This is a genomic window from Streptomyces sp. NPDC013157, assembly GCF_042899865.1.
GTDB lineage: Bacteria > Actinomycetota > Actinomycetes > Streptomycetales > Streptomycetaceae > Streptomyces.
In genome coordinates, this window is sequence record NZ_JBIBAK010000001.1 from 393255 (window position 1) to 618919 (window position 225665).

The following is a 225665-nucleotide window of genomic DNA, read 5'->3' on the forward strand; positions in this document are numbered from 1 at the left end:
GCCGCGGCGAGCCGCACCGCGTCCTGCCAGAGGGACAGTTCACCGACCGGGTCGTGTCCGGTGGTGAGCAGGGCGTGGGCGCGGGCCGCCGCGTCGGTGGCCAGCTGGTCCAGCGCGAACGGGTCCGGGCCGCCGGGCACCCCCGGATACACCGGCGGCTGCTCGGGGTGCGCCGGCGCCGGCAACGGAGGCGGCAGCGGCGGGAGTCGACGCGGTACGAGGGCCTCGGTGGCCCGGACGCCCGGCAGCGCGGCCGGCTGCCGCTCCCGGGCCGCGCGGGCGGCGTTGCGCCGGGACAGCGCGTCCAGCACCTCGCGCTCCCCGCGGCCGCGCAGCAGGAGCAGCACGAACGGGTCCGCGTCCAGCAGCCGCGCGGTCTGGTAGCAGAGTGCGGCCGCGTGTTTGCAGGGGTGCCCGAAGTCCGGGCAGCTGCACCGGGGTTCGAGTTCACCGGGCCCCGGCAGCAACGGGACCCCGCTGTCGGCGAGGGTCTGCGGCAGCTCCTTGTCGAGCAGCGCGGCGATGTCGGCCGGCCGGTCGGCGGCGGCCTCCAGCAGCCGCTCCCACTCGTCCTCGCCGAAGGTCCGCAGCCGCACCTGCACGCGGTACGGCCGGGGCCGGCTGCCCTGCACGTACGCCAGGACCAGCCCCGGGGTCACGGTGATGGCGTCCACGTGCCCGCGCTCGGCGTAACCTCGCCCGCGCACCAGCCGCTTCACGTCCAGCGCGCCCTCTTCCAGCGCCCGTACCCAGGCGTTTCCCCACCAGGTCTCGGCGAACTCGGAAGCAGAGGCGGAGACACGGGACGGGAGGGGAGGGAAGGTACGGCGGAGCTCGGAGTCGCGGTGGGGGGTGGCCATGGTGCGCGGGAGACGGAGGGTCGGCTCCGGGTGGCCGGTGGCGACCGCAGCGGGGTGGGAGTCAGGCGTGTCCGGGTCGGGTCCGGGTGCGGGCTCGGGTACACGTTCGAGTGCGGGTGCGGGTTCGGGTGCACGTTCGGGTGCGGGTTCGGGAGTGTCCGGTTCGGACTCCTCCCTCGGCATCCGGAACGCGCTCGCCAGGAACTGCTTCAGGTCACGGGCGGTGCGACCACGAGCCGCGGACGCCGGGGCCGGCGAAGCCGAGGGCGAGGGCGAGGGCGAGGGCGAGGGCGGTCGCCGTACCGGGCGGGCCGAGGGCTGTTCAGACGTCTGCGCCGCAGCCGCCTCCTCGGCCCGCCTCGCCTCCGCGCGCGCCGCACGCAGCGCCTCCCGCGCGACGTCACCGGGACGGCTGCCCGGCCGTCCGGCGGCGGACGCGGCCGTGTCGGCCCGGTCGATCCCCTCGATCTGCTCGGCCGGCTCGGCCGGCTCGGCGGCCACACCTTCCTCGGCCTCGGGCTCGGCATCCCGCCTCTCGGCCTCCTTCGCGGCGGCGGCCACCCGCAGTGCCAGACGCGCGGCATCCCCCGGCCTCGGCACCCGCTCCGCCCGTTCGCCCTCTCCCCCGCCCGCGGCCGCCGCGTCGGCCCCGGTCTCCGCCTCGCGCCCCCGCGCCGCCCGCAACGCGCGCCGCGCCGCATCCCCCGGCCGCTCCTCGCCCGCGCCGCTCATGACGTCCTCCGCAACGACACCAGGTCGGACAGCTCGCGGTCCGTCAGTTCGGTCAGGGCGGCCTCGCCGGAGCCGAGGATCGCGTCGGCGAGGGCCCGCTTCGCCTCCAGCATCTCGGCGATGCGGTCCTCGACCGTGCCCTCGGTGACCAGCCGGTGCACCTGGACCGGCTGGGTCTGGCCGATGCGGTACGCGCGGTCGGTGGCCTGTTCCTCCACCGCCGGGTTCCACCAGCGGTCGAAGTGCACGACATGGCCGGCGCGGGTGAGGTTGAGACCGGTGCCCGCGGCCTTCAGGGAGAGGACGAGGACCGGGGTCGCGCCGCTCTGGAAGCGGTCCACCATGCGCTCCCGCTCCGGCACCGGGGTGCCCCCGTGCAGCAGGTCGACCGGGACCGCGCGAGCCTGGAGGTGTGCGGCGATCATGCGGGCCATGCCGACGTACTGCGTGAACACGAGCGCCGAGCCGTCCTCGGCGAGCACGGTGTCCAGCAGCTCGTCGAGCAAGGTGAGTTTGCCGGAGCGGGCGGCCAGGCCCTCGATGCGGGACTCCTCCTTGAGATACAGCCCGGGATGGTCGCAGATCTGCTTCAGGGCGCCGAGCAGCTTGAGCACCAGGCCGCGGCGCGCGATGCCGTCCGCCGTCTCGATGGCGAGCAGCGACTCGCGCACCACCGCCTCGTACAGCGCGGCCTGCTCGCGGGTGAGCGGGACGGGGTGGTCGGTCTCCGTCTTGGGCGGGAGTTCGGGGACGATCCCGGGGTCGGACTTCTTGCGGCGCAGGAGGAAGGGGCGGACCAGGCGGGCCAGTCGGGTCACCGCCTCCTGATCCTCGCCGTTCTCGACGGCGCGCGCGTGCCTGGCGCGGAAGGACTTGAGCGGGCCGAGGAGTCCGGGGGTCGTCCAGTCGAGGAGGGCCCAGAGCTCGGAGAGGTTGTTCTCCACGGGGGTGCCGGTGAGGGCCACGCGCGCGGGGGTCGGGATGGTGCGCAGGGCTTTCGCGGTCGCCGAGTAGGGGTTCTTGACGTGCTGGGCCTCGTCGGCGACGACCATGCCCCAGGGCTGTTCGGCGAGCCTGCCCGCGGTGGCGCGCATGGTGCCGTACGTGGTGAGGACGAAGCCGCCGTCGAGGCCGTCGAGGCTGCGGTCGGGGCCGTGGAAGCGGCGGACCGGGACGCCGGGGGCGAACCGGGCGATCTCCCGCTGCCAGTTGCCGAGCAGCGAGGCCGGGCAGACCACCAGGGTCGGCTCGGTGCGGGCCCGCTTGAGGTGCAGGGCGATGACGGTGATCGTCTTGCCGAGGCCCATGTCGTCGGCGAGGCAGCCGCCGAGGCCGAGGGCGGTCATCAGGTCGAGCCAGGCCAGGCCCCGCAGCTGGTAGTCGCGCAGGGTGGCGTGCAGGCCGGCGGGCGGCTCGGCCGGCTGGATGCCGGCGGTGAGACGGTCGCGCAGGGCCGCGAGGACACCGACGGGGACGGCCTCGACCCGCTCGCCGTCCACCTCGGCCTCGCCGGTGAGCGCGACGGAGAGCGCGTCGACCGGGTCGAGCAGGCCGAGTTCGCGCCTGCGCGCCTTGCGGACGAGGGCCGGGTCGACGAGTACCCAGCGGTCCCGCAGCCGTACGACCGGGCGATGGGCCTCCGCGAGGGCGTCCATCTCGGCGTCGCTGAGCGGATCGCCGCCGAGCGCCAGCTGCCAGCGGAACTGCAGCAGTTCCTCGCTCTCGAAGAAGCCGGTGCCGTCGGTGGCCGAGCCGGGGGCGGGCCGCACCACGGCCGCCGCGGTCAGGTCCTGGGCCAGGTCCCGGGGCCAGTGCACGGCGACCCCGGCCGCCGCGAGCCTCGTCGCCGCCACCCCCAGCAGCTGTCCGAGCTCCTCCTCGGAGAGCGCGAGGACGTCCGGCACGTCCTGCTCCGCGAGGCGGGCCAGCGGCGGCCACACCCGCGCGGCCCGGCGCACGGCCAGCGCCGCGTCCACGCGCGCGCGGGGACCGAAGGCGGCGTCGGACGCCCCCGACCACAGCGCCGCCGCGTCGGTCACCAGCGTCGGGTCGGCCAGGCTGTGCACCTGGACGATCGCCGCTCCCGCGCGGTGCGCACCCTCGCCGTCGTCGAACAGGTCGTACGCCGACAGGTCCAGCCGCAGCGAGATCCGCACCCCCGCGTCCATGCCGGCCGCGACCTCCGCGGCCCACTCCTGGGCGTCGGGCAGCCGCCGGGCTTCGCGGGCGGCGAAGGGCCGGCCCGCGGTGTGCGGGGCGGCCGGGGTGCGGGGCAGGGTGTCGGCGACCGCGTCCAGGAAGGAGCGGACCAGCGCCTCCGGCTGGGGCAGCAGGAGCGGGCCGGGGCCGGGCAGCGGGACGGCGTGGCCCTCGGCGGGCAGGGCGTCGGCCACCGCGCGCAGGTGGGCGATGTCGGCGGGCTCCAGGGGGCCGGCCCGCCAGGCGTCGTGTCCTGCCGGGGTGAGGCCGGGCAGCAGCCGGCCGCGGGCGGCGAGCCGCAGCGCGTGCAGGGCGGCGGCGCCCCAGCAGGCGGTGGCGGGGTGGGCGGCCGGGTCGCGGCGGGCCCGGACGAGATGCGGGAGGGCGGCGGCGAGCGGCAGGGTGAGCGCGGGCACCTGCCGGCGGCGGACCCCGGTGGCGCCGTGCCGCCGTACGACCGTGAGCTCCTCGGTCGCGGTGCCGGGCAGCGGATCGCCCTCGGGGTCCCAGAAGGCCATCCGGCCCTGGCGGGGGAGGTCGGCGGGCAGGTAGACCGCGGCCAGGCGCACCGGTACGTCCGCGCCGGCCTCGGCCGTCGTGCCGCTCATACGTTCTGCCACCTCCCGCCCGCCTGTCGGATCAGACGTCTTCGACTGTACGGGCGGGGTCTGACAGTCGGTCCCGGCGACCGGCCCCGGCGGCGGCCTACGGGACGGTGCGCGAGACGACGTAGATCATCGGGAAGTTGGGGTCGGCCGTGTTCACGACCACGTCCTGGGTGGGCGCCGGGTTCTTCTGCTTGTGCGTCAGGCCCGACCAGGTCCCGGGGCCGGTGAACTTCCAGCCGCTGATCTTCTGGTCGCGGGAGCTGATGCTGATGTCGTTCTTCCTGAGCGCGTCCCGGTTGACGCCCATGCCCTCCAGGAAGCTGTCCAGTCCGGCGCTGTTGGTGCGGAACTGGACGTAGAGACGGCTGGTCTTCCAGTTGTTCGTCTCGTAGTACGCGATCCGGTCGGCCGGGTGCGGGACCGGCACCTGGTAGAGGCGCCGCTGCACCTTCGAGGGCCAGCCCTCGGAGAGGCCGATCGCCGAGTACTTGGACTCCTTGTCCTTGCCGCTGTTGCGGCTCTGGGCGGCGGAGATCACCAGATAGCCGGCCGGGACCCCGATGAGCAGCACGATGATCAGCAGCGTCAGCGCCCGGCGCTTGGCCTTGTGCCCCGGGGTCTCGGGCGGCCGCTGCGGTCCCTCCGGGGACGCGGCCTGACGGGGCAGCGCAGCGGTCATGCGGTGTCCCGGGTACGGCGGGCCTCCGCGAACCGCTCGTAGCGCTCGTACCGCTCGACCCGGCGCCGCTTGGCGCGCCGGAACCGGCGGGCGACCAGGCGGGCGAGGTCGGCGGCGCCGACCATGCCGGCCTCGGGGCCCAGCTGGGCGCGGGCGATCCGGGCCTCGGGGCGGTAGCCGCGCCCGGTCAGCTGGCGCTTGAACGCGTCCCGCGCGGGGCCGATCAGCAGGTCGTCGGCGGCGCTGACGCCACCGCCGATCACGAAGCAGGAGGGGTCGAGGGCGGCGGCGAGGTTGGCGATGCCGACGCCGAGCCACTGGCCGATGTCCTGGAGCAGCTCGACGCACATCGCGTCGCCCTCGCGGGCCAGCTCGGTGATCATCGGGCCGGTGATCTCGTTGATGTTGCCCTTGACGTGCTCGATGATCCCGTAGGCCACCGGGGAGTCGGCGGCGGCCAGTTCCTTGGCCTCGCGGACCAGCGCGTTGCCGGAGCTGTACTGCTCCCAGCAGCCGCGGTTGCCGCACGGGCAGCGGTGGCCGCCGGGCACCACCTGCATGTGGCCGAACTCGCCGGCGACGCCGTACTTGCCGCGCTTGACCTGGCCGTCCTCCAGGATCGCGCCGCCGATGCCGGTGCCGAGCGTGATCATGACCAGGTGGTCCTCGCCGCGGCCGGCGCCGAAGCGCCACTCCGCCCAGGCCGCCGTGTTGGCGTCGTTGTCGACGAGGACGGGGACCGAGAGCCGGCCGGAGAGGCGGTCGCGCAGCGGTTCGTTCCGCCAGGACAGGTGGGGGGCGAACAGCACGCGGTTGCGGTCGGCGTCGACCCAGCCGGCGGCGCCGATGCCCACGGCGTGCACGTCGTGCCGGTCGGACAGGTCCAGGACCAGCTCGACGATCGTGTCCTCGACGACCTTCGGGCTCTTGGACTTGTCCGGGGTCTCCGTGCGGAGCTTCTCCAGGATGTTGCCGTCGGCGTCCACGACGCCCGCCATGACCTTGGTGCCGCCGATGTCGATGCCGACCGTCGGCACGCGGGGGGCCGTCAGGTGGGACCGGCGCTCCCTGGTGCCGACGGTGCGCAGGACCGGGGCTCGGCGGGAGCCGATGGGGGCGGTGAGGTCGCGATAGGTGCTCATCGGGCTCGATTCTGCCGTACGCGTGCGTGCAGTGCCGTTCGGGGGAGATAAGGAAGGGAACGGCGCCGTTGCCGAGTGCGGGTGCGTGGGGGCCGGCTGCGCAGTTCCCCGCGCCCCTTTCGGGGCGCTGCAGCTCGTGGCGTGGGGAGTCCGGGTCGCTTCGGCCGCCGTCTGCCGGGGCGGCCCACACATCGGTCACATTGTCCGGACATTACGACCTGTACGGGTGTGCCTTCAGGACCGCACGAGCAGCTGGAACTCGAAGGAGTAGCGGGTCGGGCGGTAGATGTGGTCGCCGAACTCGACGGCGCGGCCCGTGTCGTCGTACGTGGTGCGCTGCATGGTGAGCAGCGGAGCGCCCTCCGGCTCCGCGAGCCGGTCCGCCTCGGCGGCCGTGGCGCCGCGCGCGCCGATGGACTGGCGGGCGCTGTGCAGGGTGATCCCGGCGGTCCGCATGAGACGGTACAGGCCGGTCGCCTCCAGCTGGGCGGTGTCCAGATCGAGCAGGCCGGGGGGCAGGTAGTTGGTCAGGTACGCCATGGGCTCGCCGTGCGCCAGCCGCAGGCGTTCGATGCGGTGCACCTCGGTGTCCTCGGCCACCCCGAGCGCGGCCGCGACCTCGGCGGACGCCGGGACGACGGTGTTGACCAGCACATTCGTCGCCGGGCGCTGACCGGCCGACTCCAGGTCGTCGTAGAGGCTGCTGAGTTCCAGCGGGCGCTTGACCTGGCTGTGCACGACCTGGGTGCCGACACCCCGGCGGCGGACGAGCAGGCCCTTGTCCACGAGGGACTGGATGGCCTGGCGGACCGTCGGCCGGGACAGACCGAGCCGTGCGGCGAGCTCGATCTCGTTGCCCAGCAGGCTGCCGGGGGTGAGTGAGCCGTGCTCGATCGCCGCTTCCAGCTGCTGGGCGAGCTGAAAGTACAACGGGACCGGGGAAGTCCGGTCCACACTGAGGTCGAGCGTCACGGTCGGGTCCACATCTGGTTTGGGCACGGGGCCGAGCGTATCCCCGTGACGGGTTGACGGGAAGTTGTGTAGTTCGATTGTCCGGACATACGGATTGACAGCGCGCAGGGTGCACCAGCACCTTGTTCCCATGCGCATCGGGGTCATCGGGACGGGCCGCATCGGCACCATTCACGCGAACACGCTCAGCCGTAATCGCGAGGTCGGATCGCTGATCCTCACGGACGTGGATCCCCAGCGGGCCCAGGATCTGGCGCACCGGCTCGGGGAGACGGCGGCGCCCGGGACGGACGAGATCTTCAAGTGGGGCGTGGACGCCGTGGTGATCACCGCCGCCACCTCGGCCCACGCCGACCTGATCGGCCGCGCGGCCCGCTCCGGGCTGCCGGTCTTCTGCGAGAAGCCGATCGCCCTCGACCTGCCGGGCACGCTGCAGGCCCTGGCGGAGGTGGAGAAGGCCGGGACCGTGCTGCAGATGGGCTTCCAGCGGCGGTTCGACAAGGGGTACGCCGGTGCGCGGGAGGCGGTGCGCTCGGGCCGGCTCGGGCGGCTGCACACCGTACGGGCGCTGACCTCCGATCAGTCCCCGCCCCCGCCGGAGTGGCTGCCGCTGTCCGGCGGGCTGTTCCGGGACACGCTGATCCACGACTTCGACGTGCTGCGCTGGGTGACCGGCCGCGAGGTCGTCGACGTGTACGCGACCGGCTCGGACGCGGGGCCCGCGATGTTCCGCGAGGCCGGTGACGTCGACACCGGCGCTGCGGTGCTCACCCTGGACGACGGCACGCTGGCCACGGCGACGGCGACCCGGCTGAACGGCGCCGGGTACGACGTGCGGATGGAACTGGCCGGCGAGCGGGACACCGTGGTGGTCGGCCTGGACGACCGTACGCCGGTGGCCTCGACCGAGCCGACCGGGCCGCCGCCCGCGGACAAGCCGTGGCCCGGTTTCCTGGAGCGGTTCGGGCCCGCCTACGAGGCCGAGCTGTGCGCCTTCGTCGACGTGGTGCGGGGTCAGCTGGCCAACCCCTGCGACGGGCGTGAGGCGCTGCAGGCGCTGCGGATCGCGGAGGCCTGTGAGACCTCCCGGCGCGACCGCAGACCGGTGGCGCTCGCGGAGATCCCGGACCGGCTTGCCTGACCGGGCAGGCCTGCCCGGCCTGCCTCGGCCTCGGGGTGCGGCTACCAGCGCACCGGGAGGCTGCGCACTCCTCGCATCAGAGTGCCCGGCAGCCACTCGCCGTGCGGGCCGTCCAGGGCGAGGTCCGGGGCGCGCTCCAGGAGGGTGCGCAGGGCGGTCCGGCCCTCCAGCCGGGCCAGGGGTGCGCCCAGGCAGTAGTGGATGCCGTGACCGAAGGCGAGGTGGCCGCGGTGGTCGCGGCGGATGTCGAACCGGTCGGGCTCGGGGTAGCGGTCAGCGTCGCGGTCGGCACCGGCGAGGCTGATCATCACGGGGTCGCCCCGGCCGATGGCGGTGCCGGCGATCTGCAGGGGCTCGGCGGCGTACCGGTACGTGGCGTTCTCCACCGGGCCCTCCCAGCGCAGGGTCTCCTCGACCGCGCCGTCCAGGAGGCTCATGTCGGCGCGCAGGGCGGCGAGCTGGTCGGGGTGGGTGAGCAGGGCGAGAACGCCGTTGCCTATGAGGTTGACGGTGGTCTCGTGGCCGGCGATCAGCAGGACGAAGGCCATGCCGCGCAGTTCCGCGGCGGAGAGCCGGTCGCCGTCCTCGGCGGTGGTGCGGATCAGGTCGCTGAGCAGGTCGCCGCTCGGGCCCGCGCACCGCTTGTCCTCGATGAGCTCCGCCAGGTAGTCGGCGAGCGCGACGAAGGCGTCGTACTCGCTGCCCGGATCGCTGGGCGCGACCACCTCGTTGGACAGTTTCCGGAACCGCTCGCGGTCCAGCTCCGGGACGCCGAGCAGTTCGCTGATCACCGTGATCGGCAGCGGGTAGGCGAGGGCGTCGACGAGGTCGGCGCGGCCGCGCGGGAGCATCTCGTCGAGCAGCCGGTCGGTGATCTCCTGGATCCTCGGCTCCAGTGCGGCCAGCCGGCGGGCGGTGAACGCGCGCGTGATCAGGCCGCGCAGCCTGGTGTGCTGGGGCGGGTCGGCGAGCAGCAGGTACTTGCCGATCAGCTCCTCGTCGAGGAACTTGAAGCCGACCTTCTCGGTGTCCTTGGCCAGCCTGGGGTCGGCGAGCGCCGCGCGCGCCTCCTCGTACCCCACGACCAGCCAGGTCTCGTGGTACTGGTCGGGAAGCGGCCACCGCACCCGGTGCACCGGGCCGCTCTCGCGCAGCCGCGCGTACACCGTGTGCGGATCCGTGCGCAGACCGTCGCCGTACTCGCGGAGGTCGGTCACCTGCATGCTCTGCTCCCCCTTCAGGAGGTCCCCGAGGCCGTCCCGTATCCGGAGAACGCACGGGCCGCCCCACAGGTGCCCCACCGTCGCCCTATTCCTCCAGCAGTCCCGCGTCGTACGCCAGCAGGGCGATCTGGACGCGGTTGTTGAGGCCGAGCTTGGCCAGGATGCGGGAGACGTGGGTCTTGACGGTGGCGACGCTCATGAAGAGGCCGGTGGCGATCTCGGCATTGGCGAGGCCCCGGCCGACCGCGAGGGCGACCTCCCGCTCCCGGTCGTTGAGGGCGGCGAGCCGGTCACGCGCGCGTGCCTGCCGGGTGTCCGCCCGGGTACCGGCCGCGTGCCGCATCAGCTGCCGGGTGACGGCGGGCGACAGCACGGGGTCGCCGGCCGCGACCCGGCGCACCGCGGCGACGATCTCGGCGGGCGGGGTGTCCTTGAGGACGAACCCGGCGGCTCCCGCGCGCAGGGCGTGCAACACCTGTTCGTCGGCGTGGAAGGTGGTCAGGACGACGACCTGCGGGGCGTCGGCACGCCCGCGCAGCCGCTCGGTGGCGGTGAGTCCGTCCACTGACGGCATCCGGATGTCCATCAGGACGACGTCCGGGCGGGTTCGGTCCACGAGCGCCTCCACCTCGTCACCGTCGGCGCCCTCCCCGACGATCTCTATGTCCCCGGCGCCGCCCATCATGAGGGCGAGACCCGCCCGCACCAGCGGGTCGTCGTCGACGAGCAGCAGTCTGATCGCGGTCATGGCCCCTACGTAATCACGCGGATACGGCGCCATGTGGCCGTCTCCCGTTCGTCACGCCGCCGGGACGGCGGCCCAGGGCAGCCAGGCCCGCACCTCGAAGCCGCCGTCGCCGGTGGCCCGGTGCTCCAGTCGTCCCCCCGCCAGAGTGGCGCGTTCGGTCAGGCCGATCAGGCCCTGGCCGGAGCCGGGGACGTGCGGGGCCTCGTTCGCGGGGGCGGGGTTGTGCACGGTGATGTCCAGGCCGTCGCCGGGGGCGCCGGTGACGCGGACGGTGACCTCGGCGCCGGGGGCGTGCTTGCGGGCGTTGGTGAGACCCTCCTGGGCGATCCGGTAGGCGGTGCGGCCGACGGAGGCGGGGACGGCGGCCGGGTCGCCGACGTGGTTGTTCAGCACCACCTTCATGCCGGCTCCCCGTACCTCGGCGACCAGCGACTCCAGCGCGGCCAGGGTCGGCTGCGGGCGGCCGCCCGCCTCGTCGCCGTCGGCGGCGCGCAGCACGCCGATGATCTCGCGCAGGTCCTGGAGGGCCTCGTGGGCGCTCTCCCGGATGACCCCGGCGGCCCGGGCGATCTCCTCCCGGGGCGCGTCGGGCCGGAACTCCAGCGCCCCGGCGTGCACGCTGAGCAGGGTCAGCCGGTGGGCGAGGACGTCGTGCATCTCTCGGGCGATGGCCTCCCGGGCCAGCCGCTGGGCCCGCTCGGCGCGCAGCCCGGCCTCGGTCTCGGCCCGCCGGGCCCGGTCGCGCAGGCTGACCATCAGCTGCCGCTTGGAGCGCACGAACATGCCGAGGCTGACGACCAGGAGGGTGAACAGCACGACCAGGATGACGACGGCCAGGTAGGGCAAGTCGGGGTCGGGGCGCAGCCAGTAGAAGAACGGGACCAGCGCGAGGTCGGCTCCGGCGATCCAGGCGACGTACCGGAACGGGCGGTGCACGGCGAGCGTGAACAGCGCGACCATGGCGGCGCCGCCCGCGGTGTCGGAGACGAAGCCGACCGGGATCATGGCGAGGGCCAGGCCCGTCGGCCAGCGGCGGCGCAGCCAGACCGCGGCGCAGGCCAGACCGCCGACCAGCTGGTCGGCGACGGCGAGGCCGTGCGAGACGTTCGGGTCCTGGCGCATCGTGTTGGCGGCCGCCACACCCAGGAGGACGGCCAGCAGGAAACAGCTGAAGTCGACGAGCCAGTCGCGCGCGGTGCGCCGGGGCCGCCGGCCGGCCGGGCCGGCGTCCGGGTCGAGTTCATGGATCACGGCGGAGGGGAACAGCCAGCGCCGCCCCTCGAACGTCCGTATGGAGATGTCACCGCTCACGGTCGACAAATCTACGCAGGACCGGCCCGTGACACCTACTCGTGCACGGGATCGTCGACCAAAGTTGTGCCCGTGTGGACTTTCGGTGTGCCACGCGCGCGTGCGGCGGGTCTTCCGGCGGGCACGGCCCGCCCCACGGCCGATGGTGTGGGGCTGGGCCGCGGGACGAGGGTCGTACCGTGAAACGGTTGCTGGAACTGCTCGGGTTCGTCGCCCTCGTGCAGGGTGCGCTGGGGCTGCTGCAGGAGTTCACCCACTGGCCGGTGGGCCTTCTGCAACGGCTCGGCTTCCTCGACGGCTACGGCGTCTACGCGAGCGTCGCGCTGATCGTGCTGGCGTGCGCACGTTCGCCGCCGCGGGGAGCCGGAGGTCCGGCTGAGGGGCGGCCGGGATTCGGCCGGCCGGGCCCAGTGCACCAGTCTCGCCGGTTCACCTCGGCAGCGAACGGTCCGTCCGGCGTGGAGGCCCGGCGGCTGCCGGGATGCGGGCTTCAGGGGGCCGGCCGGCGGCAGGTTAACTACGTGAAAACTCAGAGGACTTGGCGGCAAATTCTTCAGACTTGTCATTGACATGCCACACTCTACGCGCGTCATCATGGAGCCATGAGATTCCCCCCACGAATCACCCGCATCGGCGCCGCGGGCGCCCTGCTGTCCGCCCTCCTCGTGGGCGGCACCGTCTCCGCCGTCACGGCGGACGCCGCTGCCAGCTCGGTCGGCAGTATCTGCTACAGCAACCTGCCGTCGCAGGCGTACGACACGCTCGACCTGATCGCGTCGGACGGTCCGTTCCCGTACTCGCAGGACGGGACCGTCTTCCGCAACCAGGAGGGCGTGCTGCCGAGCGAGCCCACCGGCTACTACCACGAGTACACCGTGATAACGCCGGGCTCCTCCACCCGCGGTGCACGTCGCATCGTCACGGGCGAGGACTACCAGGAGGACTACTACACCTCCGACCACTACGTCACGTTCAACCTCATCGACTTCGACTGCTGACTCCGCCGGAGGAAGCAGTGCAAGGACCAGCGCGAACCCGGTAGATCCTCTTACTCGCTCAGCTGCCCCCGTACAGGCCGCATACCGGCGGCCGGCCGGACCGGCCGTGTCGTATCCCTGTCGGTGCCGTCTACGCTCCGCGTACGGCAACGATGCGAGCAGCGACAGCTGCGTCTGCACGGCTCGGAGTCCTCGCCCCGCGTTCCCCCCACCACGCCAACATGGGACGCGGGGCGAGGCATGTCCGGCCCAACCGGGGAGGCGCCGCGCTTCGGCCCCGCCCGGTAGATCCCCGGCCACCGGCCGGAACCGGCATGTCGACAGCCACTGGCCGTCGGCGCCGGCCGCGCCCCGAGGATTCCCCGAGGCGTACAGCCCGATCGCCGCCGACGACAACGTGGACGCCTCGCCTACCGTGCGGACCCCGGGCGTCTGAGTCCTGACAGTCGGCAGGGGCGCCTGTGGCCCACGCGAACCCCTCTCACATCCCGTGTGTCTGCTGCCCCTCGAGTTGCCGCCTGGCGGCAAGCGCCTTCGCCAGCACCGTGGTGCGGTAGGGATTCGCGGCGTCCAGCGCCGACGCCACCGCAACCGCCTCGTCCAACAGCGCCAGCCGCTGCTCGGGCAGCTCCCGCACCAGCGACGACGCGCTGGCCTCCACCAGAACGTACGCCAGTTTCGACCCGTACACCTCCGGCTCGACCTGCGTCAGCAGGCGGTAGATCCGCAACCCCTCGGTGCCGCGCACCACCCGCCGGTTGGCACTGAGCAACTGGACCCTCGCCCGCATGACCATGTCCTGATCCATCGGTCCCCCTCCGTTTCCTCACCCCCACCTGCACCCGTCCCGCGACGAGACAGCACGACGAACGCGTCGGCACCCGGGAACGGATGCCGACACGGACGTCGGAGAGTGGATGACGACGAGTCTGCGGGCAGGTCACCACCCGGGACAAGCCTGAACGGAGGTGCGCTCCGTCCTACCGAAAACCACGTCCGAGCAGGCATGATGGACCTGACACTCGCTCAGCCCCTTGATCGGTTCGGCACGTCCGGGAAGGCACCGTTGTCAGTGGTGGGCGGCAGGATGCCGGTCATGACGACACCTGCAGCAGAGATCACGGATGCGGCCGCCTACGCACAGGCCGTCCAGGACGCCGTCGGGGCGGCTGCCGCGTACTACGCGGGCGGCACGTCACCGCTGGACGACGACGCCTACGACCGCCTGGTGCGCGGGATCGCCGCGTACGAGGCCGGACACCCCGAGCAGGTGCTGCCCGACTCCCCCACCGGGAAGGTGGCCGGCGGCGCGATCGAGGGCGATGTCCCGCACACGGTGGCGATGCTGAGCCTGGACAACGTGTTCTCCGCGGAGGAGTTCACCGCCTGGACCGAGTCCCTGGCCCGCCGTATCGGGCACGAGGTCACCCGCTTCCACGTCGGGCCGAAGCTGGACGGCCTCGCGGTCGCCGCCCGCTACACCGAGGGCCGCCTCACCCGGCTGATCACCCGCGGCGACGGAACGGCCGGGGAGGACGTCTCGCACGCGATCGGCACCATCGCAGGCCTGCCCGGGCAGCTGGCCGAGCCGGTCACCGTGGAAGTGCGCGGCGAAGTCCTCATGACCACCGCCCAGTTCGAGTACGCCAACACCGTGCGCACCGAGCACGGCGGGCTGCCGTTCGCCAACCCGCGCAACGCCGCCGCGGGCACGCTGCGGGCCCGCGAGCGGCTCTACACGGTGCCGATGACGTTCTTCGCCTACGGGCTCCTCCCGCTTCCCGGCGCCGACCCGGCACTGGCCGAGCGGCTGACCGCGTCCGCGCACAGCGACCTGATGCACCTGGCCGCCGAGTTCGGGCTGCACACCAGCGCCCGCACCCCGGTCCCCGACGCCGTCGCCGAGTCCGTGGAGCAGGTCCTCACCCGGGTGCAGGAGATCGCCGCGGCCCGTGCCGGGCTGCCGTTCGGGATCGACGGCATCGTCATCAAGGCCGACCTCGCCGACGACCGGCGGGCCGCCGGATCCGGGTCCCGCGCCCCCAGATGGGCAATCGCCTACAAGCTGCCGGCCGTGGAGAAGATCACCCGGCTGCTGGCGGTGGAGTGGAACGTCGGCCGCACCGGGATCATCGCCCCGCGCGGCGTCCTCGAACCGGTCGCCATCGACGGCTCCACCATCACCTACGCCACCCTGCACAACCCGGCCGACATCACCCGCCGCGGCCTGCGCCTGGGCGACCGGGTCATGGTCCACCGCGCCGGCGACGTCATCCCCCGCATCCAGGCCCCGGCCGCCCACCTGCGCACCGGCGACGAACTGCCCATCGCCTTCCCCGAGACCTGCCCGCGCTGCGGATCGGACATAGACAGGACCGAGGAACGCTGGCGGTGCACCCAGGGCCGCAACTGCCACCTGGTCGCCTCCCTCTCCTACGCCGCCGGCCGCGACCAGCTCGACATCGAAGGCCTCGGCACCACCCGCGTCGTCCAGCTCGTCGAGACCGGTCTCGTCAGCGACCTCGCCGACCTGTTCACCCTCACCCGTGAGCAGCTGCTCGGCCTGGACCGGATGGGCGAAACCAGCACCGACAACCTCCTCACGGCGATCGCCACGGCCAAACAGCAACCGTTGTCGCGGGTGTTGTGCGCACTCGGCGTGCGCGGCACCGGCCGGTCCATGTCCCGCCGCATCGCCCGCCACTTCGCCACCATGGACACCATCCGTGCCGCCGACGCCGAGGCGATGCAGCAGGTCGACGGCATCGGCGCGGAGAAGGCCCCCTCGATCGTCGCGGAACTGGCCGAACTCGCCCCGCTCATCGGCAAACTCGCCGCCGCGGGCGTCAACATGACCGAGCCCGGCGCCACCCCGTCCGGCCTCGGCGACGAGGTGAGCACCGACGGTGAGGCGCCCGTCGCCGCAGCGGAGACCGGCCCGCTGGCAGGGATGACCGTGGTCGTCACCGGCGCGATGACCGGGGTTCTGGAGAAGCTCTCCCGCAACGAGATGAACGAGCTCATCGAACGCGCCGGCGGCCGCTCCTCCTCCGGTGTCTCCAAGAGGACCACTCTCGTCGTCGCCGGAGAGAACGCGGGATCCAAGCAGGCCAAAGCCGAATCCCTCGGCATCCGTCTCTCCACCTCCGACGAGTTCGCCGCCATGGTCGCCGACTACCTCAGCTGAAGCCTCCGCCACCGCATGACGCCCGACGCCGTGGGGGCGGCACCACGGTGGTCGGGCTCCGCGTCCCCACGGTCGGCGAAACGCCCTCTCAGCCGAGCCGTTCCTCGAGGAGCTTGCACATCCTGCGCACAGTGGCGTCGCGGAAAGGCCGCCGCAGGAGCGCGCCGGTTCTACGACGAGATGGCTCCGCTCCCGACCCACTCGACCCGGGCGCGGGCCGCGGGGCCGACCCGGGCGACGAGGTGGTCAGGCGTTCTGCTCGGCGATGTACGAGCCGTAGTCGGGGCGGCCCGCGAGGTCGTACGACTGGATCGAGACGCCCGCCGTGGTGATCCGCCCGCCGGTGTGCCGGAACTTCGTCGGCGGCGCGCCTTCCTGGAAGAACCGGCGGCCGGAGCCGAGCACGACGGGGAAGGTCACGAGGTGGAGGGTGTCGACGAGGCCGAGGTCCAGCAGGGAGCGGACCAGGGCGCCGCTGCCGTGCACCTGGAGCTCGCCGTCGGTGCGCTCCTTGAGGGCCGTGACCTCCTTGGCGAGGTCGCCGGCGAGGACCGTGGTGCCGGACCATGCGGGGTCGGTCAGGGTCGCGGACGGGACGTACTTCGGGAGTGCGTTGAGCCTGGCCGCGATCGGGTTGCCGGGGTCGGTGATCTTCGGCCAGTAGGACGCGAAGATGTCGTAGGTGTGGCGGCCGAGCAGGAAGGCGCCGGCCCGGTCGAAGACCTCGGCGACGAACCGACCGAAGTCCTCGTCACCGTACGTGAAGCTCCAGCCGCCGTGGGTGAAGCCCCCGCTGGGGTCCTCCTCGGGGCCGCCGGGCGCCTGGTAGACGCCGTCGAGTGTGACGAACATGGTGGAGACGAGCTTGCCCATGGCGGTGCCTGCTTCCTGGGGCGCGGTCCGTTGTCGCCGGTTCAGACCCCCGTGGCACCCGTAACTCATCGGCCGGCCGGTCCCCGGCGCGCCCTCACCCCGTGTGCGTCGAGAACAGTCCGCCGGTCGGGCCCTGCTTGTCGCCGCCCTGGGCCTTCTTCAGGGCGTTGGCGAGGCTCTCGATGGTGAGGGACTGCAGGATCACCCGGCCGTTGCCCTCCAGGGTGGCCAGGGAGAGACCCTCGCCGCCGAAGACGGCGTTCATCAGGCCCTGGCGGTTGAGGCCGCCGACGCGCTGGACGCCGTACTGGATGCCCTCCTCGAAGGCGACGACGCAGCCCGTGTCGACCTCGATACGGCCGCCGAAGTCGGCGGGGTTCAGGTCGATGAAGTTGCCCGCGCCGGCGATGATCACCGTGCCGTGGCCGGTGAACTTCTCCAGGATGAAGCCCTCGCCGCCACTCATGCCGGTGCGGCCGCCGGAGAAGGCGATGCCGAACTCGACGGTGGACTCGGCCGCGACGAAGGCGTCCTTCTCGGCGAACCACGCGCGCGTGCCGTTCAGCTCCAGCGCGCGCATCTCGCCGGGGAGCACGCCCGCGAAGCCGACGGTGCCCTCGCCGCCCTGGGAGGTGAAGTACTGGAACGCCAGCGACTCGCCCGCGAGCATGCGCTGGCCGACCTGCATGGCTGTGCCCATGGCCTGGCGGAGCATGCCGCCCATGCCGCCACCGCCGCCGCCCTGCTGCTGGCCCCCGCCGTTCGGGCCGCTGAGCCGGGTCTCCATGGTCACGTTCGTCGTCTTGAACAGGAACTTGCCGGCCTCGCAGTAGACGGTCTGGCCGGGGTGCAGGTTGACGACCGCCATCTGCATGGCGTTGCCGACGATTTCTTGCTGAAGGGTCACGGCAGAAGAACGTAGCCGACGGCTCAGCGGTTCCCTCCGCCCACCCACCACCCGACTCGGTCGTCCCGGACCCCACCGGTCTCCCGCGTGGGGCGGGGCTGCGCGGAGAGCCACCCGGCTCTCCTGGGGCACCCTTGAGCACCTCGGCAGTCCCACCCTGTCGTTGCTCTTCGACTTCGCTTTCCGAGAAGGCGAGTCGGGTGGGCGGGCAAGCAGGCGTCAGGACAGTTCGCGGTGCCTTGCCGTCAGGGCCGCTGCCCCCGCTTCCGTCGGCGTGCCGAACAACCGCAGGCGGGAGATCCCGCCGTCCGGGAAGATGTCCACGCGCGCGTGGGTGCCCACCGCCGGGGCGGCCAGGACGAAGCGGTGGTTCGTGTCGGGCTGGAGGCGGGTGCGCGGCAGGATCTCGCGCCAGTCGCCGTCCTCGCCGTCCCGTACGGACACCGACGCCCAGCCCGCGCTGTTGCCCTTCAGGTACGCCGTGTCGATCTCGATCGCCCTGATCCGGGACTGGGCGGCGAGCCGGTACCGGATCCAGTCGTTGCCCTGATCGCGGCGGCGGCGCGTCTCCCAGCCGTCGTCCATCTTGCGGGAGCGGCCCGGCTGGACGGTGTTGGTGGCCGGCGAGTAGAAGAGGTCGGAGGCGTCCTCGACCCGGCCGCCGTTCTCCAGGGCGGCCACGTCGAAGGTGCCGAGCACGGCGAGCCACCCGGGGTCGGGCACGACCTCGCCGTACACGCGCAGGCGTGCGATGCCGCCGTCGGGGTGCTGGTTGACGCGGAGGTGGGTGAAGCGCTGCTCCAGGGAGACCGCGAAGCCGTTCGCCGCGTGGCCGCCGACCGGCGTACGCGGGACGAGGGTCGTCCACTTCACGTCGTCGCCGAGCAGTTCCGCCGGGGACGGCGAGCCCGCGACCGACGTGCCTTCGACGGACACCGCCTGGGGGTAGTTGCCACGGAAGTGGGCCGTGTCGACGACGATGCCGCGCACCACCCCGGCGGCGCCGAGCCGGACCAGCGCCCAGTCGTGGTCCTCGGCGGTGGGCCAGGGGTGGTCGGCCGAGACCCCGCGGCGGCGGCGCGTCTCCCAGCCGTCCATGATCTTGCCCTTGTGCCCGAAGTGCTCGGGGTCGAACTCGGCCCGCCCCGGCACCAGCAGGTTCTCCCGCTGGGCGAAGAACTCGTCGTTGGCGGCGATGACCCCGGCACCGAGCTGCCGGTCGGCGAGGTTGACGTACCGGGTGAAGGGGAAGTCGCCGGTGCGGTAGTCCGCGTAGGGGTCGCCGCCGGAGTAGGGGTGCGCGTCGCCGGTGAAGGTCGGGATCGCCGTCAAAGGTGTTCCTTTCGGTGTCGGCCGCTGCGGGTGCGGAAGGAAGTGGTCGTCAGGGGGTGCGGGTGAGGAGGCGGCCCTGCGGGGGCGTGAACTCGCCGTCCGAGACGATGCGTTCGCCGCGCAGCCAGGTGGACTTCACGACGCCGTACAGGGTCTTGCCCGCGTACGCGGTGACCCGGTTGCGGTGTTGCAGGGCCGCCGGGTCCACGGTGAAGGTCTCGTCGGGCGCGAGGACGGCGAAGTCGGCGTCCCGGCCCGCGGCGATGGCGCCCTTGCGGTCGTCGAGGCCGACGAGCGCGGCCGTACGGGCCGACATCCAGCGGACCACGTCCTCGAGACCGTGGCCGCGCCTGCGCGCTTCCGTCCACACGGCGGCGAGGCTGAGCTGGAGGCCGGAGATGCCGCCCCAGGCGGTCGCGAAGTCGCTCGTCTTGAGGTCGGCCGTGGCGGGCGAGTGGTCGGTGACCACGCAGTCGACGGTGCCGTCGGCCAGCGCCTGCCAGAGCAGGTCCTGGTTGGCCGCCTCCCGGATGGGCGGGCAGCACTTGAACTCGCTGGCGCCGTCCGGGACCTCCTCGGCGGTGAGGGTGAGGTAGTGCGGGCAGGTCTCGACGGTGAGGCGGACACCGTCCGCCCTGGCCGCCGCGATCACCGGCAGCGCGTCGGAGGAGGACAGGTGCAGGACGTGCACGCGCGCGTGCAGGCGTTTCGCCTGGGCGATCAGCTGGGCGATCGCCGTGTCCTCCGCGTCGCGCGGACGGGAGGCGAGGAAGTCGGCGTACCTCGGGCCGCCCTGCTGCGGGGCGGCCTCCAGGTGGTGCGGGTCCTCGGCGTGCACGATCAGCAGGCCGTCGAAGGAGGCGATCTCCGCCAGCGACCGGGCCAGCTGCTCCTGGTCGAGGTGCGGGAACTCGTCCACGCCGGACGGCGACAGGAACGCCTTGAAGCCGAAGACCCCGGCCTCGTGCAGCGGGCGCAGGTCCTTGACGTTGCCGGGCAGCGCGCCGCCCCAGAAGCCGACGTCGACGTGCGCCTTGTCGGCCGCGACCCGCTGCTTGACGCGGAGGTTCTCGACGGTCGTGGTCGGCGGGAGGGAGTTGAGCGGCATGTCGACCAGGGTGGTGATGCCGCCGGCCGCCGCCGCGCGCGTGGCGGTCCAGAAGCCCTCCCATTCGGTGCGGCCCGGGTCGTTCACATGCACATGGGTGTCGACCAGGCCGGGCAGCAGGACGTCGTCGCCGAAGTCCTCCAGGCGGGCGCCCTCCGGGACGGAGGCGTCATAGGGCAGTACGGCCGTGATCGTCCCGGCGGACACGGCGACCGAGGCGGCCCGCGTCCCCTCCGGGGTGATGACGCGCGTCGAGCGCAGCACCAGTTCAGCGTCGGACACCCGGACCCCTCTCTCTGCCGCCGTTTTACTTCCGGGAAACGGGATTTACACCCACGTAACGGAATTCAACGTTCTGTTGAAGGAGTCTTCACTCCCGCTCCCGCGCCGTCAAGGGCACACTGCATCTCGGGACCCGACAGGCGCTCACTCTGGACGTTTCCGCAAAGCGGAATTAAACTTCCGGCAAGCAGAACGTAGCTACGCACGACCGGGGAGTCAACCGACTGCCGGGTAGGCTTCTGCCCTTCCCGCCAGTCCCGAAAGGAACGCGCCGTGCCGACGTCAAGCGCCAGCACCACCGACTCCGCCAAGTCCGGCGGCGTCCAGTCCCTGGAGCGCGCCTTCGATCTGCTGGAGCGGATGGCGGACGCGGGCGGCGAGGTGGGCCTCAGCGAGCTCTCCGCGAGCAGCGGGCTGCCGCTGCCGACGATCCACCGGCTGATGCGGACGCTGGTCGCCTGTGGTTACGTACGGCAGCAGCCGAACCGGCGGTACGCGCTCGGGCCGCGGCTGATCCGGCTCGGCGAGTCGGCGTCCCGGCTGCTCGGCACCTGGGCGCGGCCGTACCTCGCCCGGCTGGTCGAGGAGACCGGGGAGACGGCGAACATGGCGCTGCTCGACGGGGACGAGATCGTGTACGTGGCGCAGGTGCCGTCGAAGCACTCGATGAGGATGTTCACCGAGGTGGGGCGGCGGGTGCTGCCGCACTCCACGGGCGTGGGGAAGGCGTTGCTGGCGAACGTGCCGGACGCCGAGGTGCGGGCGCTGCTGGGCCGGACCGGGATGCCGGCGGCGACCGAGAAGACGATCACCACACCGGAGGGGTTCCTGGCCGCCCTCGCGGAGGTGCGGGAGCTCGGGTACGCCGTGGACGACAACGAGCAGGAGGTGGGGGTGCGGTGCCTTGCGGTGTCCGTGCCGGACTCGCCGACCGCGGCCGCCATTTCGATCTCCGGGCCCGCGGGGCGGGTGACGGAGGCGGCGGTCGAGAAGATCGTGCCGGTGCTGCAGCAGGTGGCTGTGGAGTTGTCTCGGGCGTTGGTGAGTTCAGGGGCCTAGGAGGGATGGACGACAGGAGCGTCGGCGGGTGCGGGTGCGCGGGGCTGGTCGCACGGTTCCCCGCGCCCCCAGGTCGGCGATCCCTGCGGCGTTTCAACGTCTAGGCTCTCCGAACAGGTCCACCGCCTGGCGTACGTCCGACAGGCCCCGTGACAGGGCGCTCATCGAGCCGATCGCGCCCGCGATCAGTAACAGGGACCGGCGCAGGCGGGGGATCTCCGGGATGCCGCCCGTGGCCATCGCCGCCAGGGCCGCGAGCTCGTCCTCGGCTATCGCGCGGTCCGGGAACTCGGCCGGATGTGCGGCCAGTTCGCGGCGCAGCCGGGAGACCGCCGCGCGCAGTTCCGTCACTCTCGGATCCTCGTCGCTGCCGGTCACTGGCCTCTGTCCCAAGCTCCGCAACACAGCTCTCCCCCCTCGCCAGGCGCCCCTGAACGGTGGTCGGGCGCCCGGGGACGCGGGTCAGTAAACGCCCTCCCGTGCGGAAAGCGCTACAGCGCGGACCGAATTTCAGTCCTTCGGAACCGGCCGCCCGCTTCGGCGTCGGGTATGCAGGACGCATGACGGACACGCATGACCAGATCGCCGGGCTGCTGCTCGCCGCCGGCGGTGGCAGACGGCTCGGCGGACGCCCCAAGGCCCTGCTGACGCACCGGGGGCGGCCACTGGTGGAGCACGGGGTCGGGGTGCTGCGGGCGGGCGGCTGCGGGCCGGTGCACGTGGTCCTCGGGGCCCTGGCGGACGACGTGCGGGAGCGGGCCGGGCTGGACGGCTGCGTGGTCGTGGAGAACCCGGACTGGGCCGAGGGCATGGGGTCCTCGCTGCGGGTGGGGCTGGAGTCGCTCGCCGGGGCGGGGGTGCGGGCCGCGCTGGTGTCGCTGGTGGACCAGCCCGGGATCGGGGCCGCGGCCGTGGCGCGGGTGCTCGGCGGGTACCGGGACCAGAACTCGCTGGTGTCGGCCGCGTACGACGGGGTGCGCGGCCATCCCGTCCTGTTCGGCTCGGCCCACTGGGCGGGGATCGCCGCGAGCGCGACCGGGGACCGGGGCGCCCGCGCCTATCTCAAGGCTCACGAGGAGGCGATCACGCTCGTCGAGTGCGGGGACGCGGCCGAGCCGTACGACATCGACACGGAGGCGGACCTGGGCCACCTTGAGTGAACGGGGTGGCACTGAGCGCCACCTTGGCTCGACCCGGAGAATCTCGACATCAACAAACCATTGAACTTCCACAATGAGGAAACTAGTATCCACTGTTCAGAAGCGCCCGGCCCCTGATCGGGTGTGCTTCGCTCTACCCGGAACGACTGGCACCCGGTGCCACCGCTGAAGGAAGTGACAGCTCATGTCCGCACCAGCGCCGTCTCCGCTGGCCATCGTCGACGCCGAGCCCCTGCCCCGGCAGGAGGAGGTCCTCACCGACGCGGCGCTCGCCTTCGTGGCCGAGCTGCACCGGCGGTTCTCGCCGCGCCGAGCCGAACTCCTCGCCCGCCGCGCCGAGCGTCGCGCCGAGATCGCCCGCACCTCGACCCTGGACTTCCTCCCGGAGACCGCCGCCGTCCGCGCGGACGACTCCTGGCGGGTGGCCCCCTCCCCGGCGGCCCTGAACGACCGCCGGGTGGAGATCACCGGTCCCACCGACCGCAAGATGACCATCAACGCCCTCAACTCGGGCGCCCGGATCTGGCTCGCGGACTTCGAGGACGCCTCCGCCCCCACCTGGGAGAACGTCGTCCTGGGCCAGCTGAACCTGATCGACGCCTACACCCGGAACATCGACTTCACGGACCCGGCGAGCGGCAAGTCGTACGCCCTGCGCCCGGACGAGGAGCTCGCGACGGTCGTCATGCGGCCGCGCGGCTGGCACCTGAACGAGCGGCACGTCGAGGTCGACGGCGAGCAGGTGCCCGGCGCCTTCGTCGACTTCGGGCTCTACTTCTTCCACAACGCCCAGCGCCTGCTCGACCTGGGCAAGGGACCGTACTTCTACCTCCCGAAGACCGAGTCGCGCCTCGAAGCCCGACTCTGGAACGACGTGTTCGTCTTCGCGCAGGACTACGTCGGCATCCCGCAGGGCACCGTCCGCGCCACCGTGCTGATCGAGACGATCACGGCCGCGTACGAGATGGAGGAGATCCTCTACGAACTGCGCGACCACGCCTCGGGATTGAACGCCGGACGCTGGGACTACCTCTTCTCCATCGTCAAGAACTTCCGGGACGGCGGGCCCCGGTTCGTCCTCCCGGACCGCAACGCGGTCACCATGACGGCCCCGTTCATGCGGGCGTACACCGAACTCCTCGTCCGCACCTGCCACAAGCGCGGCGCGCACGCGATCGGCGGCATGGCGGCCTTCATCCCGTCCCGCCGCGACCCCGAGGTCAACAAGGTCGCCTTCGAGAAGGTGCGTGCCGACAAGGACCGCGAGGCGAACGACGGTTTCGACGGCTCCTGGGTCGCCCACCCCGACCTGGTCCCGATCGCCATGGAGTCCTTCGACCGGGTCCTCGGCGACAAGCCGAACCAGAAGGACCGGCTGCGCGAGGACGTCCACGTCGAGGCCGCCGACCTGATCGCGGTCGACTCGCTGAAGGCCAGGCCGACCTACGCCGGTCTGGTCAACGCCGTGCAGGTGGGCATCCGTTACATCGAGGCCTGGCTGCGCGGGCTCGGCGCGGTGGCCATCTTCAACCTCATGGAGGACGCGGCCACCGCGGAGATCTCGCGGTCGCAGATCTGGCAGTGGATCAACGCGGGCGTAGAGTTCGAGAACGGCGAGAAGGCCACGCCGGAGCTGGCACGCAAGATCGCCGCCGAGGAACTCGACGCCATCCGCGCGGAGACCGGCGACCAGGCCTTCGCGGCCGGCCACTGGCAGCAGGCCCACGACCTGCTCCTCACCGTCGCCCTCGACGAGAACTACGCGGACTTCCTCACGCTGCCCGCCTACCAGCAGCTGCGCGGCTGACCTAGTCCCGCGCAGCCTTGTCCGAGTGGCCCAGGGACCTCTCCGGGGCCACTCGGTCGCGTACGGCCTGCTTCACGGCCGTGGGCTCGGGGAAGCCCTGCTCGCGCCGGTCCCAGACCACTTCGTCACCGACCCGTACGACGAAGACGCCGCCCTTGCCCGGCTTCAGCGCCAGCTCCGTCAGCTCGGTCTCGAAGGTGGTCAGCAGCTCCTGCGCCAGCCAGGCCGCCCGCGGCAGCCAGCGGCACTGGGTGCAGTACTCGATCTCTACCCGCCGACTGTCGCTCATCCGAGGTGCACCGACCAATCCTGTCGGGCCGCGGGCTTGCCGTGCAGGTCCGGAACCCGCTTCAGCCAGTCCGGGCGTCCCTGCTGGTTCCTGGCCGCACGGGCGGCCTCCTCGGCCGCGAGCTGGTCGCGGCCCGGGAAATCGGTGGGGAGCCACTCGGCGGAGGCCCGCACCCGGGCCAGCAGATAGCCGACGTAGGCCTCGCGCATCTCGTCGGGCGTACCGAAGTCGGTGAGCCACGCATCCGGGACCTCGGCGAGGACGTGCCGGAGCAGCTTCTCGGTCACTTCGGGCGCGAGTTCGGCGTCGGCGGCCCGGGTGTCGGGGCCGTACCGGCCGAGGGCGTGATGACGGAAGTCGTACGCCTTCCCGGGGGCCGAGGTGTCCCAGCGGTGGTGGAAGACGAGCGCGGCGCCGTGGTCGATGAGCCACAGGCGCGGGGGTGCGATGCCGAGGGTCGGCCAGACCATGAGGTTGGAGCTGTGCACCGTACGGTCGACGTTGACGGTGAGTGCGTCCAGCCAGACGATCCGGCCCGCCTCCAGCGGGTCCACCGGGAAGACCTCGGCGATCCGCGGGGTGAAGTCCTCCGCACCGGGCAGGAAGTCCATCCCGAGGTTCACTCCGCCGCTGGCCGCGTGCAGGTCGCGCACCTCCTGGTGCGGCTCGCCCCCGGCGATCGCCGGGTCGAAGTGCACCAGGACCAGCTCGGGGAACCGCAGCCCGAGCGCCCGCGCCAGCTCCCCCACGATCACCTCGGCGACGAGCGCCTTGCGCCCCTGCGCGGAACCGGTGAACTTCACGACGTAGGTGCCGAGATCGTCGGCCTCGACGATGCCCGGCACAGAGCCGCCGGTCCGCAGAGGTTTGATATAGCGGGTTGCTACTACCTCTCTCAGCATCTTCCAAGGCCCAACAAGTTGCTTACCTTACATTCCACGAACGGCTCCCAGGCACTGCGACCCGGAACGAGCTCCTTGAGGTGAGCTTAGTATCCAAGCGTGACAGCCGGGCAGGAGTGATCACAGGTCCGCCTGCGCAGACAGTGGATGTGGCCGGTTCTCTGCTCCTCTCGCTCATGGGAATGATCGGAACCCTGATCGGCAGCGGTATGACGGGTTTCCTCGCCCTGCGGTCCGAGCGCGCCAAACAGCACGCCCTGGAACAACAGGAGGAGCGCCAGTCACGGCACCGGGAGAGGCTCCAGGAACTGGATCTCCGCCTGGAGCACCATCGCTGGCGTCGTGAGCACCGCAAGGCGATCTACGAGGAGTTCGTGGAGAAGTCGCAGACGGCCCGGATCGCGGCGCTCGACTACCACCGGGCCTGTCTGCCCGGTGCTCCGGAAGCCGAGCAGCGGGAGGAGATCCGGCTGCGCGGCAGAATGGCGTACCGGGAAGCTCTGAAGACGTCCTACGCGGTCGAGTTGCAGGGCCCCGACGAGGTGGCCGCACGGGTGGGCGACTGCATATCCAGCCTGCGGGACCTGCTGACCTGCGCCGAGGAGCAGGAGGCGAGGTCCGTGGCGGGACCGCTGAGCCAGGGCGACGCCGTGGAGATGGACCGGCGCTTCAACGAAGCCCAGGACCGGCTACGGCTTTTCACCCGCGCCGGACGGGACGCCCTGGACCGGCCCACGCCGCCCGTCTGAGCCGGTGCCGTGGAGTCCTCCCGTCACAGGGCCGACCCGCCGGACGCATCGATGCACTGCCCCGTCACCCAGCGGGAGTCCGCGGAGGCGAGGAAGGCCACGATGTCCGCGACGTCCGCGGGCTCCCCCATCCTGCCGAACGCGGAGAGCGCGGCGTGCCGGGCCTCTGCCTCGGGCGTCGCCCAGCGCTTCCGGTTCAGATCCGTCCTGACGAAGCCCGGTGCCACACAGTTCACCGTGATCTGCCTGCTCCCCAGTTCCTTGGCGAGCGTGTGGGTGAGAGCTTCCAGGGCCGCCTTGGCCATGGTGTAGGCGAGGGCGGACGGGAGGGCGACGCGGGTGGCCGCCGAACTGATGTTGATGATGCGGCCGCCCTCGCGCAGGAGCGGCAGTCCTTCCTGCACGAGAAACAGCGGTGCCCTGGCATGGACGGCCATGAGCCGGTCGAAGTCCTGTGGGGTCACCTCGCGGACCCCGCCCCCGATGTTGAAGCCGGCGTTGTTGACCAGGATGTCCAGCACGGTCGGCTGGCCCAGTCCGCGCAGACCGGCATCGAGTCGCTCGTACACCGTTCGGATGCCGTCGGGAGCGTCGAGCGGACCGCGCACGGGAAAGGCGCGCCCGCCGGCGTCGGTGATCAGCGCGACGCTCTCACGGGCCGAGGACTCGTCACGGCCGTAGTGCACGGCGACGAGCGCGCCGTCCGCCGCGAGACGGCGGGCGATGGCCCGGCCGATCCCCCGCCCGGCGCCGGTGACCAGAGCCGTCCTGCCGTTCAGCGTACCCATCGGGCCCCCATGCCATGATCGCGTCACGCATCCCGGGCGAGGATACAGAGACTTGCCGATGCCGTGATTGACATGCACGGATCGTGAACTCCCTCCGCTGCCGTGACGGTGGGACGATCGTCGGCCGGTGCCCGCGCAACCGCCGTCGGCGGATTCGCACAGGCGGTTCGCCGGTGCCCGTCCGGAAAAGATCAGTGATTCTTGTGTGGTTGAGGGATGCCTGGTAGGACTGTGACGCGCCGTCACCGTCACATGTTCGATTCTGCGGGGGTCATGTGGTCGCCACGGCCTTGACGTCTTCGCCACGGCGACGCCCGGATACTCCGCGCCAGGCCTGGCAGCGGCTTCCCGCCGTCGTCAGGAGAGCCAGGCAGCACGGGCTGGCGTCGGCCGCGGTCGCAGTGACCGTACTGCTGTGTGCGACGGCGCTGGCCGCGCTCGCGACGCTGGCCGGGAGTTCGGTGCAGGCCGGGGCCGTGCGGCGGCTGGCCGCCGACCCCGACGCGCAGGTGAGCGTCAACGCGTCCTTCCGGGCCGGGGGAATGGCCGCGGCCGACCGGGACGTACGGGCCGCCGCCGACCGGGTGTTCGCCGGGGTGCCGCAGCGGACCTATGTGGGGCTGCTGGGCATGTCGCCGGTCTCGGTAACAGGGATCGACGGGGTCACGGGCCCGCCGCGCGGTCCCGGCGGCAGCGGTCTGCACCCGGTCGCGGTGCAGGACGCGGGCCGGTTCGGGCGGTTGGTCGCCGGGCGGTGGCCCGTCGGCGCGGGCGACGCCCCGGCCGGCGCGTTCACCTCGCTGCCCGAGGTCCGGGTCGCCACCGGGTCCACCGCCCCGGTCGACACGGCGGTACCCGCCGCGCTGGCCAGGCGTCTGGGCGTCGCACCCGGTTCCCGCCTGCAGGTTCGGGACGCCTTCGGGCGCGCCATGACCCTACGGGTCACCGGGGTCTTCCGGGCGTCCGGTGCCGTCGGGTTCTGGCCCGCGATGGCCGGCGACCTGACCGAGGGGGAGACCGCCGACCAGGACCTGCTGGTGGTCCCGGCCTCGGCCCTCAACGGCAGCGCCGTCCTGAACGGGCAGCTGGCGGCCCACTGGAGTGTGCAGCCGGACTTCTCCCGTCTCGCCCCGGGCAGCCTCGCCGGGCTCCACGACCGGCTGCGCGCCTTCTCCGGCAGCCAGAGCCGCGTGTCGGTGTTCGGAGGGCGGCGGCCGTCGTTGAACGACCTGACCGTGGTCTCCGGTCTGCCGGGGGCGATCGACGACCTGTCAGTGCCGATGGTGGCGGCCCGGTCCTCGCTGTACCTGCCGAGCGTGATGCTCGCGTCCCTCGCCCTGGCCACCCTGGTGCTGGCCGCTCGTCAGTTGACGGTACGTCGGCGCAGCGAACTGGCTCTCCAACGGGCCAGGGGCGCAGGCACCCTGCGGTTGCTGCGCGGCGCGGCGGCCGAGTGGGCGCTCACCGGCGTCCCGGCCGCCGTCGCCGCGCCCTTCCTGGCCGGGCTGCTGCACCCCGGCACCCGGAGCACCGGCGCGTGGGCGGCGGTGGGTCTGACCCTGCTGGTGCACGCCGCGGCGGTGCTGCTGCCCGTGCTGCCGTCGGCGCGGTCGCGGCCGGCCCGCGGCGCGCGGGCCGGCGCCGCGCAGCGGCTGGGCGCCGACCTGGCGCTGCTGGCCGTCGCGGCCCTGGGATATCTGGAGTTGCGGCGGCACCACTCGCTGCTCGCCGGCCTGGGCACCGGCGGCGCGTCCGCCGACCCCGTGCTGGTCGTGGTACCGACCCTGGTGGCCGGCGCCGCCGCGCTCCTGCTGTTACGGCTGCTGCCGCTGACCTCCCTCCTGCTGGACATGTGCGCCCGGCGCAGCCGGGGCCTCGTCCTCGCGCTGGCCGGCTGGCAGTTGAGTCGGCGGGCCGCGCGCAACGCGGGACCGGTGATGCTGATGTGCCTGGCCGTGTCGGTGAGCGCCTTCGCCACCACCGCGCTGGCCTGCCTGGGCGGCCTGGCGTCCGAGGAGGCCGCGTTCACGGTCGGCGCAGACGTGCGGATCTCCCCCTCCGCAGACGACAGTTACCCCTCCTCCGTCCTGGGCACCGCCTATCGCGCCCTGCCGGCGGTGACCTCCGCGACACCAGTGACGCGGTCGACGGTGAACCTGCCCGGCGGAGCCACCGAAGAGCTGGTGGGCACGATCGGCGGGCCCGCTCCCCGCCCGCCGTCACCGGTCGTCCCCGGGATACGGCTCCCGGGGCGTCCGACCGCGCTGCTGGTGGACGAGCGGCTGAGCAGCGACGGCAGCCGCGCGGCCCCGGACCTTGGACTGACCGTGCAGGACGCGTTCGGCGTCGTCAGTACGGTGACGGCCCGGCTGCCCGCCGCCGACGGGGCCAGGCACACCGTCGTGGTCCCCCTCGACGTGGCGCTGAGCGGCGGCCACCCGCGGAGTTATCCGCTGACGGTGACCGCCGTCAGCGTCCTGCCGCAGCCGAATGTGCGCCCCGCGCGGCTGGACCTGGAACTGATCCGGGTGGGCGCGCGCGGCACCGCGGACACCTGGATCACCGGGCTGCCCGGGGGGCAGGTCTGGGCCGACGGCACGGACCACGCCGCCGACTCCACCGCGGGGGCATGCCGGGGAAATCCCACCGGCGCCTACGGTCCCGGCACCCCCGGGGTGTGCTCGGTCGATCGTGGTGGCCCCGAGGTCCTCCGCACCACCATCAGCACCGGCATCCGGGCCTCCCGGGCAAGCGAGGACGCGTTCGGCGTCCTGGCCGGCAGCGACTACGAGACCCGGCCGGGCAGCCGGCTGCGACTCGTCGCGGGCCCGGCCGGCGCGCCGGGGCCGCTGCCGGTGCGCGCCGACGCCTCGGCGCTGAGCGAGGTGCGCCTGGGCGTGGGCAGCACCGTCACGCTGAATCTGGGCGGCGCTGAGGTCACCGTCAAGATTGTGGGCCGAGTCGACTCGCTGCCCGGACTGGGCCGCGGACAGGGGCATCTGATCGCCGACCAGCGCCAACTCGCCACCGCGACGACGCGGACCGGTGCCGGCCAGGAGGATCCCGCGTTCTGGTGGCTCAGCAGCACCGACAGCGCTCGAACGGCCGCCGCCACCGAGGCGCAGCCCGCGCTGGGCCGCGTCACCACCACGGCGCGCACCGCCGCGTCCCTTCGGGCCGACCCGTTCCGCAGCGGACTGCGCCGGGTGCTGGAACTGGTCCGGTATCTGGCCCCCGGCTTCGCGGTCATCGCCTTCACCGTGCACGCGGTGGTCTCCACCCGGCAGCGCCGCAAGGAGTTCGCCCTACTGCGGGCGGTGGGCGTCCGGGCCAGAAGCCTGTCCGCGCTGCTGGGCGCCGAGCAACTCGGTCTGGCGCTGTTCGCGGTGGTCCCCGGGGCGCTGATGGGCATGGCCCTGGCATCGGCGGTGCTGCCGCTGGTCACCGTGGACGACAGCGGACAGACCCCCTATCCGCCGCTGCCGCTGGTCATCCCCTGGTGCACCGTGGCGCTCACCGCGGTGGCGACCGCCGTGGCCGTCAGCGCCGTCGTGCTGGCGCTCGCCCGGCTGCTGGCCCGGGTGGACCTGGTCCGTGTGCTGCGAGCGGGGGACGACCGTTGAGCCGGGCGGCCGGACACGACCGGAAAGGACGGACGGTGACGCGAACCGTGGGTACGGGCGCGGCGGTGACGCGGCGCCTGATACGCAAGGAGACCCTCGGCGACCTGCCGCTGCTGGCCTGCCTGGCGGTGTTGGTCCTGGTGCTGACGGCGCTGTGCGCCTGGGGCCCCGCCTTCGCGGGGGGCCAGGAGGACCGGGCACTGCGGCAGCGTGTCGACGCCACGCGGGCCCAGGCGCCCCCGATCAGCCTGAGCACCACACCTGAGGTCTTCGGCACCGAGCCGCCCGCCGTGGACATGGCCACCCTGCTCGGCGCCGGCCGCACCCTCATCGAGCGGCTCAGCGGTCCCGCCGCCCGGCATGTGACCATCACCGGCGGCGACTACGACTACAACCAGGCGTCCCTGATCTCACCGCAGCCGCCGGGGCCGGCCATCACCAGCACCGAGCTGACGGTCAGCCATCTGCCGTCCGCGCGGGCCCACCTGCACTACGTCAGCGGCCACGCGCCGGCCGACCACACGCCGCTGGGCACCGCGCCCCAGATCGGGTTGTCGCAGGCCACCGCGCAGGCGCTGGGCATCCGGGCCGGCAGCCGGCTGACCCTTGAGTTCGCCAAAACCCTCGGGGTGCAGAACGCACCGCCCCGCGCAGTGCTGCTGGTGAGCGGGATCTACCGCACCACGGCCGCCACCGACGGCTTCTGGTCGGGCCGGGAGACGCTGGACCAGCCGTCACGCTACCCGGCCGAGCACTCCGCCGGCACGGTGCTCGCCGTCCGCGGCCTCGTCGGCCTCGACGCCGCCGACCTGCTGGCCGGCCGCGGGGTGGGTGGCCCGCGGGTGACCTGGCAGCTGCGCGCCGATCTGTCCGGGGCGGCGCTCGACCGGGCCCGCACCCTGACCGGACCGCTGTCCCATTACAGCCAGGACCTCAGCGCCGCCCTGTGCCAGGGGACCGACCCGATCACCGGCGACCTCAGCTGCCTCGTCGAAGGCCAGGCCACCGGGCCCCTGTTGGTGACCGACTCCCTGACACCGCTGCTCGCCGCCTTCACCGCTCAGGACCAACAGGCCAGGGACCTGGCGATGTTCGCCGTCGACGCGCTGGCCGCGGTCGCGCTGGCCACCGTCACCGTCGCGGTACGGCTGCTGCTGCGCCGAAGGCAGGCCCACCTGCGGTTGCAGCGCGCGCGGGGCGCGTCCACCACGCGGCTGGTGCTGCTGCGCTGCACCGTGGCCTGGCCGGTGGTGGTGATCGCAGCACTGCTCGGCTGGGCGGCCGGAGGGGCGCTCGCCCCCACCGGCACGTCCGGAGCGCCGCAGCCGATGACCGCCGCGCTCGCCGCCTCGGTGGTGGCGCTGACGGTGCCGCTGATGACCTGGCTCGCGGTCCGCGAGCCGCGCAGACCCGGCCGGCTGCGGCACTCACGCCGGAACATCGCCCTCGGCCGGCGCGTGGTTCTGGAGCTGACGGTGCTGGTCACGACGGCGGCGGGTGTGATCGCGCTGCGCTCGCAGGGCCCCGACGGGATCCTGGGCGCGGTGCCGGTGCTGGTGGCGCTGACCGTCGTACTCGTCCTGCTGCGGTGCTACCCGCTCGTGCTGCGCCTGGTGCTGCGGCGGACCCGGCGCGGCCGGGGAGCGGTGGGCTTCGTCGGGGCCGCCCGGGCCGCCCACGACGCCCCGGCGACCGGGCTGGCCCTGTTCGTCCTGGTGCTGACCCTGGGAACGGCCGTGTTCGGCGGCCTCGTGCACCGTACGATCGACGACGGCCTGGCCGCGGGTGCGGCCTGGAGCACCGGCGCCGAGGCGAGCGCGACCGTGGCCGGAACCGTGACTTCCGCATCGGGTACCGGCACCACCGGGACACGGACCGCCCTCCAGCATCTGTACACCCTCGACCTGGCAGGGCAGGCCGACGGCGCGGTGATCTCGCCGGTCGCCGTGATCACCGTGAATCCCCGGCAACTGGCCGCCGTCGCCCCGAAGTCGCCCCTGGCCGGCGCGCTGCTGTCCCGGCTGGCGGCCCCGGCGGGAGCCCGGGCCGGCGCGAACGCCCCGCTGCCCTGCTTCCTCTCGCCCGGCCTGCGGGCGAGCGAGCGCACCGGCGGCTTCACCGCCACGGTCGTACCCGACGGGCAGCGGCCGGTGGACCTCGTCTTCAAGCCGGTCAGCACCCTCACCGCCGCGGAACTGCGCGACCCGCTCCTCGGGCCGGTCACCGCGCAGCTCACCGCCGGTACGCCGTTGCTGATCACCACCGCAGGAGCCGAGCATCTGCTGCCCCCGCAGCCCTCGGGAAGCACCGTCCTGCTCCTCAGGGGCGACAGCCCCGCCACCGCCGCACCCGCGGCACTGCGGTCGGCGGCGGCCAAGGCGCTCGGTCCTCTGGCCCGGATCCGCGTCCGCTCCGAGACGGTCAGTGCCCTGCGCTCGGACGGCCTGACGCGGGGACTCGCCACGATCTACACCACCGGCTCGATCCTGGCCGCCCTGTCGGGCCTGCTCGCGCTTCTCCTGGAACTGACCCTCACCTCCCACGAGCGCAGCCGAACCACCTCGTTCCTGCGCACGCTCGGACTCGGCGCAAGGGAAGCCGGGGCGCTGCACTTCCTGCAACTGCTGCCGCTGGCGGTCGCCTCGGCGGTGGGCGGCACCCTGCTGGGGCTGCTCGAACCGCGGCTCATGGCGCGGACACTGGACCTGCGGCAGTTCACCGGCGGTCCCGCCCAACCGGCGCTGCACACCGACTACTCGCTGACCGTCGCCCTCGTCGCCGGCGTGACCGCGCTGATCCTGGCCGCCGCGGTCACCGAGTCCGTCCTCGCCCGCCGCCGCGGCCTGGGAGCCGTACTGCGCCTCGCGTGACGGCTTGCCCTCGGCGTGCTCAGCGTTCGGGGCCGCCGCCCGCCGCGTCCTGCGCGTCGGACCTGGCCCGGCGCGCGGCCTCGTCGGGCCACACGCCGACGTGGTCGCTCTCCAGGACCAGCCGCACCCGCTTGCGCAGGTGCAGGCGCTCGGTGAACTCGCCCGGCAGCTGCAGCCGACCGCTGCCGTCCAGTACCGCGTACTCCTCGGCGGTGAGCACCTCGACGCCGTCCTCGTCGGTGGCGACCCGGCGCAGCACCTCGGTCGAGGTACGGCCGTCGCGGATCCCCACGGTGCGCTGCACCTGCTCGGACACCAGCGCGTCGTGGGTCACCACGATCACGGTGACACCCAGGTCCTCGTTGGCCCGGCGCAGCGCGGCGAAGACCTCGTCGCTGGTGGCGGTGTCGAGTTCGCCGGTGGGTTCGTCGGCGAGCAGCACCCGCGGCTCGTTGGCGTTGGCGACGGCGATGGCGACCCGCTGCTGCTCGCCGCCGGAGAGCGTGTCCGGGGTGCGGTCCCGGCAGTGGCCGACGGACAGCAGGTCGAGCAGTTCCTCCGCCCGGGCCCGGCGCCGGGAGCGCTTGATCCCGGTGTACGTCATCGGAAGCATCACGTTCTCGGCCGCGGAGAGGTAGGGCAGCAGATTGCGGGAGGTCTGCTGCCAGACGAAGCCCACCGTGCCGCGCCGGTAGCCGAGCCGCTCGCGGCGCTTCATCGCCAGGAGGTCGTGTCCGGCGACCTCGGCGGCGCCCGCGGTGGGCACGTCCTGGCCGGAAAGTATGCCCAGCAGCGTGGACTTGCCGGAGCCGGAGGCCCCGATCACCGCGATCATCTCGCCTTCGGCCACGGTCAGGTCGAGGCCCTGGAGGGCCTGTACCTCGACACCCTCGGTCCGGTAGATGCGCACTAGGTTCTCGCAGACGACCAGCCCCGCCTCGCGCCGCGGGGCGGCGGCCGCCGCGGCCCGCCGGCGCAGCTCGGCCAAGTCCGGTGCCCCGGTGGGCTGTTCGTGAACTGGCACACGGTCCCCCGAGGAGGTGAGGTCTGCGGGCAACGCTGTCAGGCAGTCGCCAGAGTAATGCGGAAGTGTGTGCGAGGGGCGGGATCCGGCAGGTCGGCGGCGGCACGCCGGTTCCGTCCCGGACGGTCGGGTGCCGGCGCCTCAAGGACCGCCCCGCCCGGGCTTTCGTCGCCGGTCCGCGGCGGTGCCGTCAGTCGTCCTCGACGATGCGGCCGTCCCGGAGTTCGAGCACGCGGTCGGCCAGCGCGAGGAGTTGGGTGTCGTGGGTGGCGACGAGGGCGGTGACGGATTCGCTGCGGACGACGGCGCGCAGCAGGTTCATCACGGTGAGCCCGGTGTCGGCGTCCAGCTGGCCGGTGGGTTCGTCGGCGATGATCAGGGCCGGACTGTTGGCAAGCGCCCGGGCGATCGCGACCCGCTGCTGCTGGCCGCCGGAGAGCTCGCCGGGACGCTGGTCGGCATGGTCGGAGAGGCCGACGAGCGAGAGCAGAAGACGGACGCGGGCCTCGCGCTCGCGGGCCGGGACCTTCCGCAGGCGCAACGGAACCCCGACGTTCTCGGCAGCGGTCAGGACCGGGATGAGGCCGAAGGACTGGAAGACGAAGCCGACTCGGTCGCGGCGCAGCGCCAGCAGGTCGTCGGCGCCGAGGCCGGCCAGGTCGGTGCCGTCCAGGATGATCCGGCCGCCGTCCGGAGTGTCGAGACCGCCGACCAGGTTGAGCACGGTGGTCTTGCCCGAGCCGGAACGGCCTCTGAGGGCGACGAGTTCGCCGCGCGGCACGTTGAAGGAGACACCGCGCAGGGCGTGGACGGCGGTGTCGCCGCTGCCGTAGGTGCGGCGCAGGTCCTCGACCACGACCATCCCGCCGGCCGCCGTCCCGACGTCCGCCACAGCGCCGTGACCGCCGGGCTGCTCGCGCATTCTTCCTCCCCGCCCCGCCCCGGCTCGACCGGGGCGCTACTGCATCCGCACCGTAGGGTATGCCGGACCGCCGCGGGAAGGTGGATCGCGGGCGTACCACCCGGCGCACCGGCCTCCCGGCCACCGCGGTGCGAGCGCGGCCGAGGGTGTTCGGGCGAGGGCACGCGAGGTCGCCGGAGGCGAGGTCCGCCGGCCGGCCTCTGCCGTGCCCGGCGGGAACACCTCGGGCACACCGTGCCGGCCCGCACGCCCCGGCTCCCGTGGCCGACGGCGGCCGAGCGGCACAGCCGGCGCCCCGCCGTCTCAGACCAGGGGATTCGGCAACGGCAGATAGCGCGCGTCGGCCCCGTCCGCGCCGGTCCAGCGCAGCAGGAGGTTGGTCTTGCCGGGCAGGGTCGGGGAGGCCAGCAGGCCGGTCACCTCCGGGAGCGGCTGCCGTGCCAGCTCCCGCCGCGCCGCCGGCCACGGGTCGAACCCGGGGTGCCGCTCGGCGAGCGCGGCGGCGACCTCGGTCAGGTGGTTGACGACGAGGCAGTACACGAGCCGCTCCCAGCCGGCGGCCCGGTCCACGTCGGCCAGCAGCTTGACCCCTTCGGCGTCCCGGTACAGCGCCTGCACCGGCATGCCGTCGGCGTCGACGGCGACCAGGGTGTTCTGCAGATGCGCTTCGAGGACGACGCCGTGCTCGGCGAAGGCGGTCAGGGCCGGGGGTACGACCGCCCGCAGATACGCCTCCCACCAGGCACCGGGGTCCGCCGCCGCGGCCAGCGGGTCGCCGTCGAAGCCCTCCACCAGGCCGGCGGCGAGCAGCGGGGTGGCTCCCGGCAGCAGCGGCCCGCGCAGCCCGTCCCGGACCAGTACGGCCAGCTCCTCGAAGGCGAAGCGGGCGGTGCGGTAGCCGCGGTCGCCGAGCCAGCCGGCGGGCCCGTCCATGGCCGTGAACGCTGCGGTCGCGGCCGCGTCCGTACGGCGCAGTCTGCGCAGGTCGTGCGCCCAGAGGCGGCGGATGTCGTTGGTGATCCGGACGTCCAGGCTGAACTTCAGGAAGAGGTCCCGCTCCGGCTCGTACACCGTGCGGATCGCGGCGGTCGGCCAGGTCGTGAAGCCGGTCTCGCCGAGACGCAGCAGCCGCCCGTCCGCGAAGGCGGGAGCGAGGTCGCGGGCGACCAGGTCGAGCTGCCAGGGGTGGGCGGGCAGCAGCCGGTAGCCCGGCGGTACGGCGGCCAGGGCGTCCAGCGCGGCCGTGTCGCCCTCCTCCACCACCTCGTCCTCCCGGACCGCGAGCAGCGCCAGCGGGAACCGGGCGTGCGCCTCGGGGGCGTACGGCAGCCAGGCGGTGACCGGGCCGCCGCCACGGGCCTTGGGGGCGGGGTGGTAGGGATGGCCGGTGATGAGGGACTGCTCCGAACGCAGATACGGGTCGTCGGGCGCCGTCGCCCGGGCGCGTGCCGTGAGCAGCGCGGCGACCGCGTCCCGGCTGTCGATCATCTCGGTCGGCAGGTCGCCGTTGGACAGCCCGGTGTGTCTGCGCAGTTCCTCGGCGACGAGTTTCACCAGTTCGGGGTGGCCGACGCGGTGCCAGGTGCCGTCCGCGTACACCTCGGGAGCGGTCGGCCGGCGTCCGCCGCGCACCCGCAGCAGCCGTCCGCCGCCGGGCAGCCGGTAGACCCGTGACGGCCCTTCCCCGGTGTCCGGGAGCGGCTGGGCCACCTCCCGCAGCAGGCAGTTGAGCAGGGGCGCGGCAGCGTACGCGTCGGCGCGTTCGCCGACCGCGTCGCTGAGGGGGATGAGGTCCACGCGTTCCATTCGTTCGCTACGTCCACACAGTCCGATCCTGATCAGTATGTCGCTCACCACCGGTCATCATGACCGTCGTACCCCTCTCCGAGGAGCCCTCCCGTGCATCGTCCCTCCCCCATCGAGACCCGGCTCGCCGCGGAGCTGGCCGAGGCCCGGCCGGACCTCGTCGACCGGTACGCGGCCGAGCTGCCCGGTGCGCGGGCGGCGGTGCTGACCCGGCTGTGGCGGGCGCTGGCGCACGAGCCGCTGCCGTGGGTGGCGCGCCGGGTGCGCGGGGCGCACAGCCTCGCCCTGTGGCTGGCCGACGGGCGGGCGCTGCACGGGCCGCGGGCGGATCCGTACGCCACGGACGCGTACGTGACCGCCGTGCGTCTGGACGGGGAGGTGTACGACGATCCGGCGCGGTTGACGACGGACCTGGGGTGGCCGCACTCGGCCGGTTTCGCCGCCGAACTCGGGCACAGCGTCGCGTCGTTGGCGCTCTCGCGAGCGAACCGGGAGTTCTCCGCGAAGGGCCCGGAGGAGAGGGACCCCGAGGAGTGGCCGGTGGGGGTCTCTCCGGCCGAAGCCTGGGGGAGCGACTGGCAGTGGGAGCAGCGGGTCGTCGACGGGCATCCCTTCCACCCCAACTGCCGTTCCCGGCCCGGTTTCTCGGCGGCGGAGCAGCTCGCCTACGGGCCGGAGCACCGGCCGGTCGTACGGCTGGAGACGGTCCCGGTCGCGGCCGGGGACTGCCTGCTGACCGGCGACTGGCCGGACGAACTCCGGGACGGTGGCCGTCTGCTGGTTCCCGTGCACCCCTGGCAGCACACCCATGTCCTCAAGGGCGGCTCCGCCGGGCCGTGGCGGGACGCGCACCCGCTGATGTCCCTGCGCACGCTCGCCCTTGCCGACGACACCCATGTGAAGACCGCCCTCAGTGCCCGGCTGACCTCGTCCGTGCGGGACATCTCGGCGTACTCGGTCGGCGCGGCGGTGACGTTGTCGTCGTTCGCCACGGACCTGGCGGACCGCACGGACGGGCTCCTGCACATCACCCGCACGCTGGGCGCGGTGACCGCCGGCTCCCCCGACCTGGCGGCGCTGTTGCGCGAGTCGCCGCAGGCGTACGCGGCACCGGGCGAGCGCGTCCTCCCGGTGGCGGCCCTGGCCACCACGACGCTCCCCGAATCGCCGTCGTGGCTGGCCGGGTTCACCCGGCTCGCGCTGACGGTGGGTCTGCGGCTGCTGGATCTGGGCGTGGCCCTGGAGGCGCACGGCCAGAACCTCCTGGTCGTGCTCTCCGGGACCGGCGCCCCGCTCCGCCTGGTCTACCGCGACCTGGCCGACATCCGTCTCAGTCCCGCCCGCCTCCGCCGGCACGGCATCACCCCGCCCGACCTGACGGGCCGCCTGGTCACGGACGACGAGACGACCCTGCGCCGCAAGCTGTTCGGCTCCCTGGTCGCGGGCGCCCTCGCGGGCACGGCGGGTTCGGGACCGGTCCTGGCGACGGCCCTGGAGGCGGCCGTACGGCACCTGCCCGCCACCCCCGACCTGACGGCACTCCTCGAAGGCCCGCTGCCCACCAAGGCGTTGACTCTGATGCGGCTCTCCCCGGAGGTGCCCGGCGACCAGTGGACGGCCCTGCCGAACCCGCTCGCCGCCCTGCGTTGACCTGCCGGTCACTCTTGTTCACCGGTCCGGACCTCGTTTTGGAGCCCGGCGCCTTTGATCAATAGGATCCGCCGATGATCAGAACACATCGGCCGGCGGCAGGAGTCTGTGCTCTGCTCGCCGCCCTGGCGGCCGGGATCGCGTTCCCCGGCCATGCGGTCGCCGACGAGACCGAACAGGCCGCTCCCAAGGTGGAGCTCGTGCTGGACGTCAGCGGTTCCATGCGGACGGCGGACATCGACGGCGGGACGCGCATGGCCGCGGCCAAGCAGGCGTTCAACGAGGTGCTGGACGCGACGCCCGAGGGGGTCCAGCTCGGCATCCGCACGCTGGGCGCCAACTACCGCGGCAACGACCGCAAGGAGGGCTGCAAGGACACCGCGCAGCTGTACCCGGTCGGCACGCTCGACCGCACCGAGGCGAAGACCGCCGTCGCCACGCTCTCGCCGACCGGCTGGACCCCGATCGGCCCCGCGCTGCTCAAGGCGGCCGACGACCTCCAGGGCGGTGACGGGACCCGCCGTATCGTCCTGATCAGCGACGGCGAGGACACCTGCCAGCCGCTGGACCCGTGCGAGGTGGCCCGCTCGATCGCCGCCAAGGGCGTCGGGCTGACCATCGACACGCTCGGCCTGGTGCCGGACGCCAAGACCCGCGACCAGCTCAGCTGCATCGCGGACGCGACCGGCGGCACGTACACCTCCGTCCAGCACAAGGAGGAACTGACCGACCGGGTCGGCCAGTTGGTGGACCGGGCGGCGGACCCCGTGGTCACGCCGGTGGCGACCGAGGGGACGGACCAGTGCTCGTCCGCGCCCGCGCTGAAGTCGGGGCTGTACACCGACCGTGAGGAGTTCGGGCAGCAGCGCTGGTACAAGGTCGACGTCAACCCGGGCCAGGAGCTGCGCGCTTCGGTGAGCGTCGCGGCCGACCGGGCCGTCAACGCCGACTACGGTGTGCTGCTGCGCGCGGTGACCGTGCACGGGCGGGAGATAGTGCGCGGCGAGGCGTCGGGCCTCGGGCGAACGGACGTCATCTCGACCGGGCTGCGGTACCCGAAGGCCGAGAGCGACGACGACACCACGCCGGAGACCGTCTGTCTCCAGGTGACCAACTCCTTCTCGGCCGCGTCCGGGGTGAAGACCAGCCCCGGCCTGCCGGTCGAGCTGACGGTCGACGTGGTGGACGGGCCGTCGAAGGCGAGCGATGTCGCCTCCTTCGGTCTCGGCCGCGGCTGGTGGCTGCTCGGCGCGCTGGTGCTGACCGGCTTCCTCGCGGGTCTGGTGTGGGGCTGGGTGTCGCGCTGGCGGGTCGCGGTCTGGAGGACCAACTGATGTCGATCACACGTGTGTTGAGCGCCGCCATGCTGGCGGTGGGCCTGGCGGCCGGTCCGGCGGTGGCGGATTCCTCCCCCTCCCCCAGCGCCTCGGAGGACAGCGGCGCGCCCACCCAGGCGGGCACGTCCTTCCGTACGGCGGCCGAGATCGACCAGGGGCAGCGGGCGACGGCCAGCGGGTCCACCGGCGACTACCTGTACTGGTCGTTCCCGGCCGACGCCGGCCAGCGCCCGGACGTCAAGGCGACGGTGAAGCTGCCCGACGCGCACGCGGGGCAGACCTGGCAGCTCGACGTGTACGACGGTCTGCGGCGCCGGCAGGCCTGCCAGTACGGCGCGCAGACCCGCACGGCCGCGCAGGGCGCCACGTCGGTGGAGCTGGCCTGCGTGATGCGTACCGTGCGCGCCTGGTCGGAGCCGTGGGCCGACGATCCGCTGCCCGGCACGTACTACATCCGGCTGACCGTGGTGGACCTGACCTCGGCCGACCTCGGTCAGCCGGTGAGCGCCGAGGTGAAGGTGGACTCCAAGGACATCGGCGGCTCGGCGGCGGTGGACGGTTCGCTGGCCGAGCCGCTGGTACCGGGGATCGCGGTCAAGGCCGAGTCGGCCGCCGACGGTTCCTCGTCCGACGACGGTTCCTCGTCCGACGACGGTTCTTCGACCTCTAAGTCGGCGGTCCTGTCCAGCATCGAGCCCGACGGCGGCTGGTCCTCCGGCTGGTGGAGCGACCGCTGGGTGTGGACCGGGATCGGCGGCGTGCTGGCCGCGCTGGCGGGGATCGGCGGATATGCGCTGACGCGGGGGTCGGGCCGGCCGTCGCGGGTACCGCCGGGCGCGTGATCCTGTACAGAACCTGGTGACTGGGCCCCGTTCGCGGCGGCCCAGTCGTCGTTTCAGGCCTCCCGCAGCTCCTTGGCCAGCGCCCCGTCCCCCGTCACCGTGATCCGCCCGCCCCGCACCGCCTCCGCCAGCCCCAACTCGCCCCGGGCCAGAGCCGTACCCGTCCCGGCGTCGAGTACGAGCCGGGCGTCGGGCTCGGCCGGAGCCGGGCCGTCGCCGTACACCGGTCCCTCCTCCGCCCCGACGTACAGGTGGAAGTCCCCCTCCCCCAGACGGACTTCGACAAGCCCCTCGCCCGTCAGGGCCCGCAGCAGCGGCAGCGCGAACCAGTGGGCGCGCACCGCGTCGGTCGGCCGGCGCTCCCCCAGTTCGGACTCGCCCCACTTGCCCAGAGCCTGGAGTACCGGCAGCAACTCCCGCCCGCGGGGCGTGAGTTCGTAGACGTACGCCGCACCCGGCGGGGGCAGCCGCCGCCGGGTGGTGAGCCCGTCCCGCTCCATGTCCTTCAGCCGGGAGGCGAGGACGTCCGTGCTGACCCCCGGCAGATCCGCGTGCAGGTCCGTGTAGCGGCGGGGACCGGCGAACAGCTCCCGGACGATCAGCAGGGTCCAGCGGTCGCCGACGACGTCGAGGGCGCGGGCCGCGGAACAGTACTGGTCGTAGCTTCGGCGAGGTGACATGCGACGCAGTCTAGACAAGATGTTGGACTTTCCAAGCTCCTACTTGGTAAAACCAAGCAACACGAGTTTCCGGAGGGGCGCATGGAGTTCCGGCAGTCCAACAAGCTCAGCGAGGTCTGTTACGAGATCCGCGGACCGGTGATCGAGCACGCCAACGCGCTGGAGGAGGCGGGCCACAGCGTGCTGCGCCTGAACACCGGCAATCCGGCACTCTTCGGCTTCGAAGCCCCTGAGGAGATCCTCCAGGACATGATCCGGATGCTCCCGCAGGCACACGGCTACACCGACTCGCGCGGCATCCTCTCCGCCCGCCGTGCGGTGGCCGGGCGCTACCAGACGCTGGGCCTGGAGGTGGGCGTCGACGACGTGTTCCTCGGCAACGGCGTCTCGGAGCTGGTCTCCATGGCCGTACAGGCGCTGGTCGAGGACGGCGACGAGATCCTCATCCCCGCCCCCGACTTCCCGCTCTGGACCGCGGTGACCACCCTCGCCGGCGGCAAGGCGGTGCACTACCTCTGCGACGAACAGGCCGACTGGTACCCGGACCTGGCCGACATGGAGTCGAAGATCACGGACCGCACCAAGGCCGTGGTCATCATCAACCCGAACAACCCGACCGGCGCGGTGTACCCCAAGGAGATCCTGGAGGGCATCCTCGACCTGGCCCGCCGGCACGGCCTGATGGTCTTCGCGGACGAGATCTACGACCAGATCCTGTACGACGACGCCGTCCACCACTCCACCGCGGCCCTCGCCCCCGACCTGGTGGTCCTCACCTTCTGCGGCCTGTCCAAGACGTACCGGGTGGCCGGCTTCCGCTCGGGCTGGCTGGTCGTCACCGGCCCGAAGCAGCACGCCAAGGACTACCTGGAGGGCCTCACCATGCTGGCCTCCATGCGGCTGTGCGCCAACGCCCCCGCCCAGTACGCGATCCAGGCCGCGCTCGGCGGCCGCCAGTCGATCCGGGAACTCGTCACCCCCGGCGGCAGGCTGCACGAGCAGCGCAACGTGGCCTGGGAGAAGCTCAACGAGATCCCCGGCGTCTCGTGCGTCAAGCCGAAGGGCGCCCTCTACGCCTTCGCCCGCATCGACCCCAAGGTCCACCCGATCCACGACGACGAGAGGTTCGTCCTGGACCTGCTGCTCCAGGAGAAGATCCAGGTCGTCCAGGGCACCGGCTTCAACTGGCCCGCCACCGACCACTTCCGCATCCTCACCCTCCCCCACGCGGAGACCCTGGAGACGGCGATCGGCCGGATCGGGCGGTTCCTGAGCGGCTATCGGCAGTAGTCGTGCCGTGGTCATGCGGTAGTCATGCGGTAGTCATCGGGGGCCGTCCGGGTATGCCGTTCCCATGACCCAGCGGCCTCTGCTCCTCCTCGACGTCGACGGCCCACTGAACCCCTTCCGGGCCCGGTTCCTGCGGCACCGCGGGTACGTGACCCGCAGGCTGCACCCCGCCGGCTGGTCCGCCCGCCAGCGGCCGGACTCCCGCAGGCTGCGCCGGGGGCTGCGGGTGCGGCTGCATCCGGGACACGGGGCCCGGCTGCTCGCGCTGCCGTACGAACTGGCCTGGGCCACCACCTGGACGCACCAGGCCAACGAGATGATCGGCCCGGTCGTCGGGCTGCCCGAACTGCCCGTCATCGAGTGGCCGGAGCTGTTCGCGAAGGATCCGGACGGCCTGTACTGGAAGACGCGGACCGTCGTGGCGTGGGCGGCCGGACGGCCGTTCGTGTGGGTCGACGACATGGTCACCGAACTCGACGTCCGCCATGTCGCCGAGCACCACGAAGGGCCCGCACTGCTCCTTCCGGTGGATGCGCGGCACGGCCTGCGGGCGCGTGACTTCACCGAACTGGAGCGCTGGGCTCTTAGCCTCTGACGTATGGCTGATGTCTTCCTCGTCCGGCACGGTGAGACCGAGTGGTCGCGGTCCGGACGGCATACCGGGTGGACCGACGTGCCGCTCACCGAGCACGGCAGGGACGAGGCGCGCCGGCTGGTGCCGCTGATCCGCTCGCACCGCATCGGTGCCGCGTTCGTCAGCCCGCTCCAGCGGGCCCGCGAGACCGCCGAGCTGATCGGGGTGCCCGACGCACGGGTCGACACCGACCTGCGGGAGTGGGACTACGGCGGCTACGAGGGCGTCACCACCGTGGAGATCCAGCGCACCCGGCCCGGCTGGTTCCTGTTCACGGACGGGGTCGCGCCCGGCCCGCCGGACCACCCCGGGGAGAGCCCGGAGCAGGTCGGGGAGCGGGCCGACCGCATGCTCTCCAAGGTCGAGGCGGCCCTCGCCAACACGGAGGGGGTCGTGCTGCTGGTCGCCCACGGTCACTTCCTGCGCGTCCTGACCGCCCGCCGACTCGGCCTGGCGCCGTCCGCCGGGGCCCTGTTCCAGCTGGCGACCGGGACGCTGTGCCGACTGGGCACGGAGCACGACCGGCCGGTGATCGCGGGCTGGAACATCCGGCCCAGCGGGTAGCGGGACCGCGTTGTCAGTGCCTGGTCGTAGTCTTCGAATGGACCGCTCACCAGGCGGTTCCGGACCGCGGACCACCGGGGAGGAGCATCGTGACCCGACCGCCCACCGCCGCGCAGTGGCGGGTCATCGACGCCGCCGACCCGGTCACCGGGCGGCTGCGGGGTACCGAGGCGCAGCTGGCGGCACTGGTGAGGCGCGGGCTCGCCTTCCGGCACCCGCGCCCGCCGCACGACCACTTCCTGACGCCGGCCGGGCACCGGATACGGGAGGCTCCGGAGGCCCTGACCGCGACGGAACCCCGGGCCGCGACGGAGTCCCGGGCCGCGCAGGAACCCGAGCCGGCCGGGGGGTTCGCCGCACGCGTCGGCGGGGAGGAGTCGGCCGACGCAGGACCCGCCCGGGCGCGTGAGGTGCACAGCGCCTGGCAGGGGCTGCTCGAACTGCGCCGGATGACCAATCCCGACGGCGCCACCGACCGGCCGTGCGGCTGGGAGCGTGCGCATCTGGCGCGGGCCGCCGCGCTCGCCCTGGAGGCGGCCGGGCAGCCGCCCGAGGGGCCGGGCACCCCCGGCTACCGGGTGCGGGCGACCCCGCAGCCGGAGGCGGTCGCGGTGTACGCGCCGGAGGGCGAGCCCTTGCGGGCGTGCGCCGCATCCCTGGAGCGGGCGGGCTGGCAGACCGGCGAGTACACGGAGCCCCGTACCAGAACGCGCTATCTGCTGGCATCGCCGCGCCGGGTGTGACGGGCGTGTCAGGATGCCGACAGAGGATCAGTGCGTCGTACACGAGAAGGGGAAGTCGTGAGCGAACCGTATTCCGTCCGGGTGACCGTCCGTGGCTACGAGACCGATGTGCAGGGCCATCTGAACCAGGCGGTGTACATCAACTACGCCGAGCACGCCCGCTGGTCGCTGCTCCAGGCGGCCGGGGTCACGCAGGCCGAGCTGATCGGGCGGGGCGTGGGCCCGGTGGGACTGGAGACGACCATCCGTTACAGGCGGGAGCTGCTCGCCGGTGACGAGGTCGACGTGACCTGCGCGTTCGAGTGGGGCGGTGGCAAGACGTTCCGGATACTCCAGAAGATCACCAAGGCGGACGGCACGCTGGCCGCCGAGGTCGACGCGGTCGGCGGGCTGCTGGACCTGAAGGCCCGGAAGCTGGTCGCCGATCCGCGCGAGGTCTTCAAGGAACTCGCCTCGGACCCTGCGCTGTTCGGGTTATGACGCGGTCCGCGCCGTCTACACGTCGAGCAGTTCCGGCTGGTGCTCGGCGTCGTAGACCGCCCGGGCCTGTGCGATGTAGTGGCGGTTGCGCTCGGCCCAGTCGGTCAGCCGCTGCAAGGTCTCGTGCAACTCCATCGCCACCGGGGTGAGTTCGTACTCCACGCGCGGAGGCACCGTCGGGTACACGGTGCGGGTCACCAGGCCGTCGCGCTCCAGGTTGCGCAGGGTGAGGGTCAGCATCCGGCGACTGATGCCCTCGATGCCGCGCTCCAGTTCCGTGAAGCGGATGGGCCCGTGCGAGGCCGCCACCAGGATCTGCACGCTCCATTTGCCGGCCACCCTGTCAAGAACCTCGCGGACGGGGCAGGCGTGCGCGTTCACGACCTGGCTGGTAACACCGGTGTTCCTCTGGGACATCGAACTGCCTCCTTACGCCGTCCTCTCATGGTCACTCACCATGAACCCCGTTACAAGTCGTGCCCCTTGCGCACGATCGGTTCCTGTTGATGTCCCTGACGAGCTACGGCGACTGCGGAGGCCAGAAGACCATGTCGACCACGACCGGCACACCGGCCGCACCGGTGACTCTCTCCCGAACATACCCGCGTCGGGCATCCCTCGCCGTCCTGTGCGCGGGCGCGCTGATGACGATCCTGGACGGCACCATCGTCACCGTGGCGATGCCGGCCGTCCAACGCGACCTGGGCTTCAGCGGTCCGGGGCTGGCCTGGGTGGTGAACGCCTATCTGATCCCGTTCGGCGGACTGCTCCTGCTGTTCGGCCGTCTGGGTGATCTGGTGGGCCGGAAACGGATGTTCACGGCCGGGCTCGCCGTGTTCACCGCGGCCTCCGTGGGGTGCGGGCTGGCGACGAGTCAGGGCGCGCTGATCGCGGCGCGTGCGGTGCAGGGCGCGGGCGGCGCGATGACCTCGGCCGTCGTGCTCGGCATGCTGGTGTCGCTCTTCCCCGAGCCGCGCGAACAGGCCCGTGCCATCGCGGTGTTCAGCGCGGTGGGGTCGGTGGGCGCCACCCTGGGCACCTTCCTCGGCGGAGCGCTGACGCAGGCGCTGAGCTGGCACTGGATCTTCCTGATCAATCTGCCGATCGGGGTGGCGGCCTGGCTGGCCGCGGTACGGATCCTGGCCCGCGAGCCCGGCGCGGGGCTCCGCGGGGACGCCGACGGTCCGGGGGCGGCCCTGGTCACCGGCTCGCTGATGCTCACCGTCTACGTCATCGTCGGCTCCGGCGACCGGGGTCCGGCCGCCACCGTGCTCCTGGCCGCGCTCGCCCTCGCCCTCCTCGTGGCGTTCACCGTCCGCCAGGCCCGGGCCGAGCACCCGCTGCTGCGGCTGCGGCTACTGCGCTCCCGGGCGCTGAGCGGCGCGAACGGCGTACAGATCCTGATGATCGCGACGATGTACGGCTTCCAGTTCCTCGGCGCGCTGTACCTGCAACGCGTGCTGGGCTACGGCGAGTTGCACACCGGTCTCGCCTTCCTGCCGGCACCGCTCGCGATCGGCGCCCTGATGCTGGGGCTGTCGGCGCGCATGACCGGCCGCTTCGGCGCGTACCGCGTGCTCCTCGCCGGGCTGGTCCTCATCACCGTCGGGATGGCCCTGCTGAGCCGGGCGCCCGCCGACGGGTCGTACGCGGCCGACGTGCTGCCCCCGATGCTGCTCATGGCGGCCGGCTTCGCCGCGGCGATGCCCCCGCTCACCGGCCTCGCCATGGCCGGCGTCCGCGAGGAGGACGCGGGACTGGCCTCCGGGCTCTTCAACACCACGCAGGTGGTGGGCGGTTCGCTGGGCCTGGCCGCCCTGTCCACCCTCGCGGCGAGCCGTACCGACGGCCTGCTGCACGCCGGCGCGGAGCTGGTGCCGGCCACGGCGGAGGGCTATCGGCTGGCGTTCCGGGTGGCCGCGGTGATCGCGGCGGGGGCCCTGTCGCTGGCGGCGGTCACGCTGCGGCCCCGGCGCGGCTGAACGGGACAGGGCCGGCGCGCCCGGGTCGGGCGGGGCCGGTTCTCAGGATTCGGTGAACGCCCCCCTGTGGTCCTCGGCCCACTCCCGGTACGTCCGGGCCGGCCGCCCGAGCACCTCCCGGGCGTCCTCGGTGACCACCGCGTTCCCGCCGGAGCGGACGAACGCGAGGCCGGTCAGGACGCCGTCCGCCTGAGCCCCCTCCATGCCCCAGGCCGTGCGGAGGAAGTCGCGGGTCTCCTCCGGGGACAGGTCCCGGGTCGGTACCGGGCGGCCCAGGACCTCGGCGAGCACGGCGGCCTGACCGAGGACGGTGATCGCCTCGGGTCCGGTCAGGGTGTACGTCCGCGCCGCGTGCCCGGCGTCCAGCAGGGCCCGTACCGCCACCTCGGCGATGTCGCGCGGGTCGATCACGCCCGAGGCGCCGTCCCCGGTCATGTTGGGCACCGGCTCGCCCGCACGCAGGGCCTCGAGCCAGGTCAGCGTGTTGGAGGCGAACGACGACGGCCGCAGTACCGTCCAGGCGAGCCCGCTGTCCCGCACGGCCCGCTCACCGGCCACGTGCCACTGCGAGGAGGGGCCGGAGCCGGCGTCACCGGTGGCGATGGCGGAGAGCTTCACCACCCGCTGCACGCCGGCGGCCCGGGCCGCGGCGACCAGCGCCGCGTCCTGTCCCTCGTCGGGGCCGGGCGGCCGGAGCAGGAACGCGGCCGTCGCACCGGCCGAAGCGGCCTCCAGGGACGCGGGGTCCGTGTAGTCGCCGCGCACCACCTCCACCCCGGCGGGCACCCGCGCCTTCGCCGGGTCGCGGGTGAGCGCGCGCACCTTCGCGCCGTGCTCGGCCAGCTGTCGTACGACGTCACTTCCGATGGTGCCCGTGGCACCCGTCACCAGAATCATGCGGTCCACGGTGGGCCGGCCGGGGCGCCCTTCTCTTGGAAATTCCGGCACGGCCGGGCCGCCCGGACGGCGGCGCGGGCCGCTTACGGTGGAGGGGTGCCGATGACCATCGCCGAGCCGCTCGCGCCCATCCCCGACGTGCTGCGCCCCTGGGTCGCCGGGGTGCGGACCATGTCCTTCGCCGAGCCCCCCGCGGGTACGTTCGTCCAGCTGCCGGACGCGCTGACCAAAGTGGTGCTGCGGGTGACGGCGGACGGACAGCGTGACGTCCTGGCGGTCGGGCCGCGGGTGCGGGCCGCCTACCACGAAGGGAAGCCGCACATCTCGTGCGTGGAACTGGTCCTCGCACCGGGTGCCGTCCGGCCCCTGCTGGGTGTGCCGGCCGCAGGGCTGGTCGGCCGGGTGGTGCCGGTCGACGGGCTGCCGGGCGGGACGGCACGCCGGTTCGCGCGTGAGGTGCGGTGGCTGGACCCGCTGGAGGCGCTGCCGCGGATCGCCGAGGTGCTGCCCGGACTGCTGTCGGAGCGGACGGATCCGGGCCGGACGGCGTTGCTGCGGGCGGGCGTGGACGCACTGTCCGTGCGGCTGGACCGGGCACCCGCGCAGGTACGCGACGTGGCCCGCGAACTGGCGGTCAGCGAGCGCCAGTTGCGGAACCTGTTCACCGAGGGCGTCGGTGTCTCCCCGAAGCACTACGCCCGTATCGACCGCGTCCGCACGGTCGCCGCCCGGGCGGGCAGCGTCGGCTGGTCCGAACTGGCGGCCGCCACCGGCTACTTCGACCAGTCGCACATGACGGCCGACTTCCGCGCCCTGATGGGCGTCCCGCCCCGCTGGTACGTGACCGAACGGCTCCCCGCGCCCAGTCCCTGCCAGGCGATCCGGCGCGGCTGAAGCCGGGGCCCCGGCCCGTCGAGCAGGCGTGGCCGCCCGCGACGCTCACGGCGTGTCCGGGTCCGGGCGGGTCGGGACCGGTACCTGGTTGAAGCCGTAGTAGAGGGCCAGCAGGCCGTGTGCGGCCAACGTGAGCGGGGCCGAGACGAAGGCCAGGCCGACGGTGACCGGGTAGCCGAGTGAGCCGAGCGCGAAGCGGGCACGGGTGGCACGCGCGGCCTCGACGTCCACGCGGGCGTCGAAGAGATGGCCGGTCCGGGTGAGATGCCACCACAGGGCCTGGAAGGCGGCCGCCATCAGGACCATCACCAGGCTGTAGACGGCCGCCGCCGCGTGCGAGGACGCGTCCTCCCGCAGGTACTCGGCGAGCATCGCCGTCGGCCAGGGCACCGCGGACACCACCATCAGCACCAGCAGGTTCAGGAACATCAGCTTCCGGTCGACCCTGGCGACATAGCTGAACAGCTGATGGTGGTTGACCCACATGATCCCGACGACCAGGAAGCTCACCACGTAGGCCGCGTAGGACGGCCACTGGGCGCCCAGCGCCTGCCAGAGGCTGCCGCCCTCGGCGGTCTTCGGCACCTTGATGTCCAGGACGAGCAGGGTGACGGCGATGGCGAAGACCCCGTCGCTGAAGGCCTCCACACGGCCCGACTCGTTCATGACGCACTCCCCCGTCGGCTCACAGGGACTTCCTACCGCATCCCGCGCCCCGGAGCCGGCGTCACGGGATCGACTGAGGTGCCGCGAGCGGTACGGCGGCCTCCGTCGTGCCCCTCGCTCCCGCGCGCTGCCGGCCCAGGTGGTTGAAGACCAGGTTCAGCACCACCGCCGCCACACATCCCGTCGAGATGCCCGAGTCGAGGACGATCTGGGCGGTCTCCGGGAAGGCGTGGTAGAAGTCCGGCTCGGTGATCGGGATGATGCCGACGGCGAGGGAGACGGCGACGACCAGGACGTTCTCGTCCTTCTCCAGGCCGGCCCTGACCAGGGTCTGGATGCCGCTGGCCGCCACCGAGCCGAACAGGACCACACCCGCGCCGCCCAGGACCGGACGGGGTACGACGGCGATCAGCGAGGCGGCCATCGGGCACAGCCCCATCAGGACCAGGAAGCCGCCGCCGACCGCGACCACGAACCGGCTGCGGATCCGGGTCATCGCGACCAGGCCGATGTTCTGCGCGAACGCGCTGCACATGAACCCGTTGAACAGTGGGCTGATCGCCGAGCCGAGGGTGTCGGCGCGCAGCCCCGCCGCGATCGTCCGCTCGTCGGCGGGCCGTTCGACGATCTCGCCCAGCGCCAGCATGTCCGCGGTCGACTCGGTCATCGAGACCACCATCACCACGCACATGGAGAGGATCGCGGCGATCTGGAACTGCGGGGCGCCGAAGTGGAAGGGCGTCGGGAAGCCGATCACGTCCGCGTCCGCGACCGGGCCGAAGTCGGTGGCGCCGAACGGGATCGCGACGACCGTGCCGGCGACCAGGCCGATCAGCACGGCGATCTGCTTGACGAAGCCGTGCGTGAAGCGGCGAAGGAGCAGGACCAGGACGAGAGTCGCGGCGGCCAGCTCCAAGTACTTGACCGAACCGTAGTCCTTCGCCGCCGGGTCGGGGCCCTGCGCCCAGCCGAAGGCGACCGGGAGCAGCGAGACGCCGATGAGCGTGATGACCGTGCCGGTGACGACGGGCGGGAAGAAGCGGATGGCCTTGCTGAAGAAGGGGGCGGCGAGGAAGCCGAGGAGGCCGGCGACGATCACCGCGCCGAAGATGACCGGCAGGGCGTCGGACCTGTCGTGGGTGGACGCGGCTATCGCGGTCATCGGGGCGACCCCGGCGAAGGTGACGCCGTTGACGAAGGGCAGCCGGGCGCCGATCCTCCAGACGCCGAGGGTCTGGAGGAAGGTGGCGAGGCCGGCGGTGAAGAGGCAGGCGGCGGTCAGGAAGGTCAGTTCGGCGCCGGTGAGGCCGATGGCCGCGCCGACGATCAGGGGCGGGGCGACCACTCCGGCGTACATGGCGGCCACGTGCTGCAGGCCGGTGGTCGCCATTTTCAGGGGCGGGAGTTTCTCGTCGACGGGATGCACTTCTTGCACTGCGGCTCTCCTCCGGTCGGTTACGCGGCGGCTCTGGCGCGGGTTTCAGGGAGGTGGTGCGTGATCCAGGTCGTGCGGGACCCGAGAGGAGGACGGTGACCGGTCCCGGGCGCGCGCATGGCAGCGCGCGCCCGGGAGACGGCCGCCGTGGACCCGTCCGGGGTCCACGGCCACCGGCCGGGAGCCGTCCCTCCCGACCGGAGCTCACATGCCTTGCGGAGAACGAGAGTTACCGCCCGGCGAGCTGCGCCAGCCGCTGGGCCTCGGTCCGCGTGGCGCGGGCGATGGCGTCCTCGTCGACGTGCAGCAGACGGTTGTCCTCGACAATCTGACGGCCGTTCACGAAGGAGGCGGTGACCGGGGCGGCCGCGCCGAAGACCAGGGCGGTCACCGGGTCGGCGATGGAGGCGTGGGCGAGGGTGTCCAGCCGCCAGAGGACCAGGTCGGCGAGCTTGCCGGGTTCGAGGGAGCCGATCTGGCTCCCGCGGCCCAGCACCTGGGCGCCGCCGTGGGTGCCCAGGCGCAGCGCCTGGCGGGCGTTCAGGGCCGCTTCCCGGTGCGCGCCGAGGCGGTTGATCAGCAGCGCGTTGCGCAGTTCGGTGTGGAGTTCGCCGGACTCGTTGGACGCGGTGCCGTCGACACCGAGGCCGACCGGGACGCCGGCGGCGAGCATGTCGGGGACGCGGGCGATGCCGGCCGCGAGGCGGGCGTTGGAGGACGGGCAGTGGGCGACGCCGGTCCTCGTGCGGGCGAACGCGGCGATGTCGGAGTCGTTCATGTGGACGCAGTGCGCCATCCACACGTCCTCGCCGAGCCAGCCCGTGGACTCGAAGTAGTCGGTCGGGCCCATCCCGAACAGCTCCTTGCAGAACTGCTCCTCCTCGACGGTCTCCGAGCCGTGGGTGTGCAGGCGCACTCCCAGTCGGCGGGCCAACTCCGCGCCCTGTCGCAGGAGTTCGGTGGAGACGGAGAACGGCGAGCAGGGGGCGACAGCCACCTGGGTCATCGCGTCGAAGGAGGCGTCGTGGTGCTCCTCGACGGTCGCCTCGGTGGCGGTGAGGGCTCCTTCGAGGGTCTCGACGGCGAAGTCCGGGGGCAGCCCGCCGTCCTTCTCGCTGCGGTCCATGGAGCCGCGGGCGAGGGTGAAGCGGACGCCCGTCTCGCGGGCGGCGCGGATGATCGCGCCGGACAGGTCGCCGGAGTCCTTCGGGTAGACGTAGTGGTGGTCCATCGCGGTGGTGACACCGCCGCGGGCCATCATGGCGAGCGAGCCCTGCGCGGCCACGTACACCATGGGCTCGTCGATGCGCGCCCAGGTCGGGTAGAGCGCGACCAGCCAGTTGAAGAGGTTGTGGTCGGTGGCCAGGCCCCGGGTGATCCACTGGTAGTAGTGGTGGTGGGTGTTGACCAGGCCAGGGGTCACCAGGTGGCCGGTGGCGTCGATCCGCCGTACGACGTTCTCCAGTCCCTCGGGAGCACGGCCCGCGCCGAGCGACTCGATCCGGTTGCCGGCGATGACGACGTACCCGTTCGCGTACTCGGTGTCGTGGGCGTCGACGGTCGCGATCGAGCAGTTCTCGATGACGATGCGCTGGTCTGCTGCCATGGTTCGTCCTTTTCGCTCAGTGGACTTGTGGGGAGGGCACGGCAGGACCCCGGGGATTTGAGTGCCTCGGCCGGGGAGCCGGACAAGTCGCCGCCCCGGCCGAGGGTGCCGAAAAAGGGGATGGTCAGAGGTTGGTGAGGTCCACCGGGATCCTCGCCTCGCAGCCGTCCCGCAGGATGGTCGCCTCGATCAGGCCGTAGGGCCGGTCGGCGGCGTAGTACACGGCACCGTCCTCGGTGGCGTTCTTGAGACCGAACGGCTCCAGGTCGACCAGGAAGTGGTGCTTGTTGGGCAGCGAGAAGCGGACCTCGTCGATCTCGCCGCGGTTGTCGATGATGCGCGAACCCATCTGGTACAGCGTCTGCTGCAGCGAGAGGGAGTACGTCTCGGCGAAGGCCTGGAGCATGTGCTTCTTCGTCTGCTCGTAGGACTTCTCCCAGTTGGGCATCTGCTGCTCGTCGTCGGTCCAGTTGAACCGCCAGCGGCTGGAGACCTGGGTGGCCAGAATGCGGTCGTACGCCTCGGGGAGCGTCGTGTACTTGTCCTTGACGTAGCCCCAGAACTCGGAGTTGGTCGAGTTCATCACGACCAGGTCCTTCAGGCCGGAGACGACCTCCCATGACGCGCCGTCGTACGTGATCTGCGTCAGCCGGGTCTCCTGGCCCTTGCGCACGAACGAGTGCTTGACCTCGTCCGCGCCGATGAACTTGGAGTTGGCGTCCGAGGCCTCGATGCGCTCCCAGGCGTACTCCTCGATGCGGATCCGGGCCCGGTGGATCGGCTCCTGCGAGGTCACGAAGTGGCGGGCGAGGTGGATGCCGAACTGCTCGGCGGAGTCGATGCCGTGTTCCTTGGCGAACGCGAACACCGTGTTCTTGGTGGTGTCGGTCGGCAGGACGTTGGCGTTGGAGCCGGAGTAGTGGACCTCGTCCATGTCACCGGAGAGCGACACCGAGACGTTGAGGTCCTTGATGTGGTGGGTGGCACCGTCCCGCGTGATCTTCACGACCCGGTTCTCGGCCTTGCCGTACTGGTTCTGTCCCAGAATGGTGGGCATGAGCTAGCTCCCTCGGTAAACGGAGTAGCCGAACGGGTTGAGCAGCAGCGGTACGTGGTAGTGCTCACCCGGTACGACGGCGAACGTGATCGCCACCTCCGGGAAGAACACGGCCGGTCCGCTGTCCCGATTCGCGGGGGCGTCCTGCTGCGCATCGGCTTGCTTCTTCGCGGTCTTCTCTTCGAAATACGGCTCGACGGCGAAGTCGAGCCGCACGTGTGTCGTCCCCTCCGGCAGGTCCGGAAGGTCCTTGCACCGGCCGTCGGCGTCGGTCGCGGAACCGCCGAGCGCCTGCCAGTCCGCCTCCCGGCCGCCGCGGGCGGAGAGCCGGACGGCGACGCCCGCGGCGGGGCGGCCGATGCTGGTGTCCAGGATGTGGGTGGACACGGAGGCGGTGGTGCTGGTGCTCATGCTGCTGTCAGTCCTCTTCGACGATGCGGGCGAGCCGGATGCGGTTGATCCTGCCCAGCTCGGTGCGGACGATCTCCCGCTCCCGCTCCGGCGGGTTGCCGATCCGCTCCTTGACCGCGTCCCGCATCTCCTCGCCGGTGCGGCCGGTGGCGCAGATCAGGAAGACATGGCCGAACCGCTCCTGGTAGGCGAGGTTGAGTTCGAGCATCTCCGCCTTGAGGCCGTCCGCGGCGCCGGCCATGCCGGACTGCTCCCGGGCCGAGGTGGGGTCGCCCGGCTCGGGGCGGCCGATCGGCGGGTGCCCGGCCATGGCCTGAGCCAGGTCGGCCTCGCCCAGCTCGGCCATGGCGGCGTCGCTGGCGGAGTAGAGGGCCTCGGGGGTGGCGTAGGGGCGGGCGGCGAGCAGGCGCCGGGCCCAGGCCGTGGAGGCGCACGCCTCGTGGAGGACGGCGAGTGCCGCGTGCTCCTCCAGGTCGTTGAACCGGGCCAGACCCGGGGGCGTGGAAGTCGACGTCACGGGAGCCTCCGTGGCCGTGTGCGGCCTTCGTGCTGAACGGGCTGCCGTTAGCTAACGCCCTCCGGAACCCAGCGTCAACACTTTGTTGAAAATTCCGCGTAACAACCCTCGACCGCGCCCCGCAGGTCACTCCCGGGGCGCTCCTCGCGGGTCAGCTCTTTTCGCGGTTCAGGTAGTTGTAGACGGTGAAGCGGCTCACCCCGAGCGCGCTCGCCACGGTCTCCACGCCGTGCCGTACGGAGAAGGCGCCTCGCGCCTCCAGTATGCGCACGACCTCCTGCTTCGCCTTGCGGTCCAGGTCGGCCAGCGGTTTGCCCTGCTTGCGCTCCATGGCGGCCAGGATGTGATCGAGGGAGTCCGCGAGCTGCGGCAGCCGTACGGCGACCACGTCCACGCCCTCCCACGCGAGCACGACGTCGTCGGCGCCGGCCTCGTCGGGCGGGAGCATCTCCCCGCCCATGGCGTCGACCAGCGGCTTCACGGCGGTGATGAAGGGTTCGTCCCCGCTTCGGGTCACTTGTCGTCACCCTCCCCCACCACGTTGACCTGGAGCGAGATCCGGGTGGCCCCGGCCTCCAGGGCCCTGCGCAGCAGTGCGTCCACGGCGGTGAGCACGGCGTCGGAGCCGCCCTCCGCCGTGTTCCCGAACGGCCCGACGTCCACCGCGTCCAGCGCGGCCGCCTCGACGACCTCACGGGCGACCAGCGCGTGCGCGGGGGCCTCGTCGAGGTCGAAGGGCTCGGTGGTGAACTCCACTCTCAATCGCATTGCGCCCCCAGAACACGTCCCTGACCCGGCCGCGACGGACCCACTCCGGCCGCCACGAGGCGACCCTAACGGACCATGGCCGTCCTCCGCCCGCCACGCAGCCAAGCCGCCGGAGCACAGCGCACCGGGCTCATCCGCGCTCCTTGCGCAGGAAGCCCCGCAGCCGCCGCTCCGGCCAGGTGTTGATCACGTCGTCACCGGTGAGCCAGCCACGCTGGGCGGTGCCGATGCCGTACCGCATGTTGGCAAGGTGCGGGACGGCGTGGGCGTCGCTGTTCACGGCGAACCTCACGCCGTGCCGGCGGGCCCGCAGGATGTCCTCGTCGCGCAGGTCGAGGCGGTCCGGGTGGGCGTTGATCTCCAGGGCCGTGCCGGTGCGGGCGCAGGCGGCGAAGACCGCGTCGAGGTCGGCGTCGATGCCGGGCCGCTTGCCGATGAGACGGGTGGTGGGGTGGCCGATGACGTTGACGTGCGGGTTCTCGCAGGCCCGGACGAGGCGCCTGGTCAGCTGCTCGCGGCTCTGGTTGAAGTGCGAGTGCACGGACGCCACGCACAGGTCGAAGCCGGCGAGGAAGTCGTCGGGCCAGTCCACCCCGCCGTCGGGCCCGATGTTCAGCTCGGTGCCGTGCAGCAGCCGCAGCCCGCCGCGCCGGCCCTTGGTGGGGTACCTGCCGTCCAGCTCGCGCACCCGTTCCCGCTGGGCCAGCATCCGCTCGTCGGTCATGCGCTGCATCGCCATGTCGGGGGCGTGGTCCGTGATCGCGTAGTAGGCGTAGCCGCGCCGGGCGGCCGCCTCGGCCATCTCCTCCAGCGGGGCGAGCCCGTCGGTGAGGTCGGTGTGGGTGTGCAGGTCGCCGCGCAGGTCGGCCTCGGTGACCAGCTCGGGCAGCTCGCCGCGCAGCCCGGCCTCGATCTCCCCGCGGTCCTCGCGCAACGTCGGCGGGATCCAGGGCAGGCCGAGCCGGGCGTACACCTCCTCCTCGGTCTCCGAGACGATCTTCTCGCCGCTCTCGACGTCGAAGAGGCCGTACTCGGAGAGCTTGAGCTTCTGGTGCACCGCGATCTCACGGGTGCGGATGTTGTGGGCCCGGGAGCCGGTGAAGTACTGCAGCGCGGCTCCCCACGAGTCCGGCGGTACGACCCGCAGGTCGACGTTGAGGCCCTTGCTGGTGCGCACGGACGTCTTGGTCCCGCCCTGCCCGATGACCTCGGTGACGTACGGCAACCCGGTGAACGCCTTCATGAGCGGCGCCGACTTCTTCGCCGCCGCGAGGATGTCGATGTCGCCGATCGTCTCCCGCATCCGGCGCAGTGATCCGGCGTACGCGCACCGCTCGCAGCCGGTCACCGCGGACAGGGCGCCGACGATGTCCTCCGCGAGGTCCGTGGCCAGGTCGAGCTGCACCCGGCCGCCGGCGGACCGGAGCAGCGCGATGCCGTGGAGGATGTTCTCCTCGGTCTTCGGCCCGAAGCCCTTGAGGTCGCGCAGCCGCTCCTGGTGGATGGCGTCGGCGAGTTCCTCGACGGAGGAGATGCCGAGCTCCTCGTAGACCGTCATCGCCTTCTTCGGACCGAGGGTGGGCACGGCCGTCAGCCGCCGGACCCCGGCGGGGATCTTCGCGCGCAGTTCGTCGACGGCGGAGACGCTGCCGCTGTCGAGGTATTCGAGGACCTTCCGGGCGATCGACTTCCCGACGTTCGGGATGTCCTGGAGCCCCTTGAGGTCGAGCGTGGCGACATCGGCGTGGTGGCCGCCGACGGACCGGGCGGCCTTCTCGTAGACACGTGCCCTGAAGGCGTCGCCGCCGGTGATCGAGATGAGGTCCGCGTACTCCTGGAACAGCGCGGCGACCTCGTCGTTGGAACGGGCCACACCTCCAGGGTAGGGCGCGGGATGTGCGCGGGCGCTCTTGACAGCCTTCCCTGCCCAGAGGCAGTCTTCCATTAAGCAGAAATCAACTTCCGCAATACGGAAACATAGAGAGTGGAAGGGAGCGCCGACCCCCATGGGATTCGCAGAGCAGCGCTTCACCGTCAACCTGTCGATCCTCTTCACGGAACTCCCGCTCCTGGAGCGCCCCGCGGCCGCCGCCGCGGCCGGCTTCCCGGCGGTCGAGCTGTGGTGGCCCTGGGCCGACTCCCCCACCCCCGAGCGCTCCGGGCTCGACGCGCTGAGGAAGGCGATCGAGGACGCGGGCGTCCGGCTGACCGGCCTGAACTTCTACGCCGGCCGGCTGCCCGGACCCGACCGTGGCGCCCTGTCGGTCCCGGGCGCGGAGTCGGAGAGGTTCCGCGCCAACATCGACGTGGCGGCCGACTTCGCCCGGTCGCTCGGCTGCACGGCGCTCAACGCGCTGTACGGCAACCGCGTCGACGGCGTGGACCCGGCCGAGCAGGACGCGCTGGCACTGGAGAACCTGACGCTCGCGGCGCGCGCGGCCGACCGGATCGGCGCGGTCCTGCTGATCGAGGCGCTCAACGCCCCCGAGTCACCGCGGTACCCGCTGGTGTCGGCCCCGGCCGCGGTCGAGGTCGTCGACAGGGTCAACGAGGCCACGGGCCTCGGCAACGCCCGCTTCCTGATGGACCTCTACCACCTGGCGATGAACGGCGAGGACCTGCCGTCGGTGATCGAGCGGTATGCCTCGAAGACCGGCCACGTCCAGATCGCCGACACCCCGGGCCGCGGCGCCCCGGGCACGGGGTCGCTGCCGCTGGCGGACCTCCTCGACGGGCTGAGGAAGGCCGGGTACGACGGCTGGGTGGGCCTGGAGTACAAGGCGGGCGACCGCCCGAGTGCGGACGCCTTCGGCTGGCTGCCGGTGGCACAGCGCGCCGCCCGTTGATGTGACCGCCCCCGGGGGCTGCCGCCCCCGGACCCCCGCTTCGGCCTTCGGCCTCGTCCTCGAACTCCCCCGGAGGGGGATCCCCAGACGGGCTGTGTGATCGACGTATCCAGAGAGGCACCCCCTATGAGCAACACACTCCCCAAGATCGCCTGGATAGGCCTCGGCATCATGGGCTCCCCCATGTCCGAGAATCTGGTCAAGGCGGGCTACGACGTCACCGGCTTCACGCTGGAGCAGGACAAGCTGGACCGGCTGGCCGCCGCCGGCGGCACCGCGGCCGCCTCCATCGCCGAGGCGGTGCGGGACGCGGACGTGGTCATCACCATGGTCCCCGCGTCGCCACAGGTCGAGGCCATCGCGTACGGCCCGGACGGCATCCTGGCGAACGCGCGGTCCGGCGCGCTCCTCATCGACATGTCGTCCATCACCCCGCAGACCTCCGTCGACCTGGCGAAGGCGGCGCGGGACAAGGGCATCCGCGTGCTCGACGCGCCCGTGTCCGGCGGTGAGGCCGGTGCCGTCGAGGCCGTGCTGTCCATCATGGTCGGCGGTGAGCAGGCCGACTTCGACGCCGCGAGGCCGGTCTTCGAGGCGCTGGGCAGGACCATCGTGCTGTGCGGTCCGCACGGCTCGGGCCAGACCGTGAAGGCCGCCAACCAGCTGATCGTCGCCGTGAACATCCAGGCGTGCGCCGAGGCCGTGGTCTTCCTGGAGAAGTCCGGTGTGGACCTGACGGCCGCGCTGGACGTGCTGAACGGCGGCCTGGCCGGCTCGACCGTGCTGACTCGGAAGAAGGACAACTTCCTCAGCCGCGACTTCCGGCCGGGCTTCCGGATCGACCTGCACCACAAGGACATGGGCATCGTCACGGACGCGGCCCGCAACGTCGGCGCCGCCCTGCCCGTCGGCGCCGTGGTGGCCCAACTGGTCGCGTCCCTGCGCGCGCAGGGCGACGGCGGCCTCGACCACTCCGCGCTGCTGCGCGCGGTGGAGCGCCTGTCCGGCGCGCAGGTCTGAGCCGGACCGCATGACTTCCGGGCGGTGGCGGTGCCGACACCTGTCCTGTCGCGCCCAGGCGCCGGCGCCGCCCGGAAACCACTTCAACAAACTGTTGACGCCTCGGCCGGCCCGATCCTAGGCTCCACGAAGCGGAAATGAATTTCCGCTGACACCCGCACGGAAGGCCCACGATGTCCAAGCGCGTGCTCACCACCGAGTCCGGCGCCCCGGTCGCCGACAACCGGAACTCCGCCTCCGCCGGCATCGGCGGCCCGCTCCTCCTCCAGGACCAGCACCTGCTGGAGAAGCTCGCGCGCTTCAACCGCGAGCGCATACCGGTGGGGGCACCTCCCACGCCCTTAAGGCAGTGGGGGAGGGTGATGCACGCCCGGGGCAGCGGCGCGTACGGCTACTTCGAGGTGACCGACGACGCCACGGGGTTCACCTGTGCCGACTTCCTCGCCTCGGTCGGCGAGCGGACCGAGGCGTTCGTGCGCTTCTCGACGGTCGCCGACTCGCCGGGCGGCGCCGACGCCGTACGGGACCCGCGCGGCTTCGCGGTCAAGTTCTATACGGCGGAGGGCAATGACGACCTCGTCGGCAACAACACCCCGGTGTTCTTCGTCAAGGACCCCATCAAGTTCCCGGACTTCATCCACTCGCAGAAGCGCGACCCCTTCACGGGCCGTCGGGAGCCGCACAACGTCCGGGACTTCTGGGCGCACGCCCCCGAGGCCACCCACCAGGTGACCTGGCTGATGGCCGACCGGGGCATCCCGGCGTCGTACCGCCACATGAACGGCTACGGCTCGCGCACCTACCAGTGGACGAACGCCGAGGGCGAGGCCTTCTTCGTCGAGTACCACTTCAAGACCAACCAGGGCGTCCGCTCTTTGAGCAGCGAGCAGGCCGCCAAGCCGGCGGGCAAGGACCCGAACTCGCACCAGACGGACCTGCTCCAGGCCATCGAGCGGGGCGTCAACCCGTCCTGGACCCTGTACGTCCAGATCACGCCGGCGGCCGAGGCGGCGGACAACCGCTTCAACCCCTTCGGCCTGACCAAGGTGTGGCCGCACCGGGACCACCCGCTCCAGCGGGTGGGCCGCCTGGTCCTGGACCTCAACCAGGACAACGTGTTCACCGAGGTCGAGCAGGCCACGTTCTCCCCGAACAACTTCGTGCCGGGCATCGGCCCCTCCCCCGACAAGATGCTCCAGGGCCGTCTGTTCGCCTACGCGGACGCGCACCGCTACCGCCTGGGCGTCAACCACACGCCGCTGGCCGTCAACGCCCCGAAGGCGACGACCGCGCAGAACCACGGCCGGGACGGCTTGATGGCCGCCGACGCCCAGGGCCGGCACGCGAAGAACTACGAGCCGAACTCCTACGACGGCCCGGTGGAGACCGGCCGCCCCCTGTCGGCGCCCCTCGCCGTGACCGGCCACACGGGCACCCACGAGGCCCCGCTCCACACCAAGGACGACGACTTCTTCCAGGCGGGCGAGCTGTACCGCCTGATGTCCGCGGAGGAGCGGCAGCGGCTGGTGGCGAACATCGCCGGCGGCCTCTCGCAGGTCACTCGCGACGACATGATCGAGAAGAACCTGGCCCACTTCCACGCCGCCGACCCGGAGTACGGCAGGCGCGTGGCGGAGACGGTCCGCGCCCTGCGCGAGGACTGACCCCACAGGCGGCCCGCGGCGGCCGACCGGCCCGGATGAGGGGTGGCCGATCGGTGTCGGCGCGCGGGCGGGGCGAGGACCGCGGCGGCGTGCGAGCCAGTGCGGTGGTGAAGGAACCGAGCGCTCTTCTCGACCAGAGGGAAGGACGCCCCCGGCTCCGTCGCACCCGCCGCGGTCCCAGCCACACCCTGGACCCCGTCCGGCGGCGCGAACGTCCTGTCGCGCCCAGCCTCGCGCCGTCGGACGGCCACAGCCGGGGAGAGCGCCACGGACTCGTCGAGCGCCGGATGCGGAACCGCCCGCATCCGGCGCTTCGGCGTGCGTTTCCACCCCCGCCGCAGGAGCCTTGTGGCATGACTGCACATCCACCGACCCAGTTCCCGCGCATCGTCGTGCACGCCCCGGCCCTGGACGGCTCCCGGCGGGTCACCGAGGGCGACGTCACCCTCGGGATCGCCTCCCACCTCGACGACGTGATCGAGATCCTGCGGATGGCCGACCTGGACCGGATCGAGGTCGAGGAGAGCGACCTCATCGAGTGGCAGGGCGGCGGCCCGGACGACTGGCCGGGCCTGACCGAACATCCCGAAAGCTGATGTACCCGGACGAACGTACCGGCCGATCCTCAAATAAAGCTCTGAACTGCGTTCAACATGCTTCAACCGCCCCAGTCAGGGGGCATATTCGCGTCACACGGTGCCCGCCGGCACGGGGGCGGCGGGCACCGAGTCGTCTACGACGCGAAGCGGGCGGTCCATCCCCGGGATGGACCGCCCGCTCTCGTCTTCGCCGGCTCAGACCTTCAGTGCCCTGATCGACGTCGGGGCGTGCCCCGGCTCGGTCGCCATCTCCTCGAACTCGACGACGTTCGAGATGTCGTTGGTGGTCGACATGGAGATGTTGGTGACCCGTTCCAGGATCGCCTCCACGACGACCGGCACCTGGTGCTCGGCGGCCAGCTTCTTGGCCTTCTCGAAGGCCGCGCCCAGTTCCGCCGGGTCCGTCACCCGGATCGCCTTGCAGCCCAGGCCCTCGGCGACCTTGACGTGGTCGACGCCGTAGACGCCCAGTTCGGGCGAGTTGATGTTCTCGAACTCCAGCTTGACCTGGAAGTCGATGTCGAACGCCCGCTGCGCCTGGCGGATCAGGCCCAGGTAGGAGTTGTTGACCAGGACGTGGATGTACGGGATCTTGTGCTGCGCGCCGACCGCGAGTTCCTCCAGCATGAACTGGAAGTCGTAGTCGCCGGAGAGGGCGACGACGGACGCCTCCGGGTCGGCCTTGGCCACGCCCAGCGCGGCCGGGATCGTCCAGCCGAGCGGGCCGGCCTGGCCGCAGTTGATCCAGTGCCGGGGCTTGAAGACGTGCAGCATCTGGGCGCCGGCGATCTGCGAGAGGCCGATCGTGGAGACGTACCGGGTCTCCGGGCCGAACGCCTTGTTCATCTCCTCGTAGACGCGCTGCGGCTTGATCGGGATGTCGTCGAAGTGGGTGCGGCGCTGGAGGGTCGCCTTCCGCTCCTGCGCCGAGCCCGCCCAGGCCGAGCGGTCGGGCAGCCCGCCGGTCGCCATCAACTCCAGTGCCACCTCGACGAGCAGTTCCAGTGCCGCCTTCGCGTCGGAGGCGATGCCGTAGTCGGGGGCGAAGATCCTGCCGATCTGGGTGGGCTCGATGTCCACGTGGACGAAGGTGCGGCCGGCCGTGTAGACGTCCAGCTTCCCGGTGTGGCGGTTGGCCCAGCGGTTGCCGATGCCGAGGACGAAGTCGGACTCCAGGAAGGTCGCGTTGCCGTAGCGGTGCGAGGTCTGCAGACCCACCATGCCGGCGTTCAGCTCGTGGTCGTCGGGCAGGACGCCCCAGCCCATCAGGGTCGGGACGACCGGGGTGCCGGTCAACTCGGCGAACTCGACGAGGAGTTCGGCGGCGTCCGCGTTGATGACCCCGCCGCCCGCGACGATCAGCGGACGCTCGGACGCGTTCAGCATCCCGATCGCCTTCTCGATCTGGGCGCGGGTGGCGGCCGGCCTGTAGACGGGGAGCGGCTCGTACGTCTCCGGGTCGAACTCGATCTCGGTGAGCTGCACGTCGATCGGCAGGTCGATCAGGACCGGGCCCGGGCGGCCGGAGCGCATCAGGTGGAAGGCCTGCTGGAAGACGCCCGGGACCTGCGCGGCCTCCAGCACGGTGACCGCCATCTTCGTGACGGGCCTGGCGATGGAGGCGATGTCGACGGCCTGGAAGTCCTCCTTGTGGATCACCGCGGTCGGGGCCTGGCCGGTGATGCAGAGGATCGGGACGGAGTCGCCGGTGGCCGAGTACAGACCGGTGATCATGTCGGTGCCGGCCGGGCCGGAGGTGCCGATGCAGACGCCGATGTTCCCGGGGTGCGTACGGGTGTAGCCCTCGGCCATGTGCGAGGCGCCCTCGACATGGCGGGCGAGGGTGTGGTGGATGCCGCCGGAGGCCTTGAGCGCCGCGTAGAAGGGGTTGATCGCCGCGCCGGGCACACCGAACGCATCGGTGACGCCCTCGCGCTTGAGGATCTCAACTGCCGCGCGGGCAGCGGTCATACGAGCCATCGAGAACTCCTGCTTTCGGCTGTCGGATGCCTGCTCCCGTCGCGCCCCGCGGTGAGCATCGTCTTCAGTTTTCCGTATTACGGAAACTAACTTCTACTATCTGAAATCAATGTAGGTGCGGTGACGAACGTCGTCAAGGGACGGACAACCGGGCCCCGGCGGGAGCACCATGGGACGGCTGAACCGACGCGACGCCTGAGGTGGGGGCCATGTCCGAGAGCGTGCCGGTGCGCTGTCCGGCCTGTCGGCGCGAGCACGTCTACACCGCGCCGTCGTACCCGTGCGCCTGTGGCGCGCCGGTCACCCCGAGCCTCGACGGCACGGCCGGACCGACCGCGGTGGCACACCGCGCCTGGGACGCGGACTGGGTGACGGTGAGCTGCGGCTCCTGCGGCCGCCGGGACCAGTGGCCGCAGCCGGAGCTGGGCTGCCCGTGCGGGGCGCTCCTGCGCATCGCGGTCGCCGGCGGCGTGTCCGCGCCGCCGGCGGAGCCCGAGCCCGAACCCCGGACCGCCTTCCATCCCGTGACGATCCGCACCGCCCGGGACGCGGTCACCGCGGCCGCGCTCTATCTGCGCTGGCTCGGCTACCGGGACATCCGCCGCGCCGACCAGCAGCCGCCGTCCGGCATCGGGCTGGCCGCCCGGGGGCTGCTGGCCCAGGTGGACCCGACCGTGCAGCCGGCCTCGCGGCGGGACGTGGAGTGTCTGTGGCTGACGGCGATGACGGAGGATTCGGGGTGCGTGTACTTCTCCCTTGCCGGGTACGCCGAGGAGGCGCGGGAGCGGGCCGACGCTCTGGGGGTGCCGTTGTTCGTGCTGGACTTCACGGGGACGCCGCAGCCGGTCAACGGGCCCGCGGATGAGCTGCGCGCCGCGGGTGGGTGACCTGACTGCGGGCCGGTGGTGGCTGGTCGCGCAGTTCCTCCCCCGGCCTTCGGCCGGGGGTACCCCCGGCGCCCCTTACGGGGCGCTGTATTGCTCCCTCAGTTCGATCTTGCGGACCTTGCCCGAGACCGTCATCGGGAAGTCGTCCAGGATCTGCAGCCGGCTCGGCACCTTGTAGTGGGCCAGGCGGCCCTCGCAGAAGGCGCGGAGTTCGTCCAGGGTGGGCGGGGCGGCAGGGTCGTGCGGGATGACGCAGGCGAGGACCTCCTCGCCGTACCTCTCGTGCGGCACCCCGACCACCTGGACGTCCCGGATCTTGGGGTGGGCGTAGAGGAACTCCTCGACCTCGCGCGGGTAGACGTTCTCGCCGCCCCGGATGATCATGTCCTTGATGCGGCCGACGATCTCGACGTACCCGTCCTCGCGCATCATCGCCAGGTCCCCGGTGTGCATCCAGCGCCCCGGGTCGACGGCCTCCGCCGTCTTCTCGGGCTCGTTCCAGTAGCCGAGCATCACGCTGTAGCCGCGGGTGCACAACTCACCTGCGGTGCCGCGGGGTTGGGTGACCCCGGTGGCCGGGTCGACGACCTTGACCTCCAGGTGCGGCAGCACCCGGCCGACCGTGCCGGTGCGGTGTTCCAGGTCGTCCTCGATCCGGGTCTGGAGCGAGACCGGGGAGGTCTCCGTCATGCCGTAGCAGATGGAGACCTCCGCCATGTGCATCTCGGCGACCACCCGCTTCATCACCTCGACCGGGCAGGGCGAGCCCGCCATGATGCCCGTGCGCAGGGTGGAGAGGTCGTACGAGGCGAAGCCGGGGAGGTTCAGCTCCGCGATGAACATGGTCGGGACGCCGTAGAGCGAGGTGCAGCGCTCCTGCTGGACCGCCTCCAGGGTGGCCTTCGGGTCGAAGGACGGGGCCGGGATCACCATGCAGGCGCCGTGCGAGGTGGCGGCCAGGTTGCCCATCACCATGCCGAAGCAGTGGTAGAAGGGCACCGGGATGCAGATCCGGTCCTGCTCGGTGTAGGCGATCGACTCACCCACGAAGTAGCCGTTGTTGAGGATGTTGTGGTGGGAGAGCGTGGCCCCCTTCGGGAAGCCGGTCGTGCCCGAGGTGTACTGGATGTTGATGGGGTCGTCGCAGGACAACTCGGCCGCTCGGGCCGCCAGCTCGGCACCCCGCTCGGCCGTTCCGCGGGCGGTCAGCGCCTCCCAGCTCGGGTCCCCGATGTAGACCGTCTCCCGCAACTGCGGGCACCTGCCCCGCACTTCCTCCACCAACGCCCGGTAGTCGCTGGTCTTGTGCCGCAGCGAGGCGAACAGCAGGGAGATCCCGGCCTGGTTCAGGACGTACTCGACCTCGTGGGTGCGGTAGGCCGGGTTGATGTTGACCATGATCGCGCCGATCCGGGCGGTGGCGTACTGCACCAGCACCCACTCGGCGCAGTTGACCGCCCAGATGCCCACCCGGTCGCCCTTGGCGACCCCGCTGGCCAGCAGCGCGTACGCCAACCGGTCGACGTCGGCGGCGAATTCGGTGTAGGTCCAGCGCCTGCCGGTCGGTACGTCCACCAGCGCCTCGCGGTCCGGCCAGGCCGCGACGGCCCGGTCCAGGTTGGCCCCGATGGTGTCGCCGAGCAGCGTGGTGGTGCTCGTGCCGTGCGTGTACGACGAGCTCACCGGAAGTCCTCCTCGCGGTACTCGTCGGCCGAGCCGGCGGCCGTGGCCTCGCGCAGCTCGATCCGGCGGATCTTCCCGGACACGGTCTTCGGCAGCGGGGCGAACTCCAGCCGCCGGACCCGCTTGTACGGCGCCAGCACCTGCCGCGAGTGCTCGAAGAGCACCTTCGCGGTGTCCGGGCCCGGCTCCCAGCCCGCCGCAAGCACGATGTACGCCTTCGGCACGGCGAGCCGCAGGTCGTCCGGCGCGGGCACGACGGCCGCCTCGGCCACCGCCTCGTGTTCGAGGAGCGCGCTCTCCAGCTCGAACGGGCTGATCTTGTAGTCGGACGCCTTGAACACGTCGTCCGCGCGGCCGACGTAGGTGATGTAGCCGTCCTCGTCCCGGGAGCCGATGTCCCCGGTGCGGTAGTAGCCGCCGGCCATCGCCTCCGCCGTACGGTCGGCGTCCCCGTGGTAGCCGGTCATCAGGCCCACCGGCCGCGCTGCCAGGTCGAGCGCGATCTCGCCCTCCGTCGCGCCGGGGGCACCGCTGACCGGGTCCAGCAGCTCCACCCGGTACCCCGGGCTCGGACGGCCCATCGACCCGGTCTTCAGCGGCTGCCCGGGGCTGTTGGAGACCTGCACGGCCGTCTCGGTCTGCCCGAACCCGTCCCGGATGGTCACGCCCCAGGCCCGCCGCACCTGTTCGATCACCTCGGGGTTGAGCGGCTCGCCCGCCGCGACGACCTCGCGGGGCGGGGTCGCCAGCTGACTCAGATCCGCCTGGATGAGCATGCGCCACACCGTCGGCGGGGCACAGAAGGACGTCACGCCGTGCCGGTCCATCTCGGCCATCAGCCGGCCCGCGTCGAAGCGCGCGTAGTTGTGGATGAAGACCGTCGCCTCGGCGTTCCAGGGGGCGAAGAGGTTCGACCAGGCGTGCTTCGCCCACCCCGGCGAGGAGATGTTCAGGTGCACGTCACCGGGTTTCAGGCCGATCCAGTACATGGTCGCCAGGTGCCCGATCGGGTACGAGGTGTGGGTGTGCTCGACCAGCTTGGGGCGGGCGGTGGTGCCCGAGGTGAAGTAGAGCATCAGCGGGTCGTCGGCCAGCGTCGGGCCGTCGGGCACGAAGTCGGCCGAGGCGGTGTACGCGTCCTGGTACGGCTCCCAGGGCCCGGCCTCCGACGCCGGCAGCCCGCCCACCGCGATCCGGGTGTACGTGCCCGGCACCTCGGCGAACTTGGCCGCGTCCTCGGCGCGCACGAGCACGTGCTTCACCCGGCCCCGGTCGACGCGGTCGCGCAGGTCGGCCGGGCCGAGCAGCGGGGTGGCCGGGATGACCACGGCCCGCAGCTTCATCGCGGCCAGCGCGGTCTCCCACAGCTCGGCCTGGTTGCCGAGCATGACCAGGATGCGGTCCTCCGGCTCGACGCCCCGCGCGCGCAGGTGGTTCGCGACCCGGTCGGAGCGCTCGGACAGCTCGGCGAAGGACAGCTTGGTCTCCGAGCCGTCCTCCTCGACGATGTGCAGGGCGGTGCGGTCGTTGCCCTCGGCGATGACGTCGAACCAGTCCAGCGCCCAGTTGAAGTGGTCCGGACGCGGCCAGGCGAAGCCCTCGTAGGCGGTGGCGTAGTCCACACGGTGTTCCAGCAGGAAGTCCCGTGCCCTGCGGAAGTCCTCCGTCGCACTCGTCATACGCGTCTCCTTCGGTACCGGACCATTGCCGGGCGGCTCTCTGGCATCGTGTAATCCGTGATGCAGGTCTCACTACCCCCGAACGGGGGTGTGGACAGCACGAGGCCGGGGTCGAAGGGGCAGGACAGGTGGCAGCAGAGGTCACGGGGGCGGTGGAGATACGTGGTGCGCTGGCCAGACTCCGGCGCGCCACCGGGCTTCCGATCGCCTTCGGCGGGCTGGTCGAGGCGGGCCGGACACAGGTCCGGATCAGCGAGCTGACCGGCACCAGCACGGCGTCGCTGCGCTCGCTCGCGGTCACCTCCGGGAACGGCCTGGGCGGCAAGGCGGTCGAACGGGCCCGCCCCTGCGCGGTCGTCGACTACTCGGCCTCCCGGCAGATCAGCCACGAGTACGACATCCCGGTGGCCGCCGAGGGCCTGCGCTCGGTGCTCGCGGTACCGGTGGTGGTACGACGCCGGGTGCGGGGCGTGCTGTACGGCGCGCTGCGCACCGCCCAGCCGCTGGGCGACCGCACGCTGGGCGCGGCGGTGGCGGCGGCCCGGGACGTGGAGCAGGCGCTGGTCGTGCAGGACGAGGCCAGGGAGCTGCTGGCGTCGGCGCGGCCGGAACCGGCCGCCGTGGGGGATCCGGGGGCCGCCCGGGAGCAGGTGCGGGAGGCGCATGCCGCGCTGCGGGCCCTGGCACCGCGGATCGCCGACCCGGAACTGCGCGCCGAACTGCTCGCCGCCTGCGGGCTGCTGACCGCGCCGGCGCCGGTTCCGCCGGCCCAGGCGGTGCTGGCGCCGCGGGAACTGGACGTGCTGGCGTGGGTGGCGGCCGGGGCGACCAACGCGGCGGTGGCCGAGCGGCTGGGGCTGCGGCCCGAGACGGTCAAGGGCTACCTGCGCTCGGCGATGCGGAAGCTGGGCGCGCACACCCGGGGGGAGGCGGTGTCGACGGCTCGTCGGACGGGGGTGTTGCCATAGCCGGAGGGGACCCATTCCATTCATGCGGACGCGCAGTGAATTGCCATATGCGAAGCCCCTGTTATTTCCCTCACCATGCCGTTCGGCCGGATTTCAGGGTTCATTGCCTAGAATTTGGCTGGGACACGACACACGAGGGGAGCGGTGACCGTGCGACGGGACTTCCAGGAGCCTGCCAGATGCCGCCCCGACCTGGTCATCGGCCGGGCGGAGCTGTTCGCGGCCGCCCGGGAGCAGCTCTCCTCGGGGGGCAGCGTCCTCCTGCACGGGCCCGCCGGAATAGGTAAATCGACCGTCCTGCGGGCGCTGGACGCGGAATACGCCGGCACCGCCCGCACCGTGTTGCGCTGCTCGGCCACCGAGTCCGAATCCCATCTTCCGTTCCTCGCCCTCGCCGACCTCTTCGGCCTGGTCCTCGACGACGTCTCCGCCCACCTGCCCGGCGCCCAGCGCACCGCCCTGGAGTCGGCGCTCACCGGCCGCGGCGAATCCACCCTCCAGCGCGACGGCCTCGCCCTGCGCCTCGCGGTGCTCTCCACGCTGCGCGTGCTGGCCGCCGAGGGGCCCGTACTGATCGTCGCCGACGACCTCCAGTGGCTGGATCCGGCCAGCGCCGAACTCCTCGGCTTCGCCGCCCGCCGCCTCGGCGGCACCCCGGTCCAACTGCTCAGCGCGGTCCGTACGGAGGGCCAGGAGTACGACCGTCACCTACGCGCGTCGCCCCCGGACACCGTCGCCGTCCGCCTCGGCGCGCTCAACCGCAGGCAGATCTCCGAACTCCTCGACCACCGCGGCCACACCGGGCTGAGCCGGTCCACGGTCCGGGAGATCCACCGCACCAGCGGCGGCAACCCGCTGTTCGCCCTGGAGCTCGGCCGCGCCCTCGCCGAGAACCCGACCCCGCCCCGCCCCGGCGAGCCGCTGCCGGTGCCGACCTCGCTGCGCGCCCTGGTGCTCAGCCGGCTCGACATGCTCTCCGTCGAGGCCCGCCGCACCCTGCTGGTGGCCAGCGCCGGCGCCCGCCCCACCCAGGCCCTGCTGCACGCGGCCGGCCGGGAGAACGCCGAGGCCGAGTGCGCCCAGGCGGCCGAACTCGGGCTGCTGGCCACCGAGCCCGAGGGCCCCGCCGTACGGTTCGCGCATCCCCTCATCTCCGCCGCGCTGTACGCGGAAGCACCCGCGCAGGAGCGCCGGGCCGCGCACGCGGCGCTGTCCACGGCCGCCTCCGACCCGATCGAGCGGGCCCGGCACCTGGCCCTGGCCACCACCGGCACCGACCCGGAGGTCGCCGACCGGCTCGCCGAGGCCGCGACCGAGGCCCGGGACCGGGGCGCGCCCTCGGTGGCCGCGCAGATCGGCCTGCTCGCCGCCCGGCACACCCCCGGCGACAACGCGCCCACCCCGGACGAGCGCCGGCTTCAGGCGGCCGAGGACGCGACCAGCGCGGGCGAGATCGACCTCGCCCAGGACATCGCCCGCGAGGTGCTCACCCACGCCACCCGTCCGGCGGACCGGGTGCGGGCCTGGATCCTGGTGATCGACTCGGCCGGCCACACCATGACCGAGGTGGACGCGGCCTTCCCGCACGCCCTCGCCGACGCCGGGGACGACCCGCGGCTGCTCGGCAAGGTCCACTACCAGCTGGCCTGGCGGGCGCTGATCGTGGGCGGCGACTTCACCGAGGCCCGGCAGGCGGCGGCGCACTCCGCGGACCTCGCGGCCGTGGGCGGCGACCGGCGCACCGAACTCCTCGCACTGTCCCTCCAGGCCCAGGTCGAAACCCTGATGGGCCATCCGGCGGCACCCGCCACCATCAAGCGCGCCCTGAAGGAGCCCCAGGACCCGAACGTGGCCTGCCACCACAACGGGGCGGGCAGCGCCAGGTTCCGCTGGCTGGTGATGGGCGACCAGCTGGCCGAGGCGCGCACCACCGTCACCGCGCTGCTGCGCGAGGTGCGCCGACGCGGGCAGGTGGAGAGCGAGGTGCACTTCCTGCGCGGGCTCGCCGAGACCGAACTGCGCTCCGGGCACTGCGGCCGGGCCCTCGACCTGGCCCGGGAGGGCCTGCACCTCGCCCACGACTCCGGGATCGGCGAGACCGCCTCCGCGATGCTCACCTCACTGGCCGAGGCGTCCGGCGGCGACGTGGACCGGGGCCTGGCGCTGGCCCGGGAGGCGGTGGAGCACGCAGAGCAGGACGGCGACACGATGTACCTGTCCCGGGCCCTGGGCGCCCTCGGATACGCCCAGTTGGTGGCCGGCGACCCGGCGGGCACGGTCCGCTCGCTGCGCCGGGTGCGGGAACTGGAGCAGAGCCTCGGCATCACCGACCCGGCCCGCGGCCGCTGGCAGGGCGACCTCGCCGAGGCACTCGTCCGGGTGGGGGAACCCGCCGAGGCGCAGGACGTCATCGACGTCACCCGGGAGCACGCGCTCCGGCTCGGCCGGGAGAGTGTTCTCGCCGCGCTCGACCGGGCCGAGGCGCTGGTCCGGGCCGCGCACGGGGAACGCGACACGGCCGTCACCCTGCTGACCTCGGCTCAGGACCGGTTCGCCAAACTGGGCTACGGCCTGGAGGAGGCGCGGGCCGCGTTCACGCTGGCCGCGCTGCGCGAGAGGCGCTCCCCCACGGCGTTCGACGAGGCCACCCGGCTGTTCCGGCGGTGCCGGGCGCTGCCGTGGCTGCGGCAGGTGGACGAGGCTGTCTCCGCGCCGGAGCCGCCGGTCGAGGCGCCCGCCGCGCTCGACGCCCTGGACGGGCTGGCCGCGATGGAGCGTCAGGTCGCCGCGCTGGTCATGGAGGGCGCCACCAACCGGGAGATCGCCGCCCGGCTGTTCATCAGCGTCAAGACGGTGGAGGCCACGCTCACCCGGGTCTACCGCAAGCTGGGCATCCGATCGCGCGTGGACATAGTCCGTTTGGCCGCGGGGCGACGCGCGAAGTGAGAGCCCTCCCGGTTAACTGAGGCGGACCGAGGGTTTTCCCTCCCGCATCCCCCTAGGGGGTTCCCTCATTGGGAGGGTGGGGTTCCGGGTCCTAGCTTATGGATGTGCCGCTCGCCCGGGCATACGGGGGTCGGTCCCGCGACCCCCGTGCTGCACCCCCCACACCCGCGCGACCCCCACCGGCAACCCCCACTGAGGAGACTCATGTTCGGGCACCACCGCGCAAGAAAGTCCGCCGCAGTCCTGGTGGCCACCGCCGCCGCCGCGGCGACCGCGCTGATCGCGTCCCCCACCGCGTCAGCCGCCCCCCAGCCGATCGTCGGCGGTACCACGACGACCACGACGGCGTACCCGTTCATGATGCAGATCACGGACGCGTCCGGCAGCCAGTTCTGCGGCGGGACCCTGGTGTCGGCCACCAAGGTGGTGACCGCCGCGCACTGCATGGAGGGCGAGTCCACGAGCAGCGTCCGCGTGGTCGGCGGCCGCACGTACCTCAACGGCACCAACGGCACGGTCAGCAAGGTCAGCAAGATCTGGATCAACCCGGACTACACGGATGCCACCAACGGCGACGACGTGGCCGTCCTGACGCTGTCGACGTCGATGTCGTACACCCCGGCGTCGTACGTGACGTCCTCCCAGACGGGTCTGTACGCGGCCGGCACCACGGCCCGCATCCTCGGCTGGGGCACCACCTCGGAGAACGGCAGCTCCTCCAACCAGCTGCGGACCGCGACCGTCCCGATCGTGTCCGACTCCAGCTGCAAGAGCTCCTACGGTTCGGACTTCGTCCAGACCGACATGGTTTGCGCCGGATACACGTCCGGCGGCGTAGACACCTGCCAGGGCGACAGCGGCGGTCCCCTGCTCATCGGGGGCGTCCTGGCAGGGATCACTTCCTGGGGAGAGGGGTGCGCGGAGGCGGGTTACCCGGGTGTCTACACCCGGCTGACCACCTTCTCGGACCTGGTGACCGCGCAGGTCAACTCGTAACCAGAAGGTCTCCCGAGTATCCCTCGGGTGAGTGACCAGGGGGCGTTGCGGGCTTCCACGAGCAGCCCGCAGCGCCCCCTATCCATGCCCGCTACTTGTCGGCGGTGAGCTTCCCGGCGGCGCCCCAGCTGTCGGCCGGGACCTCGTGGATCCAGACCTGCACGGTCTCGGCGGGGATCTTGTACGCGTCGACGAACGCGTCGGTGACGCGCCTGACGAGGTCCCGCTTGAGTTCGGGGTCGCGGGGGCCCTGCTGGACGGTGACGATCGGCATCGCTGAACTCCTCCGAGTGGGTGTTCTGTTCGGTGGGTCCAGTCCATCGCACGGGACGTCCGCGACCAAGAAGCAGATCCCGACCGCAGCGATCAGCCTTCGTGATCGTCGCAGGCCAGCAGCAGGGCGGCCAGGTGTGGGGAGGGGGCGACCGCGGGCACGGCTAGGCCCGTCGCGAGGGCCAGGCCCGGCGCCCGGAACGGAACGAAGGCGACCCGGGGGCTGTGCAGCACGCGCGCGTGGGACGCGTACACGACCGTCCAGAGCGGGCGGGTGCCGATGCTGGCGAGGGTGTCCTGGAGGGAGCCGGGCGACGGTCCGGGCAGCGGCTCGAAGCCGGCCTCGCGACAGGCGCCGACGACCAGGTCGACGAGGGCGGGGTTGGTGCGGCGCTCGGTGAGCGCGAGGGGGAGGCCTGCCAGTTCTTCGACGCCGATCTCGGCGCGGCCGGCGAGGGGGTGCGTGGCGGGGAGGGCGGCCACCAGGGGGTCGGGCCACAGCGGCCGGACCCGGACACCGGGCACGGGCTCGACGGCCCGGACGAACGCGGCGTCCAGGCGGCCGCCCGCGACCCGGGCAAGGCGTTCCGCGGCGGGCAGCGAGAACAACTCGACCGGCACGTCGGGCGCGCGGCGCGCGAACGCGTCCAGCACCCGGTCCAGATGCGCACCGAGCCCCGTACTGGTGCCGATCCGCAGCCCGGCCGGTGCGGCGACCGCGGCCCGGGCCCGCTCGGCCGCCGCCAGCACCGCCCGCGCCTCGGGCAGCAGCCGCTCCCCCGCGCCGGTGAGCCGGACCCGGCGCGGCGAGCGGTCGAACAGTTCGGCGCCCAGTTCCCGTTCGAGGCGCTGTATCTGCTGGCTGACGGCCGACTGCACGATGTGCAGGCGCTCGGCGGCCCGCCCGAAGTGCAGTTCCTCGGCGACGGCGACGAAGTAGCTGAGCTGCCGCAGTTCCATGACGCCGACTCTAGGCGGGTCCCGCGAAACCGCTGCAGTGCGGCCGCGCCCCGAAGGGGCGCGAGGCTGTATCCATGTGCGGCTCCGCCGCGTGGGCGCGACCAGCCCCGACGGCGCCGCAGTCGGCGGACGGCATGTCGCGGCGCCTCCGGCGGAGCGCCGGGCGGGCGGATTCGCCGCCGCTCATCACCGTGCTTGGGCCACGACGGTCCCGAACCGGATGTCGTAGCGCTCACCGGGGTGCAGGGTGGCCAGCATCCGCTCGCCCTCCTCCATGATCGCGGCCCGCTCCGCCGCCCCGCCGGCCGACGGCCCGAAGGTCTCGATGACCAGGGCATCCTCCGCCAGCTTCCACACACCGGCCAGGAAACCGTCCACGAGCAGGGTGCGGTGGGCCTGGTTGCCCTGCCAGACGCGCCCCCGGTACTCGGGCGGGACGACACGGGTGCGGTCGGCGTGGGAGAGGAGGAGGTTGTCGAACTCGGGGAGGAAGCGGGGCGGGGAGGGGGTCCCGGGGTCGGGGCGGGGCGCGTCGGGGAGGTCGAAGAGCTCGGCGCCGGTCTCGTCCCGGAAGGAGAGGAGGCGGGGCCGCAGCCGTTCGAAGGCCGCGCGGAGCCGGGTCAGCCCGGCCCAGGTCTGCATGTCCCTGACGGAGGCCGGCCCGAAGGCGGCGAGGTAGCGCAGGACCGCGGTGTCCACGGCGGCGGTGGCGGCCGTGGCGTCGGGGGCGGACGCCGGCTCGGCGGGGCGGCCGAGCCAGTGCTCGGCGGTGGTGAGGGCGACCTGGCCGGACCGGCCCCACAGCCCGCGCGGGGTGACCTGGACGAGGGGCAGCGTGCAGCGGGCGGCGACGGCGAGGGACTGCGGGTCGGCGTCCGGCCACTCGGCGCTCAGCGCCTCCCGCAGCCCGGCCATGGTGCGCGGCTCGGCCTCGACCAGGCCCCGGGCGAGCGCGGCGAGCCGGTCCAGGTCGACGCCGGCCAGCCCCTTGCGGAAGGCGGTCAGTTCGCGTCTCCGGGCGGGCTGGACCAGCGGGCGCACGGTCAGCGCGTCTGCGGCGGTGTGGGTGTGGATGGTCGACCGCAGGGTGACGATCCGGACCACCTCCCGGTCGGCCATCAGCCGGGAGAGCCGCTCGGGAGCGAAGCCGTCGAGGCGGGCGGCGAGGGCGTAGTACGGCGGCTTGACGTTCTGCGCCTGGAGGCCGACGAGGTGCGCCACGGCCTCCTTCACCGACCGCGGTGAGCGGCGCAGCAGGAGCTGGCGGTCGAGGGTGGCGCGGTTGAGGGCGCGGGTGCCGAGGACCGGGCCGGACGGCTGCTTCGTCATACCCGGCACGCTAACGCCGAACGAGGACAGATCCTGTCCGCATCTCTCACCGAATCCCGTCCTCGATTCCCTCCGCCGGGCCCGTATGCCCCGTATATCCTGCGACGAGACTCACCGATCACGCGTGATCACCCGGACCACGCGGATCACACAGCTCACGCCGATGCAGGCTCCACCGAGAGGCGGCCGCGATGTCCGAGCGACGCCCCAGCCCGGTCTCGAAGAACGCCGCGAACGGCAGGAACGGCCGGGGCACCAGAAGGTCCGTCTGGCGCCGCGCCCTGCCGCAGGAGCGGGACGCCACGGCCGAGCCGCCGGAGCGAGGGTCGGGCGGAGAGCCCGCCGAGCCGCCGAGCATCGTGGAGGCGGCGCTGTACAGCGACGGGGTGCGGGTGTCGACACCGGCGACCCTCGCGGAGACGTACCGGGAACTGCGCGACACGCCCTCGGGCATGGCGTGGATCGGCCTGGCCCGTCCCACCTCGGACGAACTCCTCTCCCTGGCCAGCGAGTTCGACCTGCACCCGCTCGCGGTCGAGGACGCGATGGAGGCACACCAGCGGCCGAAGCTGGAGCGGTACGGCGACACGCTCTTCGTGGTCCTGCGCGCCGCCCGCTATCTGGACGCGCCCGAGGAGGTCGACTTCGCCGAGCTGCACGTGTTCGTCGGCCCCGACTTCGTGATCACGGTCCGGCACGGCGCGGCCCCGGACCTCTCGGCGGTCCGCCGCCGCATGGAGGACTCCCCCGACCTGCTCAAACTCGGCCCGGAGGCCGTCCTCTACGCGATACTCGACGCCGTGGTCGACGGCTACGCCCCGGTCGTCGAGGGCGTCCAGAACGACATCGACGAGATCGAGACCGAGGTTTTCCGCGGCGACCCGTCCGTATCCCGCCGCATCTACGAACTCTCCCGCGAGATGGTCGAGTTCCAGCGCGCGACCCGCCCCCTCGTCGGCATGCTGCACGGCCTGATGGCCGGCTTCACCAAGTACGAGACCGACGAGGAGCTCCAGCGCTACCTCCGCGACGTCGCCGACCACGTCACCCACATCAGCGAACGCGTGGACGGCTTCCGCCAGGCCCTCACGGAAATCCTCACGGTCAACGCGACCCTGGTCACCCAGGAACAGAACGCGGAGATGCGGGCGTTGGCGGAGGCGGGGTTCGAACAGAACGAGGAGATCAAGAAGATCTCTTCTTGGGCGGCCATTCTGTTCGCCCCGACCCTGGTCGGGACGATCTACGGGATGAACTTCCGGGAGATGCCGGAGTTGCACTGGGTGTTGGGATACCCCTTCGCTATCGTCCTGATGGCAGTCGTATGCACCAGTTTGTACTTCATCTTCAAGCGCAAGGACTGGCTCTGAGTAACCGGTCGGCGAGGGCCTGCGCCAGGGCCTCACGGGAGCCGAGGCAGCCGCCAGAAGGACCGCCCAAGGCCGCTGGGGAGAATCTGGGGAGAATGAGATGTGCTCCGCGTCGGCCGGTTCTCCCCGCTGCGGGCCAACGGACTTGCTGAACCTTGGGGCGTCAGCACCTACGGCGGACGCCGAACATCACGGAGGGTAATCGCACCTCCGGACCGGAACGTCTCGCATGAGTGTGTCTTGGCACCTGCCCAGGACGGTGATGCCGTGGGCGGTGGCGACTTTGGTGATCGCGCCGAGCACTTCGCGTCGGTGTTCTTGGCCCAGGGAGTCGCCTAGTTCGTCCAGGACGAGCGCTCGGCCTTGGGCGTGAGGGGCTGCCAGGAGGACTGCGAGAACGAGGTGGATGGAGAAGAGCCTTTCCTGGGCGGTGTTGGTGACGGTGTCGTAGGCGAGCATCGGGCCGTTGGCGTTGCGTCGCCACCGTGGTGTGACGGAGCAGCGCCAGCTGTGGTCGGTGTCCGTTGGCGGGTCGATCTGGTAGTGCAGGTTTGCGCCGAAGAGGCCGGCGTCGCGGTTCAGTTGGTCCAGTGCCGTGGTGATGTTGTCGAGGGCTCCGCCGACGCGTTGGGTGATGACTTCCTGGGTGTGTCGGAGTTCTTCGGCGAGGGTCTCCACCGATCGGGAGACGAAGACGTTCTCCTCAAGGCGCGCGGCGCGCACCTTCTCCACAGTGGTGTGGATGTCGGCGTCGGCGGCCTCGTTGTCGGTGAGCCACTCGCTGAGTGCATGGAGTGAGGCGTCAGCTTTCGCATCGGGGTCGGCGTCGTCGAGGCGGCTGACGTGAGCGAGGGCGACGGTGGGGTAGCCGCTGGTTGCCGACCGAAGGGTGAGGGCGACCATGCAGCCGTCGACGGTCGCGTTGGCGGCCATGTGGAGTTGGGCGGCGGAGCGCCGTTCCCGGGGCGGTTCGCCGTGGGGCGCGGCGGGTGGAGGCGGCGCTTCGGTGAGAAGCTGCGTGTACTGCGTGGGTAGCCAGTCTGCGGGCCGGTTCAGCAACGTACGGGCAGAACCTGATGGACCGGAGACGGTGACCAAGCTGCGGCATTGTCCTGAGCAGCTCGCACGCGGATGACGTTCGACCGGGGCGCCGAGCTGACAGAAGCGAACCCGCCCCGTACATCAGTCCGGCGGCAGGATCAACGGAGCAAACCGGGGCGGACGACGACGTCGACACAGGGCGCCCGGGCGATCAGTTCACCGATCGCCCCACGCACGGTTCTTCCACCTCATGTCCAGCGGGTCACTGGTGCCTTGTTGCCAGCAGGCCGTCCACCACCAGTCCGGCCAAGGCCTCCGCCCTGGCGTGACGGTCCGCTTGCTGCATGCGTTCGGGGCTCCCCAGACGCCGGGCGAGAGGTTCATGGACCAGTCCGGAGACGGGAGCGATGATGGCGAAGAACACGACGTCCATCGGGACCCGGGTCATGCCACCGGAGGCCATCAGCCTCTCGATGCTGGGCACGACGCGGGAGAGCGTCGGCTCGATGTAACGCTGGTAGAGGTAGTCCAGCCGTTCGGTGTCCCGTGCGGACTCATCCGCCATCAGCATGGCGAGGTACGGCTGGCCGATGCTGACGCGGTAGAACTCCATGACGAACTGCCGCACCACGCCCTCGTCGTCGCTCCCAGGGGCAGGGGGCACCATGCCTTCGAGTTGAGCCCCGAGCGCGGCATCCACCACGGCCCGCCAGTAGGCCGCCTTGGAGCCGTAGCGGTCGTTGATGAAGGTGGGGCCGACCCCGAGACGGCGGGCGAGCTCCCGCGCCGACGCCCGGTCGTATCCGAGCGTCGCGAACGCCTCCAGGCCCCGGAGCAGGACGTCCCGCTCGGCGGGCACCTCGGTGGAATCCGCCTTGGGGCGGCCGGGGCGTCGGGTGGTACTCGGCTTGTCTCCCAAACATCCTCCTCAGTCGGCTGTGCGGGCGGCTGCCCGCCAGTCGGACCAGCGTAGCCGTCCCGATCTTCACGTTTGAGCACTGTCTCAGGTCAGCACCCGGTCCCGGATCCGGCGCAGCGGCCCCTGTGTGAGCTTCGCTTGACACGGAGCAGGCAAAAGATAATCCTACATATGTAGGATTTAATTCGGGTCGCTCACAGGACACCCGAGCGAAGCCGCCCGCACCGGTGGGCGGAGCATCCATTTGTCCACACTGCAGGTTCTCCTCGCCCAGCATCGCGACCCGAGATAGTACGAAACAGTTTCGTACACCTCGGAGAGTGCCAGCACAGGGAACCGCACAAGGAGCCATCCATGCGTAAGACCACCGTCGGCGCAGTCGCCGTCGCCTCCGCTCTCGTCGCCTCTCTCACCCTTGCCGCGGGAGGGACAGCCACCGCGACGACCGCCGGCTCGACCGCGGCGCACCCCTCCGCCTCCCAGAAGGGGTTGTCCCAGACCAGCGTCCCGGCCCTCGTCGACCCCGCCGCAGGGCTCACCTACGACCCCGACCAGGCCAACCAGTCCTGGTACGTGACCGCGCACGTGACCGCCGGGGGCCACCGGTACGGCTTCCTGGTCCACTACCTCAACGCCGGCTTCGGCAAGCAGGGAAGCGCCATCTCGAAGGTGTCGGTGGTCAACGAGGACACCGGCTGGTACACAAGGTCGGAGATCCCCCTCCCGCTCGGGACCGGTCTTTCCGACAAGCAGGGCGTGGACATCCACACCGACAACATCACCTGGACCGGCGACGCCAAGGAGATGAAGCTGCGCGCCAAGGTCCCCGAGGGGACCATCGACGTCACGCTCCGCCCCCGCGGCAACGTCCTCTACAACATGGGCACGGGCTACTTCCCGATGTTCGGTGACGCTAAGTACTCGAACTACGAGTACGCCCTGCCCACGGTGGACACCTCCGGGACCCTGACCGTCAACGGCCGTGCCGAGAAGGTCCGCGGGCAGTCCTGGCTGGACCGCCAGTGGGGACCGCTCCCCGACCTCTCCACGGGTCGCGCCTCCTGGTCCTGGATGAACCTCAACCTGTCCAACGGCGACAAGGTCAGCATCTGGAACCAGCAGTACGACGGCAAGAAGAACAACTTCGCGACCATCCTGAAGCCCGACGGCACCCAGACCCTCACCGAGGCGACCCTCACGCCCGACGAGTCCACCCGCTGGACCAGCCCGACCACCGGCAAGAGCTACCCCACGCGCTGGAAGGTCAGCATCCCCGGCGAGCACGCCAAGCTGAACGTCACCGTCTACGCCAAGAACCAGGAACTGCTGGTCCCGACACCCGGCTATGAAGGCAGCGCCAAGGTCGCCGGCACCTACGACCACAGCAAGGTCACCGGCACCACCTACGTCGAAATCACCAGCGGAAAGTAGCGCCGATCAGCCGACGGCCTCGACGCCGCCCCCCTCGGGGTGGCATCGAGGCCGTCGGCAGGTACGGGGCTGCGCGGAAAACGCTAAGCCAGCGTGATGCCGAGTCGCTCCGCGAGTTCGTCGGCGGTGACGCCGTACGTCTCCCGGATGCGTACGCCGTCGGGGCCGACGTCGAAGACGCCGTGGTCGGTGTAGACGCGGCTGACGCAGCCGAGGCCGGTGAGCGGATAGGTGCACTGGGGCACGAGCTTGGGCTCGCCGGAGCGGGTGAAGAGCGTCATCATCACGTAGACGTCCTTGGCGCCGATGGCGAGGTCCATGGCGCCCCCGACGGCGGGGATGTCCTCGGGCTTGCCGGTGGTCCAGTTGGCGAGGTCGCCGTCGAAGGCGACCTGGTAGGCCCCCAGGACGCAGACGTCGAGGTGCCCGCCGCGCATCATGGCGAAGGAGTCGGCGTGGTGGAAGTACGCCGCGCCCGGCAGCTCGGTCACCGGGACCTTCCCGGCGTTGGTCAGGTCGGGATCGACCGCGTCGCCCTCGGCCTTGGGGCCCATGTTGAGCATGCCGTTCTCGGTGTGCAGCACCACCCCGGAGCCGGCCGCCAAGTGGTCGGCGATCTTCGTGGGCTGCCCGATGCCGAGGTTGACGAAGGAACCGGCCGGGATGTCGCGGGCGATCACGGCGGCCAGCTCGTCCATCGAGAGCCGGTGGTCGACGCGCACCTGATCGCTCGGCGTGGTGGTCATCGTGCCCCCTGCACGGTGTAGTGACGGGCCGCCACCTGGACGACCCGGTCGACGTAGATGGACGGGGTGACGACGGACTCGGGATCGAGCCTGCCGGGCTCGACCACCTCGTCGACCTGGACGATGGTCGTCGTCGCGGCCGTGGCCATGACCGGTCCGAAGTTGCGGGCGGTCCTGCGGTAGACGAGGTTGCCCAGCGCATCCGCGGTGTGCGCGCCGATCAGCGCGTAGTCGCCCTTGATCGGGTACTCCAGCAGGTACTTCCGGCCGTCGATCTCGCGCTCCTCCCTGCCCTCGGCCAGCGGCGTGCCCACCGCGGTCGGGCAGTAGAACGCGCCGATACCGGCACCGGCCGCGCGCATCCGCTCGGCGAGATTGCCCTGCGGCACCACTTCCAGCTCGATCTTGCCCTCGCGGTAGAGGCCGTCGAAGACCCAGGAGTCGACCTGGCGCGGAAAGGAGCACAGCACCTTGCGCACCCGGCCCGCGGCCAGCAGAGCCGCCAGCCCGACGTCGCCGTTGCCGGCGTTGTTGGACACGATCGTGAGGTCCTTCGCACCCTGCCGGATGAGCGCGTCGATCAGATCGAACGGCATCCCGGCCAGGCCGAACCCGCCGACGAGGATCGTGGAGCCGTCCTCGATCCCGGCAACCGCGGCGTCGGTGCTCTCGAGGATCTCCGCCCGGCTCATCGGTCCGACCCCGTGACAGCGCAGTTCTCCAGGACGACGGCCAGGCCCTGGCCGACCCCGATGCAGATCGCGGCGACGCCGTAACGCTGCCTGGTCTCGCGCAGCACCTTGGCCAGCGTGGCCAGGATGCGGCCGCCCGAGGCGCCCAGCGGGTGGCCGATCGCGATGGCGCCGCCCTTCTGGTTGACGATGGCGGGGTCGATCTTCCACGCGTCCAGGCAGGCGAGCGACTGCACGGCGAAGGCCTCGTTGAGCTCGACCGCCCCGACCTGGTCCCAGCCGATCCCGGCCCGGGCCAGCGCACGGTTGGCGGCCTCGACCGGGGCGTAGCCGAAGGCCTGCGGCTCCAACGCCATGACGCCGCGTCCGGCGATGCGAGCGAGCGGATCAGCCCCGATCGCGGCCGCGGCCTTCTCGCTGCCCAGCAGCACCGCGGAGGCACCGTCGTTGAGCGGGCTGGAGTTGCCCGCGGTAATCGTGCCGCCCTGCTCCGCTGTGCGGAAGGCAGGCTTGAGCCCGGCCAGCACCTCCGGTGTGGAGCCGGGGCGGATGCCCTCGTCGCGGGTCAGGTCGACGCCCTCGACCGGCACCACCAGGTCGTCGTAGAAACCCGACTCCCAAGCGTGGTCGGCGAGTTGGTGGGAACGGGCGGCGAACTCGTCCTGCCGCTGCCGGGAGATCCCGAAGCGCTCCCGCAACTGCTCGTTGGCCTCGCCGAGGCTGACCGTCCACTCCTTCGGCATCCGCGGGTTGACCAGCCGCCAGCCGAGCGTGGTCGAGACGGCGGTGACGTCACCGGCCGGGAACGGTTTCGCCGACTTGGGCAGCACCCACGGCGCCCGTGTCATCGACTCCACGCCGCCGGTCAGCACCACCTCGGCATCGCCGGACTCGATCGTGCGGCTGGCCGTCATCGCCGCGTCGAGGCTGGAGCCGCACAGCCGGTTGACCGTGATGCCGGGCACGCTCACCGGAAGCCCGGCGAGCAGCGCCGCCATGCGGCCGACGTTGCGGTTCTCCTCGCCGGCGCCGTTCGCGTTGCCCCACACCACGTCGCCGATCGCGGCGGGGTCGAGGTCCGGCACCCGGGCGAGCGTCGAGGTGATCGCGGCGGCGGCGAGGTCGTCGGGGCGCACCCCGGCCAGCGCGCCGTTGAAGCGGCCGAACGGCGTGCGGGTCGCGGCGTAGAGGAAAGCACTCATGGCAACGACGCTAGCCCCGAGCCACGATATTCTGAAGTATGCATATTCCAGCTGATTGATATGGACGACATATGGATCTGCGTCACCTCCGGTACTTCGTGGCGGTGGCCGAGGAACGCCACTTCGGTCGTGCCGCCGAGCGGCTCCACATGGCCCAGCCCCCGCTCTCCCAGCAGATCCGCCAGCTCGAAACCGAGCTCGGCGTCGAGCTGCTGCACCGCACCACACGCCGCGTCGACCTCACCGAGGCCGGCCGGGCCTACCTGGAGCGGGCGCGCGCGATCCTCGCCGGCGTCGACGAGGCCGCCCACCACGCACGGCTCGTCGCCGCCGGCTCGGTGGGCCACCTCGCGATCGGGTGCGTGGGCTCGGCGACGTACAGCCTCCTGCCCTCGCTCTCACGGCGGCTCACGGAGGAACTGCCCGGCGTCGACTTCTCCTTCCGCGGCGAGATGCTCGCCCCCGACCAGGCCGAGGCACTGCGCACCGGCGCCATCGACGTCGCACTGCTGCGCCCCGTGGCGGCCGACCTCTCCCTCACCGTGCACACCCTGCGCCGGGACCGGCTCGTCGTCGCCGTACCGGTCGACCACCCCCTCGCCCGCCGCAAACGCCTGCGCGCCGCGGACCTCGCCGGTGCCGACCTGATCGTGCACTCCGCCGACCGCCGCTCCGTGATGTACGACCTCGTCCTGGGCCTGCTGCGCGACGCCGGCGTCGAACCGCGCATCCGCCACGAGGTCGGCGAGACCTCGACGCTGGTCACCCTCGTGGCCGGCGGCCTCGGCGTCGCCGTCGTACCCGAGCCGGTCACCGCCCTGACGCTCCACGGAGTGGCCTATCTACCGCTGGTCGGGTCCAACGCACGCGTGGAGCTGGCCGTCGCCCACCGCGCCGACCGCCACGAGCCCCATTTGATGCGCACCGTCGGGATCATCCGGGCGGTGATCTGAAAATCAGGGACCGCAGGCCTCCCGCGACGCCCCCCGGTTGTCCCTGACTCATCAGGGAAAGGGCCTACGCGACGATCTTCGCGACGGAGTCACGAGCCTGTTTTGCGATCCGGTCGTCCGTGGTGTCGTCCGCCCCGCCCACGCCGATGGCGCCGATGACCTCGCCGTCGGCCGTCACGATCGGCACTCCCCCGGCGACCGGCAGCAGGTTGGAATCGACCAGGTGGGGAGGCGCCACCTGCATCTGGGGGGACGCGGCGAAGGCCGCGAACTTGGCGGTCGGGACACCGCTCACGGCTGAGGTGTACGCCTTGCGTCGCGCGGTCTCCACGCCGAGAAGGCCGACGCCGTCGTCGCTGAGCAGAACCTTGGTGACGCCGCTTCGGTTGACCACGACGGCGCACACCTTGTGCCCCTCGGCCCTTCCTGCTTCCAGAGCGGCGAGTGCGGCGCCGTGCGCGATCTCGTAGCTGAGCGGCTCTCGCATGGAGCGGTTCCTTCCCTTGTCGGGCAAACGGTCGACCGGCGGTCTTCGCGGTCGGGCCGGTGTGCTGCCGCCAGATGTGAATATGAAGATAGAATCACATTCACATTGGGAGATCTACCGCCGGACTCACTGCGGCGCAGCGCCGAGCAGGTACAGGCAGACGGCGTTGATCAGTTCATCGGTGAGCTGACGCCACGTCAGCGACCGCTCGGACTCGAAGTGTTCGCCGTGCAGCAGGCGGTTCATGCAAGCCGCATACACCAGACGGAAGGCGATATCCAGGCGCAGTTCGGGCTCCGGCGCGGCGATCATCGGCGCGACCGGCTCCAGGAACCGCCGGAAAACCCGACCGGCGTCGATACTGGCCGCGGACCCCACCTGAGCCACCCCGGGATCAGTGGTGCCCGCGGTGATGAAGACACGCATCAGACGTGCGTGCGCCTCGAACGTCTCGGTGAGCCCGGCGACCGCCGAGGCGACCAGAGTGACCGGATCGGTGCGCAGCGGAGCGAAGCGGCGAATGATGTCGGCGCGGAACTGTTCGATCATGGCGTGCTGCAGGCCCGCGATCAGACGGTCCTTGCCACCGAAACGCCGATAGACGCTGCCCACGGAGACGCCCGCCCGAGCGGCGACGGCCGCGATGGTGAGCGCCTCGGTGCCGCCCTCTTCGAGGAGGGCCGTGCCCGCTTCCAGGATCCGCTGCTGGGTCCGCCGACTGCGCGCCTGCTGGGGCTGCGGCAGATCGAGCGACGGTTCGGTAGTCACCCGACCACCGTATACGGAGCCGACATGCGCCCCGACAGCTCCGCGACCCGCGATCAAGGCGGCACCGGAACTGCCCCTTGACGCCTCGCCACGCAAAATGCGAATGTGAATCAACTTATCAGTTTGAGGGTCGCACAGGACCGTGCCCTCGCAGGTGATCCCCCCGCAGCCCTGCACGGGCCACCGACTGTGCCCCCGAGCCGCACGGGAGACAGCGCGATGACCACCACGTCAGAGATCGACACCGGCACGGCCTACGGCCGCCCGAAGCCCTCGTACAACGCCCGCCTGCGCGAAGTCGGGCCCGGTACGCCCATGGGCGAGGCGCTGCGCCGCTACTGGCACCCCATCGCCAGTTCGGAGACGCTCGTCGCCGGCGCCCTGCCGCAGAAGACCCGCGTGCTGGGCGAGGACCTGGTCGTGTTCCGGGACGGACAGGGCAACCCCGGCGTCGTGATCGAGCGCTGCACCCACCGTGGCGCCAGCCTCTTCTACGGCCGCGTCGAGGACGACGGCATCCGCTGCTGCTACCACGGCTGGAAGTTCGACGTCCAGGGCCACTGCATCGAGCAGGCCTGCGAGCCGGGCCTGGGACGCCGGCGCGACGCCGCCCGGCAGCCGTGGTACCCCGTCGCGGAGCGCTACGGCCTGGTCTTCGTCTACATGGGGCCGCCCGAGCTCAAGCCCGAACTCCCCCGCTACGACGCACTGGAGAACCCCGCCGAGGACGAGAAGTACTTCGCCAGCTGGCCGGTCCCCCACGCGGCGGTCCTCGGCATGCCGTCGGACTTCAGCTGGCTCAACATCTACGAGAACTCCGCCGACCCGACCCACGTCACCTGGCTCCACTCCACGCACAGCGGCTACCAGATGCTGGGCACCGGCACCTTCGGCTACCCGGAGAACTTCTTCGACCCGGCCACCATCGCCGAGCGCCTGACGTACGAGCGCACCGACCACGGCGTGAAGTACACCCAGCGGTTCGAGATGGAGGGCGAGGACGGCGAGGTCACCGAGTACGGCTTCGCGGTCGATCAGCACCTTCCCAACGTCTTCGGCCTGCCGGACTTCGTGAAGGTGACCCCTGACGCGCGGCCGGACCAGCTGCTGTGGGTCGTGCCCTCCGACGACACCAGCCACCGCCTCTTCTTCTCCATCCGCACGAACGACCCCGAGCGCATGGTCCGCTTCGTCATCGGCATCACACAGAACGGCAAGCAGAACCACGAGCTCACCGACGAGGAGCGCCAGAAGTTCCCAGGCGACGCGGAGGCCCAGGGGTCGCAGGGAGCGATCACCCTGGACTCCGAGGAGACCCTGGCCACCGGGGACCGCGGCGTCGTCATGCTGCGTCGCATGCTTCTGACGATGGCCGACGATGTCGAGGCCGGACGCGACCCGATCAACATCATCCGCGACGCGTCGGAGGTCCACCACACCCAGTCCGGCCTGTTCACCATCGGTAAACGCCCGGCGGACGACGCCGACGCCGACGCCACGGCCGGAATCTGAGCGAGCACCATGAGCAACGAGTGGCTCGACACCATCGTGATCGCCCGGCACGACGCGACCGCGCGGATCGTGGTGCTCGACCTGATCAGTCCCGACGGAGCCGAGCTCCCGGAGTTCGCCGCCGGCGCCCATGTCGACGTACTCCTGGAGGGTGACGGCGCCGCCGGACTGGTCCGCCAGTATTCGCTGTGCGGGCCGCCGCACGACCGCAGCCGGTACCAGCTGGCTGTGCTGGCCGAGACGGCGTCGCGCGGCGGCTCCCTCGCAATGCACCGGCTCCGCGCAGGTGACAGACTGCGGATCTCGCGTCCGCGCAACAGGTTCGGGGTCTCGGACCGGGCCCGTCGCCATCTGCTGGTGGCGGGCGGTATCGGTGTCACTCCCCTGCTGGCCATGGCGCACGCGCTCCAGGTCACGGGCGCCGAGTACGAGTTGCACTACTGCGCCCGCAGCCGCGCGGACGCGGCCTTCCTCGACGAATTGGCACGCAACCCCCGCGTACGGCTGCACTTCGACGACGGCCCGGACGACCAGCGGTTCAGCATCGGCGACCTCGGCCCGGCCTCCCCCGACACGGCGATCTACGTGTGCGGGCCCGGAGGCTTCATGGACTTCGTGATCTCCTCCGCGCAGGGAGCGGGGTGGCCCGCCGAAGTGATCCACAAGGAGCGCTTCGCGCCCGTGCAGGACGCCGACGCGCACACGGAGGGCGGCGCGTTCACGGTGCGGCTCGCCAAGTCCGGTGGCGATTACGAGATCAAGGAGGGCGAGAGCGTCCTCGACGTCCTGCTCGCGGAGGGCGTCGACGCCCCCTACTCCTGTCAGCAGGGGATCTGCGGCGAGTGCATCGTGCGTGTCCTCGCGGGAGAGCCCGACCACCGCGACGACATCCTGACCGACCGTGAGCGCGCCGACGGCCTGTTCACCACGTGCTCGTCGCGATCACACTCACCGATTCTGGAGCTGGACCTATGACGACCGTGTCCACCGCAACCACCACGGCAGTTCAGGCGATCGAGCAGGCGGAGGCCGCCTGGCTCGTGGCACTCACCGAGGGCGAAGAGGCCATGACGGCCCTCATGCTCGACGACAGCCGGGCGGTCCACGGCCCGGTGGGGAAGATCGACGACGGCAGGACCTTCGCCCACTTCACCTGGACCCGGCGCCGCCACGTCTTCGCCAAGGCCGAGGAGCTCAGCATCACCGTGCGCGGCAACACCGCGATCACGACGTGTCTGCAGGAGATGCACATCGTCTTCGACGAGAGCCTCCCGCCGTTTCCCGTGCAGGAGGCCGTGACGCGCGTGTGGCAGGAGACCTCCGAGGGCTGGCGCCTGGCGCACATGCACCAGGCCAAGCGCATGCCGCCGGTCTGACCCCCGAACGGCAGGCGGCCGTGTCCTCACACCGCTGTTCGATGAACGGACAGGAGGGTTCAGGACAGGCCGTCGGCCGAAGAGAGTTCGACATGCAGGGTTCGTGCGGCAGTGAGCCGCTGTCGTGGAGATGAGGCAACACATGTCAGCCACTGAGACCGAGGCACCCGCATCCGGCGCGGTCCGGACCAGCGACCTCCTCATCGCGGGCGAGCACGTCGCGGCCAGGGACGGCCGCTACTACGAGACGACCGAGGCCCTGACCGGCGAACCGATCGCCCGGGTCGCCGCGGCCTCCGTCGAGGACGTCAACCTCGCGGTGGACGCGGCCGCTGCCGCCCTTCCGGAGTGGTCGGGCCTCCCGCCCGCCGCCCGTCGGTCGGTCCTGGAGCGGGCGGCCGTGCTGCTCGGCGAACGCACCGATGACATCGTCGCCACCATGAGCCGCGAGATGGGTGCCACCCTCCCCTGGTGCGGCTTCAACGTGCACGTCGCCAAGGGCATGCTCGTCGAGGCGGCGGCCCAGGCGTACGCGGCCGTCGGCGAGGTGATCCCGTCGGACGTGCCCGGCCTGACCGCCCTCGGCGTACGTCAGCCGGTCGGTGTCGTCGTCGGTATCGCACCGTGGAACGCCCCGCTGATCCTCGGCGTGCGCGCCATCGTGTGGCCGCTGGTGTGGGGCAACACCGTGGTGCTGAAGTCCTCCGAACAGACGCCGCTCACGCAGGCCGCCATCGTCGAGGTACTGCACGACGCCGGCGTGCCCGCCGGAGCGGTCAACCTCATCAGCAACGCGCCCCAGGACGGTCCGGCCGTCGTCGAGGCCCTGATCGCCCACCCCGCCGTGACCCGCGTGAACTTCACCGGATCCAGCAGGGTCGGCCGCATCATCGGCGAACTCGGCGGTCGCCACCTGACCCGTGTGGTCCTCGAACTCGGCGGCAAGGCGCCCTTCCTGGTGCTTCCCGACGCGGATCTGGAGGAGGCCGCCGCAGCGGCGAGCTTCGGTGCCTTCATGAACCAGGGCGAGATCTGCATGTCCACCGAGCGCGTCATCGTCGACCGGACCGTGGCCGACGAGCTGTCCACCCGGCTGGCCGAGCGTGCCGCCAAGCTGGTCGTCGGCCCCCCGAGCGACCCCGGCTCACAGATCGGCCCGCTGGTCCACACCGCCGCCCGCGACCACGTGATCGCGCTGATCGAGGACGCGCGTGACAGGGGTGCCCAGGTCCTGACCGGTGGCACGGCCGACGGCCTGTTCGTGAAGCCCACCGTGCTGCGCGGAGTCACCCCGGACATGCGTATCTACAGCGAGGAGACCTTCGGGCCGGTGGTCTCGATCATCGAGGTCGATTCGACCGACGAGGCCGTCACGGTCGCCAACGACACCGAGTACGGGCTCTCCGCGGCGGTCTTCGGCAAGGACGCGGCCGCGGCACTGGACGTGGCCCGCCGGATCAGGTCCGGCATCTGTCACATCAACGGCGCCACCGTGCACGACGAGCCCCAGATGCCCTTCGGCGGCGTCGGCGCCAGCGGCTGGGGCCGCTTCGGCTCCCGGGCCGCGCTGGAGGAGTTCACGGAGCTGCGCTGGATCACCATCCAGTCCGGATCCCGCCACTACCCCATCTGATGATGCGACAAGGCCGCGGGGGGCACGTCACTCGGCGTGCGCCCCGCCCGCGGCCACTGCTCCCCCGGCTGTGGTTCCTTGCCGCGGCGTTCAGCCCGGCGCTGGGAGCGGCATGGCTGGCGGACGCCGGGGAGACGGAAGCCTCCCAACAGCTCGACCGGGAACTGGAGGAGTTCTTCCGGTCTCTCTGACGAGACCCCTGTACCGGGATCTCCGCCCCCTCCAAGGAGTCAGCAATGTCGCAGAGCGACAAGGATCGCCACGAGATCCGGCAGCTCGTCGAGAACTGGGCGCTGTGGCGCGACGCCGGGGACTGGGACCGCTTCGCCACGGTCTGGCATCCGCGCGACGGCTGGATGAGCGCCACCTGGTTCCAGGGCAGCGCCACCGACTTCATCAAAGCCAGCCGTGAGGGCTTCGAGAACGGCGTCAGCATCCTCCACTTCCTCGGCGGCCACACCGCGGACATCGTCGGCGACCGGGCCATCGCCCAGACCAAGATGACCATCAACCAGCGCGCGAGCATCGACGGCGTCGAGGTCGATGTCGTCTGCACCGGCCGCTTCTACGACTTCCTCTCCCGCCATGAGGGACGCTGGAGCCTCGTACGCAGGCAGCCGATCTACGAGAAGGACCGGCTCGACGTCGTCGACCCCGCTGCCTCACTGACGCTGGACCCCGACCTCCTGAACCGGTTCCCGGCCGGTTACCGGCACCTGGCCTACCTGCAGACGAAGGCGGGTTTCACCGTGAAGCAAGGGCTCCCCGGCCTCACCGGCCCAGCAGTCGAGCAGCTCTACTCGGAAGGCAAGCAGTGGCTGACGGAAGCCTGATGCGGTTCACCCACGAGACCCTTCCCCAGCGGGTGGTGTTCGCGGCGGGGAGATCGCCTGCCGCCGTGGCGGCGGAGGTCGAGTCGCTCGGCGGTACCAAGGTCATGCTGATCGCGTCGGACCGCGAGAAGGAACTGGCCGACCCGATCGCCAAGGAGATCCCGGTCGTACTGCGTCACGAGGAGGTCGTGATGCACGTACCGGTCGAGGTGGCGGAGCGAGCCCGTCGGGCCGCGACCGACGCGGGCGCGGACATCCTGGTCAGCGTCGGGGGCGGCTCGACCACGGGCCTGGCCAAGGCGGTGGCGATGACCACCGGGCTGCCGATCGTCGCGGTACCCACCACCTACGCGGGCTCCGAGGCGACCAACGTCTGGGGCCTGACCGAAGGCGAGACCAAGACCACCGGGGTGGACGACAAGGTGCTGCCCGCCTCGGTGGTGTACGACGCCGTCCTGCTGACCACATTGCCCGGCGGGATGACCGTGGCCAGCGGTCTGAACGCGATGGCCCACTGCGTGGACTCGATGTGGGGGCCGCGCGCCGACCCGATCGACCGGGCGCTGGCACAGGAGGGCATCCGCGCCCTGGCGGCCGGCCTGCCCGCGGTCACGGTGGGCTCGACGAGCGTCCAGGGCATCGAGCAGACGTTGTACGGCGCCTACCTCGCCGCCGTCGCGTTCGCCTCGGCCGGCTCCGGCATGCACCACAAGATCTGCCACGTCCTCGGCGGCATGTTCAACCTCCCCCACGCCCAGACCCACGCGGTCGTCCTGCCCTACGTACTGGCCTTCAACGCCCCGCACGCCCCGGAGGCGGAGGCTCGGATCGCCCAGGCGCTCGGCACGGACTGCGGCACCCGCACGGCGAGCGCCGGGCTCGCCGCCCTGTACGAGGTGCTGGGCGCGCCGCGGGCACTGCGTGACTACGGCATGCCCGAGGACGGCATCGCCAAGGCGCTGGGGCCGATCGTGAAGGCGATCCCGGCCAACAACCCCACTCCCGTCACCTACGCGAACCTGACCCTGCTGCTGCAGGCGGCGTGGGCCGGCGAACCGATCAGCTGAAAGAGGCCGCCATGGCTACCTACGTCAACCCCGACTCGGCCCGGACCGACGGCGCCGGCACGATCTACCGCGAGGTGTCGCCGGAGCAACAGGCAGTCGAGCAGCGGCTGGTGGACGATGTCATCGCCTCCTTCGACGCCTGCGACAACGCACGGCTGAAGGAACTCGTGGTCGGTCTGGTCAAGCACCTGCACTCCTTCATCCGTGAGGTCCGGCTGACCGAGGAGGAGTGGGGAACGGCGATCGACTTCCTCACCAAGGCCGGCCACATCACCGACGACGTCCGGCAGGAGTTCATCCTGCTGTCCGACACCCTCGGCGCGAGCATGCAGACGATCAACGTCAACAACCAGGCCTACAAGGGCGCCACCGAGGCGACCGTCTTCGGTCCGTTCTTCGTCGAGGACGCCCCACGGATCGAGCTCGGCGAGGACATGGCCTTCGGCGCCCCCGGCGAGCCCTGCTGGGTCGAGGGCACCGTCACCGACACCGACGGCCGCCCGCTCGCCGGCGCGCGGATCGAGGTCTGGGAGGCCGACGAGGACGGGCTCTACGACGTCCAGTACGACGCCGGCAAGCGCGCCGGCCGGGCGCACCTGTTCTCCGCGGCCGACGGCGGTTACCGCTTCTGGGGCCTCACCCCGACCCCGTACCCGATCCCCGATGACGGACCGGTCGGCAAGATGCTCGACGCGGTCGGCCGCTCGCCGCTGCGCGCCGCCCACCTGCACTTCATGGTGTCCCACGAGGGCGCGCGCACGCTGGTGACGCACATCTTCCCCGAGGGCGATCCCATCGGCCGCAAGGACACCGTCTTCGGCGTCAAGGACTCGCTGATCAAGCGCTTCGAGCGGCAGCCCGCGGGCACGCCGACACCCGACGGGCGTGTCGTCGACGGTACGTGGAGCCGGGTGCGCTTCGACATCGTCCTCGCTCCCACGGGCGTGTGATCCCGACACGTGGCACAGGGGCGGTCCGGCCGGACCGCCCCTGTGCCGGTGATGGCCGAATGGTCAGCCCGGCAGCAACTCCGCGAACTCGCGTACCGGTCGCGACCCGTCCCAGTCGACGGATGCCCGCCAGACGGCTGTGAACATCTGCCGCGTGATCTCGTTGTCCTGGACCAGCTCGATCATCCCCGGGGCGTCGTCGCCGCCGTCCAGGAAGAAGACAGCGCCCCCCGGGGCCAGATCGTGGAACCGCACCACTGCCCCGCTCGCCTCGCGGCGTTCGACCTCTGCCTTGACGTCCGGCACGACCTTGGCGACGTGGTGGAAGCCGTAGCCATGGCGTTCGTAGGCGTCCTTGTAGATGGAAGGCTCGTCGTCGAGGGTCTGGACGAGCTCGATCATCATGTGCCCCGAGAAGGCGAGCGCGAGGGTGAACTCCGCCTTCCCCGGCTCACCGCGGTAGGTGGACCCCGCGCCGCCGATCCTCTGGTTCACGAACCAGGGGCCGACGCCGAGTTGGTCGGTCCACCAGCGCATTCCGGCGTCGAGGTCGGGGACCGCGTACGCGAACTGGACGACGGCCTCGGTCGGCTGGCCGAAGGGAAACTCCACGGTGATCGTCCTCTCTAGGCCTGCGGGCGGATGAAGCTGGTGAGGCCGCCGTCCACCACGAGGGCCGTACCGGTGATGTAAGCGGCTTCGGACGAGGCCAGGAAGAGCACTGCGTCGGCGAGTTCCTCCGGTTCCCCTTCCCTGAGCATGGGAGTGCTGAGCCTGATCCGCTCTCGGAAGGCGTCCGCTCCCCCGGGCGCCAGGCCCGTCGTACGGGAGGCGATGTCGGTGTTCATGCCGGCCGGAATGACGATGTTGACGCGGATACCGTCAGCGATGACCTCGGCGGCGAGAATGCGCGTCAGGTGTTCCAGCGCGGCCTTGCTGGCTCCGTAGGCGGCGGTTCCCGCGCTGGCCCTCCGGCCGGCCGCCGAGCCGCAGAAGACGACGGCCCCGCCGGGTGCGAGCAGGGGCCTGAGTCCCTGCATGAGGAAGAACGAGCCCTTGACGTTGGTGTCGAACACCCTGTCCCAGGTGGCTTCGTCCATGTCATCGAGGCGCTTCATGCCGGCATGCCCCGCGTTGATGTAGGCGGCGTCCACGTGGTCGGCCTCCGCGGCGACCTCGCTCAGGGCGGCATTGATGCCGGCCACCGAGGAGAGGTCGGCCGCGACGGTGATCGTGCCGTCACCGATGACACCGCTCGCGACCTTCAGCTGGTCCGGGTCCCGCGCGATGATGACCACGCGCGCGCCCTCACGCGCGAAGGCCTGTGCGGCTGCCAGGCCCAGTCCTCTGCTGCCGCCGGTGACGAGGCAGGTCTTGCCGAGAAAGCGCTGCCGCCGGTCCCCGACGGCCGGTTCGGGACGTCCCAGGCCGGTCGTGTCGTTCATGACGCTCCTTCTGGTCGCGCCGAAAGGTGGCTCACGCGTCGATCTCGACTCCGCCGAACGGCGCTCCGCCGTTCAGGACGCGCTCCTCCGGCGGAATGGGTGCAAGACTCACGCGTACGTCGATGCAGGTCGGTCGGCGGGCCGCGAGGGCCGCTTCGATCGCGGGTCGCAGCTGGTCCAGCTCGGTGACGTCGACGCCGTCCGCGCCGAGGGCTCGTGCCACGCCGCTGTAGGAGCCGTTCTCCAGGCGGTTGTTGGTGACGCGGTCCTGTCCGAAGATGAACTGCTGGGTGTGCAGGGTGGCGCCCCAGGCCCGGTTGTTCAGCACGATCACGACGACCGGGAGTCCCGCCCTGACGAGCGAGTCGAACTCGGCGAGGCTGTAGCCGACCGCGCCGTCGCCGGTGACGAGGATCGTCGCCTTGTCGGGATGTGCGTACTGCGCTCCCAGCGCCACACCGAAGTTGCTCCCCATCGCACTGAGGTATCCGTGGCCGAGGTAGTGGGACAGCGGCGCGAGCGCGATCGTCTCGGAGAGCCACAGCTCGGTCAGGGCTCCGTCGACGACGACGGTGGCCTGGTCGGGGACGCTCTCGGCGATCGTGCGGACCGCAAGATAGGGGTGGATCGCGGCGTCCTCGTCCTGCACGGTCTCGTCGGCGAGTGCGGAGCGCCGGGTGGCGGAGATGTCCCGCAGGGCCGTGAGCCAGTCCTCGCGTCCCGAAGGCACGCCGCTGTCGCCCAGCCGCTCGTTCAGCAGGCCGATCGTGCCGACGGGATCGGCCTGGATGCCGAGTTCGACATCCTGCAGCCGGCCCAGTTCACGGCCGTCGGGGTCGATCTGGAAGATCCGCGCGCTTTTCGGGAGCAGTCGCCCCGTGCCGAACTGTGTGGCCATTCCGAAGCGCAGGCCGAGCATGAGGACCAGGTCGGGACGCTCGTCCTCGGCGACGGTGGCCAGGGTCTGCAGGAGGCCGACGTGCTGTGCGGAGCCCGCGATCGCCCCGAGGCCTTCCCAGTCGGAGAGGAGGGGCACTCCGGTACGGGCGGCGAACTCGTGCAGCTGCGTCCGTGCCTCGGTGGTGACGAAGGACTTGCCGACCAGCGCGACCGGGCGCCGGGCGGTGCTCAGCGCCTCGATGATGCGGTCGACGGCACCGGCTGGGGATAGACCGGTGCCGTCGACCTCGACGCGGTGGTCGTCGACATCGTCGACGACCACCGACTGGCGCAGGACGTCCCAGGGAATGTCCAGGAGCACCGGCCCTTTGGGCTCCGACTGCGCGATACGGATCGCCTGGGCGACCAGACGCGGGATCAGCTCGGTACGGGTGACGCGGTGCGCGAACTTGGTCACCGGGGCCGCCATGGCGACCTGGTCGAACCCGGCCTGCTGGTCATTGGCCTGGTCCATCTCCAGCGGGACCGAGCCCGCGATGTAGAGGACGGGGGTCCGGTCCAGGTAGGCGTTGGCGACCGAGGTCAGGACATTGGTGAAGCCGCCCCCGGCCGTGACGACGGCGACGCCCAGCTCCCCGGTGACCCGTGCGTATCCCTCGGCCGCGTGGCCGGCGTTCATCTCGTGCCGTACGTCGACGACCCGCAGCTTGGCGTCCAGGGCGTCCTGGAGGATGCCGTCGATGTGCGCTCCGGGCAGGCCGAAGGCCACGTCGACCCCGGCTCGCCGCAGCGTTCTGACGACGAGCCCACTACCGGTTGCGGTTGCCATGCGATGGTCCGCCTCTCTGGACGTACTCCGGGTTTCGACAAGGGGCGCTGAGGCCGGGCCGCGTCTCGGGCCGCCCGCGCCGCAGTCTGGGTGGGGTCGTGGGGTACGACAATGGCTGTGTTCGTTGGACGGCCAACGTCTTGATCGGCATCGCGCGGTCGTGACCCCGCCGACCGGGATGTTCGCGGAAGCGATGTCAGGTTGCCGGCATCCTGAGTACGCCCTTGATCACCCGCCCGGAGCCGGTCTCCGTCCACGCTCGGGCGAAGTCGCTGAACGGGAACTCCTCGATCATCCGGTCGAAGGGGAACCGACCGGCCCGCCAGTACTCGACGAGTTGGGGGATCAGCACGTGGGGGTTGGCCGAGCCTCCGATGATCCCTTGGAGCCTGCGGCCCCCGGCGAGGAGAAAACCGGTGTCCGGGACCCATTCGCCCGCGGGTGCCACCACGTAGCCAAGGGTGCCTTCGACAGCGAGGCACGTCGTCGCGGTGGCGTAGACGGATGGTGCGTCCGCGGTGACGTACGCGAAGTCGAAGCCGTCGGGGTCGATGTCCCGCAGCGCCTGTTCGGCTCCGGCGCCGCCCAGCACGGTGTCCGTCGCTCCCAGCTCCCGGGCGAGATCGAGCCGGGGTCGGTTGATGTCGACGGCGACGATGTGCCGGGCACCTGCGAGACGGGCCGCCATGATGGCCGCGAGTCCCACGCCTCCGGTGCCGAACACCGTGATCGACTGTCCGGGGCGGAGCCGGAAGGACTCCAGGACCGAGCCCGCCCCCGTGATGACACCGCAGCCGAGCGGTCCCATCAGGTGCAGCGGGACGTCCTTCGGGAGGAGGACCGCGCTCCGTGCGGGCGCCAGCGCGTACGTCGCGAAGGAGGACTGCCCGAAGAACATGGCCGCGATCCGGTCACCGTCCTGGGTGATCGGTGAGCTGCCGTCGAGTCGCGCGCCGCCGAAGGCCACCCGCATGGCCTCCCGGCAGTAGGTGGGCCGCGCGTCGAGACAGCGGGGACACACACCGCAGGAGTTGCCCGAGAGCACCACGTGGTCGCCGGGCACGAGGCGCGTCACCCCGGCCCCGACCGCCTCCACGACGCCCGCGCCCTCGTGCCCGAGCACGATCGGACGAGGAACGGGAACCCCACGGCCGCTGTGCGCATTGACGTCGGTGTGGCAGATGCCGGTCGCCACGATGCGCACCAGGACCTCGTCCGGCCTCGGTTCACCGAGGTCGACCTGCTCAAGGCCGGGGACAGTACCGCTCTCGCGCGACACCGCCGCAGTGATCTTCATGAAACGGCGACCTCCGGGTCGTACTCGTAGATCCAGCCGTTCTCCCTGAGTGGATCGGCCTGCGAGTACTGCACGTCGCGTGCCTGCTGCTCGGGGCCGTCCGGCAGGTGGTTGATGTGCGACCTTCCGTGCGACACCTCCTGGAGGCGGGCCGTGCGGCGCCGACGCAGTTCCTCGTAGCGGCCCAGCGCCGCGACCGGGTTGTCCCGGGCCGCCGCGAGGCACAGGGACAGTACGGCGCCGTCCTCGATCGCCTGGGCTGCGCCCTGGGCGAAGAACGGGAACATCGGGTGGGCCGCGTCGCCCAGCAGGGTCGCGTTGCCATGGTTCCAGCGGTCGAGGGGCTCACGGTCGAGCAATGCCCAGCGCCCAGGCGTCTCGGCCGACTTGATCAGCTCCACCAGGCGGGGATCCCAGCCGGCGAACTCGTCGAGCAGTTCCTGGACCGTCGCGGTGGCCGTCCAGGACTCCACGCTGTCGGCGCCGGCCGGTGCGAAGGCGACGAGGTTGACGTAGTCCTCTCCGGAGACCGGGTAGTGCACGAGGTGGTGGTCGGGGCCGATCCAGAGGGTCTGGGCTCGCCGCTTGGCGAAGTCGGGTGCCTTGTGCGCCGGTACGAGGGCCCGGAAGGCGCAGATGCCCGACTCCCGCGTCTGAGTCGGGCCGACGATGGCGCCGCGCACACGGGAGTGGACCCCGTCGGCGCCGATGAGGATGTCCGGGCGGACCGTCTCGCCGTCCTCGAACCGCAGAACAGCCTGTTCGCCTTCGAACTCGACGGAGACGCAGCGCCTGCCGAGGTGGATGGAGCGCTCGGGGACGGCCGACCTCAGAGCGTCCAGCAGGTCGGCGCGGTGGGCGGTGTAGGTGTGCTCGCCGTACAGGCGTATGCACCCCTCCTGAAGGTTCTCCGCAGACAGAACGGTGCCGTTCTGCCAGCGCCGGAACTCCCAGCCGATCTCCATCCGGACCGCGCGTTTGATGAACCGGTCCAGCACGCCGAGACGTCGCAGCAGGCGGGCGGCGTTGGGCGCGATCACCAGGCCGGCGCCGACCTCGGTCAGGGCGGACGCCTGCTCGTAGACATCACTGTCGAAGCCCTGGTCGCGCAGGAAGGCCGCAGCGGCGAGGCCCCCGATGCCACCACCGAGGATCGCGATCTTGGGGCCGGTATCAGTACTCATGGTCTTTCCCTCCCGTGGACCTCGAAGCGAGGCGGTGACTGGCTCCGTGCAAGAGTCCGACAGACTGCGCGTTGTTAGAACACCTATATCCATCCAACGAACATGAGCGGTAGAGTGGCCGAGTCAGGAACGATGAAGGAGAGGCCCATGCCTCGCGCGAACGAGCCCGGCCGGACCGTCAGCTCTCGACTGTGGGACCTGCTGTTCGCCTTCGACCCCGACCACACCGAGCTGACCCTGGCCGATCTGGTGAGACGTACCGGTATGCCGCATGCCACCGCGCGGCGCCTCACGCTCGAACTCGTGGAGGCCGGTGCGTTGGAGCGCACCAGCGACAACCGGTTCGCGGTGGGCCTGCGGCTGTGGCGTCTCGGCACGCTCGCACCGCGTGCCGAGACGCTCCGCAGCGCCGCCCAGCCATTCGTGGAAGACCTGTACACGGCTCTGCGCCAGCATGTGCAGCTGGCCGTCCTCCAGGGCGACCAGGCCGTGATCATCGAACGCCTCTCGGCGGTGAACGCCGTCGGTCTCACCTCGCAGGTCGGCGGCCATCTGCCACTGCACTGCTCAGGGGTGGGCAAGGTGCTGCTGAGCCACAGCAGTCCGGAGTTCATCGACGAGGTGCTGGCGGGCAGGCTGCGGCGCTTCACTCCCAAGACGATCGTGGACCCGGCCGAACTCCGTCGTGAACTGGCGTCCTGTCGTTCGACCGGAACGGTTGTCGTCAAGGAGGAGCTCAGCGAAGGCGCCGAGTCGGTGGCGACACGCATCGTCGACGGCCGCGGCAAGGTCGTCGCGGCATTGTCCGTCGTGGTGGCCGCAGGGTCGATCAAACTGCAGGCGGCCGTTCCCTCGCTGGTGGCCAGCGGGCTGGGGCTGTCCCGGAGTCTTGGCTGGCGGCCGGGCATTCCCATTCGTACGTCGTGACCTCGCGCGCGGCAGGGAAACCGGGGCGTCATACCGCAGGTTGCCGCCGGGAGAGCTGCATGTGGCCGAGCCGCCAGCCCTCGTCGGTCGCGAACCACACCCGGGTGGCCACCGCCTGCACCAGGAACGGCGGCAGGTCGGGCACGCGCCGGATGCTCATCTTCTGATAGCACGTCACGATGGCCCGTCCCCCTCGCTCCCGGCAGGTCACCTCGCTGGTCTCGGCTTCGAGGGTGGCTCCCATCGACGCGTTGTAGGCGAGGAAGCGCTCGCGGTCGTGGACGTTCCCGACCGGCCCGTGGACGATCACGCAGTCGGGGAGCATGAGGGCACGCTGCTCCTCCTCCCCTTTCGTGATCGCGACGAGCCACGCTGCCTCCGCCTGGGAGACCGTGTCCGGCCTGCGGACGTCGTCCTTGCTGCCCGGCGCCGACTGTGTGGTGGTCATGGTCCGACTCCTGTCCGTGTGGGATGTGTGAGCGTTCTGCGTGGTACGGCGTCGCCCGCCGCGACCTCTCGCGGGGAGGAGTCGCGGCGGGCGCTCCGGCGTTCCTGGCCGGCCTGCTGCCTAGGTCCGGCACCGCCCGGTTCGCCGGGCGGTCAGTCGTCGAGGGTGTGCGGACCGTCGTCGAGATGCGTCTCTCCCGGACCGCCGCGCCCGCCGGCGAGGGTGAGTGCCGCCGCTACGAGAGCGGCCACGCCGCCGAGCACGTACGCGTGGGAGTAACTGTTGCCGAGGGCGTGGAACGCGACGTCCTTGAGCGGGTTGAAGGGGATGACCCGACCGTCCGGCGAAGTGACGTTCGCCGGCACCGAGTTGGCGCCGAGCGGTCCCGAGGCCACGGCGTGCACCGCGGCCTCCAGCTGCGGTCTCTGGTCCGCGGGAGCGTGTGCCGGGGCGGCCTGGAAAGCCGCGTACGCCTTGCTCAGGCCGGGGTTGGCGGCCACCTCGCGGGCCATCTCCTTGGCGGCCTGGCCCAGCGCGACGGCGCCCGCGATCGCGGGGCCGAAGGCGAACCCGAGGTCCCGGAACGTGCTCGTGGCACCGCTCGCCATCCCGGCGAGGTGGTTGGGCAGCGAATTGACCGCGACCGCGCTCATGGCTGCGAAGGCGAGTCCCGAGCCGATACCCGCGAGGATCAGCGGCCCGACGATGGAGCTCAGCGCCCGGTCGCTCGCCGGAACCCCGGCGAACCACAGCCCGCCGACCCCGATGAGGGTCAGGCCCGCGAAGAGAACCCACCGGGGGTTGTAGCGCTCCAGCAGCTTCGACGTGAGCGGCAACAGGACGAAGCCGATGCCGCCGAAGAAAAGGTAGGCGATGGAGCTCTTCAGCGGACTGAATCCCTGGACGGTTGTCAGGCGGATGCTGGTGGAGTACATGATCGCGAGGAAGCCGAACATGCCGACCAGGGTGACCACCGAGTTGACGGCGAACGCCCGGTTCTTGAACGCGCTCAGGAGGAGGAGCGGCTGGGCGACGCGGCCCTCCGCGAGGACGAACAGCACGAGGAAGACGCCCGCGGCGATGAACGCGACGACGATCTGCGGGCTGCCCCAGCCGCTCTCGGGGCCCTGGATCACGGCGTACAGCAGAGCGAACAGGCCGAGCGCGGCGGTGATCTGCCCCGGCCAGTCGAGGGAGCGGCCCTCGGGCGCGGCGGAGTTCTGGGCGAGGGTGAGCGACAGCAGCGCGCTGACCGCGGCGATGACCAGGACACCGACGTAGGCCCAGCGCCAGTTCCCGGTCCCGTCCCAGCCGGTGTGGATCTTGGCTGCGACGCCTGCCAGCAGCGGTCCGAGGAAGCCGCCGATCGACAGCGCGGCGGCCCAGACCGCCACGCCCCGCGCGCGGGTGGCGACGGTGTGCGTGCCGGCCGCCACCATGGCGAGGCTCGTCGGGAAGATGGCCGCGGCTCCGATGCCGCTGAGAAGCTGGCCGATGATCAGCAACGTCACCCGGGTGTCCGTCGACGACCCCGCACCCGGCACCAGGACGGCCACCGCCGAGCCCACGACGATGAGCGCGGCGCCCCCGACGAGCAGACGCTTGCGGCCGAAGAGGTCACCGAACACGCCGAAGCCCAGCTCCAGCGCGGCGACGGGGATGAAGAAGGCGTCGACGATCCACGTCAGCTGCGCCGAGGACGGCGCGAGATCCTGCTGGATCAGGCCGGTGATGAGCGAGGGGACGGAAAGGGCCATCTGCGAGAGGCACACGGCGAGCACCACCGCGGCCAGCGTGCCCGGCCTCAGGGTGTATCTGGCGCTCTCCCCGCTTGCCTCGGCGGGTGAATCGATCTGGACCATGGACGACTCCTTGCGCGCGGCGCGCGCTGCTGTCGGAACCGGCGTGTGCAGCCGGACCTTGCTGGGGGTGCTTGTGTACGGCCATGCGGAGACACCGCTGCCGAACCGCCCCGGGGGCCCGCGCGGACCGCCTCCGCGTGGCTCTGCGACCAACCCTGACTCAGGTCGCCCGGCCTGGTGACCGACCTGCCGAGCAGCGACAAGGTAGGAAGTGACCGCCGTCACGCTCAATGGACATGTTCGTTGGACGAACAAGCGACCGGCAGTTCGCGCGGTCGACCCGGGAGCCGCAAAACACGCTCTAGAAGCTCGCTCTAGAGTCTAGACTGGACCGGCACGCCCCCCATCAGCAGTTGTGTCGACGAGAAGAGTGCGAAGCGGATGACTTCCGACGTCAGCCACGCCGAAGAACCAGCCATCGGACCGCGAGGTCGAAGGGGCCGCTCGACCCACTGGCCCCGGTCTGCGACAACGCAGCGCGCGGTGCTGGACGCAGCGCGGACACTGTTCTCCGAGCGCGGCTACGAGAACACCAGCATCAACGACATCGTTCAGACGTCGGGCGTGAGCGTCGGCAGTATCTACCACCAGTTCGGCGGCAAACTGGAGGTGTTCACCGCTCTGGCGAACGAGCTGTCGGGCATCCACGCCGCCGCCTCGGCCCGCGCCGCGAAACGGGCCGCCGGGGCCGAATCGGCCAGCCCCGTCACCATCTATCTCGCGGGGGCGCATGCCTACCTCATGAGCACATGGAAAGAACGCAGCATCACCCGCATCATCATCGGCGATGACGGGCCGGCGGGATTCTCTCCCATGCGGCGGGAGGCGCTGGAGCGGTTCAAGCACGGCACGGAAGGTCTCACCATCGGCACCCCGCCGCTGCCGGACTCGACCGCATTCGCGGTGACCGGGCTGCTCCACGCGGCGGCTCTGCAGATCGTGCAGGTCGAGAACCGCCGGACCGCCAAGCGGGTCGCGGACTACTTCATCGATCTGCTCCTGTGCCTGTTCGACCCGGCCTCGGCCCTGCAGGAGCAGCCTCCGAAGCAGAGTTGGCACTGAACCACCGGCCATCGGCCGCCCTCACCGGCAGGGCGAGCAGACGTGCCACGCCCGAACCTACAGATATGTCCGGTCACTGGAAGCCGTAGCCGGGGTTGGGGGCGTGTCCTCTCGTAGAGGGGGGTTGACGAGACTCCCGAACTCGGCGTGGCATGGGCCACCCCCTGCACCAGGACGAGGGGCTGGGCCGACATGCCTATGAGGGCTGCGCGGCGGGTCGTGCGCATATGTGCTGCGGCCTTTCGTAGCGCGCAGAGTCGAGTGCGGGTCAGCGGACCCGGCGGCCTGCCCGGTACACCGCGCGGACATCGTCTCAGCGGCGTGTGCTGCCGCCGTCCGCGACGATGATCTGGCCCGTGATGAACGCGGCGTCGTCGGAGGCGAGGAACGCCACGACACCCGAGACGTCGTCCGGCATCTGCACCCGCTTGATGTTCTGCACCTGCACGGCCTGTTCGAAGAAGGCCTCGCCGGTGTTCTCCAGGGCCGCGGCGGTCCGGACCAGACCCGCCGCGACGCCGTTGACGGTGATGTCGTGAGCGGCGAGGTTGGCGGCCAGGACGGAGGTGAGGCCGTTCAGCGCACCTTTGGCGGAGACGTAGGAGACGAACGGAGGCGGCGCGGTCCAGTAGCTCGACGAGGTGATGTTGATGATCCGTCCCGACCCGGACTCCTTCAGGTCCGGAAGGAAGGCTTTGGAGGCCAGGAAGGGACCGTCCACGTTGACAGCGAAGGTGCGTCGCCACTCGTCGTACGTCACATGGTCTGCGTCGGCCAGCAGAACCACCGCCGCATTGTTCACCAGGATGTCGGCGGAGCCCAGTTCGCTGCGGACCCTCGCGGCAAACCCGTTGATCGCCTCCTCGTCCGAGACGTCGACCTTGTCGCTGAAGAACCGACGGCCTGTCTCCGCGACCAGTTCCCGCGTCTCGTCCGCCGGGTTGACGTCCGCGATCGCGATGTCCGCTCCCTCCGCCGCGAGCCTCCGGGCGATCTCCTGCCCGATGCCGGTACTGCCTCCGGTCACAACGGCGGTCCTGCCCGCCAGTCGTCCAGCCATGGCTCATGTCTCCTTGGTCGGCGTTCGAACAATGCCGGAGCGCTGCGCAGCCTCATGGAGCGCCCTGTGCCGCGAGGTCGTCGCCCTTAGATCCTGTGCTTCGAGGCTGTGGACGAGTGCGGATTGTTCGTTCAATGAACACCTACACACGCCGCCTCATCGGTAGGGAGGCAGGTAGGTGATGTCGATCGGGGAACCGTCGATGACGACGCCGGAACGGATCAGGGTCTCTGTCTCCTCGGCGGTCGCGCCGCTCTCCGCCAGCAGTTCGACGGAGTGTTCGCCGAGACCGGGCGCCATGAAGTACGTGTCCACGGTGGTGCGGGCGAAGTCCGCGAGCCGGTCGTTGGTGACGAAGCGGCGCCCGTCCAGGGCGGTGAACGTGCCAAGGAGGTGTCGGGCGTGCAGCCCGGGGTCTGTCGCCACTTCCGACGCGCGCCGCGCCGGCGCGGCCGGAACGCCTGCGGCGGTGAGCTTCGCGACCGCGCTCTCGCGGGTGCATGACGCGAGCACCCGGGATATCTCTGTCACCGGGTCCGATCGCAGTGCCGTGTCGTCCAGGTCGATTCCGGCCGCCCGCCACTTGTCGGGCTCCAGCACCGCTGTCTGCAGGCGAACATAACCGTCCCTCACGGGATAGAAGCGGTCCGTGGGCCCTGGTCCGGCGAAGTCCCGCCCGCCCCACCGGCCCGCCGGGCGATCCGTGTACTCGACGAGATCCGCCGACTGCAGGAACACGGACGTCGTCGCGAGCGAGGTCGACAGGTGCTGTCCCTCCCCGGTCATCGCCCGGTGGTAGATACCGAGCACCGAGGCGAGAGTCCCGCACACACCGGTCGTCATGTCGTTCGGGGGGACCGAGTAGGGGACGGGCTCGTCGTCGCCGCCCTGAGCGAGCATCATCCCGGCCGCCGCCTGGATGACGACGTCGTAGCCGGGCTTGTGGGCCAACGGTCCCCGCTCGCCGTAGGCCGTCACCGAGACCGTGACGATGTCCTTCCTGTCCTCGGCGAGGTCCTCATGGCTCATGCCGAGTCGCTTGGTGACACCGAGTCGGAAGTTGTCGACGACCACGTCGCAGGAGGTGAGCACCCGGCCCAGCGCCTGCTTTCCGTCCTGGCCGGACAGGTCGATCGCGATGGACCTGTAACCACGGTTGAGGCTGAAGCCCTGCATGCGCCATGGATCACCGACCAGCGGTTCGACCTTGATGACGTCGACACCCAGCTCGGCCAGGAGACGGCCGACGTAGGGCCCGGCGACGTAGGAGCCGGAAACGGCGGCTCGGTAGCCGGCCAGCGGACCCTGACCCCCGTCGGCCGCGGGCCGGGCTGTGGCGGGACTGCCCGGGGTGACATGCCACCGCGCGTCGGCGACGGTGATGGCGCCGGACGTGGCCGAGACGGCAGCGGGCACCGTCACCGAGTCCACGACGGCACCGGTCATGTGGATCCCGCCCAGCACAGGATCGAAGAGGTTGATCCGCTGGTCCATCGCCTTCATCTGCTCGGACCGGAACCATTCCTCGCGGTGGGCGAGCTGGACGCAGGGAACGTCACTGCGTTCGAGCAGTTCGACCCACTCCGCGGCCGGACGGGTCGCGAACCGCTCCTGGAACGCCTTCATCACCCACCGGCTGTTGTCGATGTGCCACAGGCGCTCGATCCTCCCGCCGATGCGCGGATCGTCCAGGAGCTCACGCAGACCGACGATGTCGACCACAAGGTTGCTGAACTTCGGGCCGAGCCCGCCGACGAAGACCCATTCCCCGTCGGCCGCCTGGTACCGCGTGTACATCGGGTTGAGGCCCTCGGGGCCGATACCCCGGTCGGGGTCGGGTTCGTCATCGGGCCGTGTGATGACGGGGTCACCGAAGACGGCCGCCGCGTTGAACCCGCTCACGGTCAGAAGCTGCCCGAGGCCGGTGTACCGGTACTCCACCAGGGCGGCCACGACGCACGTCGCCGTCCACACGCCGTGTGCCTGCACGAGGTAGGGATAGACGGCGTCGACCGGACTGCCCGGATATGAAGCCTGGTAGGCCGACAGTCCGAATATCGCGCTGAGCAGCTCCGCCGACTCGCCGTCCCCGGACCATGGCGCGCCGTCGGGCAAGTAGGGAGGTGTGAGGACGACAGGCCGCCGCGTGCCCAGGCTGTCGGCGTCGACACCGAACGCCGTGAGCCTGTCCAGCGTGTCTACGACAACCACGTCGGCGGAATCCGCGAGCCGCCCGATCTCGGCGCGGTCGGCCGCGGCAGAGGCGTCCGCGTGGACAAGGGTCTTCGATCGATTCCGAACCAGCCAGGCGGGGAGCGCATCGGTTGGCTCCCGGCGGGGGTCCCTCGCCACGACCTTGAGGACTTCGGCGCCGTAGTCACCGAGGATCGCTGCTGCCAGCGAACCGGCTCCCCCTTCCGCCAGGTCGAGAACTCGCACGTCGCCCAGCATTCCCCGGGTGACTTCGTCGCTTGCGGCCATCTGCTTCTCTCCCTTGAGAAGTGCGGTCCGTCGCAGGACTCACGCCTGCTCTGTCAGCGTCAGCGCACGGGCCGGGCATCCACGCACCGCCTCGCGCAACCGCTCGAGATCGCCGTGCGGAACCTGATCACGCACCAGCTCCAGCGTCCCGTCGTCTCCGACCTCGAAGTAGTCGTCGGCGATCGACTCGCAGATCCCGATTCCGGTACACCGGTCGCGATCGACAACGATCCTTGCACTGCTGTCAGCCGTCATACCAGAGGAGCGTACTAGAAGGACGCTCTAATGTGAATCTCCGTTCCAGCATCGCCGAGGTGACGGGAGAGGGCCGCGAACAGCGGCTGACGAGGCATGCGAACCTGTTGCGGGCATGCGTGATCGCCACGCGTCGAACTGATGGCGGGCCTGTCGCCTCAGTCCGCGCAGGCGTCCGTCCTCGCACCCTTCACGCGGTCGAGCAGCCGTCGCAGGGTGGCCAGTTCCTGTTCGTCGAGGCCGCCGAACAGCTCCACCTCGGCAGCCTGTACGGCACGGTCGACCTGGACGACCAGGGCCGTCCCGCGCTCGGAGATCTCCACGACGTGCCGGCGCCGGTCGGAGGGATCGCGGCGACGGGCGACCAGCCCGTCCCCCTCGAGGACATTGAGCAGCGTGACCAACACACTGGGATCGACGCGCAGTTCCTCGATCAGCGCCTGCTGACTCAACCGCTCGCGATCGGCCAGCAGGCCCAGCACATGCGCGTGACTGAGCTTGAGCCCCTGCTCGGCGAGGACCTGCCGGATCGCCGTCTCGACGACCTTGCCGGAGTGAGCCAGAGCGAAGCTGATGCGGTCGATGATCACTTCACGATTCTATCAATCGGTGACAATGATGGGAATGAACAGATCGTTGGTGATGTTCAATGATCTGCTAGCGTCCACGAAAGACGGAGCCCCGCGAGGGCCGGAGCCGTCTGTACGGCGCGTTCGAGACGGGAGTCACGCGATGACCGACTACGGCCACGACCTGCGCTTCGGGTCGTTCCTCACCCCCCAGAACAAGGATCCGCAGGCCGTGGTGGACCTGGCGGTCCTGTCGGAGCGGGCGGGTCTGGACCTGGTGACCTTCCAGGACCACCCCTACCAGCCGGCCTTCCTCGACGCCTGGACGCTGATGAGCTGGGTCGCCGCCCGCACCGATCGCATCCACCTGTCGGGAAATGTCACCAACCTGCCGCTGCGGCCCCCCGCGGTCCTGGCCCGATCCGTGGCCAGTCTCGACCTGCTGTCGGGTGGCCGGGTCGATCTCGGGCTGGGTGCGGGCGCCTTCTGGGACGCCATCGAGGCGATGGGCGCGCGCCGGCTGTCGCCGGGCGAGAGTGTCCAGGCGCTGAGTGAGGCCATCGACGTCCTGCGCGGCGTCTGGGCGGCCGACGAGCGTGGCGCACTGCGTGTCGACGGCACCTACTACCAGGTCAAGGGCGCCAAGCGGGGGCCCGCACCGGCGCACGACGTGCCCATCTGGCTGGGCGCCTACAAACCCCGCATGCTGCGGCTGATCGGCGAGAAGGCCGACGGCTGGCTGCCCAGCCTCGGGTACGTGTCCTCCCCGACCGTGCCCGAGGCCAACGCGATCATCGACGAGGCCGCCGAGCGGTACGGCCGCGACCCGCGCGAGATCCGCCGGCTGCTCAACGTCTCGGGCACCTTCGGCACGTCCACCCAGCAGTTCCAGGGGCCTCCCGAGCAGTGGGTGGAGCAGCTTCTGCCGCTCGTGCTGGAGCACGGCTTCAGCACCTTCGTCTTCGGCTCCGACGACCCGGTGTCCCTGCAGACCTTCGCCCAGGAAGTGGCGCCGGCCCTGCGCGAACAGGTCGCCGCCGAGCGCGAATCCGCGGGCACCCGCACCGGCCGCGTCCGCCCGGCCTCCGTCCTGGCCAAGCGGCGCGACGGCGTCGACTACGACGGCGTTCCCCCAAGTCTCGCCGAGCGGGCCGTCGAGCCCGGCGACCGCGACTACTCCAAGGTGCGCTCCACCTACCTCTGGCCGGGCTCCCCCGGACTCGTGCTCCGCCCCACCACGGCCCAGGAGGTCTCCGACGCGCTGCGCTACGCCCGCGCGCAGGACCTGCCGATGTCGGTACGCAGCGGCGGCCACGGCATCAGCAGCCGTTCCACCAACGACGGCGGCACCGTCATCGACCTCGGCGCCCTGAACAGCGTCGAGATCCTCGACCGCGAGCGGCGCCTGGTGCGGATCGGTCCCGGCGCCCGCTGGGGAGACGTCGCGGCCGCACTCGCCCCGCACGGACTCGCGATCGGCTCCGGCGACAGCGGCGACGTGGGCGTGGGCGGGCTCGCGACCACCGGCGGACAGGGCCTGCTCGGCCGTTCGTACGGCCTGACGATCGACCATGTCAGGGGCGCGGAGGTGGTACTCGCGGACGGCTCCGTCGTGCGCGCGGACGCCGAGCACCACCCCGACCTGTTCTGGGCCCTGCGCGGTGCCGGCGCCAACATGGGCATCGTCACCTCGTTCGACATCGAGGCCACCGAACTCGGCGACGTCGTCTTCGCCCAGATCCTGCACGACGCCACCGACACCGCCGACTTCCTCGGGAGCTGGGGCGAGTTGGTGGAGGCGTCCCCGCGTGAGCTGACCCCGTTCCTCCAGGTGGTGCAGCAGGGCGGGCGGCGGGTGGCGCAGACGTACGCCGTCTGGGCAGGCGACGACACGGAGCGGGCGGCACGGGATCTGGAACGTTTTCTGCCCATCGCTCCGGTCCTCCAGCAGACCGCGCGGCTCCTGCCGTACGCCGCGGTCGTGGCGCCGGTGAACACCCCGCACGACGGGGCCCAGTCCCTGTTCCGCAGCCGGAGCGGGCTGGTGGATCACCTCGACGCCGAAACCGCGGCTGTCCTGGCGGGCCTGTTGGACCGGGGGGACGCCGGTTACGTCCAGATCCGCTCGGTGGGCGGAGCGGTCAACGACATGCCCGCCGACGCCACCGCGTACGCCCATCGCACCCAGAACTTCTCCCTCACCGCCGTCATCCGGCGCCGCCATGAGGAGCAGGCCGACCACGAGTGGCGGAAGCTGCCGGCGTCCGGCCTCTATCTGAGCTTCGAGACGCACGACCATGCGGCGGCGCTGACCAAGGCGTTCCCGCCGGCCACCCTGGAACGGCTGCGGAAGGCCAAGGCCGCCTACGACCCGGAGAACGTCTTCCGGAGCAACTTCGCCATCACCCCCGCCGTCCCGGTCGAGCACTGAAAGCGGCCACCGTGGCAACGACGCCCGGCGACCTCGCCCCGCCGCATGTGAAGCTCGTGGCGACCGATCTGGACGGGACGCTGCTGCGCAGTGACGGCACCCTGTCCCCCCGCACCCGTGCCGCACTGGCGGCCGCCGAGCACGCCGGCATCGGCATCGTGCTCGTCACCGGACGCCCGCCACGGGCCGTACCCGGCCTGCTGGCGACCATCGGGCGGTACTGCGTGATCGCCGCCAACGGAGCCGCCGTATACGCACCGGACGGATCCGCGCTGCGGACCTGGCCGGTCCAGGCCGACGAGGCGGCCGACTTGGTGGCGCGGGTGCGGGCGGCGGTGCCCGGCGTGTCCTTCGCCTTCGAGTACGACCACCACTTCGCGCACGAGCCGGCCTATCCGAGCTGGTCGTACGCGGAGGACACCGTCGACCTGATCGGTTCGGCCGAGGAACTCCTGCTCCGGCCCCCGGGCCACCCGGTGGCGAAGATCCTCGCCCATCACCGGACGCTGCCCCTCGACGTCTTCCACGACCGGGCGCGGCACGCCGCGCACGGACATGCGGAGACCACCCACTCCACTGGTCTGTCCCTGGTGGAGTTCAGCGCGCCCGGCGTCACCAAGGCCAGCACCCTGACCGCGTGGGCCGACGGGCTCGGTATCGGCAGGGATGACATCGCCGCCTTCGGGGACATGCCCAACGACCTGCCCATGCTCACCGCGGTCGGCAACTCCTATGCCATGGCCAACGCCCACCCGGCCGTGCTGGCGGCCGCTCGCCACCGCACCGCGTCCAATGACGACGACGGCGTGGCGAGGCAACTCGAACAGTTCGTCGCCGCGATGCGCCGGCCAGAGGCCATGACGTGAGACGTGACGTCATTCGACGCGCACGGGCGCCAGCGGTTCGCCCGTGCGGTACCGGTGGTCGAACAACGGGGTGCCGTCGCGCGTCAGAACAGCCTCGTGCGCTCCGAGAACGGCGGCCGGTGGACCGGGCAGAGAAGCGATCCGGATACGTGCGTCTGCCTGCCACGGGACGTCCGCGACCGAGATGAACCATCCGGTGCCGGACATGTGCAACCAGGGATCGGCCACGACGACATCGAGCAGCCCGGCGTGCGCACGGAAACTCGTCGTACCGACGAACTTCAGTACGTCCCCCTCCAGCGTCGCGAACGGGAAACGGAAGCCCTCGGCGGTCTCCTCCGCAGGCGGTATGAGCTCGATCGCGCCGAAGGAACGGACGTAGGCGGTGAACGACTCCTTCAATGTCCAGATCAGAGCGGAGGCCGTCATGGTGCAGCCGCGCTTCCGATGTGCCCTGGGGAGTCCGGCGGAAACCGCGTGAGAGCTTCCTCCCATGGCAGCCTCTCACCGATCATCCGCCGGTACTTCATGATTCTGCGGCGCTCGTTGAGAGCCGCCGCGCCGACGAGCCGGCCTGCGTGACGGTACAGGGCGACCCATCTGTCGGCTTTCGGATCGCCCGACACGAACTCGACGTGGTCGGCGTCGGCGGTTCCGACGAACTGAAGCCGCTGCCCGTACCAGTCGCTCCAGAAGTACGGCACGGTCGAGTACGGTGCTTCCGTCTCGGGCCACAGGGCGTTGCGCGCGGCATGACGACCCATCTCGGCCGCGTTCGTCCAGTTCTCCAACCGCATCGCGGAATCCATGATCGCGTTCGGCCAGTGGACCACGTCACCGGCCGCGTAGACATCCGGCAACGACGTGCGCAACATCGCGTCGCACTGGACTCCGCCGTCACGAGGATGCAGCTCGACACCGCTGCCCTCCAGCCACTTGGTGGCCGGAGCGACGCCCACGCCGACGACCACCACGTCGGCAGGAAGGACCTCCCCGCCGGCGAGCCGGACCCCGCGCACGACGTCCTGTCCCGCGAAGCCCTCGACCCGGGCGGACAGGACGAGCCGCACACCGTGTCGCTCGTGGAGCGCGGAGGCCGCGCTGCCGACGGTCTCACCGAGCGCACGCACCAGCGGCGCCTCAGCCGCTTCGAGAAGGACGACATCCGCGCCCAGGTGCTTCGCCGAGGAGGCGGTCTCCGCACCGATGAAGCCCGCGCCGATGACGACCACACGACAACCGGCGGAGATCTCCTTCCGCACACGCTGCGCGTCGTCCAGCGTGCGCAGCTCGTGCACACCCCTCAGCGGCGCGAGTTGGGGAAGTCTCCTCGGCGTGGCGCCCGTGGCGATGAGCAGCTTGCCGTACGGGATCTCGGCACCGTCGACGGTGACCGTCCGGTCGTCGGCGTTCAGCGCTGTCGCCGTGCTCGACAACCTCAGGTCGACATCGAGGACCTCGCGCAGCTCGGTCTCCGTCGAAAGGAAATCGGGCGCCGCACCCGCCAGCAGGTAGTCCTTCGACAGTGGTGGACGGTCGTACGGCAGATGGGGCTCCGCGCCGATGAGGACGATCCGGCCCTGGTAACCCTCGGCGCGGGCGGCCTCGACGGCGCGGAGCCCGGCAAGCGACGCGCCGACGACCACGAAGGCGCCCCGCTCGCCGCTCACCCTTGCCCCACACGTGCTGTATATGCATTCACGACCGAGGACAATACTAGAAGGTTGCTCTAGTTACAACGCATTGACCTCGTAATAGTGCACGACCCTTTCGGGTTGACCGGCCAGTTACCGCCTCTTACATTAGAGTGTGCTTCTAATTTGTCGAAGTCGACTCCAAAGGAGGAGAGATGACTGTTCGGCATCATGAGCCGCAGGAGCTGTACACGAAGGAACACCCCTTCGACACCGACGTGGACATCTCGAGCGATGCCTTCTGGACGCAGCCGTGGCGTGTACGGGACGAGTCCTTCGCCTGGCTGAGGGCGAACGCTCCCGTCAGCTGGCACCCGCCCATGGACGCACACGGCTACCCGAACCGGGAAGCCGGCTTCTGGGCCGTCGTGAAGGCGGACGACATCCGGTATGTCAGCGAGCACACGGAGATCTTCAGTTCGGCGTTCGCCGTCGACGTACGCCCCACGTTCCTGCCCGAGCCGAGCATGCTGACATCTGACCCGCCGGAACATGGCCGGTACCGGAAGATGATCAGTTCCGCATTCACTCCCAAGGCCGTCAACCGGCTCATCGAGAAGATCAATGAGCGGGCCGAGGAGATCGTGGACCGGGTGGTCGGCGCCGGCGACATCAACTTCGTCGACGAAGTGTCGTCCCGGCTGCCCATGCTGACCATCGCGGACATGTTCGGCATCCCGGATCATTTCCTCAAGGAGTTCGTCGAAGCCGGGGACCGTTTCGCCAATGCCCCCGACCCGACCGTTCGGCCCGAAGGGGTGAGCGTCCCCGAGTTCGTCCAGCAGCAGTTCGACGTCCTCCTGCCCATCGGCGTGGAGGTGGTCAACTACCGCCGTAAGCATCCCGGGGACGACCTGGCGACAGCTCTCGGCCAGGCGAGATTCGACGGCCGGACCCTGACCGACATGGAGATCGGCGGAGTGACGCTGCTGCTCAGCGCCGCGGGGAACGACACGACCAAGCAGACGACGTCGTGGGCCACTCACCAGCTCTGGACACATCCCGAGCAGAAGGCCTGGCTCGCCGAGGACTACGACAACCGCATCGCGGGAGCCATCGAGGAGTTCGTCCGGCACACCTCCCCGGTCACCTTGTTCGCGCGCACGGTCCTCGAAGACACAGTGCTGGGAGGCAAGTCCCTCGCGAAGCACGACAAGGTAGGCATGTACTACTGCTCGGGCAACCGCGACGAGACGGCCTTCCCCGATCCCTGGAAGTTCGACCTGACGCGTGGCCGGACCGCACACCTGGGATTCGGCGGCGGCGGCATCCACTACTGCCTCGGCAACGCGGTCGCCAAGGCGCAGCTTCGCGCCCTGTTCCGGCAGTTCCTCACCAAGCTGCCGGACATGGAGGTGGGAGAGCCCGAGTTCTTCACCCCGAACGAGCGCTTCAACGCGATGCGTCGGCTCCCCGTGCACATCCCCTGAGGCGACCTCGCGGACACCGTGACTGACGTGGGGTCACCACCCGAATGGGTGGTGACCCCACGTCAGTCACGGTGTCCGGTTGGGTGATCTGGGTGAGGTCCTTGATCCAGATGACCGAGGCGCGCAGGTGGCGGCCGGCCACGTAGCTGTCCGGGGTCTTGTCAGAGCGGGTGGCGATGCCCCGCCAGGCCTTGAGCCTGTAGATCGAGCGCTCCGAGGCGTTCCTCTCTGTACAGGTCGGCGTCGTGGCTGACGGGTAGACCGTCCGGGGAGCCCTTCTTCTTCCGCAGGAGGAACAGACCCTGTCCCCGGTGACCGCGTCCGGCCAGCCCGGGTGCGGGGGCGGCCGACAGGCCCGCGGACCCGAATCCTCCCCAGCCAGGGGATGAAGTGCGGGCCGTCCGCGACCTGGCCTGCCGGTTTTCGCCGACGCCGGATGCGTCGTGGCTCTGCCCGCTCAGGATCGATCTCGGCGTCCCGTCCGCCTTGTTCTTCGAGCTGCCCCTTTTGCGAACTCCTCCGGCATCTCACGCCATTGCCCGCCGGTCACCCCCTCGATCTGCTGCCGCAGGGATACAGGCCGCACTCGCCGATCAGCAGGTACGGCTCGATGAACCCCCACTCAGCGTCCGTCTCACGGCGAGGGCCAATCGACAGCTTGCTCACGACTCGATACGCGCCCAGGCAGCCCGGCTCACCGAATCCGCGACGAGCCTGAGATCCCTGCCGCGTAACTCATAACGGGATAACGAGGCAGCATCCGGCGGCCGTCAGCAGCACGACGGTCTGGCGCCGGGCACACCAGGCTTGTGGGCCAGGCCGTTTTCCACAGGGAGGCGGGGCCGGTGGTTCAGGCGCAGGGTTTGGTGAAGCGTTCCTGGCGGGCGGCCTTGACAGGTTCGGGCAGTACGCGGTTGATCAAGGCCATGCGCTTGGTGGCACGGTCGCCTCCGACGACATGGTCCTTACCGGCCATGAGTGCGTCATATCCCTGCTGTGCGACCACGCGTCGGCTGTTCTTCTTGGCTCCGGGGCCGAGCGCGGTGTTGTCCATGCCGGCTCGGGAGTGGAAGTCGGTGTCGGTGGCGCCGGGCAACAGGGCTGTGACGCTGACGCCGTGTTCCTTGAGCTCGTGCCGCAGTGACTCAGCGAACATGAAGGTGAATGCCCGGGAGGGGCCGTAGATGGTCTCGTAAGGCGTGGGCATCGTGGCGGAGATCGAAGAGGTGACCAGGATACGGCCGCGGCGACGTTCGGCCATGTGCCGGGCCACGTGTTTGGCGAGGTGGACGACGGAGGTGATGTTCAGCGCGATCAGGCCCAGCTCGTCGTCCAGGTCGGTGTCGAGGAAGGCTCCTCCGATGCTGCGGCCGGCGTTGAGGACGGCTGCCTCCAGCGGCCTACCGGTCGTCGCGACAGCCTGCCAGACGTTCTCCACCCCCTGGCGGTCGGCAAGATCGGCCTGAACCGGGATGGTCTGGGCACCGTCCTGTTCGAAGTCGGCCGCGACTTTGTGGATGTTGTCGCTGCGACCGGTGGCGATGAGGTCGTAACCGTTACGGGCGAAGAGCAGGGCGAGTTCGTAGCCGATGCCGGCGGAGGCGCCGGTCACCAGTGCCAGCGGTCGGCGGGAGGGGACGCTGTTCATGGTGTGCTCCTATGGGTGTGGCCGGAAGCCCAGTCCTTGGAAGCCCGCTCGTTGGCGGGCACGGGAGAAAGCGGGTCTGGACTTCGTCGCCGGGCGAGGTGAAGGCCTGGTGGTCGATGGTCAGGGATCCGACGACCGGATGGCGGCAGGGCTTGTGTTCGAAGGGTCGATCGAGGACCTTGCGGTCGGCCCACCGACGGCGAAAGTACTCACGTTTCATGGCCGGTTCGCCGACCATTTCTGCGGTGCAGGTGTCCTGGGGGTGGCGTCGGGCACAGGATCGCAGCCGACTCGGAGGCGTTCTCGTCCGACGCCCTTGTCCGGCAGTATCCAGCGGATGAGGGAGGAGATCGCCGTGGAGCCCGGGGTGCAGGACCAGCCGGACAAGGCGGCACAGGGGCTCCGACGGCCGAACGCCCCGATCGTCATGCCGGGGGCGCGAACGTCAGCCGGACTCCCTCTCCGAGCGCCGCCGCAGGACGGAACGGCCAACACGCTTGCGGGCGATCCGGCTCACCACAAGGCCCCCGGCGCTTGACGCAGCCCGGTGGGGCCGATCGCTTCGATGGTGTAAAGAGCAAGGTGACTCCAGGGAGCGCTTGCGACTGCGATCTTCCTTCGGTCGCGGGTGCGAGAACCAGGCGGGCTCCAGGCCCCCTGGACGATCTCTCTGATTCGTTGGACCAATCCTCATCGCCGTCAAAGCTACCCTCCTCCGGTCGATCGAGCGATATATTGGTCCAACAAATATTTGCCATGCGACGATCAGGGAGTGAAGCGTGCCCCAGCCGAGGCGGCGCGCGCGTTCTCACACCCGCAGGTGTGCGAACGCTGTGCTTCCGGCACGGTCAGGGAGTGCAGCGACAGGGCCCCACGAGGGCGAGGAGGGGTTGGTATGGACGCGGAGACCGAACTTCTGGTGAACCTGTTGACCCAGGCAACCACGGACGAGAACTCCGGCCGACTGCCCACGGAGCGTGAACTCGGGGCCCGCCTGGGCGTGAGTCGCGGCACTTTGCGTGAGCGGCTCGCGACCCTGGAGGCCATGGGCATGGTGCGGCGCAGACAGGGCAGCGGCACCTATCTTGAGGCGCCCGATCCGGCCTTCGCCAGGCTGTACTTCAACCTGGCCGTGAGGTTCGGCCAGATCTCCACTCCCGAACTGGAGCGCGCCAGGGAGATGCTGGAGACGGCGGTCGTGCGCAGTGCGGCAGAACGCGCGACCACTCAGGACGTGGGCAGGCTGCGTGCCCAGATCGACGAGATGTACGCGGCCTCATCAGCCGACGACGTCGAACGTGGTGACAGCGCAGACTACGAATTTCACCGCTTGCTCTACCGGATCGCCGACAACCCGGTGCTGGACCTCCTCACGGACGGCCTGTCAGCAGCACTGCGCGGGCTGCTGCACGATCGTCGCCGCTCCGCCTGGCAGGCCGAAGACCTGAAGGTCGGCGGCACGCCGCGCCGCCGGGCGACGGATGCGGTCCACGAGGAGATCGCGGACGCGATCGCCGCCAACGACCCTGATGCCGCGACGCTCGCCGTGAAGCACCACTACGAGGTCTGGCGGCACATCACCGGCAAGACCTCGGACTGAGCAGCGGCCGGGACCTCCGAACACCCCTCCCTGAAGCGACATGCCCGTGCGCCCTCGGCGCGCGGGCTTTTCGACGTGCCCGAAGCGCGGCGAGAGCCGGACTGATCCGGGCCGGCACCGCTATGTCGCCGGAACGGGCGCGAGTCCAGGGCGGACGGGCCTGCACTCAAAATTTGTTAGACCAATTCGTTGACAGCGTCCGCACCGGTACCTACCTTCGTTGCAACGGTGACCGCCGCGACACGCGCCGGTGACGCAGACGTCACATCTGCGACAACCGATCCTCCTGTCACTGCTGCTCCCTTCACCCCAGCGGGGCGCGCTTCTTCCCGCCGCGCACCGCCCCACTCCAAAGCTCCGCTTCGCGTGTCCGCATAAGAAAGGCAGTCGAAGCCATGACGCAAACCCAACGCTCCAGAAGACGTACACGGCTGAAGGCCGCGGCCTTCGTAGCCGCCCTCTCCTTCGTCTCCGCCGGTTGTGCTACCTCCAACCAGGCCTCGTCGTCATCCGGCGACAAGAAGGCGGGCGTCGCCGCCAAGTGCGACGTCACCAAGGAGGGGAACGTCAAGTCCTCGGGACTGGAGGCTCCTCCCACCAAGAAGAAGGGCCAGTTGCGGATCGGCTTCAGCCCGACGGCGATGGACACGTACTACAAGCGGGTCCTGGCCGGCGTACACGAGGGCATCGACGCCGCAGGCGGCACGTCCAAGGTCAAGCTGGACGTCCAGGCACCTTCCAGCCAGTCGGCCACCGACGACCAGGTCCGCAGCGTGGAGGCGTGGATCTCGCAGGGTTACGACGCCATCGCCGTCGCCCTCTACAACGAGAACGCCCTGGAACCGCTGTTCAAGAAGGCGTCGGAGAAGGGCATTCCCATCTTCACCTTCAACTCGCCGGTGGTGTGCAGCCCGTACTACGTCAGCAACATCGGCTACGACCAGAGCGAAGGCGGCCGGGCCCAGGCGCAGTGGATCGTCGACCACTACAAGAACAAGGGCACCGTGAAGATCGCCATGCTCGAAGGGCTGCCGGGCCCGCACACCTCGGAGCGTATGCGCGGCTTCAACTCGGTGATCTCCAAGTACCCCAACATCAAGGTGGTGGCCTCCCAGCCGGCCGGCTGGACCCGGGCCCAGGGTCTCAGCGTGACGGAGAACATCCTCACCGCCCATCCCGACATCGACGTTCTGGTCGCGCTCTACGACGAAATGGCACTCGGGGGCCTGGAGGCGCTCAAGGCGCGCAACCTGCAGGGAAAGGTCGCGGTCGTCGGCTACGAGAACATGAGCGAGGCCAACGCCGCGATCAAGAAGGGTGACTTCGCCGCGACCGTGGACACCGGCGCCAAGCAAGAAGGCCGCAACATCATCAGCACCATCGAGAAGTACGTGGCCGACGGCCAGCGCGTGCCTCGGACGGTGTTCGGCAAGGTCACGGTCTACGACAAGACGAACATCGACACGTTCAATCCCGACGACTACGTCTACGTGCCCCCGGCGAAGAAGAAGTGATCGGTGATGACCACTTCAGCACGCAGCCACGCGAGTGAGCGAGGACCCTCCGCCCGGAGCCCCGTTCTTGACATGCGCGGCATCACCAAGCGCTTCGGCGCCACGCACGCTCTGCGCGATGTCGATCTCACCCTCTTTCCGGGTGAAGTCCTCGGCCTCGTCGGGGAGAACGGCGCCGGCAAGTCGACCATCATGAAGATCCTCTCCGGCGCGTACAGCAAGGACGACGGCGAAATCCGCATCCAGGGCAAGGCGGTGGATCTCCGCGGACCCGCGCACGCGCAGGAGCTGGGCATCGCGATCATCTACCAGGAGCTGTCGCTCTTCCCTGACCTCACGGCCGTGGAGAACATCTTTGTCCGGCGTGAGAAGTGCCGGAGCGGACGTCCGTGGATCCTGAGCCCTCTTGACCGCAGCGCCATGCGCGATCGGACACTCGACCTCTTCCGGGAGGATCTCGGAGTCGTCATCGACGTCGATGTTCCGGTCAGCAGGCTGAGCCTGGCGGAGAAACAGCTCATCGAGATCGCACGGGCGCTGCACTCCCGTGCGGACATCATCATCATGGACGAGCCGACCGAGGCGCTGGAGGCCGAAGAACGCGAACGACTGTTCGCCACTGTGCGCAGACTCAGAGACGCCGGCAAGTCCGTCATCTACGTGTCGCACCAGCTCGACCAGGTCGTCGGCCTCTGTGACCGCATCACCGTGCTGCGCGACGGAAGGCACGTGTCGACGGCTCCGAAGGACCAGATGGACGTCGCCACCATCATCTCGCTGATGATCGGCGGCTCCCTCGAACAGCAGTATCCAACGCTGCCACCACCGGCCGAGGAGACCGTTCTCCAGGTGGAAGACCTCACCCTGGCACGGAACTTCGAGAAGGTCAGTTTCGCCGTGAGGCGCGGCGAGATCCTCGGCATCGCCGGGCTGAACGGATCGGGCAAGAGCGCGCTCGTCAGATCTGTCTACGGAATCCGGCCACCGGACGAGGGAACCGTGGCAGTCGCCGGGCGGCAGGTCACGATCCGCAGTCCCAAGGACGCAACGGCATGCGGCCTGGCCTTCCTGCCGGCCGAGCGCAAGACGGAGGGAGTGTTCAGCGGGCACTCCATCCGCTGGAACCTGACCATCGCGGGCTTGCGGCGTACCTCACGGCTACGCCTGCACCGCGCGCAGGAACGGCAGGTGACCAACCGCTACACGAGTGAACTGGGCGTCAAGGCCACGTCCGGCGAGCAGGAGATCACCCTGCTCAGCGGTGGAAACCAACAGAAGGTCCTGCTCGCCCGCTGGCTCACGGTCGATCCGGAGGTCTTCATCCTCGAGGAGCCGACGCGCGGCATCGACGTGTCGGCCAAGGCCGACGTCTACCGGCACATCGCCGACTACGCGCAGCGCGGGAAGTCCTTCGTCGTGGTCTCCTCCGAGAGCCCCGAACTGCTCGGTATCTGCCACCGCGTTCTCGTCATGTACGAAGGCCGCGTCGCGGCGGTCCTGGACGCCGGCGAGGCCACCCAGGAACTTATCGCTCACTATTCCGTCCAACGTGCCGAAGAGGCCGCAGATGAGTGACAGCAAGACGTACCCCCAGACACCCGCGGCTTCCGGAGCCTCCTCCGCACCACAGGCCGCGACCGCCATCCGCCCGCCCCGAGCGGTGGGCTTCAGATCGGCACTCCTCGGCAGCAGCGCGGGGCGGATCCTTCCCGTCTTCGTGCTGATCGTCGCGGCGCTGAGCCTGACGGCGAACGACTTCCTCACCGTCGACAACATCACCAACGTCCTGCGGCAGATGGTCTTCGTGTCCGTCATCGCCTTCGCGGCGACGTTCGTGATCGGCATGGGTGGCATCGACCTCTCGGTGGGCGCCACCACCGCCCTGACCGGTCTGTTCATGGCCGACTTGATACTGCAGGGCGTCAACATCTACCTCGCCGTGCTCGCCGGCCTGCTGCTGGGCTGCCTGATTGGCCTCGTCAACGGCTTGCTCATCGACCGACTCGGCATCTCGCCGTTCATCTGCACCCTGGCAGCCATGATCATCCTCCGAGGGGTGATCATGGTGTACAGCCAGGGAGTCCCGATGACCGGCCTCGCCTTCCCCGAGTTCCAGTGGTTCGGCCAGGGCTCCGTTGCCGGGATTCCCGTACCGGTGCTGGCGATGGTCCTCGTCTTCGCTGTCTGCTGGTACCTGCTGTACCGCACCAAGTACGGCCGCTATGTGCTGTCCATCGGCAGCAACCGGGAAGCCGCGCGACTGGTGGGGATCGGCATATCGCGGATTCAGGTGTCGGTGTATGTGATGACAGGATTCGCCGCCGCGCTGGCAGGGCTGTTGTTGACCTCCCGGCTCGAAGCCGCGATGCCGGAGGCGGCGACCAATTACGAACTGGATGTCATCGCCGCCGTCGTGATCGGCGGCACCAGCCTCAACGGCGGCAAGGCATCCCTGGCCGGCACAGCGATCGGCGCGGCCCTGATGGCAGTGGTGCGTAACGGCCTGAACCTGCTGAACGTCAACACGTTCTGGCACCAGGTGGTCATCGGTTCCATCATTCTCATCGCGGTTTCCTTCGACTCTCTCAGCGCGCGCCGACGGGCCAAGGTCTCTTGACTGTAAGAGGGGAACCACGGAGTTCCCATGAAGTGAAAGGGGTACTGCGTGCCTAGTCAGCCGATTCGAATCGTCGCCGAGGTAACGGCGCATCCGGGCCAGGCCGAAGAACTCTGGCGGAACCTGGCCGAGCTGGTGGAGCCCACCCGGAAAGAGGCCGGGAACATCAGCTACGACATACTCCAGGACCTGGACAATCCTGATCACTTCCTCTTCTACGAGGAGTGGGAATCCAGGGACTGTTTCGAGCGGCATCTCGAGTCCCCGCACGTCGCCGATTACGACCGCGTCACCGGGCACCTGATCGCAATTCCGGTACGTATCTCCCTGTGCACTCTGCGTACCGACGCGAAGGCCTGACCAGGAAAAGGAGCAGTCATGAACAGGTTGCAGGGCAGGGTGGCCGTGATCACCGGCTCCAGCTCGGGCATCGGCCGTGCCATCGCCCTACGGTTCGCCGAGGAAGGCGCCAAGGTGGTCGTGAGCGATGTGCGCGCGACCCCGCGGGAGGGGGGTTTCGAAGAGGACGGTGACGTGGCGACGGCCGACCTGATAGTCAAGCGCGGCGGTCAGGCCGTGTTCGTCCCCTGTGACGTCTCGGCGCATGACGAAGTTCGGGCACTGGCGCACGCGGCCGTGGAGCGGTTCGGCAGGCTCGACCAGTGGGTGAACAACGCAGCCGTCCGCCGCTACGGAAAGGTCGCCCACGAATACAGCGACGACGATCTGAACCAGATTCTCGATGTCAACGTGAAGGGAACGTACTTCGGCTCCGTGGAAGCCATCAAGGTGTTCCTGGACCAGGGGGACGGCGGCAATCTCATCAACATCGTCTCCACTTCCGGCTTGCGCGGTCATCCGCGCCAGGCGCTGTACAACACCAGCAAGGGCGCCACCCGACTGCTCACCATGTCCCTGGCGACCGACTACGGTCCGAAGGGCATACGGGTCAACGGAATCTGCCCCACCTTCGTGAAGACCTCCTTCACGCGTGACGAATTCGACGACACCGAATTCCAGAGCTCCTTGGCCCAAGGACTGCCGCTCGGCCGCTGGGGTGAAGCAGCCGACGTCGCGAACGCCGCCGTCTATCTCGCTTCCGACGAATCCAGCATGGTCACCGGACACCTGCTGAGCGTCGACGGCGGAGAAACCCTGAGCCGGTACATCTGACCAGAGGGAGGCATCTGAAGATGAGCAGCGGCGAGATCAAGCTCACCGTCATGCCGGTGGGCAAGTTCGAGGCCAGTCTGAGCTGGCTGGTGTTCGACCCCGCACGCGTGGTCGGCACCCGTCAGGAACCTCACAAGGCGGCACCATGGGTGGACGTGCCCGTTCATTCCGTGCTGATCCAGCACCCCGAGGGCAATCTTCTCTGGGACACCGGGCTGCCGCGTGACTGGGAGACCAAGTGGGCGCCGACCGGGCTGACCGATTACTGGCCGGTCGTCGCCGAGGAGCAGGAGTGGTTCGACTCCCGTCTGAAACAGGTCGGAGTGGAGACCGGCGACATCGACTTCCTGGTCTTCTCCCACCTGCACTGGGACCACGCGGGCAACGGCTGGATGTTCAACGGCACCGATGCCAAGGTCGTGTGCAGCCAGGCGGAGTACGAGGGCGCGTTCGGCTTCGAGGGCTACTGCGACGGCCCCTTCATCCGCAGCGACTACGGCGAGCTGCCCTTCGAGACCGTCCATGAGGACACCGAGATCCTGCCCGGCGTGACGCTGCTCCAGACCCCCGGGCACACCTGGGGAACGATGTCGCTCCAGGTGGATCTGCCGGACACCGGGACCATGATCTTCACCTCCGACGCCATCTTCCTGGGCGACAACTTCGGCCCGCCGGTCGTCACGCCGGGCACCGTGTACGACAGCCAGAAGTGGCTGGCATCGGTCGAGAAGATCAGGGGAATCGCCGAACGCACCGACGCGACCGTGATCTTCGGCCACGACGCCGAACAGGCGAAGCTCATGCGGTCCGCCCCGGACTACTACACGTGACCGCACCGGCACCGATTCCGCCGCCCGGCCCGTAGGAGACCCCCATGCCGATCTATGACTACGAGTGCAGCCACGGACACCGTTTCGAGGCACTGGTCCCCCGTTGGAGTTCACCTCACCCCGCGTGCCCGGCATGCGGGACGGAGACCCGGCGTCGGCCGGCCGCCGGGGCCTGCCTGACGGGCACCGCGAGCCTGCCGCCGAGCAGCCACGAGGCCCCGACGACCTGGCTCGGCACCCACCGGGGCAACCGGGAGGTCGTCACCGGCTGGCGCCGGGCACTGGAGCAGCGCAGCAACCTCGAAGAGCGCTACCCGGAACTCTCGGCCCCCAGGTCCCCGGTGGTGGCCCACGAAGGCCACTACCACCACGCACCGCTGACCGTGGACGAATTGCGGGCCACCACGAGCCGCCGCGACCGGCCGCCCCGGCCCAAGGTCGACGGAGCGCCTGCATGAGCGTCGTCACCACGTCCGATCCACAGCCATGTTCTCGGCGCCACGGCAGCAGGAGGGCCAGGCCATGACACACCTCGAACACCACTATGCGCACCTGTCCGAGGTGCAGATGCACTACGCGGTCGCCGGCGCGGGTGAGCCGCTGGTGCTGCTCCACGGTTACCCGCAGACCTGGTTGTGCTGGGAGAAAACCCTGCCGTTCCTCACCGACCGCTTTCGGGTGATCATGCCTGACCTGCGCGGGCTGGGGGACACCTCCCGCCCGGCCGGCGGGTACGACAAGAAGACCGTCGCGGCAGATGTGTGGGAGCTCGTCCACGACCGGCTCGGTATCGAGACGTTCCATCTGGCCGGACACGACTGGGGCGGAGTCGTCGCCTTCCGGCTGGCCGCCGACCACCGCGACGCCGTCAGCCGACTGGCCGTCGTCGACGTCGCCATCCCCGGCGACGGCGCCCCCGACATCGGCCAGGGCGGACGCCGTTGGCACCATCGCTTCCTGCAGACCCTCGACCTGCCCGAGGCGCTCATCGAAGGACGCGAGCACCACTACCTCGGCTGGTTCTGGCGGAACTACGGCCACCGGCCCGACGCCATCGACCCCGCGCACATCGCCGAGTACCTCCGCGTGTACACCTCCGCAGGCGCCACTCGCGCCGGGTTCGCCTACTACCGAAGCGTCACCCAGGACGTCGCGGACAACACCGGGCTGCCGCCACTGGACCTGCCGGTCCTGGCCGTTGGGGGCGGCACCAGCTGGGGACGAGGGACCGAAGTGGCCATCTCCTGCCGAACGATGGCCAAGGACGTCACGGAGGTAGTGATCGACGAGTGCGGGCACTGGGTCCCCGACGAGCAGCCAGAGCAACTCGCGGGGCACTTCCGCTCCTTCTTCACGGCCGCCCGGGCATAACACGGCCCTTTCTCTCACCTCCCCATCAGCACACCTGTCCGGAAGGACCTGTCATGTCTGTCGTCGCGCCCAACGGGCGCACCATAGCCGAGCGTATCGGTGTCTCCACCGTCTGCTTCCGGCACCTTGAGCTGGCCCCCGCCTTGGAACGGATCGCCTCACTGGGCGCCGACGCCGTCGACCTCGTAGCGCTGCGCGGACTGTGCGAGCACATCTCTCCCGACGGCGAATCCGGTCAGCTGCGGAAGGCCGCAGCCGCGGTCGGGGCCAGCGGTCTGAAGCCGCTGGCGCTGAACGCGGATCCGGAGTCCTTCGACGAGAGGGACTTCGCCGTGGTGCTGAACCGCGTGGAGAGACTGGCTGAATTCTGCGCCACCGTCGGTGCACCTCTGCTCATCCTTCCCGGCGGTGCTGCCCTGCACCCCGGCGGCAACGGCACTGCGGCCAGTGGCGTCAGCGATCGGCTTGCCCAGGTGATCGAAGGCTCCCTCCTGGCGGCGGCCGTCGGGCAGCGCTACGGAGTGAGGGTCGCCGTCGAGGCGCCGCACTACCTCCGGCTGGCCCGCACTCTCGAGCTGGCCGACCAACTGGGTTCGCAACTACCGCTCGTGTTCGACACCTCGCATGTCGCCGCAGGCGGATTCGACCCCGCGGAGGAGTTCCCCCAGCGAGCCCACCAGATCGTGCACGTGCAGTTGAGAGACGCGGTCCCCGGTGACATACGCCGCGCTGTCGGCCACGGAGACATTGATTTCGCCCGGTTCTTCGGCGCCTCGGAATCCGCCGGCTACCACGGCTCCTACGTTCTGGAGTTGGAGACCCACAACAGCCCGTACACCAGCAAGGACGATGAGGTGGCGGCAGCGCTGTCCGCCATGTTCCTCGCAGCCTCCGAAAGCGGACACGACAGCCGGGAGGACCAATGACACGCGTGGGATTCGTCGGGGTCGGGGCCATCGGACTGCCCATGGCCAAGCATCTGGTCACCGCCGGATTCGACGTCGTCGCCTTCGACGCGTCCCCGGCGCGGCTGGACGAGGCCGCGGCAGCGGGGATGCTCCCGGCAGCCGGCGCCAGGGAAGCGGCCAAGGACGCCGACGCCGTCCTGGTGATGGTGGCGACGCCTCAGCAGTTGCACGACGCGATCCTCGGAGAGGGGGGAGTGGCCGAGGGGATCGCCGCGGGGACATGCTGCGTGATCATGAGCACCGTCGGTGTCGACGGTGTGCGCGCGGTCGCCGAGGCCCTCGTCGATCGCGGGGTCGGGGTCCTGGACGTACCCGTCACCGGTGGAGTGGCGCGAGCGGAGACCGGCACGCTGACGCTACTGGCCGGCGGCGACATGGAACTGCTGACCCGGCACACGAACCTCCTGACACCCATGGGTCGGCTCGTCCTGTGCGGCCCGGCCGTGGGCGACGGCCAGGCGGTCAAACTGGTCAACCAACTACTGTGCAGCGTCCACTTGGCCGCGGCCGCCGAGGCTCTGGCCTTCGCGGAGGCTCTCGGCCTGGAACCGGACACCGTGCTCGAGATCGTCAAGGGCGGTGCGGCCGGCTCGTGGATGCTGTCCGACCGCGGCCCTCGCATGCTCGCCGAGGACCCGCCGGTCCGCTCCGCCATCGACATCTTCGTCAAGGACGCGACCTTGGTCGCCGAGGCGGCCGGCGCAGTCGGATTCGACGCACCGCTGCTCACCGCGGCGGCAAGCAGGTTCCGTGCCGCCGCGACTGCCGGTCTCGGCCGCGCCGACGACTCTCGCGTCATCACCACGTACCGCGCCACCGGGCCCGCCCCGGGAACCGGACGCGCGAATGCAGATGATGCCGCGTCAAGCATGGAGAACGACCGATGACCCACTTGTTCAACGACCCGGCGACCTTCACAGAGGACATGCTCGCCGGATTCCTCGACGCCAACTCCGACTACGTCACCGGCGTGCCCGGGGGCGTGGTCCGCGCTCAGGAGACCCCGCGGGGCAAGGTCGCCGTCGTCGTCGGAGGCGGTTCCGGGCACTACCCCGCCTTCTGCGGCGTCGTCGGCCGCGGCTTCGCCGATGGTGCCGTCGTCGGGAACATCTTCACCTCGCCCTCCGCCCAGGAGGCGTACACCGTGGCGAAGGCCGCCAGCGGTGACGCAGGGGTGCTGATCCTCTCCGGGAACTACGCGGGCGACGTCCTGAACTTCACCAGCGCCGCACAGCGACTGACCGCTGAGGGCACGCAGGCTCGGGTGCTGTTCGTCACCGACGATCTCGCGAGTGCACCCGGCACCGAAACCGAGCGCCGCCGTGGGGTCGCCGGGGACTTCGTGGTCTTCCGCGTGGCGGGTGCCGCGGCCGAGGCCGGCTACGACCTCGACGCGGTCGAAGGAGCAGCGAGCCGCGCCAACGACCGTACCCGCACCCTCGGGGTGGCCTTCTCCGGCTGCACCCTGCCAGGTGCTCGGACGCCTCTGTTCACCGTGCCCGAGGGACGCATGGGCGTAGGGCTGGGGATCCACGGTGAGCCCGGAGTGTCGGAGGCCGACATGCCGTCCGCCTCCGAACTGGCCGCCCGGCTCGTCGGCGGTGTTCTTGCCGAGCGACCCGCCGACTGCTCGGGGCGGATCGCGGTGATCCTCAACGGTCTCGGCACCACCAAGTACGAGGAACTCTTCGTCGTGTGGGCCACGGTCTCGCGGCTCCTCGCCGGGCGAGGCCTCACCGTCGTCGAACCAGAGGTGGGCGAGTTGGTGACCAGCCTCGACATGGCCGGTGTCTCCCTCACGGTGACGTTCCTCGACGAGGAACTGGAGTCACTGTGGCGCGCACCGGCGGACACCCCCGCCTACCGCAAGGGGCTCGCCCGCCTTGTCCAGGATGAAGGCGGGAGCCGACGGCGCTCCCCAGCGCAGGGTGGCTCATCCATCGAGGCGGCACAGATCCCGCGGGCGACGCCTGCGGGCCGGCAAGCCGCTGCCGCTGTCGTCGCGGCTCTGAGCAGCATGCGGACCGCTCTGATCGGCTCCGCCGACGAACTGGGCCGCATCGACGCGGTCGCCGGAGACGGAGACCACGGACGGGGCATGGTCAAGGGCGTGACCGCCGCCGTCGAGGCGGCCACGACTCTTGCCGAGCGGGGGGCAGGCGTGTCCACCGTGCTGATCGGCGCGGGCGACGCCTGGGCCGCGAAAGCGGGTGGTACCTCCGGTGCCCTGTGGGGTGCCGGGATGCGTGCGGCCGGGGCACGCCTGAGCGACACCGCGTCCATCATCACCGCCGAGGATGTCTCGGACGCCCTTCGGCAAGGGCTGAACACCATCGTCGCCCTGGGCAAGGCGGCTCCTGGTGACAAGACTCTGCTGGACGCGGCCCTGCCGTTCGCTGATGCCCTGGAGACCGCCATCGGCCGCGGCGCGGACCTGGTGACCGCGTGGGACGAGGCGGCGGCCGTGGCCCACACCGCTGCCCTGGCGACCGCGAACCTGGTTCCGAAGACAGGCCGGGCACGCCCGTTGGCGGCACGCAGCATGGGCACACCCGATGCCGGCGCGACGTCCTACGCCCTGTGTGTCCGATCAGTCCTTTCCGTACGCACGAAGGAGCACGCCGAATGACCGCACGGCAGCCCCTGCGACTGGTCGTCGGCTGCGACGACGCGGGCCTGGAGTACAAGGAGGCTCTCAAGGCCGACCTGCAGGCAGACGACCGGATCGCCGAGGTCATAGACGTGGGAGTGAACCCCGGCGAGACCACCGCGTATCCGCATGTGGCGGTTACCGCGGCCAAGCTTGTCGCGGCAGGGGAGGCAGAGCGGGCACTCCTCGTCTGTGGCACCGGGCTCGGTATGGCGATATCCGCCAACAAGGTGCCGGGCGTTCGGGCCGTGACCGCTCACGACAGCTTCTCGGTGGAGCGTGCCGTGCTTTCCAACGACGCCCAGGTGTTGTGCTTCGGCCAGCGTGTCGTGGGCCTGGAACTCGCCCGCCGTCTTGCTCGCGAATGGCTCGACTACCGCTTCGACGCGAGCTCCGCCTCTGCGGCCAAGGTCGCGGCAATCTCCGGATACGAGCAGAAGACTCCCTTGGACGACTCCGACACACCGTGATCGAACCTGCCCATCCCACCCCGGCAGCTGGGCCTCCCTCCGCTGAGGCGCGTCAGTGACCCGCCGCCGGCCCCTCGGGGAGCGGCCTCGGTCCCCAGACCGGCGCCGGCCCCCGCACGCGTCCGACCACCGCCCCGGGGAACGGTGCCCCAACGGCGGCCCTCTCCGCTGCGATGCGGCCATGAACCGCAGAATGGAATCCCCATGCATGTGCCCCCGTCCGACCTCGCGTGGACCGAGTTGGACAGGCGAGCCGTCGACACCGCCCGCGTCCTGGCAGCCGACGCCGTACAGAAGGTGGGCAACGGCCATCCGGGTACGGCCATGAGTCTGGCGCCCGCCGCCTACACCCTCTTCCAGAAGGTGATGCGGCATGACCCTGCCGACCCGGACTGGACCGGCCGTGACCGCTTCGTGCTGTCCGCGGGCCACTCCTCCCTGACCCTCTACACCCAGCTCTACCTAGGCGGATTCGGCCTGGAACTGGACGACTTGAAGGCCTTCCGCACCTGGGGCTCCAAGACGCCGGGCCACCCCGAGTACGGACACACCAAGGGCGTCGAGACGACGACCGGTCCCCTGGGCCAAGGCGTCGCCAACGCGGTGGGCATGGCGATGGCCGCCCGCTACGAGCGCGGCCTGTTCGACCCGGACGCTGCTCCCGGTACCTCTCCGTTCGACCACCACGTCTTCGTGCTCGCGGGTGACGGCTGCCTCCAGGAGGGCATCTCCGCCGAGGCGTCCTCGCTGGCCGGTCACCAGAAGCTCGGCAACCTCGTCCTGCTGTGGGACGACAACCACATCTCGATCGAGGGCGACACCCGGACGGCGGTCTCCGAGGACGTCGTCGCACGGTACGCGGCGTACGGCTGGCACGTGCAGCGGGTGGAGCCGAAGGAGAACGGCGACCTCGACCCGGCCGCGCTGTACGAGGCGATCCAGAAGGCCAAGGCGGTCACGGACAAGCCGTCCTTCATCGCGATGCGCTCGATCATCGCCTGGCCCGCCCCGAACGCGCAGAACACCGAGGCCGCCCACGGCTCGGCGCTCGGCGAGGACGAGGTCGCGGCCACCAAGCGCGTCCTCGGCTTCGACCCGGAGCAGCACTTCGAGGTGGCGGACGATGTCCTCGCCCACGCCCGCGAGTTGGGCGAGCGCGGCCATGAGGGCCGTGCCCAGTGGGAGAAGCGGTTCCAGGAGTGGCGCGCCGGCAACCCCGGGCGCGCCGCCGAGTTCGACCGCATCGACGCGGGCGAACTGCCCGAGGGCTGGGAGTCGCACCTGCCCGTGTTCGAGGCCGGCAAGGACCTCGCCACGCGTGCCGCGTCCGGCAAGGTGCTCCAGGCGCTCGGCGCGGTCGTCCCCGAGCTGTGGGGCGGCTCGGCCGACCTCGCCGACTCCAACAACACCACCATCGACAAGACGAGTTCGTTCCTGCCGGCGGACAACCCGCTGCCGGAGGCGAGCCCGTACGGCCGCACGATCCACTTCGGTATCCGCGAGCACTCCATGGCCGCGGAGATGAACGGCATCGCGCTGCACGGCAACACCCGCATCTACGGCGGCACGTTCCTCGTCTTCTCCGACTACATGCGCAACGCCGTACGCCTCTCCGCGCTGATGCACCTGCCGGTGACATACGTGTGGACGCACGACTCCATCGGCCTGGGCGAGGACGGCCCGACCCACCAGCCGGTCGAGCACCTCGCCTCGCTGCGCGCCATCCCGGGTCTGAACGTGGTCCGCCCGGCCGACGCCAACGAGACCGCCATCGCCTGGCGCGAGATCCTGCGCCGCTACACCAAGGTCTACGGCAAGGGCGCCCCGCACGGTCTGGCGCTGACCCGCCAGGGCGTGCCGACGTACGAGCCCGACGAGGACGCCGCCAAGGGTGGTTACGTGCTCTTCGAGGCGTCGAACGGCGCCCCGGAGGTCGTCCTGATCGCCACCGGTTCCGAGGTGCACGTCGCCGTCGAGGCGCGCGAGGCGCTGGAGGCCGACGGCGTGCCGACGCGGGTGGTGTCCATGCCGTCCGTGGAGTGGTTCGAGGAGCAGGACCAGGGGTACCGGGACAGCGTCCTGCCGCCCGCCGTCAAGGCGCGTGTCGCGGTCGAGGCCGGGATCGGTCTGACCTGGCACAAGTACGTCGGCGACGCCGGTCGCATCGTTTCCCTGCAGCACTTCGGTGCTTCCGCCGACGGCAAGGTCCTCTTCCGCGAGTTCGGCTTCACTGCTGAGAAGGTCGTATCGGCAGCCTGCGCATCCCTACGGCAGGGGGTCACGTCATGACAGACGCACTCAAGCGCCTCTCCGAGGAAGGCGTGGCGATCTGGCTGGACGACCTGTCGCGCAAGCGGATCACGTCCGGCAACCTTGCCGAGCTGATCGACCAGCAGCACGTCGTGGGCGTCACCACCAACCCGACGATCTTCCAGAAGGCGATCTCTTCGGGCGACGGCTACCAACAGCAGGTCTCGGACCTCGCCGCCCGCAAGGTGACCGTCGAAGAGGCCCTCCGCATGATCACGACGGCGGACGTCCGCGACGCCGCCGACATCCTGCGCCCGGTCTTCGACGCCACCGGCGGCCAGGACGGCCGGGTGTCGATCGAGGTCGACCCGCGCCTCGCGCACAACACCAAGGCGACCGTCGCCGAGGCCAAGCAGCTCGCCTGGCTGGTCGACCGCCCCAACACGCTCATCAAGATCCCGGCCACCGAGGCGGGCCTGCCGGCCATCACCGAGGTCATCGGCAACGGCATCAGCGTCAACGTCACGCTGATCTTCTCGCTCGAGCGCTACCGCAAGGTCATGGACGCCTACCTGACCGGCCTGGAGAAGGCCAGGGAGCGCGGCCTGGACCTGTCGCAGATCCACTCCGTGGCGTCCTTCTTCGTGTCCCGCGTCGACACCGAGATCGACAAGCGCATCGACGCGCTCGGCACCGACGAGGCCAAGGCCGCCCGCGGCAAGGCCGGCGTGGCCAACGCCCGACTCGCGTACCAGGCGTACGAGGAGGTCTTCTCCGGCGAGCGCTGGGCGAAGCTGGAGAACGCCGGCGCGAACAAGCAGCGTCCGCTGTGGGCCTCGACCGGCGTGAAGGACCCGGCGTACAAGGACACCCTGTACGTCGTCGACCTGGTGGCGCCGAACACGGTGAACACCATGCCGGACGCCACCCTCCTCGCGGTCGAGGACCACGGCGACATCGCAGGCGACGCCGTCACCGGCACATACGAGCAGGCCCGCGCCGACCTCGACGCCGTCGAGAAGCTCGGCATCTCGTACGACGAGGTCGTACAGCTGCTGGAGGACGAGGGCGTCGAGAAGTTCGAGGCGTCCTGGAACCACCTGCTCAAGTCGACCGAGACGGAGCTGGAGCGCCTCGCCCCCGCGGACGAGAAGGCGAAGTCCGACGACGCCCAGCGGTGACCAGCCGCTGCCACTACCGCCGTCGTGGGCACTCCTTCGAGGGGTGTGCGGGCAGAAGCCGTGCGTGACGGCATCCTGCCCGCTGCACTCCCACCGCTCGACGTTTCCCCAGGTCGAGCCGCGAAGCACTTGCCGGAGTACTAGTCGGTGAACCACGGCGCGACCAACGGCGCCTTGGCCGGGCCCCGGAAGTGCGTCTCGACCTGCTTCGCGAGAGTGTCCATGTCCCAGAGTTCGTGCGTGGCCACCGAACGGATCGGTTCGGGGATGTTGTACAGCTCGACCTCGGTTCCGCGGGCGCCGATGACCCGGCCGTTGAGCCAGGCGGACCGCTCACTGGCCAGGTAGGTCGCGATCGGGCCCAGGTACTCCGGGCCGTGCATGACGTCCTTGGCGTCGTCGTGGAGCCGCTCCGTGGGAACCGTCGCGACCAGCCGGGACGCGGCGCCCGGAGAGATCGCGTTCGTGGTCACTCCATAACGGCTCAGCGCGTTCGCGCAGGAGTAGGTCAGACCGACGATGCCCATCTTGGCCGAGGCGTAGTTCGGCTGACCGGCCGAGCCGTGCAGGCCGGCGATGGAGGTGAAGTTGATGATCCGGTTGTGGGCGTTCTCGTCGCGCTGCTTGCGCCAGTACTGGGCGGCCGGCTTGATCGTGTTGTAGTGCCCCTTGAGGTGCACCGCGATGACCGCGTCCCAGTCCTTCTCCTCCAGATTGAAGATCATCTTGTCGCGGAGGATGCCCGCGGTGTTCACGAGGATGTCCAGGCGACCGAACTCCTCTATCGCGCGGTTGACCATCGCCGCCGTGGCCTCGTGGTCGCTGATGTCGGTGTAGTCGGCGATGGCGGTACCACCGGACTCGGTGATCCCGCGGACCAGCAGGTCGGCAGGCCCGGTGTCGTTGCCCTCGCCCGCGCCGGACCCGCCGAGGTCGTTGACCAGCACCGCCGCGCCCTCGGCGGCGTACATCGTGGCAATGGCGGCTCCGATACCGCGACCACCCCCGGTAACAACAGCCACTCGGTCCTTGAGCCAGTCACCCATGGTTGTCTCTCCTTAGCAGTCGGCTCCGGGGATCCGTTCCACGGAGCTCGTCGTCCGGCACCCGCACACCTCGCGCGGGGTTCGACACGTCGCTCCCCCGGTTTCAGGGGTTCGCGATCTCGGTGACGTGGAGTTCGGTGAATGCGGCCAGCCCCCAGGGACCGTTCTCCACACCGATCCCGCTCCACTTCACTCCGCCGAAGGGGGCTTCCGGGGGTGGGACCTGACCGGCCGTGTTGATACGGACCCGCCCGGTGTCGAGCCGGCGGGCCACCGCTCGTGCACGGTCCAGATCCCTGGTCCAGACCGAACCGCCGAGCCCGTACGGGGACCGGTTGGCCCTGCGGATCGCCTCGTCCAGGTCGGTGTACGGGATGACCGGAAGTGCCGGACCGAACTGCTCCTCGTCGACGAGCCGGGTGCCGTCCTCGACGCCACCGACGACGGTCGGCTCGAAGAAGTACCCGTCGCCCGGCAGCCGCCGTCCTCCGGCGGCGATCGTGGCGCCGGCGGCACGGGCGTCGTCGACGAGTTCCTCGATGTGGTCGCGCTGGAACGGCGTGGTGAGCGGGCCGAGTTCGACGTCGGGTTCCAGACCGTTCCCGACCCGTGCGGCGCGCGCTCGGTCGGCCAGGGCGTCGAGCACCTTTCCGTAGAGGCCGCGGGGCACGTAGACGCGCTTGGTCGCTTCGCAGATCTGTCCCGTGTTGGCGAAGGCGGAGAAGAACAGCGGCTCCACGATCGCGTCGATGTCGACGTCGTCGAGCAGGATCGCCGCGTCGTTGCCGCCGAGTTCGAGGGTGATGAGCTTGAGGTCCTGGGCGGCTGCCGCCGCGACGAGCTTCCCGGTCGGCACCGAGCCGGTAAAGCTGATCTTGCGCGGGGTCGGGTGTGCCACGAGGTCGCGGCCGAGCGGCTCCAGGCCGCTGAGCACGTTGAGCACGCCGGGCGGCAGGGTGTCGGCCAGGATCCGGCCGAGGGCGAGGGTCGTCAGGGGGGTGAAGGGGGACGGCTTGAGGACCACGGTGTTGCCGGCCGCCAGGGCAGGAGCGATCTTCCACATCGCGAGCAGGATCGGCGCGTTCCACGGCGTCATCGCGCCGACCACACCGACGGGCCGCCGCGAGATCTCCAGGGTGCGGTCCGGGTAGGTCACGACGCCCTCGTCGGGCATCTCCAGGTCGGCGTAGTAGTCCAGCCAGTCGGCGGAGTACGTGATCTCACCGATCGACGCGACCAGCGGACGTCCCTGCTCCTCGGTGAACAGCGGGCCGAGCTCCTGGGCGGACTTGCGGACCACGGCCGCCGCGCGGTGCAGAACCTCGCGCCGTGCGGCCGCGTCCTGCCGCCACGTGCCGAACGCCCGCTGCGCGGCGTTCATGGCCGCGTCCAGCTGAGCCGGGGAACACTGCGGTGCGCGTCCCACGGGCGCGCCTGTGGCCGGGTTGATGATCTCGAACGATTCGTCTCCGCCGACGGCCTCACCGTCGATGGTCATGAGCGATTGGCGCATGGCGCACCCGCTTTCGAGGTTGGTTGTGGACGAGCGGCGCCGGTGCCGGTCGCATACCGCCGACGACCGGCTGCGGGGCGTGCGGCTACGGAATGAGCACCGGCTTGACCACCCGGCCGGAGGCGGCCGCGTCGACAGCGGTGTTGATCTCATGCAGGGGGAAGCGCTCGACGAGCTTGTCGAAGGGGAACAGTCCGGACTGCCACCACTCGATCATCTGCGGGATGAAGACGCCGGGGACGGCATCGCCTTCGAGGACTCCGGTCAGCCGACGGCCGAAAACGATCTGCTGGGCGGGAAGCCGCAGTTCCTCCCCCGGGGCGGCCAGAGCGCATGTGCCGCCCTGTGCCAGCGCGTCGATCGCCGTGGCGACCACCGCCGACCTGCCGGTGGTGTCGAAGGCGAAATCAGCACCGCCGGTGATGCTCTGGAGCTGCACGGACAGTTCGGGTGATGCCCCGTCGACCGCGTGCGTGGCACCGAGTGTGAGCGCCAGCTCGCGGCGCTCGGGCACGACGTCGACGGCAACGATGGCTCCCGCGCCGGAGATCCGAGCGGCCATCACCGCGGCGAGACCGACCGCGCCCACCCCGAAGACCACGAGGGACTGACCGGGGCGCAGCCCCAGCACGTTGACGACGGCGCCGGCACCGGTCTGCAGGCCACAGCCGAGCGGGCCCAGGATCTCCAGGGGCAGGTCGGGGCTGACCTTCACCACGTTGTGGGCCGTCGCGACCGAGTAGTTCGCGAAGCTCGACTGCCCGAACCAGGTGTTGTTGACGGCCGCGCCCGTGGCATCGGTCAGCGTGGCGTGCGTTCTGGACTCGGCCGTCCCGGAATTCAGGTCGAACCAGGTCGCGCAGAAGTACGGCCGTCCTGTGCGGCACCTGGCACAGTGCCCGCAGCTGTCGTAGCTCAGGACGACGGAGTCGCCGACCGCGACGTCGTCGACCTCCGCTCCTGTGGCCGCGACGGTTCCGGAGCCCTCATGGCCGAGTACGACGGGGTGCACTTCCTGTCCGGCCGGGCCGCGCAGGGCCAGATCGGTGTGGCAGACACCGACGCCGGCGATCCGCACCAGGACGTCACGGGGGCCGAGCGGGCCGAGGTTGAGCGCTTCCCGCGCGAACGGTTCGTCGACGCCCCGGATCACCGCGGCGTCGACCACGGAAGGCAGGGACCCAGCCATGGCGGCTCCTCCATTCAGCTGAGATCAATGGTGTTGTTCGGATTCCGGGCGGTCAGCCGATGGCGAAACAGCCGTCGGACAGGATCCGCTCGCCTCGTTGGTTGTCCACGACGAACCGGTGCTCGGGACCTCGGCCCGACACCGAGACGACGAGGTCGTCGCCGGGGTACGTCGGAGCCGAGAACCGGCCCCGGAGGCTGTGGAAGGCGGCCGGGTCGCCGCCGGCGAACTCGTTCAGCAGCAGCCGTCCGACGATGCCGTAGACGCACATGCCGTGCAGAATCGGCCTGGGGAAGCCCGCCCTGCGAGCGTAGGCCGGGTCCGAGTGCAGCGGGTTGGCGTCACCGGTGAGCCGGTAGAGCAGCGCCTGGTCGAGGCGCGTGGTGGTCTTCAGGGAGCGGTCCAGCTCGGCCTCGGGCACCGGACTTCCGGCGCCGGGCCCCCGTTCGCCGCCCCAGCCGCCGTAGCCACGGAAGAACAGGGTCTGGCGGCAGGTGACGTAGCGCTCACCGGAGACCGCGTCGGAGGTGACCGACTCGGTCTCTATGACCGCGGCTTTGCCCTTGTCCCACACCGCGGTGACCCGCCCGGACGTGACCGCCTCGGCCGACGCCGGCAGTTCCCGGTGCTGCTCCACCTCCTGAGCCCCGTGCAGCATGCGCGACAGGTCCACGTCGTCGAGTTCCCTCAACAGGCCGCCGACTCCGACCCTGCCGCCGTCGATCACCCCGAAGGTGGGCAGTACGCGCTGGGTGATCCCGGCGCTGTTCTCGGTGGTGAACTGCAGCTCCTGCTCGGGGTCGCCGCCGCCGGCGCCCACGGCCAGCGCGTACAGCCGGGTGTCCCGGCTGGTCCAGCTCGTCTCGACGACACCCAGCCGCCGCCCGATGAGTTCGTCGTTGATCGGCACGGGTCAGCCCCCCACTGTCTGCTGCGGGATGCCGGGGATGAAGCCCGGATCGTAGTGGTCGGGCCAGCCGCGCAGCGCCTGAGCCACCGAGTCGATGGTCCAGTCCTCGTCGACGACGGCGGACTCGGCCGGCGTCCAGCCCGTGTAACGGTGGATCTCGCGCCCGAACACGCCGTACACCTGCGCGTTGGAGGTGCATTCCGGGCTGAGCAGCCAGGCGACGAGAGGGGAGACATGGCGCGGCGCGAGTGCGTCCTCCAGCTCCGCGACATGGTCGCCGCTGCCGAGGCCGGCCATGGTCAGCCGGGTCATGGCCACGGGCGAGATGGCGTTGACCCGGACGCCGTACCGTTCGAGTTCGCGGGACATGGAGACGGTCATCAGCGCGATGGCCGCCTTGGCGGCTCCGTAGTTGACCTGTCCCACGTTGCTGTGGAGGCCGGAGATGGCGGTGGTGGTGACCACCGAGGCGTCGACCTTCTGACCGGCCTTCTGCAGGCCGCGCCAGTACGCGGCGGCGTGCCGCAGGATGTAGAAGGTGCCGTACTGGTGGACCTTGATGATGTCGTCCCACTCGGCCTCGGACATGTTGACCAGCATGCGGTCGCGCAGGAATCCCGCGTTGCACACGATCCCGTCGAGTCGGCCGAAGGCGGAGGTTGCGGTCTCGACGATCTGTGCCGCCGAGTCCCAGGTCGTCACGGAGTGCGAGTCGGCGACCGCCTTGCCGCCGAGCGCGTGGATCTCGTCCACGACGTCGTGCGCGGGTCCCTTGCCGTCCTCGTCGAGGTCGTTGACGACCACCGAGGCTCCGGCACGGGCGAGCAGGAGCGCGTGCTCCCGGCCGAGCCCGCGCCCGGAGCCGGTCACGACGACGACCCGGCCTTCCAAACTGCTGGACATAGGTTGCCTCTCACTCCAGGTCGAGCGGGACGGGCGGGTACTTGACGGAGTCACTGCCGCCGACGCCCAAGGACAGCCGCCTGCGGCGACGTCATACGGCGGGCGCATCGATCCTGCCGCCCTTGCAGAATTGAATACTAGAATGCAACTCTAGTCAACCGTCGTCGCCGCATGCCAATATCAGAGCGAGGTTCTAAAAGTGGGCCGACTGTCGACGTGATCCGGAGGGCTCCATGCCCAAGACCAAATTCCTGCCGAAACCCACTCCTGAGACGCAGCCGTTCTGGGACGCCGCCGCTCAGGGCGAACTCCACATCCAGCGCTGCGTCACCACCGGCAGGTTCTTCTTCCATCCCCGGCCCTGTTCGCCCTACGTCTTCGACGGCGCGGTGGAATGGGTCAAGGTGTCCGGTGACGCCACACTCCACTCGTACAACATCAACCACCGTCCGGCCTGGGGCTTCGAGGACGAGGCGCCGTACGCGATCGCCGTCGTCGAGCTCGCCGAGGGGCCGCGGATGATGACGAACATCGTCGGCATCGAGAACACTCCCGAGAACCTGGTCCTTGACATGCCGCTGAAGGTCAGGTTCCAGGAACGCGACGGGGTGGTCGTGCCCGTTTTCGCGCCGGCGGAGGTGACCGCGTGAAGCCCGGTTCGATCGCGATCGTGGGAGCTGCCGAGACCGACCGTCTCGGCGTCCTGCCCGACCACTCCGCGCTCAACCTCAACATCGAGGCGGCCCGCAACGCCCTGCACGACGCCGGCATGACACCGGCCGACATCGACGGGATCGCGAGCACCGGGTTCGCGACCGGTGAAGTCGCCGAGGCCCTCGGAATCCGTACGCGATGGGTCGACTCCACCAGCGTCGGCGGATGCTCCTACTTCCTGCATGTGCGCCACGCGGCCGCCGCGATCACCGCAGGCATGGCCTCGGCCGTCCTCATCACGCACGGCGAGTCCGGCCGCTCCCGGGTGGGCGAACCCGGGCTGAACTTCTCGCCCAGCAGCGGAATGGGCCAGTTCGAGATGCCCTACGGGACCGCGGGCTTCGTCACCATGTTCACGGTGCCCGCGTTGCGGTTCATGAAGGAGTTCGGCGTCACCCACGAGCAACTGGCCGGCGTCGCGGTCGCGCAGCGCAAGTGGGCCCATCCCAACGAACGGGCGTTCCGCCGCGACCTCATCACCGTCGAGGACGTGCTCGCGTCGAAGACGATCGCGTACCCCTTCCACCAGCCCGAGTGCTGCGTGGTGACCGACGGCGGCGGCGCCCTCATCGTGACCTCCGCCGAGCGGGCCGCCGACCTCCCCTCACGGCCGGTGTACATCCTCGGCACCGGCGAGAGCACGACGCACTCGATGGTGTCGCAGATGGAGGACTTCACCACGTCACGGGCCTTCCGCGACTCCAGCGCCGACGCGTTCCGCGAGGCCGGCGTCGGTCCGGCCGACATCGACCACCTGATGGTCTACGACGCGTTCGCCCACGTCCCCCTGTACGGGCTGCAGGACCTCGGCTTCGTCAAGCCCGGCGAGGCGGCGGCGTTCGTCGCGGAGGGCAACACCGAACCGGGTGGCGTCCTGCCCATGAACACCAACGGCGGCGGTCTCTCGTACACGCACACCGGCATGTACGGCATGTTCGCCATACAGGAGGCGGTACGGCAGGTGCGGGGCACCGCCGCCGTGCCCGTTCCGGACGTCGAGCTGAGCTTCGCCCAGGGGGTCGGCGGCATGTTCTCCACCGCGGCCTCGCTGGTACTGGCGGCCGAACGTCCCTGACAGCACCTGTGGAAGACCACAAACGACGCGGTGCCGGTCGATATGACCGGCACCGCGTCTGTGTCGTTTGTGTTGTGTCGTGTCGTCCCTTGCGTGCCAGTCGCCAGATGAAGCGGCCGCCCGCCCAGGGCCGTCCCCGTCGGTCTCAGCTCCGTGAAGGAGTCTCGGCCGCAGCCTCGTCGGCACGGAGTCGGCTGAGTACGGCGTACCGGCGTTTCCCGGGAAGGAGAAACGCCACCAGCAACCCGACGGCAGCGACCCAGAACGCCGTCAGGAAAAGGTTGTTGAAGGCTTCCTGGGCCGTGCCGGCCGGCACGCCTTCGCCGGTCGCGTTGCCGATCTGGGCCACCAGCAACGCACCGAACACCGCCGCGCCCGCCGCCGCCGAGAACTGTCCGGTGAGATTGGTGATGGCGCTGCCCTGCGCGACGTACCGCTGGGGAAGGCTGTTCATCGAAGCGACGGTGACCGGCATGTTGGCGAGTCCGATGCCGCAGCCCTGGAGTACGAGGGCGACCGCGATCTCCCACGAGGGAGTGTCGGTGCGCAGGGTCGCGAACATCCACATACTGACGACGATGGCGACGAGCCCGCAGATCACCGGTGTCCGGGCGCCCACCCGGTCGGTCAGCCGGCCGCCGAGCGGGCCGGTGAGGGCGACGCCTATGGCGGCCGGCGCGAGGAGCAGTCCCACGTACTGCGCGTCGAAGCCGCGTACCGTCTGCAGTTCCACGGCCAGGAAGTTCACCCGCGCGTACTGCGCCACGTTGATGAACGCGGTCAGCGTGACCGTGAGATTGAAGGTCCAGTTCCCGAACATCCGGAAATCGATGATCGGGTCGCTGACCTTGAGCGACCGCACGACAAGCCAGAGGGACAACACGACCACGGCTGCGGTCATGGCCCAGAGAACTGGGGACGTGCCACCCAGCGAAGGAGCCTGGCGGACCGCGATCACGGCGAGAACAGCGACTCCGGAAGCCACGGACCAGCCGAGCGCGTCGAACCGACGGCGTTGCCGGTAGCCGGACGACGGCAGCAGCGCGAGCGCGAAGACCAGCGCCACGGCGGCCAGCGCCACGAAGACCACGAAGATCGACCGCCAGCCCACAGACGTGACCAGCCAGCCACCCACAACCGGTCCCGCGGCCGGTGCGCCGGCGGTGCCGATGCCCCACAGGCCCATCGCCGTGCCCCGTTTCTCCGGCGGGAAGGCCTCCAGGACGATCGTCATGCCGACGGGAATCAGCGCGCCACCGCCCGTCCCCTGCACGAAACGGCCACCGACCAGGAGCGGCATGTCGGGCGCCCAGGCGCACAGCAGCGAGCCGATGCCGAAGACCACGACGCAGGCCGAGTAGACGGTCTTCCGGCCGAAACGGTCGGCCAGCCACCCCGTGGCCGGCAGCCCGAAGACGACGCCGACGAGGAACGCCGTGGCGACCCAGTCGACGTCGATGCTCCCGCCCAGGTCTGCCTCGATGTCCGGCAACGCCACGCTGATCACGGTGATGTTGAGGATCGCGCAGTAGCCGCCGACCAGGACGACCCACAGGGCCACCCAAGCGGATCCGGGAGTGCTGGCTGGACTCGGTGCCGACACAGGACATCCCCATCGTCGAAGCGCAGGTTGGCAATTGGCCAGACCACGTCGGTCCACCCCAACGCTAGAACACAGTACTAGAACTATGCTCTGAAAGTCGATGTCCTTGCCGTGCGCCCGGCGGGGCCGGCAGCGGCGTGGCTAGACTTCCGTTCGGGGCGGAGAGCCGGCCTTCGGTCGTCGTCGGATCGACAGTCAGGGCAGAGGAAGCACCATGAGCGACAACGCCGCCGCTCGGCGCCGGGGTCCGTATGCCACCACGCCGGCCCGGAGGGCGCAGATCGTCCGCGCCGCGCTCGCGAGCTTCGCCGAGCACGGGTTCGAGCGAGCCTCACTCCGTGACATCGCCGCGCGTGCGGGCGTCACGCACGCCGCGCTCCTGCGTCACTTCTCCGGCAAGGAGGAACTTCTCCTCACCGCCCTCGCCCGGCGGGAGGAGCTCGACGAAGAGCAGGCTGACCGCATCCTCGCGGCGGGGACCTCCGGAGCCGCCGTACTCGGCCAGGTCCTGGCCGACGAGTTCGCGGACCCCGATTACCTGCGCCATTGGCTCGCTCTTTCCATCGCGGCGACGAACCCCGCCCATCCGGCGCACGAGTACTTCGCCCGCCGCGGCGAGCGGTTGCGCAGGCGGTTGCGGGACGATTCGGCGCCTGCCGCACAGACGCGTACGAATCTGACCGGTGACGACAAGACGGTCATGGTGCTCGCCATGATGGACGGACTGAGGATTCAGGCCCTTCTCGACCCTTCACAGGATCCGCTGCGCCTGATGGAGCCCTTCATACGGATGCTCATCACTCCGGCCGAGAGCGAATAGTCCGGCATCCGCTCTCACCTGAACATCAGGGACCGCCGCGCGGACCCGCCGAAGGAAGCGTGGCCACCGCGCGAGCGATCTCCTGCCGGAGCTGGTCCATACCGAAGTCGGCGCCGAGCACCATGCGCCGCAGCTCCGGCATGGCGACGCTCCAGCTTGACGCCCTCGCTCCCGCACTCATCGGAGGTACCCGGATCCGGCCCGCCGATGTCGGCGAGGGAGGGAAGCTGCCCGCGCCGATCCCGGTCGGACGTCTCGGCACGCCGGACGAGGTCGCCGCCATGGCCGTCTCGATGGTCACCAACGGCCACCCGACCAACAAGGTGATCACGCTCGACGGCGGTCTGTACCCCCGCTGAGCCCAGGGCCGCCTTCGCTGACCATTGTCGCCACACTTCGAACGATCGTATGCTGACCACCCTGATCGCTCAAATGAACATCCAGGGTGGGAACCAACATGCGTGAGCCGGTCGATGTCAGGCGCCAGCGGATTCTCGCCGCAGTGCAGGAGCGCGGGCTCGCGCGCGTCCGGGATCTCGCCGCCGAGCTGCAGGTGTCGGGGGTGACGATCCGCCGGGACATCGAGGAACTGGCCCAGGAGGGCAAGCTGCGGCGCGGGCACGGGGTGGTGAGTTCGCCACTGTCGGCGCAGGATGCGCAGCAGGAGGCGCGGGAGGGTGGTGGTATCAGGGACGGTGACACTGTTGCCGTGGTGGTGCCGGAGCGGCACTCCTACCTGAACGAGGCCCTGCACAGGGCGCGCGCCGTGTTCGACGCCGCGGGCGTCCGCGTCGCCCTGCACATCGCTCCGCCAGGCCCCGGCGCCGAACGCCCACAGGTGGAACGTGCGCTGGCCGACGGCGCTTGCGGTGTGCTGCTCGCGCCGCGGTGGCGCAGCCCGGATGCCGAGGAAGCCGACTACGGCTGGCTGGCCACACTGGAGGTGCCGGCTGCTCTGATGGAGCGCCGACCGCCCAGAGGCAGTGCGCTGCACGCCTTGGACTCCGTCTGCTCGGACCACTGGTACGGCGCCCAGCTCGCCGTCGAGCACCTTGTGCGGCTCGGCCACCGGCGGCTGGTGTTCGCAACCCGCGACGACAGCCCGACCGCGCGCACCCTGCGCTCCGCGCTGTCGGAGATCGCCGAGGCACATCCACTGGTGGAGAAGTGGGCCTGGACGCTCAGCTCCTCCCGCGCCGGCACCGACCGGGAGCCCGCCGACGTGGCGGACCTGACGACGGTGCTGCGCGAGGTGGGGGCGACGGGCGCCGTCCTGCACGGCGACGTGGAGGCTCTGATGCTGGTGCAGCAGCTCGCCGAGAACGGCGTGCGGGTTCCGGAGAACTGCTCCGTCGTCGCCTACGACGACGTGGTCGCGGGCCTCGGCACCCCGCCCCTGACGGCTGTCTCGCCGCCCAAGGGCGCGGTCGGCCAGCTCGCCGCCCAGCTGCTGCTGCGCCGCATCGAGGATGCGGGCGAGGCGGATGCGCAGCCGGTGCAGCGCGTCGAGCTGCTGCCGAGGCTGACCGTGCGAGGGTCCACACGCTCCACCTCATGAGCATTTGAACGTTTGAATTACTTCTGATCGACATCTTGACTGTTTGAACCCCGGGCATCAGGATTTCCAACAATCGAACAAGCGCAGCGGCTCATCGGCAAACCGGCCGTCAACCAGCCGTCTCCACCGCTTCGTTGAGGAGTTCCCGCACCCTGATGACCGACTCCAAGCTCCGCCCCAGGGCTGCCCTGGCCATGTCCCAGGACGCGGCCACCGTCGTGTTCGCCCCCGACGCCCTCGCCCGGCTCAACACCGTCTGCGACCTCGCCCCGCTCCCCGTCCTGGACGACCTCGGCACACCCAGGGCCCGTGAGATCCTCGCCGAGGTCGACCTGCTGGTCACCAGTTGGCGCTGCCCGCCCCTGGACGCGGACGTCCTCGCGGCCGCGCCGCGTCTGCGCGCGGTGGTACACGCCGCGGGCAGCGTGCGCGGGCACATCACCGAGGCCTGCTGGGAGCGCGGCATCGAGGTGTCCTCGGCCGCGGTCCCCAACGCCCTGCCGGTCGCCGAGTACACCCTCGCCATGATCCTGCTCACCGGCAAACAGGCTCTCGAACGCGCCCACCTTCTCCGCGCCACCCGAACCCTCGAACGCCTGGTGCGGATTCCGCGCACCATCGGCAACCACCACCGCACCATCGGCATCCTGTCCGCGTCACTCATCGGCCGACGGGTCATCGAACTGCTGCGTGAGCACGACGTGGAGGTCCTCCTCCACGACCCGTTCGTCACCGACTCCGAGGCAGCCGAACTCGGCGCCACGCGAGTTGAGTTGACGGAGTTGTTCACCCGCAGCGACACCGTGAGCGTGCACACGCCGTTGCTGCCCGCCACCCGCGGCCTGGTCAGCCGCTCCCTGATCGAGTCGATGCGTCCGGGCGCCGTACTGATCAACACGGCTCGGGGCGCGGTCATCGACCAGGACGCACTCACCGACGCCGCCCGGGCCGGCCGCATCCGGGCCGTCCTCGACGTCACCGACCCCGAAGTCCTGCCGCCCGAGCACCCGTTGTGGGACTGCGACAACGTTCTCATCACCCCCCACCTCGCCGGCTCACAGGGCAACGAATGGGGCCGCCTGGCCGAACACGCCGTCGCCGAGATCGCCCGCTGGACCTCCGGCGCCGGCTTCCTGCATCCCGTACGACGCGAGAGGCTGGCGTACTCGGCATGAAGGCCCCCTTCCAACTCCCTCCGGAAGACAGGGAGTCGAGTCCTCACACCGGTTGGAGCCGGGCCCACTGGGAGGCGGTCGCCGACGGTCTGCTGGCCTCCGCCTGGCGCTGGAGCACCCCGGGCGGCGCCCTGCTCGACCTGCCCGGCCGCCCTTCCGCAGCGGGCGTGCGCTCCGACGGTCTGGAGGGTTTCGCCCGTACGTTCCTCGCCGCCGCGTTCCGTGTGGCAGGTGCCGGCGGCGACGACCCGCACGGCTGGCTGGAGCGTTACGCGAGCGGTCTCGCCGCAGGCACCCGCACCCCCGGCCGTGACGACACCGAGTCCTGGCCGCTGATCCTCGACCACCTGGTCGCGGGTCAGCCCATGGTCGAGTCGGCGTCCGTGGCGCTCGGCCTGCGGCTGACCGCACCGTGGCTGTGGAAGAACCTCGACGCCGACGTGCAGGACCGCACGGAGGAATGGCTGCGCGGCGCGCTGCGGCACACGCCCGCGCCGAACAACTGGTACCTCTTCCCCTACGCCGTCGCCGGGTTCCTGGAGTCGGTGGGCCGCGGCGACGCCGAGACAGCCGCCGTACGGCAGCGCGCACGGGAACTGCTGGAGGGCTGGTACGTAGGCGACGGCTGGTACAGCGACGGCGACGGACGCGCCTTCGACCACTACAACGGCTGGGCCCTGCACCTGTATCCGGTCCTCGACGCCCACCTCGCGGCGGCGGACGCGGAGCCGTACGGCACCCGGCTGCGCGAGCACCTTGAAGGCTTCGGCCTGATGTTCGCCGCGGACGGTGCGCCCGTGTACTACGGCCGTTCACTGACGTACCGATTCGCCGGCTCCGCGGCCGTCGGCCTGGGCGCCGTCACCGGCCACACTCCGTTGTCCCCCGGCACTTCCCGCCGCCTGATCAGCGGTTGCCTGCGTCACTTCCTGGAGCGGGACGCCCTCACCGAGGACGGCCTGCTGAGCCCTGGCTGGTACGGCCCGCACGAGGCGACCCTGCAGACCTACTCCGGCCCGTCCTCCCCGTATTGGTCCTCGAAGGCGTTCGTAGCCCTTCTCGCTCCGGCGGACCATCCGCTGTGGACCGACCCCGAGGAGCCGGCGCCGACCGAGACGGCCGACCGTGTCCTGGCCCTGCCTGCACCCGGGCTGTTGATCCAGTCGACGCGCGCCGACGGGATCGTACGACTGCACAACCACGGCAGTGACCACGTACGGCCCCATGAAGGCGAAACGACGGCCGACGATCCGCTCTACGGTCGGCAGGCGTACTCGACACACACCGGACCGACCGCTAGCGGGAACGCCGCCGACAACCACCTGTCCGTCGAGGTCGGCGGACGGGGCAGCGTACGGCGTCGCATCCACCCGCTGGGGGCGGGCGGCGGCGACGGCTGGGGCTGGGCCGCCTCCTGGCACCGGCCGGTCTTCACCGCGGGTCCGCCCATGGCCCCGGGACTGCGGGTGGAGAGCATCACGGTGGCCAGGGGCCCGTACGAAGTGCGCGTCCACCGGGTGGTCGGCGCACCGGCCGACTCCCGTGTCAGCCATACGGGTTGGGCCACCAGCCCCGACGGTTCCGTCGTCTCGGCGCTGCACGGTCTGCACGGCTGGGACGACGCCTGCGAGCCGCTCCGCGCCCCGCAGGGCACGGCCTACGCCCGGTGGGCCCGGATACCCCGGCTCACCGGGCAGGCCGGGGGCACCACGGTGCACGTCAGCCTGGCCACCCTGACCGCCGAGCCGGTCTCGCTGGAAGAGGCGGTCACCGAGCTCGTCGTGGAGCACGGCCGAGTTCAGGTGATATGGGCGCTGGACGGGGCCCGATCGGTGATCGGGTTCGGACCGGTGACGGTGTCCTTGCTTCATTGACGGTGGTAGGCGGAGGCAAGTGGTCAGGGGGCCTCGCGACCAGATGTCTGTCGCACTTCTGACCCTTGCGGATGAGGGTCTTGCCCATGGCGGCCCGGCCGCGACGCCGCGGTGGGCCTACGCGGGAGGGGTGTTGCAGAAGGCCGTGATCAGGCGGCCTGAAGCGGTCGGTCCGTCTGTGCGCTCATGCGGCGAGGGCGAGATCGTGCATGCGGGCGACGGCCTGTACGGCGTGGCGGAGGCCGTCGCCGCGCTGCCGGCAGTCGCGGAGGATCTTGTAGTTCTTCATTCGTGAGAACACGTGTTCCACACGGGCGCGGACCTCGGCATTGGTGGCACGCCAGCCTGGTCACCGCCCCGACATCGCAGTTGGGGCGGATGGTGTGTCGTGCCGTAGGGCCGGTCCTGCGGGTGGGGTCAAGGGTCAGTTTCCGTCGGGGACGTGGTCGCGCCAGCTGTGGCGGGGGCGAAAGCCCAGGTGTTTCTTGACTGCCTGGTTCGACAGCAGCGGCGTCCGGTCCCCGAGTTCGGATTTCAGGGGGACGTGGGGGAAGCGCGCTTCGACGACGTCGGGAGCGGGGGTAGCGCAGGGCGTATGTCTGGGTGACCATCATGCCGATGTCGTGTCCGACGAGCGTGATCGGTGCATGCACCCTCCAGGTGGTCGCGGACGAGAGGGTGGATGGTGTGGCGCCAGGCGTACCAGGTCTGTGGTGCCCCGTGGATGAGCACGGCGGCCTTGTCCCCGGAGCCTGCGGTGACGTGGTGCAGACGCACGTTGTGGCCTCACTGCATAGGGTGTGCGGAGCAGAGCGGGCCTGCTGAGCGTCGCGCGACAACCGCGCCACTTCGCGTCCGCGCGACGGTTTCCTCTGGGAAACCACGCGCACGGAGCACCCGGGAAAGCTCCTCGCGGCTGCACCACGGCGGCGCGCTCCCACCTCACGCGCGATGTCGTCCATACGGATCTACGGCTTGGCGTTGGCTCCCTGGCGGCGGGCCTTGACGTGCTCGGGGATGAACCGGTTGAGGAATGCCTGTCGTTTGGTGGCTTTGTCACCGCCGACGACGTGGTCCTTGCCGGCGAGGAGGGCGTCGACTCCTTGCTTGGCGACGAGACGCTTGTCGTTCTTCTGCCCCTTGCCGATGGCGGTCTGTCCCATGCCGGCGCGGGCGTGGAAGTCGCTGTCGGTGGCACCGGGCAGGAGCGCGGTGACGGTGACGCCGCTGCCGCGGAGTTCTTCGCGCAGGGACTCGGCGAAGGAGTAGCCGAACGCCTTCGAGGGCCCGTAGACGGTCTCGTAGGGGGTGGGCATGGTGGCGGAGATGGAGGAGGTGATCAGGATGCGTCCCTTGCCGCGGGCCAGCATGCCGGGTACGACCCGCTTGGCGAGGTGTACGACCGCGTTGACATTGAGCGCGATCAACTCGAGTTCGTCGTGGAGGTCGGTGTCGGTGGCGAAGGCACCGCCGATGCTCCGGCCGGCGTTGAGGACGGCGATGTCGAGGGGGCGGCCGATCTCCTGCACCTGCTTCCACAGGTCTTCGACGCCATCGTAGGTAGCGAGGTCGGCACGGAGCGGATGGACGGTGGCGCCCATGGCCCGTAGCTGTTCGGCGACAGTGTCGATGGCGTCGCCGCGGCCGGTGCCGATGATGTCGTAGCCACGGGAGGCGAGCTGGCGGGCGATCTCGGTGCCGATGCCGTTCGAGGCGCCGGTGACGAAGGCGAGGGGCCGGTTCACAGGCGTGGCAGACATGATCATTCCTTGTCTCTGAGCTGGGGCGGGGAGGAAAGGAGGAGGGGACGCCAGGCCGGGCAGGTCGCCGCGGCGGGCCTACGCGTGGCGGGGATCTTGTTCGTCCGTCCCCTGCCGATGCGGCTGGGCAGTGTGCTCGCCCGCAGCGGCGGGGTGCGGGGCGGACTGGGCGTACCAGCTGGCGAGGATGCGCAGTTTCTCGAGGTCGTCGTCGGTTTTGCCGGCGTAGACGAAGAGGATCTGGTCGGGGTCGCCGGGCAAGGTCAGGGCTTCGTAGGTGATGTCGAGGCGGCCGACGACGGGGTGGTTGAACCGTTTGCTGCCCCAGGTGCGTTCGACCACGGTCCGCTCGGCCCACCAGGTGCGGAACTCAGGGGACACCGAGCGCAATTCGGCGACGAGCTCGGCGATCTGAGGGTCGTTGGGGTTGCGGCCGGCCTCGGCGCGCAGCACGCCGACGACCTCGGAGGTGATCTGCGCCCAGTCGAGGTAGAGGGAGCGGGCGGCGGGGTCGAGGAGCATCCAGCGCAGCAGGTTGCGTTCGCCTGCTGGGCGGTGGTTGAAGGGGGTGAGCAGGGCGTCGAGCAGGTCGTTGGAGGCCAGGACCTCGTTGCGGCGGCCGAGGACGAAGGCGGGCTGGTCGTGCAGCCCGTTCAGCATGCGCAGCAGGTCGGGCCGTACCTGCTGGGGCGGTGCCTGCTGCGCGTTGCGGCGGGGCTGGGGGCGCAGCAGGTCGCGGAGGTACTGGGTCTCGGCGTGGGTGAGCTGCAGGGCCTCGGCGATGGAGAGGATGACGCCTTCGGAGGCGCTGGTGAGCCGTCCCTGCTCCAGGCGGGTGTAGTAGTCCACGCTGACCCCGGCGAGCTGCGCGACCTCTTCGCGGCGTAGGCCGGGTACCCGCCGGCCTGGGTAGTTCGCCAGGCCGACCTGGGAGGGGCGGACCGCGTCACGCCGGGTGCGCAGGAACTTCTTGATCTCCTCGGCATTGTTCGCCATGGCCTCCAGTGTTCCCCGGCTCGCGGAGCGGTTCCACTGGCGTGGGGGGGAAGGTCTTTCCCCGGCAGCAATGGCCCCCGTTCACCGCTTGGTCTGCCACGTTACGGCGTGCATGAATGGTGGGGCGGCCATCGCAGCGACCTTCAAAGGGTCCGCGGCCCGCCTGCCGTGTGCGTGGCACAGGCCGGGGCGGGCGCCGCTTCCCCCGTACACAGCGCCCCCTTCGCCGTCACCCGTGGTGATCGCCGTGGGAGGGGTGCGCCCGTTCCGAGGAAGATCCGCATCGTGACTGTTCAGCAGAAGGTCTGGTTCATCACCGGCTGCTCGACCGGCTTCGGCCGTGCCCTGGCCCAGGAGGTCCTCGCCGCCGGTCACAAGGCGGTCGTCACCGCTCGCAACGTCGCCCAGGTCCAGGATCTCGTCGAGGGCAACGACCAGGCGCTCGCCCTGCCCCTCGACGTCACCGACGCCACGCAGGTCAGGGAGGCCATCGAGACTGCGGAGAAGCACTTCGGCGGCATCGATGTGCTGGTCAACAACGCCGGCATCGGCTACTTCGCCGCCGTGGAGGAGAGCACGGATGAGGAGATCCGCCGGATCTTCGACATCAACGTGTTCGGTCTGTCCGACGTCATCCGTGCCGTCCTGCCGGGCATGCGCGCACGCCGCTCGGGGACGATCGTGAACTTCTCCTCCATCGGAGGGCTCCGCGCCTTCCCGGCCGTCGGCTACTACGCCGCCACCAAGTTTGCCGTCGAGGGCCTGACCGACGCCCTGCGCCAGGAGGTCGCCCCGCTGGGCATCACCACGCTGCTCGTGGAGCCCGGGCCCTTCCGCACCGACTGGGCCGGCCGGTCCGCCAACGAGACGCTGCCCGAGCGGGAGATCGCCGACTACGCCGACACGGTCGGCGCGGCGCGTGCCGGATTCCGGGCGGACACCGGCAAGGAGCCCGGCGACCCCCACGCCGCCGCCCGCGCGATCATCACGGCCCTCGCCTCCGGCACCCACCCCCAGCGTCTGCTGCTGGGCGCTCCGGCGTACGGCATGGCGATCGAGCAGCTGGAGTCGATGCTCGCCGAGATCCGCGCGAACGAGGCGCTGACGAAGTCGGCCGACTTCGACGCCTCCGCGGCCTGACCTGGCGACAGAATCCGCCGACCGGTGACAACGCCGTACCCCTGGCTCTGTCACCGGCCGGTGGCCCGGGCAACTGCGCTGCCTGCCCCGGCCCCGCACAGAAGCCGAACCGATGAGCACGCACACCACCCCCACCCGGGAGAGCCTGCAGGCCGCCGCCCGCACGGTGATCACCAGCCTGGCCGGAGCAGCGGTCCCCCAGCACCTTCTCCAGCACTCCAGGCCCCTGCACACAGCGGTGAAGGAGAGGGAAGCGATGCTCACCGACACCCACGCCGCCCCGGCACGACCGGCGCCGCCGGACTGTCGGACAGCCTGACCCGAGCTGCCCCCAGCAGTCAGCCCCAGCCGCCGGTGGCCCCACAGCCGGACCCTCCACCACCGCCCGCAGCCGTACGACGAAAGGCGCACCAGGATGAACGCGCACCACACAGCAGCCACCGGCCCCGACCACGCCAATGTCCGGGTCACCCACGGGCGCGCCTGGATCGACCACGACGCCGGTGTCCGCATCGGCTACACCCTCGCCGAACCTTCCCCGCTGCCCGAGCGCGCGGCGCCGAAGACCGTGGTGCTCGTCCACGGCGCCCCGCAGACCCGGCACGCCTGGCGCAAGGTCCTCACCCCGCTGGCACAGGCCGGCTACCGCGTCATCGCCCCCGACTACCGCGGCGCCGGCGCCTCGACCAAGCCCCGAGACGGCTACGACAAGCGGACCATGGCCGCTGACCTGCACGCCCTCGTCCACGACCACCTCGGCATCCCAGGGCCCGTCTCCATGGTCGGCCACGACCTCGGCTCAGTGCTGGCGTTCGGCTACGCCCTGCGCTACCGCGACGACGTCGTCAGCCTCACCACCATGGAAGCCCCGCTGCCCGGCACGGACTACTACGAGCAGCGCAAGGTCGCCAAGAGCGCCTGGCACTTCGACTTCCACGCCCACCCCGACATCGCCGTCCACCTCACCCACGGCCGGGAACGCTGGTACATCACGCGGTTCTTCGACGACCTGACCTACCAGCCCGACGCCATCACAGACACCGATGTGGACGTCTACGCCCGCGCCTTCCAGGCCCCCGGCGCAATGCGCGCCCTGTGCGAGATCTACCGGGAACTCGACCACGACGCCCAGATCCACCGCGACGCCATCGCCTCCGACGGCAAGCTCACCCTCCCCGTGCTCGCCTCCGGCGGCGCCACCCAGGCACTGGCCGCCAACTACCGGGCCATGTGCGAGGAGATCGCCGACCACGTCACCAGCCACCTGGTCGAGGGCGCCGGCCACTGGGTGCCCGAGGAGAACCCGGAGGGGTTCCTGCGTATGTTCCTCGATTTCGACACCCGCGCACGCACCGCCTGAACACCGCTTCGCAGAAGGAGAGAGCCACCATGGCTGACAGCCACGACAACCATCTCCAGGGCCGCGTCAGCGTCATCACCGGCGCGTCCTCCGGCATCGGCGCGGCCACGGCCCGGGCCCTGGCCTCGCGCGGCGCCCGCGTCGTCCTCGCCGCCCGCAACGCCGACAAGCTCAACACCCTGGTCACCGAGATCCGCGACGCCGGCGGCACCGCGACCGCCCGCATCACCGACGTCACCCGCCGCGACGACGTCGAGGGCCTGATCGAGTTCGCCGCCGGCGAGTACGGCGCTGTCGACCACTTGGTCAACAACGCAGGCCTGATGCTCTTCTCCAAGTGGTCCGACCGTGCCGTCGACGACTGGGACAAGATGATCGACACCAACCTCCGCGGCTACCTGCATGCCATCAGCGCCGTCCTGCCCGGCATGATCGCCCGCCAGTCCGGCCACATCCTCAACCTCGGCTCGGTGGCCGGCATCCGCGTCGGGGACGCCAGCGGCGTCTACAGCGCCACCAAGTTCTTCATCCGCGGCATCACCGACAGTCTCCGCCAGGAGGTCGGCATCGCCCACGGCATCCAGGTCTCCATGATCAGCCCCGGTGTCATCGACACCGGCTGGGCCGACAAGGTCTCCAACGCCGAGGGCAAGCAGATCGCTCAGGACCTCAATGCAGGCGCCATCCACCCAGATCGCGTGGCCGACGCCGTCGTCTACGCCCTCGACCAGCCCACCGACGTCACCGTCAACGACATCGTCATCCATCCCACCCGCCAGGACTGGTAACCCACCCCCAGCCCCCTCGGGCCCCCACACCCCACGGTGGCCGGCCATCGGCGGCACCGGACGCCCACCAGTACACGGAAGAGGAGCACTTCTCATGAGCAGCACCGTCTCCCCCCGCCCGCTCGCCCTGGTGACCGGGGCCTCCGCGGGCATCGGCCACGAACTCGCGAAGCTGTTCGCCGTCAACGGCTTCGACCTGATCGCCACCGGCCGCAGCGAGCACACCGACCGGTCAGCGGCCGACCTCGCGCGCCACGGCGTCCATGTCACACCGGTGCGCGCCGACCTCTCTCAGAGCGAGGGCGTCGAGACGGTGTGGCGGGCGGTGCGAGACACCGGCCGACCGCTCGACGCCGCGGTCCTCAACGCCGGCCGCAGCATCGGCGGCGCCTTCCTCGACACCGACCTCGACGACGAACTCTCCCTCATCCAGCTGAACGTGGCCTCCGTCGTCCACCTGGCCAAGCACGTAGCCCGCCACATGGCCGACAACGGCCGCGGCCGCATCCTGATCACCTCATCGCTGTCCGCGACCCTGCCCACCCCCTACGAGACCGTGTACGGGCCCTCCCGCGCCTTCACCCGCATGTTCGCCCTCGGACTGCGCGAGGAACTCAAGGAACACGGGGTCACCGTCACCTGCCTCATGCCCGGCGCCACCGACAGCGACTTCCACGCCAACGCCGGTATGAACAACACCGCCTTCGGCCCCGGCATGAAGAAGAACAGCCGCAAGGAAGTCGCCCGCCAGGGCTTCCTCGCTCTGATGAAGGGCCGCGCCGAGGTCGTCGGCGGCGACGCCGCCACCAAGCGCACCGCGATCGAACACCGCTTCCTGCCCGAGACCTACAAGGCCGCCCGTCACGCCACCAAGGCCAAGCCGCGCCCTGAGCACTAGGCCATGAAGCTCGCGGTGGGCAGCTATCGGGACCGCGTCTCGTTCCCCCACTTGCGCCACCGGCTCGCGGGTTCCGTCGGCGCGCCGAGGGTGAACCGGTTCATGGGCACAGACCCGGCCTCAGGGAGGACGAACCATCCAGGACCCGACACGAATCCCCAGGCCCCGGCAGCCATGTCGTCGGCGGCCAGGGGCCAAAGGCTGCCCGCCGCTGCGCGGGACGCCGGCCCGAGGTGTCGGGCTACTTGAGGGCGCCGGCACCGAGGCCGTTCACGATGTTCCGCTGCGCGAGCAGGTAGAACACGATCACGGGCACCACCGAGATCACGGTCGCGGCGAGCAGGACCTGTTGTTGCGGTGTCTCCGCCGAGTTGAAGCTCGTCAGCCCGCGCTGGATCGGCATGAGCGTGTTGTCGTCGAAGAGGACAAGGGCCATGAGGTACTCGTTCCAGGCGTGGAGTCCCTGGATGACAGCGACGGCTGCGAGGCCCGGACGGGCCAGGGGGAGGATGATGCTTGCGAAGATCCTGAGAGGTGATGCGCCGTCGAGTGCCGCCGACTCCTCGAGTTCCCTGGGCTGGCCGACAAAGAAGCTGCGCATGATCAGCGTCGCCATCGGGACTCCGGAGGTGATCAGGATCAGGATGTAGCCGGCTCGGCTGTTGGTCAGTTGGAGGTCGAGGAGGAGCCGGTACTGGGCGAGGAACATCGCCGGCGCGGGGATGATCATGACCGCGAGGATCACGAAGGTGAAGAACCCCTTGCCCCAGAACTCGACCCGGGCGAGGACGTATCCGGCCATGCTGGACACGACGAGGATGCCGAGCACTGCGGTCAGCGTGTAGAGCACGCTGTTGGAGAGATACGTAGCGAGGTCGCCGTCGGTCCACGCGGTGACGTAGTTCTGCCAGTGCGGCACCTTCGGTAGGAAATGGTCACCCGACAGCAGCTCGTCCTGTGTCTGAAGCGATCCGGAAAGCATCCACAGAAGCGGGAAGAGCGCGGTCAGCGCCGCGACGACGAGCAGGCCATAGAGGCCTACCCGGTCGGCCCGTATCCGGCGGCGGCGCGGTGGCCCGGGAAGGCGGCCGTGGAGGGAGCTGCCGGGTGGGGCTTCAACCGCACCGTTCTTCCGGGTGCCTGCGAGCGACGTCACCATGTCTGCCCGGTCACCTGCTTTCGTCGTCACTTGTCGGCCCGCCGGCGCGCGATCGTCAGTTGGATGAAGGAGAGCACCACGAGGGCGCCGCCGAAGAGCACCGACATCGCCGCCGCGCTGCCGTAGCGGTTGTTGGTGAAGGCCTCGTCGTAGATGAGCAGGGTGGGCACCAGGGTGTGCGATCCGGGGCCGCCGTTGGTGAGGACCTGGACCGTGCCGAAGATCTGCAGAGCCGCGAGGAGCGTCAGCAGGCTGACGATCGTGGTGACGGGTGCGAGCTGTGGCCAGGTGATGTACCGGAACTTGGCCCAGGCGCGCGCGCCGTCGAGGTCCGCCGCCTCGTACAGCTCCTGCGGAATGTCCTGAAGACCGGCGAGGAAGAGGAGGAACCCGAAGCCCCAGTGGAGCCAGATGAAGACCACGGCGACGGCCGGCAGGGCGAACGCCGGGTCGCCGAGCCAGTTCTGCTGCAGCGATCCCAGGCCGACGGCTTCGAGTAGCCGGTTGAGGACCCCGGACCGTGCTTCGAACATGAACGAGAAGATCACGCCGACGACCACGACGGAGAGCACGCCCGGTAGGTAGAAGACGGTGCGGAAGAAGGTCCGCCCGCGCCGGATCCGGTTCACCGCGACGGCCAGTCCCAGGGAGACCGAGTTCCCCACGACGAAACCGACCGCGCCGAACACCGCGACGTTCTTCATCGAACCCCAGAACTCGTCGTCCCCGAAGACGAACCTGTAGTTCTGCAGGCCCACCCAGGGAGTGTCCGGGCTGATCCCGTCCCAGGACTGGAAGCTCAGGGTGATCGCCTGGACGAACGGCGTGATCGTGAACACGCCGATGAGCGCGATCGCGGGGGCCAGGAACGCGAGGGCGATCAGGTTTCTGCGCAGGGTGCGTCGGTCGCGGACGCGCGCCGTCAGCGAGGCCATCAGCCGCGTCCCTGCGCGGACTGGAGGTCGTCGAGGACCTGGTCGACGGTCTTCTCGCCGAGGACCAGGCTCTGGGTGTCACGGGTGAGCGCCGCGTTGACGTCGGGAGTGAGGCTGTTGGTCACCCTCTGCTGGTTCTTGGTGGCCGAGGCGAAACCGGCGAGCTGCGGGGGAAGGTCGCCGTCAGCCAGAAGCTTCTTGCTCGTCGGTACGATGCGGGCCTGCTCGGCGAACACCTTCTGCTGCTCAGGCATCGTCAGCCACTTGACGAAGGCCAGCGCTTCCTTGGGGTGCTTGCCACGGGGGTTGACGACCGCGCCCTTGCCGGGGACGCCCGGGGACCGGGGAGTGAGCGTGGCGTCGGAGGCGGCGGGCAGCGGCATCGAGGCGTAGTCGGTGTAGTCGGGTGCCGTGCGCTTGCCGACCGAGACGCCTGCCGAGGCGTCGAAGATGGCGCCGACCTCACGCTTGTTGAAGAAGGACGTCTCGACCGCGGGGTTGTCGCCCTGACCGCCGGGGAGCGCCCCGTTGGATATGACGCCGGCCTTCTTCAGATCGAGGAGGAGTTGAAACGCCTTGCGCCAGCCGTCCGACTTCCAGCTCGCCTTGCCGGCGAAGGTGTCCGAGATCTGCTGGTCGGTGAGCCAGTTGGAGGCGAACTCCTGGATCAGCGCCGGAGTGAGCGTCGAGGCGACCGAGAAGTTCCCCTTGCCGTCCTTGTTGGACGCCTTCAGCGCGGTGATGAGGTCGTCCATCGTCTTCGGCGGCGTCTTCGAGTCGATCTTGGTCCTGGTGGGATCGAAGATCAGGCCATAGGACTGCGTCTCCCAGTGCGCCGAGTAGACGCCCGCCGGGACACCGAGGTTGTTGTCCTTGGTGAAGGTGGCCTGCTCGACGACTCCCGGGGCGAACTGGTCGCCCCACGCTCCCTTGAGTTCGGACTGGAGGTTCATGGCCCAGCCGGCTTTGTAGAAGGGAGCCATGTCGACGGCGAGGAACGACGAGTACACGTCGGGCATGTTGCGGGACTGCGCCTTGGCCTGGAGCTTCGCCAGGTAGTCGGACGGTCCGGGGGACTCGACCTTGACGGCGATCCCGGTCTGCTTCGTGTACTGCTTGGCGAGCGCGTTGAGGGCGGCTTCCTGGCCTCGCGACTGGTTCATGAAGGTCAGCTCGACCCGGCCGCCGTCGGACCCGGAGTCACTGTCCGACCCGCACCCCTGAAGGAGGAGTGACGCGGCGATGCTCAGCGATCCGGCCGTCCAGACGAAGGAGCGGCGGCTCATGGGCCGGGACATGGGCTGAGCAGTGGGATTCCTGCGCATGGCTATCACCTTTGATTCGTGCGCTGTTGACAGACGTGGGGGGTGCGGTGGTGCTGGAGGTGTGGGGGAAGTCGTTGCCCCGGCGCGAAATTGCGGTGGGCTGTCCGGGTGAGACAGTCACCCGGCCGTCATCCGAAACCCTCGGACATGACGGCCCAGCCCTCGGGAGGCTTCGCTCCACCGTCCACGGCGGCCACGACGTGGGCGACCGCGGCGAGCAGTCCGCCGTTCGCCGGAAGGTAGAGCGTGAGGAAGCCCGGCATCTGAGGGTTGTGGCCGTTGGTCAGGAACTGGTTCTTGGATGAAGGGAACAGCAGCGCGTCCAAGGCGCGGCCCACGTCGCCGAGGCGCGCGGCGGTCATCGCCATGACCGGGTGGTCCCAGCCCCAACTGGTATGGAAATTCCAATGGTTCCAGACCGCGTCGAGAGTGGCGCCCATGGTGTCGGGGTCCACGATCCCCGTGTCGGGCAGCCAGCCGAGCGCCATCAGCATCGACGGATGGTCCTTGCGCACCAGGTAGGGCGGCGTCGCGAGCGCGGCGTAGGTACCGTCCGGCAGGACCAGAGGTCGGCGCATGCCCCGCGCGACCCGGTCCCAGTCGTCGCGGGGCGGGAGCCCGAGACGTCTCCTCCACGCGTTCGCGACGTCGAGAGCCCAGGACCAGTAGACGAGTTCGAAGGTCGGGTCGGAGTTGGTGAGGCGGTCGGCGAGATAGCTCTCCTGCGCGGGGACGAGCGGAGGCGGCAGCGTGAAGACACCGTCGCGTTCCTCGACGAAGTCGGCCATGAAGTCGGCGGTGGCCTCGACCAGCGGATAGTGCTCTGTGAGGAACTCGGTCGAGCGTCCTTCGTCGTGCAGCAGCTCCAGCAGATGGATGACGTGTGGCTGTTGCCAGATCAGGAAGACGCCGATGTGGCTGGGCGACTCACGCGCCGAGTTGTCGGTCTGCTTCGGCCAGCGCGCGCCGCGGTAGCCCTGACGCTGGGCGGTGCTTCGTGCAGCTGCGAGGGCACCGTGATACCAGCCGAGGCTGCGTTCCAGCAGTTCGCCGCGACCCCACAGCGGGAAGTGCGCCGCATGCCACCAGTGCATCTCCAGATGGAACTTGCCCGTCCACGTGTTGTAGGTCAGTCCGGTCTCCGCGGGCGGTGTGGCGCCGGCTCCATTGACCGCCGTCAGGTACTGCGACAACACGACACGGCGTTCCAGTTCCCCGGCCCGCTCGTCGGCGCTGCCCTGGAAGCTCACTGCGGCGCCACCGAGCCAGTGGCGCTCCCACCAGCGGGCGGAGGCCTCCTGGACGGACGTGAAGTCCGAAGCGGTCGTGCCGGTGTCCGTCCTCGGCAGCCCGTAGGAGGGCGTCGAGGAGGCGCTTCGTTCCGCGGGCCGGAGAGTGACGACCACATCGAGTTCCGGCTGATCGGTCGTCACCAGGGCGCGAGTGCCGTCGTCGTGCGGGGTGAGGCGGCCGGTCGTCTCGATCGTGACGACGTACGTCGACGACTCCACGCTGCGGTGTGCTTCCCAGTGTCCAGGGCCCCGCTGTGCCCAGCTGACGTGCGCGTCGAGTGGTAGTTCGAACGGCGCCAGGTCGTCGGGCTGTGGATCGAAGCACCAGGCCACGCCGAGGCCCCGAGCGAGCAGCGGGGATCGCAGGCGCGCCGCGAAGCGATGCACCATGGGGTGTGCCACCGTCGTCACCGCCACCGGGACGCCGTCGAGCCGGTACGTGGCGTGCACGGTCCCGGTCCACAGATCGAGTTCGGTGCGGATGTCCGTGAGCTGGTGCGGGCCGTCCAGCCGGGGACCACCGGGTGTCACGTCGAGCGCGAGGCGCCCGAGGTGCGCGCGGCGGGGGTTGAAGGCGAGCCAGGCGCCGGCCGTGAACTCGTCGGGGATCGGGTCGCCGGCGCGGTGCAGTCTCTTGCGGTCGAGGTAGGGCACCGTGCCACGCGACGTCTCGTATGCGGTCGTTGCCTCGTCGGGGAGGAACTCACGCTCGGTCCGGGTGCGGTACCACCCCCAGGTCGACTGCGTGCGCAGCGGTATCTGGTGGTCGTCGCGATCGAACGGGCGGGGGAGGTGAGCGGGCAGGCCGGTCTCGCCGCCGTCGACGACGCGCCGCGGATCCGGGCGCAGCTCGTGGAAGTCCGGGAACGTCTGAAGGCCCGACAGGTCGACCGTCATCGCGATGTCGCCGTTGCCGACGGTGAGGACGTCGGTGGGGTGCGGTGCCGTCAGGACGGGATTGTGCCGGCGGACGAGCCCGCGTCGATCGAGCGTCACGAGAGGGCTCCCTCAGGGGAGTCGGCCGTCGGAGTCACGACGGGGCGACGGGACTCCGACGGGCCGGGAGTGATGCGCTGATCGGACATACGTACTTCCTTTATGTACTGACGGCGCGCGAGGTGTCCGCAGGACGGCGGACTGTCCGCCCCAACGCTCGGGTCGCTCGAAGATGTTCAGAAACGGCCGCGGCGGGCCACGTCGCCGAGCCAGGCGAGGCTCGGCTTGGGACGACGCTCGAAGGTCTCCCGGTCCACGACGATCAGCCCGAACGTGGGTGCCCAGTGGCCCCATTCGAAGTTGTCCAGGGCGGACCAGTGCAGATAACCGCGTACGTCGATGCCGTCGTCCATGGCGGCGAACAGGTGGCGCAACGCCTCGTCCGTGTACGTGATGCGGCGGGTGTCGTCGGCGGTGGCGATGCCGTTCTCGGTCACCAGGATCGGGGTGCCACCGGTGACCTCCCAGGTGTGGCGCACCGCCATGCCCAGCGCGTCCGGCCGGTACGCCGAGCCGACCTGGGTGTTGTCGGGGTGCGGCGGGTGCGGCTCGATGCCGTCCTTGCCGACCCACACACTGGAGTACGCCTGGACGCCGATGAAGTCGTCGCCGCGCGCGGCCTCCAGGTACAGGTCCTCCCAGATGTACTCCAGTTCACGTTTCCGTTCCTCGGCGCCGGGGCGGGCGGCGAAGGCCCGGTTGGCCACCGTCCAGCCGACGGCCGCGTCGGTGTTGGCGCGCACGACGTCGCGGACCGCGTGGTGCGCCTTGACCAGGGCGTCGCTGATATCGGTGTCCGGAGTCGGCCACTTCACACGACGGTCGGTGTCCACGGTGGGGCTCTGCCACATCCCCGACCGCTGCTGCTCCTTGAGTGTCAGGCGGTCCCTGGTCAACATCATCGCGAGCATGTTGGGCTCGTTCATGGTGACGATGTACGGGACGTCGCCGAGGATGCCGGTCACCCGCTCCGCGTAGGCGACGAAGCGGTCGACCGCCCGCTCGCCGGCCCAGCCGCCCTCCTCTGTGAACCAGCGCGGGTTGGAGAAATGGTGCAGGGTGATCACGGGTGTCAGGCCGAGGCCGAGGGCCGTGTCGATCATCCGGCGGTAGTGGGCGAGTTCGGCCCGTGAGAACTCCCCGGGGACGGGTTCGATGCGTGCCCACTCCACGCCGAAGCGGTACGAGTTGAGCCCGGCCTCCGCGAGCAGCCGCATGTCCTCCGCGTAGCGGTGGTAGCTGTCGCAGGCGTCCCCGCTGCGTTCCAGGCCGGGCACCTGGCCCTCGCGTACCCACCAGTCGCTGTTGGTGTTGTTGCCCTCGATCTGGTGCGGCGCGGAGGCGGCTCCCCAGAGGAAACCGACGCTGTGGGTACTGTCCGGCATTCCAGCTCCTTCGGGTGCGGACGACGCCACCGTCTGACTGTTCATTCGATCATCCATGGCACCTCCCGCCTGTTCGAGTCACCGGAATACTGATCGGCTTACGACATTTGGTCAATAGGTCAATCAGAAGAAACCAAAACGTTCAAACGCTCATCCGGACACGAGTACTTCCCCGTCCGCTCCCCAGGACCGGTGCCGTTCCAGGAGGTCACAGGCCGCCTGTCAGTGGCGTGTGCCGCGGCGACTCCCACGTCGGCGACCGGATCAGGGCCGACTCACGCGGTGCGCGAGCGGCCCACATCAACGCGAGGACGGGGCCGAACTCATGCAACCTCCTGCGCCGTTGAAGACAACCACCGGCGAGGGCAACCACGTTCAGGGTCTTGCCATCCACTGCGATCGGGGAGTCTAATCGCCGAACTGCCACCACCGTGGTTACATTCTAACGAGCCGCCCTTCTCACGTTCCCGCCCCGTCCTCATGCGAGGACCGCTCGGCATGCGGGCCACCCGTCGGCCCGCACGAGCCCGTCTGCGCCGTCCCTGCTCCGTGAGCACGACACGCGTCCCGTGCGCTGTTCGCTTCGGACTCCTCTGGGCGCGCCGTGTCCGGGCCCGGCGAACGCCTTCCTCTTTCTGCCTCCCCGGAGAACCACCACCACACCCGAAGGAGCCGACATGCGCGCCAGGGGAGCCGACGGCACCGAGCCGAGAGGGGATCTTGTGGCTTCTGGTGCCGGGCGATCCCTGTCGCCGATCGAGGAAAACATGTCCTTCCCAGCCGAGGACGCCTCCACCCGTGCGACGCCCAACTCAAGGAGGAGATGAGCATGCTGTACCGGAGAAGAACAACAATTCCCCGAGTCTGGCCGGTATTGGCGCTGGTCCTCGCCCTGGCCGCGACCAGCGCCTCATGGCAGCCCGCGCATGCCTCACCGGCCGTGGACAGCGGGCAGGTCGTCCCGCCGCCGCCCAGGCCCGAGCCGGTCAAGGTGAGGGAGTTGGCGTTGCCCCCGGTCACACCGAGCACCGAGACCGGCTCCTGCACCAGGGAGATCAACCCGCGCGGCACCGGGTGCATCGGGCAGTCCACCGGCCTGTTCTCTGGCAACTTCCTGCCAGACAGCCGGAACATCGTCGCGACGGTGCTGTTCACGGGCGCACCGGCGGCACCCGATCCGTCGAGCATCTACACGGGCCAGCAACTGATCCTCGTGAGGGCCGACGGGACCACCTTCCCCAACGGGGACGCGTGGAAGTGCGTCACCTGCGGCACCCCACCGGGCAACGCGCCGGGACCCGCCGACACGATGGACTACCCCCAGGCGTTCAGCGATGGCAGGCGGGTCCTCGCCGGGACGAACATCATCGACTGCGGTCCCTACAAGCTGGCCGACCGGGCCTGCACCCCACAGCGAGTCCACATCTACCCCATCCGCTGGAACAACACCGCGGACGGCTCGGGGCCCGGCGGAAGCATCCGTGAACTGCGTCTCAATCCGGACGACACACATCTGGGCTTCAGCTCGATGAGTGTGACGGGCGGCAGGCTCGACCAGTTCTCGTACCTGGGCCGGTTGCAGTTCAACCCGTCGCCGACGACGGGCACGCCGCTGGTGCCTCGCTATGACGTGGTGAAGGTCAGCCGGCTGTTCGACCCGAACGCCACGCAGCCGGTCGACGTCGATCCCAGCGACCCCGGCAAGCTGCGGTTCAACCCGTTCGTACCGTCGGTCGGCGAACTGCGGGGCTTCTCCGCCGACGGACGCGAGGTCACCTACGTCGGTTACCCGGCGGAGTCGTCCAACATCGACGTCTTCGCGGCCGACCTGACCACCGGCAAGGTCCGCCGACTGACCGCCGATCCCGAGTACGTCGATCCGGTCGACCTCTCGCCCGACGGCAAGTGGACGGTGGTCATGGACACCCGGGGCACCGACCGGCTGTCCTTCCTGTCCGCGATGCGCGGCGTCCCCGGCATCACCGACCTGCTGAGTGCCAGCGCGATCTCGGCCGCCCGCAACAACGGCAAGCGCCGCTTCTTCCAGCCGTACCTCATCGACGCGTACGGCGACCGCGGCTCCTACGCGGGCCAGCGGCTCAACGCCGCCGGTGACGGCAGCCCCGGCAGCATCAACGACCCGCTGTGGAACGGCCGGGCCGACCCCAAGTGGTCACCCGACGGAACCCACATCGCGTACTGGCAGTCGCTGGCCGTCGCGCCCGACTGCGGCGGCCAGAACCCGCTGCCCTGCCCCGTGTCCACCGCCCCCGGCGGCCGGACCGAACGTTTGATGATCGCCGACCTCACCAGCCGCAAGCCGCAGAAACGGAAACCGGTCGCCCCCATATCCGACACCGTTCCCTGGGGCGTCCCGTACCAGCCGGGCAGCGCGATCCCCACGCGCAGGCATCTGCCGCAGGGCACCTACACCCTGGACGGCAAGACGTCCGGGTCGGCCGAGGTCACCGTCACCGAGAACAACGCACACACCGCCATCAGTACCGTCGCTATCACCTACAAGGACTACTCCGACAACGGACGCCAGGTCATCAACGGCACCGAGAGCGTGACCCTGCAGAACGAGACTCCTTTCCACAACAGGATCGACTGGTACTCCGACTTGGTCCAGACCGACATCGGGACCAGCCGCGTCCACGCGACGAAGAAGACCAGTCCCGACGGATTCCATCTGGACATCACCGTGGGGACCAACAAGTTCCAGGCGACGGGCACACTGACCACCACCGTCGACGGCCACGCCTACACCCAGCCCGCCAACGGGACCTGACCCCGCCGAGACCACGACGTAACGGGCTGGGTCCGGTGGGCGGCCACGGCCGCCCGCCGGACCCAGCCAACATCGCATGATCTGGTTCAGCAGGTCGTCGCCCACGGCGTCGGCGACCGTGGAGAGGACGGCGCTGACATCCCGGGCGGCGGTCTGCTCGGTGGCACCCTCGACCCGGGCCGTGCTGGCGCGCACGAACCGCTCCTGGGCAGCAGCCCGGCGCTCTGCAGGGAGTTGAAGCACGATGAGAGCGGAGCCCTGCGGCAGACGCGCCGCCGACTGGGCGCATACCTCGCCGACCATGTGTGCGGCCAGCAGGGAGAGCGCCACGCGGGCCGCCCGTTCGGCCTCCTGCACAGTGCCGTACTCGCCGCGTTCCTTCACGTGGCCGAGGAACACTTCCCGTCGCACAGCTACGTCGGACGCCACTCATCCCCGGTCCCGGGGAACGCGGAGGACGGGCGAGAGGGGCGAACAGATACCCGTCCTCCGCCGCTTCAGAGCCCTTGTCGGTCCGGCTCAGCCGGAGATCTCCTTGCGGCCGGACCCGACGCCGATGGCGATCTTGCGGGGCTTGGCACGCTCGGCGATCGGGATGCGCAGGGTGAGCACACCGGCGTCGTAGTCGGCCTGGATGTGCTCGGTGTCCAGCGTGTCGGCCAGCACCAGCTGGCGGGAGAAGACACCCAGCGGCCGCTCCGACAGCTCCATCTGCACGTCGTCGGCCTTCACCACCGGCCGGCGCTCGGCCTTGACGGTCAGCATGTTCCGCTCGACGTCGATGTCGATCGCGTCCGCGCTGACGCCGGGGACGTCGAAGGCCACCACGTACTGGTCACCCTCGCGGTAGGCGTCCATCGGCATCGGGGACGGCCGCGACCAGGTGCCGGGGCCCATCAGCTGCTGCGCCAGCCGGTCCAGCTCACGGAAGGGGTCAGTGCGCATCAACATCGGAAAACACCTCCAGAGGTTCGGGCAGTGGCTGCCAATGCGCCTCACGGAAACCGTTGTAGCATGTCATCCGATGGATGACAAACACGGTGTCGTCGGAAGGATGACAACCCGAGGGAGGTGCCCATGACCCCGGCCGACCAGCCGGCTTCACCCAGCGCCGACGCGAACAGCCCGGCGTCGTTCCTCGCCGCCGCGGCAGCACTCGAAGCCATGGACGAAGCCCTGCGTACCGCCCAGCACGGGACCCCCCACACTCCTGACGCTCCGCAGGTCGGCACGGACCAGGCCCTGGCCTCCCTCCTGCTGCTGCGGCAGGTACGCGAGCGACTCGCCGGGTGGGAAACCGGCTTGATCGAGACCGCCCGCGACGCAGGAGCCAGCTGGGCCGACCTCGCCCACCCCCTCGGCGTAGCCAGCCGCCAGGCCGCCGAGCGCCGCTACCTGCGCGGCCGTCCCGGACCCGCCGGAACCACCGGCGAACAGCGCGTCCAGGCCACCCGTGAACGCCGCGCCGCCGAACGCACCCAAGCCGAATGGGCCCGCCGCAACGCAGCCGACCTGCGCCGGATCGCCGGCCAGATCGCCGCCCTCACCGACCTGCCCACCGCGGCTCGCCTCCCGCTCGGCAGGCTCCACGCGGCCCTCGCCCAGGACGACCCCGCCGAGCTCATCCGCCCCCTCGGCGACACCCGTCCCCACCTGATCGGCGCCCACCCCGACCTCGCAGCGCAACTCGACACCCTCACACCCCCCTGACCTGCCCCGTCGATCCAGGCGTCCGTGGGACCGGGCATTCTGGCCGGCTCAGGAGCCCCTCGGCCTGTTCACCCTGCCGACGGTCTCGCACGCCTTGATGCTCCGCGGGTCAATGCTCATTGCCCCCGCCCGGGGCGTTTTTCCGCCGGCCAGGTGGACCTCGCGATGAAGCCGGTCACGGATGCCGCCGATACCCCGTCCCGGGTACAGCCCAGCGCAGGTCGAAGCCGCGGACCGTCCGCCATGGCGCGAAGGCGGCAGCCATGCAGCGCCACTTGATGCCGTCGCCGACGGGGTGGCGGACGCCCTCGACGATCTCCCACCGCGGCTGCTTCCCGGGATGTCGTGTGCTCCCAGGGACCGGGGACGGGACGCGTCGGGAGGTTGCGCAGGTTCCCACGCGCTGACGCCTCCTGTCCCCGGCGGGGCGCCCCTACCCCGATATCCCGGCGTGACTCGTGGAGCATTTTTTGGCCCGCAAGATGCCCGCAGGATGCTCCGCCGCTCCGGCCGCGACACGCGCGAAGGACCCGTCCAGGTTTCGGACGGGTCCTTCAGCGACGCTCAGGGGCGGTCAGGTCACCATCGGTACCAGCGACCCCGGCCGCCCCCCGTGGTGGTGGACCTCATCACGAAGCCGAGGAGCCACACGACCAGAACGACCACCGCGACCCACCAGAGGACCTTCAGGGCGAAGCCTGCGCCGAACAGAAGGAGTGCCAGAAGCAGAACTAGAAGCAGGGGAACCATGGTTATCAACCTCCTGCGCCCCGATTTCCCTGCGGTCATCCGTTCATACGTGAATGTTGCCTTGTTTATGGAGGGGAACTCGGGGCACCTCTGTGGCTCCTCTGTCAGCCACGGTTCCACGCGGGACTGTAGATCGCATTCGGATGCCTGCTGCCGGTATCGGCGGTCGCCGGCTGCCGCGCGTTGAGATTCCGGCCCGGCGAAAGGGCGGTCGTGCCCGGCCGGAACCTCTCCCGGCGGAGCCGGTGCGCGGGATCGGCCGGAGCTCGTCAGGGCGTCAGGCGAGTACGCGGTCGGCGGTGAGCTTGCGGGGGGGGGGGGGCGGCGAGCAGGGTGCGCAGCCGCGCGGCGGGCAGTGGGACACCCGGGTCGTCGGAGGGCGGCATCTGCACCCCCGGGCCGGCTCCGTGCTCCCAGCGGGCGGAACAGGGCCGGTGTGGCTCTTACCGGACCGCGGAACGTGCCGGGATGCGGGCGGAAGCGATCGTCATCGGGGTGCCGGTGACGGCGATGAGATAGCTCCCCGGCCCGTGGCCGACGGGCATCGCGCGGAATCCCCCCTCGGGCTCCACCCGGTAGTCGGCGGAAGCGTGCGGGGCCAGGACGGCCGGACCCGAGGTGGTCGTCCACCAGTTGGAGGCGCCCTGGCCGGTACGGCTCGCGAAGTGGGGCTCGAGCGCCGTACCGGTGGTGTTGACGGCCCGGACGTCGATGGTGGTGACACCGACGCGCGATCCATGCTCGGCGAAGTGCGGCGTGAGGCTCATGCGCAGAGGCGGCGGGCTCGCGGCGGCGATCACCACGCATGCGACGGCGGGGGCGAGCAACCCGGCCGCGACGACGGCCTTGGCGCGTCGGTCGGCGAGGCGGGGCAGGCGCGGCTGCCAGGCGGTGGCGAACGCGGCGGACGGCGCGGTGGCGGCGGCAGCCAGCCACAGCGGGGTCATCATCAGGAAGTAGCCGTCCTGGGAGCGGGTGGCGAGGTAGAACGCGAGCCACGGCAGGACGGTGAGAGCCGGGCCGAGCCGCCGGACGAACAGCAGCGTGGCCGCGAGCAGGCCGAGCAGGAGCAACTGGCTGCCGTACGAGTAGAAGTCGAGGCGGCTGCTGCCGTCGGTGAAGTAGTAGGAGATGCCCATCACGCCCTGGCCGTGCAGGATCGCCTTCTGGTCGAGTGGCAGCAGGATGCCGTGCAGCCAGCCGGAGAAGTCCTCGACCGCGAAGTACGCGTTGGCCGCGGACCAGGTGAGAGCGGCGGTGGCCGTGTAGCGGGCGGTGACCGCCAGGGCGCGCCGGGGGCCGAGTTCACCGCGCCGGACGGCGTACAGGCCGATCAGGAGGAACGGGGCGAGGAACCAGGCGAGTTGCTGGGCGGCGCAGGCGGCGCCCAGGCAGGCAGCCCGCAGGACGCCCCCTGCCCCGAGCCGGCCGCCCTCGCCCGTGCCGGGCCAGCGGACCACGACGGGGACGAGCAGGGCGAGGGCCGTGATGGCCGGGTAACCGGCGTAGGCGTAGTGGGGCAGGAGGCCGAAGCCGAGGCAGACTGCCGTACCGGCGGATCGCCAGGGTGCCGGGAGCAGGAACCACAGCAGGACGGAGGAGGCCGCCAGCGCGACGGTGGTGACCAGGGTCGCGGCTGCCGTGGAGTGGAGGGCGGCGTGCACCGGTGCGGCCAGCAGGGCGGTAAGCGGCGGATAGCCGTACGTGTAGTCGGCGCCGCCGGACATGGTCTTGGTGATCCCGACGCCGTGCGTGTCGAACAACCAGGGCCACGGTTGGCCGTAGACCGGACGGCCGTGCAGGATCTGGTCCGCGGCCTGGGCGGTCAGCGCGGCTTCGTCCGCGCCCGTGTGGTCGAGCAGGTAGCCGCAGATCACCAGTGCGACCGCGGTGACCAGTACCGCCGCGTCGACCCTGATCAGTGCCCGTCGGCTCCGCACGAGGAGGGCGAGGACGGCGCAGGCGAGGATCGAGGCGTAGCAGACGGAGATGACGGCGGCGACCGGCGGACGCGTCGCCATCGCGGTCGTCCAGGCGGCGCGCGTGCCGATGAACAGGCTGATCGTGGCCACCAGAGTCATACCGCGGTGCCACTGCTGGGGTCCGGCGTCCGGGACTCCGAGGGCCGAGGCCCCGGTCGGGGGGAGTACGGCCGGCCGCGGTGCGGTACGACGGCGGGTCTCGACGCCCACTCCGCCAGGATGGGTGCCTGTCAAGGACTGCCTCCTCTGCCTCGCCCCCGCCGGGCGGCAACCGCAGGCTGGGCCGGCCGGTTCCGCCGCGCCGGAGGCTCGTCCGGCCGCCCGGGACGGAGTTCGCGCTCTCGCCGTTCAGGGCAGGGACGAGTGGACGCCCCGTTTCGATCATCCGCAGTTCACCTGGCGTCTACAAGGCTGTAGCCGGTAAGCGGTTTGCGTGAAATGACCCGCCGAAAGGCACCCGTCTCTTACCGCCGCCCCGCGGAGGTGAAGCGGTCGAGTTCCGTGCGGGCGCAGTCGGTGCTCGTAGGCGAAGATCACGACCTGCACCCGGTCCCGGAGCTGGAGCTTGGCCAGGAGGCGCGTGATGTGGGTCTTTACGGTGGCCTCGGTGAGGTGGAGGCGCTGGCGACCTCCGCGTTCGTCAGGCCGGTGGCGATGAGGCGGAAGACGTCCCGTTCCCTGGCCGTCAGCCGGGCGAACAGCGCGCCGGCCGCCTCGTCACGGGGCCAGGCCGCGGCCTTGGCGAAACGGTCGACGAGGTCGCGGGTGATGCGCGGGGTGAGGACGGCATCGCCGCAGGCCACGGTCCGGATCGCCTGGTGCAGCACGGCCGGGACGACGTCCTTGAGGAGGAATCCGCATGCTCCCGCCCGCAGCCCCTCGAACGCGTACTCGTCGAGGTCGAAGGTGGTCAGGGTGAGGACGCGGCACGGCGAGGTGTTCGTGATCCGACGGGTCGCCTCGATGCCGTCCATCATGGGCATGCGGACGCCCATGAGGACCTCGTCCGGCGCCGTCCGCCGGACGAGGTCGACGGCCTGCCGGCCGTCGGCGGCCTCCCCGACGACCGTGATGTCCGGCATCGTGCCGAGGAGGCTGCGGAACGCCGTACGGACGAGCGCCTGGTCGTCGGCGAGGAGGACCTTGATGGTCATCGCGGCTCGCTCGGCTTCAGTTCACCGGAGACCGCCCATCCTGTGGCCGCGGGTCCCGCGGTCAGGTCACCGTCGAACAGGGCGACGTGCTCCCGCATGCCGGTAAGACCGTTGCCGGTACGGGTGTCCGGGCAGGGGCCTGACACCGGTCTGCCGTCGGTGACTGTGAACGCGACCCGGCGGGGATCGCGGAGCAGGACGATGTCGACCTTCGACGCCTCCGTCGCGTGCTTGACGACGTTCGTCAGCGACTCCTGCACGATCCGGTAGAGACAGGAAACAGCGGAGAATGCACCGACGAAAGTCGCCGAGGCCACCGCCCTCTTCTGGATCGTCAAGGTCCTCACCACCGGCATGGGTGAGGCCACCTCCGACTTTCTCGGCCAGTGGAGCCTGTGGCTGTCCGCCGGGACGAGTGCCGCCGCACTGGTGGGCGCATTCTGGTGGCAGTTCCGTTCCTCGCGGTACCACCCCGCGTCGTACTGGTTCACCGTCGCGGTGATCGCGGTCTTCGGCCGCCGCCGCGGACTGCTTCCGCATCGGACTGCACGTACCCCTGCCGGTCACGACGACCGGCTACGCGATCGCCCTGGCCTGCTGCTTCGCCGCCTGGTGCGCGACCGAGCGCACGCTGTCGATCCACACCGTCACCACGCGCCGTCGCGAGGTCTTCCACTGGCTGACCGTGCTGCTCACCTTCGCCCTGGGCACCGCCGCCGGCGACCTCACCGGCTTCTACCTCGACCTCGGGTTCGTGCACTCCGCGCTGCTGTTCGGCGCGGCGATCCTGGTGCCGTGGCTGCTGCACCGCTTCGCCGGACTCAACGCCATCGCCGCCTTCTGGGCCTCGTACGTCCTCACCCGCCCCCTCGGCGCCTCACTCGCCGACCGGCTCGGCATGGACAAGCCGCTCGGCACAGGCGTCGGCTTCGGCACCACGGCGATCCTCGCCGCGCTGGTGTGCGCCGCCCTGGTCGGCTACCTCGCCCTGTCCCACCCGCGCGACGACCACGACGCCCCTGCTCTCACTCCGACCGCTCTGCCCTGATCCGGCTCAGTGCGCGACGCGGTAACGGTGCTCGGGACGTCCGGTGGCTCCGTAGCGCAGTTCGAGCCGGACCATGCCCTCCTTGACGAGGTAGGAGAGATAGCGCTGGGCCGTGGCACGGGAGACCCCGGTGCGTTCGGCGGCCTCCGCGGCCGACAGGGCGTCGTCCGTGGTGCGCAGGGTCTGGTGCAGCAGGGCGAGCGTCGGCGCGGAGTGGCCCTTGGCGGGGACGCGGGGCACGGCCGGCGGGCGGGCGGCGCTGAACAGGGCGTCCACATCGGCCTGGTCGGTCTCCGGGACCGTCCCGAGAGCCTCCATTCGGTGCTGCAGCTCGCGGTAGGCGGTGAGCCGCTCGGCGAGGTCGGGCGCTCCGAAGGGTTTGACCAGGTAGCCGACGGCGCCGAGTTTCATCGCGCTCCGCACCGAGGCGATGTCCCGGTCGGCGGTGATCATGATGGCGTCGGGACGGTCGCCGCCCTCGTCTCCGCTCAGCCGGCGCAGCACGTCGAGTCCGCTGCCGTCCGGCAGGAAGACATCGAGAAGCAGCAGGTCCGGGTGGAGGTCGCGTACGGCGTCCAGCGCCGCGGCCACGGTCGCCGCCTGGCCGACCACCTCGAAGCCCCTGACGCGGGAGGCGTAGTCGCAGTGGACGCGGCTGACCCGGAAATCGTCGTCCACCACCAGGGTACGGATCACCAGCGGTCACCGCCGGCCACACCGTCGCGCGCGCCGACCGGCACCGGCGGAGCCGTCGTGAACAGGGCGCCCTGCGGGGCCGGGACGGTGTCGGGTACCGGCAACGTCAGGGTGAAGACCGCACCCGGCCCTTCGCTGACCGTGATCGTGCCGCCGTGCCGCTGCACCAGCCGGTGGACGAGAGCGAGTCCGAGGCCGCGCCGCGCGGTCCCCCGGTCCGGGCGCGTCGACCAGCCGTCCTCGAAGATCGACTCGCTGGTGCCCGGCGGAATGCCCGGCCCGGTGTCGGCCACCTCCACCCGTACCATGTCGACGGCCTCGATCAACGACAGCCGCACCTCCGGACCGCCCTGCCGGGCCGGTCCGGTCGCGGACGCGGAGGCGGACGCGTCGATCGCGTTGTCCAGCAGGTTGCCGACGATGGTCAGCAGCCGGCGCAGATGCGGCGGGTCCTCGCCGAGGGCGGAGTCCTCGCTGAGGACGATCCGCACCCCGCGTTCCGCGGCCACCGTGATCTTGGCGACGATCAGTCCCACGAGCAACGGGTTGCCGATCCGTTCCCGTACGGATTCGGTCAGCGCCTGGTCGGCGCCGGCCGTCTCGACGGCGAACTCGTAGGCGGCGTCGTGATCGCCGATGTCCAGCAGCCCGGCCATCGTGTGCATACGGTTGGTGAACTCGTGCTGCTGGGCGCGCAGCGCGTCGGTGAGCCCGCGGACCGAGTCCAGTTCGCGCAACAGCCCGATGAGTTCGGTGCGGTCGCGCACGGTGACCACCGCGCCCAGTTCACGGCCGTGCAGGGCGACCGGCATCCGGTTGACGACCAGGCAGTGGTCGTCGGTGAGCACGCTGATGTCGCTGCCCGCCAGGGTGCCGTCCAGGGCACGGCGCAGCCGCCCGTCCGGCAGTACCTCCGCCAGCGTGCTGCCGAGCGCGGTGCCGAGGCCGAGCAGGTCGCGGGCCTCGTCGTTGACCACCGTGATCCGGCCGTCGGGATCGAAGGCGACGACTCCCTCACGGATACCGTGCAGCATCGCCTCCCGGTCCTGCAGCAAACCGGCGATCTCCTCCAGTTCCAGCCCGAACGTCGTCCGCTTGAGCCGCCTGGCCAGCAGGAAGGCGGCCGCCGAGCCGAGCGCGACGGCGATGGCGCTGTACAGGCCGAAGGTGGGCAGTTCGCGCCACAGTTCGCCCAGCACATAGTGCTCGGGAATGCCCGCGGAGACCTCGCCGACCAGCTTGCCGGTGGGCCCGTACAGCGGAGCCTTGCCGTTGGCGGAACGTCCGGTCGCGCCCTGGTCGGTACCGACCTGGGGCCTGCCGTCCAGCACCACGATGGGATCGCCCGTCGCTTCGCCGATCAGCGCCGGGTCGGGATGGGAGTGGCGGATGCCGCGCAGGTCGAGCACGACCACGTACGACGCCCCTGACGCCTTGCGGATCCGTTCGGCCACGGTCTGCACCACGTCGCCGCCGCCCCCGTACTGCATGGACTGCCGGATCTGCGGTTCGGCGGCCGTCGTCTGCGCGATGTCGAGGGCCCGCTGCTCGTAGGCACGGTCGATCTCGCCCCGCTGCGCGAAGGCGAACAGCACGAAACCGATCAGCCCGGTCAGCGCCAGGATGGCCAGCTGGTTGGCCAGGATCCGCGCGGAGAGCCGCCCCTTCCCGCCACGGCCGAGCAGCATACGGATGGGTTTCACCGGTGTCTCTCGCCTGTCGTACGGCTGCCGGGCGCGGCCTCTGCGCCGTGCCCGTGGTGGCGTGATTGTGCCCCCGCTCCCGGCCTTCTGCCCACCCCCCGCTCACTGAGCAGAACGAGCAGAAGCCCCGCTTACACGGCTAACGCGGGATACGGATGAAACAGCGACGTAACACCCGGCGGCCCCTAACGTCTGCCTTCCTCGACCCCCGAGGTCCGACCCCCGAGGTCAGGAAGGAGACAGCCGCAGATGGCTTCACGCAACGATGCCGCGCTGAGCCCGGTCGCCGAGAGGGGCGGCCAGGACAGCGCGCGAGTCGAGATTTCAGGGCTCACCAAACGATTTCTGACCCCTGCGGGTGAGGTGTTCACGGCACTGCAGGACGTTTCGTTCACGGTGGAGCCCGGCCAGTTCTGCGCGGTGGTGGGCCCGACCGGCTGTGGCAAGTCGACGACGCTGGGCATGGTGTCCGGGCTCGACCGGCCCAGCGAGGGCTCGGTCAGGGTCGGTGGCCGTGAGGTGGACGGTGTCACCGACGGCGTCAGCTTCATGTTCCAGGCCGACGCGCTGCTGCCCTGGAAGACCGTGCTCGGCAACGTGCTGATGGGCCCCGTCTTCCGCGGGGTGCCCAAGCAGCAGGCCCAGGCGTCGGCACGCGACTGGCTGCGCCGGGTGGGCCTCACGGGGTTCGAGGACCGCTACCCGCACCAGCTCTCCGGCGGTATGCGCAAGCGCGTGGCCATGGCCGCGGCACTGATCAACGAACCGCGGATTCTCATCATGGACGAGCCGTTCGGCGCACTGGACGTGCAGACCAAGGCGATCATGTCGACCGAACTGCTCGGTCTGTGGGAGCAGATCCGCCCGTCGGTCGTCTTCATCACCCACGACCTCGACGAGGCCGTGGCGCTCGCCGACCGGGTCGTCGTCATGACCTCCAGCCCCGGGTCGGTCAAGGCGGTCTTCGACATCGACCTGCCCCGCCCGCGCGGCTCGGTGCAGGAGATCCGCTTCCAGCCCCGCTTCATCGAACTACAGCACCAGATCTGGGACTCGCTGCGCGAGGAGGTGGAGCGCGCCTACGCACGCACCGCAGGAGGTACGGCATGAGCACGGCGTCCGAAGTTTCCCCCGCTCCCGTCGAGGGCGGAGCACATCTCTCGGCCGGGGCCGCCGCCAAACGCGCTCGCCGGCGCCGCGTCGCCCTGGTCTGGGCCGGCCGCGTCGGCCTCGCGGTCCTGGTCATCGGAGGCTGGCAGGCGTTCACCACCTGGGGCATCGTCGACCCGTTCTTCTTCGGGCAGCCCTCCGGCATCGCCAAGCGGCTGGCCGATCTCTTCCGGCACGGCACCGAGTTCGGATCCTTCTACGCGAACATCTGGACGACGATCCAGGAGGCGCTCGCCGGCTTCGCCCTCGGGGCAGTCACCGGCGTGGTCTTCGGTGTCGCGCTGGGCCAGAGCCGCTTCCTCGCCGACGTCCTCGGCCCCTACATCAAGATGGTCAACGCGATCCCGCGGATCGTCCTCGGCTCGATCTTCATCGTCGCGTTCGGCATCGGCGTGCTGCCGAAGATCCTGCTCGCCGCGGTTCTGGTGTTCTTCATCGTCTTCTTCAACGCCTTCCAGGGCGTGCGCGAGGTCGACCGCAACATCCTCGCCAACGCCAGGGTGCTCGGCGCCTCCCAACTGCAGATCATCCGGCACGTCACCGTGCCCTCCGCGCTCACCTGGATCATCGCCAGCCTGCACAGCGCCTTCGGCTTCGCGATCGTCGGCGCGCTGGTGGGCGAGGTGCTCGGCGCACAGAGCGGCCTCGGCCTGGTCATCAAGACCGCGCAGAACAACTTCGACCCCAACGGCGTGTTCGCCACGATGCTCGTCATCTCGGTCATCGTGCTCGGCGCCGAGTGGGTGATCGGCAAGCTCGAGCACCGGCTGCTGGCCTGGCGACCGCCGGCCCCCTCCGAGGCATCCAACGCCCTCTGACCCGGCCCCTCCCTCCCCTCCCCCGCACTTCCCTGTCCCACCTCACAAAAGGAATGTGGCCTGCCATGTCCAGACGACCCGCCACCGTTGCCGCGTCTCTCCTCGCCGTTCTCGCCCTCGGCGCGGCCAGCGGCTGTTCCGGCAACTCCGCCGGCACCAACGCGAGCAGCGGCTCCGGCTCCACACCGACCGTCAAGCTCATGGTCGGCGGCATCGACAAGCAGATCTACCTGCCCTACCAGCTCGCCCAGAACCTGGGCTTCTACAAGAAGTACGGCGTCGACGTCCAGCTCAGCACCGAGCAGGACGGCGGTGTCGGCGCCGAGGAGGCCATGGCTTCGGGGCAGGTGGACATGGCGGGCGCCTGGTACAACCACACGATCGAGTTCCAGGCGAAGGGCAAGGCGGTCGAGGACGTCGTCCAGCTGTCCGGCGCACCGGGCGAGCGGGAGATGTGCACCAAGAAGTCGGGCGTCACCTCGGGTGCCGACTTCAAGGGCAAGACCCTCGGCGTCACCGACCTGGGCTCGGGCACCGACACGCTCACCCAGTTCCTGGCCGCCAAGAAGGGCGTCAAGACCAGCCAGTTCCACCGGATCGGGGTCGGCGCGGGCTCCACCGCCATCGCCGCCCTGCAGAACGGCAAGGTCGACTGCGTGATGACGACGCAGCCGACGGTCGCCGCGATCCAGAAGAAGGGTGTCGGCAGCTCCGCGATCGACCTGGCCACCACGCAGGGCGCCACGGCGGCGATGGGCGGCGCCTACCCCGCGGCCGGCGTGCTCGCCCGCACCGACTGGGTCGACTCCCACAAGGACACGGTGCAGAAGGTCGTCGACGCACTCGTCGCCACCATGCACTGGATCAACACGCACAGCGCGGCCGACATCGCGAACAAGCTGCCGACGTCGTTCGTGTCCAACCAGTTGGTGACCAAGGCCGACTACATCACCGCCCTGACCCAGGACAAGGGCCAGTTCCTCCCCGACGGCATCATGCCGGCCGGCGGCCCGAAGACCTCCCTGGCCACGGAGCAGCTCGTCGGGAACGTGAAGGGCGCGGTGGACCTCAGCAAGACGTTCACCAACGACTTCGCCTTCCGGGCCAACAAGACGGAGGGCTTCAAGACCACCACGACCCCGGCAGGGGCGACCGGCTGACCACCACCGGCACGGGGCCGCTCGGGTGACAGCCACCGGGGCGGCCCCGCCTCATGTCTCGTCCCCTTCGGCGGGAAGGAACAAGGTGAACGTGGCCGGGTGCCGGTTTGGCGAGACGGTCGCGGTCGTGGGCCCGTCCGGGGCCGGCAGGTCGACCCTGCTGGCGTGCCTCGCCGGACTCGACGAGCCCTCCGGCGGCGAGGTCCACGTCGACGGCGTACGGATCAGCCATCGCCCCGAGACCGAGCGCGCCCGGCTGCGGGCCCGGCACATCGGCGTCCTGCTCCGGACTCGCAACCTGCTTCCGCACCTCAGCGTGCGCGACAACGTCCGCCTGCCGCAGCGGGCGCGGGGGCGCAGGGCCCTCGTCCCGGCCGGGGAACTACTGTCCCGGGCCGGGCTCGCCGTCGCGCTGGCCAACTCCCCCGCCGTCCTGCTCGCCGACGAACCGACCGGTGAACTCGACGGCGAGACAGAGCAGTTGGCCCTTTCGATGGTGCGGGAGCGGGCCGCGGAGGGGTGCGCGGTGCTGATCGTCACGCACAGCCGGGAAGCAGTCCGTATCGCGGACCGGGTGATCACCCTGACGGACGGGAAGGCCACCGATAGCCGGCGGCAGGCCCACGAGGAGGCAGACGATGCCGTCGGATGAGGTACTTGTCAGCTGCGCGGACGCGGCCCTGACCTTCGGCCGGGGAGCTCAGGCGGTCGTGGCCGTGCACGGGGCCGACCTGGAGATCCGGGCCGGGGACCGGCTCGCGGTCGTCGGCCCCTCGGGGCCGGGCAAGAGCTCGCTGCTGCACCTGGACCTGGGACTGCCGGACATGGACGGCCTGGACGTCGCCCGGCGGCTGCGCGCCCGCCTCCCCGACCTGTTGATCGTGGTGCTGACGGCACGGACCGACGACATCGACATCGTCGCCGGGCTGGACGCCGGCGCCGACGACTACCTGGTCAAGCCGTTCAGCCTGACCGTGCTGCTCGCCCGGCTGCGGGCCCACCTCAGACGGCGCGTGGCGCCCGTACCGGCCCGGGAGCCGGTACGGCTGGGCGATCTGGTCGTCGACGTGGCGGCCCGCCGCTGCGCGCTGCTCGGCGTCGACGTCCCCCTGCGGGCCGAGGAGTTCGACCTGCTCGCGGTGCTGGCCGCGCGGGTCGGCGAAGCGGTCTCGCGCGAGACGCTGATGGCCGAGGTGTGGGACGAGAACTGGTTCGGCTCCACCAAGACCCTCGACGTGACGTTGGCGGGCCTGCGCCGCAGACTCACCGAGGCGGCGCAGACGGAGGGGAGGCAGTCCCGGCTGCCCCGGATCACCACGTTGCGGGGCCACGGCTACCGGCTGGAACAGCAGCCTGATCCGCCGGATTGAGAACCCGCCCGCGGCTCCCCGGGACGGCGCGCACCTCGCTGGTTCACAGTGCCGGGCGACGGGCGAGCAGCGCCAGGACCGGCAGCCGACCAGGCTCGGACCGTCGGCCTGGTAACCGGTGTCACGGCTGTGGCGTGACCGGCGTCCGCCGCCGCTCGGCCCGGTGACATGACCTGTCGTCAGTCGGCTACGCCCGCTCGCCGCGGGTCCTGTGCTCCTGGACGTGCGCGTAGGCCATGAGGCCGAGCAGGACGGCCAGCAGGACCGCGGAGGATCCGGGGGTACCCAGGTCGAGACCGCCCTTGGCGACCGGCTTGGTCAGGAAGTCGCCCGCGGTGGCGCCGAGCGGGCGGGTGAGGACGAACGCGATCCAGAACAGCAGGACGTTGGGCACCACGGGCACCTTCATCAGGGCGACCAGTACGGCGAGCACCCCGGTCACCAGCAGCGCGCCGCCCGCGTAGCCGAGGCCCGAGCTGTCGGACAGGAAGTCGCCCATGGAGGTGCCGAGCGTGTTGGAGACGAGGATCGCCGACCAGAACAGGGCCTCGCCGCGGAAGGTGACGATGTCACGGATCCGGAAGGTCATCCCGCTCAGCCTCCAGACGGCGAAGATGACCAGCAGGATCGAGATGAGGATCGCCGCGCCGACGGGATAACCGAGACCGAGGCCCTGTGGCCCCCAGCCGAGTGAGGTGGCGCCGCCGGACAGGTACCTGGTGCTGGCGTCGCGGTTCATGAAGTCGGACATCGTGGTGCCGGCCATGCTGGTCGACAGGATGACCGTCCAGTAGAAGAAGGGGTTGTAGCGGCGGGACCCGAGCTGGACGACGAGGGTCACCACGAAGACCAGGAACAGCGCGATCGTGGTGAGGAAGTAACCCAGCTTCAGGGTCTGGGAGAAGAGGTCGCCGGCCGTCTCGCCCAGGGTCGTGGCCGCGATCTTCATGATCCAGAAGGCGAGGGTGACCTCGGGCAGTTTCTTCATCACCGATTTCGTCGTGCTCGCGACGTCGGGATCGGTGAGGTCGTTCGGCTGCTGCAAGGTGGGGGGCTCCTTGTGTGGTCGCACGGCACGGCGCTCGCCCGGCTTTGGGGGCGAGCGCCGTGCCACGTGGGCGACCGCGGCGACGCGATCGCGATCAACGACCTTGGCAGCGTCGGCCTCAACACCTCCTGAACGTCTGCCCCGCCCCTGTTCAGGCGGCGTGGCGCGCGATGTGCTGCGGCTGCGCGAGGGCGACCGCGCCGATGACGAGGGCGAACAGGACCGCGGACAGCCGGTGGCCGAAGTCCGCGCGTCCCGGCCACGGCCTTGTCACGGCGGCGACTCCAGCGGAGTCGCCGCCGATCAGGTCCGTCAGCGCATGTCTGTGAGGAGGGTGTTGAGTTCAGCCTCCTGCTGCGCCGCCGGCATCGGCGCGTTGGAGTGGTCGATGCCGAAGGTCTTCAGGACCTGGTCCATCTGGGCGTCGAGGAACGTCCAGCCGGTGTTGTCCAGCGGCTGCAGCGTCGCTTGGTCGGCATCCCAGAGGTCTCGCAGGGACTGGGCGGCCGCGTGGGCGCCGGTCGCGTTCCCCGACTGTGCGTCCTTGAGCGAGGTCGATGCGAGTGCCTTCAGCGCGTCGACCTTCGCGGCCGGGAACTTCTTCACGGCCTGGCCGGGGGCGAGGTGAACGGTGGAGGTGGCGTCCTCCTCCGGCGCCGGGCCGACGTGCGGCCGGCTGTGCGCCCAGACCAGCAGGCCCACGGTGGCGACGGCGAGGAGGCCGAAGCCCGCCAGCGCGACGCGCTCCCTTCGGGGGTCGGCGGTGATCTGCGGGGTGTGCGTGGCGTCGTAGGTCTCGGTCACGTCGGAGCGCGTCACCGTCAGGTAGATGACGGTCGCCAGGATCAGGCCGAGGAAGATCAGGCTGGTGGTGAAGGTGCCCAGCGCGAGACCGGTCGGCTCGCCCGGCTGGGCGACCTTCGGGGAGGCGAGCCAGTCGCCGATGTTGGCGCCCAGCGGGCGGGTCAGGATGTAGGCGAGCCAGAAGGACAGCACCGGGTTCGCGCCGAACCTCCACAGCAGCATGATCGCCGCGATGAGGCCGAGTGGCAGCAGGACCGAGACGCCCGGGCTCCAGCCGGTGAGCTCGAGGGTCCAGTCGCCGGTCGCGGTGCCGAGCGCGAAGGTGACGAGAACGGTGAGCCAGTAGAACGACTCACGCGGCAGCGTGTTGACCGAGTGGATCGAAAGGGTGCGCTCGCGCAGCCACCACGCGCCGAAGACCACGGCGAGCAGGACCGAGAACACCGTGGTGCTGATCCACAGCGGTACGTTGAGCTGGTCGGTCAGGATGTCGGTGTACAGCGTGCCCGTGACACTGACAACGACCACGGTCAGCCAGTACGGGAACGGCACGTACCGCTTCAGCCGCAGCTGGACGCCCAGGACCACGACGAACACCGCGGTGAAGATCCAGGCCGTGTTCACCAGGCCGACGCCCAGCTTCATGTTGATCCAGTCGGCGAAGCTCTCGCCGACGGTCGTGCACAGGATCTTGATCACCCAGAACCAGACGGTGACCTCGGGAACCTTGTTCAGCATCAGCCGCCCACTGCGGCGTGTGCGGGCTTCGCTCGTCGTAGTCATGCGCCGAGGCTGGCCCGGCCAACCTGCACACAACCTGACTACGCGACCGCCTCCGCCGTGGGGAAGGTCACCTCGACGCGACCGTGGCCATCCGCGATCGCACGGACCGCCACTCCCGCGGACGCGGCGAGACGCTTGACCACGGCCAGCCCCAGCCCGTGCCCGTCGCCGCTGGTCACGCCCGCTTCGAAGACCCGGTCGACCTCTGCCGGATCGAACCCCGGGCCGTCGTCGAGGACATCGATCACGACGCCCTGAGGCTGGACGCGCCCCGTGACCCAGACGCGCGAACTCGCATGCCGCAGGCCGTTCTCCAACAGAGGTGACAGCACTGCCACGACGAGTTCGGTCGCCACGGCGACGTCGACGTCGGTCGGGACGGCGAGTTCGATGGAGCGACCGGCGATCGCCTGTCGCGCCGCCGCCCTGAGATCGCAGCGGGAACCGCCGTCGATCCGTGTCCGGGCGGCACCCAGAATCGTCGTGATCGCCGTGTTCAGGCGGTCGACCTCGGTCAGAACGGACTCCGGTGCCACCTGGTGACCGGAGAGCTGCGCCAGCTGTGCCTCGCCCCGCAGGGCCGTCAGGGGCGTCCGCAGCTCGTGGGCGATCTCGTCGGTGAGCCGGCGCTCGTCCGCGAGCGCGTTGTCCACACGGTCGAGCAGGCGATCGAGAGTCCGCCCGAGCTCCCCGAATTCATCCCGCGGAACCCCGAGGTCGAATCGGCGCCCGGGTTCGTGATCGCCCCAGTCGTCGGCGAGAGCGGCCATTTCGTGGACGACCCGCAGCGCACGGCCCACCACGAGGTGCGCGACGACGCCGGCGAGCAGGATCGCGATGCCGCCCAGCATGAGCGACATCGTCAGGCTGCGCTGCTCCGACGTCTCGTACGGCGTCAGATCCACCCGCACGACCACCATGACGTGGTGGCCTTCCAGCCGGATCGGCTGGGCGTACAGCAGGTGCCCGCCGACCGTGGTGGTCTGGGACTTTCCGGAGCCGACGAGTGCGTCAACGCGGTCGAGGACGCTGCCCGGCACGATTCCGTCGATGAGGTGCCCGTCGGCGTACACCCACGAGACCGTGTCCAGCGCTTCGTTGCCGCCCTCGATCAGCACGACGTGGCCACCGTGTACGGCTACGTTCGCCGCCACGGCCTCCGCACGTGTGTGCGCCAGAGCGTTCGCGTCGGCGTCGGTCACCTGGCTCAGCAGCACGTGCGAGACCACCACGAGCACGGCGACCACCGCTGTCGCGATCAGAACCGCCAGCGCGACGACCCTCCCGCGGAAGCCCGTCACTCCCATCGATAGCCCACCCCGCGGACCGTCGCCAGGCGATCGGCCACGCCCAGCGCACCGAGTTTCGTCCGTAGCCGGCGAACGAAGGAGTCAAGGGTGTTGTCGCTGACCTGCGCGCCGTGCGGCCAGCCCGCGGCGACGAGGGCGTGGCGGCGTACCGCGTCGCCCTGCGAGGCGATGAGCCTGCCCAGCAGACGGAACTCGGTCGGCGTCAGGCTCTCGCTCGTCGAACCGTGGGTCACGACATGTCTCGCCGGATCGAGAACGACGCCCCTCGGTGGGGTCGTCGCGGTTGTTCTGCGCAGCAGGGCGCGGACCCTCACCAGCAACTCCGGGATGTCGAACGGTTTCGTCATGTAGTCGTCGGCTCCCGCCTCGAAGCCGCCCACCTTGTGATGCATGCCGTCCAGAGCGGTGAGCATCAGCACCGGGGCATCGACGCCACGGGCCCGCAGCGCCAAGCAGACATCGCGGCCATCGGCGTCCGGGAGCCCCAGATCCAGGACGACCAGGTGAGGGAGCGGCTCAAGTCGCCGCAGCAGGCTGTCCGCGGTGGAAGCGACGGCGACCGTATGGCCGTCGTGCTCGAGCGCACGCTTGAGCACGTCACGGACCGCCGCGTCATCCTCACACACCACAATGAAAGCCACAGGCCGACCCCAGGTACTCCAGCGACAGTTCTCAGTTTTCTGGGCGGTCCCGCGTACTGGACGACCACAGGCACGGACCGGAAGGCTGCCCGCTTCCCGCGACGCCCCCACGGTACGCCCTGCCTCTACGTGACGTAGTAGCCGTTCGGGAATCGTCCGGTATCTCACATGTCGCCGGGCCGTCGGGCGGGACGGGAGAGGTGACGCCCTGGCGGTCTCCCGCATGGGCACGTCCTACAACAAGTAGGACATGGGCGGGTAGCCTGTACGCGACGACGCGAGGGAAGGCGGACGGTGGGGTGACGGGCCAAGGAGACGAGGAAGCCCACGAGGCATCCGGCAGGCGGGCGCGCGGCCAGCTGGAGAGCGATGTACTCGCCGCGCTCTGGGCTGCGGGCGGTCCGCGGACCGCGCGGGAAGTCCGGGAACAGCTGCCGGGCGACCTTGCCTACACGACCGTACTCACCATCCTGTCCCGGCTGCATGACAAGGGCATGCTGGTACGGCACCGCGAGGGCCGTGGCTATGCCTACGAACCGGCCCGCGACGAGGCGTCGCACACCGCCCAGCGCATGCACTCCCTGCTGACGGGCGGCTCCGACCGTCAGGCGGTGCTGGCCCGCTTCGTCTCGGAACTGTCCGAACAGGACGAGCACCTGCTGCAGCAGCTGCTGTCCGGGCACGACGACGTCCTCCCCGAGAGCCGGCGCCCGCCCGGGAAGCGGTGAGCAGGTGCTGATCAGCGTCTACATCCCGTTCCTCGTCACGGCGGCACTCGCCGTGCTCGCACCGCCCGTGGCGCACCGGCTGCCCCCGCGCCCGGCGGCCCTGGCGCTGGCCTGCGCCGCGCTGGTGACGGCGGCCGGATGGGCGGGATCCCTCGCCCTGCTGGCTTTCACCGGAGTGGCGCAGATCCCGCAGATCGCCGAGGAGGGCCGCTGGTCCGTGTCCGCGCTGCGCTCCCAGGACCCCGTCTACGCCGTGGTCGCGGCCGTCAGCACCCTGGTGCTCGCGGTGTGCGTCGTCTCCCTCGGCGTGGCCGCCGTCCGGCAGGGCCGCCACCTGCTCCGGGCCCGGCGGGAGTGTGCCGAGCTGCCCGGGCACACGGAGCTGGCCGTACTCGACGACGACGTCCCCCTGGCGTTCGCACTGCCTGGGGCGCCGGGCCGGATCGTCGTCTCCCGGGGGATGCTGCGCCGCCTCGATGGTGCCGAGCGCGAGGCACTGCTCGCCCACGAGCGGGCCCACCTCCGCGGACGTCACCACGTCTTCCAGAGCGTGTGGCGGCTCACGGCCGCACTGAACCCGTTGCTGCGGCCGGTGGCCGTCGCGGGCAACTTCGTCCTGGAGCGCTGGGCCGACGAGGAGGCCGCCGAGCGGGTCGGTGACCGTACGGTCGTCGCCCGCGCGGTGGGCCGCGCCGCCCTGGCATCCGCCGGTGCGTCCCGTCCCGCCGCGCTGGCCGCGACCGGCGGAGTGGTGCCGCAGCGGGTACGGGCCCTGCTGGCCCCGCCGCCCGCCCGCCGGAGCCTGCCCCTGCTGGCCGGCGGTCTGCTGCTGGCCGTCTGCTGCGCGAGTCTGGCCAACGCCGCCTCGGACAGCGACCGCATGCTGGACAGCGCGCAGTGGGCGCTGTGCAGGGCACATGCCGGCACCACCACCGCCGCGCCGACCGCCCACGACGGTGCTCCCGGGCACGGACCGGACGGCTGCTGTGCCGCCCCTGACCGTCCGGAGCACGGAGAGCGCCACTTCTGACCTGCCCGGCGCGCCGGTCCTCACCCCGTCGAGCGAGAGGGCCGGTCACGGGCGGGCGTGAGCCCGGTGTCGGCGCCCGGCCCGGCTACGCCGGGTCCGCGTCCACCGACACCGGCCGCCACGACGAGAAAACCGCGGCCGCCGTCCTCGTACGCACCATCCAGGCGGATGCCGGTCGCGGCGATCAGGGAGCCGGCGCTGTGGTGGCGACGAGCTGGGTCGTCAGCAACGGGCGCAGCGCCCCGTGGCTCAGGGAACCGACCAGCGGGGTGGCCCAGCGGGCCAGTGCCGAGCTGACGAGGAAGGCGACCGGGAGGGCGACGGCGGCGGAGCCGAGGACGTCGTGGGGGTAGTGGGCGCCGACGTAGACCCGGCTGAAGCCCTCCAGCAGGGCGAACACGGCGGCGACGGCGCTCAGCCGGCGGTCGAGCAGGAAGAGCGCTGCCACGGTCGCGGCGGCCACGGTGGCGTGCCCGCTGGGGAAGGCGTAGTCGGAAGGTGCCGGGCAGGTGTCGACCAGGTAGGCGTGGGGCATCGACCGGCAGGGCCGCGCCTCCGCGACGAGCTTCTTGACGACCTCGGCAACGGCGAAGGCCGTCAGGACGGCGACCGGCGCCGCCAGCGCGACCGTCATCGCCCGCGGGTCACGGCGCCGTGCGGTCCACCAGCCCGCGATCATGAGGATGGCGAAGACCCCGAGACCGAGGTCGGTCCACACCTCCATGGGCGTGTTGAGCCATTTGGTGTCACGGGCGAAGTCGGTGACCGAGGTGAACAACGAGCCGTCGACGCCGGATCCGTCGAGGGCCAGGTGCGCGGTGGCGGCCGCGGCCATAGGCAGAGGTCCTTCCGTCCTTGTGAGCGCGTCGAGTGCTCACGGGATGAGCGAGCGGCCATGGGGTCCGGGTTCTGTCACCGGTCGCTTCGCGCCTGCGAGGTGACACTCAAATGACGTGGCGACGAAGCCAGAGTGACCGCCAGGCCAATCTACTACATCTTGTAGACACAAGGCCCCCTGCGCGAACACGGCGTCCCCGGCCTGCCCCGCGGGTGAACGCTCGGGCCGGGAACACGCCGCCCGGCGCCGGCTGCGCTGTCGGTGTCCGCCCCGCTCAGGGCCCGCGGCGGCCGCTTGTCGGCGCCGGTGTGGTGCTCGTCGGCGTGGGTGTGGGTGAGGTGCTGCCGCCGGTCGTGCCGCCGAGGAGGCCGCCACCTGTACCGGCGGTGGTTCCGGTGGTGTCGGTCGGACTCGGGCTGACACAGTGCTTCCCGTGCCCGCGGCACGGTGCGGTGGTGGGTGTCGGGGTGGCCGGCGCGGTCGGGGTGGCCGGGGGTGCGCTCTGGGCCGCGGTGGCGGAGGGGGTGGGCGAGGGCGCGCCGTATTCGTCCGTGGACTGGCCCAGCGCGGGTGCGGGCGGGAACTGCTGGACGGGTTGCCCCTGGAGGGCGGCGGTCATGTAGCCGGTCCACACCTCGGTGGGCATGTCGGCGCCGAAGACCTTGGCGTAGCCGCCGACGCCCTGCATCGACTGGAGGCCGGCGTTCTTCGGGTCCTCCTTGAACATGCTCACGGCCGTGGTCAGTTGCGGGGTGTAGCCGATGAACCAGGCGGACTTGTAGTCGTCGGTCGTACCCGTCTTGCCGGCCGCCGGGCGGCCGAGGGCCTGGGCGTTGGTACCGGTACCGTTCTTCACTACGTCTCGCAGGACGTCGGTGACGGTGTCGGCGGTCGAAGCCGGCATGGCCGTGGTGCCCTTGGGCTTGTCGAAGCCGGTCAGCTGCCGGCCGTCGGCGACGACCTTGGTCACCGAGTACGGCTCGTGCTGGACCCCGCCGTCGTCGAAGGTGGCGTACACGTCCGCCATCCGGATCGCCGACGGTGTGGAGGTACCGATGTAGAAGCCCGGGGTGTCGTACTGCAGGCTCGTGCGCAAAAGCCCCGCCTTCAGGGCCTCGCCCTCCACGTTGTCGTAGCCGACGTACTCGCCGAGTTGGACGTAGGGGGTGTTGACCGACTGCTCCATCGCCTTGCGCAGGGTGATGTACCCCCACTTCGTGGACACGTCGTTGCGCTGGTGCAGGAGCCCCGTGGGGTCGTTCGCGTCCGGGAGCTCCTGGCCCTGCTGGTTCTTGATGGTGATGCCGTCGTCGCCGTCGAACTTCGAGGCCGGGGTGATCGGCGAGGCCGGCTGCCCGGGAGACAGGACGGCGCCGTGGTCGAGAGCGGCGGCCAGGTCGACGGGTTTGAAGGTGGAGCCGACCGGCACACCGGTCGCGTCGGCGTTGTCCGTCCAGTGCCCCTTGTTCCAGCCGGGCCCGCCGTACAGCGCGACGATCGCACCGCTCGACGGATCGATCGACGCCGCGCCGACCTGGACGTCCTTGTCGGCCGCGCGGTGCTGCGGATCGAGATGCCTCCGCTCCATCGCCGTGACGGACGCCGACAGGGCGCCGACCTTCTTCTTTTCGAAGGTGGTGTAGATCTGGTAGCCGCCGTGGCCCAGCTGCTGGTCCGTGAGGGACGTGTGGGCCTCGACGTATTTCTCCGCGGCCTGCACCAGGTATCCGGTCTGCCCGGCCATGCCCGCCGACGGCGCGTACGGCCTGGGCGTGGGGAAACCCGCCGCGAGGTACTGCTGTTCCTGGGCGCCGGTGATCTTGTGGATCTTGGCCATCCGGTCCAGCACGTACGTCCAGCGGGCCTTGGCCTGGGCCTTGGCCTGCGGGTCGCTGTCGGCGTGCATCAGCAGGCTCGGCTCGTTGACCGTGGCGGCGATGAAGGCCCCCTGGCTGACGTTCAGCTGGAAGGCGTGCACGTGGTAGTAGGTACGGGCCGCGGCCTCGATGCCGTAGGCGTCCCGGCCGTAGTAGCAGGTGTTGAGATAGCCCTGCAGTATCTGCTGCTTGGACAGCTGGTCACCGATCTTCAGGGAGATCATGATCTCCCTGAGCTTGCGGGTGACCGACTGGTCCTGGCTGAGGTAGGTGTTCTTCACGAACTGCTGGGTGATCGTGGACCCCGACTGCACCTCACCGCCCGTGGCCATGTGGTACACGGCGCGGAGCATGCCCTGTGTGTCGACACCCGGATCGGAGTAGAAGGTGGCGTTCTCCGCGGCGAGGAAGTCCCACTGCACCAGCTTCGGCACCTGGGCGAGGTCGACGTTCTGCCGGTTGGTCGCCCCCTGGGTGGTCATCACCGAGCCGTCCGACCAGTAGTAGGTGTTGCTCTGCGCCTGGGTGCTGGGGTTCGCACCGGGAATGGTCGTCGTGGCGTAGGCGTAGCCGAACAGGCCCAGCAGGCCGGCGACGAACAGCAGGAAGGTGCCGGACACCAGCTTCCACGACGGCAGCCACCGACGGAGGCCGCGTCTGCCCGTCCGCGGGTAGTCGATCAGGCGGCGCCGGCCGGAACGACCGGCGTCCGTACGTCGCGTGCGCTCCGCGCGGCGGGCGCGCCCGTCCCGGGACTGCGCAGCCCTGCGCGCCGCGGCCCGGCCACCGTGGTGCATGCCGTCGGAGCCGGACGGCGTGGTCCGCCCCGACGGTCGGCGCCGGTGTTCGCTCATTCTCGCCACTCCTCAGTCAGCGCCCCGCCCCCAACCTCTCCTACATGTTGTAAGAGTAGGGCGTGCCCGCACTACGCATGCGGCCGCCCCCTGGCCAGAGGCGGCAGCGGGCCGACTTCGGAAGCCGCGGCTCCGGTCTCGGTGCCTGCCCGCAGCCCTTCGACCCGCACCCGCCGCCGGTTTCGGTTCGCGAACAGGAGGGCGAGCGCGAGCGCGGTGACGAGCGAGACGCCGCCGCCCAGGACCAGGGTGAAGCGGGCTCCGAGAGTGTCGGACACCAGGCCGACCAGCGGTGCCCCGACGGGGGTGCCGCCGAGGAGGACGAGAAAGTACACGGACAGGACGCGGCCCCGCAGCGGTGGGTCGGCATGGAGCTGGATCAGCGCGTTGGCGGTGGTGGTCACGGTCACCGCGGCACATCCGGTGACGAACAGCAGGAACAGGAACGAGCCGTAGCCCGGCATGAGGCCCTGCGCGACTTCCAGGGCGCCGAAGCCGATCGTGGTGGAGGTGAGCCGGCGTGCGGTGGGGGGCCTGCCGTGGTGGGCCCAGTAGACCGCGCCGAGGAGGCCGCCCAGGGCGTAGGCGGCGGAGAGGCAGCCGAAGGCGGCGGCGCCCGTGTGGAACACCGTGACGGCGACGAGCGAGACGGTGACCTGGAAGTTGAGACCGAAGGTGCCGACGAAGGCGATGAGGCCGACCGGCAGGAGCAGTTCCGGGGTGGTGGCGATGTGGCGGAGTGCCTCGCGCGCTCGGGTGGGGCCCGGTCGCGCGCGGACCGGGGCGTCCGGCGTGCCGGTACGGATGGTGATCAGGCCGTAGAGGACGGCCAGGTACGAGGCGGTGTTCAGGAGGAACACCGGGCCGGTGCCGAAGGCTGCGACGGTGAGGCCGGCGAGGGCCGGGCCGACGGCGCGGGCCATGTTGAACTGGGCGGCGTTCAGGCTGACCGCGCCGGCCGTCTGCTCGGGGGAGACGAGTTCGCAGATGTAGGCGTTGCGGGCGGGACTGTCCACGGCGGTGGCGGTGCCGAGGGCGAAGGCCAGCGCGTAGAGGGACGGCAGGTTCACCGCTCCGGTCACCGTGAGCAGTCCCAGCAGGAGCGACTGGGCGGCCATCGCCGTCTGGGTCAGGAGCAGCGTCCTCCGCTTGGGATACCGGTCGGCCAGCACGCCTCCGGTCAGACCGAGCAGGGTCTGCGGCAGGAACTGCAGCGCGGTCACGATGCCGACCGCGCTGCCGCTGTTGCCGGTGGTGTGGAGGACGAGCAGGTCCTGGGCGGCGCGCTGCATCCACGTGCCGATGTTGGAGACCAGCTGTCCGAGCAGGTAGCGCCGGAAGTTCCGGACGGCGAGCGCGTGCGTCACCGGCAGGCGGAAGACGGCGCTCATGACGTCCGACGGGCATACGTGTCGACTGCGACGGGCACGCCGGTGTCGTCGAGGTGGTGGAAGGTCGGGTGGGGGTGCATGAGGAAGGCGTGGTGGGAGATGTTCCAGGCGTAGGCGCCGGCCATGGCGAAGGCGACCCGGTCGCCGACGCGCAGCCGTTCGGTCATGATCCGGCTTGCCAGTACGTCCTTGGGCGTACACAGCTGTCCGACCAGCGTCACCGGCTCGTCCCGGACCTCCGGGCGGTTCCAGGGCCGCGGCCAGGTGTCGTCGGGGATCACCTCGAAGGGCTGGTCGTGCTGTTTCGCGGCCGGGGTGCGCAGGTGGTGGGTGCCTCCGCGCAGTACGGCGAAGGCATGCCCCCGGCTGAACTTGATGTCCAGGACCTGGGTGACGTACCGGCCGCAGTACGCCGTGACCGAGCGGCCGGGCTCGATCCGCAGGGTGAGGCGGGGGTGGCGGGCGAGGATCCGGCGCAGTCCGGCGCCGAGGGCGGGCCAGTCGAACACCCTGGGCGGATGCGTGTAGTCGACGCCCATGCCGCCGCCCACGTTGACTTCGCGCAGGTCCACTCCGCGACCGCGGGCCCAGCTCTCGGCCCAGGCGAGGACCTTGTCGACGAGCAGGAGATGGGGCTGGGCCTGGAGGCCGCTGGCAAGGTGGAAGTGGAGGCCGCGCAGTCGGACGCCCGGGACCGACTCCAGCACCTCCAGGCAGCGGTCCAGTTGTACCGGATCCATGCCGAACGGCCCGCCGCCCATGGCCAGGGCGACCCGGCCCACGTCGACGGGCAGGTTGACGCGCAGCAGGACGTCCACGGTCCGGTCGCCCAGCAGGGTGGTGAGCAGGCGGAGTTCGTGTTCGCTCTCGACGTGCAGGCGCTCGGCTCCCGCGTCCAGTGCACGGGCCAGCTCCTGCTGGGTCTTCCCCGGGCCGCCGAAGGCGATCGGTGCGCCCGGAACGAGGGCGCGGACGTGGTCCAGTTCGCCGCCGGAGGCCACCTCGAAGCCGTGGACGTGTCCGGCGAGGGTGCGCAGGATCCGGGGGTCGGAGTTGGCCTTGGCCGCGTACAGCAGCTCGACGCGGTCCGGCAGTGCGGCCCGGATCATGCGCACGTGTTCGCGCAGGTCGGGCAGGTCGTAGACGTAGGCGGGCAGATCGTCGTCGGGCAGTGCGGCGACGAGGTCGTACGTCTCGGGCCTCACCGGACCACCTCGCGGGGGAAGTCCGCGCCGAGCGGGCTGGGCAGGGGCACGTAGGTCGCGTGGCGGTCGGCCTTGCGGGACCAGCGCAGCAGGAGGTTGGCCTTGGCCGGCAGCGGTACGCCGGACAGCAGGGCGCGCAGGCGCGGTGGTTCGGCGGCGGTGCGGGCGTAGGCGGCGAGGTGGTCGCGGACCAGGCCCCACAGGGCGGGTTCCAGCGCCGGGGCGAGGTCGGCCAGCGCGCTGAGGAGTTCCGCGGTGTGGTTGACCAGGAGGCAGTACGCGACCCGGTTCCAGCCGTGTTCGGGATCGTAGGTGAGGGGACCGCGCACGTCGTCAGGGAGCTCGGCGAGGGCCTGCCGGTGGCGGCCGGGCAGGAGCTTGGTGCCCTCCAGGTCGCGGAAGAACATCTGCGCGGGCGTACCGTCGGCCTCGACGCCGACGACGACGTTCTGCAGGTGGGGTTCGAGCACGACGCCGTGTTCGAAGTAGGCGGCGAGGACCGGCGGCAGCAACAGCCCGAGGTACGCGTCCCACCAGGCCAGGATGTCTCCGTCGCCGCGGGCGAGCAGCTGGGACACATGGGCTGCGCCGGTCGGGTACTCGTCCGCCACCGCGGCGGCGAGCAGAGGTGTGACCCCGGGACGCAGATGGTGGCGCAGGCCGGAGCGGACGATGACGCCGAAGCCCTCCAGGAGGGCGGTGTCGCCGGCCGTGTCGAGGGCGCGGTAGCCGGGCTCGGCCAGGAGCGCGCAGCCCGGGAAGCGGTCGGTGAGCCGGGCGAAGACGGGCTGGAGCAGCCGGTTGAGGGCAACGGCGCCGGACAGCTCGTAACTCGCGTTCCTGCGGACGCAGTTGGTGAGACGGACGTTGAGGCTGAACTTCAGGAACGCGTCGGTCTCGGGGGCGTACAGCGTCCGCACCGATGCGGTCGGTACCAGCTCCGGGCCGCCCGTGCCGGTGTCCACGACATCCCCGGCGGCGACCGCCTCGCGCAGCCGGTCGTGGTCCTTCAGCAGCCGGTACTGCCAGGGGTGCACGGGGAGTACGGCGAACTCCGGGCCGGCCACCGGGTGCAGCGCGTCCAGCACGTGCGGCTCGCCCTCCTCCCGTACGAGGCGGCGGCGCACGGCCAGGTAGCGCAGACGGAAGCGGGTGCCGGTCTCCGGGCCGTACGCCAGCCAGTCCGCCGGGTCGCCGGTACGGGCCTTGGGCGTGGGGTGGAAACGGTGGCCGAACACCAGGGACTGCTCCGAGGCCACGTACGGGTCCGCGGCCGTCCGGGTGCCCGCCCGCTCCTCCAGTACGACGCGGATCGTCTCGCGGCTGTCCGCCACCTGGCCCAGGAACTCCTCGTTGGCCAGGCCCGTGCGCTGTTCCAGTTCCTCCTGGATGCAGCCGGCCAGCTCGCGCCAGTCCACGGTCACCCAGGAATCGCCGTCGAGCCGCTGTACCGAGCCCTGGAAGCGATGCGCTCCGATCAACGAGGTCCGCCGCAGCGCGGCACGCAGCAGCAGGCCCCGGCGGGGCAGTCGGAGCAGGAGGTGGTCGTCGACGACCGTCACCTGGTGCTCGGGGGCGGACACCTCGCGGATCAGGCAGTTGAGCAGTGTGTGGGTCGTGACGAGGTCGGCCGTCCGCGACGGCTCCGCGGTCGGGGAAGGGACGGTGGTGGCGCTCTCGGTGTGGGGGGCCGTGCCGGTGGTCATGTGGTCGCTCCAGTGGGACAGCGGTCGGTGTCGGAGGTCAACGGCAGAGCGCCAGGGGGTTGGGCACGGACGTCCATTGCGCGGCGCCCGGGTTCTCGGACAGGCGCATGGCGACGGTCGCCTTCAGCGGCATCGTGTCCCCGAAGAACGCGGCCGCGTCCTCCTGGTCCGGCAGGTCGGCGAAGGCGTGGCGTCCGGCCTCGGCGACCGTGCCCCACAGCGCCCGTGGCTCGGCCGCCCGGGTCCGGCCGAGGACGTCGACCAGCTCGCTGAAGACCCCGCTGACCAGGCCGCCGAAGAGCTTGGTGCGCAGCGCGCCGATGTCGTCGCCGGCGCGGGTGCCGAGCAGCGGTGGCAGCGTGAACCCGCACCGGGCCAGGCGGCGCGGGCTGACCCGTACGCCGTCCAGGTCCCGGTACAGCACCCGCACCGGCCGCCCGTCGCGCAGGACGACCAGGGTGTTCTGGCCGTGTGCCTCCAGCGCCACCCCCATGGACAGCAGCGTCAGGGCGGGCGGCAGGACGAGGCCGGCGAGGTCCGCCAGCCAGCGCACCGGGTCCCCCGACACCACGGCGGCTCCGGTCGCGTGCACGGCCGTGAGCGGAACGGCGATCTCCCCGGCGTCGAGGTGGCACTCGGTCGATTCGCGGATCATGGTGGTGAGGCTTGCGGAGGGGTGTCCGTCCACGCGCACCGAGCCGCCGCCCAGCTCCCGCAGGACGCGCAGGCTGTCGCTGTGTCCGGCCTTGTCGAGGACGGCCGCGACCAGGTCGGACAGCGGGGGTCCGTCGGCGACCTCGGCCGGGGAGACGGTGCGCCGGTAGTTGGTGACCTGGACGTCGAGCGCGGTCTTGACGTGGCATCCGGGCAGCGCGCCGAGCGGTGCGAGGGTACGCAGCGACAGCAGCGGGCGGGCCGGGATCGTCTCCTCCACGACGGCCAGGTCGCGGTGGTGCCCGAGCACGTGGTCCCGCTGCCAGGGGTGCACCGGCAGCAGGTAGGCGTCGCCGTCCCGCAGCGTCCGCGGCCAGTCGCCGGCGCCCTGCCAGCGGCCGGCCGGGACCCGGACCAGGGCCAGCCGGACGACCGGGCGGTGTTCGGGCGCGTAGGCCAGCACGTCGGCGACGGACATGCCGGTGCGCGTCCGGCAGCAGGGGTGCTGCGGGTGGCCGTCGACGACCGCCTGCTCGGCGTCCGCCGAGTCGGCCGGGGAGACCTTCCGGCCCGCGTTCGCGGCTCTGGCGAGGGCCAGGTTGACGACGCTGTTGTCGAGTTCGGCCGCCAGCCGCTTTGCCGCGGGGGTACGCAGGCCCAGCTGTCCCAACAGCCGGGCCGGGTCGCTGATCGGCCCCTCCGGCCCCGACACGGCGAAGTCCCGCGGAACGTCGGCGAACGGCCGCGCGCCCGCCTCGGTGGCCGAGAGCGAACCGCCCCTTTGCAGCTCGATAACCAGAGATCCGGCCTCACGGCGACGCCTGGTCACACCGGGCAGGGGTTCTCGTCCGAAGGCGCTCCACAGCCGGGCCAGCACGGTGGCGCGCGCTCCCGGGAGCGCGGCCGCGAAGGGCTCCACCAGGTCCGGGCGGATGCGGCGCAGTTCGTCGATGGGCATGCGGTGTCCCTGGTCCTCGCGGTGGCGGATGGTCCGGCGGTGCTCCGGTGGCACCGACCGCCCTCGACGCTAGGGGAAAACGATCAATGGAATTGCCAGAGCGAATACAGCGAGAGGCCGCGGACACCCCCGGAACAACGTTTCGTCCTACGCCGTTCCGGCCGCATCAGCCGAGAAGGGCTCCGGGGCCCGCCGACTGACCCTGGATCAGGTTCCGACTGCCACCTGGGAGACCGAGGGCCGGCGTCCGACGTCTTAACCCTGGGCTAACGCCACGCTGGCCAGGCCCTTGATGTCGTCAAGAAGCCGCGCCCCAGCGAATGAGCCGGCCGTGGAAGATCACTGGCTCGGGGGAGCTTGCGGCGTTTGCGCCACGCGCCGTGGCCGGTGTCTGTGAGCCTTTCGGCATGCGTGTCTTGCTGATCGAGGACGACGACCGGGTGGCCGGGCCGCTGGCGGAGGGGCTGCGCCGTTTCGGGTTCACCGTGGAACACGCCAGGACGGGGGCCGAGGGCCTCGCCGCGCCGGAGGCGGCGATGGTGCTGCTGGACCTGGGGCTGCCGGACATGGACGGCATCGACGTGTGCCGGACGCTGAGATCCCGCTCGTCCGTGCCGATCATCATGATCACGGCCAGGGACGACGAGGTGGACCGTGTCCTCGGGCTCGAACTGGGTGCGGACGACTACGTCTCCAAGCCCTTCGGCGTACGGGAGCTCGTCGCCCGGATCCGTGCCGTCACCCGCCGCGCCCGCCCAGCGGTCCCGGACCGCCAGTGGGGATCTGCGAAGCCCTCCGACGGCCTCGGTCATCCCGGGACGCCCGACATCCAGCGGATCGGCCCGCTGACCATCGACCGCCGCACCCGGCAGGTACGCCTGGACCAGACGTCCATCGCCCTCGCGCCCAAGGAGTTCGACCTGCTCACCTGCCTCGCCGAGGACCCCGGTGCCGTATGCTCCCGCCGGCAGATCCTCGACGCGGTCTGGGAACCCAACTTCTTCGGCCCCACCAAGACCCTGGACGTCCACATCGCCGCGCTGCGGCGCAAACTCGGCGACGCGTCCTGGATCGAGAACATCCGCGGAATCGGCTTCCGCCTCGTCCCCCCGGCGCATCTCGACGCCCCGTCCACCGCGGTGCGGGCGCGCGGCGGAGAGACCCGGTGACCCGTCGCCTCCTGCTCAGCCACCTGAGCCTGATACTGCTCGTCCTGCTCGCGCTCGAAGTGCCCTTCGGCGTCTTCTACGCCCGCAGCGAGCTGGCCCGCTTCTCCCGCACGGCGGAGCAGGGGGCGATGACGCTCGCCGAGGTCTGCGAGGACAAGATGGAGCACGGACTGACAGCCGACCTGCCCGACCTCGCCCTCGCGTACGGGCGGCGGACCGGCGGTACCGTGCTCGTCGCCGACCGCCGGGGCATCGTCCTCACCGACACCGCTGCCCATGCCGTGGTCGGCGAGGACCTGTCCGCCGAGCCGGACATCTCCGCGGCACTGCACGACCGCCCCAGCGTCGGCACGCGCGGGGGCACGCCCGCGGACGGTGCATTCCTCTTCGTCACCGTGCCGGGCGGGTCCAACCCCGCCGTCGCCTGTGTGGTGCGAACGGTGTACGCGCTGGGTCCGCTCAAGGCCAGGGTGCGCACCACCTGGCTGGTCCTCGCCGCCGTCGGTCTCGGAGTCCTCGCCGCGGCCTCCCTGATCGGGTTCGCTCTCGCGCGCTCGATCACCCGCCCCGTGCAGGCCCTGGAACGCGCCACCGCGCAACTCGCCGAAGGCCGGCTCACCGATCCACCGGCCACCGACCACGGGCCACCGGAACTGCGCAGGCTCGCCGCGTCGTTCACCCGGACCGCGACCCGGCTTCAGCACCTGCTCCAGGCTCAGCAGGCGTTCGCCTCCGACGTGTCACACCAGCTGAAGACACCCCTGACCGCACTACGCCTGCGCCTGGAGAACTTCGAGCCGCACCTCGCCCCCTGCGCCCAGGAGAGCCTCGACAAGGCGGTCGGGGAGTTGGAGCGGCTCAGCCGCATGGTGCAGGGGCTGCTCGCACTCGCACGGCTGGAGAACACGGAGATCCGGGCAGAGGCCGCCGATCTCGATGCCGTCGTCTCCGACCGCGCGGCCATCTGGACGGCCTTCGCCGACGAACAGCAGGTCGACATCATCGTGTCCGGAGGCACGTCCGTTCCGGTGCTGGCAGTCCCCGGTGCGCTGGAACAGATCATCGACAACCTGCTCTCCAACGCGCTCCGGGTGTCCGCGCCGGGAACCGCCGTCACGCTGGCCGTCGTCACCACCCCCGCACAAGGCACCCGCACCCCGCCCATGGCCGAGTTGCATGTGATCGACCAGGGCCCCGGCATGACCGAGGCCGAACGGCACAGGGCCTTCGACCGCTTCTGGCGAGCTCCCCACGCCGACCACGACGGCACCGGCCTCGGTCTGCCACTGGTCCGGCATCTCACCCGCGCAGGAGGGGGCGAGGTCACCCTGGAGGCGGCCCCCGGCGGCGGACTCGACGCGGTCGTCCGCCTCCGGCACGCCGAATGCCGGAACCAGCAGGATCGCCTCGTCACCACCACGGACGTCGACACGGCGGCCCGATCGGCACCCGCCCGGTAGGGCGCGGGGAGCGGAGTCACTGCACCGTCACGTTGACGGCAGGAGAGTGGGTCTGACCGGAGGCGACACGGAATTGCCGGGTGCCTTTCCTGTGGACCCGGGTGGCGAAGGCGTAGGTGTCGCCCTTTTCACCCTGGAGTTGACGTGGACCGGTATCCACTTGCCGCTCTTGTCGATGTGGAGCATGACCGCCGCTCCGGGCCGAATGCCGGAGGTGTGTCCGGCGAACCGGACGGTCTGACCGGCCTTCACGGTCGTGGGGCTTGCCTTGACCGTGATCGACGCCGGTTGCGTCGGCGTTGTTGCCGCCATGGCTCCACCGGCTCCTGCGGACAGCAGTGCGGCAGCCGGCCCAGAACTATTTCCCGCCGATTACCCTCGCGATGCTGCGAAATGCCGATGAGGCCGGTCCAGCGCGATCACAACGGGATCCGCCACCTGCCCGGACGGGACCACGCATCACTCGTTCGGTCTACACACCCTGGGTCCCCGGGTGCGGCGTCCCTCGTTCGGCCGCACGGTGGACATGGCCGGCTTGCCGCCGAGTGACAGCCGTGATCGCCAGCTTCGCGGGGAGGCGCCGTGATCGTCACAGCTCTACTCACCCCGTTGGTACCACTTCTCCTGCTGTTCGGACTGCCCGTCCTGGAGGACCGCCTGTTCCCGCCATCACCGACTCAGCAGGTACAGCCGGAACCGGACGGGACCGAACACGACTGACGCCCTGCCACGGACTCGACACGGCGGCTGGTCGGATCCGACACCGCGGCCGAGTTCACCGGGCCCCCGCGCCCCGGCCGACGGCGGGACAGCGGAGCTCACGAGCGTCGGGCGTGGCTCCCCCGGGGGCCCGGTTGAACCTCCGGAGCGGGCGGTGCGTATGAGTTCCGCAGGGACAGCACCGGTCTGTGCCACGGGACGGAAGGAGAGCACCGTGCCCACGCCGCCCGCGTCCGACACACCGGACGACCGCACCGCGCCGGAACCCGTCCGCGTGCTGCGCATGCGCAACACCGACGCGCTGGCCCAGTTGCTCGACGACATACGCCAGGACGAGGACTACCGCGGCCATGCAACCGTTCCCCGCACCCCGGCCGACGGCGGGACAGCGGAGCTCCCCGCGTCACCCGACGACGGCACCCGCCCGCGCCCGGGGCCCGGACAGCGCCGGGCGGCCGTGTCGATCGGGGTCGCCGCGGCGGCCGTCGTCGGGTTCGGCGGCTGTCTGCTGATCCCCAGCCCCACCGAGGCCACCCCGGCCGCTCCCCCGGCGAGCGCGTCGGCCGCCCCGACATCGGCCGTGCCGGGCGTGGCCGGGGGCGCCGGCGTTCTGGCCAACCCCGGCTTCGAGTCGGGCGTCCTCTCGCCGTGGAACTGCGCCGGCGACCCGGGCTCGATCGTCTCCTCCCCCGTCCACACGGGCTCCAAAGCCCTCCAGGGGACGGTGAGTTCGAGCGACACCGCGCAGTGCGACCAGACCGTCGCGGTACGGCCGGACACCACCTACTCACTCAGCGGCTGGGTCCGCGGCTCCTACGTCTACCTGGGCGTGAACGGAGGCGCCTCCACCTGGACCGACTCCCCCTCCCGGTACAGCCCCCTGACCGTCTCCTTCACCACAGGCGCCTCCCAGACCAGCGTGACCGTCCACGTGCACGGCTGGTACGCGCAGGGCAGCTACTACGCCGACGACATCACCCTGAACCGGGCCGACGGCGGTGGCACCTAGAGCCTGTCGCCGGCGGCAGAGGTCCTGGGCGCCTCCTCGGCGGTGCTCATGCCGCGGCCTCCAGGTTCAGCAGCGTGGTCTTGGCTTCGAGGCCGCCGACGTAACCGCCGAGCGTGCCGTCGGTGCGCAGCACGCGGTGGCACGGGACCACGATCGGCAGCGGGTTGGTCGCGCAGGCGGTACCCACCGCTCGGACGGCCTTGGGATTGCCGACGAGTTCGGCCATGTCCCGGTAGCTGCGGGTCTGGCCGTACCCGATCTCGGGCAGGTGCGTCTGCACCAGGCGCCGGAATCCGCGGGACAGGGACAGGTCCAGCGGCAGGTCGAAGACCCGTCGGCGCCCGGCGAAGTACTCGTCGATCTCGCGAGCCGCTCCGTCCAGCCGCTTCGGGGCGCGCAGGATGCGCGGGCTGAGCTTCTGGCCGAGGGCTTCCAGGACTCGATCGTGGCCCTCGCCGGCGTACGCCACGCGGACCAGGCCCTTCGGGGTGGCGGCGAGCAGCAGTTCGCCGACAGGTGAGTCGATGGTGGTGTAGGCGACATCGACGAGATCGGCTCGCTCCGCCGCCTGCTCCAGACGGCGGTGGAGCCGGCTGAGGGTGTCGGCGTCCACGGGCGTCGACAGCAGGGCGGTGATGTCGTCATCGTCGCGAGTGCCGCTCATGATGCTGCTCCTTTCGTGCTCGCGTCCGGATATCTCTTCCTGAGGTTCTTGAGCCCGTCCGCGGCGGCTCTGCGGGCCGCGTCGGCGGTGCCGCCGAGGATCTCCGCGATCTCGGCGTAGGCCAGTCCCGCCACGTAGCGGTAGGCGACGGCCTGGCGTTGTCTGCCGGGAAGGTCTCTCACCGCGGCCCACAGGTCAAAGTCCCCGGAGTCCGGAAAGCCCTGCCGTGTCGGTGCCTCCGGCACCTCGTCGACCGGCAGCGGGCTCCGCTTCGCGGCACGCAGCACGTCGATCGCCTTGCGGTGCGCGATCGTCACGAGCCATGCCTCCACGTTCGCCGTCTCGGGCAGGCCGGGATAGGCGCGCATGGCGGAGAGGAAGGTCTCCGACCACGCGTCGTCCGCGTCGTGCGGGCCGAGGACGACCCGGCAGACGCGCAGCACCGTGGCACCGTGCTGCGCGACCACGTTCTCGAACGGCTGTTTCATGTCCATCCCATTGAAGACGTGCCTCTGGCGACAAACGCGTGTTTCCCCGTCAGAACAACCGTCCTGCGCCGGCCGCGGACGGCTCCTCGATCTCCAGCAGCGCCTGCTTGCGCTTCAGCCCGCCGGCGTATCCGGTGAGGGAACCGTCGGAGCCGACGACGCGGTGGCACGGCACGAAGATGCACAGCGGGTTCGCACCCACGGCCCGCCCGACCCGTTGCGCGAGGCGGCGGTCTCCGACCTGCTCGGCGATACGCCCGTAGGTGGTCGTGTCACCGCACTGGACGGCCTTCACGATGTCCCAGACGGCGTGCTGGAACGCGTCGCCCTCGGCGGCGAGCGGGAGATCGAACTGCCTGCGTCGCCCCGCAAGGTAGTCGCCCAGTTGCCGGACCGCCTCGTTCAGCAGCGCGTCCGTCGAGTCGGTCACCTCGGGGCCGAACGCCTCCTGCGGGGGCCGACGGACGTGGTGCCTGAAGTACAGGTCGGCGATCGTCCCGCCCCTGGCGACGAGTGTGACCGGTCCGAGGCGGGTCTCGACCACGATGTGCCGCGTGCTCATCCGCGTCTCCCTTCTCCTGTCTCCTGTCCGGTAGACGCACGCCGCCCGCAGAACGTGAGATGTCGGAGCCCGGGAACTGCACCGCCGCTCATCGCGCCCTGCGGGGCGGTGTGAAGACGTAGAGGCCGAGGATGTCGGGGCAGGGGGCGACGCCGGGGGTGACGACTCCGGCAGCGGGGGCGAGGACGCCCGCGAGCAGGCGCAGCAGCGTCGACCTGCCCGACCCGTCGGGGCCGAGCAGGCCGGCGGTCTCCCCGGGACGGAGGGCGAGCGTCAGGCCGTCGACGACGACCTTTCCGTCGATGCGGCGGGCGACTCGCTCGGCGATCCGGCCCGTCGTACGTGGCCGGCCTCCGGGCCACCGGGTGCCGGCGGCCCGTCCTACGGCGCCGCGTATCCGGGCACGGAAGGCCATCGCACGGTCAGGACGACGGAATCGTCCTCCGCGGCCCAGGAGTGATCCACTCCCTGGCCCCAGACGACGTAGTCGCCCTGCTCTTCCAGGAGCACGCTACGGCCGGGGAACTCCAGGCGGAAACGACCGGTGACGAGCACCAGGAGAGTGGTGCGCACCTCGCCCTGCACCCACTGCGTCCGCTGTTCGCCGCGTGGGTGGACGCCCCATTTGACCTCGACGGCTCGGCTGTGCCGTGGGTCGTCGTGCTCCTTGAAGTGGCCGAGCAGCCATCCCCGGTCCGTCGCCGCGTCCTTGCCCGCCTTGCCCACGTACACGCTGTCCGCCATGCGTCCGCACGCTAACAGCCGGCGACCGCACGGGGTGGAGCAGAGCGCAGCGGTCCGCCCCGTACTCAGCCGAGGCCGAGCCTGGCGAGGGCCGTGGTCCAGTCGGTGACGATCGCCTGCTGCGCCTGGGCGAGGGTGACCTTGCCCGCGCAGACCGCGGTGTGCAGCTTGGTCTCCACGGGGTCCTTCTTGTTGTTGACGCCCTGACCGGCCCGGTGGCCGGGGTCCGCGGGTTCGAGCCACAGGTTGCGCGGGTCGTTGGGGTCGCCACCGAGCTGGAGGCTTATCAGGTGGTCGTACTCGGCCTCGCCCGTGGCACCGGTGTAGCCGTAGGAGGCGGCGTTGAGCTTCTTCTCCTTGCCGGTGACGTAGGCGGACGGCCGGACGCCGGAGGTGTAGCCGCCCTTGCGGCAGATCGTCGTCCTCAGGTTGGCCTGGGTGACCGCGGGGGATATCGCGCCCGGGGTGCACGCGCTGTCCTCCAGCGGCTCCCCCTTCTCGTACCGGTAGTGGCACGACCCGGCGGCCGGCTGCTGCTGCACCGTGTACTTCTTCTGCGGCCCGGCGCCGACCGCGATCTCGTGCGCGGCGCCCGCGGCACCCGACGAGGACGTCTGCGGCGCCGGAGCGCCCGACGAGGACGGGTCCGAGGTACCGAGCTGGACGGACGAACAGCCCGCCAGCAGCAGACAGGTCAGCAGTGCCGGCACGGCGGCAGGGCGAACGGACATGACGACCTCTCACGGTTGGGTGGCAGCTGAGCAGATGTTGCCCTGCCGGGAAATGCGCACGCCGGGCGGGATGGGCGAGCGGGAGCGCCGGCACCGTCCGCGGGGGCGTGCGAACCCGGCGCAGACGGACCGCACGGCCCACGGGGAACCCCGGCGCGGGAGGACGCGGACGGCTGCTCCGGCCGGCCCGGACCCCGCAGAATGGTGGCGACCGAGTCCGAGGTGTCCGAGTCCGAGTGCAGGTGCCGTACCGGGAGGGCGTGCGATGGCGGATGACACGGAGAACGGCGGCAGGGCCGACGCCGAGCGGCTGCGGCTGGCGGCGGCCGACGCGGGGCGGGTGGCGTGGCGGCGCTGGGGGCCGTACCTGAGCGAGCGGCAGTGGGGCACGGTGCGCGAGGACTACAGCCCCGACGGCGACGCCTGGTCGTACTTCACCCATGACCAGGCCCGCTCCCGGGCCTACCGCTGGGGCGAGGACGGCATCGCGGGCGTCAGCGACGACAAGCAGCGGCTGTGCCTGGCACTCGCGCTGTGGAACGGCCGTGACCCGATCCTCAAGGAGCGGATGTTCGGCCTCACCAACGCCGAGGGCAACCACGGTGAGGACGTCAAGGAGTACTACTTCCACCTCGACAGCACGCCGACCCATTCGTACATGAAGTTCCTCTACAAGTACCCGCAGGCGGAGTTCCCGTACGACGAGCTCGTGGCCGTCAACCGGGACCGCGGGCGCGGCGAGTCCGAGTACGAGCTGCTGGACACCGGTGTCTTCGACGAGGACCGCTACTTCGACGTGTTCGTGGAGTACGCCAAGGCCGGCCCCGAGGACCTGCTCGTCGAGATCACCGCGCACAACCGCGGACCCGACGAGGCCACGCTCCATCTGCTGCCGACGCTGTGGTTCCGGCACACCTGGTCGTGGGCGGGCGGCACCGCGGTGCCCGGCCTGCGGCACGCGGACGGCGCGATCCTCGCCGACCACGAGGAACTCGGGCCGCGCCGACTGTACTTCGAGGGTGCGGCGGAGACTCTCTTCACCGAGAACGACACCGACAACGAGCGGATCTTCGGCAGCCCCAACGCCACCCCCTACGTCAAGGACGGCATCGGCCGGTACGTCGTCCACGGCGAGCAGGCCGCCGTCAATCCCGCACGGACCGGCACCAAGGCCGCCGTCCACCAGGTGCTCACCGTGCCCGCCGGCGGCAGCGCCACCGTCCGTCTGCGCCTGACGGACGGTGAACCCGCCGATCCGTGGAGCGGGTTCGGGTCGGTGCTGGACACCCGCCGGGCCGAGGCCGACGCCTTCTTCGAGGGCGTCGTCCCGGACGGCCTGGGCGAGGACGAGCGGCGGCTGGTGCGGCAGGCACTGGCCGGGATGCTGTGGAGCAAGCAGTACTACTACCTCGACGTGGAGCGCTGGCTGGCCGAGCACGGCGTCGATCCGCTCGCCGCCGACCCGCGCGTCCGCAACAGCGCCTGGTACCACATGGTCAACGACGAGATCATGTCGATGCCGGACACGTGGGAGTACCCGTGGTTCGCGGCCTGGGACCTCGCCTTCCACGCCATCGCGCTGTCCATGGTCGACATCGGGTTCGCCAAGTCGCAGCTGGAGCTGCTGCTGCGCCGCCTGTACCTGCATCCCAACGGCCAGATCCCGGCGTACGAATGGAACTTCGGCGACGTCAACCCGCCCGTGCACGCCTGGGCCGTCCTCTTCGTCTACGAGCTGGAGAAGCACCGCACCGGCCGCGGTGACCGCGCCTTCCTGGAGAACGCCTTCCAGAAGCTGATGAAGAACCTCACCTGGTGGCTCAACCGCAAGGACACCGACGGCAACAACGTCTTCCAGGGCGGTTTCCTCGGCCTGGACAACATCGGCGTCTTCGACCGCAGCGCGCCGCTGCCCACCGGCGGCCACCTCGACCAGGCCGACGGCACCGCCTGGATGGCGCTGTACTGCCAGAACCTGCTGGAGATCGCCGTCGAGCTGGCGGCGGAGAACCCGGTGTACATCGAGCAGGCGCAGACGCTCTTCGAGCACTTCGCGTGGATCGCCGTCGCCATGAACCGCATCGGCAAGGACAACGCGAGTCTGTGGGACGAGGAGGACGGCTTCTTCTACGACGTGCTGCGCCTGCCCGACGGCGGCGCCACCCCGCTCAGGGTGCGCTCGCTGGTCGGTCTCATCCCGCTCGTCGCGACCAGTGTGGTCGCTGCCTGGACCGACCGCCGGTTCCCGGAACTCGTGGAGGGAGCACGTGAGTTCGTACGGCGGCACCCGGCCGTCGAGGGCCTGGTCGCCTCGCACGACGTCCTCGGGTCCGGCGCGGAGGGACGGCACCTGTTCGCGTTGTTCGGCGAGGACCGGCTGCGCCGGATCCTGGCCCGCATGCTCGACGAGGAGGAGTTCCTCGGCCCGCACGGCATCCGCTCCCTGTCCCGCCACCACGCGGCGCATCCCTACACGTTCGAGGTGCACGGGGAGACGTACGGCGTCGGCTACCTGCCCGCCGAGTCCGACTCGGGCATGTTCGGCGGCAACTCCAACTGGCGTGGCCCGGTGTGGTTCCCGGTCAACCTGCTGCTCGTCCGCGCCCTGCTGAACCTGCACGCCTACCACGGCGACGGGTTCACCGTGGAGTGCCCGACCGGTTCGGGCCGGCGGCTGAACCTGTACGAGGTCGCCCGCGAGATCTCCGGCCGGCTCACCTCGACCTTCCTGAGCGACGAGGACGGCCACCGCCCGGTGCACGGCGCCCGGCCCGAGTTCGCCAAGGACCCGCACTGGAAGGACCTGATCCTGTTCTACGAGTACTTCCACGGCGACAACGGCGCCGGCCTCGGCGCCTCCCACCAGACCGGCTGGACCGGCCTGGCCGCGGTCACCGCCACCCTGTTCCGGGTCGTCGGCGCGGGAGACTGGGGCGCCCTGCGGGAGGAGCCGCTGTCATGACGGTGATCTACGAGATCAACACCCTTGTCTGGCTCGGCGAGCTGGGAGAACGGTACGGGCGTCCCGTCACCCTGGGCGAGGTGCCCGGCGAGGTCTGGGACGGGGTCGCGCGGCCGGGCGTGGACACCGTGTGGCTGATGGGCGTGTGGGAGCGCAGCCCGGCCGGGCTGCGGATCGCCCTGGGCGACGAGGAGTTGCTCGCCTCCTTCCGCGAGGCGCTGCCCGGCCTCACCGAGGCGGACATCGCCGGATCGCCGTACTGCGTACGGGACTACGTCGTGGACCGGTCCCTCGGCGGCCCCGAGGGACTGGCCGCGGCACGGGCCGAACTCGCCGCGCGCGGAGTGCGCCTGATCCTGGACTACGTCCCCAACCACGTGGCCCCCGACCACCCCTGGCTCACCGAGCGCCCGGACTGCCTGGTCCAGGGCACGCCGGAGGACCTGGCCCGCTCGCCGGAGGCGTTCCTGGAGACCGCCGGGACCGTGTTCGCCCGGGGCCGTGACCCCTACTTCCCGCCCTGGCCGGACGTGGTCCAGCTGAACGCCTTCAGCGAGCGGCTCCGTACCGCGACGGTCGAGACGCTGGTGTCGATCGGCGACCAGGCCGACGGCGTGCGCTGCGACATGGCGATGCTTCCGATGAACGACGTGTTCGCCAGGACCTGGGGCGAGCGGGCGGGGCAGGCCCCCGTCGAGGACTTCTGGCCGTACGTCGTCCGCCGGGTGCGGGAGCGCCACCCCGGCCTGCTCTTCGTCGCGGAGGCGTACTGGGACCTCGAATGGGCGCTCCAGCAGCAGGGCTTCGACCACTGCTACGACAAGCGGCTCTACGACCGGCTGGTCCACGAGGACGCCGGCTCCGTCCGCGCCCATGTGCAGGCCGGCCTCGGCTACCAGCGCGGACTCGTCCGGTTCCTGGAGAACCACGACGAACCCCGGGCCGCCGCCGCCCTGCCGGGCGACAGGGAACGGGCGGCGGCCGTGGCCGTGGCCACCCTGCCCGGCGCGACCCTCTGGCACGAGGGCCAGTTCGAGGGCCGCCGGATCCGCCTGCCCGTGTTCCTGTCGCGCCGGCCCGAGGAGCCCGCCGACGCGTCCCTGCGCGACTTCCACGAACGCCTCGTGGCCGCGGTGGCCCCCGTGCGCGAGGGCGACTGGCAGCTGCTGGCCTGCACCGGCTGGCCTGACAACGACACCCACCGCAGTCTGCTCGCCTGGTCCTGGACCACGGCACCGGACCACTGCCTCGTGGTCGTCAACTACTCCGGGGAGCCCGCCCAGGGGCGGGTTCCCCTCCCCTGGGACGGACTCCGGGGCCGCTCCTGCCGGCTGACCGGGCTGCTCGACGGGAGCACCTACGACCGGCAGGGCGACGAACTGGCCGACCCGGGCCTGTTCGTCGCCCTCGACGCCTGGCAGTGGCACCTGCTCTCGCTCTCGCGGTGACCCGGGGGTACCCCCGGCCGAAGGCTGGGGGAGGACCTGCGCGACCAGCCACGACGGCGCCGCAGACGCAGACCGCGGTACTTCCAGCGGAGCGCTCAGCCGGTGTAGCCGGTCACGTCGCCGATCCAGGTGATGAAGTCGGCCGGGTCCTCGTCGGCGCCGTGGGCGGCGTCCCAGTACATCAGGGCGTTGACGTCGTCGCCGAGGTTCTCCAGGCTCAGGGCCAGGTTGCCGACGACCGTCAGCGCGGTGTCGGTGTCCTTGGTGCCGGTGCGGATCCACCAGTACTTGGCCCGGTCGTCGTTGGACTCGCCGATGAAGTACATCGGGTTCATCGTCTCCAGCTTGCCGGGGATGTCGCTGTCCAGTGACGTGCCGCCGGTGCCGGAGGTGTCGTTGGCCAGGCTGTGGTCGGTGAAGTGCCGGGCCTCGGTGGTGTCGACGCCGAACTCGTTGTTCTCGCCGGCCGACAGGTCGAAGGCGTCGAAGGCCGGGGCGTCCTTGCCGCGGGACCCGACGTGGTCGAGGTAGTCGGACCAGGAGAACGTGGCCGACGAACCGTCCCAGCGGAGACGTCCTGGTCGACCTCCTCGCCGCTGCTGAGCGTGTCGGTTCCCCAGTTCCGCTCGTAGGCGCCGTCGGCGTTCTCCGGGTCGGTGACGGAGCACCAGGCGCCGGTGGCGTAGACGATGTCGTCGGCGTCGGCCGCGCCGAGTTCGCTGAGGCAACTGTCGTACAGCGAGCTGCCGCCGGAGGCTCCCAGCAGGGCCGACAGGGCGCCGCCGGCGCGGTGCGGTAGTAGTCGCCGCTGGAGTCCACCAGGGTCCGGCCCCGGGCGCCCGGCTCCACCGCGACGTACCCGGCCGCCATCGCCAGCTGCGCCCGGCTGCTGCTCACGCCTGTGGTGGTCGACACCGAGGAGGGGAGGCAGCCGCCGATCGGGTTGGAGACGAGGATCGGGGCGTCGGCGGCGTCCACGGCGGTGCCGTCGATCGACACGGGAACGCTGACGGTCAGGCTCTGTGCCGGACGGCCGGGTCGCTGCGAACGCGGGCGCGCCGCCGGTCGTCCCCACGATCACGCCGCGGGCGTCGGGCGCGGGTCAAGAGTGCGTCACGTGATCGCGGCGGCTGAGCGGACGGGAGGCGGCCGACGTACTCAGGGCCAGGTAGACGCGACTCCGACGAAGGGCACCTTCCTTGATCCCGCGACGCATCGGTCCGAGCCTCGCCCTGGGGCTCGCCTCCGCTTTCCTGCTGGGGGCGTGCGGCTCCTCGAACGGCACCGGCAACGCCGCCCCGGCCGCCCCGGTCACGTCGGCGACCCCGGCCGCGTCGGATCCGGCCGCCTCCACGCCGGCTCCCGCCGCCGGCAGCGGGAGCGGGCAGCCGGCCACCACCGCCGCCGTGCTGACCAGGGCGGCCCAGGGGCTGGGCAGCATCGTCACCGACGACAAGGGGCTGACCCTCTACCGCTACGACAAGGACCAGCCGAACCCCTCCAAGTGGACGTGCTCCGGCGCCTGCACCAAGACCTGGCTGCCGGTGATCGTGCCGGAGTCCGTACAGACCTCGGGGGTGGAGAAGAGCCTCCTCGGCACGGTCCACCGGAACGGCGAGACACAGCTCACCCTCGCCGGCTGGCCGCTCTACCGGTACGTGGGCGACACGGCGGCCGGACAGACCAACGGCGAGGGGAAGGACCAGGAGTGGTACGCCGTCACTCCCTCCGGCCAGAAATCGACGGCGACGGGCTGACGGCGGACCGAGGGCCCGGCCGGAAGCGGGCCGGGCCCTTTCTCACGCGCCGGAACGGGCCGCGAGCAGCGATTTCCAGGACCTGTTCCGTTTGAAAGGTATTTCGAAGAGCTTGGAGAACAGCCACGCCGAGACGACCGAAACCGGCAGGCCCACCGCCAGCGTGAACCAGAACGTGGGCAGTCCCGGTGACACGAAATGCGGGGCGACCCGGCGAATCACGGCCAGAACGATCGGAAGATGGATCAGGTAGAGGCTGTAGGAGAAACCGCCGAGGCCGTGGACGGGGCGCGCGGTCAGGAGCCGTACGAGGACGGCGGGCCTTCCGGTCGCCACGGCGGCGAGCAGCATCGTCATGGCCGGAGCGATGGCGAGGTCGATCCAGAAGTAGTGGTTCACCGTCCAGGCGGAACCCCGGACGGCGCCGAGGGCCAGGACCGGCAGGGCGGCCAGGACGGCGAACCACCCCCACGGCAGTCGTCGCACCCTGTCCGAGGCGGTGACGATCCCCGCGCCCGCCACACCTGCGGCGAACACCGGAGCGAGATGGGGAGCGAGCCAGTTGTCGCCCTCCACCGGGTTGGCGCCGGCCGCCGTCAGGCCGATGACGACCACCGGAAGGGTCACCGAAGCGGCCAGCACCGCGGCGCCCCAGCGCCGGCGGACGAGGAGGAGAAGGGGGAAGAGGAGGTAGAGCTCGGACTCCACTCCTATCGACCAGAACGCGCCGTTCGGCGTCGGGGCGGTGACCATGTCCTGGGCGACCAGGCCGTACACCACGACGGTCGCGCCGGTGGGCGGCCCGAAGTGCGAGGCCGGCACCACGAACCACGAGACCAGCAGGCTCATGGCCAGGGCCGCCCAGTACGGGGGGAGGATGCGCCAGGCGCGTCGGCGCAGGAACTCGCGGACACCGGCCGTCCGCCAGCCGTGCCGCGCCGGGGAGATCGCCAGGGAGAACCCGGACAGCACCAGGAAGAAGACGACGGCGAGGCGCCCGAACATCAGCCCGCCCAGCCACGGGGGCGCCGAACTGTGCGGATAGCCCGGGAAGGTGTACAGCCAGCAGTGGAACAGGACGACGTACAGCGCCGCCAGGCCACGGAGGCCGTCCAGGCCCCGCACCTGCGCGTGCGCCCGCGGACGGACCTGTGCCGCGTTCCCGTCCCCGGTCCCGGTCTCCTCCCGGCGTACGGGGACGGCCAGGTCGAGAGCACTGCCGGCCGGACGACTCGCATCCACTGAAATGGTTCAGCCCTTCCTCTGCACACCGGCTGCCGCGCACCGCCGGTGCCTTCGGGCGGCACGGTGCCGCCCACAGCGACAGGTACGTGACCCCCGGCCGGGCCGTTCAACAGGCGGGCCCGGCCGCCTCCGCCGGGCTCTGTGGGGGGGCGTGTGGGCGGCGGCGGGTCCGGCTACCCATGGCGCATGATTCCCTCTCGGGTCGAGGAGACCCTGCCGGAGCCGGCCCCGTTCGTGCACGCCGTCCAGGGGCGGCGGCCCGACGACGGTACGTGGTGCGAGGCGTGGACGGTGCGGGACGGCCTGGCCCACCAGACCGGCAACGCCGAGGAACTGGCCCGGGTGCTGCAGGCGTTCCTCGCCGGTGCGCCGGTGGAGACCAGGGGCTTCGACCGCGAGGAACCCCACCGGCGGATGTCGGACGTCGAGCTGTGGGCGGCGTTCCTGAGCCGCTGCGAGAAGCTCAGCGAGGTCGCCGCGGCCGCCGCCCAGGACCTCTCGCCGGACACCGAGGTGATGTGGACCGGCCGGACGGTGAAGGTCCCCTTCTTCGCCGAGCACATGCGGGAGGAGCTCATCCTGCACCGCTGGGACCTGACCGGCGACGACCGTACGGCGGTGCGGGCGCTCAACGAGCCGTGGATGACGGAGCACAGCGTGACGTCGGTCGGTCGGCCGCTGCTGGAGCGCGGCCGCACCGGTCTCGATCTGGGCCCGGAGGGGCGGATCGAGGGCCTGCTGCGCACCCCCGGCATGGACGACGACGTGGTGACCGCCGACGCGGACGGCGCCGGCATCCGGCTCGCCACGCCCGAGGGCCCCGCGACGATCGAGAGCGACGCGGCCGTACGCGTCCTGCTGCTGTGGGGCCGCCGCCCCGCCGGCCCGGCCCGCTGGCACAGCGCCGCCGGACCGGAGACCCTGCGCAGGGTGCGCACGCTGCCGGCCGGCTACTGAGGCCACGGAACGGAGTGACGCGTCGGCCGCCGCGCGCCTTACGGAGTCGTGACGTGCGGGCGTGGGCGCGTGGTCCGGGGGCCGCGCGCGCCTAGCGTGGCCCCATGCGTGTACTGGTCACCGGCGGTGCCGGGTTCATCGGGTCCCATGTCGTCGAGGCGCTGACCGCGCGCGGGCACGAGCCGGTCGTGTTCGACGTCCGGGACGACGCGGGCGCCGACGTGCGCAGTCCGGTGGCGGTGGGGCGGGCCCTCGCGGGCGTCGACGCGGTCTGCCACCAGGCCGCGATGGTCGGCCTCGGGGTCGGGTTCGGTGACGCGGCGGAGTACGTCTCGCGCAACGACCTCGGTACGGCCGTGCTGCTCTCCGCGATGGCCGAGGCGGGGGTACGGCACCTCGTGCTGGCCGGGTCGATGGTCGTGTACGGGGAGGGGCGGTACGAGTGCCCGCGGCACGGTGTCGTACGGCCCGGGCCGCGCGCGGTCGCCGACCTGGACGCGGGGCGGTTCGAGCCGAACTGCCCGGTGTGCGGGGCCGAGTTGACGCCGGGGCTCGTCGGTGAGGACGCGCCCGTCGATCCGCGCAACGTGTACGCCACGACCAAGCTGGCCCAGGAGCACCTGGCCGCCGCGTGGGCCCGGTCGACCGGCGGGTCGGCGGTGTCGCTCCGCTACCACAACGTGTACGGGCCCCGGATGCCCCGCGACACCCCCTACGCGGGCGTCGCCGCCTTCTTCCGTTCCGCGCTCGCCCGCGGCGAGGCGCCCCGGGTGTACGAGGACGGGCGGCAGCGCAGGGACTTCGTGCACGTCCGGGACGTGGCCGCCGCCAACGCGGTGGCGCTGGAGGTACGGCCGGCGCCGGGTGTGCTGACCGCGTACAACACCGGAAGCGGCGAGCCGCACACCGTCGGCGAGATGGCCCGCGCGCTCGCCGAGGCGCACGGCGGGCCCTCGCCGGTGGTCACCGGGGAGTACCGGCTGGGCGACGTACGGCACATCACCGCCGACTCCGCACGGCTGCGGGCCGAACTGGGCTGGAAGGCCGAGGTCGGGTTCGCTGACGGGATGCGGGAGTTCGCGCGGGCGTGATGAGCTACGGCGCCGCCGGGAGGGTGACCTCGAAGCGGCAGCCGCCGGGGATGTTGTGCACGGTGGCCCGGCCCCGGTGGGCCTCGACGATCCCGCGCACGATGGCGAGGCCGAGGCCGGCTCCGGCCGGCGGGGTCCGGGCGTGGGTGCCGCGCCAGCCGGTGTCGAAGACGCGGGGCAGGTCCTCCTCGGGGATGCCGCCGCAGCCGTCCGTGACGGACAGGACGACCGCGCCCTCGGCCGACCGCTCGGCGGCGACCGCGACCGTGCCGTCGGGGGGCGTCCGGCGGATGGCGTTCACCAGCAGGTTGCCCAGCACCCGGCTCATCTCCCTGCCGTCCACCTCGACCGGCACCTGCTCCACCCGGTCGCCGACCAGCCGTACGCCGTACTCGCGGGCCAGCGGGTCGACACCCGCGAGGGCGTCTCCGACGAGGTCGTAGACCGACATCCGGCTCGGGCTCAGCGCGAGGGTGCCCGCGTGGATGCGGGAGAGTTCGAAGAGGTCGCCGACCATGTCGTTGAGGCGCTCGACCTCGGTGCGGATCTGCTTGTGATAGCGGTCGGGGTCGGTGGCGACGCCGTCCTCCAGGGCCTCCGACATGGCACGCAGACCGGCCAGCGGGGTGCGCAGGTCGTGCGAGATCCAGGCGACGAGTTCCCGGCGTGAGGTCTCCAACGCCCGCTCCCGCTCCCGGGACTCGGCGAGTTTCGCACTCGTCGCCGCCAGTTCGCGGCTCACCTCGGCCAGTTCGGCGGTGGCCGGGACCGGTGGTGCGGCGAAGTCGCCGTCCTCGCCGAACGAGCGTGCCGCGAGGACGAGTTCACGGCTGCGGGCGACGACCCAGCGGCCCAGTACGAGTGCGGTCGCGAGGGACACCACGGCCGCCATCGCGACGACCGTGGTCACCACCGACAGGTCGTGCGGGGAGAGGAACATCGCCCAGGCGACGGCCAGGGTGCCGGCGAGCATCGCGACCACGCCGACGGCGGCGACCACGGTGAGGGACGCGGTCAGCGAGCGGCGCCGCAGCAGGCGCAGCGCGGCCGCACCGAGCAGTCCGGTGCCGGCGGCGCCGGCGAAGGCGTACAGGGCGATGAGGAAGGTGTCGCGCATGTCAGGCCGCCCCTTCCCGGCCGCCCTGATCGCCGCCCTGATCGTCCTGGTTGTGCTCCCCGTTCGGCTCGAAGCGGTAGCCGACGCCCCACACCGTCTGGATCAGCCGTGGCCGGGCCGGGTCGTCCTCGACCTTGGCGCGCAGCCGGCGGACATGGACCGTGACGGTGGACAGGTCGCCGAAGTCCCAGCCCCACACCGCGCGCATCAGGTCCTCCCTGCCGTACGCCCGGCCCGGGTTCCGCAGGAAGAAGGCGAGGAGGTCGAACTCGCGCAGGGTGAGGGCGAGTTCGGCGCCGTCCTTGGTGGCGCGGCGGGCACCGGGGTCGAGGGTGAGTCCGGCGGACGAGAAGGACCGGTCGGCGGGGGCGGGGCGGCTGCGGCGCAGCACCGACTCCACCCGCAGGACCAGTTCCCGGGGGCTGAAGGGCTTGGTGACGTAGTCGTCGGCGCCGACCTCCAGGCCGAGGATGCGGTCGTCCTCGTCGCCGCGTGCGGTGAGCATGATGACCGGGACGGGGGCGTGGCCGCGCAGCCGCCGGCAGACCTCCAGGCCGTCCATGCCGGGCAGCATCAGGTCGAGCACGACCAGGTCGGGCCAGTGGGCGGCGGCGCGGGTCAGGGCGGTGGGACCGTCGCCGGCGTGGTCGACCAGGTACCCGGCGCGGTCCAGGTACCCGGAGACGATCTCCGCGACGGTCGGATCGTCGTCCACGACCAGGATCCGGGCCGCACCGGCGGTGGCCCCGGCCTCGGTGGACTCGTACGGCTGCTGCATGCCTCCACCCTCGCACCGTGCCGTCGGGGGTGTCGCGGCCGAGGGTGGGCCCGGGGTGCGACGTCCGCGTTTCGTAAGCAGTCGAGGCCCGGTATGTCCGGTTCGCGTTCGTAGGGTGAAGGCCGTGACCACCTCACCTTCTTCCCCCTTCCCGGCGACGGACGTGGACGTCGTCCTGCCCTGTCTGAACGAGGCGGAGGCCCTGCCCTGGGTGCTCGGCCGGATCCCGCCGGGCTGGCGGGCCCTCGTGGTCGACAACGGCTCCACCGACGGCTCGGCGGACATCGCCCGGGCGTACGGGGCGACCGTCGTCCACGAGGCGCGGCGCGGCTTCGGCGCGGCGTGCCATGCGGGGCTGACCGAGGCGACCGCCGGCATCGTCTGCTTCTGCGACTGCGACGCCTCGCTGGACCCGGGGCTTCTCGTGCCGTTCGTGCGGGAGGTCCTCGACGGCGAGGCGGACTTGGTGCTCGGCCGCCGGCGTCCGCAGGGGCGGGGCGCGTGGCCCGCGCACGCCCGCGCGGGGAATCTGGCGCTGGCGCGGATGCTGCGGCGCCGCACGGGACTGCGCCTGCACGACCTCGGTCCGCTGCGGGCCGCTCGCCGCGAGGGGCTGCTCGCGCTGTCGCTCGACGACCGGCGCAGCGGCTATCCCCTGCAGATGGTGGTGCGCGCCGCCGACGCGGGGTGGCGGATCACCGAGCATGAGGTGGCGTACCTGCCGCGCACCGGTACGTCCAAGGTGACGGGGACCTGGCGTGGCACCTTTCAGGCGGTGCGGGACATGAGCCGGGTGCTGAAGGAACGACCTCGGGTGCCGGCCGGTGGGGGCTGATCGCGCAGTTCCCCGCGCCCCCAAAGGGGCGCTGTAGTCACGTCAGCCACACAGCTGCGGGCAGGCGTGCCGCAGGGCGGCACGGGTGGGCGCTGGGGGAGGCACCCGGCAAGCGCCGGTGAGCGTCCCCGCCCCCGCCTCAGCCCCCACCCACCCGCACCACCCAAGGACCCCCCATGACCACCCTCCTCGTCATCGCCAAGGAACCCCGCCCCGGCAGGGTCAAGACCCGGCTCACCCCGCCCTTCTCCCCCGCGCAGGCGGCCGCCCTCGCCGAGGCCTCGCTCGCCGACACCCTGGACGCCGTCGCCGCGGCCCCCGCCGCCCGCCGGATCCTGGTCCTGGACGGCGCCCCCGGCCCCTGGCTGCCGCCCGGATTCGACGTCGTACCGCAGTGTGCCGGCGGGCTGGACGAGCGGCTCGCCGACTCGTTCGCCCGCTGCTCGGGCCCCGCCCTCCTCATCGGCATGGACACCCCGCAGGTCACCCCGGCCCTCCTCACCGTGGACTTCGCGGAGTGCGACGCGTACTTCGGTGGAGCCGAGGACGGCGGGTTCTGGGCGCTGGGGCTGGCCGACCCGGACCCGGCGCTGCTGCGCGGGGTGCCGATGTCAGCGCCGGACACCGGCGCCGTCCAGCGCCGACGTCTCGTCGGTGCCGGGCTGCGGGTGTGCGACCTGCCCCGGCTGCGGGACGTGGACACCGCGGCCGACGCGGCCGCCGTCGCCGCCCTCGTCCCGCACAGCCGGTTCGCCGCCCTGCTGTCCCGGTGCACGGCGCACGGCGGAACGGAGCGCCGATGACCACCTCGCCGGCCGTCCCCTGGACCGGCGCCGACCCCTACGCCGCCGCCCTGCGCGCCGGGCACGGCCCGCTGTTCCTGCGCCGCACGGACGGCTGGCTGCTGCCCCTGGACGTCGAGCGCTGGTGCGCGCGGGCCGACCCGGTCGACCGGGCCGTCCTCGACCGCTGCGAGGGCGCGGTCCTGGACGTCGGCTGCGGCCCCGGGCGGCTGGTCGCGGAACTCGCCGCCCAGGGCCGTACCGTCCTCGGCATCGACGTCAGCGCGGCCGCCGTGGACCACACCGTGCGGCTCGGCGGCCAGGCCCTGCGCCGCTCGGTCTTCGAGCCGCTGCCCGGCGAGGGCCGCTGGGGCACCGTCCTGCTCATGGACGGCAACGTCGGGATCGGCGGCGACCCGCACGCCCTGCTCGGCCGGGTGGCCGGGCTCCTCGCCCCCGGTGGCCTGCTGATCGCCGAGACCGCGCCGGTGGACGTCGACGAACGCGCCGACGTCCACCTCACCGACGCCCAGGAGGCCGTCGGCGCCCCCTTCCGCTGGGCGCGGCTCGGCACCCCGGCCCTGCTGCGGTACGCGCGGGGCTGGGAGACGGAGGCTCAGTGGGCGACCGGCGGGCGCCGCTTCGTCGCCCTGCGCAGCCGCCGCGCCAGCAGGAGCGCCGAGCCGCCGAAGAGCACCGCGGTGATCAGCAGCCAGCGGGCCAGGTAGCCGTCCGTGGAGAGGCCGGTGGCCGACCGGTAGTGCCCGGCCACCATCCCGCTGATCAGCGGGAACCACACCAGCAGGAGCAGCGCGGAGAGCGCGGCCGGGACCCGGACGTACATCGTCCTCCCCCACTGCCCGAAAGGCGTGGGCGGTACCCCCACCCGGCGCCCGGCGGCGCCCAGCCCCCGCGCCACGGCCCGGTCGGCCAGCGCGTACAGCGGCAGCAGGACCAGGTCGTGCAGCAGCGCCGCCCCCACCACCCACAGTGCCACGCCGAGCCAGTCGCCGGACAGCAGCCGCAGGCCGGCGTAGGCGGCGAGCGCGAACGAGCAGGCCAGGAGAAGGATCTGCAGGGGGCTGCCGATGACAAGGCGCGGGCGCATCACAGGTCTCCGAAGGTCATCCGGGCCACCCACTTGGTGTTGAGGACACCGGGTGCGGCGGGCACGATCACGCGCGCCGGGTAGCCGTGGTCGGGGGACAGGTCCTCGCCGTTCACCTGGAGGGCGAGCAGGGAGCGCGGGTCGGCGACCTGGTTGGCGCGCAGGGCCCCGCGGCGGAAGGCGCCGTGCCGCTGGAGCGACTCGACGAGCACGTCCGGCGGGGCGGTGCCGTAGCCGACCAGTGCGGCGAGGTCGCGCAGCCGCACCCCGCGCCACCACTGGTCGGCGGTCGACCAGCCCTCGACGCAGGCGATCGGCAGCGCGGCGCTGTACTGGGGCATTCGGAGCAGCTCGGCGCGGCTGAGGCGGACCGTCCGGCCGTCGCGTCCGGTGACGACGAGCCGCCATGCCTCGTCCCCGGTCTCCGACGCGCCGATCCCGGCGTACGCGGCCGTCTTGTTGATCTGGAAGCCGTTCGGCCCGCTGCCCGGGTCGGCTCCGCCGTGCGGTGCGAGCAGCGCGGTGCGGCGCCATACTCCCCCGATGCTCTGCCCGGCCGTCGTGACGAGCAGCAGCAGGGACGCGCCGCCCACGAACCACAGCGCCCCGCGCCGGGAGACGGTGGGCGCGTCCGGCCGAGGGGTCTCCAACTCTCCTTCGTCCCGGTGCCGTTGGCGTTCCCGGACCGCCCGCAGCGCCGTCGGCGTCTTCAGTGCCGCGTGCGCCACGAACGCGGCGAAGAACACCCAGGCACCGTAGAAGTGCAGGGGGTAGAAGGAGCCTGGGAAGACGTAGTCGAGCTGGACGTTGAGGACGCCGGTCGTGAACTCGAAGAGGCCGCCGCCGACCAGCAGCAGCAGCGAGACCCGTTCCAGGGCGTGGGCCACCGAGCGGGCCGGGGGCAGCGTGAACAGCTTCGGCACCACCGACCACAGCTTGGCGAGCAGCACCGGGATCAGGGCGATGCCGAGGGTGACGTGCAGGCCCTGGGTGACCCGGTAGAGCCAGTACGGGTTCGTCGGCCAGGAGAAGAGGTAGAAGCCGAGGACGCCCTTGTCCGGGGTCTGGTCGTTCACCGGGGCCAGGTCCGGGTTGTACGCGGCGTACGACACCAGTCCCGTCACGAACAGCACGGTGATGCCGACGAGCAGCACCAGGCCGAGCACCGAGGTGAACCAGGTGCCGCGCAGCGGGCTGCGCCAGAAGCCGGGTGAGGTGGGGAGCCGTGGATCGTCGGGTCTCATGGTCCGACCGTAGGCCGGGGAAATCCCCAAAACGGGTGCGCGACCCATGACGAAAGTCTGACGTCAGCCCGCTGATGCAGGGTTCGGCGCGGTCGCCGACCTAGCGTTCCGGTGTGACCCGCGCTCCGCACCGTGATCGGCCCGCCGATCTCTCCGCCGATCCGTCCGCCGATCCCGCCGGCCTCATCGCCGATCTGCTCGCCGTCCTCGCCGCCGCCCTGCTGGTGCTCGCCGCCGTGCTGGTCGGCCGGCATCTCCAGGACGCCTACCGCAACCTGTTCGTGCACTGGCCGCCGCTGTTCGCCGACTGGGACCCGCACGTCGGCCCGGGCACCCCGGCCGCCGTGCTGGTCGCGGCCGCCGTGGTGGCGTACGGGCCGAACCTGGCCGTACGGCTGCCCTGGCGCGGGCTGCTCGGCGCGGCCTGGGGCGCCTGTCTGGCCTGGACGTGGTCGCTGGCGCTGGTCGACGGCTGGCAGCGGGGCGTGGCGGGCCGGCTCACCAGCCCGAACGAGTACCTGACGGTCGTCTCCCGCTTCCACGACATCCCGGCGACCCTGCGGGACTTCACCCACCACATCGTCAGCGGCACCCCGGCGCCCTGGCCGGCCCACATCGCCGGGCACCCGCCGGCGGCCACGCTCACTTTCGTCCTCCTGGACCGGATCGGGCTGCACGGCGGCGGCTGGGCGGGCGCCTGGTGCATCACGGCCGGTTCGACGGCCTGTGTCGCCGTGCTGGTCGCGGTGCGGGCCCTGGCCGACGAGCGGCTCGCCCGGCGGGCCGCGCCGTTCCTGGTCATGGCCCCGGCCGCGGTGTGGGTGGGCGCCTCGGCGGACGGGTACTTCGCGGCGGTCGCCGCCTGGACGGTGGCCCTGCTGGCACTCGCGGTGACCGGCCGGTCCGTGGCCTGGGCGGCGGGTGCGGGGCTGCTGTTCGGGCTGACCTGCTACCTGTCGTACGGCCTGACGCTCTTCGCACTGATCGGGGCGGCGGTGCTGGTGCTCGGCCGGCGCCGGGTCCGGGCCCGCCCTGTCGTCCTCGCGCTGCTGGTGGCGGGGGCGGCGGTCGTCCCGCTCGTGTTCACCCTGGCCGGGTTCGACTGGTGGCAGGGGTACCGGCTGCTGGTCACCCGCTACTACCAGGGGATCGGCGGGACCCGGCCGTACGGCTACTGGGTGTGGGCCAACCTGGCCTGCACGGTGGTCATCACGGGTCCGGCGACGGTGGCCGGGCTGCGGCGGGCGGGTGCCGTGCCGGTCCGCCGCCGTACCGCGCCGGTCGCGGAGAAACGGCTCGCGTTCCTCGTGGCCGCCGCCCTGCTGGCCCTGCTGCTCGCCGACCTGTCCGGGATGAGCAAGGCGGAGACGGAGCGCATCTGGCTGCCGTTCGCGATGTGGCTGCTGTCGGCCTGCGCGTTCCTGCCCCGGCCGCGCGCCTGGCTCACGGCGCAGGCGCTGCTCGGGCTGCTGCTGAACCATCTGCTGTTCACCGGCTGGTGACCCCGCCGGCCTGATCCCGCAGGCCTGGCCTCCGGCGTACCGGCGCGTCCCGCCGCGGCGATACGGCTACGGGAGGGCTGACGGCCCCGGGCCGGCCGCCCGGACCTCGGTTGCCCGGACCTCGGTTGTCCGGACCTCGGCCGCCGCCGAGAGCTGCGCGAGGAGACTCGCCAGGGCCGCCCCGTCGCCGACCTCTTCGAGCAGCCGGGCCTGGTCGCCGTGGACCCGGCGGGCGGCACGGCCGTGGAGGTCCTCGCCGCGCGGGGTGAGGTGGAGCAGGACGCGGCGGCGGTCGTGCGGGTCGGGGCGGCGGTGGACGAGGTTGTCCGCGACCATGCGGTCGACGAGCTTGGTCAGGCTGGGCGCCGGCATCAGGGCGTGCTCGGCTATCTCGGACATCGGATGCCCCCGGCCGTCACCGACGAGCGACAGGACCCGCCACTCCTCGACCGTGCAGTCCTCCTCGGCCAGCACCGCGGCCAGCCGCCGCACGACCCGCCGCTCGGCATGGCTGAGGAGGTGGGCTAGGTCCGGCGAGGAGGGTACGGACGGCATTGCCGGTGTCCTTCCGGTAGGTCTACTGTGCGCGCAGAATACGAGTCTTGGCGACGGCGCCGGGGCCCGGGACCGGAATCCGCGTTCCCCATGCCCGCACGGAGGTGGCCGATGCGTCCGGCGCCGCCGAGCGACGGGAGTGGCACGCTGCTCCTCGCCCTGGTCGTGCCGTTGCAGGGGCCGGCCGGGGTCCTCGGGCCGTCGTGCGAGTCGGCCGCGCGGCTGGCCGTGGAGGAACTGAACGCCGCGGGCGGGGTGTTGGGCCGGGAGGTCGGGCTGGTCACCGTGGACGGCGGGGCGCCGCCGGCCCGGGTGGCGGCCGAGGTCGGGGCGCTGGTCTCGCTGGGCGCCGTGGACGGGGTGGTGGGCTGGCACACCTCGGCGGTACGGCAGGCGCTGCTGCCCCGGATCGCGGGCCGGGTGCCGTACGTCTACACCGCGCAGTACGAGGGCGGCGAGCGGACTCCCGGTGTCTTCCTGACCGGTGAGACCGACGTCGCCCAACTGCTGCCCGCGATGCGGCTGCTGGCGGAGGCGGCCGGGGTGCGGCGCTGGTGCACGGTGGGCAACGACTACGTGTGGCCCCGGGTGACCGCGCGCACGGCACGGTCGTACGCGCGGGAGTGCGGCGGGCGGGTGCGGGACGAGGTGTTCGTGCCGCTGGGGACGGAGGGCTTCGCTGCGGTGCTGCGCCGGATCGAGCGGTGCGAGGCGGACGCGGTGCTGATGCTGCTGGTGGGCGCGGACGCGGCCCGCTTCAACCGGGCGTTCGCCGGGTACGGGCTGCACCAGCGGTGCCTTCGGCTGAGCACCCACATGGACGAGAACATCCTGCTGGCCACCGGCGCGGACGGCACCGACGGGCTCTGGGCGGCGGCCGGTTTCTTCGAGACCCTCGCGACCGCCGAGAGCCTCGACTTCGGCGCCCGCCACGCGGCCCGGTTCGGTGTGCACGCCCCGGTGGTGGGGAGCCTCGGCGAGTCCTGCTTCGAGGGGGTGCGGCTGCTGGCGGCCCTGGCCGAGCAGGCCCGGTCGCTGGACGTGCGGGCGATGTGCGCGGTCGGGGACGCGGTGTCGTACGAGGGGCCGCGGGGCGTCGTACGGCTGCGCGGCAACCATCTCGCCCAACGGCTGTACCTGGCGCGGGCGGACGCCTTCGACTTCCACGTCGTCGCTCAGCTCTGAGCCCAACTCGCCCACAGCGCCCATTACTTCCCATGGGAAGTATCAAGCTTTGTCTTTTAAAGCAGGTGAAACCTTCGGGAAACAGGGCGCCGCGACTCTTCCGTGCAAACGACCGGGGACGAGAGAGGGAAGAGTCGTGACGGAGATCGTCGGAAAAGAGGCGCCGCCGGCCGTGGCGGACGGCGGGGCGGGCAGCGGCACGTCCGGTGGCACGGACAGCAGGCGGACCTACAACGACTGGGCGCAGAACGACACGCTTGAGGACTACTCGCTGCGGTACGCGCCGAAGTCCTTCCGCCGCTGGACCCCCTACGTGGTCGCCACCACCGCGCTGGGCGGCATCGCCTATCTCGCGGACTTCGCCATCGGCGGTTCGATCGCCATCTCCAACGGCTTCTCCAGTGCTCTGGTGGCGATCCTGACCGCGGCCGTGGTCATCTTCCTCACCGGCATCCCGATCTCGTACTACTCGGCCAAGTACTCCATCGACATGGACCTGTTGACCCGGGGCGCGGGCTTCGGCTACCTCGGCTCGACGCTCACCTCGGTCATCTACGCCAGCTTCACGTTCATCTTCTTCGCCCTCGAAGGCTCGATCATGGCGCAGGCCCTGGAGCTGGGCCTGCACATCCCGCTGGCCGTCGGGTACCTGATCTGCTCGGTCATCATCCTGCCGCTGGTCATCTACGGCATGACCGCGCTGTCGAAGATGCAGGTGTGGACGCAGCCGGTCTGGCTGGTGCTGATGGTCGCGCCGTTCGTGTCCATCGCGATCCAGGAGCCGGGCAAGTTCTCGGAGTTCACGCACTTCGCGGGCAACTCGCCGACCGGGTCGAGCATCAGCATGCTCGGGGTGGGCGCGGGTGCGGGCGTCGCGCTGTCGCTGATCGCGCAGATCGGTGAGCAGGTCGACTACCTGCGGTTCATGCCGGACAAGACGCCGGAGAACGGCCGGAAGTGGTGGGGTGCGGTGCTCTCCGCCGGTCCGGGGTGGGTGGTGCTCGGGGCCGCCAAGCAGATCGGCGGCGCGTTCCTCGCCTTCTACATCGCCGGCAGCGTGGGCCTCGCCAAGGCGAACGAGCCGATCCAGCAGTACGTGTCGGGCTTCAAGACGTTCGCGGCGCCGGTCGCGCTCGGTCTCGCCACGTTCTTCGTGATCCTCTCCCAGATAAAGATCAACTCGACGAACGCGTACTCCGGTTCGCTGTCCTGGTCGAACTTCTTCTCGCGGCTGACGCACCGTCACCCCGGGCGCGTGGTCTACATCTTCCTCAACGTGGGCATCGCCCTGGCCCTGATGGAGGGCGGTGTCTTCGGCTTCCTCAACACCGTGCTGGGCTTCTACTCCAACGTGGCGATCGCCTGGATCGGCGCGGTCGTCGCCGACCTGGTCATCAACAAGCCGCTGAAGCTGAGCCCGTCGTACATCGAGTTCAAGCGGGCCCACCTGTACAACTTCAACCCGGTCGGCTTCGGCTCGATGCTGATCGCGTCGGCGGTCTCGATCGCCGCGTACTTCAACGCGTTCGGGGAGTACGGCAAGGCGTACTCGCCGTTCATCGCGCTGTTCCTGGCGATGGTGCTCTCGCCGCTGTTCGCGGTGCTGACCAAGGGGAAGTACTACATCGCCCGCGTCGACGACCTCGCGGAGCCGCTGCTCGGCCCGGACGGGCTGCCGTCGGCGGCCACGCTGACCTGCACGGTGTGCGCGACCGGCTTCGAGCGGCCGGACGTGGCGGGCTGCCCGTTCCACTCCGGTGCGATCTGCTCGCTGTGCTGCAGCCTGGAGAAGGACTGCCACGACTCCTGCAAGACCGGCCCGGTCGCGCTCGCCATGCCGACGGTGCGGCCCGCGGACTGACGGGTACCCCCGTCCACCGCTCCGGCTCGCACCCTGTCGCGCGGGCCGGAGCTCCTGTCCCCAGGTGCCCCCAGGCCGTCAGGGGTTCTCGTCGCCTTCCTGCCCATGACGCGGGAAGGCCGACTTTTCCAGCTTTGCCTGCGCGGGGCCGACACGTTCCCTCCAGTCGGCGCACGGTTCTTTCGCATCGATGTAGTCCGCCGCCATGAGCGGCAGGGAGATATGGGCCATGTCGCCGGGCGGGGGCGTGCGCAACGACCACAGAGGGGCGGGGGTGCCGTCGGCGACCGCGGCCGGGGCGTCGGTCAGGTTCATGCGCTCGCGCAGGCGGCCGTAGAAGTCCATCGCGGCGAGCCGGACCACCCGCAGCCGGGTCGGGGCGGCGTACACGCCGATCCAGTCCCCCGGCTCCAGGACGCCCCGCACCTGGCCGTCGACGCTGACCGCGGCCTGTCCCGAGCGTTCCAGGACGCGCAGGCCGACCGCTTCGTTCGGAGCGGTGACGACCGAGCGGTTGAACGTCATGTGCGGGGCGACCGGGGTGAAGACGAGGGCCTCCGCGCACGGCGAGACGACGGGGCCGCCGGCGGCGAAGCTGTACGCGGTCGAGCCGGTCGGCGTCGCCACCAGCAGCGCGTCGGCGGAGTAGGAGGCGAGCAGCCGGCCGGAGACGTAGACGCCGACGGAGACCTGGCGGTCCCGGGACAGCTTCTCCAGGACGATGTCGTTGACCGCGGCGACGTGCAGCGGAACACCCCAGTCGGTGTCCTGCTCGCAGTCCGTGCGGACCTGGGGCGGCGGGAGCAGCGGCCCGCGGCCGTACTGCATCAGCCGCTCCATGTCGGCCGGCACCTCCAGGCGCCGGGAGGCGCGCATCGTCAGGAGCAGACGGCTGTCGACGGTGTAGCGGTCCTCGCGGATCGCGTCCAGAGCCTCCCGCACCGAGCAGACCGGCACCTCGGTCAGGAAGCCTACCCGGCCCAGGTCGACGCCGAGGACCAGCGCGTCGTTGCGGGCGGCGAGCCGGGCGCCGCGCAGGAAGGTGCCGTCCCCGCCGAGGGTGACGATCAGGTCGGGATCGCCGGCGGCCGCGACCTCCTCCCCGGAGTGGTGCCGTCCGCCGTCGTGCCACACGTCGATGTCCGTGCACCGCACGTCGTGCTCCGCGGCCCACGCCCGTACCGCACAGGCCGCTTCCACCGCCTCCGCGCGCCCGCCGTGCACCACCAGTCCGAGCCCGTTCACCGTCATCTCCGCCTCCAGGACACCACCGTGCTCAGCCGCTGCTCCCACGCTGTCACGGCGCGGGCGGATCTGTCGGGCGGAGCGGGATCACAGCCCCAGGGAGATGGCCAGCCGGGTGAGCTCGGCGGTGGTGTCGATGTCGAGTTTGGCGCGGATCCGGCGGAGGCAGGCGTCGACCGTGCGCCTGGAGAGCCCCATCTGCCGGGCCGCCCGGAGGTAGGTGCAGCCCGCTCGCGGCGATGTGCTTCAGCGTCTCGCGCTCACGCGGGGCCGGCGCGACGGCGGCGGTCTCGGTGTGCCGGGTGACTGCGGTGAAGCTCATGAGGGTTCCTTGACCGATCGATCCAATAGGGGCGATTTGTCCGTTCAAAAAACCCTCACAACGCGACGTCATGGCGGTGTCCCCCGACTGTCACAGGCGCGTCACAGGGACCGCCGGCCGGTGTCGCTGCGGCGGCCCGGAGTGGCAGCGCGGCGGATTGGTGCTCCGTGGCGGCCGGGATCATCCTGGGGAGAGAGCCGGCCGTGCAGGTTCCGCGAAGGACGAGCGGCGATGGAATGACCCCCCACCCCTCCCAGCCACCCGGCGCGGACGCACGCCGTACCCTCCGGGGCCCCCACCGCCTCGGTCACGGTCGACGAGCAGGGGGCCGTGACCGGCTGGAGCGACGGGGCCCGGCTGCTGCTGGGCTACCGGCCCGCCGAGATCCTGGGGCAGCGGGCCGCCCGGCTGCTCGCCGAACCGGACCGGGACGCCCGGCGGGCGGCGGTGGCCGGACCGCGCTGGAGCGGGACCGCGGCGCTGTGCCACCGCGACGGGCACCGGCTGGACCGGGACGTCCTGGTGCACCGCAGGCCCTCCGGCGTACGGCCGGGCGGCACGGAGTGGCCGGTGGTGTCCGCGGTGACCGGCCCGGCGGCCGTCGCCGCCGGACAGGCGCTCGGCGAATGGGCCTTCCAGCAGTCGCCCCGTGTCTCCGCTGTCTTCGACGAGGAGCTGCGGCCGGCCCGGGCGAGCGTCGCGACGCAGCGCACGCTGTCGCTGGCGGAGGGCATGATGCGCGGGCTGCGGCTGACGGACGTCGTGCCCGACGAGGGCAGCGCCGAGGCCGAGGCGAGCATGCGGCGGGTCCTGGAGGGCGCCGGACCGCAGGAGATCCGTCTCCATCTGGATCCGGCCGCCCCGGAGCGCACCTGGCACGCGCGGCTCACGCCGCTGACGGACCCGGGCGGCCGGGTGCGGGCGGTGGCCCTGACGGCCCACGCCGACGTTCCCAGCAGCTGACCCGGCGCCGGATGCTGCTGCTGGGCGACGCCGGGGTACGCACCGGCACCGGCTCCGACGTGCAGCGCACCGCGCGGGAGCTGACCGAGGTCGCCGTCCCCGACTTCGCCGACGTGTGCGCCGTGGACCTGCTGGACGCTCCCCCGCGTGCGGACGAGGTCGCCCGGGGGCACCCGCACCGGCCCGCCGCGGCGCCGCCCGACGACATCGCCCTGCTCCTCGCCCGCACCCGGGCCCTGCACGCCGACCGGGTGGCCACCTGGGAGGGGCCCTTCGACCTCGCCGTGGTCGCCGAGGCCCGCAAGCCGGCCACCGGGCAACTGGCCGAGTGGCAGCTGGAGGAGGCCGCGTTCATCACCGAACTCATCGTCAGCGAAATGGTCACCAACGCCTTCCGGTACGGCCGCCCGCCCGTCCGGCTCCGCCTGATCCACGACGACCACACCCTCACCTGCGAGGTCTTCGACTCCAGCAACACCGCCCCGCACATGCGGCGGGCCCACACCTACGACGAGGGGGGACGCGGACTCCTCCTGGTCGGCCAGCCGACCCGGCGCTGGGGCACCCGGCACGGCGGCACCGGCAAGACCGTCTGGGCCGAGCAGTACCTCACCGAGGACTGAGGCGGCCGGGGCCCGGCCGTCCGCGGAACACCGGGCGGGCCCAGGCGGGCGGCTGCGGGGTGTCCGGGGCCGCCCCGACGGTCGGGGTGCGGACGACGTCACGGCCGACGGTCGGGGCCCCGTCGGCGTCACGGTGGACGGCGGGCTCCCCGGCCTGACCGGGACCGTACGAGGCGCACCGCAGCGCCGACACGAACTCCAGGCAGGAGCCGTACCGGTCCTCGGGGACCTTGGCCAGCGCCCTGGCGAACACGCCGTCGAACGCCGGCGGCAGCCCCGCCCGCACCTCGCTCAGCGCGGGCGGGGCGTCGTACTGGTGCGCCCACAGCAGCGCGATGTCCTCGTCCCGGACGAACGGCGGACCGCCGGCGAGCATCTCGAAGACCACGCAGGCGAAACTGTAGAGATCGCAGCGGCCGTCCACCGGGCGCCCCGAGATCTGCTCCGGCGCCACGTAGTCCAGGGTGCCGACGAACTCGCCGACCGTCGTGAACCCGGTCAGCGACAGCGACTTCTTGGTGAGCCCGAAGTCCGTGAGGTAGACGTGCTCGGGGTGCTCGCTGTCCGTGCCCCGCGCCACCAGCACGTTGCCGGGCTTCACGTCCCGGTGCACCAGATCGTGCTCGTGCGCCGCGTCGAGCGCCGAGGCGACCTGGGCGGCGATCCGCAGCGCCGCGTCCACCGGCAGCACGCCCTCCTCGTCCAGCAAGGCGCGCAGATCGGGCCCCGACACGTACCGCATCGCGATGTACAGCACGCCGTCCGTCTCGCCGGCCTCGAAGATCGGCACGATGTGGGGGTGGTCGATGGCGGCGGCGACCCGTGACTCGTGGGTGAAACGGCGGCGGAAGGTGTCGTTGCGCGCCATCTCGGGGGCCAGCAGCTTCAGGGCGACGGTCCGGTCCAGACGCAGGTCCTTGGCACGGTAGACGACGGCCATGCCGCCGCGCCCGATCTCGCCCTGGACCTCGTAGCCCGCGATGCGCGTCGCCATCGCCCACATCGTATCCAGTGGGTAGGCGGCCCGCGAGAAGGTCACGTTCGGGCAGCTCACGGGGGCGCCGCCTGCCAACCGGTCCAGCGCGTCACGGTCACGAGAACGACCGGGCCGGCCGGAGGGTGTTCCCGGTACTGCGGGTATTTCGCGCTCAGCGGCCCGACGAGCGCCGCGCGGGCGGGAACCACCCTCGCCTCGCCGTCCGCCCGGACCCACCACAGGTGGTCCCAGTTCTCGTCGTACGCGTCCGCGAGCAGGCACACGGACGGCTGCGCGGCGATGTTGCACAGCCGCTTGAGACCGGTCGTGGTCTTGGGTTTGTGGTCCACGGCGGTGACGATCCCGTCGGCGCCGTGGCGGGCGAAGACGACCGGCACCAGATGGGGGCGGCCGTTCGCGTCCACGGTCGCGAGCCGTGCCACCCGGGCCGCGGCGAACCGGCGTCGTGCCTCGCCCTCGGCCAGTTCCGGCACCGCGCGCCCCGTCCCGGTCAGGCCCGGCGCAGCGCGTCGAGCACGTCGTCGTCCGTCAGTTGCCCGAAGTCGTCGTACCACTGCCCGACCGCGCTGAACACGGCCGGGCGGTACGGGCAGACGACCAGGTCGGCCTCGGCGGCGAGCGCGTCCAGGGAGTCGGGCGCGCCGACCGGGACCGCCAGTACGGTCCGTGCGGGGCCCCGGCCCCGCACGTGGCGCAGCGCGGCGCGGGCGGTGGAGCCGGTGGCGAGGCCGTCGTCGACGACGAGCACGGTACGGCCGCGCAGTGCGGGCGGTGGCCGTCCCTCGCGGTAGCGGCGCTCGCGGCGGCGCAGTTCCTGCCGCTCCCGCTCGACGACCGGGGCGAGGAAGTCCTCGCTCAGGTCCAGGTGGGCCAGGGTCGCCCGGTCCAGGAGCGGCGGGTCGTCCCCAGCGATCGCGCCGACGCCGAACTCCTCGTGGTGCGGGGCGCCGATCTTGCGTACGACGAGCACGTCCAGCGGGGCCGAAAGCTCGCGCGCCACCTCGGCGGCGACGGCCACACCGCCCCGGGGCAGCGCCAGCACGATCGGGTCGGGCAGGGCACCCTCGTCGCGCAACTCGGCCAGCACGGCGGCGAGTTCGCGGCCCGCGTGAGCGCGGTCCCGGTAGCGCACGGTTCGTCCTCCCCGGGCGAGGTCGGGGTCTCCTCCCTCCATGCTCACACCCGGAGGCGCCGAAGGCCGAGCCATGCCTTCTAACAAAATAATCATCGAAATTGTCAACAATCTCTGGGCGTCTTCCCTACAGTCAGGGACTCGAGTGACCACGCAACCCGCTGCACAAGGAGGTCCACGGGTGGAGATCAACCGCAGAACCGTTGTCCGGGGCGCGGCAGCCATGGCCGCGTTCGGAAT

General features: G+C 71.1%; 201 protein-coding genes and 8 pseudogenes (2 of these 209 cut by a window edge). 98 read left to right on the forward strand and 111 right to left on the reverse strand.

Annotated features, from left to right (window positions below):
• The 5 genes from ACFY6U_RS01810 to ACFY6U_RS01830 form a co-directional block, all read right to left on the reverse strand.
• Positions 1-1592 carry the 5' portion of an SWIM zinc finger family protein gene (locus ACFY6U_RS01810; protein WP_390034565.1) on the reverse strand. 397 nt of this gene lie to the left of the window's left edge, so only the first 1592 of its 1989 coding nucleotides appear in the window; it begins with the start codon at positions 1590-1592; the stop codon falls past the left edge of the window.
• A complete protein-coding gene (locus ACFY6U_RS01815) occupies positions 1589-4399 on the reverse strand; it encodes a DEAD/DEAH box helicase (protein WP_390034566.1) in 2811 nt (936 codons plus the stop codon). The genes ACFY6U_RS01810 and ACFY6U_RS01815 overlap by 4 nt, the downstream gene beginning before the upstream one ends.
• Positions 4400-4496: 97 nt before the next feature.
• Positions 4497-5078 carry a sugar kinase gene (locus ACFY6U_RS01820; RefSeq protein WP_390034567.1) on the reverse strand — a complete coding sequence of 194 codons (582 nt, stop codon included), beginning with the start codon at positions 5076-5078 and terminating at the stop codon, positions 4497-4499.
• A complete protein-coding gene (locus tag ACFY6U_RS01825; protein ID WP_351499697.1) occupies positions 5075-6220 on the reverse strand; it encodes an ROK family glucokinase in 1146 nt (381 codons plus the stop codon). The genes ACFY6U_RS01820 and ACFY6U_RS01825 overlap by 4 nt, the downstream gene beginning before the upstream one ends.
• A 234-nt stretch (positions 6221-6454) precedes the next feature.
• Positions 6455-7192 carry a GntR family transcriptional regulator gene (locus ACFY6U_RS01830; RefSeq protein ID WP_390035180.1) on the reverse strand — a complete coding sequence of 246 codons (738 nt, stop codon included), beginning with the start codon at positions 7190-7192 and terminating at the stop codon, positions 6455-6457.
• A 130-nt stretch (positions 7193-7322) separates the two neighbouring features.
• Here ACFY6U_RS01830 and ACFY6U_RS01835 point away from each other — a divergent pair, with 130 nt between their 5' ends.
• A complete protein-coding gene (locus ACFY6U_RS01835; protein ID WP_390034568.1) occupies positions 7323-8333 on the forward strand; it encodes a Gfo/Idh/MocA family oxidoreductase in 1011 nt (336 codons plus the stop codon).
• A 41-nt stretch (positions 8334-8374) separates the two neighbouring features.
• Here the strand turns inward: ACFY6U_RS01835 and ACFY6U_RS01840 are convergent, their stop codons facing one another.
• The 3 genes from ACFY6U_RS01840 to ACFY6U_RS01850 all read right to left on the reverse strand — a co-directional run bounded on the left by ACFY6U_RS01840 (position 8375) and on the right by ACFY6U_RS01850 (position 11624).
• Positions 8375-9556: a cytochrome P450 gene (locus tag ACFY6U_RS01840; protein ID WP_390034569.1), complete on the reverse strand. Its 1182-nt coding sequence runs from the start codon at positions 9554-9556 to the stop codon at positions 8375-8377.
• A gap of 85 nt (positions 9557-9641) precedes the next feature.
• Entirely contained in the window at positions 9642-10304 is a 663-nt protein-coding gene (locus ACFY6U_RS01845) for a response regulator (protein ID WP_390034570.1), read from the reverse strand.
• 51 nt (positions 10305-10355) lie between these two features.
• Positions 10356-11624 carry a histidine kinase gene (locus ACFY6U_RS01850; protein ID WP_390034571.1) on the reverse strand — a complete coding sequence of 423 codons (1269 nt, stop codon included), beginning with the start codon at positions 11622-11624 and terminating at the stop codon, positions 10356-10358.
• A 170-nt stretch (positions 11625-11794) separates the two neighbouring features.
• Between ACFY6U_RS01850 and ACFY6U_RS01855 the strand changes: the two are divergent.
• Both ACFY6U_RS01855 and ACFY6U_RS01860 read left to right on the forward strand, forming a co-directional pair.
• Positions 11795-11994 (forward strand): annotated as a pseudogene (locus ACFY6U_RS01855) (hypothetical protein).
• Between the two features lie 223 nt (positions 11995-12217).
• Complete coding sequence (locus ACFY6U_RS01860; RefSeq protein WP_390034572.1) at positions 12218-12613, forward strand: ribonuclease domain-containing protein; 396 nt, start codon at positions 12218-12220, stop codon at positions 12611-12613.
• A gap of 481 nt (positions 12614-13094) precedes the next feature.
• Here ACFY6U_RS01860 and ACFY6U_RS01865 read toward each other — a convergent pair whose 3' ends face one another.
• Positions 13095-13421, reverse strand: a complete 327-nt coding sequence (locus ACFY6U_RS01865) for a hypothetical protein (protein WP_390034573.1) — start codon at positions 13419-13421, stop codon at positions 13095-13097.
• Between the two features lie 288 nt (positions 13422-13709).
• Between ACFY6U_RS01865 and ligA the strand changes: the two genes are divergently transcribed.
• Positions 13710-15800, forward strand: coding sequence for an NAD-dependent DNA ligase LigA (gene ligA / locus ACFY6U_RS01870; RefSeq protein WP_390034574.1), 2091 nt, complete (start codon positions 13710-13712; stop codon positions 15798-15800).
• A 246-nt stretch (positions 15801-16046) separates the two neighbouring features.
• Here the strand turns inward: ligA and ACFY6U_RS01875 are convergent, their stop codons facing one another.
• The 4 genes from ACFY6U_RS01875 to allB form a co-directional block, all read right to left on the reverse strand.
• Positions 16047-16673, reverse strand: coding sequence for a dihydrofolate reductase family protein (locus tag ACFY6U_RS01875; protein WP_390034575.1), 627 nt, complete (start codon positions 16671-16673; stop codon positions 16047-16049).
• A gap of 94 nt (positions 16674-16767) precedes the next feature.
• Positions 16768-17580 carry an AIM24 family protein gene (locus ACFY6U_RS01880; protein ID WP_390034576.1) on the reverse strand — a complete coding sequence of 271 codons (813 nt, stop codon included), beginning with the start codon at positions 17578-17580 and terminating at the stop codon, positions 16768-16770.
• Between the two features lie 219 nt (positions 17581-17799).
• Positions 17800-18912: an allantoicase gene (alc, locus tag ACFY6U_RS01885; RefSeq protein WP_390034577.1), complete on the reverse strand. Its 1113-nt coding sequence runs from the start codon at positions 18910-18912 to the stop codon at positions 17800-17802.
• 49 nt (positions 18913-18961) lie between these two features.
• A complete protein-coding gene (gene allB / locus ACFY6U_RS01890; protein WP_390034578.1) occupies positions 18962-20302 on the reverse strand; it encodes an allantoinase AllB in 1341 nt (446 codons plus the stop codon).
• A gap of 273 nt (positions 20303-20575) precedes the next feature.
• Here allB and ACFY6U_RS01895 point away from each other — a divergent pair, with 273 nt between their 5' ends.
• Positions 20576-21361 carry an IclR family transcriptional regulator gene (locus tag ACFY6U_RS01895; RefSeq protein WP_390034579.1) on the forward strand — a complete coding sequence of 262 codons (786 nt, stop codon included), beginning with the start codon at positions 20576-20578 and terminating at the stop codon, positions 21359-21361.
• A gap of 93 nt (positions 21362-21454) precedes the next feature.
• Here ACFY6U_RS01895 and ACFY6U_RS01900 read toward each other — a convergent pair whose 3' ends face one another.
• Positions 21455-21766: a DUF5955 family protein gene (locus ACFY6U_RS01900; protein WP_390034580.1), complete on the reverse strand. Its 312-nt coding sequence runs from the start codon at positions 21764-21766 to the stop codon at positions 21455-21457.
• A 155-nt stretch (positions 21767-21921) separates the two neighbouring features.
• On the opposite strand from ACFY6U_RS01900, the gene ACFY6U_RS01905 reads away from it, so the two are divergent.
• On the forward strand, positions 21922-22521 hold the full coding sequence (locus ACFY6U_RS01905) for an NTP transferase domain-containing protein (protein ID WP_390034581.1): 600 nt from the start codon (positions 21922-21924) through the stop codon (positions 22519-22521).
• 184 nt (positions 22522-22705) lie between these two features.
• A complete protein-coding gene (gene aceB / locus ACFY6U_RS01910; protein WP_390034582.1) occupies positions 22706-24328 on the forward strand; it encodes a malate synthase A in 1623 nt (540 codons plus the stop codon).
• Position 24329: 1 nt separating this feature from the next.
• Here the strand turns inward: aceB and ACFY6U_RS01915 are convergent, their stop codons facing one another.
• Entirely contained in the window at positions 24330-24617 is a 288-nt protein-coding gene (locus ACFY6U_RS01915; RefSeq protein ID WP_390034583.1) for a SelT/SelW/SelH family protein, read from the reverse strand.
• Positions 24614-25519, reverse strand: coding sequence for a HipA family kinase (locus ACFY6U_RS01920; RefSeq protein ID WP_390034584.1), 906 nt, complete (start codon positions 25517-25519; stop codon positions 24614-24616). The genes ACFY6U_RS01915 and ACFY6U_RS01920 overlap by 4 nt, the downstream gene beginning before the upstream one ends.
• A 176-nt stretch (positions 25520-25695) precedes the next feature.
• On the opposite strand from ACFY6U_RS01920, the gene ACFY6U_RS01925 reads away from it, so the two are divergent.
• Positions 25696-26268 (forward strand): hypothetical protein, encoded by a 573-nt coding sequence (locus ACFY6U_RS01925; protein WP_390034585.1) that lies wholly within the window; start codon positions 25696-25698, stop codon positions 26266-26268.
• A gap of 23 nt (positions 26269-26291) precedes the next feature.
• On the opposite strand, the gene ACFY6U_RS01930 is transcribed toward ACFY6U_RS01925, so the two are convergent.
• Positions 26292-27056: an SDR family oxidoreductase gene (locus ACFY6U_RS01930; protein ID WP_390034586.1), complete on the reverse strand. Its 765-nt coding sequence runs from the start codon at positions 27054-27056 to the stop codon at positions 26292-26294.
• A gap of 401 nt (positions 27057-27457) precedes the next feature.
• Here ACFY6U_RS01930 and ACFY6U_RS01935 point away from each other — a divergent pair, with 401 nt between their 5' ends.
• Both ACFY6U_RS01935 and ACFY6U_RS01940 read left to right on the forward strand, forming a co-directional pair.
• On the forward strand, positions 27458-30679 hold the full coding sequence (locus ACFY6U_RS01935) for an FtsX-like permease family protein (RefSeq protein WP_390034587.1): 3222 nt from the start codon (positions 27458-27460) through the stop codon (positions 30677-30679).
• Between the two features lie 35 nt (positions 30680-30714).
• Positions 30715-33549, forward strand: a complete 2835-nt coding sequence (locus ACFY6U_RS01940; protein ID WP_390034588.1) for a hypothetical protein — start codon at positions 30715-30717, stop codon at positions 33547-33549.
• A gap of 19 nt (positions 33550-33568) precedes the next feature.
• Here ACFY6U_RS01940 and ACFY6U_RS01945 read toward each other — a convergent pair whose 3' ends face one another.
• The 3 genes from ACFY6U_RS01945 to ACFY6U_RS01955 all read right to left on the reverse strand — a co-directional run bounded on the left by ACFY6U_RS01945 (position 33569) and on the right by ACFY6U_RS01955 (position 37301).
• Entirely contained in the window at positions 33569-34537 is a 969-nt protein-coding gene (locus ACFY6U_RS01945) for an ABC transporter ATP-binding protein (RefSeq protein ID WP_351488961.1), read from the reverse strand.
• A 226-nt stretch (positions 34538-34763) separates the two neighbouring features.
• The gene (locus ACFY6U_RS01950) at positions 34764-35495 is read right to left on the reverse strand and encodes an ABC transporter ATP-binding protein (RefSeq protein ID WP_390034589.1); all 732 of its coding nucleotides are present in this window, start codon (positions 35493-35495) and stop codon (positions 34764-34766) included.
• 303 nt (positions 35496-35798) lie between these two features.
• Positions 35799-37301 carry an IucA/IucC family protein gene (locus ACFY6U_RS01955; protein ID WP_390034590.1) on the reverse strand — a complete coding sequence of 501 codons (1503 nt, stop codon included), beginning with the start codon at positions 37299-37301 and terminating at the stop codon, positions 35799-35801.
• A gap of 93 nt (positions 37302-37394) precedes the next feature.
• On the opposite strand from ACFY6U_RS01955, the gene ACFY6U_RS01960 reads away from it, so the two are divergent.
• From ACFY6U_RS01960 to ACFY6U_RS01970, 3 genes are all read left to right on the forward strand, one after another.
• Entirely contained in the window at positions 37395-38951 is a 1557-nt protein-coding gene (locus ACFY6U_RS01960) for an IucA/IucC family protein (protein ID WP_390034591.1), read from the forward strand.
• 74 nt (positions 38952-39025) lie between these two features.
• Complete coding sequence (locus tag ACFY6U_RS01965; protein ID WP_390034592.1) at positions 39026-40285, forward strand: VWA domain-containing protein; 1260 nt, start codon at positions 39026-39028, stop codon at positions 40283-40285.
• Complete coding sequence (locus tag ACFY6U_RS01970; RefSeq protein ID WP_390034593.1) at positions 40285-41130, forward strand: hypothetical protein; 846 nt, start codon at positions 40285-40287, stop codon at positions 41128-41130. The genes ACFY6U_RS01965 and ACFY6U_RS01970 overlap by 1 nt, the downstream gene beginning before the upstream one ends.
• Before the next feature lie 53 nt (positions 41131-41183).
• Here the strand turns inward: ACFY6U_RS01970 and ACFY6U_RS01975 are convergent, their stop codons facing one another.
• On the reverse strand, positions 41184-41810 hold the full coding sequence (locus tag ACFY6U_RS01975) for a winged helix-turn-helix transcriptional regulator (RefSeq protein WP_390034594.1): 627 nt from the start codon (positions 41808-41810) through the stop codon (positions 41184-41186).
• 81 nt (positions 41811-41891) lie between these two features.
• Here ACFY6U_RS01975 and ACFY6U_RS01980 point away from each other — a divergent pair, with 81 nt between their 5' ends.
• The 5 genes from ACFY6U_RS01980 (at position 41892) to ACFY6U_RS02000 (ending at position 45521) form a co-directional block, all read left to right on the forward strand.
• Complete coding sequence (locus ACFY6U_RS01980) at positions 41892-43100, forward strand: pyridoxal phosphate-dependent aminotransferase (RefSeq protein WP_390034595.1); 1209 nt, start codon at positions 41892-41894, stop codon at positions 43098-43100.
• Between the two features lie 64 nt (positions 43101-43164).
• Positions 43165-43695: a hypothetical protein gene (locus tag ACFY6U_RS01985; protein ID WP_390034596.1), complete on the forward strand. Its 531-nt coding sequence runs from the start codon at positions 43165-43167 to the stop codon at positions 43693-43695.
• A gap of 3 nt (positions 43696-43698) precedes the next feature.
• Entirely contained in the window at positions 43699-44298 is a 600-nt protein-coding gene (locus tag ACFY6U_RS01990) for a histidine phosphatase family protein (RefSeq protein WP_390034597.1), read from the forward strand.
• Positions 44299-44387: 89 nt separating this feature from the next.
• On the forward strand, positions 44388-45041 hold the full coding sequence (locus ACFY6U_RS01995; protein ID WP_390034598.1) for a hypothetical protein: 654 nt from the start codon (positions 44388-44390) through the stop codon (positions 45039-45041).
• A 57-nt stretch (positions 45042-45098) separates the two neighbouring features.
• Entirely contained in the window at positions 45099-45521 is a 423-nt protein-coding gene (locus tag ACFY6U_RS02000; protein ID WP_351488753.1) for an acyl-CoA thioesterase, read from the forward strand.
• Positions 45522-45536: 15 nt separating this feature from the next.
• Here the strand turns inward: ACFY6U_RS02000 and ACFY6U_RS02005 are convergent, their stop codons facing one another.
• Positions 45537-45938 carry a helix-turn-helix domain-containing protein gene (locus ACFY6U_RS02005; protein ID WP_351488756.1) on the reverse strand — a complete coding sequence of 134 codons (402 nt, stop codon included), beginning with the start codon at positions 45936-45938 and terminating at the stop codon, positions 45537-45539.
• A gap of 131 nt (positions 45939-46069) precedes the next feature.
• On the opposite strand from ACFY6U_RS02005, the gene ACFY6U_RS02010 reads away from it, so the two are divergent.
• A complete protein-coding gene (locus tag ACFY6U_RS02010; protein WP_390035181.1) occupies positions 46070-47503 on the forward strand; it encodes an MFS transporter in 1434 nt (477 codons plus the stop codon).
• A 42-nt stretch (positions 47504-47545) separates the two neighbouring features.
• Here the strand turns inward: ACFY6U_RS02010 and ACFY6U_RS02015 are convergent, their stop codons facing one another.
• Complete coding sequence (locus tag ACFY6U_RS02015; protein ID WP_390034599.1) at positions 47546-48400, reverse strand: NAD(P)H-binding protein; 855 nt, start codon at positions 48398-48400, stop codon at positions 47546-47548.
• Between the two features lie 102 nt (positions 48401-48502).
• Between ACFY6U_RS02015 and ACFY6U_RS02020 the strand changes: the two genes are divergently transcribed.
• Positions 48503-49294, forward strand: coding sequence for a helix-turn-helix domain-containing protein (locus tag ACFY6U_RS02020; RefSeq protein ID WP_390035182.1), 792 nt, complete (start codon positions 48503-48505; stop codon positions 49292-49294).
• A 45-nt stretch (positions 49295-49339) separates the two neighbouring features.
• Here ACFY6U_RS02020 and ACFY6U_RS02025 read toward each other — a convergent pair whose 3' ends face one another.
• The 9 genes from ACFY6U_RS02025 to polX form a co-directional block, all read right to left on the reverse strand.
• Positions 49340-49960 carry a TMEM175 family protein gene (locus ACFY6U_RS02025; RefSeq protein WP_390034600.1) on the reverse strand — a complete coding sequence of 207 codons (621 nt, stop codon included), beginning with the start codon at positions 49958-49960 and terminating at the stop codon, positions 49340-49342.
• 61 nt (positions 49961-50021) lie between these two features.
• Positions 50022-51350: a nucleobase:cation symporter-2 family protein gene (locus ACFY6U_RS02030; RefSeq protein ID WP_390035183.1), complete on the reverse strand. Its 1329-nt coding sequence runs from the start codon at positions 51348-51350 to the stop codon at positions 50022-50024.
• 274 nt (positions 51351-51624) lie between these two features.
• Positions 51625-53001: an 8-oxoguanine deaminase gene (locus ACFY6U_RS02035; protein ID WP_390034601.1), complete on the reverse strand. Its 1377-nt coding sequence runs from the start codon at positions 52999-53001 to the stop codon at positions 51625-51627.
• Between the two features lie 124 nt (positions 53002-53125).
• Positions 53126-54058: a factor-independent urate hydroxylase gene (gene pucL, locus ACFY6U_RS02040; protein ID WP_390034602.1), complete on the reverse strand. Its 933-nt coding sequence runs from the start codon at positions 54056-54058 to the stop codon at positions 53126-53128.
• Positions 54059-54061: 3 nt separating this feature from the next.
• Complete coding sequence (gene uraH, locus ACFY6U_RS02045) at positions 54062-54469, reverse strand: hydroxyisourate hydrolase (protein ID WP_351488773.1); 408 nt, start codon at positions 54467-54469, stop codon at positions 54062-54064.
• 7 nt (positions 54470-54476) lie between these two features.
• Positions 54477-54986, reverse strand: coding sequence for a 2-oxo-4-hydroxy-4-carboxy-5-ureidoimidazoline decarboxylase (gene uraD, locus ACFY6U_RS02050; RefSeq protein WP_390034603.1), 510 nt, complete (start codon positions 54984-54986; stop codon positions 54477-54479).
• 151 nt (positions 54987-55137) lie between these two features.
• Complete coding sequence (locus tag ACFY6U_RS02055; RefSeq protein WP_351488778.1) at positions 55138-55503, reverse strand: helix-turn-helix domain-containing protein; 366 nt, start codon at positions 55501-55503, stop codon at positions 55138-55140.
• On the reverse strand, positions 55500-55754 hold the full coding sequence (locus ACFY6U_RS02060) for a hypothetical protein (protein ID WP_351488781.1): 255 nt from the start codon (positions 55752-55754) through the stop codon (positions 55500-55502). Before ACFY6U_RS02060 ends, ACFY6U_RS02055 begins: the two co-directional genes overlap by 4 nt.
• Before the next feature lie 130 nt (positions 55755-55884).
• Positions 55885-57627: a DNA polymerase/3'-5' exonuclease PolX gene (gene polX, locus ACFY6U_RS02065; RefSeq protein ID WP_390034604.1), complete on the reverse strand. Its 1743-nt coding sequence runs from the start codon at positions 57625-57627 to the stop codon at positions 55885-55887.
• A 133-nt stretch (positions 57628-57760) separates the two neighbouring features.
• Between polX and ACFY6U_RS02070 the strand changes: the two genes are divergently transcribed.
• The 4 genes from ACFY6U_RS02070 (at position 57761) to ACFY6U_RS02085 (ending at position 61880) form a co-directional block, all read left to right on the forward strand.
• Positions 57761-58600, forward strand: a complete 840-nt coding sequence (locus tag ACFY6U_RS02070; RefSeq protein ID WP_390034605.1) for a TIM barrel protein — start codon at positions 57761-57763, stop codon at positions 58598-58600.
• Positions 58601-58726: 126 nt separating this feature from the next.
• Positions 58727-59620, forward strand: coding sequence for a 2-hydroxy-3-oxopropionate reductase (locus ACFY6U_RS02075; RefSeq protein WP_390034606.1), 894 nt, complete (start codon positions 58727-58729; stop codon positions 59618-59620).
• 173 nt (positions 59621-59793) lie between these two features.
• On the forward strand, positions 59794-61284 hold the full coding sequence (locus ACFY6U_RS02080) for a catalase (protein ID WP_390034607.1): 1491 nt from the start codon (positions 59794-59796) through the stop codon (positions 61282-61284).
• Between the two features lie 353 nt (positions 61285-61637).
• Positions 61638-61880 carry a hypothetical protein gene (locus tag ACFY6U_RS02085; RefSeq protein WP_351488793.1) on the forward strand — a complete coding sequence of 81 codons (243 nt, stop codon included), beginning with the start codon at positions 61638-61640 and terminating at the stop codon, positions 61878-61880.
• Between the two features lie 198 nt (positions 61881-62078).
• Here ACFY6U_RS02085 and gcl read toward each other — a convergent pair whose 3' ends face one another.
• On the reverse strand, positions 62079-63863 hold the full coding sequence (gcl, locus tag ACFY6U_RS02090) for a glyoxylate carboligase (RefSeq protein ID WP_390034608.1): 1785 nt from the start codon (positions 63861-63863) through the stop codon (positions 62079-62081).
• 209 nt (positions 63864-64072) lie between these two features.
• Here gcl and ACFY6U_RS02095 point away from each other — a divergent pair, with 209 nt between their 5' ends.
• Positions 64073-64750 carry a hypothetical protein gene (locus tag ACFY6U_RS02095; protein WP_390034609.1) on the forward strand — a complete coding sequence of 226 codons (678 nt, stop codon included), beginning with the start codon at positions 64073-64075 and terminating at the stop codon, positions 64748-64750.
• 75 nt (positions 64751-64825) lie between these two features.
• Here the strand turns inward: ACFY6U_RS02095 and ACFY6U_RS02100 are convergent, their stop codons facing one another.
• A complete protein-coding gene (locus ACFY6U_RS02100; protein ID WP_390034610.1) occupies positions 64826-66433 on the reverse strand; it encodes an AMP-binding protein in 1608 nt (535 codons plus the stop codon).
• Positions 66430-68112 carry an AMP-binding protein gene (locus ACFY6U_RS02105; RefSeq protein WP_390034611.1) on the reverse strand — a complete coding sequence of 561 codons (1683 nt, stop codon included), beginning with the start codon at positions 68110-68112 and terminating at the stop codon, positions 66430-66432. The genes ACFY6U_RS02100 and ACFY6U_RS02105 overlap by 4 nt, the downstream gene beginning before the upstream one ends.
• A gap of 128 nt (positions 68113-68240) precedes the next feature.
• On the opposite strand from ACFY6U_RS02105, the gene ACFY6U_RS02110 reads away from it, so the two are divergent.
• From ACFY6U_RS02110 to ACFY6U_RS02120, 3 genes are all read left to right on the forward strand, one after another.
• On the forward strand, positions 68241-69080 hold the full coding sequence (locus ACFY6U_RS02110; RefSeq protein WP_390034612.1) for a response regulator transcription factor: 840 nt from the start codon (positions 68241-68243) through the stop codon (positions 69078-69080).
• Positions 69081-69224: 144 nt separating this feature from the next.
• A complete protein-coding gene (locus ACFY6U_RS02115; RefSeq protein ID WP_390034613.1) occupies positions 69225-72026 on the forward strand; it encodes an AAA family ATPase in 2802 nt (933 codons plus the stop codon).
• Between the two features lie 204 nt (positions 72027-72230).
• Positions 72231-73022, forward strand: coding sequence for a S1 family peptidase (locus ACFY6U_RS02120; protein WP_390034614.1), 792 nt, complete (start codon positions 72231-72233; stop codon positions 73020-73022).
• A 91-nt stretch (positions 73023-73113) separates the two neighbouring features.
• Here ACFY6U_RS02120 and dmpI read toward each other — a convergent pair whose 3' ends face one another.
• The 3 genes from dmpI to ACFY6U_RS02135 form a co-directional block, all read right to left on the reverse strand.
• On the reverse strand, positions 73114-73296 hold the full coding sequence (dmpI, locus tag ACFY6U_RS02125) for a 4-oxalocrotonate tautomerase DmpI (RefSeq protein WP_390034615.1): 183 nt from the start codon (positions 73294-73296) through the stop codon (positions 73114-73116).
• A 92-nt stretch (positions 73297-73388) separates the two neighbouring features.
• Positions 73389-74255 carry a LysR substrate-binding domain-containing protein gene (locus ACFY6U_RS02130; protein ID WP_390034616.1) on the reverse strand — a complete coding sequence of 289 codons (867 nt, stop codon included), beginning with the start codon at positions 74253-74255 and terminating at the stop codon, positions 73389-73391.
• Positions 74256-74441: 186 nt separating this feature from the next.
• Positions 74442-75584 carry a winged helix DNA-binding domain-containing protein gene (locus ACFY6U_RS02135; RefSeq protein ID WP_390034617.1) on the reverse strand — a complete coding sequence of 381 codons (1143 nt, stop codon included), beginning with the start codon at positions 75582-75584 and terminating at the stop codon, positions 74442-74444.
• Between the two features lie 191 nt (positions 75585-75775).
• Between ACFY6U_RS02135 and ACFY6U_RS02140 the strand changes: the two genes are divergently transcribed.
• Entirely contained in the window at positions 75776-76954 is a 1179-nt protein-coding gene (locus ACFY6U_RS02140) for a magnesium and cobalt transport protein CorA (RefSeq protein ID WP_390034618.1), read from the forward strand.
• A gap of 189 nt (positions 76955-77143) precedes the next feature.
• Here the strand turns inward: ACFY6U_RS02140 and ACFY6U_RS02145 are convergent, their stop codons facing one another.
• Positions 77144-77887 (reverse strand): hypothetical protein, encoded by a 744-nt coding sequence (locus ACFY6U_RS02145; protein WP_390034619.1) that lies wholly within the window; start codon positions 77885-77887, stop codon positions 77144-77146.
• A gap of 370 nt (positions 77888-78257) precedes the next feature.
• A complete protein-coding gene (locus tag ACFY6U_RS02150) occupies positions 78258-78914 on the reverse strand; it encodes a TetR/AcrR family transcriptional regulator (RefSeq protein ID WP_390034620.1) in 657 nt (218 codons plus the stop codon).
• A 354-nt stretch (positions 78915-79268) separates the two neighbouring features.
• Here ACFY6U_RS02150 and ACFY6U_RS02155 point away from each other — a divergent pair, with 354 nt between their 5' ends.
• Positions 79269-80345, forward strand: coding sequence for a lipocalin family protein (locus ACFY6U_RS02155; protein WP_390034621.1), 1077 nt, complete (start codon positions 79269-79271; stop codon positions 80343-80345).
• An 83-nt stretch (positions 80346-80428) separates the two neighbouring features.
• Here ACFY6U_RS02155 and ACFY6U_RS02160 read toward each other — a convergent pair whose 3' ends face one another.
• Genes ACFY6U_RS02160 through ACFY6U_RS02170 form a run of 3 tightly spaced genes read right to left on the reverse strand, consistent with a single transcriptional unit; the run spans position 80429 to position 82985 of the window.
• The gene (locus ACFY6U_RS02160; protein WP_390034622.1) at positions 80429-81091 is read right to left on the reverse strand and encodes a 3-oxoacid CoA-transferase subunit B; all 663 of its coding nucleotides are present in this window, start codon (positions 81089-81091) and stop codon (positions 80429-80431) included.
• Positions 81088-81783 carry a 3-oxoacid CoA-transferase subunit A gene (locus ACFY6U_RS02165; RefSeq protein ID WP_390034623.1) on the reverse strand — a complete coding sequence of 232 codons (696 nt, stop codon included), beginning with the start codon at positions 81781-81783 and terminating at the stop codon, positions 81088-81090. Before ACFY6U_RS02165 ends, ACFY6U_RS02160 begins: the two co-directional genes overlap by 4 nt.
• A complete protein-coding gene (locus ACFY6U_RS02170; RefSeq protein ID WP_390034624.1) occupies positions 81780-82985 on the reverse strand; it encodes a thiolase family protein in 1206 nt (401 codons plus the stop codon). Before ACFY6U_RS02170 ends, ACFY6U_RS02165 begins: the two co-directional genes overlap by 4 nt.
• 71 nt (positions 82986-83056) lie before the next feature.
• Between ACFY6U_RS02170 and ACFY6U_RS02175 the strand changes: the two genes are divergently transcribed.
• Positions 83057-83938, forward strand: coding sequence for a LysR substrate-binding domain-containing protein (locus tag ACFY6U_RS02175; RefSeq protein WP_390034625.1), 882 nt, complete (start codon positions 83057-83059; stop codon positions 83936-83938).
• Positions 83939-84002: 64 nt separating this feature from the next.
• Here ACFY6U_RS02175 and ACFY6U_RS02180 read toward each other — a convergent pair whose 3' ends face one another.
• Entirely contained in the window at positions 84003-84425 is a 423-nt protein-coding gene (locus tag ACFY6U_RS02180) for a heme-binding protein (protein WP_390034626.1), read from the reverse strand.
• A 126-nt stretch (positions 84426-84551) separates the two neighbouring features.
• A complete protein-coding gene (locus ACFY6U_RS02185; RefSeq protein ID WP_390034627.1) occupies positions 84552-85193 on the reverse strand; it encodes a TetR/AcrR family transcriptional regulator in 642 nt (213 codons plus the stop codon).
• 219 nt (positions 85194-85412) lie between these two features.
• On the opposite strand from ACFY6U_RS02185, the gene ACFY6U_RS02190 reads away from it, so the two are divergent.
• The 7 genes from ACFY6U_RS02190 to ACFY6U_RS02220 all read left to right on the forward strand — a co-directional run bounded on the left by ACFY6U_RS02190 (position 85413) and on the right by ACFY6U_RS02220 (position 92564).
• Positions 85413-86705 (forward strand): Rieske 2Fe-2S domain-containing protein, encoded by a 1293-nt coding sequence (locus ACFY6U_RS02190; RefSeq protein ID WP_390034628.1) that lies wholly within the window; start codon positions 85413-85415, stop codon positions 86703-86705.
• Between the two features lie 9 nt (positions 86706-86714).
• Positions 86715-87680 carry a PDR/VanB family oxidoreductase gene (locus ACFY6U_RS02195; RefSeq protein WP_390034629.1) on the forward strand — a complete coding sequence of 322 codons (966 nt, stop codon included), beginning with the start codon at positions 86715-86717 and terminating at the stop codon, positions 87678-87680.
• The gene (locus tag ACFY6U_RS02200; RefSeq protein ID WP_390034630.1) at positions 87677-88081 is read left to right on the forward strand and encodes a nuclear transport factor 2 family protein; all 405 of its coding nucleotides are present in this window, start codon (positions 87677-87679) and stop codon (positions 88079-88081) included. The genes ACFY6U_RS02195 and ACFY6U_RS02200 overlap by 4 nt, the downstream gene beginning before the upstream one ends.
• Positions 88082-88223: 142 nt before the next feature.
• A complete protein-coding gene (locus ACFY6U_RS02205; protein WP_390034631.1) occupies positions 88224-89714 on the forward strand; it encodes an aldehyde dehydrogenase in 1491 nt (496 codons plus the stop codon).
• Positions 89715-89950: 236 nt separating this feature from the next.
• Positions 89951-90547 (forward strand): nuclear transport factor 2 family protein, encoded by a 597-nt coding sequence (locus tag ACFY6U_RS02210; protein ID WP_390034632.1) that lies wholly within the window; start codon positions 89951-89953, stop codon positions 90545-90547.
• Positions 90547-91614: a maleylacetate reductase gene (locus ACFY6U_RS02215; protein ID WP_390034633.1), complete on the forward strand. Its 1068-nt coding sequence runs from the start codon at positions 90547-90549 to the stop codon at positions 91612-91614. The genes ACFY6U_RS02210 and ACFY6U_RS02215 overlap by 1 nt, the downstream gene beginning before the upstream one ends.
• 11 nt (positions 91615-91625) lie before the next feature.
• Positions 91626-92564, forward strand: a complete 939-nt coding sequence (locus ACFY6U_RS02220) for a dioxygenase (RefSeq protein ID WP_390034634.1) — start codon at positions 91626-91628, stop codon at positions 92562-92564.
• A gap of 63 nt (positions 92565-92627) precedes the next feature.
• Here the strand turns inward: ACFY6U_RS02220 and ACFY6U_RS02225 are convergent, their stop codons facing one another.
• The 5 genes from ACFY6U_RS02225 to ACFY6U_RS02245 all read right to left on the reverse strand — a co-directional run bounded on the left by ACFY6U_RS02225 (position 92628) and on the right by ACFY6U_RS02245 (position 98219).
• Complete coding sequence (locus ACFY6U_RS02225) at positions 92628-93176, reverse strand: VOC family protein (protein ID WP_390034635.1); 549 nt, start codon at positions 93174-93176, stop codon at positions 92628-92630.
• A 14-nt stretch (positions 93177-93190) separates the two neighbouring features.
• Positions 93191-94009 carry an SDR family NAD(P)-dependent oxidoreductase gene (locus ACFY6U_RS02230; protein ID WP_390034636.1) on the reverse strand — a complete coding sequence of 273 codons (819 nt, stop codon included), beginning with the start codon at positions 94007-94009 and terminating at the stop codon, positions 93191-93193.
• A gap of 31 nt (positions 94010-94040) precedes the next feature.
• A complete protein-coding gene (locus tag ACFY6U_RS02235; protein ID WP_390034637.1) occupies positions 94041-95738 on the reverse strand; it encodes a thiamine pyrophosphate-binding protein in 1698 nt (565 codons plus the stop codon).
• Between the two features lie 196 nt (positions 95739-95934).
• Complete coding sequence (locus ACFY6U_RS02240; protein WP_390034638.1) at positions 95935-97035, reverse strand: NAD(P)-dependent alcohol dehydrogenase; 1101 nt, start codon at positions 97033-97035, stop codon at positions 95935-95937.
• Positions 97032-98219, reverse strand: coding sequence for an FAD-dependent monooxygenase (locus ACFY6U_RS02245; protein WP_390034639.1), 1188 nt, complete (start codon positions 98217-98219; stop codon positions 97032-97034). Before ACFY6U_RS02245 ends, ACFY6U_RS02240 begins: the two co-directional genes overlap by 4 nt.
• 147 nt (positions 98220-98366) lie before the next feature.
• Here ACFY6U_RS02245 and ACFY6U_RS02250 point away from each other — a divergent pair, with 147 nt between their 5' ends.
• The gene (locus tag ACFY6U_RS02250; RefSeq protein ID WP_390034640.1) at positions 98367-99146 is read left to right on the forward strand and encodes an IclR family transcriptional regulator; all 780 of its coding nucleotides are present in this window, start codon (positions 98367-98369) and stop codon (positions 99144-99146) included.
• 28 nt (positions 99147-99174) lie between these two features.
• Here the strand turns inward: ACFY6U_RS02250 and ACFY6U_RS02255 are convergent, their stop codons facing one another.
• Both ACFY6U_RS02255 and ACFY6U_RS02260 read right to left on the reverse strand, forming a co-directional pair.
• Positions 99175-99594: a nuclear transport factor 2 family protein gene (locus ACFY6U_RS02255; protein WP_390034641.1), complete on the reverse strand. Its 420-nt coding sequence runs from the start codon at positions 99592-99594 to the stop codon at positions 99175-99177.
• A 152-nt stretch (positions 99595-99746) separates the two neighbouring features.
• The gene (locus ACFY6U_RS02260; protein WP_390034642.1) at positions 99747-101456 is read right to left on the reverse strand and encodes an MFS transporter; all 1710 of its coding nucleotides are present in this window, start codon (positions 101454-101456) and stop codon (positions 99747-99749) included.
• A gap of 483 nt (positions 101457-101939) precedes the next feature.
• On the opposite strand from ACFY6U_RS02260, the gene ACFY6U_RS02265 reads away from it, so the two are divergent.
• Entirely contained in the window at positions 101940-102518 is a 579-nt protein-coding gene (locus ACFY6U_RS02265) for a TetR/AcrR family transcriptional regulator (RefSeq protein ID WP_390034643.1), read from the forward strand.
• Positions 102519-102831: 313 nt separating this feature from the next.
• On the opposite strand, the gene ACFY6U_RS02270 is transcribed toward ACFY6U_RS02265, so the two are convergent.
• The 4 genes from ACFY6U_RS02270 to ACFY6U_RS02285 form a co-directional block, all read right to left on the reverse strand.
• Positions 102832-103578 (reverse strand): SDR family NAD(P)-dependent oxidoreductase, encoded by a 747-nt coding sequence (locus tag ACFY6U_RS02270; RefSeq protein WP_390034644.1) that lies wholly within the window; start codon positions 103576-103578, stop codon positions 102832-102834.
• Between the two features lie 156 nt (positions 103579-103734).
• Positions 103735-106059, reverse strand: coding sequence for a CoA transferase (locus ACFY6U_RS02275; protein ID WP_390034645.1), 2325 nt, complete (start codon positions 106057-106059; stop codon positions 103735-103737).
• Between the two features lie 39 nt (positions 106060-106098).
• Complete coding sequence (locus tag ACFY6U_RS02280; protein WP_390034646.1) at positions 106099-106314, reverse strand: ferredoxin; 216 nt, start codon at positions 106312-106314, stop codon at positions 106099-106101.
• 158 nt (positions 106315-106472) lie between these two features.
• The gene (locus ACFY6U_RS02285) at positions 106473-106904 is read right to left on the reverse strand and encodes a MarR family winged helix-turn-helix transcriptional regulator (RefSeq protein WP_390034647.1); all 432 of its coding nucleotides are present in this window, start codon (positions 106902-106904) and stop codon (positions 106473-106475) included.
• Positions 106905-107046: 142 nt separating this feature from the next.
• Here ACFY6U_RS02285 and ACFY6U_RS02290 point away from each other — a divergent pair, with 142 nt between their 5' ends.
• Both ACFY6U_RS02290 and ACFY6U_RS02295 read left to right on the forward strand, forming a co-directional pair.
• On the forward strand, positions 107047-109314 hold the full coding sequence (locus tag ACFY6U_RS02290; RefSeq protein WP_390034648.1) for an LLM class flavin-dependent oxidoreductase: 2268 nt from the start codon (positions 107047-107049) through the stop codon (positions 109312-109314).
• An 11-nt stretch (positions 109315-109325) separates the two neighbouring features.
• Positions 109326-110180, forward strand: coding sequence for a Cof-type HAD-IIB family hydrolase (locus ACFY6U_RS02295; RefSeq protein WP_390034649.1), 855 nt, complete (start codon positions 109326-109328; stop codon positions 110178-110180).
• 9 nt (positions 110181-110189) lie between these two features.
• On the opposite strand, the gene ACFY6U_RS02300 is transcribed toward ACFY6U_RS02295, so the two are convergent.
• Positions 110190-110609, reverse strand: a complete 420-nt coding sequence (locus ACFY6U_RS02300; protein ID WP_390034650.1) for an HtaA domain-containing protein — start codon at positions 110607-110609, stop codon at positions 110190-110192.
• Entirely contained in the window at positions 110606-111850 is a 1245-nt protein-coding gene (locus ACFY6U_RS02305) for an NAD(P)/FAD-dependent oxidoreductase (protein ID WP_390034651.1), read from the reverse strand. The genes ACFY6U_RS02300 and ACFY6U_RS02305 overlap by 4 nt, the downstream gene beginning before the upstream one ends.
• Before the next feature lie 179 nt (positions 111851-112029).
• Here ACFY6U_RS02305 and ACFY6U_RS02310 point away from each other — a divergent pair, with 179 nt between their 5' ends.
• Positions 112030-113304, forward strand: coding sequence for a cytochrome P450 (locus tag ACFY6U_RS02310; RefSeq protein ID WP_390034652.1), 1275 nt, complete (start codon positions 112030-112032; stop codon positions 113302-113304).
• 79 nt (positions 113305-113383) lie between these two features.
• Here the strand turns inward: ACFY6U_RS02310 and ACFY6U_RS02315 are convergent.
• The 3 genes and pseudogenes from ACFY6U_RS02315 to ACFY6U_RS02325 all read right to left on the reverse strand — a co-directional run.
• Positions 113384-113955, reverse strand: a pseudogene (locus ACFY6U_RS02315) (hypothetical protein); the annotation flags it as partial.
• Between the two features lie 199 nt (positions 113956-114154).
• A complete protein-coding gene (locus ACFY6U_RS02320; protein ID WP_390034653.1) occupies positions 114155-114952 on the reverse strand; it encodes an SDR family NAD(P)-dependent oxidoreductase in 798 nt (265 codons plus the stop codon).
• Positions 114861-115349 carry a hypothetical protein gene (locus ACFY6U_RS02325; RefSeq protein WP_390035184.1) on the reverse strand — a complete coding sequence of 163 codons (489 nt, stop codon included), beginning with the start codon at positions 115347-115349 and terminating at the stop codon, positions 114861-114863. The genes ACFY6U_RS02320 and ACFY6U_RS02325 overlap by 92 nt, the downstream gene beginning before the upstream one ends.
• Positions 115350-115847: 498 nt before the next feature.
• On the opposite strand from ACFY6U_RS02325, the gene ACFY6U_RS02330 reads away from it, so the two are divergent.
• The 15 genes from ACFY6U_RS02330 (at position 115848) to tal (ending at position 131576) form a co-directional block, all read left to right on the forward strand.
• The gene (locus tag ACFY6U_RS02330; protein WP_390034654.1) at positions 115848-116552 is read left to right on the forward strand and encodes a FadR/GntR family transcriptional regulator; all 705 of its coding nucleotides are present in this window, start codon (positions 115848-115850) and stop codon (positions 116550-116552) included.
• Positions 116553-116947: 395 nt separating this feature from the next.
• Complete coding sequence (locus ACFY6U_RS02335) at positions 116948-118066, forward strand: sugar ABC transporter substrate-binding protein (RefSeq protein WP_390034655.1); 1119 nt, start codon at positions 116948-116950, stop codon at positions 118064-118066.
• A 72-nt stretch (positions 118067-118138) separates the two neighbouring features.
• Positions 118139-119641: a sugar ABC transporter ATP-binding protein gene (locus tag ACFY6U_RS02340; RefSeq protein ID WP_390034656.1), complete on the forward strand. Its 1503-nt coding sequence runs from the start codon at positions 118139-118141 to the stop codon at positions 119639-119641.
• Between the two features lie 142 nt (positions 119642-119783).
• Positions 119784-120683, forward strand: coding sequence for an ABC transporter permease (locus tag ACFY6U_RS02345; protein ID WP_390034657.1), 900 nt, complete (start codon positions 119784-119786; stop codon positions 120681-120683).
• A gap of 48 nt (positions 120684-120731) precedes the next feature.
• Positions 120732-121043 (forward strand): putative quinol monooxygenase, encoded by a 312-nt coding sequence (locus tag ACFY6U_RS02350; protein ID WP_390034658.1) that lies wholly within the window; start codon positions 120732-120734, stop codon positions 121041-121043.
• A gap of 18 nt (positions 121044-121061) precedes the next feature.
• Entirely contained in the window at positions 121062-121856 is a 795-nt protein-coding gene (locus ACFY6U_RS02355; protein WP_390034659.1) for an SDR family NAD(P)-dependent oxidoreductase, read from the forward strand.
• A 20-nt stretch (positions 121857-121876) separates the two neighbouring features.
• Complete coding sequence (locus ACFY6U_RS02360) at positions 121877-122686, forward strand: N-acyl homoserine lactonase family protein (RefSeq protein ID WP_390034660.1); 810 nt, start codon at positions 121877-121879, stop codon at positions 122684-122686.
• Between the two features lie 44 nt (positions 122687-122730).
• Entirely contained in the window at positions 122731-123144 is a 414-nt protein-coding gene (locus ACFY6U_RS02365) for a zinc ribbon domain-containing protein (protein ID WP_390034661.1), read from the forward strand.
• 64 nt (positions 123145-123208) lie between these two features.
• Positions 123209-124057 (forward strand): alpha/beta fold hydrolase, encoded by an 849-nt coding sequence (locus tag ACFY6U_RS02370; RefSeq protein WP_390034662.1) that lies wholly within the window; start codon positions 123209-123211, stop codon positions 124055-124057.
• A gap of 53 nt (positions 124058-124110) precedes the next feature.
• Positions 124111-124983 carry a sugar phosphate isomerase/epimerase family protein gene (locus ACFY6U_RS02375; RefSeq protein ID WP_390034663.1) on the forward strand — a complete coding sequence of 291 codons (873 nt, stop codon included), beginning with the start codon at positions 124111-124113 and terminating at the stop codon, positions 124981-124983.
• Positions 124980-125912: an NAD(P)-dependent oxidoreductase gene (locus tag ACFY6U_RS02380; protein WP_390034664.1), complete on the forward strand. Its 933-nt coding sequence runs from the start codon at positions 124980-124982 to the stop codon at positions 125910-125912. The genes ACFY6U_RS02375 and ACFY6U_RS02380 overlap by 4 nt, the downstream gene beginning before the upstream one ends.
• Positions 125909-127654: a dihydroxyacetone kinase family protein gene (locus ACFY6U_RS02385; protein WP_390034665.1), complete on the forward strand. Its 1746-nt coding sequence runs from the start codon at positions 125909-125911 to the stop codon at positions 127652-127654. The genes ACFY6U_RS02380 and ACFY6U_RS02385 overlap by 4 nt, the downstream gene beginning before the upstream one ends.
• Positions 127651-128145: a ribose-5-phosphate isomerase gene (locus ACFY6U_RS02390; protein ID WP_390034666.1), complete on the forward strand. Its 495-nt coding sequence runs from the start codon at positions 127651-127653 to the stop codon at positions 128143-128145. The genes ACFY6U_RS02385 and ACFY6U_RS02390 overlap by 4 nt, the downstream gene beginning before the upstream one ends.
• Before the next feature lie 204 nt (positions 128146-128349).
• On the forward strand, positions 128350-130434 hold the full coding sequence (gene tkt, locus ACFY6U_RS02395) for a transketolase (protein WP_390034667.1): 2085 nt from the start codon (positions 128350-128352) through the stop codon (positions 130432-130434).
• Positions 130431-131576 (forward strand): transaldolase, encoded by a 1146-nt coding sequence (tal, locus tag ACFY6U_RS02400; protein ID WP_390034668.1) that lies wholly within the window; start codon positions 130431-130433, stop codon positions 131574-131576. The genes tkt and tal overlap by 4 nt, the downstream gene beginning before the upstream one ends.
• Before the next feature lie 140 nt (positions 131577-131716).
• Here tal and ACFY6U_RS02405 read toward each other — a convergent pair whose 3' ends face one another.
• From ACFY6U_RS02405 to ACFY6U_RS02425, 5 genes are all read right to left on the reverse strand, one after another.
• Complete coding sequence (locus ACFY6U_RS02405) at positions 131717-132622, reverse strand: SDR family NAD(P)-dependent oxidoreductase (RefSeq protein ID WP_390034669.1); 906 nt, start codon at positions 132620-132622, stop codon at positions 131717-131719.
• Positions 132623-132725: 103 nt separating this feature from the next.
• Positions 132726-134120, reverse strand: coding sequence for an aldehyde dehydrogenase family protein (locus ACFY6U_RS02410; protein WP_390034670.1), 1395 nt, complete (start codon positions 134118-134120; stop codon positions 132726-132728).
• Between the two features lie 100 nt (positions 134121-134220).
• Entirely contained in the window at positions 134221-135324 is a 1104-nt protein-coding gene (locus ACFY6U_RS02415) for an NAD(P)-dependent alcohol dehydrogenase (protein ID WP_390034671.1), read from the reverse strand.
• A 52-nt stretch (positions 135325-135376) separates the two neighbouring features.
• Complete coding sequence (locus ACFY6U_RS02420; protein WP_390034672.1) at positions 135377-136234, reverse strand: MaoC/PaaZ C-terminal domain-containing protein; 858 nt, start codon at positions 136232-136234, stop codon at positions 135377-135379.
• Positions 136235-136237: 3 nt separating this feature from the next.
• Complete coding sequence (locus ACFY6U_RS02425; protein WP_390034673.1) at positions 136238-137137, reverse strand: SDR family NAD(P)-dependent oxidoreductase; 900 nt, start codon at positions 137135-137137, stop codon at positions 136238-136240.
• 233 nt (positions 137138-137370) lie between these two features.
• Between ACFY6U_RS02425 and ACFY6U_RS02430 the strand changes: the two genes are divergently transcribed.
• Complete coding sequence (locus ACFY6U_RS02430; protein ID WP_390034674.1) at positions 137371-137787, forward strand: Zn-ribbon domain-containing OB-fold protein; 417 nt, start codon at positions 137371-137373, stop codon at positions 137785-137787.
• Positions 137784-138926, forward strand: a complete 1143-nt coding sequence (locus tag ACFY6U_RS02435; protein WP_390034675.1) for a thiolase — start codon at positions 137784-137786, stop codon at positions 138924-138926. Before ACFY6U_RS02430 ends, ACFY6U_RS02435 begins: the two co-directional genes overlap by 4 nt.
• A 145-nt stretch (positions 138927-139071) precedes the next feature.
• Here the strand turns inward: ACFY6U_RS02435 and ACFY6U_RS02440 are convergent, their stop codons facing one another.
• Positions 139072-140487, reverse strand: a complete 1416-nt coding sequence (locus tag ACFY6U_RS02440; protein WP_390034676.1) for a DHA2 family efflux MFS transporter permease subunit — start codon at positions 140485-140487, stop codon at positions 139072-139074.
• A gap of 256 nt (positions 140488-140743) precedes the next feature.
• Here ACFY6U_RS02440 and ACFY6U_RS02445 point away from each other — a divergent pair, with 256 nt between their 5' ends.
• From ACFY6U_RS02445 to ACFY6U_RS02465, 5 genes are all read left to right on the forward strand, one after another.
• The gene (locus tag ACFY6U_RS02445) at positions 140744-141349 is read left to right on the forward strand and encodes a TetR/AcrR family transcriptional regulator (protein ID WP_390034677.1); all 606 of its coding nucleotides are present in this window, start codon (positions 140744-140746) and stop codon (positions 141347-141349) included.
• 59 nt (positions 141350-141408) lie between these two features.
• Entirely contained in the window at positions 141409-141708 is a 300-nt protein-coding gene (locus ACFY6U_RS02450; RefSeq protein ID WP_390034678.1) for a hypothetical protein, read from the forward strand.
• A gap of 98 nt (positions 141709-141806) precedes the next feature.
• Positions 141807-142907 carry a substrate-binding domain-containing protein gene (locus ACFY6U_RS02455; protein ID WP_390034679.1) on the forward strand — a complete coding sequence of 367 codons (1101 nt, stop codon included), beginning with the start codon at positions 141807-141809 and terminating at the stop codon, positions 142905-142907.
• A gap of 155 nt (positions 142908-143062) precedes the next feature.
• Entirely contained in the window at positions 143063-144082 is a 1020-nt protein-coding gene (locus ACFY6U_RS02460; protein WP_390034680.1) for a hydroxyacid dehydrogenase, read from the forward strand.
• Positions 144079-145956, forward strand: coding sequence for a DUF2264 domain-containing protein (locus ACFY6U_RS02465; protein WP_390034681.1), 1878 nt, complete (start codon positions 144079-144081; stop codon positions 145954-145956). The genes ACFY6U_RS02460 and ACFY6U_RS02465 overlap by 4 nt, the downstream gene beginning before the upstream one ends.
• 184 nt (positions 145957-146140) lie before the next feature.
• On the opposite strand, the pseudogene ACFY6U_RS02470 reads toward ACFY6U_RS02465, so the two are convergent.
• The 3 genes and pseudogenes from ACFY6U_RS02470 to ACFY6U_RS02480 all read right to left on the reverse strand — a co-directional run.
• Positions 146141-146281 (reverse strand): annotated as a pseudogene (locus ACFY6U_RS02470) (IS5/IS1182 family transposase); the annotation flags it as partial.
• Positions 146282-146924: 643 nt separating this feature from the next.
• The gene (locus tag ACFY6U_RS02475; protein WP_390034682.1) at positions 146925-147716 is read right to left on the reverse strand and encodes an SDR family NAD(P)-dependent oxidoreductase; all 792 of its coding nucleotides are present in this window, start codon (positions 147714-147716) and stop codon (positions 146925-146927) included.
• Between the two features lie 78 nt (positions 147717-147794).
• Complete coding sequence (locus ACFY6U_RS02480; protein ID WP_390034683.1) at positions 147795-148712, reverse strand: helix-turn-helix transcriptional regulator; 918 nt, start codon at positions 148710-148712, stop codon at positions 147795-147797.
• Between the two features lie 285 nt (positions 148713-148997).
• On the opposite strand from ACFY6U_RS02480, the gene ACFY6U_RS02485 reads away from it, so the two are divergent.
• From ACFY6U_RS02485 to ACFY6U_RS02505, 5 genes are all read left to right on the forward strand, one after another.
• Positions 148998-149852, forward strand: a complete 855-nt coding sequence (locus ACFY6U_RS02485; protein ID WP_390034684.1) for an oxidoreductase — start codon at positions 148998-149000, stop codon at positions 149850-149852.
• 112 nt (positions 149853-149964) lie between these two features.
• Positions 149965-150171: a hypothetical protein gene (locus tag ACFY6U_RS02490; protein ID WP_390034685.1), complete on the forward strand. Its 207-nt coding sequence runs from the start codon at positions 149965-149967 to the stop codon at positions 150169-150171.
• Between the two features lie 96 nt (positions 150172-150267).
• On the forward strand, positions 150268-151212 hold the full coding sequence (locus ACFY6U_RS02495; RefSeq protein ID WP_390034686.1) for an alpha/beta fold hydrolase: 945 nt from the start codon (positions 150268-150270) through the stop codon (positions 151210-151212).
• 29 nt (positions 151213-151241) lie between these two features.
• Entirely contained in the window at positions 151242-152000 is a 759-nt protein-coding gene (locus ACFY6U_RS02500; RefSeq protein WP_390034687.1) for an SDR family oxidoreductase, read from the forward strand.
• Positions 152001-152094: 94 nt separating this feature from the next.
• A complete protein-coding gene (locus ACFY6U_RS02505; RefSeq protein ID WP_390034688.1) occupies positions 152095-152898 on the forward strand; it encodes an SDR family NAD(P)-dependent oxidoreductase in 804 nt (267 codons plus the stop codon).
• A 241-nt stretch (positions 152899-153139) separates the two neighbouring features.
• On the opposite strand, the gene ACFY6U_RS02510 is transcribed toward ACFY6U_RS02505, so the two are convergent.
• From ACFY6U_RS02510 to ACFY6U_RS02530, 5 genes are all read right to left on the reverse strand, one after another.
• Positions 153140-154057, reverse strand: coding sequence for a carbohydrate ABC transporter permease (locus tag ACFY6U_RS02510; RefSeq protein ID WP_390034689.1), 918 nt, complete (start codon positions 154055-154057; stop codon positions 153140-153142).
• A gap of 26 nt (positions 154058-154083) precedes the next feature.
• On the reverse strand, positions 154084-154992 hold the full coding sequence (locus ACFY6U_RS02515; RefSeq protein ID WP_390034690.1) for a carbohydrate ABC transporter permease: 909 nt from the start codon (positions 154990-154992) through the stop codon (positions 154084-154086).
• On the reverse strand, positions 154992-156317 hold the full coding sequence (locus tag ACFY6U_RS02520; RefSeq protein ID WP_390034691.1) for an ABC transporter substrate-binding protein: 1326 nt from the start codon (positions 156315-156317) through the stop codon (positions 154992-154994). The genes ACFY6U_RS02515 and ACFY6U_RS02520 overlap by 1 nt, the downstream gene beginning before the upstream one ends.
• Before the next feature lie 128 nt (positions 156318-156445).
• Entirely contained in the window at positions 156446-158605 is a 2160-nt protein-coding gene (locus tag ACFY6U_RS02525) for a hypothetical protein (protein ID WP_390034692.1), read from the reverse strand.
• 176 nt (positions 158606-158781) lie between these two features.
• Positions 158782-159990 carry a glycoside hydrolase family 1 protein gene (locus ACFY6U_RS02530; protein WP_390034693.1) on the reverse strand — a complete coding sequence of 403 codons (1209 nt, stop codon included), beginning with the start codon at positions 159988-159990 and terminating at the stop codon, positions 158782-158784.
• Positions 159991-160813: 823 nt separating this feature from the next.
• On the opposite strand from ACFY6U_RS02530, the gene ACFY6U_RS02535 reads away from it, so the two are divergent.
• On the forward strand, positions 160814-162781 hold the full coding sequence (locus ACFY6U_RS02535; protein WP_390034694.1) for a TolB family protein: 1968 nt from the start codon (positions 160814-160816) through the stop codon (positions 162779-162781).
• A 135-nt stretch (positions 162782-162916) separates the two neighbouring features.
• On the opposite strand, the pseudogene ACFY6U_RS02540 reads toward ACFY6U_RS02535, so the two are convergent.
• Positions 162917-163210, reverse strand: a pseudogene (locus ACFY6U_RS02540) (DUF2267 domain-containing protein); the annotation flags it as partial.
• A 90-nt stretch (positions 163211-163300) separates the two neighbouring features.
• Complete coding sequence (locus tag ACFY6U_RS02545) at positions 163301-163732, reverse strand: Hsp20/alpha crystallin family protein (protein ID WP_390034695.1); 432 nt, start codon at positions 163730-163732, stop codon at positions 163301-163303.
• Between the two features lie 126 nt (positions 163733-163858).
• Here ACFY6U_RS02545 and ACFY6U_RS02550 point away from each other — a divergent pair, with 126 nt between their 5' ends.
• Positions 163859-164491: a type III effector protein gene (locus ACFY6U_RS02550; RefSeq protein ID WP_390034696.1), complete on the forward strand. Its 633-nt coding sequence runs from the start codon at positions 163859-163861 to the stop codon at positions 164489-164491.
• A gap of 579 nt (positions 164492-165070) precedes the next feature.
• Here ACFY6U_RS02550 and ACFY6U_RS02555 read toward each other — a convergent pair.
• The 4 genes and pseudogenes from ACFY6U_RS02555 to ACFY6U_RS02570 form a co-directional block, all read right to left on the reverse strand.
• Positions 165071-165241 carry a hydrophobic protein gene (locus tag ACFY6U_RS02555; protein ID WP_390035185.1) on the reverse strand — a complete coding sequence of 57 codons (171 nt, stop codon included), beginning with the start codon at positions 165239-165241 and terminating at the stop codon, positions 165071-165073.
• Between the two features lie 443 nt (positions 165242-165684).
• Positions 165685-167322 (reverse strand): hypothetical protein, encoded by a 1638-nt coding sequence (locus ACFY6U_RS02560; RefSeq protein ID WP_390035186.1) that lies wholly within the window; start codon positions 167320-167322, stop codon positions 165685-165687.
• A gap of 420 nt (positions 167323-167742) precedes the next feature.
• Positions 167743-168377 (reverse strand): annotated as a pseudogene (locus ACFY6U_RS02565) (response regulator); the annotation flags it as partial.
• The gene (locus tag ACFY6U_RS02570) at positions 168374-168715 is read right to left on the reverse strand and encodes an ATP-binding protein (RefSeq protein WP_390034697.1); all 342 of its coding nucleotides are present in this window, start codon (positions 168713-168715) and stop codon (positions 168374-168376) included. The pseudogene ACFY6U_RS02565 and the gene ACFY6U_RS02570, both read right to left, overlap by 4 nt.
• A 16-nt stretch (positions 168716-168731) precedes the next feature.
• On the opposite strand from ACFY6U_RS02570, the pseudogene ACFY6U_RS02575 reads away from it, so the two are divergent.
• Positions 168732-168785: pseudogene (locus tag ACFY6U_RS02575) on the forward strand (hypothetical protein); the annotation flags it as partial.
• Positions 168786-169062: 277 nt separating this feature from the next.
• The gene (locus ACFY6U_RS02580; RefSeq protein WP_390034698.1) at positions 169063-169425 is read left to right on the forward strand and encodes a hypothetical protein; all 363 of its coding nucleotides are present in this window, start codon (positions 169063-169065) and stop codon (positions 169423-169425) included.
• A 6-nt stretch (positions 169426-169431) separates the two neighbouring features.
• Here the strand turns inward: ACFY6U_RS02580 and ACFY6U_RS02585 are convergent, their stop codons facing one another.
• Together ACFY6U_RS02585 and ACFY6U_RS02590 are read right to left on the reverse strand one after the other, a co-directional pair.
• Positions 169432-170121 carry a response regulator gene (locus ACFY6U_RS02585; protein WP_390034699.1) on the reverse strand — a complete coding sequence of 230 codons (690 nt, stop codon included), beginning with the start codon at positions 170119-170121 and terminating at the stop codon, positions 169432-169434.
• Entirely contained in the window at positions 170118-171824 is a 1707-nt protein-coding gene (locus ACFY6U_RS02590; RefSeq protein WP_390034700.1) for an ATP-binding protein, read from the reverse strand. The genes ACFY6U_RS02585 and ACFY6U_RS02590 overlap by 4 nt, the downstream gene beginning before the upstream one ends.
• Positions 171825-172073: 249 nt before the next feature.
• On the opposite strand from ACFY6U_RS02590, the gene ACFY6U_RS02595 reads away from it, so the two are divergent.
• The 5 genes from ACFY6U_RS02595 to ACFY6U_RS02615 all read left to right on the forward strand — a co-directional run bounded on the left by ACFY6U_RS02595 (position 172074) and on the right by ACFY6U_RS02615 (position 176342).
• The gene (locus ACFY6U_RS02595) at positions 172074-172934 is read left to right on the forward strand and encodes an ABC transporter ATP-binding protein (RefSeq protein ID WP_390034701.1); all 861 of its coding nucleotides are present in this window, start codon (positions 172074-172076) and stop codon (positions 172932-172934) included.
• A complete protein-coding gene (locus tag ACFY6U_RS02600) occupies positions 172931-173812 on the forward strand; it encodes an ABC transporter permease (protein WP_390034702.1) in 882 nt (293 codons plus the stop codon). Before ACFY6U_RS02595 ends, ACFY6U_RS02600 begins: the two co-directional genes overlap by 4 nt.
• Before the next feature lie 65 nt (positions 173813-173877).
• A complete protein-coding gene (locus tag ACFY6U_RS02605; protein ID WP_390034703.1) occupies positions 173878-174972 on the forward strand; it encodes an ABC transporter substrate-binding protein in 1095 nt (364 codons plus the stop codon).
• Between the two features lie 85 nt (positions 174973-175057).
• A complete protein-coding gene (locus tag ACFY6U_RS02610) occupies positions 175058-175624 on the forward strand; it encodes an ABC transporter ATP-binding protein (protein WP_390034704.1) in 567 nt (188 codons plus the stop codon).
• Entirely contained in the window at positions 175611-176342 is a 732-nt protein-coding gene (locus tag ACFY6U_RS02615) for a winged helix-turn-helix domain-containing protein (RefSeq protein ID WP_390034705.1), read from the forward strand. The genes ACFY6U_RS02610 and ACFY6U_RS02615 overlap by 14 nt, the downstream gene beginning before the upstream one ends.
• A 187-nt stretch (positions 176343-176529) precedes the next feature.
• Here ACFY6U_RS02615 and ACFY6U_RS02620 read toward each other — a convergent pair whose 3' ends face one another.
• The 5 genes from ACFY6U_RS02620 to ACFY6U_RS02640 form a co-directional block, all read right to left on the reverse strand.
• Positions 176530-177387, reverse strand: a complete 858-nt coding sequence (locus ACFY6U_RS02620; protein WP_390034706.1) for a hypothetical protein — start codon at positions 177385-177387, stop codon at positions 176530-176532.
• Positions 177388-177541: 154 nt separating this feature from the next.
• The gene (locus tag ACFY6U_RS02625) at positions 177542-177664 is read right to left on the reverse strand and encodes a hypothetical protein (RefSeq protein ID WP_390034707.1); all 123 of its coding nucleotides are present in this window, start codon (positions 177662-177664) and stop codon (positions 177542-177544) included.
• A 38-nt stretch (positions 177665-177702) separates the two neighbouring features.
• Entirely contained in the window at positions 177703-178977 is a 1275-nt protein-coding gene (locus ACFY6U_RS02630; protein ID WP_390034708.1) for a hypothetical protein, read from the reverse strand.
• A gap of 38 nt (positions 178978-179015) precedes the next feature.
• Positions 179016-180284, reverse strand: a complete 1269-nt coding sequence (locus tag ACFY6U_RS02635; RefSeq protein WP_390034709.1) for a sensor histidine kinase — start codon at positions 180282-180284, stop codon at positions 179016-179018.
• Complete coding sequence (locus ACFY6U_RS02640) at positions 180275-180928, reverse strand: response regulator transcription factor (RefSeq protein ID WP_390034710.1); 654 nt, start codon at positions 180926-180928, stop codon at positions 180275-180277. Before ACFY6U_RS02640 ends, ACFY6U_RS02635 begins: the two co-directional genes overlap by 10 nt.
• 299 nt (positions 180929-181227) lie before the next feature.
• Here ACFY6U_RS02640 and ACFY6U_RS02645 point away from each other — a divergent pair, with 299 nt between their 5' ends.
• Positions 181228-181656, forward strand: a complete 429-nt coding sequence (locus ACFY6U_RS02645) for a BlaI/MecI/CopY family transcriptional regulator (RefSeq protein ID WP_390034711.1) — start codon at positions 181228-181230, stop codon at positions 181654-181656.
• A 4-nt stretch (positions 181657-181660) separates the two neighbouring features.
• Complete coding sequence (locus ACFY6U_RS02650) at positions 181661-182686, forward strand: M56 family metallopeptidase (RefSeq protein ID WP_390034712.1); 1026 nt, start codon at positions 181661-181663, stop codon at positions 182684-182686.
• Between the two features lie 184 nt (positions 182687-182870).
• Here the strand turns inward: ACFY6U_RS02650 and ACFY6U_RS02655 are convergent, their stop codons facing one another.
• From ACFY6U_RS02655 to ACFY6U_RS02680, 6 genes are all read right to left on the reverse strand, one after another.
• Positions 182871-183521: a phosphatase PAP2 family protein gene (locus tag ACFY6U_RS02655; protein ID WP_390034713.1), complete on the reverse strand. Its 651-nt coding sequence runs from the start codon at positions 183519-183521 to the stop codon at positions 182871-182873.
• 277 nt (positions 183522-183798) lie between these two features.
• Entirely contained in the window at positions 183799-186255 is a 2457-nt protein-coding gene (locus ACFY6U_RS02660) for a transglycosylase domain-containing protein (RefSeq protein ID WP_390034714.1), read from the reverse strand.
• Between the two features lie 71 nt (positions 186256-186326).
• The gene (locus tag ACFY6U_RS02665; protein WP_390034715.1) at positions 186327-187646 is read right to left on the reverse strand and encodes an MFS transporter; all 1320 of its coding nucleotides are present in this window, start codon (positions 187644-187646) and stop codon (positions 186327-186329) included.
• Positions 187643-188851, reverse strand: coding sequence for a type III PLP-dependent enzyme (locus ACFY6U_RS02670; RefSeq protein WP_390034716.1), 1209 nt, complete (start codon positions 188849-188851; stop codon positions 187643-187645). Before ACFY6U_RS02670 ends, ACFY6U_RS02665 begins: the two co-directional genes overlap by 4 nt.
• Entirely contained in the window at positions 188848-190557 is a 1710-nt protein-coding gene (locus ACFY6U_RS02675) for an IucA/IucC family protein (RefSeq protein ID WP_390034717.1), read from the reverse strand. Before ACFY6U_RS02675 ends, ACFY6U_RS02670 begins: the two co-directional genes overlap by 4 nt.
• Positions 190558-190594: 37 nt before the next feature.
• The gene (locus ACFY6U_RS02680; protein ID WP_390034718.1) at positions 190595-192169 is read right to left on the reverse strand and encodes an IucA/IucC family protein; all 1575 of its coding nucleotides are present in this window, start codon (positions 192167-192169) and stop codon (positions 190595-190597) included.
• Positions 192170-192576: 407 nt separating this feature from the next.
• Between ACFY6U_RS02680 and ACFY6U_RS02685 the strand changes: the two genes are divergently transcribed.
• From ACFY6U_RS02685 to ACFY6U_RS02695, 3 genes and pseudogenes are all read left to right on the forward strand, one after another.
• Positions 192577-193338, forward strand: coding sequence for a response regulator transcription factor (locus ACFY6U_RS02685; RefSeq protein ID WP_390034719.1), 762 nt, complete (start codon positions 192577-192579; stop codon positions 193336-193338).
• Positions 193335-194798: a sensor histidine kinase gene (locus ACFY6U_RS02690; RefSeq protein WP_390034720.1), complete on the forward strand. Its 1464-nt coding sequence runs from the start codon at positions 193335-193337 to the stop codon at positions 194796-194798. Before ACFY6U_RS02685 ends, ACFY6U_RS02690 begins: the two co-directional genes overlap by 4 nt.
• Before the next feature lie 1225 nt (positions 194799-196023).
• Positions 196024-196521: pseudogene (locus tag ACFY6U_RS02695) on the forward strand (carbohydrate binding domain-containing protein); the annotation flags it as partial.
• 52 nt (positions 196522-196573) lie between these two features.
• Here the strand turns inward: ACFY6U_RS02695 and ACFY6U_RS02700 are convergent.
• The 6 genes from ACFY6U_RS02700 to ACFY6U_RS02725 all read right to left on the reverse strand — a co-directional run bounded on the left by ACFY6U_RS02700 (position 196574) and on the right by ACFY6U_RS02725 (position 199716).
• Positions 196574-197191 (reverse strand): methylated-DNA--[protein]-cysteine S-methyltransferase, encoded by a 618-nt coding sequence (locus tag ACFY6U_RS02700; protein WP_390034721.1) that lies wholly within the window; start codon positions 197189-197191, stop codon positions 196574-196576.
• A complete protein-coding gene (locus ACFY6U_RS02705) occupies positions 197188-197679 on the reverse strand; it encodes an RNA polymerase sigma factor (protein ID WP_390034722.1) in 492 nt (163 codons plus the stop codon). The genes ACFY6U_RS02700 and ACFY6U_RS02705 overlap by 4 nt, the downstream gene beginning before the upstream one ends.
• Before the next feature lie 49 nt (positions 197680-197728).
• Positions 197729-198241, reverse strand: a complete 513-nt coding sequence (locus ACFY6U_RS02710) for a methylated-DNA--[protein]-cysteine S-methyltransferase (protein WP_390034723.1) — start codon at positions 198239-198241, stop codon at positions 197729-197731.
• An 88-nt stretch (positions 198242-198329) separates the two neighbouring features.
• On the reverse strand, positions 198330-198656 hold the full coding sequence (locus tag ACFY6U_RS02715; RefSeq protein ID WP_390034724.1) for an ATP-binding cassette domain-containing protein: 327 nt from the start codon (positions 198654-198656) through the stop codon (positions 198330-198332).
• Entirely contained in the window at positions 198623-198985 is a 363-nt protein-coding gene (locus ACFY6U_RS02720) for a signal peptidase I (protein ID WP_351499496.1), read from the reverse strand. The genes ACFY6U_RS02715 and ACFY6U_RS02720 overlap by 34 nt, the downstream gene beginning before the upstream one ends.
• A gap of 65 nt (positions 198986-199050) precedes the next feature.
• Positions 199051-199716, reverse strand: a complete 666-nt coding sequence (locus ACFY6U_RS02725) for a hypothetical protein (RefSeq protein ID WP_390034725.1) — start codon at positions 199714-199716, stop codon at positions 199051-199053.
• Positions 199717-199981: 265 nt separating this feature from the next.
• On the opposite strand from ACFY6U_RS02725, the gene ACFY6U_RS02730 reads away from it, so the two are divergent.
• Positions 199982-202678: a glucosidase gene (locus tag ACFY6U_RS02730; RefSeq protein WP_390034726.1), complete on the forward strand. Its 2697-nt coding sequence runs from the start codon at positions 199982-199984 to the stop codon at positions 202676-202678.
• A complete protein-coding gene (locus ACFY6U_RS02735; protein WP_390034727.1) occupies positions 202675-204126 on the forward strand; it encodes an alpha-amylase in 1452 nt (483 codons plus the stop codon). Before ACFY6U_RS02730 ends, ACFY6U_RS02735 begins: the two co-directional genes overlap by 4 nt.
• Before the next feature lie 95 nt (positions 204127-204221).
• Here ACFY6U_RS02735 and ACFY6U_RS02740 read toward each other — a convergent pair whose 3' ends face one another.
• On the reverse strand, positions 204222-204794 hold the full coding sequence (locus ACFY6U_RS02740) for a hypothetical protein (protein ID WP_390034728.1): 573 nt from the start codon (positions 204792-204794) through the stop codon (positions 204222-204224).
• 531 nt (positions 204795-205325) lie between these two features.
• On the opposite strand from ACFY6U_RS02740, the gene ACFY6U_RS02745 reads away from it, so the two are divergent.
• A complete protein-coding gene (locus ACFY6U_RS02745) occupies positions 205326-205883 on the forward strand; it encodes a hypothetical protein (RefSeq protein ID WP_390034729.1) in 558 nt (185 codons plus the stop codon).
• 42 nt (positions 205884-205925) lie between these two features.
• On the opposite strand, the gene ACFY6U_RS02750 is transcribed toward ACFY6U_RS02745, so the two are convergent.
• Positions 205926-207125, reverse strand: a complete 1200-nt coding sequence (locus ACFY6U_RS02750; protein ID WP_390034730.1) for an acyltransferase family protein — start codon at positions 207123-207125, stop codon at positions 205926-205928.
• A 189-nt stretch (positions 207126-207314) separates the two neighbouring features.
• Between ACFY6U_RS02750 and ACFY6U_RS02755 the strand changes: the two genes are divergently transcribed.
• Both ACFY6U_RS02755 and ACFY6U_RS02760 read left to right on the forward strand, forming a co-directional pair.
• Positions 207315-208085 (forward strand): maleylpyruvate isomerase N-terminal domain-containing protein, encoded by a 771-nt coding sequence (locus ACFY6U_RS02755; protein ID WP_390034731.1) that lies wholly within the window; start codon positions 207315-207317, stop codon positions 208083-208085.
• 104 nt (positions 208086-208189) lie between these two features.
• Complete coding sequence (locus ACFY6U_RS02760) at positions 208190-209176, forward strand: NAD-dependent epimerase/dehydratase family protein (protein ID WP_390034732.1); 987 nt, start codon at positions 208190-208192, stop codon at positions 209174-209176.
• 4 nt (positions 209177-209180) lie between these two features.
• On the opposite strand, the gene ACFY6U_RS02765 is transcribed toward ACFY6U_RS02760, so the two are convergent.
• Positions 209181-210293: a sensor histidine kinase gene (locus ACFY6U_RS02765; protein ID WP_390034733.1), complete on the reverse strand. Its 1113-nt coding sequence runs from the start codon at positions 210291-210293 to the stop codon at positions 209181-209183.
• 1 nt (position 210294) lies between these two features.
• Positions 210295-211071 (reverse strand): response regulator transcription factor, encoded by a 777-nt coding sequence (locus tag ACFY6U_RS02770; protein ID WP_390034734.1) that lies wholly within the window; start codon positions 211069-211071, stop codon positions 210295-210297.
• A gap of 115 nt (positions 211072-211186) precedes the next feature.
• Here ACFY6U_RS02770 and ACFY6U_RS02775 point away from each other — a divergent pair, with 115 nt between their 5' ends.
• From ACFY6U_RS02775 to ACFY6U_RS02785, 3 genes are all read left to right on the forward strand, one after another.
• The gene (locus ACFY6U_RS02775; RefSeq protein WP_390034735.1) at positions 211187-211906 is read left to right on the forward strand and encodes a glycosyltransferase family 2 protein; all 720 of its coding nucleotides are present in this window, start codon (positions 211187-211189) and stop codon (positions 211904-211906) included.
• A 176-nt stretch (positions 211907-212082) separates the two neighbouring features.
• Positions 212083-212709 carry a DUF2064 domain-containing protein gene (locus ACFY6U_RS02780; RefSeq protein WP_390034736.1) on the forward strand — a complete coding sequence of 209 codons (627 nt, stop codon included), beginning with the start codon at positions 212083-212085 and terminating at the stop codon, positions 212707-212709.
• Positions 212706-213416: a class I SAM-dependent methyltransferase gene (locus ACFY6U_RS02785; RefSeq protein ID WP_390034737.1), complete on the forward strand. Its 711-nt coding sequence runs from the start codon at positions 212706-212708 to the stop codon at positions 213414-213416. The genes ACFY6U_RS02780 and ACFY6U_RS02785 overlap by 4 nt, the downstream gene beginning before the upstream one ends.
• Here the strand turns inward: ACFY6U_RS02785 and ACFY6U_RS02790 are convergent.
• Both ACFY6U_RS02790 and ACFY6U_RS02795 read right to left on the reverse strand, forming a co-directional pair.
• Positions 213305-213796, reverse strand: a complete 492-nt coding sequence (locus ACFY6U_RS02790; RefSeq protein WP_390034738.1) for a hypothetical protein — start codon at positions 213794-213796, stop codon at positions 213305-213307. The two genes, ACFY6U_RS02785 and ACFY6U_RS02790, sit on opposite strands and share 112 nt — an antisense overlap.
• The gene (locus ACFY6U_RS02795; RefSeq protein WP_390034739.1) at positions 213796-215040 is read right to left on the reverse strand and encodes a molybdopterin-dependent oxidoreductase; all 1245 of its coding nucleotides are present in this window, start codon (positions 215038-215040) and stop codon (positions 213796-213798) included. The genes ACFY6U_RS02790 and ACFY6U_RS02795 overlap by 1 nt, the downstream gene beginning before the upstream one ends.
• 113 nt (positions 215041-215153) lie before the next feature.
• Here ACFY6U_RS02795 and ACFY6U_RS02800 point away from each other — a divergent pair, with 113 nt between their 5' ends.
• Entirely contained in the window at positions 215154-216542 is a 1389-nt protein-coding gene (locus ACFY6U_RS02800) for a hypothetical protein (RefSeq protein WP_390034740.1), read from the forward strand.
• A gap of 66 nt (positions 216543-216608) precedes the next feature.
• On the opposite strand, the gene ACFY6U_RS02805 is transcribed toward ACFY6U_RS02800, so the two are convergent.
• On the reverse strand, positions 216609-217097 hold the full coding sequence (locus ACFY6U_RS02805; protein ID WP_390034741.1) for a MarR family winged helix-turn-helix transcriptional regulator: 489 nt from the start codon (positions 217095-217097) through the stop codon (positions 216609-216611).
• Between the two features lie 111 nt (positions 217098-217208).
• Here ACFY6U_RS02805 and ACFY6U_RS02810 point away from each other — a divergent pair, with 111 nt between their 5' ends.
• The gene (locus tag ACFY6U_RS02810) at positions 217209-218282 is read left to right on the forward strand and encodes a substrate-binding domain-containing protein (protein WP_390034742.1); all 1074 of its coding nucleotides are present in this window, start codon (positions 217209-217211) and stop codon (positions 218280-218282) included.
• A 136-nt stretch (positions 218283-218418) separates the two neighbouring features.
• Positions 218419-220143, forward strand: coding sequence for a purine-cytosine permease family protein (locus tag ACFY6U_RS02815; protein WP_390034743.1), 1725 nt, complete (start codon positions 218419-218421; stop codon positions 220141-220143).
• A gap of 78 nt (positions 220144-220221) precedes the next feature.
• Here ACFY6U_RS02815 and ACFY6U_RS02820 read toward each other — a convergent pair whose 3' ends face one another.
• The gene (locus tag ACFY6U_RS02820; RefSeq protein WP_390035187.1) at positions 220222-221394 is read right to left on the reverse strand and encodes an NAD(+)/NADH kinase; all 1173 of its coding nucleotides are present in this window, start codon (positions 221392-221394) and stop codon (positions 220222-220224) included.
• A 646-nt stretch (positions 221395-222040) separates the two neighbouring features.
• On the opposite strand from ACFY6U_RS02820, the gene ACFY6U_RS02825 reads away from it, so the two are divergent.
• On the forward strand, positions 222041-222673 hold the full coding sequence (locus tag ACFY6U_RS02825) for a PAS domain-containing protein (RefSeq protein ID WP_390034744.1): 633 nt from the start codon (positions 222041-222043) through the stop codon (positions 222671-222673).
• A gap of 194 nt (positions 222674-222867) precedes the next feature.
• A pseudogene (locus tag ACFY6U_RS02830) lies at positions 222868-223296 on the forward strand (ATP-binding protein); the annotation flags it as partial.
• On the opposite strand, the gene ACFY6U_RS02835 reads toward ACFY6U_RS02830, so the two are convergent.
• Genes ACFY6U_RS02835 through ACFY6U_RS02845 form a run of 3 tightly spaced genes read right to left on the reverse strand, consistent with a single transcriptional unit; the run spans position 223283 to position 225425 of the window.
• Positions 223283-224290 carry a serine/threonine-protein kinase gene (locus tag ACFY6U_RS02835; RefSeq protein WP_390034745.1) on the reverse strand — a complete coding sequence of 336 codons (1008 nt, stop codon included), beginning with the start codon at positions 224288-224290 and terminating at the stop codon, positions 223283-223285. The pseudogene ACFY6U_RS02830 and the gene ACFY6U_RS02835 sit on opposite strands and share 14 nt — an antisense overlap.
• A gap of 56 nt (positions 224291-224346) precedes the next feature.
• Positions 224347-224766 carry a TIGR03668 family PPOX class F420-dependent oxidoreductase gene (locus tag ACFY6U_RS02840; RefSeq protein WP_390034746.1) on the reverse strand — a complete coding sequence of 140 codons (420 nt, stop codon included), beginning with the start codon at positions 224764-224766 and terminating at the stop codon, positions 224347-224349.
• Between the two features lie 17 nt (positions 224767-224783).
• On the reverse strand, positions 224784-225425 hold the full coding sequence (locus ACFY6U_RS02845) for a phosphoribosyltransferase (RefSeq protein ID WP_390034747.1): 642 nt from the start codon (positions 225423-225425) through the stop codon (positions 224784-224786).
• Positions 225426-225606: 181 nt separating this feature from the next.
• Between ACFY6U_RS02845 and ACFY6U_RS02850 the strand changes: the two genes are divergently transcribed.
• Positions 225607-225665, forward strand: the start of a protein-coding gene (locus tag ACFY6U_RS02850) for an esterase (RefSeq protein WP_390034748.1). It continues 1696 nt past the right edge of the window; only the first 59 of its 1755 coding nucleotides appear in the window; its start codon is at positions 225607-225609; the stop codon falls past the right edge of the window.

Bases quoted from the DNA above. Each gene is read 5' to 3' on its own strand.
- ACFY6U_RS01815 (WP_390034566.1), bottom strand. From the start codon at position 4,399: ATGAGCGGCACGACGGCCGAGGCCGGCGCGGACGTACCGGTGCGCCTG.
- ACFY6U_RS01820 (WP_390034567.1), bottom strand. From the start codon at position 5,078: ATGACCGCTGCGCTGCCCCGTCAGGCCGCGTCCCCGGAGGGACCGCAG.
- ACFY6U_RS01825 (WP_351499697.1), bottom strand. From the start codon at position 6,220: ATGAGCACCTATCGCGACCTCACCGCCCCCATCGGCTCCCGCCGAGCC.
- ACFY6U_RS01835 (WP_390034568.1), top strand. From the start codon at position 7,323: ATGCGCATCGGGGTCATCGGGACGGGCCGCATCGGCACCATTCACGCG.
- ACFY6U_RS01840 (WP_390034569.1), bottom strand. From the start codon at position 9,556: ATGCAGGTGACCGACCTCCGCGAGTACGGCGACGGTCTGCGCACGGAT.
- ACFY6U_RS01845 (WP_390034570.1), bottom strand. From the start codon at position 10,304: ATGACCGCGATCAGACTGCTGCTCGTCGACGACGACCCGCTGGTGCGG.
- ACFY6U_RS01860 (WP_390034572.1), top strand. From the start codon at position 12,218: ATGAGATTCCCCCCACGAATCACCCGCATCGGCGCCGCGGGCGCCCTG.
- ACFY6U_RS01865 (WP_390034573.1), bottom strand. From the start codon at position 13,421: ATGGATCAGGACATGGTCATGCGGGCGAGGGTCCAGTTGCTCAGTGCC.
- ligA (WP_390034574.1), top strand. From the start codon at position 13,710: ATGACGACACCTGCAGCAGAGATCACGGATGCGGCCGCCTACGCACAG.
- ACFY6U_RS01875 (WP_390034575.1), bottom strand. From the start codon at position 16,673: ATGGGCAAGCTCGTCTCCACCATGTTCGTCACACTCGACGGCGTCTAC.
- ACFY6U_RS01905 (WP_390034581.1), top strand. From the start codon at position 21,922: ATGACGGACACGCATGACCAGATCGCCGGGCTGCTGCTCGCCGCCGGC.
- aceB (WP_390034582.1), top strand. From the start codon at position 22,706: ATGTCCGCACCAGCGCCGTCTCCGCTGGCCATCGTCGACGCCGAGCCC.
- ACFY6U_RS01915 (WP_390034583.1), bottom strand. From the start codon at position 24,617: ATGAGCGACAGTCGGCGGGTAGAGATCGAGTACTGCACCCAGTGCCGC.
- ACFY6U_RS01920 (WP_390034584.1), bottom strand. From the start codon at position 25,519: ATGCTGAGAGAGGTAGTAGCAACCCGCTATATCAAACCTCTGCGGACC.
- ACFY6U_RS01925 (WP_390034585.1), top strand. From the start codon at position 25,696: ATGGGAATGATCGGAACCCTGATCGGCAGCGGTATGACGGGTTTCCTC.
- ACFY6U_RS01930 (WP_390034586.1), bottom strand. From the start codon at position 27,056: ATGGGTACGCTGAACGGCAGGACGGCTCTGGTCACCGGCGCCGGGCGG.
- ACFY6U_RS01950 (WP_390034589.1), bottom strand. From the start codon at position 35,495: ATGCGCGAGCAGCCCGGCGGTCACGGCGCTGTGGCGGACGTCGGGACG.
- ACFY6U_RS01955 (WP_390034590.1), bottom strand. From the start codon at position 37,301: ATGGAACGCGTGGACCTCATCCCCCTCAGCGACGCGGTCGGCGAACGC.
- ACFY6U_RS01965 (WP_390034592.1), top strand. From the start codon at position 39,026: ATGATCAGAACACATCGGCCGGCGGCAGGAGTCTGTGCTCTGCTCGCC.
- ACFY6U_RS01970 (WP_390034593.1), top strand. From the start codon at position 40,285: ATGTCGATCACACGTGTGTTGAGCGCCGCCATGCTGGCGGTGGGCCTG.
- ACFY6U_RS01975 (WP_390034594.1), bottom strand. From the start codon at position 41,810: ATGTCACCTCGCCGAAGCTACGACCAGTACTGTTCCGCGGCCCGCGCC.
- ACFY6U_RS01980 (WP_390034595.1), top strand. From the start codon at position 41,892: ATGGAGTTCCGGCAGTCCAACAAGCTCAGCGAGGTCTGTTACGAGATC.
- ACFY6U_RS01985 (WP_390034596.1), top strand. From the start codon at position 43,165: ATGACCCAGCGGCCTCTGCTCCTCCTCGACGTCGACGGCCCACTGAAC.
- ACFY6U_RS01990 (WP_390034597.1), top strand. From the start codon at position 43,699: ATGGCTGATGTCTTCCTCGTCCGGCACGGTGAGACCGAGTGGTCGCGG.
- ACFY6U_RS02005 (WP_351488756.1), bottom strand. From the start codon at position 45,938: ATGTCCCAGAGGAACACCGGTGTTACCAGCCAGGTCGTGAACGCGCAC.
- ACFY6U_RS02010 (WP_390035181.1), top strand. From the start codon at position 46,070: ATGTCGACCACGACCGGCACACCGGCCGCACCGGTGACTCTCTCCCGA.
- ACFY6U_RS02015 (WP_390034599.1), bottom strand. From the start codon at position 48,400: ATGATTCTGGTGACGGGTGCCACGGGCACCATCGGAAGTGACGTCGTA.
- ACFY6U_RS02020 (WP_390035182.1), top strand. From the start codon at position 48,503: ATGACCATCGCCGAGCCGCTCGCGCCCATCCCCGACGTGCTGCGCCCC.
- ACFY6U_RS02025 (WP_390034600.1), bottom strand. From the start codon at position 49,960: ATGAACGAGTCGGGCCGTGTGGAGGCCTTCAGCGACGGGGTCTTCGCC.
- ACFY6U_RS02030 (WP_390035183.1), bottom strand. From the start codon at position 51,350: ATGGCGACCACCGGCCTGCAGCACGTGGCCGCCATGTACGCCGGAGTG.
- ACFY6U_RS02035 (WP_390034601.1), bottom strand. From the start codon at position 53,001: ATGGCAGCAGACCAGCGCATCGTCATCGAGAACTGCTCGATCGCGACC.
- pucL (WP_390034602.1), bottom strand. From the start codon at position 54,058: ATGCCCACCATTCTGGGACAGAACCAGTACGGCAAGGCCGAGAACCGG.
- uraH (WP_351488773.1), bottom strand. From the start codon at position 54,469: ATGAGCACCAGCACCACCGCCTCCGTGTCCACCCACATCCTGGACACC.
- ACFY6U_RS02060 (WP_351488781.1), bottom strand. From the start codon at position 55,754: ATGCGATTGAGAGTGGAGTTCACCACCGAGCCCTTCGACCTCGACGAG.
- ACFY6U_RS02070 (WP_390034605.1), top strand. From the start codon at position 57,761: ATGGGATTCGCAGAGCAGCGCTTCACCGTCAACCTGTCGATCCTCTTC.
- ACFY6U_RS02075 (WP_390034606.1), top strand. From the start codon at position 58,727: ATGAGCAACACACTCCCCAAGATCGCCTGGATAGGCCTCGGCATCATG.
- ACFY6U_RS02080 (WP_390034607.1), top strand. From the start codon at position 59,794: ATGTCCAAGCGCGTGCTCACCACCGAGTCCGGCGCCCCGGTCGCCGAC.
- ACFY6U_RS02085 (WP_351488793.1), top strand. From the start codon at position 61,638: ATGACTGCACATCCACCGACCCAGTTCCCGCGCATCGTCGTGCACGCC.
- gcl (WP_390034608.1), bottom strand. From the start codon at position 63,863: ATGGCTCGTATGACCGCTGCCCGCGCGGCAGTTGAGATCCTCAAGCGC.
- ACFY6U_RS02095 (WP_390034609.1), top strand. From the start codon at position 64,073: ATGTCCGAGAGCGTGCCGGTGCGCTGTCCGGCCTGTCGGCGCGAGCAC.
- ACFY6U_RS02105 (WP_390034611.1), bottom strand. From the start codon at position 68,112: ATGACGAGTGCGACGGAGGACTTCCGCAGGGCACGGGACTTCCTGCTG.
- ACFY6U_RS02120 (WP_390034614.1), top strand. From the start codon at position 72,231: ATGTTCGGGCACCACCGCGCAAGAAAGTCCGCCGCAGTCCTGGTGGCC.
- dmpI (WP_390034615.1), bottom strand. From the start codon at position 73,296: ATGCCGATCGTCACCGTCCAGCAGGGCCCCCGCGACCCCGAACTCAAG.
- ACFY6U_RS02130 (WP_390034616.1), bottom strand. From the start codon at position 74,255: ATGGAACTGCGGCAGCTCAGCTACTTCGTCGCCGTCGCCGAGGAACTG.
- ACFY6U_RS02135 (WP_390034617.1), bottom strand. From the start codon at position 75,584: ATGACGAAGCAGCCGTCCGGCCCGGTCCTCGGCACCCGCGCCCTCAAC.
- ACFY6U_RS02140 (WP_390034618.1), top strand. From the start codon at position 75,776: ATGTCCGAGCGACGCCCCAGCCCGGTCTCGAAGAACGCCGCGAACGGC.
- ACFY6U_RS02145 (WP_390034619.1), bottom strand. From the start codon at position 77,887: ATGGCCGCCAACGCGACCGTCGACGGCTGCATGGTCGCCCTCACCCTT.
- ACFY6U_RS02155 (WP_390034621.1), top strand. From the start codon at position 79,269: ATGCGTAAGACCACCGTCGGCGCAGTCGCCGTCGCCTCCGCTCTCGTC.
- ACFY6U_RS02160 (WP_390034622.1), bottom strand. From the start codon at position 81,091: ATGACCACCACGCCGAGCGATCAGGTGCGCGTCGACCACCGGCTCTCG.
- ACFY6U_RS02165 (WP_390034623.1), bottom strand. From the start codon at position 81,783: ATGAGCCGGGCGGAGATCCTCGAGAGCACCGACGCCGCGGTTGCCGGG.
- ACFY6U_RS02170 (WP_390034624.1), bottom strand. From the start codon at position 82,985: ATGAGTGCTTTCCTCTACGCCGCGACCCGCACGCCGTTCGGCCGCTTC.
- ACFY6U_RS02175 (WP_390034625.1), top strand. From the start codon at position 83,057: ATGGATCTGCGTCACCTCCGGTACTTCGTGGCGGTGGCCGAGGAACGC.
- ACFY6U_RS02180 (WP_390034626.1), bottom strand. From the start codon at position 84,425: ATGCGAGAGCCGCTCAGCTACGAGATCGCGCACGGCGCCGCACTCGCC.
- ACFY6U_RS02190 (WP_390034628.1), top strand. From the start codon at position 85,413: ATGACCACCACGTCAGAGATCGACACCGGCACGGCCTACGGCCGCCCG.
- ACFY6U_RS02195 (WP_390034629.1), top strand. From the start codon at position 86,715: ATGAGCAACGAGTGGCTCGACACCATCGTGATCGCCCGGCACGACGCG.
- ACFY6U_RS02200 (WP_390034630.1), top strand. From the start codon at position 87,677: ATGACGACCGTGTCCACCGCAACCACCACGGCAGTTCAGGCGATCGAG.
- ACFY6U_RS02205 (WP_390034631.1), top strand. From the start codon at position 88,224: ATGTCAGCCACTGAGACCGAGGCACCCGCATCCGGCGCGGTCCGGACC.
- ACFY6U_RS02210 (WP_390034632.1), top strand. From the start codon at position 89,951: ATGTCGCAGAGCGACAAGGATCGCCACGAGATCCGGCAGCTCGTCGAG.
- ACFY6U_RS02215 (WP_390034633.1), top strand. From the start codon at position 90,547: ATGCGGTTCACCCACGAGACCCTTCCCCAGCGGGTGGTGTTCGCGGCG.
- ACFY6U_RS02220 (WP_390034634.1), top strand. From the start codon at position 91,626: ATGGCTACCTACGTCAACCCCGACTCGGCCCGGACCGACGGCGCCGGC.
- ACFY6U_RS02230 (WP_390034636.1), bottom strand. From the start codon at position 94,009: ATGAACGACACGACCGGCCTGGGACGTCCCGAACCGGCCGTCGGGGAC.
- ACFY6U_RS02235 (WP_390034637.1), bottom strand. From the start codon at position 95,738: ATGGCAACCGCAACCGGTAGTGGGCTCGTCGTCAGAACGCTGCGGCGA.
- ACFY6U_RS02240 (WP_390034638.1), bottom strand. From the start codon at position 97,035: ATGAAGATCACTGCGGCGGTGTCGCGCGAGAGCGGTACTGTCCCCGGC.
- ACFY6U_RS02245 (WP_390034639.1), bottom strand. From the start codon at position 98,219: ATGAGTACTGATACCGGCCCCAAGATCGCGATCCTCGGTGGTGGCATC.
- ACFY6U_RS02250 (WP_390034640.1), top strand. From the start codon at position 98,367: ATGCCTCGCGCGAACGAGCCCGGCCGGACCGTCAGCTCTCGACTGTGG.
- ACFY6U_RS02255 (WP_390034641.1), bottom strand. From the start codon at position 99,594: ATGACCACCACACAGTCGGCGCCGGGCAGCAAGGACGACGTCCGCAGG.
- ACFY6U_RS02260 (WP_390034642.1), bottom strand. From the start codon at position 101,456: ATGGTCCAGATCGATTCACCCGCCGAGGCAAGCGGGGAGAGCGCCAGA.
- ACFY6U_RS02270 (WP_390034644.1), bottom strand. From the start codon at position 103,578: ATGGCTGGACGACTGGCGGGCAGGACCGCCGTTGTGACCGGAGGCAGT.
- ACFY6U_RS02275 (WP_390034645.1), bottom strand. From the start codon at position 106,059: ATGGCCGCAAGCGACGAAGTCACCCGGGGAATGCTGGGCGACGTGCGA.
- ACFY6U_RS02280 (WP_390034646.1), bottom strand. From the start codon at position 106,314: ATGACGGCTGACAGCAGTGCAAGGATCGTTGTCGATCGCGACCGGTGT.
- ACFY6U_RS02290 (WP_390034648.1), top strand. From the start codon at position 107,047: ATGACCGACTACGGCCACGACCTGCGCTTCGGGTCGTTCCTCACCCCC.
- ACFY6U_RS02300 (WP_390034650.1), bottom strand. From the start codon at position 110,609: ATGACGGCCTCCGCTCTGATCTGGACATTGAAGGAGTCGTTCACCGCC.
- ACFY6U_RS02310 (WP_390034652.1), top strand. From the start codon at position 112,030: ATGACTGTTCGGCATCATGAGCCGCAGGAGCTGTACACGAAGGAACAC.
- ACFY6U_RS02320 (WP_390034653.1), bottom strand. From the start codon at position 114,952: ATGAACAGCGTCCCCTCCCGCCGACCGCTGGCACTGGTGACCGGCGCC.
- ACFY6U_RS02330 (WP_390034654.1), top strand. From the start codon at position 115,848: ATGGACGCGGAGACCGAACTTCTGGTGAACCTGTTGACCCAGGCAACC.
- ACFY6U_RS02335 (WP_390034655.1), top strand. From the start codon at position 116,948: ATGACGCAAACCCAACGCTCCAGAAGACGTACACGGCTGAAGGCCGCG.
- ACFY6U_RS02340 (WP_390034656.1), top strand. From the start codon at position 118,139: ATGCGCGGCATCACCAAGCGCTTCGGCGCCACGCACGCTCTGCGCGAT.
- ACFY6U_RS02355 (WP_390034659.1), top strand. From the start codon at position 121,062: ATGAACAGGTTGCAGGGCAGGGTGGCCGTGATCACCGGCTCCAGCTCG.
- ACFY6U_RS02360 (WP_390034660.1), top strand. From the start codon at position 121,877: ATGAGCAGCGGCGAGATCAAGCTCACCGTCATGCCGGTGGGCAAGTTC.
- ACFY6U_RS02365 (WP_390034661.1), top strand. From the start codon at position 122,731: ATGCCGATCTATGACTACGAGTGCAGCCACGGACACCGTTTCGAGGCA.
- ACFY6U_RS02370 (WP_390034662.1), top strand. From the start codon at position 123,209: ATGACACACCTCGAACACCACTATGCGCACCTGTCCGAGGTGCAGATG.
- ACFY6U_RS02375 (WP_390034663.1), top strand. From the start codon at position 124,111: ATGTCTGTCGTCGCGCCCAACGGGCGCACCATAGCCGAGCGTATCGGT.
- ACFY6U_RS02380 (WP_390034664.1), top strand. From the start codon at position 124,980: ATGACACGCGTGGGATTCGTCGGGGTCGGGGCCATCGGACTGCCCATG.
- ACFY6U_RS02385 (WP_390034665.1), top strand. From the start codon at position 125,909: ATGACCCACTTGTTCAACGACCCGGCGACCTTCACAGAGGACATGCTC.
- ACFY6U_RS02390 (WP_390034666.1), top strand. From the start codon at position 127,651: ATGACCGCACGGCAGCCCCTGCGACTGGTCGTCGGCTGCGACGACGCG.
- tkt (WP_390034667.1), top strand. From the start codon at position 128,350: ATGCATGTGCCCCCGTCCGACCTCGCGTGGACCGAGTTGGACAGGCGA.
- tal (WP_390034668.1), top strand. From the start codon at position 130,431: ATGACAGACGCACTCAAGCGCCTCTCCGAGGAAGGCGTGGCGATCTGG.
- ACFY6U_RS02405 (WP_390034669.1), bottom strand. From the start codon at position 132,622: ATGGGTGACTGGCTCAAGGACCGAGTGGCTGTTGTTACCGGGGGTGGT.
- ACFY6U_RS02410 (WP_390034670.1), bottom strand. From the start codon at position 134,120: ATGACCATCGACGGTGAGGCCGTCGGCGGAGACGAATCGTTCGAGATC.
- ACFY6U_RS02415 (WP_390034671.1), bottom strand. From the start codon at position 135,324: ATGGCTGGGTCCCTGCCTTCCGTGGTCGACGCCGCGGTGATCCGGGGC.
- ACFY6U_RS02425 (WP_390034673.1), bottom strand. From the start codon at position 137,137: ATGTCCAGCAGTTTGGAAGGCCGGGTCGTCGTCGTGACCGGCTCCGGG.
- ACFY6U_RS02430 (WP_390034674.1), top strand. From the start codon at position 137,371: ATGCCCAAGACCAAATTCCTGCCGAAACCCACTCCTGAGACGCAGCCG.
- ACFY6U_RS02445 (WP_390034677.1), top strand. From the start codon at position 140,744: ATGAGCGACAACGCCGCCGCTCGGCGCCGGGGTCCGTATGCCACCACG.
- ACFY6U_RS02455 (WP_390034679.1), top strand. From the start codon at position 141,807: ATGCGTGAGCCGGTCGATGTCAGGCGCCAGCGGATTCTCGCCGCAGTG.
- ACFY6U_RS02460 (WP_390034680.1), top strand. From the start codon at position 143,063: ATGACCGACTCCAAGCTCCGCCCCAGGGCTGCCCTGGCCATGTCCCAG.
- ACFY6U_RS02465 (WP_390034681.1), top strand. From the start codon at position 144,079: ATGAAGGCCCCCTTCCAACTCCCTCCGGAAGACAGGGAGTCGAGTCCT.
- ACFY6U_RS02475 (WP_390034682.1), bottom strand. From the start codon at position 147,716: ATGTCTGCCACGCCTGTGAACCGGCCCCTCGCCTTCGTCACCGGCGCC.
- ACFY6U_RS02480 (WP_390034683.1), bottom strand. From the start codon at position 148,712: ATGGCGAACAATGCCGAGGAGATCAAGAAGTTCCTGCGCACCCGGCGT.
- ACFY6U_RS02490 (WP_390034685.1), top strand. From the start codon at position 149,965: ATGAGCACGCACACCACCCCCACCCGGGAGAGCCTGCAGGCCGCCGCC.
- ACFY6U_RS02495 (WP_390034686.1), top strand. From the start codon at position 150,268: ATGAACGCGCACCACACAGCAGCCACCGGCCCCGACCACGCCAATGTC.
- ACFY6U_RS02500 (WP_390034687.1), top strand. From the start codon at position 151,242: ATGGCTGACAGCCACGACAACCATCTCCAGGGCCGCGTCAGCGTCATC.
- ACFY6U_RS02505 (WP_390034688.1), top strand. From the start codon at position 152,095: ATGAGCAGCACCGTCTCCCCCCGCCCGCTCGCCCTGGTGACCGGGGCC.
- ACFY6U_RS02510 (WP_390034689.1), bottom strand. From the start codon at position 154,057: ATGGTGACGTCGCTCGCAGGCACCCGGAAGAACGGTGCGGTTGAAGCC.
- ACFY6U_RS02515 (WP_390034690.1), bottom strand. From the start codon at position 154,992: ATGGCCTCGCTGACGGCGCGCGTCCGCGACCGACGCACCCTGCGCAGA.
- ACFY6U_RS02520 (WP_390034691.1), bottom strand. From the start codon at position 156,317: ATGCGCAGGAATCCCACTGCTCAGCCCATGTCCCGGCCCATGAGCCGC.
- ACFY6U_RS02530 (WP_390034693.1), bottom strand. From the start codon at position 159,990: ATGCCGGACAGTACCCACAGCGTCGGTTTCCTCTGGGGAGCCGCCTCC.
- ACFY6U_RS02535 (WP_390034694.1), top strand. From the start codon at position 160,814: ATGAGCATGCTGTACCGGAGAAGAACAACAATTCCCCGAGTCTGGCCG.
- ACFY6U_RS02545 (WP_390034695.1), bottom strand. From the start codon at position 163,732: ATGTTGATGCGCACTGACCCCTTCCGTGAGCTGGACCGGCTGGCGCAG.
- ACFY6U_RS02550 (WP_390034696.1), top strand. From the start codon at position 163,859: ATGACCCCGGCCGACCAGCCGGCTTCACCCAGCGCCGACGCGAACAGC.
- ACFY6U_RS02555 (WP_390035185.1), bottom strand. From the start codon at position 165,241: ATGGTTCCCCTGCTTCTAGTTCTGCTTCTGGCACTCCTTCTGTTCGGC.
- ACFY6U_RS02560 (WP_390035186.1), bottom strand. From the start codon at position 167,322: ATGACTCTGGTGGCCACGATCAGCCTGTTCATCGGCACGCGCGCCGCC.
- ACFY6U_RS02595 (WP_390034701.1), top strand. From the start codon at position 172,074: ATGGCTTCACGCAACGATGCCGCGCTGAGCCCGGTCGCCGAGAGGGGC.
- ACFY6U_RS02600 (WP_390034702.1), top strand. From the start codon at position 172,931: ATGAGCACGGCGTCCGAAGTTTCCCCCGCTCCCGTCGAGGGCGGAGCA.
- ACFY6U_RS02605 (WP_390034703.1), top strand. From the start codon at position 173,878: ATGTCCAGACGACCCGCCACCGTTGCCGCGTCTCTCCTCGCCGTTCTC.
- ACFY6U_RS02615 (WP_390034705.1), top strand. From the start codon at position 175,611: ATGCCGTCGGATGAGGTACTTGTCAGCTGCGCGGACGCGGCCCTGACC.
- ACFY6U_RS02630 (WP_390034708.1), bottom strand. From the start codon at position 178,977: ATGACTACGACGAGCGAAGCCCGCACACGCCGCAGTGGGCGGCTGATG.
- ACFY6U_RS02635 (WP_390034709.1), bottom strand. From the start codon at position 180,284: ATGGGAGTGACGGGCTTCCGCGGGAGGGTCGTCGCGCTGGCGGTTCTG.
- ACFY6U_RS02655 (WP_390034713.1), bottom strand. From the start codon at position 183,521: ATGGCCGCGGCCGCCACCGCGCACCTGGCCCTCGACGGATCCGGCGTC.
- ACFY6U_RS02660 (WP_390034714.1), bottom strand. From the start codon at position 186,255: ATGAGCGAACACCGGCGCCGACCGTCGGGGCGGACCACGCCGTCCGGC.
- ACFY6U_RS02665 (WP_390034715.1), bottom strand. From the start codon at position 187,646: ATGAGCGCCGTCTTCCGCCTGCCGGTGACGCACGCGCTCGCCGTCCGG.
- ACFY6U_RS02675 (WP_390034717.1), bottom strand. From the start codon at position 190,557: ATGACCACCGGCACGGCCCCCCACACCGAGAGCGCCACCACCGTCCCT.
- ACFY6U_RS02680 (WP_390034718.1), bottom strand. From the start codon at position 192,169: ATGCCCATCGACGAACTGCGCCGCATCCGCCCGGACCTGGTGGAGCCC.
- ACFY6U_RS02685 (WP_390034719.1), top strand. From the start codon at position 192,577: ATGCGTGTCTTGCTGATCGAGGACGACGACCGGGTGGCCGGGCCGCTG.
- ACFY6U_RS02700 (WP_390034721.1), bottom strand. From the start codon at position 197,191: ATGAGCGGCACTCGCGACGATGACGACATCACCGCCCTGCTGTCGACG.
- ACFY6U_RS02705 (WP_390034722.1), bottom strand. From the start codon at position 197,679: ATGAAACAGCCGTTCGAGAACGTGGTCGCGCAGCACGGTGCCACGGTG.
- ACFY6U_RS02710 (WP_390034723.1), bottom strand. From the start codon at position 198,241: ATGAGCACGCGGCACATCGTGGTCGAGACCCGCCTCGGACCGGTCACA.
- ACFY6U_RS02715 (WP_390034724.1), bottom strand. From the start codon at position 198,656: ATGGCCTTCCGTGCCCGGATACGCGGCGCCGTAGGACGGGCCGCCGGC.
- ACFY6U_RS02720 (WP_351499496.1), bottom strand. From the start codon at position 198,985: ATGGCGGACAGCGTGTACGTGGGCAAGGCGGGCAAGGACGCGGCGACG.
- ACFY6U_RS02725 (WP_390034725.1), bottom strand. From the start codon at position 199,716: ATGTCCGTTCGCCCTGCCGCCGTGCCGGCACTGCTGACCTGTCTGCTG.
- ACFY6U_RS02730 (WP_390034726.1), top strand. From the start codon at position 199,982: ATGGCGGATGACACGGAGAACGGCGGCAGGGCCGACGCCGAGCGGCTG.
- ACFY6U_RS02735 (WP_390034727.1), top strand. From the start codon at position 202,675: ATGACGGTGATCTACGAGATCAACACCCTTGTCTGGCTCGGCGAGCTG.
- ACFY6U_RS02755 (WP_390034731.1), top strand. From the start codon at position 207,315: ATGATTCCCTCTCGGGTCGAGGAGACCCTGCCGGAGCCGGCCCCGTTC.
- ACFY6U_RS02760 (WP_390034732.1), top strand. From the start codon at position 208,190: ATGCGTGTACTGGTCACCGGCGGTGCCGGGTTCATCGGGTCCCATGTC.
- ACFY6U_RS02765 (WP_390034733.1), bottom strand. From the start codon at position 210,293: ATGCGCGACACCTTCCTCATCGCCCTGTACGCCTTCGCCGGCGCCGCC.
- ACFY6U_RS02770 (WP_390034734.1), bottom strand. From the start codon at position 211,071: ATGCAGCAGCCGTACGAGTCCACCGAGGCCGGGGCCACCGCCGGTGCG.
- ACFY6U_RS02780 (WP_390034736.1), top strand. From the start codon at position 212,083: ATGACCACCCTCCTCGTCATCGCCAAGGAACCCCGCCCCGGCAGGGTC.
- ACFY6U_RS02785 (WP_390034737.1), top strand. From the start codon at position 212,706: ATGACCACCTCGCCGGCCGTCCCCTGGACCGGCGCCGACCCCTACGCC.
- ACFY6U_RS02790 (WP_390034738.1), bottom strand. From the start codon at position 213,796: ATGCGCCCGCGCCTTGTCATCGGCAGCCCCCTGCAGATCCTTCTCCTG.
- ACFY6U_RS02795 (WP_390034739.1), bottom strand. From the start codon at position 215,040: ATGAGACCCGACGATCCACGGCTCCCCACCTCACCCGGCTTCTGGCGC.
- ACFY6U_RS02805 (WP_390034741.1), bottom strand. From the start codon at position 217,097: ATGCCGTCCGTACCCTCCTCGCCGGACCTAGCCCACCTCCTCAGCCAT.
- ACFY6U_RS02810 (WP_390034742.1), top strand. From the start codon at position 217,209: ATGCGTCCGGCGCCGCCGAGCGACGGGAGTGGCACGCTGCTCCTCGCC.
- ACFY6U_RS02820 (WP_390035187.1), bottom strand. From the start codon at position 221,394: ATGACGGTGAACGGGCTCGGACTGGTGGTGCACGGCGGGCGCGCGGAG.
- ACFY6U_RS02835 (WP_390034745.1), bottom strand. From the start codon at position 224,290: ATGGCGACGCGCATCGCGGGCTACGAGGTCCAGGGCGAGATCGGGCGC.